We start from the raw sequence: 228,645 nt of genomic DNA, 5'->3' as shown, positions 1-228,645 counted from the left end.
GCACCGTATCGAAAACGACTGGAGCCCGCTGGTAGATACCATTCTCAATGGTAAAAACAAGGAAGCGGCTGCCAAAGCCCGCAAAGAACTGAAAGAAAGTCTGCTGACCATTGCGCCGATTTTTGCTGAGCTGCCTTACTTTATGAGTGAAGAGTTCACCATTGCTGACTGCTGTCTGGCTCCAATTTTGTGGCGTCTGCAACAGATGGAAATTGAACTGCCCAAGACCAAACAGGCCAAGCCTTTGCAAGACTATATGGATCGTCTGTTCGCCAGGGAGTCCTTCCAGGAGAGCCTGACAGAACTTGAGCGGGAAATGCGCCTCTAAATCGTTGCTGAATCAGTGCACTTGTCAATGGTCAGTGCCGTTATGACACAGTCAATGTGGTCTTGTGACCAGGTAAGGAACTTTTAATGGGTATGACATCTAGCCGGCCGTATATGATACGGGCACTGTATGACTGGATAGTGGACAACGAGTGTACGCCTTATTTGCTGGTGGACGCTCATGCCTCTGACGTCGAGGTGCCGCAGCAGTATGTGAACAAGGATGGTCAAATTGTTCTGAATATTGCGCCAACCGCGGTGGTGGGTCTGTCCATTGAAAATGCCGCAGTAACATTTAATGCCCGCTTTGGCGGTATTCCAACGGATATCTATGTACCTTGTTCCGGCGTGCTGGGCATCTACGCACGTGAGAATGGTCAGGGAATGATTTTTGAACCTGAGCCAGATCTGGATCCGGAACCGCCAAAACCGACCACCAAAACCAAGCCGGAAAAACCGGTTGAGTCTCAGGGCGATAGCAAGCGCCCCAGTCTAAAGGTGGTCAAATAAGCGGTTTGAAAGACTGCTCCTTCAAAAAGGCGCTGCCCCAGGGTGAGCGCCTTTTTTGTTAGTGGGCTGACAGTTAATAAAGCAGGTTATATAGCAGCATGACAAAGCCCCAAAGCAAGACAGAGAAAAAAATCGATAATAATATTCGCCTGGCGTTAACCGATGTCTGTGAACAGGCTCTGGGCCAGCTGCAGGGATTTGAGTGGTTGACTCATCAGGCGAATTACACCAACTTCCCCGCAAGTTTGGTGGTTACCTGTGTGTTCGATACCGAAGATAACCTTCAATTGGCGGAAGCGAGCGGTGAGGCTGACGTGCTGAAAAAACAGATTCAGGCCAAACTGCTAAAGGTTGGTGTGAAGTTTAAGGCTTTGAATCGGCAAGTAATGTTTGATTCCGAAGAAGCCTGTGAGGCTCAGAGTGGCGGCAACTGGGCGCAGAGATTGGAATCGCGAAAGGAGCGCAGTGTGGCAAAGAACCGCCCGCACTGATGTTTAGAGCAGATTAACCAGACGGCACATTGAGCTGCCGTCTGGGTTCTATTGGCGCTGTTACTGCTGCAGTTCTTTTTCGCTGAACTGACCGGCAAACAGAATGCTGGACAGATAGCGCTCGCCGGAGTCCGGCAGAATCACAACAATATTCTTTCCGCCATTCTCCGGTAATTCCGCCAGATGCAGGGCTGCTGACAGTGCCGCGCCGGACGAGATGCCCGCCAAAATGCCTTCTTCTTTCATCAGTCGTTGTGCCATTTCAATGGCGTTTTCATTACTGACCTTCTCGACGCCATCGATCAGAGAAATGTCCAGATTCTTGGGAATAAAGCCGGCACCAATACCCTGAATTTTGTGGGGTGACGGTTTTAATTCTTCTCCAGCCAGAGTTTGACTGATCACTGGCGAGGCCTCCGGTTCTACCGCGATGCACTTAACATCCAGCCCCTTGGTGTTTTTCAGGTAACGGGCAGTGCCGGTCAGGGTGCCACCGGTTCCTACGCCGGCGACAAAAATGTCCACCTGGCCATCGGTGTCTTCAAAGATCTCGGGGCCAGTGGTTTTCTCGTGGATTTCCGGGTTGGCCGGGTTTTCAAACTGCTTCGGCATGAAGGTGCTGTCGGGGTTTTTGGCGGCGATTTCTTCCGCTTTGGCAATGGCGCCATTCATGCCTTTTTCGCCGGGGGTCAATTCCAATTCCGCACCCAGAGCTTTAATCAGCTGGCGACGTTCCAGACTCATGGTGTTGGGCATGGTGAGAATCAGCTTGTAACCTTTTGCAGCGCACACAAATGCCAGGGCAATACCGGTATTGCCGCTGGTGGGCTCGACCACAGTCATACCCGGTTTCAGCGCGCCGCGTTTTTCGGCGTCCCAGATCATGTTGGCGCCGATGCGGCATTTAACCGAGGTGGCGGGATTGCGTGACTCCAATTTAACGAAGACATTTTTATCGGTTATCCGGTTCAGCTTGACCAGCGGTGTGTGACCGATAGTCAGTGAATTATCTTGGTAAATGTGGCTCATCACTTAAATCCTTTCGTTGGTTAATGGAGCTTAACTGGCCATTGAAACGCACCGTGATACGGCTGGCAAGTAAAACTATATATAGCCTTTTTGGATTAACATAAATTTAGTAATTACGAATTCGTATTGGTGACTTGCTTCTAACTCCTTAATACTGAACTCGTAGTCCTTAGAAAATATAATGAAAAGGAGCGTTGTATGGCCATTTTGGAACATACCCTTGGAATCCTGCTACACCCGGATAAAGAATGGAAAGCGATTCGCAACGAGCGCCACTCATTCTTACAGGTTTTTATCAGTCATGTGCCGTTTCTGGCGCTAATACCAACTATAGCTTCTTATTATGGTGTCACTCAGGTAGGTTGGACCGTTGCTGACGGAGAGCCCGTTCGACTGACCGCTGCCAGTGCCATGAGCCTCTGTGCAGCAACCTATGTGGCATTGCTGGCCGGTGTTTATGTTCTGGGGGAATTTATCAACTGGATGGCAAAAACCTATGGCGTATCCGAAACCGAAGAGGTTCGTCATTATGAGGGGACTGCGCTTGCGGTGTATGTATCTACGCCGATTTTTCTGGCCGGGATACTCCAGGTGTATCCCGATCTCTGGGTCAATGCGATCGCCACAGTGATTGCTGGTGCCTACGCGGTGTATCTGGTTTATGAGGGTATCCCGATTCTGATGAACATTTCCAAAGAGCAGGCCTTTATGTACGCCACGTCGGTCGTGACAGTCGGGCTGGTTCTGATGGTGATTGTCCGTGTGGGATCTGTGCTGGTGTGGGGCATGGGTATGGGGCCGGTGTACGTCGATTGACGATGCGAAAGTTCAGTAAATTCTTCAGTCAAAAAAAAGGGCCAATTGGCCCTTTTTTTTGTGTTTCCAGCTTTGGATTTTCCCTGTTTTATCGATTGTTAGCGGAGCTGCCTCTGAACGTCGGATGTAAACTGATGGAACTTGGAGATAAACATATCCTGATAAGACGCGCCCTTGTCACTCTGGAACCAGACAAAGACGCAAAGGTTCAGGATAACTGTCATCCAGAAAGCGACACGAAACTCTGATTTTCTGGATTTGTGTCTCAGCAGTTGTTGGGCGAAGACTGCTCCCGGCCAGCCCCCCAGTAAGGCGAACAGGTGCAGAGTGCTTTCTTTTGTGCGCCATCGGTTGTTTTTGGCTGCGGATTTATCCAGCGCGTATGCAATAAAAGTCATAAGGCTGAGTGTTGCGTACAGCAGCAAGAGCTCCAGCGGCAGTCTGTGTGTTGCCGTGGCGGCTGCCAGAAATAGCAGAAAGGCAATTGCGAGAACTGTGGAAAAAATGCCTGTTCTCTGTTGTTTCTGTGAGGATGTTTTTTCGCCGGGGAGTCCAACATGAGTGGCGCATGGGCGACCTTGTCGGTCTACACCGGTTTTGAATCGAACGGATTGTCCGACACCTTCAAAGGTTTGGCGGTTAATGACATTTGAAATGTGGAAGAAAATTTTCCCTCTGCCATTATCCTGCCTGATAAAGCCAAAACCCTTGTCGGCATTCCATTGTGTAACTGTTCCTGTGTACTTCATGACAAGCTGATACGATCCCTTTTGGTATTTTCTTCTGGGTAAGCCGCTTTTAAATTAGAGCAGTGGTGGCACCGGACAATCCAGACAGTCGGCAATCGCTCTGAACAGTTCGTATTCCTGAGGATCAATTTTACCGTCGTGCTGGATGCAGGTGATCAAGGCTTTCAGCAATGCCGGTTTCTGCAATGGTTTGAGTTGCTGTAATTGTTCAATGGCACTGTCGAGCATGGGTAAGGAGATTTGGCCGTCTCCGAGCAGTGGCAGGTTGGCCAGACCCAGTTGCGTCATGGCGCTGTTGTAGGCCGCTTCAGCAGGAGCGGAAGCATCGTGACCTGCGGTGGCGAGCGTGCTGATTAGCTGCTGACAGGGAACCCCAAGTTGCCGAAGGTTGGCGTTGTGAGCCTTGCTGGAATTCTTGTGTTCCATGGTGTTCATGAGAATGCGATAGAGCGCCCACTCGAAAGTGTCTACCTGTTTGTCGGCCTTGATCAGGGCGATGACATTTTCTTTAAACACCTGGTACTGAGGCGCAGACAGGGTTTTCAGTGCCGAGGTTGTCAGAGTAAACAGTGGCAGGCGCAAAGTCCTTGGCAATTGCTGGACGGAGGCTTGCAGCTCCTGAGTTAATTTGAACACAACAGGATGCGCTCGTTGTTGCAGCTGTTGCCACTGGCTGTCGGCGGTGTTGGGTTGGATCAGAAGGCTGTAGATAATGGCTCTTGCGGCAAACGGGTCGTGAGCAGCTTCCTGCAAGTGGGCAGGAATATCTTTCAGAACCTGTTGTGCCTGATGTACGTGTGCGGGCGTGGGAGAGCCAATGTCGCCGAGTGACAGGTCTTCTGTGGCGACTTCTCTGGTTGTTGCCGTTGAGTCGCTCTGTTGAGCGCCTGCGCCTGAAGCAAATTCACTCACCGCTTCGTTGCCGGTCGCTGATGCCGATTCGCTGACGGCGGCGAACTCTCCTTTCCAGTTCGGGTCAATGCGCTTGATGCGGGTTTCCAGTGGCGGGTGAGTGGCCATCAGGCTGTTCATGGAAGACAGAATCGCCTCGCCGAAATACATGTGGCTGTATTCTTCGGCATTGGGATGACGTATCTCGGCAGCATGACTGAAGCCGCCAATCTTTTGCAGTGCCTGGCTGATGCCATCGGGATTGCGGGTAAATTGCACGGCAGAAGCGTCTGCCAGAAATTCTCGCTGGCGGCTGACGGCGGCTTTAATCCATTTGCCAAAAAACGTACCGGCGTAACCGAGGATCACCAGTCCCAGCCCGAGGCCAAGCATGGCAATGCCGGAGTTGTCTTTATCTCGCGAGCGGCTGCTGAAGCCCTGGCTGTACATGCCGCTGCGCAACAGAATAGAGCCCAGCAGGCCAATGATCAAAATGCCGTGAAGAATGCCGATCAGGCGGATGTTGATGCGCATGTCGCCGTGCAGGATATGACTGAACTCGTGGGCAATCACCCCTTGCAACTGTTCCCGGTTGAGCAGTTTCATGCAGCCGCGCGTCACGCCAATGACGGCGTCGTTGGCATCGTAGCCTGCGGCAAAAGCGTTAATGCCCTCTTCATCCAGCAGGAAAACCGGCGGCACCGGTGTGCCGGAAGCAATGGCCATTTCCTCGACGACATTGAGCAACTTGCGCTCATCGGCATCGGCGGTATTGGGTTGCAGGCGTCGGCCGCCCAGGGACTCAGCGACCTTTTCACCGCCACCGGATAGCTGCATGAGTTTATAGAGACTGCCAATGGCCACCACGCACAGCACCACGGCGGCAATACCGCCCACCAGATCCCAGCTGACGATTTGCATGATTCCCGTAACGCCGCCATCTATCTGCTGCAGGGGGGCGTGGCGCTTTTGGTTTTGAACATCGAAATAGTGGAGAAAACCCGCAACAAAGAGCGTTGTGATTGCGATCAGGCTGAGTACTGCCAAACCGAAGAGGACGATTAGGCGGGTGGTGTTTTTGCGAGCCTGATCCTGATGTTCAAAGAAGTTCATGGTGCCAGCTTTAGATGTTGAGGTGCATGAGGGAGCGGGAGGGCCCAGCGCATTAAGGTGTTGGCTGGCTATTCCTCCCGCTGGAGTGATTCAGAAGACTAAAACGAGATTTTGGGGGCGGCCTGGATTTCGGCGGAATCTTCAAATTCCAGCAGGCTGGCGTCTTCGCGATGACCAAAGAATCCGGCGAAAAAGACTGGTGGGAAGGTCTGTTTGTAGGTGTTGTAAGCCGTGACAGAATCGTTAAACGCCTGGCGTGAAAAAGCCACCTTGTTTTCGGTGCTGGTCAGCTCTTCTGACACCTGCATCATGTTCTGGTTGGCTTTGAGGTCCGGGTAGGCTTCCATAACCACGTTAAGACGTCCCAGCGCGCTGGACAGAACGCCTTCGGCGCCTCCCAGTGCATGCATCGCCGCACTGTCTCCGGGGGCATTTGATGCAGCCTGCAGGCCTTGTACTGCGCCGTTGCGGGCGCTGATCACGGCTTCCAGAGTCTCCCGCTCGTGTTTCAGGTAGCCTTTGGCAGTCTCGACCAGGTTGGGAATCAGGTCGTAGCGGCGTTTCAGTTGGACTTCAATCTGGGAAAACGCATTTTCATAGCGGTTTTTGAGGCTGACCAGCTGGTTGTAGATCCCGATGATGTAAAAAATCAGGCCGGCGATAACAACCAGGATGATGATGGATGAAATATCCATAGGTATAAATCCCTTATTCTGTCTGGAGGTGCTGTGATGTTAGCGATCTTGCGCTTAAATTTCTAAACTTTATGGTCAATTTAGCCCAAAAGTGAACGGCATATTAGCATGATCGGTATATGACGCTATGGCTGGATGTCATTGAGTGAAGTTCTGTTTATAATTCAGCGATCGTAGAAATTTTTAAGATAAGGGTAAGGTCTTATGTCTGATCCAGTTGTGATTGTAGGTATGGCTCGTACCGCCATGGGCGGTATGCAAGGTATGTTCAGCAGTCTGTCATCGACTGAGCTGGGCGCCGAAGCGATTCGCGGTGCTTTGGCGGACGCCGGTATTGAAGCCGAGGCAGTCGATGAAGTACTGATGGGCTGTGTTCTGCCTGCGGCTCTGGGGCAGGCGCCTGCGCGCCAGGCGGCTCTGGGTGCGGGTATTCCGAAGTCGGCACCCTGTACTACCCTGAACAAGGTGTGTGGTTCCGGCATGAAAACCGTCATGATGGCCCACGATGCCATCCTTGCTGGCAGCGCTAACGTCGTTGTGGCCGGCGGTATGGAAAGCATGACCAATGCACCTTATATGATGCCTCAGGGCCGTGGTGGTTACCGTTTCGGTCACGGCGAACTTCTGGATCATATGTTGTACGACGGCTTGCAGGATGCCTATACGGGCGGACCCATGGGAACCTTTGCGGAAGCCTGTGCCGAGAAATTCGACTTCTCCCGTGAAGATCAGGATGCCTACGCCATCACTTCTCTGACTCGTGCCAAAGAGGCCATTGCAGAGGGCAAGTTCAAGCGTGAAATCGTGCCGGTAACTGTGAAAACCCGTAAAGGCGAGACGGTTATTGATACCGATGAGCAGCCGGGCAACGCTTTGCCTGACAAAATCCCTACCTTGCGTCCGGCTTTCAAAAAAGACGGCACTGTGACCGCAGCCAATGCCAGCTCGATTTCAGACGGTGCTGCAGCACTGGTGCTGATGCGTCAGTCAGAAGCTGAAAAGCGTGGCCTGAAAGTCATCGCCACCATCAAGGGTCACTCACAAAACGCACAGGAGCCCGAGTGGTTTACCACTGCGCCGGTGAAGGCTATCGCCAAGCTGATGGATCGCTGCGGCTGGAGCTCCGACACCGTTGATCTGTTTGAGGTGAACGAAGCGTTTGCGGTTGTGGCTATGGCGGCCATGAAAGAGCTATCCATCGATCACAGCAAAATGAATGTTCATGGCGGCGCCTGTGCACTGGGGCACCCTCTGGGAGCCTCCGGGGCGCGTATTCTGATCACATTGCTGGGTGCCATGGAAACCTATGGCAAGAAAACCGGTATTGCCAGCCTGTGTATCGGCGGCGGTGAGGCGACCGCGATTGCGGTTGAGGCCAGCTAAGGCCGGAGTTTAAAGCCTCAGTGTCACGCTGTTGTGAAAAGCCTCCATCTCGGAGGCTTTTTTTGTCTGTGTGTTAGTGGCGGGAGAGATTGTTCGCTGTCAGATGTCGCCGGACCGCCCTCCGGCATTGATGGCTACAGGGGGTTTTGGTATAAGCTGTGGTGAATAAACACAGCGACGGTGATAAATCGCTAAATACGCTGATAAATCGCTAAATTTAGTCGCCCTTTGATCATTTAGGATGTTTTATGACCACCGAGGTTGTCCCTCAGGAAGCTGACGAAAAAATCGCGCTTAAAACCTATGCCGAGAAGGCTTACCTGGATTATTCCATGTACGTCATCCTCGATCGGGCTTTGCCAAATATTGGTGATGGTCTGAAACCGGTGCAGCGGCGCATCATCTATGCCATGAGCGAACTGGGCCTGAAGTCTACGGCCAAGTTCAAGAAGTCCGCTCGTACGGTGGGGGACGTGATTGGTAAATTCCACCCACACGGCGACTCAGCGGCCTATGAGGCCATGGTGTTGATGGCTCAACCCTTCTCCTACCGTTACCCGCTGGTCGATGGTCAGGGGAACTGGGGCGCGCCTGATGATCCCAAGTCGTTCGCGGCCATGCGTTATACCGAGTCACGGTTGACCAAATACAGCGATGCGCTGCTCTCTGAGCTGGGGCAGGGCACGGTGGAGTGGACACCGAACTTTGACGGCACCATGAACGAACCTGCTGTACTGCCGGCTCAGGTGCCCAATGTGCTGTTAAACGGCACTACCGGTATTGCCGTGGGCATGGCGACGGACATCCCGCCGCATAACCTGCGCGAAGTGGTCAATGCCACCGTACACATTCTGGAAAATCCCAAGGCAACGGTTGATGATCTGATTCAGTTTATCCCCGGCCCGGACATGCCTACCGATGCTGAAATCATCAGCCCGAGAGAAGATCTGAAAAAGCTGTATCAGACTGGCCGAGGCAGTGTGCGCATGCGCGCTCTGTGGACTCAGGAAGCGGGTGATGTTGTCGTTACCGCGCTGCCCCATCAGGTCAGCGGCGCAAAAATTCTGGAACAGATTGCGGCCCAGATGCAGGCCAAAAAGCTGCCTATGGTGGCGGATCTGCGCGATGAGTCGGATCATGAAAACCCAACCCGACTGGTGATTGTACCGCGCTCCAATCGTATCGATGTGGAGGCGATGATGAACCACCTGTTCGCCACTACAGATCTTGAGCGCACCTATCGTGTCAACATGAACATGATTGGCATTGATGGTCTGCCACAAGTGAAGCCGCTGGATAAAATTCTCAGCGAGTGGTTGAGCTTCCGCATGGTGACGGTGCGACGTCGTTTGCAACACCGTCTGGCGAAAGTTGAAGAACGCCTGTCGCGTTTGGCCGCGTTGATGATCGTCTTCCTCAATGTGGATGAAGTGATTCACATTATCCGCACGGAAGATCATCCCAAGCCGGTCCTGATGGAACGCTTTGATCTGACCGAAGCCCAGGCCGAATACATTCTCGAAACCAAGTTGCGTCAGTTGGCGCGACTGGAAGAGATGAAAATCAAGGAAGAGCAGGCAGCACTTGAGAAAGAACGTGAAGATCTGAAGCAAACTCTGGACTCGGCACGTCGACTGAAAACTCTGGTGAAAAAAGAACTGTTGGCTGCTGCTGAAACCTACGGTGATGATCGTCGTTCGCCGATTGTCAGTCGCAGTGAAGCCCAGGCATTCAGTGAAACGGATCTGCTGGGCAGTGATCCTGTCACCGTTGTGATCTCTGAAAAAGGCTGGATTCGTTCCGCCAAAGGCCATGACATTGATCCGACGGCCTTGAATTACAAGTCGGGTGATAATTTCAAGATGTCGGTGCAGGGCAAAACCAATCAAAGTGTCATCCTGCTCGACTCAACCGGACGCAGTTATGCATTGCCGGCACACACTCTGCCTTCTGCGCGGGGGCAGGGCGAACCGATAACCGGCCGCCTTAATCCTTCCAGTGGCTCCACCTTTGAGGGGGTGTTGATGGGCGGTGATGATCAGCGCTTGTTGCTGGCATCGGACGCGGGCTACGGCTTTGTTGGCAAGATGAGTGATCTCTATACCAAAAACAAGGCCGGTAAAGCCGCATTGACTCTGCCTAAAGGCGGGCGTGTTTTGCCGCCGTTGATGATTAAAGATCCGGCCAATGATTTGCTGGCGGTTATCAGCAACGAAGGTCGTTTGCTGGTGTTCCCGGTGAGTGAGTTACCGGAGCTGGCTCGAGGTAAAGGCAACAAGGTGATGAACATTCCTTCTGCCAGAGTGCAGTCCCGTGAAGAGTTTGTCGTGGCCTTGAAAGTGATTGCCGCTGGAGAGCAGTTGGTAATTTATTCCGGCAAGCGTCATTTGACATTGAAAGCCAGCGATCTGGATCATTATCGAGGTGAGCGGGGCCGTCGAGGCAACAAGTTACCTAGAGGGTTCCAGAATGTGGATGCAGCCGAAGTGAAATCCTGATTTCTGATACAGCGGTATAAGCCACATTAGAACGCGCAATCAGGTAACAGAGATTGCGCGTTTTTTATTGCCTGTATTTTCTGTTAATGCTCGTCACAGGTTTCAGGCAGATTGACTTCAAAGCGGGCCTGAAAATTTTCGATTTCGCCCGCTGTCATATGCAACCCCAGTTTGGTGCGACGCCAGAGAATGTCCTCGGCGGTGCGTGCCCATTCGTATTCAATCAGGTATTTCACTTCTGCAGCATAAAGGCCTGCGCCAAAGTGCTCTCCCATTGCTTTCATGTTGCCAATGCCTTTCAGCAGTTGAAAGGTCAGACTGCCGTAGGTGCGAACATAGCGCTTGTTCAGTTGCGCGGGCAGCCAGGGAAAGGTTTTATTCAGAAGCTGGATCAATTCGGCGGGTGACGAAAAGTCGCCGCCGGGCAGAGGTTCTTCTTTTGTCAGGCTTGGGCCGGCGGCCGGGAAAAACTCACTCAGGTGATCGACCACGGCTTCTGATAGTTTGCGGTAGGTGGTGATCTTGCCGCCGAACACGGACAGCAGTGGCGCTTGATGTTCGGGAGCGTCGATTTCAAAGGTGTAATCCCGGCTGGCACTCTGAGGGTTGTCGGATTCATCGTCCAGTAACGGGCGCACGCCAGAGAAAGAAGAGATAACCTTGTCTCTAGAGATCGTGTTTTTAAAGTGCTCGTTGGTGATTTTCAGCAGGTAGTCAATCTCTTCGTCTGAGATGCAGGCCTGTGTCGGATCGCCGCTATATTCAACGTCAGTGGTACCAATCAGGGAAAAGTTGTCCTCGTAGGGAATCACAAACACGATGCGTTGATCTTCATTTTGTAAGATGTATGCCTGTTCACCATCGTACAGTCGGGGGACGATAATGTGACTGCCTTTCACCAATCGGATTTCTCTGGGGGGTGGCGTTCCGAGGGCGGTTCCGAACAGCTCGGATACCCAGGGGCCGGCGGCGTTAACCAGTGTCTTGCAGGTGACGCTCAACAATTGCCCGCTGTTTCTGTCGGTGAGTTCAACCTGCCATTGTCCATTCTGGCGTCGGGCCGATTGGCAGCGTGTGCGGGGTATGATGGTGGCGCCATGGTCTCTGGCCGCGATGGCATTCAGTACCACCAGTCGGGCATCGTCTACCCAGCCATCGGAATATTCAAATCCCCGGTGCAGATGACTCGCCAGTGGTCCGCTCGCGGTAAAACGAATGCCGCGAGAGGCGGGCAGGGCGGTGCGTTTCGCCAGATGGTCGTATAAAAACAAGCCGATTCGAATCATCCAGGCGGGTCGCAGATGAGGTCGGTGAGGCAGCTGAAAGCGCAGCGGCCACATGATGTGAGGGGCTTTTTTCAGAAGGACTTCCCGTTCGGCGAGAGCTTCTCGCACCAACCGGAATTCATAATGCTCCAGATAGCGCAAGCCACCGTGAATCAGCTTGCTGCTTTTGGACGAGGTGGATGAAGCGAGATCATTCATCTCGCATAGCAGAACCTTTAAGCCTCTGCCGGCCGCATCTGCCGCAATGCCTGTGCCATTGACGCCGCCGCCTATCACTACCAGGTCGTAATTGGCATCTTGGTTATTCATATTAGCCTCATTTGATGTGGTCATTAATAGGAGCAGAAAGTCATAGAAACCGAAAATAATCTAGTCGCTATTGATCAGGTCTTTTGAGGGTCGATCCCGGTTAAAACGCAGTCGGCGGCGGTAAGGGTAGGTGTTTTCAATGTGGCCGTTGAGCAGAGAGTTTTGAATGCTCTGCCAATAGCGATAATCGTAGAGGTCGCTGTGTTGGCTCTCAAACGCCTTGCGTGCGGTTGGGTTGCCGGTGAAGAACAGTCGAAACTCTTCAGGGAAAATATCGTTTTCGCCCACGGTGTACCAGGGGCGGTCGGACATCTCTTCCATTTCGTTGCGCGGTTCCGGAATTTTCCGGAAGTTGCACTCGGTGATCGCACAGATTTCGTCGTAATCGTAGAACACGACTCGCCCGTGACGGGTGACACCAAAGTTTTTCAGCAACATGTCGCCGGGAAAAATATTGGCAGCGGCCAGTTGCTTGATGGCATTGCCGTACTCATCCATGGCGTCATAGGTCTGTTCTTCATTGGCTTCTTTCAGGTAAAGGTTGAGCGGTGTCATGCGGCGCTCGGTGTAAACATGTTTGATGATCACCCACTTGTCGTTAATTTCCAGTTTGGAAGGAGCTACTTTTTGCAGTTCTTCCAAAAGCTCATCGCTGAAACGATTGCGATAGAAAATAAAGTTCGAGTACTCCTGTGTGTCCGCCATGCGGCCGGCCCGTTCACTGCGTGAAACCAGTTTGTATTTTTGTTTGACGATGTCTTCTGTAACTTGTTTGGGGTAGTCAAATTTGTCTTTGATGATTTTAAACACAATGCTGTAGGACGGCAGTGTAAACACCGTCATGACCATGCCTTTGATGCCAGGGGCGATAATGAATTTGTCATCACTGTTTTTCATGTGCTGGAGTATGTGCCGGTAAAACTCGGTCTTGCCATGCTTGTTGAACCCGATGGCGGTGTAAATTTCAGAGATTTCCTTGCTGGGCATAAAAGAACTGATGAACCGTACCAGTCGGGAGGGTATGGGAGCGTCCACCATGAAGTAGGAGCGGGTAAAGCTGAAGATGATGCTGGCACCGTCCCGATCAAAAATAGCCGTATCGATATAGATGCCGCCTTCTTCATTGTTGAGCATGGGAAACACAATGGGAAGGTAACGGTTGTCGATGTTGACCCGTCCAATCATGTAGGCGCCTTTGTTGCGGTAAAAAATGGTCTCCAGTATGTCGAAACGCAATCCTTTCCACAGCCCGTCCTCGCCGGCGGGGACTTTTTCCCGAATGGCATTGATGACACTGTCGAGATCGCGGTCAAGGTCTTCCCAGGGGACAGAGAATTCAAAGTCCCGCATGACTTGTAACAGAGTTTCTTTTAAGTTGTTCTCTACCTGATAGCTCAGATAGATGCTGTAGTCTTTTAAGGGTTTGTCTTCGAGGGGGCGGGAGGCCTTGACGAAAATGTTGCGATCATGAATGTGGTTGTGATGAAACTGGGAGCAGAAAATCGAGTTGTAAAACGTCTCTGCGATTTCATAATTGCTATGACCTACAGTTAGCTGCGCATAGGTGGTTTTCGCTTGCTGCCACAATTCAAGGTCGCTGACATCTTTGCTGGTGACACCGGCGACCAGTTTACAGACCTGATCCACCTTATTTTTATACAGTTCAATACGGTCATAATGAGCTTCCTGTATGCCTTGCCAGTCTGCTTTCTCAAAGCGCGCCTTTGCCCCCAGTGTCATATTCTGGAAGTCGGCGAAGTAGGCATCAAATCCGTTGAGAATGGTTTTTGCGATGCGTTTGGCAGTGGGCGTAAGAGACTGCTTGCTCATAAATCGTGTCCGGCTCTTTGGTCATGTTAATCCGCGCAAACTACGGGAAGAGAGAATCGATAAGTGTTGTTATCATGATGGCGTATAAACTAAATACTGTCATCTTTGTGGGAGTTTTTGTGGAAAAGTGGAAAAAGGGTAAGGAAATGTGGCGAACAGCGATTAACTTGATATTGAAGTGGTCGATCTGCGGGTGCTTGCTGATGGGTAATTCACTGCAGGCTGCTGTGGTATTGCAGTATCACCATGTGTCTGACGAGACGCCGGCGTCCACATCCACTTCCCCGACCTTGTTTCGTGAGCACATGGCCTACCTGGCCCAAGAGGGCTATGAGGTGGTGGCCCTGCCAGAGCTTCTGGCCAGTTATGTCTCTACCGAGGGGCAGCGTTTAAAGCAGGTGGCCATTACCTTCGATGACGGCTATGAGAGTGTGTATACCAAGGCCTACCCCGAGCTGCGCAAACGCGGCTGGCCATTTACGGTGTTTGTAAATACCAAACCCCTGGATGAGCATTGGAAGGGATTTGCCAGTTGGAAGCAGTTGCGGGAAATGGCCGCCAATGGCGCTACCATTGCCAATCACACCACCAGCCATGACCACTTGATCCGAAGGCTGGACGGTGAAACTGAACATAAATGGCGTCAGAGGGTTAAAGAAGATTTGGTTTTGGCCGAAAAGCGTATTAAGCAGGAGACCGGACAAAGTCATCGCATACTGGCGTATCCTTTTGGCGAGTATGATCTGTCTTTGATGAAATTGCTCGAATCTCTGGGTTTTGTGGGTTTTGGGCAGCATTCCGGGCCGTTGGGGAGCATTCATTCTCCTCAGGCTTTGCCGCGTTTCCCTTTTGGAGGGCATTACGGTGGCATCAGTGACTTTGCCCAAAAGGTTTCCAGCTTGCCGATGCCTGTGGAGTCAGTGTCTCTTAAAGCAGCCCCTGATACAGATATCGACCCCTTATTGCCTATAACCGATAGCCGTCCGTCGCTGGTTTTGACGGTGGAGTCTGAGGCGTTGGCAAAGGGCATAAACTGCTTCGCCAGTGGACAGGGCCGGGTGCAAACTCAGGTGGATAATCACCAGGTGGATGTGGTCTTAACCGGGGCCTTGCCGGCCGGGCGAAGCCGCATTAACTGTACAGCCGCCGCCGGCAAAGGACGGTTTTACTGGTTTTCCCAGCCTTTTTTTCGGCCGAACGAACAGGGGGAGTGGCCGCCAGAGTAGTTTAGAGCACCAAGTGGTACGGACAGGAATCGTGAGTGAATGACGACAATCAAAAAAGTTAGCCTGGAACAGCTCAAGGTCGGGATGTACGTGACCCGGGTTGATGAAGCCTGTGCGGCTGGAGCCAACCTCAGGGCTCAGGGGCTGATCACTCGTGAAGATACCATTGAGCGATTTCGCCAGCAGGGGATGCTTGAATGTTTTATTGATGTCGCCAAAGGCGATGATTGTTCCGAAGGGATACCGCTCGATCAGTTACATCAACCTAAAGCGTCACCGACCGCGTTTCCGGAATGCGACCAGGACTTTCCTGTTCCTCGAGTCGCTTATGAAGATGAGCGTGATAACGCCCTCAGAGTGCGTGACAAAGCACTGCGACTGGTCAGCGATGTAATGCATGACGTAAAAATGGGGCGCTCGATTGATCGCGAAGCCGTAGACGAAATTGCTCTCGATATCACCGAGTCTCTGGTCAATAACCAAAATGTCCTTTTGAGTCTCATGTATATGGGCAAGAAGGATGAGTATCTGCTGGAGCACTCCATGAATGTGGCTGTGTTGATGGGTGTTTTGGCGCGTTCGTTGGGCTATCGTGCAGAAAAACTCCACCATATGGTGCTGGGCGCGTTCGTTCACGATGTGGGTAAAATCCGTGTGCCCGAAAGCATCCTCCACAAGCCGGGCAAGCTCGAGCTGGCCGAGTGGGAAGAGATGAAGCGCCATGTGGACTATGGTATTGAGGCTCTCAGCACGGTCGAAAACTTTCCGGACATTGCCATGGCCATTTGTGCCGAGCATCATGAGCGACTGGATGGCACGGGTTATCCGTATTCACGACCTGCTGTACAGATCAGTCAGCAGGGCCGAATGGGAGCGGTGGTGGACGTGTACGATGCAATCACCTCGGACCGTGTCTATCACCAAGGGCTCGAGCCCAATGCGGCCCTGAAAAAAATGCTGGAGTGGAGTGGGGATCATCTGGATAAAGAGTTGGTTTATCAGTTGATTCGCTGTGTTGGCGTTTATCCGGCTGGGTCTCTGGTGCAGCTGGGCAGTGGGCATGTGGCGGTGGTGCTGGAGGTTAGCTCTGGCCGACCAGCTCAGCCCCGAGTGAAGCTGGTGTACGATGGCATTCGTCAACAGCGTATCTCAGAGAGAGTGGTGAGTCTGGCAGAGACGGACCTGTATGGTGAAGTCATGCGAGCCGTGGCGCCGTCGCAGTTCGGTTTGAACGTCAGAGACTATTTATAACTTTTGTCCTGGCGGTCACCGTCCGGCTGCGGTTAACTTTTTGCCTCCCAGCAGGATCCTGCAAACTACACTTTCCCGAGCGGCAATCGCTAGCTGTCCGCTGCTACCGCTGAGTTGCCTTTGGTATCCGTTGGCTGTGGGTCAAACTGTTTCAGTTTGTTGTAGCGGATCATCCCTTTCAAGTCGTCGATGTAGGCGGTGCCTTTCTCTGAGTATTTCTCCAGCCCCTGTGCAAGCTTGAGGCTGTCCAGCATTTGCTGCTGGCTTCTGGATTCGGCACGGATAAGGCGCACCTGTTCATAGGCTGGATGAGAATTGATGTTCAGCATATAGGCAGCAACGGCTGCTTGCAGGCTGTCAAACCGTGCGACTTCATGAGTGGCACCCGGGTTGCGACGATTTGGAACAACGCCGCAACCGGGTGTGAAACACCACTGGCCAAAATAGTTGTTGGCTTCCTTGGCAAAGCGGGAACGTCCCCAGGCTGATTCCATGGCTGCCTGAGCCAGGGCCATGGAGGGTGGCACCACATCAACACGAACCAGCAATTCCTGCACTAAAGCTTCATCCGTCAGGTCTTCAGCTGCGCGATAGCGCAGAGACCAGGTTTCCAGTGTGGCTTGCTGCTCGAGAGTGAGTGGCTTGCCCTCGTTTTGTCGTTCAGCCATTTTGATCAACTGTCTGCGCTGTTGTTTGATTTTGGCATTTTGTCGGTTGATGGCCGGCAGTAACTGTTTGTAAAAATTGCGTTTCAGTGCCGGAATATTGGTCGGAATTTGAATAGACTCTTCTGTATAAAGACTGGTGGTGTCTTCAACCTGAACTTCTGAGCGAGCGAGATCTTTGGCCGCTTGTGAACTGATAAATGCCTCGGTGTGGTTAAGCCAATAGATAATGCCGAAGGTCATAAACAGACACAACAGACTGTAAGCAAGGAAGGCGTAGCCCAGCCAGGGTGTTTTTGAATTGGGGGTGTTGTTCAAGGTGTACCTCGTGATCTGGTTGCGGCGCCGGTGTCAACGCAGTCATTTTCGTGTGCGCTGTCTTTGTTTTGTGGCGGTCGCTGTCGCGGGGCGTGGGTAGCCTTTGGCTCTGACGCCTCGCTTGTTGGTTCCTTTTCAGGAGCGTTATTCTTTTCGGATTTCTATCTCTCTGAGGCTAAATGCCATCTCTGACGCTAGAGCCCTAGCTGATCTCTTAACGCTGCCAGGCGTTCGAGGTTTTCGTCTTTGCTCAGTGGTGTTTCGGTCTTTTCCGGCAGACGTTTGATTTCAGGTGGGGGCAGGGTTTCCCCGCGTACCACCCGATCACACAGCGTGCGGTAATGATCGCGGAATACGGGAAAGGCAACGCGCTCGACATTGCTGCTGAGAAAGTACCAGTCACTGAGCTTGCCTGCGTGATAAACCGCGGGGTGGCTCCAGGAGTATTCGGCTTTCGGGCTGGGTGCCTGACAGGCTTCAATGTAGGCGCTGTGTACATCGGGCAGGCCGTGAAGTTCTGGTGATCCCTGACAAAAACCGATCATCTTGTGTAATGTGGGCAGATATTCGGATTCTTCGATGGCTTTTTTCGCTCCGCGCAGAATGGCATCGGGGCTGAAGCGTTGCAGGGATTCTACCCACAGGCGTTTGGCCTGATTCAGGGTGCCGACATCGCCAAAGGCGCTGTGGTACTGGTTGTGATAATTAATCCGGAACAGGGCAAACACCTGATTGATGGCATCTATCAGTTCGGAAGAGGGCGCGCGTTCGCTGTGGTTTTGATTCGAATCAGAAGGCCCAGCTGCGGTCATTGAGGTCTTCTGCGATCGAGCGATCTCTTGTTCGACTTGATTGAGTAGTTGTTTGCTGTCCTTCATGATTTCGACCTTGTGGGGCGTTGATGTTAGACGCACTCAGGGAGTGTCGCTTGGCCCAGTGAAATTTAACGTGTTGCAAAAACTTGGTGTTCCACGACGAGTAAACCTGATTGCTGTCGCGCCAGAAAATTAAAAACTCCGGCAGCAGTTGCTGGGCAAAATTAACATCAATATTTGCCATGCGCAGGATGTCGTAAACGTCGCTGCCCGGCTGCCAGTTCTCGGGGATTCGACGAGGCTCGCTGTCGTGTTCCAGTGCCGAGGTGTATCTGGCCCATTGACGACGAATGTGCTGAATGAACTTGGTATTCCAGGTGCGTGATTTTTCACCGCGCTCTGCCCAGTAGAGAATAAACTCCGGAATGGCATCTTCAATGAATTGCGGGTGTATGGCCGCGTGGCGAGTGAGTACGTCCATGGCATCAGGGCTGGGTCGCCAGTCTCTGGTCATGGCCACTTCGCTGTCTTTTTGCGTGGTAAAGGTTTCGCGCTGACGCCACTGATGCAATACATGCTGGTGAAACTTGGCTCCCCAGGAGCGATGGGCTTCACCGCTTTCCCGCCAGAAGGTGACAAACTCCGGCAGCTGCTCGCGAATAAAATGCTCAGGGATGTTGTGCTGCGCTATCCGCGCCAGCATCTCGGCGTCCGGTTGCCAGTTGGGAGCAATGGTGGTGGCTCCCACTGCGACAGACGGCCGTGCATGCGGCTGCCTGTTCGGTTGAGTGTGGTTGTGTGGTTGTAGCTGATGCGACTGCGGTTGATTTGCCTGTGCCAGCATCGCTGTAGAAGTCTGAGCACGCGCATCGGCCTGCGCTTCGTTGAAGGCAAATATCAGCTGCTGGCTCTGATTAAAAGGAGCCGACTGCAGCAGCAAAATGCCTTTGGCCCGCAGGCTCTGGCTGATGCGATTGATATCGTGCTGATTCCAGAACGGCAGCGCCACGTAGAGCGTTTGGCCGTTCAGTTCAAACCACTGGTAACCCTGGCTGAATACCGGCTGCAGCGGCCGGGTCAGCTCATCCAGAACGCTGAGCATGGTGGCTTCCTCCAGGCCGATAGTTGCGGCCAGAGAAGGGGAAACCAGAATGGGACGTTCGGGGATCAGAGATGATGTCATGGGCGAACTTTAGCATTTTATGGCGGTTGAGTCGCTAGCCGCCTGACTCGATTTTATCGTGGCAGAGGCCTTTGGCAAGTCGCGCGGGAAGCGGTTGAGGGGTGGTTCGGGCGCGGTCAGGCGAGTAGTATACGGCCATTGTTTTTTAGAGGAATTGACGGTGGCAAAAAGCAAAACCGCCTATGTGTGCAGCGAATGCGGTGCTGACTTTACCAAGTGGCAGGGCCAGTGCAGTGAGTGCGGCAGCTGGAACAGCCTGTCGGAGGTGCGTCTGGGGCCAACTCCGGCCAATCGCACCGAGAAGTTCTCCGGTTATGCTGGCGCCGCAGGGGTGGTTCCGGAACTGCAGACACTGGCCGAAATCGACCTTGAGGCTCTGCCCCGTTTTTCTTCCGGCGCGGGTGAGTTTGACCGGGTGTTGGGGGGAGGGCTGGTGCCCGGCTCGGTGGTGTTGATCGGCGGTAATCCGGGCGCTGGTAAGTCCACACTTCTTTTGCAGACCATGTGCTTTCTGGCTTCGGATAGGGAGTCGCTCTACTGTACGGGGGAGGAATCCCTGCAACAGGTGGCCATGCGGGCCAGACGTTTGGGGCTGCCAACAGACAAATTGAAAATGCTGTCGGAAACCAGTGTCGAGTCTCTGGTGGCGACCGCGCAAAAGCTGCAACCCAAGGTGATGGTGGTGGATTCCATTCAGGTCATGCACATGGCGGATATTCAGTCGGCGCCGGGATCTGTGTCTCAGGTTCGGGAAAGCGCCGCCTACCTCACGCGCTTTGCCAAGCAGACTGGCACCGTGCTGATTCTGGTGGGCCATGTGACCAAAGATGGCAGTCTGGCTGGTCCCAAGGTGCTGGAGCATATGATCGACTGTTCGATTCTGCTGGAAGGCACTCACGACTCCCGTTTTCGCACCTTGCGAGGCAGCAAAAACCGCTTTGGTGCCGTGAATGAGCTTGGCGTCTTTGCCATGACCGAGCAGGGGCTGAAAGAGGTCAGCAATCCCTCGGCGATCTTTCTGCAGCGCGCCGATGAAATCGCCGCGGGATCGGTGGTCATGGTGGTGTGGGAAGGCACTCGTCCGTTGCTGGTTGAGGTGCAGGCACTGGTGGATGACAGCCATCAGGGCAATCCCCGCCGGGTCGCCGTGGGGCTGGATCAGAATCGTCTGAATATGTTGTTGGCGGTGTTGCACCGCCACGGCGGCGTGTTGATCGGCGATCAGGACGTGTTCATCAATGTGGTTGGTGGCGTCCGGGTGATGGAGACCAGTGCCGATCTGGCTCTGCTGCTGGCGGTGGTGTCCAGTTTCCGCAACCGTCCGTTGGGGCACGACCTGATGGTGTTTGGCGAAGTGGGTCTTTCCGGTGAAATCCGGCCGGTACCCAGCGGTCAGGAGCGTCTGCGGGAGGCGGCAAAGCACGGTTTTAAAACCGCCATTATGCCTGCGGGCAACGCGCCACGTGAGGCGATTCCCGGAATCAAGGTGATTGCCGTCAAAACCCTGCAGGAAGCTCTGTCAGCGATTGACTGAGGGGGCTCAGAGCTCATCGTTGTCCGTGAGAATATTCTCCAGACTGCGGTGCAGTTCCGAGGGCTTTTGGTTGCGGCCAACCAGCTCGCGCAGGCGGGCCTGGTGGTCGATGCTGTTGGCGCGGCACTCAACGCCAATGAAATGATTTTTCTGGTGGGCGATCTTGCCGTGCATCTTGATGGGATCGCCATCGTCGGTTTCCAGGGTGATGACCACTTCTTCCCCCAGATCCACTTCGTGCTTGTGGATCAGAGCTACCAGGGCTCCGTTAAACGACAGATCAATAATATGCACCGGCCATTTTTGGTGGGTGGTTATCATGGAAGCGTATCCGCGAAATCCCACTCTGGGGAAATAGCGCCGCTCCTGTGAGTTGATATTGACTGCGGGCATGCGAGCCTCCTTTGAATCGGTGTTTGCCAATAACTTCCGCACACTGTCAGTCGGGTGTAATCAGCGCGAGCAGCTCCCGATCAGCGGCCTCGGTATCCCCCAGATTCAATTCAATAAGCCGCCGTAAATGGCTGATGCTCTCGGTGTCGAGACGCTGGATGGCAAGTCCCATTTGGCCATCTTTATGCCACGACAGAACCGCTTCCAGCTGGATCTGTATCTCCTCCGAGAGACTGATGGTGACCTGCAGCGGCTGGCTGTCGTCCAGTGTGCAGGACTCCGGTTCCTGAATCAGCAGGCCCTTGAGGGAGATATCCAGCAATTGGCAGGGCCATCGTTGTGTGCCCTGGGAAAGCCGGGTCTCCGCATCAAAAGCGATACGGCTGAACCGTCTGCGCTCAGAGTGTTTGGATGGTGAGTTTTGGTCGATAACTGGAGGTGTGGCCACAATTCGGTACTCGGTAAAGCGTCGTTGCTACAAGTGTAGAAGCCTTTTGCTCCCGGAGCGTGTGTTTGCTCAAAAATACGATGCAGTTCTCGGTCTTGTGGCGTTGATCTCCGGTGTTTTTAGAGAGAGGTCCAGGTGAGCGCATATGTCAATTACCGTGGGAATTTACACGCTATATTGATAAAAACGCTCACCAACTATTGACTAAACTGAAGGTGAACCTTAGTCTGCGCGGCGTTATTGAAGGTGCTCGGTGACCGGTTTTCGGAAACTGAGGTAAACGGGAAGAGTGGTGCGCTCGGTGATACCGGGTTAAACCAACGCTGCCCCCGCAACGGTGATTAATCTGCTTGCAGATTATAAGCCCGATACCGGCCTTGAATGACGCAGGTGATACCAGCTGGCTGGATTCACGTGCTTAACGATGAAGCGGAGGGCTTTATCGGTAGGATTCGAGACTATCCTTAAAAACACTGTCTCCTTCCCTGCTCTTTGTCCTCCCTCAATCACGACTGAATCACTGGCTGATACGGCCAGTAATCGATTGGGGAATACCATGAAAAACCTATCTACTCTTTCCGCGGCAGTCATCGCGAGTACTGCCGCCATGAGTGCGACTTTCGCGAACGCTGCAGATACCACTGTTGACGAAACCATGATTGTCACGGCCTCGCGCATTGAGACCCCGCAGTCTCAGGTGATGGCGCCGGTCAGTGTTGTGACCGCCGCTGATATTGATCGCCTGCAAATTTCCCAAATGGGTGATCTGTTATCGCGCATGACGTCGGTTGAAAGCGTCTCTTCCGGTGGTCCCGGAACAAATACCGGCATTTTTGTGCGCGGTGGCAATACCAACCATACCCTCGTGCTGGTTGATGGGGTAAGAATCAACTCGGCGACCAACGGTAATACGGCGATTGAAATGATCGACGTCAGCAATATCGAGCGTGTGGAACTGGTACGAGGAGCCTCTTCAAGTCTGTATGGTTCTGATGCCATCAGTGGCGTCATTAATATCATCACGAAAAAACAGCAGCAGTCACCGCTGAAAATTCAGGCGGAATATGGCAGTCAGGAATGGAGCCGGATACAGGCTCGACTGGCAGGCAGCAGTGAAGCAACACGCTGGAACCTGTCTCTGGGGCACGAAACACTCGATGGTTTTGATCGTCGTGAGGACAACGCCTTTGGTAATGATGACAATGATCACTATCGCAATACCCATGTAGCGGCCAATGTGACCCATAACTGGACGGATACGTTGACCAGCAGCCTGAGCTACCAGCTCGATAAAGGCGAAAGCGAAGGTGACGATGTTCGTTGTTCCAACAGTTCTGGTGTGTGCTTGCCTTATCAAAACAGTCGCGTGGAAGTGTTGAACCTGCTGACTGACTGGCAAGTGACGGATCAGTTTCTTCTCAAGGGACAGGTGGCACGCTCTGTGGATTTGTCGGAAAGCAGTGATGATGGTGCCACGCCTCAGGAACTTGTGAGTCTCGAGAGCTCCTTTAAAACTACTCGTGATACCTATCTCGTGCAGGGTAATTATGCGTTTAACGATACCCTGACGCTGGTGGTGGGCACTGAGTACTACAACGACCGGGTCAAGTCCACCGGTGATCTGTCACAGGACAGTCGCGACAACACGGCATTTTTCGGTGAGGCTCAGGTGACGCTGGGTAATCATCAGTTCCTGCTGGGGTTGCGAAACGATGACAACGAGGCTTTTGGCTCTCACAATACCGAGTCCATTAGCTGGGGATATCAGCTGACAGAGAGCTCTCGTGTGATTGCCAGTTGGGGAACCGCATTCCATGCGCCTACGTTCAATGACCTCTATTGGCCAGCCGGTCCTTACGGTATCGGAAACCCTGATTTGACTCCGGAAGAAAGTGAAAACATGGAGCTGGCTGTTAAGTGGAATCGCGGTGCCCACTCACTCAGTGGGGCTGTGTTCAAGAACCGTATTGACGGTTTGATTGACTGGGCTCCAGTGGATCCAGCCAACTATTATGGTCAGTGGACGCCGAGCAATCTGGATGATGTCCGCATCAAAGGTTTTGAGTTGAGTTACGGTTATCAATTGGGGGCTTTGTCAGCCAATGCCAATTACACCTGGATTGATGCGGATGATCTGGCTACGGATGATCGCTTGGCAAACCGTGCGCGTCGCATTTTCAATGTGGATGTGGACTATCGTGTTGGGGCCTTGACTCTAGGTACCAGAATCAAGGCGCGCAGTGATCGTATGACCAACTCCAGTGCCGAACCACAACTGCCTGGTTACGGACTGGTGGATGTGCGTGCGAGTTACGCTTTCTCGGACGACTTGATTCTTGATGCCACGCTGACCAATGCGCTGGATAAAGAGTATCAGGAACGCCTCGGTTTCAATGAAGAAGGTCGTGGCTTTAAAGTCGGTGTTACCTATAACATGTAAGCCGCTGAAAACGCCAACTCGTGGATGAGGCAAGAATGTGCTGTCCCCAAGTTGGCAACTGTTTAATGATCAAAGGAGGCGCACGCCTCCTTTTGAGCGTTATACAAAACCTTAATTCACGTTAGTCTCGAACCTATGACGCGCATACCGCCCAAAAAACTCCTGCTGATCTTGCTGGTGATGTTACCTCTGAGTCTTGCGGTGGGGCTGGTTGTGGGGCCGGAAATTATCCTGCCTTTTGTCTCGGGCGCGGAGTCACAGACTTTTTCCAATCAATTGATCGTTGAGCAGATACGTCTGCCACGAACCCTGATGGCTGCCATTATCGGTGCGACTCTGGCGGTGTCCGGGGTGATGATGCAGGGGCTGTTTCGCAACCCGCTGGCAGATCCATCGCTGATTGGTGTCTCCAGTGGGGCCTCGGCAGGTGCCAGCTTTATGATCGTGATGGGTGCCGGTTTGTTTGGCATGCATGAGTTGTTGGGGGTGTCTTTTGTCGCCCTGGGTGCGTTTATCGGTGCAGCTTTGGCCACCTGGCTGGTGTATCGATTGGCGGCAACGGCGAGTGGAACTTCAGTGGCCACCATGTTGTTGGCGGGCATTGCCATCAGCGCCCTGGCCGGGGCGTTAAACAGCTTTTTCAGCTTTATCGCTGACAACCACATGTTGCGGCAGATCAGTTTGTGGCAGATGGGCTCGCTCAGCAGTGCTTCCTGGAATCGTGTGGCTCTGGCCTTTGTCCTGTTGGGCGGACTGTTGTGCTGGTTTCCGCGATACAGCCGCGCGCTGAATGCGCTTTTGCTGGGTGAATCCGAGGCTCGTCACCTGGGCATTGATGTGGATAGCGTTAAAGTTCAGATCATCATTCTGGTGGCATTAGCCGTCGGTGTGGCGGTGGCGTTAACCGGCACAATCGCCTTTGTCGGGCTGGTGACACCGCATATGGTGCGTTTGATCATTGGGCCGGATCACCGCGGCTTGATTCCCTGTGCGGCTCTGGCCGGCGCCATCCTGCTGGTGCTGGCCGATGCCTGTTCTCGCTACGTTCTGGCTCCCGGCGAGTTGCCCATTGGTGTGGTGACCGCGGTGTTGGGTGCGCCGTTCTTTTTGTCGCTGCTGCGTCGCCAGCGCAATGTCGTGGAGGGTGTGTAATGCTCTCACTGCAACATATTCAGCTGAGTTATCAATCGGGCAAGCAAGAGCCTGTCCCTATCCTGCAGGACGTGAGTCTCGAAGTGGGTGCCGGCCAGGTCGTTGTGGTGCTTGGGCCCAATGGTGCGGGTAAATCATCATTGCTCAAGGTTGCCAGCGGTGAAATCGTCCCTCAGTCCGGTGAAGTGCGTTTCAACAACCGGTTGCTCTCCGCCTGTCCTCCGGCAGAGAAAGCCCTCCATATGGCGGTGTTACCACAGCAGTCCCTGTTGAATTTCCCGTTTACGGTGGAAGAGGTGGTGATGCTGGGGCGTACGCCTCATAACACCGGCCTGATTGTGGATCGGGACATCGTGACGCAGGCGCTTCGCAGTACCGACTCCGAGTATCTGCGTCAGCAGGCTTACACCAGTTTGTCGGGTGGTGAGAAACAACGGGTTCAGCTGGCGCGGGTTTTGGCGCAAGTGTGGCAGAGTGAAGACGATGGGGATCGGGTGGTTATTCTGGATGAGCCGACTTCGGCCCTGGATTACGCCCATCAGCAAATGGTGGGCAGATTGTTGCGAGAACATTCGTCACGGGGCTGTGCTGTGGTCACGGCGATGCATGACTTAAACCTGGCGGCCCAGTGTGCCGATCAGCTGGTACTGATGTGTTGCGGTCAGCTGCGGGCTTTTGGTTCGCCGGATGAAGTGCTGCAGGAAGACCTTTTGCAAGACGTGTTTCAGGTGGCGTTTCATCGTGTGACCCATCCGGAAACCGGGAGACCCTGGTTGTTATGCTAACAGTCACAGTGTTAGCCGTCGCAGTGATTCTGGCGTTCCTGCTGGACAGACTGTTGGGTGAGCCGCGCCGTTTGCATCCTTTGGTAGGATTTGGCAACTTGGCCATGTGGCTGGAGCGGCGTTGCAATTGGTGGCGGGGCTCTGAGTCGGTCGGCAGGTTAGTATTGGGTGGTCTGGCCTGGTTGCTTCTCGTCGTGCCATTGCCATTGATGATTGCGCTGGTGTGGTTCAGTGGTGAGTTAAGTCTCCTTGCCGAAATATTGCTGGCCGTGATCGCCTTGTACCTCAGCATTGGCTGGCAAAGTCTGCGGGAACATGGCCTGTCTGTGGTGGAGGCCTTTTCCCGTGAAGGGCTGGAAGCGGCCCGGGAACAGGTCTCGCGCATTGTCAGCCGTGATACCGATGCGATGGATGAGTCGGCAGTGTCACGTGCGACCATCGAGTCAATGCTGGAGAACGGCAGCGATGCCATATTTGCGCCATTTTTTTGGTTTATTCTGGCAGGGCCCGCAGGTGCAGTGATGTATCGGCTGGCCAATACACTGGATGCCATGTGGGGCTATCGTACCGAGCGTTACGCGGCTTTTGGTTTTGTCAGTGCAAAACTGGATGATCTCCTAAACTGGGCTCCCGCACGATTGACGGCACTGAGTTATGCGCTGCTTGGGCATACAGCCACCGCTTTGCGCTGCTGGAAACAGCAGGCTGCCGATTGTGCCAGTCCCAACGGCGGCCCGGTCATGTGCAGCGGTGCCGGCGGTTTGGGTATAGAGCTGGGCGGCGGCGCTTATTATCACGGGCAGTGGCAGTCGCGTCCGACAATGGGCGCTGGGCGTGCGGCAGTGATCAGAGATATCAATCGCAGCATTCAGCTTGTGGATAAAACCGTGATGTTATGGATTGGATCATGGTTGACAGTGTGGATCGTCATTTGGGTCAAGGGATCAGTTTTTTTATGAGCGCGAGTCGGGATCCTCATCGATTGCCCGCTCAGAATCGGTGCGCATGTGCCAAAGGTTGTAAGCAATGCTGAATCACGGTGGTCAGCTGAACAAAATCAAATCGCAATATCCTGATGTCGACGTAGACTGGCTGGATTTATCCACGGGTATTGCTCCCTGGAGCTGGCCGGTAGACTATGTGCCGGTACACATATGGCAGCGTTTGCCCGAGTCTTCCGATGCCTTGTGTGCGGCCGCTGCCGAGTTCTATGGCTGTAATGCCGACAGCATTATGGCCGTGGCTGGCAGTCAGGTTGCCATTGAACTGTTGCCTGAATGTTTGAAGGGGCATTCGAAAGAATCCAAAACGGTAGCTATCCCTTATTGGGGATACGGCGAGCATGCCCGCTGCTGGTCTCGTGCCGGGTTTAATATCGTTTATTACCGCACGACCCGTGAAGTGGATTTTTTGCTGGAAACCGGCCGCGTACATCACGTGCTTGCAATCAATCCCAACAATCCCAGTGCTGATGACATAACCATTGCTCAGTTACAGAGCTGGCAGCAACGTTTATTCGCCAGAGATGGGTATCTTGTTGTGGATGAGGCTTTTGCTGATGCCTCTCAACAGGGTAACAGTGCACTGACATTGGGTGTTCGGGAAAATCTGGTGGTGTTGCGGTCGGTTGGCAAGTTTTTTGGCATGGCTGGCTTGCGTCTTGGTTTTGTGATTACCGGCGATCGCCTGAGAAGCCAGTTGCAACAGCGATTGATTTTGTGGGGCGTGTCTAATCCAGCTCAGTGGTTAGGTGAGCGAATGCTCAAGGATCACGACTGGCAGTGTCTTCAGCGTCACCGAATCAACTATTACTGTGAACGGTTGACCAATCTGGTACAGGATAAATTGGAAAATGAAGCTGACCTGCAAATCAAAACCGGTCCGTTGTTCGTTTCGTTGTTTGGTGAGGATTCACGCCTGAACAAGATGTTTGATTTTCTTGCACACCGTGGCATTTTGGTGCGTGTTTTTGCTCCGCAAGAGCAAGTCCGCTGCCTGAGAATTGGATTGACCAGTGATGCCGGCCTGCTGCGTCTTGCCATGGCCTTTGATCAATGGAATGAAGACGCACAGAATTCCGATCCGGAAGTCAACTTGAGGAAAGCCCCTTGAATCGTTTCAGGCAGTTTGATTTTTTTCCTGCATGGGGGTGGCTGACCAGTGTGCTTTTGCTCTCTTTCTTGGTGACTGGATATGCCCGGGCCGAAGACGGTGTCTCGGTAACCGACGACCTTGGCAATGTCATTACCCTCAAGCATCCTGCCAAACGAATTATTGCGCTGGCGCCACATATTGTGGAAGTCGTCTATGCCGTTGGCAGTGGCGATAAACTGATCGGGGCGGTTAACTACAGTGACTATCCACAAGCGGCCAAACAGATACCTCGGGTAGGCACGTACAAATCTTTTAGTACCGAAGCCATTTTGCGCTTGCAGCCGGATTTGGTACTGGCCTGGTATTCAGGTAATGGCCCGCAGCGGGTGGCGCACATTCAAGCGCTGGGTATTCCGGTGTATTTTACCGAACCTCGAAAGCTGGGAGATATCGGCGAGTCGATGGAAAAGATCGGTGTACTGACGGGCTCGGATATTGCCAGACAGGAGCGACAAAAATTCGATTCGACGCTGGCAGAACTGGCCAAAACTTATTCGGGGCGCGAACCGGTGAGTGTGTTTTACCAGGTTTGGAATGATCCTCTGCAAACACTCAATGGTGACCACTTGATCAGCGATGTGATTCGTTTGTGCGGGGGGCGCAATGTGTTTTCAACAGCGCAAACCCTGTCACCGCAGGTCAGTGTGGAATCCGTATTACGGGTTAATCCTCAGGTGATCGTCGCCAGCGGCATGGGTGAGGCCCGCCCGGAATGGCTGGATGACTGGCGCCGCTGGCCCAGTCTGCAGGCTGTCAGCAATGAGCAATTAAAGTTTATTCCACCGGATATTATCCAGCGCAATACGCCGAGAGTCCTGCAGGGAACTCAAATCATGTGCAAACATCTGCAGGCGGCGCGTGATTTTTATTATCCGTAATGCCATGGTCTTGGCAGGCCGTGGTGAAATTGAGAGTGGTGGGTATGACCGAACAATTTGAGTTTGATCCGGCAGCGAAAGAGGGCGTGTATAAAGCGATCTTCGAGCGTCGCGATATGAGGCACTTTCGCAATGACCCGATCGACGAGCAATTGATCGAGCGTTTATTGCATGCCGCCCACAGTGCTCCCAGTGTTGGATTGATGCAACCGTGGCGGATTGTTCGTGTCCTGCGTCCGGATCTGCGAGGGTTGTTGCATCAGGTTGTCGAGCGGGAAAGGATCAAGACTGCTGAGGCGATGGGGGAGCGCTCGGATGAGTTTATGCAGCTCAAAGTTCAGGGCATTCTCGATTGTGGCGAAGTCTGGGTCGTGACGTTGATGGAGCAGCGGGAGCGACACGTTTTTGGCCGGCGAACGCTGCCTGATATGGATTTGGCCTCCGCGTCCTGCGCGATACAAAATATCTGGCTGGCGGCTCGCGCAGAGGGGCTGGGCATGGGCTGGGTGTCCATTTTTGATCCGCAGGATGTCCGTGATGTCCTCTCCATTCCTGAAGGCGCTGAGCCGATCGGAATACTGTGTCTGGGACACGTCGATGAATTTTACGATCAACCCATGCTGATAAAAGAGGGCTGGGCCAGCCGCGGTAAATTAACCGACTATGTCATGTGCGATACCTGGGAGCCGGATAAGGCTGCCAGGGCTCAGCAACAGTGGGATGATCAACTGTGAGTTTAAGCGTGAACAAACTGTCAAAAAAGCAAACCCTGATGGTACAGGGCACAACCTCCGATGCCGGTAAAAGTACTTTGGTGACTGCGTTGTGCCGCATTTTCGCCCGGAAAAACATGTCAGTGGTGCCATTTAAGCCGCAAAATATGGCGCTCAACAGTGCGGTCACTGTCGATGGCGGGGAAATCGGGCGCGCTCAGGCGGTACAGGCTTTTGCAGCAGGACTTGAGCCACATACGGATATGAATCCCGTGCTGCTCAAGCCCAACAGCGATACCGGTGCTCAGGTCATTGTCCACGGAAAAGCCGTGACGAACATGGAGGCGGCGGTATACCACGACTATAAAACCGTAGCCATGGCGGCGGTCATGGAGTCGCATCAGCGTTTGTGTGACCAGTACCAATATGTGTTTGTCGAAGGCGCCGGCAGTCCGGCAGAGATCAATTTGCGCGATCGGGATATTGCCAACATGGGATTTGCCGAGGAAGCCGATTGCCCGGTCATCTTGATTGCCGATATTGATAAAGGCGGAGTGTTTGCGCATCTGGTGGGCACGCTGGAATTATTGTCGCCTTCAGAGCAGGCCCGGGTGGCCGGTTTTGTGATCAACCGGTTTCGCGGTGATATCGGTTTGCTGGAATCGGGTCTGACATGGTTGGAGCAACGAACAGGCAAGCCCGTGCTGGCGGTCTTGCCCTACCTGAAAGGCTTTCATCTGGAAGCGGAAGATGCATTGACCGCAAACACTGAAGCCAGCGACGCCTACCAGCAACAAAAACTTACCGTGGTTGTACCGGCGTTGCCGCGTATCAGTAATCACACGGATTTTGATGCTCTGCGATTACACCCGCAGGTTGAGTTTCATTTTGTCGGACCCGATCAGGCAATACCGCCAGCGGATTTAATCGTACTGCCGGGCAGTAAAAGTGTGATTGCCGATTTGAAATTTCTGCAGCAACAGGGCTGGCCCGAAGCCATTGCGCGTCATCTGCGCTATGGTGGCAAATTGATGGGCATCTGTGGCGGTTATCAAATGCTGGGTGAGAAAATTCACGATCCCGAGGGCATTGAAGGCGAGCCGGAAAGCCTTGATGGCCTGGGTTGGTTGTCCATGGAGACCCGCCTGTTTCCCAGCAAGCAGCTGGTCAATCGCGCCGGGGTGTTGTTTGATGGAATCACGCCCGTCAGCGGTTATGAAATTCATGCCGGCGTGACAACAGGCGAAGCGTTGAAAACCCCGGCGGTGTATCTGGAGGCGGCCACGGATACCCGGCAGCCCGATGGCGCCATCAATCAGGACAACACCATTTATGGAACCTATCTGCACGGTCTGTTTGACCAGCAGGGAGCGCTGGAAAAACTGCTGCAGTGGGCGGGTTTGAATGTAGTAGAACAGTTTGATTATGAGGCGCTGAGAGAAAGGGAGGTGCAGCGTCTGAGTGACTCGGTCGAAGAGGCCATGGACTGGTCGCGCTGGAATCAGGTATTGCCGGATTTTCTGTATAATGACTGATCTTTCAATGTGAGGGCAGGCTATGCAAATCGGATTGGTTATTGTCGGAGATGAAATTCTCTCGGGGCGTCGCAAAGATCAGCACCTGTCAAAAATTGTGGAAATACTGAATCAGCGCGATCTGTGTCTGAGCTGGGCCAGAGTCCTCGGTGACGACATGGATGAATTGATTGAGTGTTACCAGCAAAGTTTTTCCAAGGGGCATCTGGTGCTCAGTACCGGCGGCATCGGGGCGACACCCGACGACTTGACCCGCGAAGCCGTTGCCAGGGCGCTGGGCACCGTCACTGAACGACACCCGGAAGGTGTGGCCCTGCTGGAAGAGTTCGCCCGCAGCACCGGACGTGAATTGACCGATACACGCTATCGGCTGGTGGAGTTCCCTCGCGGGTCAACGATTATCCCAAACCCTGTTAACCGTATTCCCGGGTTCAGTATTCAGCATCATCATTTTGTGCCCGGTTTCCCGCAAATGGCCTGGCCCATGCTGGAATGGGTGCTGGATACTCAATATCCCGATATTGCCGATCACAACTACCGTGAATACTCAGTGATGCTGCAGGGTGCCAATGAGAGTGCGATTATCCCGCTGATGGAAAAGCTGCTCGCGGATCACCCTGAATTGAAGGTTTTCAGTCTGCCAATCATGGGGGATCAGCCTCGAATCGAGCTGGGTGTTAAGGGACCGCAACTGGTGGCCAAAAATGCTTACACAGCGATGAAACAGGGACTGCAGGAGCTGGAAATCCGGTGGGAGAGGAATGACTGAACTGCAAATCATTAAGGCACCGTGAGCTGTTTGCGTCAGACGTTTACAAGACAGGCAATTAACACCGCGGCTTCCATCACTTCAATCAGTGCGCCGCTGGTATCACCGGTGGCGCCATCCAGTCGTTTAATCATCAGCGCTCTCAAACCGGCAAACAGGATCGCGACCAGCGCCATCAGAATCAGTGTCTGGGGCAAGGGCAGTATTGCCGCTGCCAGAATCCAGGATAACCCCACGCTGAGCCGCATACGCTGCCGAGAGGCGTGTTTGAGAAAATCCTCAGCGATGCCTTTGTGACTGACATAGGGGGTCGTGAGTAACAGCAGCAGACTCATTGCTCTCGACAATACCGGCGCCAGACACAGAGCCCACCAGTGTTGCTGTTCAATCAATTCGCTTAACGCAGAGTATTTCAGCAGCAGCAGGCAGCCGATGATAACCACCGCCGCACTGCCGCTGCGAGGGTCTTTCATGATCTCCAGTGTGCGCTCTTTGTCGCCGCCGGCGAGCCAGCCGTCGGCACTGTCACCGAGTCCATCGAGATGCAGGCCTCCGGTAACTAAGACCCAGAGAATGACGACAATGGCGGCGATCACTCCTGCCGGCAGAACAGGCGCCAGTACCATTGCGGTCAGCGTCAGCAGAGCACCAATGACCAGCCCCACCAGAGGGAACAGCGGAAACGCGCGACCAGAATCGGCCGGCTCGTAGCAGTCCAGTTTCGGCATGGGCAAACGGGTCAAAAATAAAAACGCAGTGATGAGTGCGCGGCCGGTTCGGGAAGAGGTCAGAGAGCTCATAAGCTTATGCTGCAGGGTTGATTGATGTCTGTGGGCAGTGGTTGATGGCGGGTCAGTTGTATCCAGTCGTCATAGCCGGGCTTGTGGTAAATCTGAATCTGGGTCATGCAGGCATGGGGTACGGACAGTCGTGACAGGCTGTCCAGGGGAATTTTCAGGCAGTGACCAAGAATGCTGCGAATCACTCCGCCGTGACAGATTATTAAACAGTGTTGATTGGTTTCTGATTGGATCAGGGATTCAAAAGCCGACACGACTCTCTGGTTAAAGTCGTGTAATGGCTCGCCATTGGGCGGTGTTTGTTCAGCTGGATTACTCCAGAAACGGGCCAGTTCATCAGGAAAATCCCGTTCGATACTCTCGATCAATCGACCGTCCCAATCGCCGAAATCAATTTCCCGCAGCGCATCATTGATTTCAGACGGCAGCTTAAGAAACTCTGCCAATTGTTCAGAAAAAATCCGGCATCGCTTTAACGGCGAGCTGATGATTTTGTCCCAGTTGTGGTTAACTTCGGTGAGAGGCGCGTGCCAGTGTTGAACCGCCTGATTCATTTGGTGCCAGCCACATTCATTCAGTGGGGAATCGGTTCGGCCACGAAAAATCGCCTGACTGTCGAAATTTTTGTGGCCATCTTCCATCTTGTCCTGACACTCTCCGTGGCGGAGAAAATCCAGGGTGGTGACGGATTGTTGTTTGTCTGTGCTCATGATTTGCTGTCGACGCCGGCACTGTCAAAGGTGGCCATCTGGTTGTGAAGGTCACAAGCCAGCCGTAACAGCGGTACAGCCGCAGCGGCGCCGCTGCCTTCTCCCAAACGCAAACCGAGATCAAGTAATGGTTGCTGATCAAAGCTGTCGAGCACACTGCGATGACCGGGTTCCGCCGACTGATGAGATACCAGCAACCAGGGTTTAATGGTCGGATTGATGGCCATGGCGTAGAGTGCCGCCACACTGCAAATAAAACCATCAACCAGTACCGGGAGGCCAATTTGTCCGGCGGCTATGTAAGCGCCGGTTAGTGCGGCAATTTCAAAACCGCCCAGATATTGCAGGTTTTTCAACGGTTGTTGGGACGTTGCATTAAAGACATCCAGTGCGCGATGAATCACTGAGGACTTGTGAATTTGTCCGGCGTTGTCCAGACCGGTACCCGGTCCGACAATTTCAGCGGCGTGTTTTTTCAGATAGGCGCAAGCCAGTGCTGTAGCGGATGTAGTATTGGCGATACCCATCTCACCACCAATCCATAGTTGCGCGCCGTTCTGCTGGGCATTCAGTAATGTCTTCTGACCGATACTCAGCGCCCGTTGCAATTGATCGGATGACATGGCGGCTTTTTGGGTAAAATTGGCGGTGCCGGCGGCAATACGCTGATCCGACACACCTTCCAGCTCCGGCAGTTCATCCACGGTGCCGACGTTGATAACACCCAATTGCGCACCCAGAGATTTGGCCAGCACTGAAATGGCTGCACCGCCGCTGGAAAAGTTGTGCACCATTTGACCGGTGACCGCTTGAGGGAACGCGGAAACACCTTCGGCGGCCACACCGTGATCGGCGGCGAAAATAGTAATGCTGACATTATCGCAGCAGGGTTGGTCACTGGCCTGCAGACTCGCCAGTGTGACCGCCAGAGTTTCCAGTTGCCCCATTGAACCCGCTGGTTTGGTGAGTTGCGCCTGACGTTGTTCGGCGTTCCGTCGATGCGTTTCGCTGGGTGTGGCTGCGGGCTCGTGATACCAACTCATGTGAGGCTCCAGTGTGTTTGTCGAGTAAGCGTTTAATAGTATGAGCGTTCAAGAATGCTCTGGAACGCAAAAATCAAGGCAGTTGTTCGCAGGTATTCAGTGCACTTCCCTTAACGACCAGCGGGCAGCCGGCGGCGGTAAAAATCACCCGTTCGCACACTCGTGCCGAAGCCTGGTTGAGAAAACCGGCTTCATCCACAAAGCGGCGGTTAAGTTCACCGAGAGGGACGATCCCCATGCCTACTTCATTGCTGACCAGTATGATCGGCGTGGGTATTTCTTCCAGTGCCAGCAGGAAGTCATGCTTTTGCTGCTCCCAGAAGCCGGCAGTTTTCTCTTCGGCCATCAGGCAGTTGGTCAGCCACAGCGTCAGGCAATCCACCATGATCGCGTCATAATCGGATGCGCACTGCCGAAGGCGGGTGCCCAAGTGAACAGGCTCTTCCAGTGTGTGCCATGCTGAAGGACGCTGCTGACGATGATGGGCCACTCGGGCTGTCATCTCCGCATCGTGGTATTGATTGTCTGCAGTTGCAATGTAGGCGATGGTGTTGCCGTACAGTCCTGTCAGATGTTCCGCTAACCGGCTTTTTCCGGATCGGGCGCCGCCAAAAACAAGTTGTTTCATAAGAGCAAGAATCGTGTGGTGGAAAGAGGTCTTGTACCTGCTGATCGCGTTCTATTGTAAAGCATCGTGCTGATATTTTCAGAGTACAGGTACGGGTTATTCCTGTTCAATGGGCTGTTTTCTGCCCTCCAGCACGGTCCCCCAGATGGGGATGTCTTTCAGCTCTTCAATGGCAATGTCGTAAGGGTCTTGTTCAAGTACGGTGAAGTCAGCTTTTTTACCAATTTCCAGCGATCCGATGGTCTTCTCCATTTGCAGTTGGCTGGCGGCATTAATGGTGATGGCTCTGAGTGCGTTATCCAGACTGATTCGCTCATCGGGTCCTGCAATGCGTCCTGATGCAGTCAGGCGTGTAGCGGCTGCCCAGGCCAGCAACAAGGGCTGAGCGGGCGCCATGGTGAAATCCGAATGGAATGAAATTGGGACGCCTGCATCTACCACAGATTTGAGCGGTACCATGTGGTTGGCCCGCTCGGGACCAAGGCCCACTTCAGCGTACTTGTCTGCCAGAGCCCAAAGATAGTAGGGGTTGGCGGAAACCCGCACACCCAGATTGGCCATACGTTGTGCCTGTTCTGGGCGGGCGTAAGCCAGATGATGAATGGTGGTGCGGTGGTCGAGACGGGGAAATGCCTGTTGCAGTTTCTCAACGATGTTCAGTGTGACTTCCAGTCCGAGATCGCCATTGACATGAATATGGATCTGGAAACCGTCATTCCAGTACAGGCGCATGGCCGCTTCGAGTTGTTCCGGTGGCATTAACCACTCGCCGTGATGACCGTCGAGATAGCCTTCGCTCATCTGCATGAGTTGCGAGTAGGCGGCACCATCCGCAAACAGCTTGACTTGTTTGGGTAAAAAGACGGCTTTGTCAGTGCTCTTTTCCGGCAGCGTTTTGATAAAGGTCTTTGCTTGCTCATGGCCCATGCTGGCGCCAAGTCCTTTGCCGTCAGCCAGCATCATAAACCGAAACGGACTGGCGTCGCGGTTCCAGTTGGAGGCACGAATGGTCAACCACTCTTTATCAAAATCGATACTGCCAAAGGCTCCGTCCGAGACGGTGGTAATGCCGCCAGCGTGAATAATATCTCTGGCCTGACTCATGGCGCCCAGATAGCGAAAAGGGCCTGTGAGTAACGGCATGATGTGTGGTGCCAGCTCAATAAACAGGCCGTTCTCATAAAAGTGGCCTGTCGCGAAGTTCACCTGCGAGTGTTGTGGATCTTTCAGTGCCAGCTCGTTGATAGCAGCACTGTTGAGGATGATTTCGTGAAAAGATCGGTGCCAGATGGCAATCGGTCGATTACTGGAAATTTTATCAAGATCCTGACGTGTCAGCTGTCCGTGAAAATACTGGTGGTAACCCCATGTCCAGAGCCAGTCACCTCTATCCAGTTTTTGTTCAGCGGCGGTCAGCCGCTCAATATAACCCTCGCGGCTTTGTACTCCCCTGGTGTGTTTGCCGGGCAGCTTCCAGTCGTGCGGGGTGATGAATTCCATCGGCAGGAGAATGCCTGCAAGGTAAGGGTGCAAGTGGGGCTCAATAAAGCCGGGCAAAACAGTTTTGCCATCAAACGTGGTGTCCACCCGTGGGTGTTTGTCGGCGACTGCGGCTTGTACGCTGGAGAGGTCGCCGACAGCGGCGATTTTTCCATCCACTACGGCAATGGCTTCTGCACGGGGCTGCTCCTGATTCATGGTGATGATAGTTTTGGCAGTGTAAATCGTCGCACTGTTGTCGCGACTGCAACCGCTTAAAAGGACAGTGGATAACAGAATATGCAATGCAATCAGGTGGGGTAAGCGAACAGAAGTGGGCATGGGCGTTTCCGGACAGAAGTAATCCCGACATTATACGTATTAGCCGGTACTTGTCTGCGATGCTTAAAAGCTGGTGTTTTCGCATCGAGTTCTGGTCAGACCATTACGGTAACAAGAGTTGCGCGACTCGTTGTTGCAGCCAGGGCACCACCTCGTCATCAAACCAGGGATGCTGTTGAAACCAGCGACGGTTGCGCGGTGAGGGGTGGGGCAGGGGTAATTGTTGGGGGATCAGATCACGCCAGTGCTCAACCCGTTCCGTCAGTGTCTTGTATGGATCAGACAGATAGTGTTTCTGGGCGTATTGCCCGATCAGCAGCGTCAGTTGAATGTTTGGCAGCTGCTCCAGTAACGGATTGTGCCAGCGAGGCGCGCACTCTTTTCGAGGCGGCAAATCACCGGACTTGCCTTTCCCGGGATAGCAAAACCCCATGGGCATTATTGCTACCTTGTGAGGATCGTAAAAGCGCTCTTTATCGAGATCCAGCCATTGTCGCAAGCGGTCACCGGATGGATCATTCCAGGGAATGCCTGATGCGTGAACCCGGGTTCCGGGAGCCTGACCAACGATCAACAGCTTGGCATCCGGATGAATCTGGATGACGGGATTGGCTCCCAGAGGCAAATCCGGTTCGCAGTGGCGACACTGTCGAACCTCACGCAACAGGATGTCTATAGTGGGTGAGGAAGCCATGGGATCGATCATCCGGGCTGGCGCCCATCAGGGCGCAGTACCAGGGGTTGGGTTCAGCAGGGACCGGATTAACTCCACCCCCTTTGGGTGGGCCAGCAATGGCAGTGGGTTGCCTGCCTGTAATTGACTCTGGATCTCCGGATCAAGCATCACGGCCTGAAATTCCGGACTGCTCTGCAGGTTCTGGCTGCGTTGCCAAAAGGTGGCCAGCAGGACCGCCAGACGAGGGTCGTCGGTTTCGTAATTCCTGAGTAATTTTTGTATGTCGGGATTTTTCTGCAATTGCTGGTATTCCGACAGTTGGGCAATTTCAGCCGGATTGCCGCGGTTAAGAACTCGCTGGTTGGCAGGGTTGTTCAGCAGGCTTTTGATGTCCTCATTCTGTCCCAGCCGCTTCAGGCTCTGCATGGTTTCCTGCGGATTGGTCATTAACATAAATGATGTTTGAACAATCAATTCGTCGGCCGTAATTGGAGGTGCCTGATTGGCGGCAGGGTCAGGGATGGCGGTTTGTTTCTGCGCGGCGCCACCAGAGCTGTCAGCCACCGGGGCGAAAGGATCGCCGCTGTACCCTTGAGTTTCGTTGGCTTGCGTCATGGAGCTGCCGCCTATCATCAAGCTGTAAAACCCGATAGTGACAATCAAAATAGCGATTGGTGTGCCAGAGGCCGCGGCTGAAAAGGTGCGACTCCCTGACTTTCGAGAAAATGACTGTGGCAGGTGCAAGTGGGCGGCTGTGGCCACACGTTGGATAACAAGGCTGACTAGAATTAACAGCGAGATAGCGAGAAGCAGTTCCGTCGATGGCGCCAGCAAAGCCGTGGCTGTATTCATAAAGGCTGTGTTCATAAGGATTGAGTCCATAAGCAGAAGTTCGAAAACCCAAGTCCGGAGCAATAAAGTTCAAATGAGTCCGCTTAATGTCTGGAGCAGGCACCAGTTTAATGCATGTCAGCGAGATAAAAAGTAATTCAGGGACATGAATTTGAAAAATGTGCGCAATTTCAGTCGCAGGGAATATGGCTTGATCACAGCGGTTGTGATTTTGAACTGCATTGATGAATCAGGCGACTGTTCCGAAATGGTGCGACCTTGAAGTGCGGTGGTGCGTCAGGATGCACTGTTTTGAGGCGTTTCGCAGGGGGTGGTTTTAGCAAGGTCTGCGGTTCACTGCTATGGTGCAAATGGGGCACGTAATTTGCTGTTACCAATTCACAAGGCCAGAGATTGGTCGCAAGGAGTCAGAGTCTGCAGCGTTTCAAATGCTCGCGGTGCTCTAAACAGAGGAGTATATGTGTATCGTGATCAATAAACCGATTCAATTGATCATTGTTTCCGATCTGGATGGGTCTTTGCTGGATCATCACGATTACAGTTTCGAACCTGCTCGGCCACTGCTTGAGCAGTTGGCTAAAGCGGATATCCCCGTTGTCCTGTGCACCAGTAAAACCCGTGCCGAAGTGCAGGCCTTGCGCAAAACCTTGCGTAATCATTCCCCTTTTATCGTTGAAAATGGCGCAGCGGTTTATTTGCCTAAAGTCCAGTTTCCCATCCAGCCTCAGGGCACAGAAGATGCCGGTGGCTATTGGCGCAAAGCTTTCTGTGAAAAGCGCGAGCACTGGCTGACTCTCTTGGAAGAAGCCAAAACCCACTTTATCGGCAAGTTTGATCACTTTGCGGCCATGTCAGAGGCGAGAGTCGCAGAGCTTACCGGGCTTCCTCTGGGGCAAGCCGCTCAGGCGAAGGCCCGCGAATTTGGTGAACCGCTGCAGTGGTTGGGAACCGACGAGGAGCTGATCGCCTTCACTCAATGGTTTCAGGAGCGTGGTGCCTGCATTCTCAGCGGAGGTCGTTTTGTTCATGTGGCCGGCGATGCCGATAAAGGAAGGGCAATGGCCTGGCTGGTCAATGAATATCGTGAGCAAGGTGAGCAGATTCTTCACTCGCAGCAAAAACAGATCAAAGCGCAGCACCATCACCCGAGATTCCTGCAGCAAATTCAGGATCAATTCGAATCCTTATTTCAGCAGCACAGAGCGTGTCAGGTGAAATCCCTGGCACTGGGAGACAGCCAGAATGATGTGGCGATGCTGGAGGCTTCTGATCTGGCGGTAGTGATTCGTTCACCGGTACACGAACCGCCGAAGCTTAAGCGGCAAAAAGGCGTACTGATCTCAGAGAAAGAGGGCCCGGCCGGATGGGCTGAAGGTGTCAGACACTGGTTGTCGGACCTGAAACTTGAACAGCAAGTAATGGCGGGTGACTCACTCTCCAGACAGGCCAGGTAATCCGGATGTTAATCGGATAGAGTTTTTTTGAATTGAATCGTTGATCAAAAAATTGACGAACCCCATACAATATTAACTAAAGGGAAAGCATCGTGGCTGACTTTTATCAGAACGGCATTGTGACCACTCTACATAATCTATCTCATCGTCCTTTAAAAGAGCTGGAGGATGAATTGCGAGGGTTCTGCCGGACCAGACCTATGTCGTTGATCCTGCCTTCTTTATTTTCTGAATTGGAAGGTGAGGCGCTGCCAAATATTGTTAAAGAATTGAATGGTGCTGATTACCTGTCTGAAATTGTGATTGGGCTTGATCGCGCTGATCAGGCGCAGTATGAATATGCGTTAAAGTTTTTTGGTGAGTTGCCTCAGCACCATCGTATTTTGTGGAATGACGGTCCTCGATTACAGGCACTGGATGCTGAACTGCAACAGTTGGGCCTGGCTCCTAAAGAGTTGGGCAAAGGTCGTAACGTCTGGTACTGCATGGGCTATACGCTGGCCTCTGGTCGATCAGAGTCGGTGGCTCTGCACGACTGCGATATCGTCACCTATAACCGGGAGCTGCTGGCCCGCTTGATTTATCCGGTGGCTAACCCTCGGTTTAACTATGAGTTCTGTAAGGGTTTTTATGCGCGGGTAGCGGATGGAAAGATTAACGGTCGTGTCTGTCGTCTGTTGGTCACGCCGTTGCTCAGGGCGCTGAAGAAAATCTTTGGCGAGTTGGAATATCTGCAGTATATGGACAGCTACCGCTATTCTCTGGCCGGTGAGTTTTCTTTCCGCAAGGATGTGCTCAATGATATTCGAATCCCCAGTGATTGGGGATTGGAAATCGGTGTGCTTTCCGAAATGCACCGCAACTATGCCAATAACCGTCTGTGTCAGGTGGATATTGCCGATGTCTACGATCACAAGCATCAGGACCTGTCCTACGATAACGAAATGGGCGGGCTGTCGAAAATGTCCATCGATATTGCCAAGGCGCTGTTTCGCAAACTGGCGACACAGGGCAAGACATTTAATACGGAAACGTTCCGCTCCATTAAAGCGACTTACTTCCGTATCGCTCTGGATTTTATTGAAACCTACCATAACGACGCCGTCATGAACGGTTTAACCCTGGATATTCACCAGGAAGAGAAAGCCGTGGAGCTTTTTGCCCAAAATATTATGAAAGCCGGTGAGGCATTTCTGGAGCGTCCGATGGAAACCCCGTTTATTCCCAGCTGGAACCGGGTGATCAGTGCAATGCCGGATGTGCTGGAGCGCTTGCATCAGGCCGTTGAAGAAGATAACAAGGAGTTTGGTTCGTTATGATAGAAACGGTCACTATCGATAATTCGTTGCCTGCACGGTTGACTCACCTGCTGGAATGCATCTATCACGAAACACCGTTGACGGTATCGTTTGAACAGCTGGCCCATGAATTGTTGAAGCTCATGAGGCTGGATGCCGAAGAAGACACGGCGCCGCCACCACATTACAATCCGTGGAGTCAGGAAGACGTTATTCTGATTACCTATGGTGACAGCTTTATACCGACAGAGGGGGTGAAAGAAAAACCCCTTCAGGTTTTGAAACACTTCCTGGACGAACACTGTGAAGGCATTATCAACAGTGTTCATATCCTGCCTTTTTTCCCGTTCAGTTCGGATGACGGATTTGCGGTTATCGACTTTTCCAGTGTAAACGAAGGCCTCGGCAACTGGAGTCACATCTACGATATTTCACAAAAGTATCGTCTGATGGGCGATCTGGTCATCAACCACTGTTCGAGTCGCAGTCTTTGGTTTCAGAATTTCATCAAGGGCGAAGGCCCCGGTCATGACTATTTCTATACGGCTTCGCCCAGCGACGATTTGCGCGAAGTCGTGCGTCCCCGTACCAGTGATTTACTGAAAGAGGTCGAGACGGAAAGAGGCACCCAGTATGTGTGGTGTACTTTCAGTCATGATCAGGTGGATTTTAATTTTGCCAATCCCGAGGTGCTGAAGCAGTTTGTTTCGATCATTCGGCAGTATCTGGATATGGGAGTGAGAATCTTCCGTCTGGATGCGGTGGCGTTTTTGTGGAAAAAAATTGGTACTACCTGCATCAATCTTGAAGAGACCCATTTGGTGGTGAGGCTGTTGCGCTTGCTGATTGAAAACGCAGAGAGCGAAGCGGTAATTATCACTGAAACCAATATTCCCAATCGAGAGAATCTGTCGTATTTCGGCAACGCCAATGAAGCTCATTGTGTCTACAACTTTTCACTGCCGCCCCTATTGGTCAACACACTGGTTACCGGAAATTGTCATTATCTGAAAATGTGGATGATGAGCATGCCGCCGGCGCAAAACGGCACGACTTATTTTAATTTTATCGCCTCTCACGACGGTATCGGTTTGCGACCTGTTGAGGGGTTGCTCAGCGATGAAGAAACCGACAGCCTGATTAAAACCATGCAGGAGTTTGGTGGTCGGGTTTCCTGGCGGGCGCTGGACAGTGGTGAGGTCCGTCCTTACGAAATCAATATTGCCCTGTACGATGCGCTGCAGGGAACAGTGAAGGGTGCCGATGACTTAGGATTCCAGCGTTTTATTTGTGCCCACGCCATCATGTTGGCGCTGGAAGGTATTCCCGGAATCTACGTGCACAGTATGCTGGGCACCCATAACGACTATGAGCGGATGGAAAACAGTGGTCACAGTCGTTCGATCAATCGTCACCAGTGGCACTGGGATAAAATCGAGGCAGAGTTGAATACAGAAGACAGCTCCCACGCCAGAGTCTTTAAGGCGCTGAAAAAGCTGTTAAAAATACGCCAGAAGCAGACCGCATTCCACCCTAATGCGACACAGTTTACCCTGCATCTGGGTGAGGCGATTTTCGGTTTCTGGCGTCAATCACGGGATCGGACTCAGAGTATCTTTTGCATTTCCAATGTCAGTGATCAACCACAGCCGTTACAGTTGTCCGATATCAATCTGATCGTCACCGACTCCTGGATGGACCTGATCAGTGGGGAGCAATTGCCCGAGGGGGATGCGGTACTCATGATGGAGCCCTATCAGACCCTTTGGATCACCAACCGAGCCGGTTAAAAATACTAATCCCCAAAGGCAGGGATGCCTATTCCTCAGCGTCGCGAATACGTTCGAGGCGCTCCTGCTCTTCGGCGAAGGCGGCTTTAATCTCTTCCAGGACCGAATCCACATCGGCAGAGCCTTCGGGGTCCTCGAAGTGGCCGCTGAGCTGAAGATCGGGATGCAGCTCACCGTCTTCGTAGAGTGACCAGATTTCTTCCGCGTAGCGGGTTTCCAGCAAATCGGGTGCAAACTGCCCGTAGTATTGGGTGATGTTGTCAACATCGCGTTCCAGCATGGCTTCGGCGTTGTTATTGGCGGCGGCGTTGACCGCCTGAGGCAGATCAATAATTACGGGACCGTAGTCATCCACCAGCACGTTAAACTCCGACAGATCCCCGTGCACGATCCCTGCGCACAACATGCGCATGACGTATTGCATCATTACCGCGTGATCTTCCCGGGCTTGTTCGGCGGACATGGTGACATCATTGAGGCGAGGGGCGACTTCTCCCTCGTCATTGGTGATCAGTTCCATCAGCAGCACCCCGTCAAAACAGCCATAGGGTTTGGGAACCCGCACTCCGGCGGCATCGACTTTGTAGAGCGCGTCCACCTCGGCATTTTGCCACACTTCTTCCTGTTGCTTGCGGCCGAATTTAGAGCCTTTTTCCATGGCTCTGGCGCGGCGGCTGTTGCGCACCTTGCGGCCTTCCTGATACTGCACGGCCTTTTTAAAACTGCGTTTGGCGGCTTCTTTATAGACTTTGGCGCAGCGTATCTCGCTGCCACTGCGGACAGTGTAAACCGTCGCTTCCTTGCCGCTCATCAGTTGGCTGAGGACTTCGTCGACTAGCCCGTCTTCTATGAGTGGAAGGATTCGTTTTGGTGTTTTCATGCTGTCGTTTTCCTGCGCGGCCTTAGGGTTGAATGGCCGCACAGCAGGAAACAGGATTTCTGTTGATGTTTCAATAGGTTGGGCATATTGTCTTATTCTACTTCTGTTTTTTGCCGGGGCTGTTGGAAACGCCATGACTCATGAGGAACATCATCGATCGCATCGCGCAGGCTGGTTGCGTGCAGCCGTACTCGGCGCCAACGATGGCATAGTATCTACTGCCAGTTTAATCATCGGGGTGGCTTCCGCCAACACATCTCAGGAAAACATTTTGCTGGCGGGGGTGGCCAGTCTGGTGGCTGGCGCCATGTCCATAGCCGCCGGAGAATATGTATCCGTCAGTTCACAGGCGGATATCGAGAGCGCCGATCTGAAACTGGAGAAAAAGTCTCTGGATACTGACTTTCACGCTGAGCAGGAAGAGCTGGCCGATATCTACGTGGATCGCGGGGTTGAGCCGGCACTGGCGACAGAGGTGGCGAAACAGCTGATGGCTCGGGATGCTCTGGGCGCTCATGCCCGTGATGAAATCGGTATTTCAGACGTCGTCTCGGCCCAGCCTGTGCAGGCGGCGGTGTCTTCAGCGTTTACCTTTGTGGTGGGTGCGGCCTTGCCGCTGTTGATTGCTTGGGCTATACCGGGAGAGCATCAGATTCTGTCGGTAGCCATTGCTTCTCTGGTTTTCCTGGGGGTGCTGGGTGGGCTGGCGGCCAGAGTGGGAGGCGCACCGGTGGTCAAGGGGGTGACGCGAGTGACCTTCTGGGGGGTATTTGCCATGGTGGTCACTGCCGCAGCGGGTCATCTGTTCGGGGTGGCGGTTTGATTCCAGAGGCTCTTGCTAACTAACCTACCAGTAGGTTAGTATCCGTTTCCATGCAAAGACGACTGAAAAACCGCAAAGAGCAGATTCTTGATCTTGCGCTGGAACTGTTACAGACCCACGGGTTTGAAAGCTTCAGCTATCAGGATTTGTCTCGTGAGCTGGGTATCACCAAGGCCAGTATCCATCACCACTTTCCGAAAAAAGCGGATTTGGGGGTAGCGCTGTGCGAGGTGATTCAGCAGTGGCATGAACGGGAATTTTCCCGAGCCCGCAACTTTACCGGCTCGGCCATGGAAAAGCTCGATATGTACGTCAAGGGCACGTTGAAGTACGCCTGTGGCGATAAAAAGATTTGCCCTCTGAGCAGTCTGCAGGCGGATATCGCTTCACTTCCTGAGGCCATGCGCCCCGCGCTTAAGCGGATGGATGATCACGAGCTGGATTTTATTGCCGAGTTGCTGGAAGAGGGACGAGTCAATGGTGAGTTCAGTTTTTCCGGTGAGGCCCGCAGTCAGGCAATCCTGTTCGTGCTGACCTGCAAAGGCGCTTTGCAGTATTCACGTGTTCATGGCAGCAGCGTCTATGATGCGGCTATGGCGCAAATGAAAGCCTTGTTGTTAGGGCAAGTTTCTGAGTTGGGCCAGTCAACTGACCCTGCGGCCACTTCTGGCATTGATCAATCTGCAAGACAGTAATCGTTTCGAAGAGGAGCAGGGCTTCTTTTCTTGCGGGTTACTTTTAAATTGTTAACCATCCTACTGGTAGGTAGGACGGTGTAATGTTCAACTTCACACTGAGATCACGGAGTTTTCTGATGACTACAGCCAACAGCCTTTTTAAGCCATTTTCCCTGGGTTCCATGGAATTGCCTAACCGGATTGCCATGGCGCCTATGACGCGCTCGTTTTCCCCAAATAATGTGCCGAATGACAAGGTGGTTGAATACTATCGCCGTCGCGCTGCGGGCGGTGTCGGACTGATTATTACCGAGGGAACCTGTATCGGGCACAAGGCCGCTTCCGGTTATCCTGATGTTCCGTTGATAGCTGGCGAAGAGGCGTTGGCGGGCTGGAAAAAAGTGGTGGATGCTGTTCACGCCGAAGGGGGAAAAATTGCCCCGCAGTTATGGCATGTAGGCGCGATTCGCAAGCCGGGTGTTGAGCCTGGTGGTGATCTGCCGGGGTATGGTCCTTCCGGTATGGCGGTTCCGGGTAAGGTAACCGGTCATGAAATGACAAAAGAAGACATTGATGAGGTGGTTGCAGCATTTGCTCAGGCGGCCAAGGATGCCAAAGCGGTCGGCTTTGATGCCGTCGAGATTCATGCTGCTCACGGTTACCTGATCGATCAGTTTTTCTGGGAAGGCACCAATCAGCGCACTGATGAGTACGGTGGTGATCTGGCTCAGCGTTCGCGTTTTGCCATTGAAATTGTCCAGGCCATTCGCGAAGCCGTCGGTCCTGATTTTCCGATTATTCTGCGCTGGTCCCAGTGGAAGCAGCAGGATTACACGGCGCGACTGGTTGAAACTCCCGAAGAACTGGATGCGTTTCTTAAGCCTTTGAGCGATGCCGGTGTCGATATTTTCCATTGTTCTACCCGTCGCTTCTGGGAGCCGGAGTTTGACGGCAGTGATCTGAATCTGGCCGGCTGGACACGCAAACTGACTGGTAAACCCTGTATTACAGTAGGCAGCGTCGGTCTTAGCAATGAGTTTTTGCCCAAGCCCGGTGAGGCGTCTTTCCAGGCGGCAGAGCCTGCCAGTCTCGATAACCTGTTGCAGCGTATGGACAATGACGAGTTTGATCTGGTGGCTGTTGGGCGTGCATTAATTGCCAACCCAAGCTGGGCTAACATGGTAAAAGAAGGTCGACTGGAAGAACTTAAGGCTTATGAGCAGGCAGCTTTGACCTCTCTGGATTGATTGAGCCTGTCCATCGTCCTTAAAAACGCCAGCGCAGCTTTGCAGCGCTGGCGTTTTTGCATTGGGTCTAAAGAGAGATGTGGTATTAGTGTTGTACCCAATCACTCGGACTTGTTACCATGCGCGCCGTTCCAACGGGCTTCCCGGCCCGGATTACTCCTTCTAATAAGCGTTGTTGAAAGTTCCGAGTTATGAAAAAGCATATTGCTGTGCGCCTGAAATCCTATTATCACGGAGAGACCGGGTTTCAATACAATGGTGCAAGTGTGGTGAATTCGGCGTTGGAAAAACGCGATCCAGCACTCAAAAATATCACGGAAGAGTTACACAATCAGGGTTTGGCTTTCGATATTGATGGCTGTAGTCTTTACTGGTTTCAAATCGAAGACGATAAGACCTGTGATTTCTACAATCACTTTAATGAAGTGGAAGTGGTGTTTGAAAGTGATTGGTTTGACAGCCAGAAAGCGCGTATCCGCGGAATGGCCGGTAAAATGTATTACGATGCCTGTGCGGAAATAGCCAGGAATGTCACTTTGAAAGATCAGTCCCGGCCAATCAACTATTCACTGCCAACCCAGGTCGCCTGACCTGGGTTCTGGGTCATTCTTAATTGTCAGAGTCCTGACTTAAAAGGTAAACCGCCAGGTCATGCCGCTGGGTTTCACTCAGGTCATATTGTGGCATGGGTGGGTTAGGGCTCAGGAAATACGCTGTCAGGGTATCGAGTGTGTAGCGGCGATGCAGCTGCTGCAGTTTCTTGCCCGACGGATTGCCTTCTCCGTTAAGCAAGTGACAACTGGCGCAGGCATTCAGGGCATAAATGGCCTCGCCCTGTTTGTGAGACTCCTCAATCTCTGCAGCAGAAAGCGCATCCCATTGGGGGTCTTCCAGCGGTGTCTGGCTGCTATCGTCCAGAGTGTTTTGTTCCTTGCCATAGCAAACGCGGTAAATGGTTCCTGAGTAGTCGTCAGAGATGTACAGACATTGGTCTGGTCCCTCGGCGATGTCTACAGGTCGACCGATAATGCTGCCGTCACTTTCAAATCCGGTCATAAAGTCCTGGCTGTGAATCTTGCCATCCGGGGTCCAGTGTAAAGAGACTACCTTGTAACCATCGGGTGTACTGCGGTTCCATGAGCCGTGCAGGGCAACCAGGGCGCTGTTGTCATAGCCAGCCGGCATCTTGGCCTGACGGATAAAGCGGATTCCCAATGGGGCGTTGTGAGGACGGAAGCCAAACGCGGGTGGGACAGCATAATCCAGCAGGCTTTCTCTTCCTTCACCAAGATCCGGATCGAGATCACCGAAGCCATTAATAAATGGCCAGCCATAAAACGTGTTGCGCTCAATCTTGTTCAGTTCGCAAACGGGGTAGTCGTCGCCGAGCAGGTCGCGGCCATTGTCAGTGGCGTAGAGGCTGCCATCCCAGGGGGCAAAGTCCATCCCGACACTGTTTCGCAGGCCGCTGGCGAAGATCTCACCGTTCTGTCCATCCACATCAAAGCGCATAATGGTTGCGCGGCGCTCGTCCTTTTCGATACAGACGTTACAGGTTGAACCCATGCTGACATAAAGGTATCCATCGCGGATACGAATGGACTTGCTCCAGTGATTACCATTGTCTGTCAGCCCGGTCACAATGCGTTCGTAGCTGCCGGCCAGTTCGCCGGTTTTGTGGTCAAAAAGGACGCGACCTACGGCATTGGACTCGGCAATGTACAGCCAGTCTTCGTGGAATTCGAGCCCGTGTGGGCGGGTCAATTTATCGAGCAAGACTTTACTGCCATCGTGGCGACCATCTTCATTGCTGTCGCGCTGGAGCAGCAGGACTTTTCCTTCACGGGGCTGGCTGACGACCAGGTCACCAGTGCGGGAAAACTCCATCATGCGCACTTTTTTCAATCCGCTGGCGTACTGCCCGATACTGAAACCGTCGGGTACGGATAGGCGCTGTTCCATGGTGGCCTGATCGGGTGACGCTGTGCCAAAACCGAACAGAGCATTAAACACGGCGGCGGGGCTTGATACTGGACCAAAAGATATAAAAGCCACGACTGCTAACACCAGTAGAGCCCAGAGGATCAGAAAAGCCGCTATGCCCCGTTTTATCCAGACACCCATAAGAGATATTCCCCAGTTATTTGACGTAGTTATTTGACGTAGTTAATTGAAACCGTATCCCGCAGCGTGGCTGTGCTATGACACTTCGGTGCCCAGGGCTTACGAAGTTTTTGTTTGTGTTGCGGGGTAGACAAGCAGCAAACTGAACAGACTGCTTGCCGCAATGGTGATGGCGATAGGCAGCAGGGTGCCATCAAAAAAGGCATTGCTGATGCCCCCAAGCAACGCACCGGCCGCAAAGGTTGCACAACCGAATATAGCATTGGCGGTGCCGCCAGTACTACCGTGGTAATCGAGGTAGAGAGACAGATTGTTGGGATAAGCAAAGCCTACGGTAGCGATAGTGGCACAGATCAGGCCAAGTGTTGGCCAGACCGTGGGTGTCGTGGTTGCGGAGTAAATACAAAATGTCACCGTGATCAGAAGCTGTGCAACAGCGGACCACCGTAAAACCACCCGACGATCAATGGTATTCAGCAAGCTGATGTTGATGCGGCCAGCTAACGCTGAGGCCAGTGGGATGGCGGCAAAAAAGAAGGGGAATTTGGCTTGTCCGACATTAAAGTACGTCAGGAACATAAACGACGCATTGGTGACAAAGGCCAGCAATATGCCGCTGACAAACGCCTGGCTGAACAGAAACGGCAGTGATCGGCTTTGTCGGAATACCTGAGAGTAGGAGTGGATATAGTGTTTCAGCAGTGAATTCCGGACTTTTTCAGTATTAGGCAATGCCGCAGGAATATTCTTCAGGACCATACCCAGCATCAATGCAGCATAGGCGGCCAGAAAGACAAAGATGTACTGCCACTTGGATATGGCCAGAATCACTGAGCCGACAGCGGGGGCGATTAATGGTGCAATCATCATGATCATGCCAATGGTGGCAAAGGTCTGGGCGCTCTGCTGTCCTTTGTAGCGGTCCCGTACCAGTGCTCCGACAACCACAGACGCAGCTCCTCCTCCCAGTGCCTGAACAAAGCGTGCGATTAAAAAAGTGTCCACCGAGCTGGCGAAGGTGATCACAATGCTGCTGAGGATAAAAAGGGTGAGTCCGGACAGGGCTATGGGGCGGCGTCCGATTCTGTCGGATAGTGGCCCGCCGGTAAGTTGGCCCAGCGCGAAGCCCAGCAAGAAAGCGCTAATGCCCATATTGACGGCAGGAATCGGTGCATCGAGTTCGCTGGCAAGTGCTGGAATTGCGGGCAGATAAGTATCAATGGCAAAGGGGGTGAGGGCGACCAGGGCGGCCAGTCGAATCGCAAAAACCCGGTGCGAAGCGTGTTCCATGCGGTAAAGCCTGCTCAGAAAAGTGCGCTAGCATGACGGATTTGCGCTGGAGTGTATAGGCATAACAAAAACGGGCCATACCCTCTGGTATGACCCGCTGTGTGATCCCTCACGAGATAATCAATTAAACCACTATTCCCTGACCATTATGGCGCATCCCTGGCCATGTCCCTGACATTGTTATCTCTGTATCTATCGATCCTACGAAATTGGGTGCATCCGTTGGCCTTTCATGGCCTGCAGTGTTCGTCCCTGTCGTACTTCCTTGTGATAAACAGTATGGCCCTATAGTGATAAGCAATCCAGTCACATATGGCTGAAAATTTTGTAGGATATATCTCACAAGCACTGGGCATTGTCCTTGAAGGGAAGGTTGTCAGGGAGTGAGTGGGAATTGTCTGGAAGTATTGGAAATTGCCTGAAAAGAAGTGCGTATTTATATTATTCAGAAATCGGTAATATGTTTATGACAAATTTACATATAAATCTGCTTTGACCTGGCTTAAGCCTATGTAAAGCTCTTGGCATCACTGTAACGTCGGAATGTGAGTACTTACACAAATATGATTGAAGAAGTAAAAAAGTTCATGAAGATGGAATCAGCCAGTGGTGTTCTGCTGATGGCTGCCGCTGTATTGGCGATGATATTTGCCAATACGCCTCTGCATATTTATTATGATGCATTGATTGATGTCCCGGTAGAAGTCCGTGTCGGGGCTCTGGAGATCGATAAGCCGTTGCTTCTCTGGATTAATGACGGCCTGATGGCGGTCTTTTTCTTTCTGATCGGGCTGGAGCTTAAGCGCGAATTGATCGAAGGTGAGCTGTCAAATCCCAGCGCCATTGCCCTTCCGGCGATCGGTGCTGTGGGGGGGATGGCCGCTCCCGCCTTGATCTATGTGTTCTTTAATCAGCACGATCCGGTGGCCATTAACGGTTGGGCAATTCCCGCTGCGACCGATATTGCGTTTTCTCTCGGTATACTTGCGCTGCTTGGAACCCGGGTGCCGGTGGCGCTTAAAGTGTTTCTGGTGTCTCTGGCTATTTTTGATGACGTGGGTGCAATTGTCATTATTGCCATGTTCTACACTGACGACCTGTCTACAACGGCCTTGATGATCGGGCTGGTGTGTACCGTGTTTCTGTTTTTCCTCAACCGGGCCCATGTCACCAATATTACGCCTTATCTGTTCGTCGGGGTGGTGATGTGGATTGCGGTGCTTAAATCGGGTGTGCACGCTACTCTGGCGGGGGTAGTGATGGCTCTGTTTATTCCCATCAAACCGAAGCCCGGCGAGAGTTATTCACCGCTGAAAGAACTTGAGCACGATCTTCACAGCGCTGTGGCTTTCGGGATCCTGCCGATTTTCGCCTTTGCCAATGCCGGGGTTCACGTGCTCGGGATGGGGATGGAAAATATTCTGCACTCGGCTCCGGTGGGTATCGCTCTGGGGCTGTTTCTCGGCAAGCCGATCGGCATTTTTGGCCTGTGTTGGCTCAGCACTAAAATTGGTCTGGTCAAAATGCCTGAGGGGTTGAACTACAAGGCGCTGTTTGGTGTGTCTCTGTTGTGTGGTGTGGGTTTTACCATGAGCCTGTTTATTGGCTCGCTGGCGTTTGACTCCAGCAGGGTGTTTGACGAGCGTCTGGGTATTCTGGTTGGTTCAGCTGTGTCCGGTCTTGTGGGTTATCTGGTGTTATTTATGATCTTGCCGAAGAAGGATTCGGCCGAGTCCCAGGCTTCTCAGTAACCTGACTCTTTACCGCCTGCTAGTCTTAAGAGAGTATTTCTGAAGGACGGGATCTTGCTACGCAAGACCCCGTGCCTGAAAAGACATCTTTTGGATTAAGTCCCGTTAGCAGGCGTGCCGTTATGATGACCAAGCTTCCTTTTCCGCAGCTCATGTTGTTCGATTGGCATGGCACTCTGGTGAATACGCTGGATGCCATGTATCAGGCGGTCGAAGTCCTGCTGGATCAATTGGAAGATCTGGATCTGGTCCCGTCCATGTCCAGAGAGATGGAAACCCGCAACGCAGATGATGAAAAACTGCTGCGTTATGTGCGGGTTTTTCGCCACCTCCCCCCGAAAGTTCTGGCCGAAAGGCGCATATCCCGCACCGATATTTTCGATGTGCTGTTTGGCGGTGATGATATGGCCAAACTGAAGGCGCATCGTGCTTACAACGCGCATTACCGTAATTTCTTTGGTGAAGTTAAACCGTTTCAGGCGGGTATATACGGTTATCTCTGCTGCTTGAAGGCAAATGGAATTCGTCTCGGCGTGGCAACCAACCGCAGCAGGGAATTTCTTGAAGCCGAACTGGCACTCGTGGATGGCGGCCGTTGGAAGGATATCTTTGATGTGGTGGTGTGTGGCGACCAGTCCCGTCGTTACAAACCGGCACCGGATATGTTGTTGGAAGCGATGGCCAAGGTGGGCGTGTCTCAACCGGACTCTGTATGGTATGTCGGTGATAGCCAGAGTGATATGTTGACGGCAAGGCGGGCGGGAGTCGTCTCGGTGTTTTATAACGGCGCCCTGTGGGAGCGGGAGTGGTTTACAGGTTCATTTGTGGATCACGAAATGCACTACGAGCCAAATGCCATCGTTGACGATTTTGATGATCTGCTGGATTTACTCGAAAACCAGCAAGCGCTTGAGCAAAGACCCGAGCGGCAGCCACCGAGAGAGCCCCCGCCTGTGCATGTGGAGCCCGACTGGCACCCTTCCGTTGCCCAGCTGACCCCGCCGTCACTGATTCTGTTTGATTGGCACGCTACCCTGGTGGACACTCTGGACGCCATGTATCACGCCGTCGATGACATGTTGGCCGAATTCGATGAACTTGATTTAATGCAGCGCCTGGTGACGGACGCCAAAGCCAAATCACCGGAAGACATGAAACTGGTGGCTCATGTTCGCCAGTACAAACAGTTGCACCCAAAAATCAAAGCGGATCGAAAAATTTCCCGTACCGATATCTTTGAAGTCCTGTTCGGCGAGGACGATGAGGCAAAACGCATCGCTCACGGACATTTCACCCGACACTATCGCAAGTACTTCGGCACCGCTTTACCGTTTGAACCCAGGGTGCGTTATGTGTTGCAGGGGCTGCGGGATATTGGCATGCCGGTGGGTGTGATTACCAATCGGGATCGTGAATTTTTTGTCGCCGAGCTGGCCAATGTCAATGGTGAAAACTGGTCGGAGTTTTTTGACGTGTCTGTCTGTGGCGACGATACGCAAAAGCGCAAGCCTCATATCGATCAGCTGGAAAAAGCGGTTGAGGGCTATGGCAAATCGCTGGGCGAAGATGTGTGGTATGTGGGCGACAGCACCACGGATACCATTGCTGCCAAGAGTGCTGGCGTTACCAGTGTGTTTTTCAACGGTGCTCAGTGGGATCAACCCTGGCTGAATAAAATTTTCCCAGGGACGAAACGATACCCTTACAAGCCGGATGTGGTCGTGAACGATTTTTCAGAGTTTTGGGCGCTGGTGCTGGCCTGCCGAAACCGGCAAATGTAGTTTGCCTGAGAGCTTTCTGGGGAATGCGGATTTGAGGTTGAGCACCTCAAATCCGCTGTTTCCAAGGGCGGGTGCGGGAGCTTTAGCCCCCTTAGTGCATCTGCGACAGTAATACCTGGAACGGGTGAGGCAGTTGCAGGTCATCCATGCGCTTTGCCTGGCTGCGACAGGAGTAACCGGTGGCCATCAGCTTGCCCTGATTTTCTTCGGCATTGACTGCTTGCGACCACGACAGCTCGTAAATGCGCTTGGACGTTTGCACGTTTTGCGCTTCGTGTCCGTAGGTTCCCGCCATGCCACAACAGCCCACATCGACCATGCTGAGCTGCTGGCCCAGGGCGGAGAAGACGGCTCCCCAGTCTTTCATTGAGGCCGCGGCATTGGTTTTTTCCGTGCAGTGAGCCAGCAGTTTGAAATCGCCGGTCATAAAGTTGGCTTTCTGTTCCGCCAGGCGGTCCGTTTGAGTGGCCAGCCACTCTTGCAGCAATTGCACTTTCGGGGCGTTATCGCCCATGACTTTCTGATATTCACTGCGGTAAGCCAGTGTCATGGAGGGCTCGATACCAATCAGGGGAATACCGGTATTACTGAGGGTGTTCAAAAACTCAGCGGTGTTATTCGCCGTATTTTCAAACGCTTTCAGAAAACCGTGAACATGCAGCGGTTTGCCGTTGGCTTTGAACGGAGCCAGCAGTGGGTTAAAGCCCAGAGACTTCAGCAATTTGAGTGCATCAACCACCACTTGGGTTTCAAAGTAGCTGGTAAAGGCATCCTGCACCACAATCACCGAGCGTTGTTTGTCCTCGTCGCTCAATTCGCGAATGTTTTCTGCCACCGCGTAACGCAGACCCAGTTGTTGCAGTTGAGTATCCAGATTGATTCCTGTCAGAAGCGGGCTGTCCACCATGCCGGCTACCCGAGCCATCGCCTTTTGCAGGATGGCAGGTTTCATCAGGCCGTTATACAGCCAGGGCACACGCGCCAGCGTGGGAATCATGTATTCCAGTCCGCCGATAAAATAATCTTTTAGCGGGCGCAGATAGCGACTGTAGTACAGCTCCATAAACTTGCTGCGGAAAGACGGAACATCCACCTTGATCGGGCATTGTCCAACGCAGGATTTACAGGCCAGACAGCCTGCCATGGACTCCATGACTTCGTTGGAAAAATCGTATTCACCCCGGCGCTTGGCCAAGGTGTTTTTGGTGCGTGTGTAAAGTGTGCCCCAAAACGGTTGCCGCTTGGCCTGAGCACTCTCCTGCAGAGGATCGATGCCTCGCTCGCTCAGTTGTTTTAGCCATTCGCGGACCAGTGAAGCGCGACCCTTGGGTGAGTGAATACGCTCGCGGGTTCCTTTCCAGGAGGGACACATGGCATCCTTGGGATCCCAGTTAAAACAGGCGCCGTTACCGTTACAGTGCATGCCTTCACTGTAGCCTTCCCACACTTGTACGGGAATCTTGCGGTCTTCCTGGCCGCGGGTGACCACGCCATCAATCGTGGCCAGCTGGATGTGCTCATGCGGGGTGGCGATTTTCCCCGGGTTGAGCTGGTTGCGGGGGTCACAAGTCGCTTTAATGCGTTGCAGCTGCGGGTAGAGGTCGCCGAAGAATGCCGGAGCGTATTCTGAACGCACACCCTTGCCGTGCTCACCCCACAACAGACCGTTGTATTTCTGAGTCAGTGCAGCCACCTTGTCAGAGATGACCCGAACCATTTTTTCCTGCTCGGGGTCTTTCATGTCGATGGCGGGGCGAACGTGCAGCACTCCGGCGTCTACGTGACCAAACATGCCGTAGGCCAGATCATGGCTGTCCAGAACCTCCCGGAACTCCATAATGAAGTCGGCCAGATTCTCCGGTGGGACGGCGGTGTCTTCAACAAAGGGAATGGGGCGGGCTTCGCCTTTGGCGTTGCCCAGCAAACCGACGGACTTTTTCCGCATGCCCCAGATTTTGGCAACGGAGTCGGCGCCCCAGGCGACGGAGTAACCAATGCTGGGCGAGGATGCGTCATCGGCCCGGGCATCCAGCTGGTCTGTCAGTACCTTGATGTTGTTTTTGAGCGTCTCTTCATCGTCGGCGGTGTATTCCACCAGATTGATGCCCTGAATGGTTTTGCCGGCCGTGGGCGGGAAGAATTCTTCCACAGTGTTCCAGACAATATCCCCCATCGCCAGATTGAGAACCTTGGAGTCGACAGTCTCAATGGAAGTGGGGCCGGCTTTCATCAACTCGGTGGCGTCGCGCAGGGCGGCGTTAAAGTTTTCGTATTTGACGTTAATCAGTGCTGAACATTTGGGGATGGGCAGCAGATTCAGCTTGGCTTCGGTAATAAAGCCCAGAGTGCCTTCGCTACCGCAGAGTACGCTGTTGAGATCGAACTTGCCGTCCTCGGTGCGGATATGTGCCAGATCGTAGCCGGTCAGACAGCGATTCAGCTTGGGAAACCTGGCTTCAATGGCTGCGTGGTGTTCTTTATGGATGTTGTTGACGACACGGTGCAGCTCGCCGACCCGATCCTGGCGCTGGCTGATGGCGTCGAAATCCTGCTCTTCCAGCGGGTGCGAGGTGCACTCGCTGCCGTCCATAAATACCGTGGTCAGCGACAATACGTGGTCGCGGGTTTTACCGTACAGGCAGGAGCCCTGTCCCGAGGCATCGGTATTGATCATACCGCCGATGGTGGCACGATTACTGGTGGACAGCTCCGGGGCAAAGAACAGGCCGTAGGGCTTGAGAGCCGCATTCAACTGATCTTTGACCACACCTGCCTGGACCTTGACCCAACGTTCTTTGGCGTTGATTTCCAGGATACGGTTCATGTGCTTGGAAATATCAATGATCAGGCCATCGGTCAACGATTGGCCATTGGTGCCTGTGCCGCCGCCTCGGGGGCTCAGGACAATGTCGCGAAACTGCTTCAGGTTGCTCAGCTCGGCCACTCTCACCAGATCAGTGGCGTTTTTGGGGTAGATGACCCCCTGCGGCAGGACCTGATAGATGGAGTTATCCGTCGCCAGCACGGTGCGGTTGGCGTAATCGGGATTGAGTTCACCTTCAAAGCCACAGGCTTTCAGAGCTTCGATAAAGGCCAGGTACTGGGCCTGAACCGGTGACGTTTCGCGAATACTGGGGATCATAAAGACAACATCATTTAAATTTCCGGGCGGCCATTTTACCGGTTCAGGGCCAAGGGTGCTATGGGGCTGGGTGATGGTTGGGCGATCGTATGGGGTCTGTCTATACTCAGGAGGGTCAGAAGCACGCAGATCGGGCTTTGTATTGGGTGAGGACAGCCTTTAACGCTGGTCTTCATGGGCTTTCAGCCTCTGAAGCTGTATCTGGGTTGAATTCATACTTTTACGGCTCCGCAACCCGTCGAAGCCTGCTGGCGGTGAGGTTTGCTGGTAATCTGTGCGTTGGAATCACTTCCTATGGAGTCAGGAGTAAAGGGAAATATGAAAACATGGTTATTCGCCTGCTTGTGGGTGTCTTCTGTCGCTTGGGCTGCGACGCAGACCACGTCGCCATCTTCAGACAGTAAACCCATGCTGGGGGCGTGGGGAGTGGAGACACAATACCTTTCTGACACCGTGATTCCCGGCAATGATTTCTATCGGTTTGTGAATGAGGGCTGGCTGAACTCCACCAAGATCCCTCAGGGCTTCCCCCGGGTGGACTCGTTTGTAGAAGTGTATCTGCGCAGTGAAGAACAAATTCACTCGATCATCACTGACGTAGATAAGGATGAAGTGGGTGGGCAGCAGATACAGGCGCTGTATCAAAGTTACATGGATGAAGAACGCATTGAGAAGCTTGGCCTCACACCCATTCGGGGGGATCTCAGGAAGCTGCTGAAAATATCCAGCCACAGTGAGGTGGCGCGCTGGATGGCCAGACCCATGCAGCATTCGGCTGTGGGTATGGGGGTGAGGCTGGATGAAAAGAACCCTCAGCGCTACACCCTGGTTGTCTGGCAGAGTGGTCTGGGATTGCCAGATCGGGCTTACTATCTGAATGACAGCAAGCTGTATGCGGATATCCGCCGAGATTATGCCCGTTACATTGAGGACTCTTTCAACCGGGCGGGTCTCGATTGGGCCGAGCAGCGCGCGTCTGACATTCTCGCGTTTGAAACCCGTTTGGCGGAATTGCATTGGCCTGCCGAAGAGTTGCGTGACCGGGTTAAAAATTACCAGCCGATGAGCAAAGCCGAATTGATCAAATTTGCTCCGGGATTTGATTGGGCAGCCTTTATGGATGAAATGCGGGTGGGTGGGCAAACTCGTCTGATCGTCGAATCCAATACCGCCATTCGGGGCATTGCCAAATTGATTTCTGAAACGCCCGTCGATGTGCTGCGATCTTATTTGCTCTTCCATTGCATTGATAACTACGCGGCTTTGCTGCCGCGAGAATACGCCGAGGCGAGTTTTGCGTTTTATTCAACTCGTCTTAACGGTATTGCAGAAATGCGCCCAAGGGCTCAACGGGCTCAAGGATTTGTTAATGATTCCCTGGGTGAAGTGCTAGGACGAATTTACGTAAAACACTTTTTCCCGGAATCCAATAAAGCCCTGTTAAAAGAGTATATTGGCTATATTCGTGAAGCCTTTCGCCAGCGCATTCAGCGTTCCTCCTGGATGGACGCAGAAACAAAAGCCGAAGCCTATAAAAAGCTGGATGGCTTTGTGGCCAAAATCGGTTATCCGGATAAGTGGCGGGACTTCAGTCAGATCACCATCCGCCCAACGGATTTGATTGGCAACACCAGGCGTATTCAGGCGTGGTACTGGGCGGATGAAGTGGCCAAGTTGCATGGCCCGCGAAGGCTGTGGGAGTGGGGCATGAATCCGCAGGATATCAATGCCTATTACTCTCCGTCGCGCAATGAGATTGTTTTTCCTGCGGCCATTTTCCAGCCGCCGTTTTTTGATCCGCAGGCCGATCCTGCGGTGAATTTTGCGGCCATCGGAGCGGTAATCGGACATGAGATGGGACACGGCTTTGATGATCAGGGCAGCCTTTCAGACAGTGAAGGCCGTTTGCGGGACTGGTGGACCTCTGCAGCCAGAGAGCACTTTGAAGAGCGTACAGCGGTGCTGGTAAAACAATACGACAGCTATGAGCCCATTGAGGGTTTGCACGTCAATGGCCAGCTGACCCTCGGCGAAAACATCGGTGATCTGGGAGGCATCTCGGTTGCTCATGAGGCCTATCGCGAATACGTGAAAAAGAATTACGCGGGTAAAGCCCCTGTTATTGATGGCTACACCGGAGATCAACGGTTCTTTATGTCCTGGGCCCAGATGTGGCGTTCGATACAGACAGAAGGCTTTATGAGAAAGCAGGTGCTGACCAATCCGCACAGCCCGAATCAATACAGGGTCAATGGCGTACTGCGTAATGTCGATGCCTGGTACGAAGCGTTTGGTGTGGCTGAAGACAACACTTTGTATTTGCCGCCGACAGAGCGAGTGCATATCTGGTGAGCTGTCAGTCTCGGGGTGGTCGTTCAGTTCAAAAGACAATCACTTGGTCGTTCACTGAAAAAGGGAGCAGGGATGAACTGCATTATCAATCTATTTAAGATCCAGATATTGTTTGTCGGTCTTTTGATGGGACAGCAGGTTGTGGCCGAAGCTTCAGGGCCGGATTTCTATCAAATCAAAATCGATACACCCGCTGGTAAAGCCGTACCGCTTTATGAGGATCACTCGCTGGATTCCGATCTGGTTAGCGACAATGTGCCCAGAGAGTCCCGGTTAAAAAATCTGGGTTGTACTGGCATCCCGGATTTTCAAACCTGGAGCTCGATGAGTGAAGAGGCTCGAAAAAAGGCTAAAGATGATGCCTGGTGCAAAGTGTCCTATGAAGGGTATGAAGGCTGGATTCAGAATTTATATCTGACTGAGTACGGTGAGTTGGTAAAGACGGACTCTCAGAGCGAATGGAGTGAAGGCCCGGCCTTTGACTGCCAGAAAGCTCAGGGCAGTATTGAAACTCTGGTGTGCAAGGAGCCGGAACTGGCGGAGCTCGATCGCAAGATGGATACGGTGTATCAGGCCGCATTGGCTGCCGCCAAAAGTCTGGACGACCGCCCGGAACGGGCCGTCAAGTATCTGAAGGCTTCTCAGCGGGGTTGGATTAAAGGTCGCAATGAATGTTGGAAAGAGCCAGACGACCAGTTTGGCTGCACGAAAAAAGAATACCAGAGACGCATAGCGCTGTTGCAGGCGTCCTGGTCGTTGGTGAACGCGTCTGAAGCAGTTCGCTATGTGTGTGCAGATCAACGCGAAGAGTTTTACGTTACCTCATACGAAACGGATGGGGTGCCTGCCGTCGCTGTTGAGTACGGTGATACGCGGCAGCCATTGGTGTTGTGGAAGGATTCCCTCTACACCGGAGAGAAAGGCCGCGCGGTGACACTGAACGGCGAGCAGGCAACCCTGTCCTGGGGGCCGTCTCAGCCGGACAAGGTTTGCCGTCAACCGTAAGCGCCTGTCTCAACCTGCCTCAGCTTTCGGCGCAAAAGTATCGCCGATGTGCAATGTCTGGTTGCCTTTCGCTGCGGCCAGCGTGGCGTTAATGGCAAAGGCGGCAGCTTTGGGGTTGCCGGGCATGGGGTTCAGAGTCGCCAGCGTGTGGTAAGGCTCCATATCGGCAGACTTTTCACCGGTATCGGGATCAATGGTGGTCATCACACAGCGCTCACAGTGATCCCGCAACTGCAACGTGAGGCCATCTTCTCTCTGTAAATCATCCAGCTGATGCTCTGCAAACGCGTCTACGCCGGACAACACAATATTTGGCCGAAAGCGGCGCATGTCGACAGTCGACATGGTTTTGTTTTTCAGCGCGTGGTTGAGCGCATCCAGAGAGGCGGTGTTGGCAATCAGCAACGGGGCGGCATCGGCAAAGCGGGTGTGAGTTTCTTCGCCAAAGCGCTCCGGTTGAGATTGCGCCCGTTGATGATCATCGGCCATGGCAACCAGCCGTAAAGGCTTGGGTGGTTGTAAAACCTGATTCAGCCAGGCGGACGCGTCTTTTGCAGCTTCAACCACTTCGCAGTTGTCACGCCAGATATTGGCTGTAAATGTGTTCTGTTGTGTGTTTTCAGCCGTTTGAAGAGGGAGGCGAACTTCTCCCTTGTTCGCCGCACTCAATACCAGGTCGTCGCCGTCAATGCGGGTGTCGATCAGTGCCATTCGCGGCAGTTGTCGCTGGGTGACAAAGCGTCCGTTCGGCATGACCAGCATCCAGTGGCGGTCATAGAGCAAACCTTCCGCCGTGATGGGCCAGTCATCAACCTGAATGCCACGCAGAGATTTAACCGGGTAGATGGTGAGCTGTTCTATCCGCAAACGGGTCATGCTGGTCCTCATCGATGGTTTGACGATTTGCTGGGTGGAATTAAGATTGTTTCTTTTCAAATTCTGCCAGCTGTTCAGGCGTCGCCGGCTTTTGATGTTTTTCTTTCCACTCGCTGTAAGGCATGCCGTAAACAATTTCGCGGGCCTGATCGTAATCCACTTCGAGGCCTTTCTCTTCCGCCGCAGCCATATACCATTTGCTTAAGCAATTACGGCAAAAACCCGCCAGGTTCATCAGCTCAATGTTTTGAACATCCTTGCGGCTGTCGAGATGTTGCAGCAGACGGCGAAAGGCTGCGGCTTCCAGTTCGGTTTGAGTTTGCTTATCCATAAAAACACCTTTGTCAGTTTGGGGTGGATGTCAGGGGTGAATGCCTTCGGCAAATAATGGCTAAAACAGCTGATCGTAGCGAATGACCTGTACCAGATCACCTTCACTAATGGTTGTATCAACGGGAACGATGGCCATGGCGTTGGACCAGCTGGTCGACGACAGTACGCCAGAGCTCTGGTTGGGGTGTGTTTCCATTTTACCGTCATCGGTGACTTTCACTCGCACAAATTCCTGGCGAATGCTCTTTCTGGGGCGCTTGAAGCTGGCCGGCATCTGACTGCCTTGTGGGAGCAGCGGCGTCAGTCCTTGCATGGTCTGTAAATAGGGCCGTGCGAACAGTAAAAAGGTAATAAAAGCAGACACCGGATTGCCCGGCAGGCCGAAAAACGGGGTATCTCCAACCCGACCAAATGCCAGAGGTTTACCCGGTTTGATGGCCATTTTCCAGAGGGCCAGCTCGCCGAGTTTCTCAACCGCGTGTTTGACGTGATCCTCTTCACCCACCGAGACGCCGCCGGTGCTGAGTATGACATCGGCTTCCAGGGTGGCGCGGCTGAGAGCCTGAAGCGTGGCTTCGGGCGTGTCTTCAACACGTCCCAGGTCGATGCAGGTGATGCCCATTTTATCGAGCAGGCCCGCCAGCAGGTAGCGGTTGGAATTGTAAATCTGTCCCGGCTTCAGGGGCCGTCCGGGTTCTACCAATTCGTCCCCGGTGGAGAGGATGGCGACTTTCAGGCGACGCAGCACAGGGACTTGATCGATACCGATGGAGGCCAGCAATCCCAGCGTTTGCGGCGTGAGCCGCTGGCCGGTGGTTGCCACTTCAGCGCCTTGACGGATGTCCTGCCCCTGTGGACGGATGTTGTTTCCCGGAGAGACGTCAGCGGGAATATAGACGGTGTTGTCCTCTGTCCGGCATTGCTCCTGCATGATCACGGTATCGGCGCCGACCGGAATTTCGGCACCGGTAAAAATTCGCGCAGCGGTTCCCGGTTCCAGAGCGGAGGCCACGTGACCTGCGGGAATACGCTGACTGATGACAAAAGGCTGCAGCTCTGCCCCGGAAGAATCAAGATCGGCGTGGCGAATGGCGTAACCGTCCATAGCGCTGTTATCCGCCGGTGGAACATCAAGCGGACTCAGCTGAGGGGCAGCCAGAGTGCGGCCATGAGCCTGTATCAATGGGCACATTTCGGTGTCTGTCAGGGGTTGTGCCGCGTTTAAGATCTGAGCCAGGGCTTCACTGGCGGGAATCATGCCGGTCATGGGACTGTGGTCTCTGAGTATTCTTTCAAATCGCCAGTATACCTCTCCCGGGCATCTTTTACTGTGCCTCAGCGGGTAAATCGTTAGAATGCGCTTCTCTCATTGATTGCCACGAGATGGCGTCACACAAACGGTCAGGATTCTTGTGAAACCCTCTTTTTTTACCGAGTTTAAATATTTGTGGCGTTTAGCCAGCCCGCTACTGGCAGCGCAGCTGCTCTCTACGGGCCTGGGAGCCGTGGATACGCTGATGGCCGGTCGATACGGGGCCAACGATTTGGCGGCGGTGGCCGTTGGCAGCGGTTTGTGGCTGCCCGTTTTCCTTTTGATCACCGGGTTGCTGATTGCCACCACCTCCATGGTGGCACGTTTCTATGGGGCGGGTGATCGGGGAGCCATTGTCACAACGGTTCAGCAAAGTATCTGGTTGTCATTGATGGTGGCCGCACCCTGCATGGTGCTGTTGTTCAATATTGATTTTGCACTGCGCTGGCTGTCGGTGGATGAGGCGTTTGCAGGCATCACAAAAAATTATCTGTCTGCCGTAGCTATCGGTTTGCCTGGGGCTGCAATTTTCAGCAGTTTGCGTTCATTCACAGAGGGTATGGGGCGCACCAAGCCGTTTATGATCAGCAGTCTGGTGGCTTTCCTTGTGAACATCCCACTCAACTACGCCTTGATCTACGGCCGCTGGGGGTTTCCAGAGCTGGGAGGTGCCGGCTGTGGCTGGGCGACAACCGTCAGTATGTGGTCCCAGGTGTTGGTGCTTTACTGGTTTACTTCTCGTGCGGATCGCTATGAAGGCATTCGATTATTTGCGCATTTTCAGTGGCCAAATGGAAAGAAGATTCGTCAAATTGCCCGTTTGGGAATGCCCATTTCTCTGGCTGTGTTTGCCGAGGTATCCATCTTTTCGGCGATAGCGCTGTTACTTGCACCGCTGGGGGCTTTGGTGGTGGCCAGTCATCAGATTGCTCTGAGCGTGTCGCACCTGATCTTTATGCTGCCGTTGAGTCTTTCTCAGGCAATCACCATCCGGGTCGGTTATTTTCTGGGGCGCAAGCAGCAGGATCTGGCAAATTTTGTCGTGCGCACGGGGGTTTTATCGTCCGGGATGCTGGCGCTGTCAACGATGACCGTGATTCTAAGTTTCCGCCACACTATTGTGGGTTGGTATACCACCGATGTTGAGTTACAAGCCGTCGCAGCCGGGTTGTTTGTCTGGATGGCGATTTATCAATTTCCTGATCAGATACAGATTGCGTCCAATGCCGCTCTGCGGGCTTATCAGGACACCCGCAAACCGCTGGCGATGATCTTGTTGTCCTATTGGGGCGTTGCCATTCCTCTGGGGATCAGTCTCGCGCGGACCGATTGGTGGGGAGAGCCTCTGGCGGCAGAGGGATTTTGGATTGCCCTGGTTGTAGGGCTGTCTCTAACGGCTGTTTTGCTCAGCAGCCGCTTAATTCGAATTGCCCGGCGACCTGTCTCTTAAGATCTGCTACCTTGAAATAATCCGCTATAGTAAAACTGTCTATTTATTCAAGGAGAGTATTAATGAGAAAACCACGGTTATCTGGATTATGGCTGATTCTGGTATCGCTAGTGTTATTTGGCTGCTCCACAAGTGGAGTCAGTGTGGATCACGATTATCGAGAGGGTGTGAACTTTTCCAGTTACAAAACCTACCGCTGGCGAGACAACAGTCAGGATAAAGCCAGTTTTCAGGGCAATGACATTCTGAAAGGGCGAATTCATCAGGCCGTGGATGAGACGCTCGCTGCCAAAGGTTATCAGTTGGTTCAAACGGGGGATGTGGATTTTACGATCAATTACAGCATCACCACCAAGGATCGTACCGATGTAAATACCTACAACACCTATAGTGGCATGGCGCCCGGGTTCACGATGGGCTATGGCGCAGGCTACTACCGTTATGGTTACAGCATGGCCTATACCACCGCACCTGAAGTCAGAACTGTTCACTATGAGGAAGGAACTTTTGTGCTTGATGTGATTGATGGCAATGACAAGTTGGTGTGGCGTGGTACTGCTGTTGGGCGCCTGAAAAAAGATCAGACGGTTGAAGAAAAACGCAGTGCGATTAAAAATGTCGTCACAAAAGTTTTGCAAGAGTTTCCGCCAGAGCCTGATAAAGGGTAAACACATTCAGAACTGAAACCGTAAGCGGAATCATTTCTTTTTATTGTGTGGGGTGCCGGAAGTTGTCGCTTCCGGCATTTTTTATGGCTGTAAAGTCACTTTGTTGACGAATAAGAGTCAGTGACGATTTTAAACAAAAATCGATCTCAATATCGTTATTATATTTTTTGGTTTTTGGCAAGAAAAAAGTAGAAATAATGCATAAATAAGCTTTTTACTGCAGTGCGGTTGCGCTATCCTGTACTCATTAAGGCGTTGGCAATAATTATGTGTCTTCTGTCTATTTCAATTATATCCATTGTTTTTTCTACGACTTACCTAAGGCTTTAACATGAAAGGCAACAGTAACGTAATCAAGGCGCTTAACAGGGTGCTTTTTCACGAGCTGACTTCCATCAATCAATATTTTTTGCATGCGCGAATGTTTCGCAATTGGGGCCTGGAAGAGCTCAATGAAAAAGATTACAAAAAATCCATCAAGGATATGAAGCAAGCGGATGACTTGATTGAACGGATTCTGTTTCTGGAAGGTTTGCCGAATCTGCAGGATGTTGGAAAGATCCGTATTGGTGAGCATGCTGCAGAAATGCTGCAGTGCGATCTGGATTTTCAAATGGAGCAAATTGCACTGCTGCGGGAAAGTATCGAGTTGTGTGAAAAAGAGCAGGATTATATCAGTCGTGAATTGCTCGAGAGCATTCTCGAATATGAAGAAGAACATGTGGACTGGATTGAAACTCAACAGTTTTTGATCAAGAACACCGGCATTGAGAATTATCTGCAGTCCATGTTGGAGGAATAACATGCAAGGCTCGAAAAAAATCATCGATCTTTTAAACCAGCAATTAACGCTGGAACTCACCTCCATGGATCAGTACCTGGCGCACTCCAAATTGTATGAAGATTGGGGTATCCATAAGCTGCATCAAAAATTGGCGCATGAGTATGAAGAAGAATTGGATCACTCAAAACATCTGATTGAGCGAATTCTCTTTCTGGAGGGCACTCCAGATACCGCGTCACGCCAGGCAATTAATGTTGGCAGCAACGTTAAAGAAATGCTGGAAAACGATTTGGCGGCAGAGTTGGAAGTGGCCGCTAGCCTTCGAAAAATTATTGGTGTGTGTGAAGAGGAAAAAGATTACGTCAGTCGAGAGATGCTGGAAAAACTTTTGGATGATACCGAAATGGACCATATCTATTGGTTGGAGCAGCATCTGGGTCTGATTGACAAAATCGGTTTGCAAAATTACATTCAGTCCCAGATGAGTGCTTCTGAGTCCTGATTCCAATTAACAAGCTGAATGAATGATTGAAAGGCTCCCCGGATGGAGCCTTTTTTTATGCTTGTCGTAAATCGATTGCCACTGAGGCTGGAGTTACAGGAAGCAGTCGCGGAGTTTTTAATGTAAAGTTGTACCAAACTTTAGGGGCATACTGGTTGGCTCATGGCATATCTAAAGACGAATGGGAGGCGCACTTGAATAAGCTGGTTCTGGTGGGTACTTTGTTGTTGGGGGGCATGACGAGTGCTTTAAGCTGGTCTGAAGAGTCGTCGCTCGCCGCAGGGCATCTTGCTGAAGCTATCCGCTTTCCGACAGTGAGTTATCAGGATAGTGGCCAGATGGACTTGCCAGCCTTTCGTGAATTTCAGCGTTTTTTGCGAAGCACATACTCTGAAGTTTTCTCGACTCTTGACGTCGAGATAATTGCAGAACACAGCTTGTTGCTCACCTGGAAAGGGCAAGACTTATCGTTAAAACCCGTGCTCTTCGATTCGCATTATGATGTGGTTCCCATTGAACAGGGGACTCAGTCTGAATGGACTCATCCCCCCTTTAACGGAGTTATTGACCAAGGCTATGTGTGGGGGCGCGGCGCGCTGGATGATAAGGTGACGGTGATAACCACCCTGGAAGCTGTATCGTCCTTACTCAAAAGTGGCTTTCAGCCGGAGCGCACACTGCTTTTCTCGTTTGCTCATGATGAAGAGATAGGTGGGGCTCAGGGGGCTGTGAACATTGCACGTATCCTGAAGCAACGCTATGGCTCACTGGAATTCATGGTGGGTGAGGGTGGTCTTGTGTTGAGTGACAATCCGTTCCTTTCTGACCGGTCCGTGGCGATGGTGGGGTTGGCAGAAAAAACCTATGTCACTTTGACCCTAAAAGCTGAGGGAGAGGGTGGGCACTCGTCCACACCCGTTAATGACAATGCCATTATTCGTTTGGCCAAAGCCGTAACGGCTCTGCACGAAAACCCTTTCAAACCTCGTCTCCAGCCACCCGTCAGCGAAATGCTGGCGACAGTGGGTGAGCATATCGGTGGTGTACAGGGGTTTATGATGCGTAATCAATGGCTGAGTGCGCCTTTGTTGACCTGGACATTGAGTCGCGACAGGGTCAGTAATGCGCTGGTTCGTTCCACCACCGCTGTTACGATGTTTAATGCCGGTATCAAAGAGAATGTCATCAGTCAGAAAGCGGAAGCCAAAGTGAATTTCAGGCTGTTGCCGGGTGTTTCGCCAGAGGATCTGATCAGGGATGTGGCGGACATTATTGATGATCCTGCAATATCGATTACATCAAATGACTGGATGCAAGGGCCACCAGTATCTGACGTGGAGGGAGTGGGGTTTCAGCGAGTCGCAGCAGCAATCCACAGTGTATTGCCATCCGCTGTTGTAACCCCCAGCATGCTGACAGCCACAACAGATACCGTACATTATGTCGGACTAACGGAAAGCATTTACCGATTTCATCCATACACCTTGCCTTCAGATGATGTGGGTAAAGTGCATGGAACCGACGAACGTGTAGCCGTTGACAGTGTTGATACGGCAGTTGAATTATCCACTGAGCTGATCCGGCAGGCGTCTTTTTAGTTTCCCGTGCGATGATTAGACATTTGCAAATATGCAAGGAGCGGTATGGCCTGAACATTCAGTCATACCTTTTGATGGCTCACTATTGCATTAAGTCGTCCTTTTCTCTTAATTCCCTGTAGGTATAAGCGACACGTCAACGGCCCAAAGGTTTGCCCTGATGGGACTAAGGCCTGCAGTTCACTTGTGGCTTTTGCCTGCTTGATTTCTGCGTGATCTGGCAGAGGCACTTCCTCTGTTAATTCGTGTGTTAAACCCTGTGTATTCATTCTCATGAACGTTTGGGTCAGGTCGGATATGTCGCGCTGAGAGGCATGACGGGTGTCTAAAGGGCTTAAGGGGTTACCCTTATCTGTCCCGTTTCGTACCAATTGAGGTTAAAGTTTATTTATTCCTAAAAGTTCTACTTTCGAGGTGGAAATAGGATGTTCAGAGCTTTTTGAGTGCTTGGCAATCGACAAACAGGAATAAGTTGTAGGAAGTGAGACAGGCTGTTTCATTAAGTTATTGAAAGTGTCGGTGGTGCTTGGTAAGCGTTTGCCCAAATTGGAAAAATTGGTTCCTTAAATACCATTTCATACGCCATTTCGGTGTTTTGTGAACTATTGCCAAGGATCCGGATTGTTCGGTATTTTCTTTTCCAGATGTGAACGAATGCATCGCCTACTAATAATTTATAACGCCAAAAACGAGAGTGAAATATGTCTGCGAAAGTCAGTTATAAGTCTGGGCTTGCGATTGCTGTAGCAATGGCTTCCGGTGTGCTTGGGACTCCTGCGTTTGCGCAAGAGGGTTTGTTGGAAGAAGTTGTGGTATACGCTCAGAAGCGTGGCCAATCCATTCTTGAAGTTCCAATTTCTGTTGCTTCCTACAGTGCGGATGCCCTGGATAAGGCCCAGGTTCGTGATGTGGGCGATCTGCAACAAATGGATCCATCTTTATCTGTTAATGCTTCCAGTGGTGGTTCTGAGTCTGTATTTGCCATTCGCGGTATTGGTACAGCGGGTAATAACGCGGGTCTGGAACAATCTGTTGGTGTCTTCATCGACGGTGTGTACCGTGGCCGTCCTGGTTCTGCACTGTCTGATTATGTTGACGTTGAAAGTATTGAAGTTCTGAAAGGACCACAAGGTACTCTGTTCGGTCGCAATACCTCTGCGGGTGTTATCAGCGTGCGTACGGCCAAGCCAAGCTATGAAACTGCTGGCGGTATCGATGTGTCTGCAGGTGATGAGGGTTATTTCCAGACCAAGGCTTTTGCTACCGGTGCACTGGTTGATGACGTTCTGGCCTATCGTGTATCCGCTAGCTATCAGGAAAAAGACGGTTACATCCACGACGAAAACCTGAATAAAGACTACAACGATCGCGATCGTTATTCGCTGCGCGGTCAGCTGCTGTGGGATATCGATGACACTAAAACCCTGCGTGTGATTGCAGATTACTCCGAAAGTAATGAATTGTGCTGTGCTGGTGTGCCTATTTTCCAGGGCCCGACAGCTGGAGTTATTGAAGCCGTAGGTGGTTCAACTCTTCCGGGGCAAAGCGGTTCTTACCAAGGAGTGCCAGGTAACTATATCGATTCGTTTGATCGCGACACATTGACCAACGCTGGTGTTAAAAACGATATGAAAGACTGGGGCGTTTCGGGTGAATTCAATTGGGAATTCAGCGAAATGGAGCTGACAGTGATTGGTTCTTACCGCAAGTTTGAAGACAGTGCCTTTAACGATGCGGATGCCACAGATGTTGCTATTTTGACTCAAGATAAGCAGCAGGACATTGATGAGCAGTCGTTGGAAATCCGCCTGGCCTCAACCGGTTCACAAACCGTAGACTGGATGGCTGGTTTTTTCTACTTCAATCAGGACATCGATTACAACCACCCGCTGTACTTTGGCGATGATACCAGAGCCTATTACGATACTTTGTTCGCGCTGAACCCTGGCATTGCTTTTCCTATGATTAGTGCCATTGAGGCTGGATTAGGCGTACCTTACGGTACTTATATGTCACCGGATGACTATACGACGACCAACACTGACTATAACTCTGAGAGCATGGCTCTGTTTGGTCAGGCTACCTGGAATGCCACTGACAAGTTGAGTGTGACGTTTGGTCTTCGTTATTCTGAAGAGGAAAAAACCGGAGACTATCATTGGGAAGGCAGCAATCCCTATGCGGATTTGAGTCCGGCACTGATTGAGACTGGCATCACTAATGCTCTGACTCCGCTCTATGGCTCGACGATTGCAGCTGGTGCTGCGGTAGCACTTAGTCCCTTTGCACAGCAGCTCCAATTTGGTGCGCCATACGAGGATTTTACCAGCAAGTATGATGACGATAATGTCAGTGGTACTGTCAGTGTAAATTACATGTGGACCGATGAGTTCAGTACCTACGCGCGTTTTGCTCAAGGTTATAAGGCGGGTGGCCTGAATATGGATCGTACGGCAGGTGGTGCCACCGGTGGCAATCGCAATGCCGATCCGGATCTGCCAATTTTTGATCCCGAAGAAGTCTCCTCATATGAAATTGGTTTGAAGTCACAATGGCTGGACGGTCGTCTTCAATTAAATGCAGCCTTGTTCTATCAAACGCTGGAAGATTTCCAGGCAAACTCCTTTGACGGTTTGTCCTTCACTGTCCGCAACGCCGCAGAAGTGGAAGGTAAAGGTCTGGAGCTGGATTACGCGTTCCGTCCCAATGAACACTGGTTGTTCAGTGGCGGTTTAGTGATACAGGATATTGAATACAGTGACTACAAGGACGCCTCACCCACTCAAGCGCAGAAAAACGTAGACTTGACTGATCCGACAATTACTCAGGATCTTACTGGTGAGCCGGTTGTATTGACCTCCGATGTGAACTACTCCGGTGTAATCAGTTACACCACGGAAATTGGCAGTGCGTTGCAGCTGACGGCGGGTACGTCTTACAGCTACCGCTCTGAGTACTTTACCGCACAGGATAACGACCCAATCTCTGAGCAGGATGATTACTGGTTGTTTAACCTGAGTGTTGGTTTGGGTGCTCAGGATGAAAGCTGGAGTGTAGAGCTGTGGAGCAAGAACGTCACCGACGAAGAAGTCTACAACATCGTTTATGACGCTTTCTCACAAGCGAATACCTATAACGCCTGGATCAACGAAGGACGTACCTTTGGTATTACTGGCCGCATGCGTTTCTAATAACCATAGCGTTATACCTGAGTGCTGAATAAAGCACAGCTGGCCACTGAAGGATTGGTGGCCAGCTAACACTTGATTGGTTTACCTGTTTTCACCCGTAGGATGTTGGGCAAACGTTCTACGGGTGCTTTTTATTTCATGTTTCCTGTCTGTATTTAATGCGCTTTTCTGTGGCGTATTGAAATCTTGGCTTTTCCTTTCTCCGATATATCTGTTTTTAGACCTTGGTTGATCGCTGGTGTTTGCATAAGGTAATGGCGTGCGCGAAACAAAGCTCTAGAAGTTGTTACTTTCTTCAGATTGGCAGCTGTATATGTAGGCATAAAAAAGCCCTCATAAGAGGGCTAAATAGAGATGTCTGAAACCCTTTGTGGGACGGGCCCACGCCAGATTGTCAGTCAAGAGATTGTATTAAGCCGTTCGCTTAATAGTTGTAAGTCACCTCAACACCGTAAACAGCGCCTTTGGTCAGCGGGGCAAAAGTACCGCCACCCAGAGTGGCTGGAAGTTGGGTGTCACCACCAAACTTCACAGTGTCCAGCAGGTTTTTGCCATACAGGCCAACTACCCACTTTTCGTCATTGGTGTGAATGTCGATACCCAGATCCAGAATCTCTTGCTCATCAATGTAACCGTAGTTGTCATCGGTATAGGCAGACTCGTCACGGTAGGCGTATTGGATGCGGGAAGAAGCGTAACCCCAGTCCCCCAGATCCATGTCGTAAGAAAGTCCTACGCTGTAAGTCAGCTCGGCAGCGCGAGGGATATCCAGAGACTCGTCAACGTTGTCAACGACTCCGTCACCATTCAGATCGTAGATTACCTCGTCGTATTCGGAATCGGTATAACCGATAGAGGCATTCAGAATCAGGTTATCTGTCAGGCCGTACATTGCATCAATTTCAATACCCATCAGAGTCGCATCCGCAGTGTTACGAATATCTTGAGTAACACCTGCTACTGGATCTGGGATGTTCAATTCACGTTGCATATCCTCAATGTCAGTGTAGAAGATTGCGGCGTTCAAGCGTCCACGGTCACCTAGGCTCATTTTGTAGCCAAGTTCGTAAGTATTGACGGTTTCTTCATCGAAAGGCCCTGGAGATACGTCTGGACGAGTCGAGGTGTTACGCAGATTATAGCCGCCAGAGCGGAAGCCTCGAGACCAGCTGCCGTAGATTCGGGCATCCATTTCCAGTTCATACATGAAGCCCAGCTTGGGTGACCAGCTGTTCCAGGTCTTATCATCCTCGAAATCGAATGGGCAAGTACCGTCGATAATGTTACAAGGCTGGTTGGTGTTTAATGTCAGGTTGGATACTTGGGCTTCTTTTTCTTCTTTGGTGAAGCGAATTCCAGCAGTTAATGTCCATTGATCAGTCAAAGCATAATCTGCAGCTACAAATGCACCCAAAGACGTTACTTCGTAATCGCCACCGCCATATTGGTTGATTGATCCTAATGCCAGTACACGGTGCTCGTCATAGTTCACTTCGTTGGTGAAGTAGTAAAGGCCAGTGGTCAAAGTCCAGCTTTCACCAAAAGTACCCGTGTAGCGTAACTCGTTGCTGTATTGCTCGGTATTCATTTCAGCAAGGGAGTGAAACAGGGGCAAGACCGTGGAGTCAATATCGGAAATGGAGTCAGAGTTGTATTCTCTCCAGCCGAAAATGTTGGTAATGGTGCCGTCGCCGAAAGCTACGTCTTTGTTCAGGGTAGCGCTGAACATATTGCCACGGGTTTCCAACAGGCCTTCTTCGTCGATGGCAAACTTGTGTGAATCGCGATCAAAGCTGGTAAACGGGTTGGTCAGGCCTCGGCCGTTGGTGTGGTTTTGACCTGGGGTGCTGTCACCTTCACTCTCCTGATACTCGTAACGCAGTGTCAGATTGGTGGTGTCATTGATGTCCCAGCTCACTACCGGGCGAATCATAAAGGTATCGGTTTTACCGAAGGCTTCGTCGTTGAATTCGTTTTTGAACCAGCCATCATCGCGGTTGGTGTAGAGACTCAGTTTTGCCGCTACGTTATCGGTCAGGCCGCCACTGATGCTGCCCATCAGGTACTTGTTGGCTTTCTCGCCGCCAACTTCGTAAATGCCACGGATGCTGGCTTCGAAGTCTTGAGTCGGGGTTTTGGTGTTAACCAGAACCGCACCGCCCGTTACGTTACGGCCAAACAGGATACCCTGTGGGCCACGCAGTACTTCGATGCTTTCCAGATCGAACATGTCCATCACCACACCGGCGTTGGTGCCCATGTAGACACCGTCGACAAATACGCCCACAGTAGGATCGATGGATGGAATGGAGCTGTTGACGCCAAGGCCGCGGATAGAGAAGTTGGCGATGCCGCGGGTTGTACCGGCGTCGTCCATTGCGACGTTAGGCATGCCGACTGCCAGGCTGCCCAGGTCGCGAACTTTCAAGGCGTCCAGTTGGTCTGAGCCGTAGGCGGTAATGGCCAGAGGGGTATCCTGGGAATTTTCAGCACGTTTACGGGCGGTGACTACAATCTCTTCCAGCAGTGCGCTGGAGCCGCCGGAGCGACCAGATTCCTGAGCCAAAGCTGAGACGCTGGTGAAAGCTGCGGTGGCGCTAAGAACAGCTGCGCTGACATGCAGGGATAACGGTTTTTGCTTAAGTTTGCTGGGACGAGCCATTTGAATCTCTCCTGTCCGTTTATGGTTATGGTGTTTTTATTAATTAATTCTTATCGTGGAGCTAACGCTATCGTTAAACGGAAGGTATGGTAGGGGGCAGAGCTGCCGTTGGGTTATTCTTAGACGGCCAATCGGGTTATCAATTGGCGCCAATATTCACTCTCTAATTGCTCGCTGAAGAACAGTGTGCGAAGTGTGAGTTGGGCCTATCTTGCGATAAGTTGTTGATAAATATCATGAAGTTTAAAGGTTTTGCTCTCTTTTTAGTTTGGCGAAGGGGGTTTCAGGAGTTGCTTTAAATGAATAGGGTAATTACCTATAATCCATGCCTTCGAGAGATTCCTTATCTCCGATAATCTCTACTTCACAGATGCTTATGCCCTGACTTGTCAGTCACGGCCTCAGAATTAAGATGTACTTATGTCTGAACCAACGGTAATTGGCAGCTGGCTTACTTTGTTCACTGCTGCACTGGATAGCTACGGAGTGAACAGTGAAAGTTTTCTTCTGGCTCGCGGAATTGACTTTGAGACAGCCTGTGATCCCAATCAGCGCATTCCTATCATCACCATGAATCATTTGTGGGACGAGGCTGTGGCTGAAACCGGGGCGGAAGACTTTGGTTTGACTGCGGGCTCTCTGATGACTCCGAATACTCTCAGCGCGCTGGGAGTTGCGATGTGGAGTGCCTGTACCATAAAAGAGCAGTTGGAGTGTTTCGTCCGCTATCAGCACGTGGTAGCTAAAGTCAGCCAAATGGAGTTAGTCGAGCAGGATGGGGTGTTGATATCAACAACTTACTTTTATCACGATGCCAAAGGTGAGAGCCTGATTTCTGACTCTTCACAGGATGCCATCTGTGCAGCATTACACTCCTTGCGTCGTACCCTCTACAAAAGAAATTACAGTCCATTGAAAATGGAGCTGACCCGTTCAACGCCCAGGGATGCTGCAAAATATGAAGCATTCTTTGGTTGCCCGGTTGTGTTCAATCAGTCTGCGTTACGTGTTCATATACGAATGGAAGATGCGATTGCACCCATCCCGGGAGGCAGTCAATATGTCTCAAAGGCGGCTGAACGAATGCTGGAAGATTATGTTGCACAGATCCAGACCTCGCCGGATATTATTGGTCAGTTACGTCAGGCGCTTACCCTGTTATTGCCTCAGGGCAAGGCAACCATGGATCAGGTGGTGAAGCAGCTGCATACCAGCAAGCGGACGTTTCACCGCAAGCTGGAAGAGCAGGGGACGAGTTTCCGTGAGCAGATGGAAGAGTTTCGCCGAGAGCTTGCTTTCCGTTACATGGCTCAGGATGAATTGTCAGTCGGTGATATCAGTTTCCTGTTGGGCTTTTCCAGCAGCAGTAATTTCACCCGGGCCTTCAAACGCTGGACGGGCATTGCTCCTCAGGAATACCGGTCACAATTAATTATGGATGACGATGTAGCTTAATGGCGCCTGGCGTTATGTGGTTTGTCTGAGGGGCATCGAACGCGTTGGGGACGATGTTGAATGAGTCCAGGGACTGTTGCAGGATCCGGCCGACTTCCCCTTTTTGTCTTAATTCTTCCAGCTTGTCGCACAGCTTTATCAGTTCGGGCCTGGTTTTCAGGGCTTCAGTGGACAGTGCCAGATAGTAGTAGAGATCGAACACGTTTCGGGTGTGCAGGATCTGGTCTTCCAGCCCCATTTTATGCAGTCGATAATGGGTTGAGTAATTTTCGTAAAGCGCGAAATCAACCCGGCTGGCGAGTAAAACCCGAATCATTTGAGTGACGTTTTTGGTGCGCATAATCAGTGGTGCATCCATTCCGAGTATGTCGCGTTGAAACTCGGGCAGGCGTGCGCCGGCCATAGGGTATTTCAGCATCTCTTCCATGGAATCCATCGGCAGCTCACTGGCCTTGTCTGCAAGCGTGTACATGCCGACCGAGAGGCCGAAAATAGGGGATGGACAAATCTTAACGGTATCCGGAAAGACAGAATCCGGCAGGGATGGAGACGTGAAGATAATCGCCCCGTCGATATTACCTGCTGCGAGCTCCATATACTCCCGTGTTGAGGACATGGGAGTTAATTGCAGCTGGTTTTCACTGTGGGCAAAGGCAGCTTTTAAAATACCGGGGAGAATGCACTGGCGGGTGACTGATGGCGAGCAATAAATGGGGGGGACGTGGGGGTCGTCAACCGCAATCGTTACGGTTGAGACTGCGTGGCAGCAAGTACTGAACACAGTCAGGCTGAAAAACAACAAGGGCAAGTGTAATTTGGCCATCGCTTATAGTACTTATAGTAGTAAGTTGCCAAGTACTTATAGCTTAGATGAATGGCCTTTTATTGCAAGAATTGTGTTCACAGTGCGTTGATGCAGTGAGCAGCTGAAGTGAGTGGATCTTGATCAGGGCAGCTGTTGAGCCAAAAAGCGAACCATATTTTCACCCATCACTTTACGGATTTCCGTTTCGGTAAAACCTGCTTTCAGCATTTCATCGGTGAGCACTGCCAGCTCTGATGAATTAAAATGAGTGCTGACTGATCCATCGAAATCGGACCCCAGGGCAATGTGATCGACACCGACGAGATCGATGCCGTAGCGGATGGCCTGCACAATATTTTCAGGGATATCGTCACACACGGCCCCTTTCCAGTAGCCAACGCCAATCAGGCCTCCCTTTGCTGCAATACGTTTCATCAATTCATCGCTGATGTTTCTGGGGCTGGGGCAGTGTCCATAAAAGCCGGTGTGGCTGACGATCAGAGGAGAGTTGGCCAGCGCCAGTACGTCTTCGACCACTTTGGGGGAGGAGTGAGCAACGTCGATCATGATGCCGAGTCGCTCCATTTCCATGATGGCGTCCTTGCCGAATTGGGTGAGGCCTTCATTGCTTTCTCCGTGCAGAGAGCCACCAAGCTGATTATCAAAAAAATGTTGCAGGCCCATCATGCGATAGCCGGTATCGTAAAGTCGCTGGATGTTCTCCAGCTTGCCTTCCAGAGCGTGGGATCCTTCGGTGCCCAGAAGTCCACCAATAATCTTTGAGCCTTTTTTACGTTGTTCTATGAGGTTCTGCAGGTCGTTCGATGTGAGAATCAATTTGAATTCATCGGGAGAAGCTTGGTCGAGATGGTGTATTTTCTCGGCTTCATACAGTGCGCGCTCGGTAAGGTTGTTCCAGGTTCGGATCGGCCAGAGCTGGGCGATGGCCAGCAGTGTGATGTTGTCACTGCTGTCGGTGGCGTTGTGGGTGTAATTTTGACCGCGCGGTGATTTGGTGACACTGGTAAACATTTGCAGTGCAACGTTGCCTTCGCGCAGGCGTGGCAGATCTACATGCCCGCGACTTGAATGTTTGCGAAGGTCTCTTTTCCACAAGGTGCTGTCGGCGTGCAGATCACCAATAATCAGACTGTTGTGTAACTCTTGAGTCTGTTTCGGAATGGGGAAGGGGGTGTGCGCTGTAACGCGGTTCAGTGACTTCTCAATCTGGGCCGGAGCCAGCATGAAAAAGCCTGCTGCCAGGACCAGCAGAATAATAACCGGCAGAACGATCAGTAAGATGGGCGCGCGACGCATACTTTGCTCTTGTGTTTATTATAATCTGTGAGTCTGAACGTTATCGGGCATCTGTCAAAGCGTTTTATCCATCGGCTTGTGCAAGATGCCGGCTTCCATAAACGCGTCTCCGTGAACCTGATAGCCCAGCTTTTCATAAAACCCGAGTGCGCTTTCCTGGGCGTGTAACCAGACGCTCTTGAGACCCGCTGCGCGGGCTTCTTCTTCCAATGCGTCCATGATCCTGCGCCCCAGTCCATATTGACGTGTGTTCTGCATGACCGCTACCCGACCAATGCGACCCTTTTGCTCGAGGTCTATCCGCCCGGTGGCAACGGGTTCGCCGTTTAACGTGATGAGTGCATGCAGGCAGTGTTCATCGCGGTCATCAAGCTCCATATCGGCAGGTACGTTTTGTTCGATCACAAACACTTGGTGGCGGACTTTATAGAGGGCGTCCTGATGGTCGGTGAAATTTGTGATAGTCAGTTGGATGTCCATGGGGGTCACGCTGTGTAAGGGTTGGGTTTGGCAGATATGGCCCGTTGTGATTGGTGTTTGTGAGTGTAGCATTTCACTCTTGAGTCACAACCGGTTGAATCGCCTCGCGCAAAAATTCGATAAACAATTGTGAACGCAACGATTGTGCCTTGCGATTACTTGCCAGGTAATATTCTTCGGCGGCTTCGAGACTGTCCTCAAACAAGGTAACCAGCTGGCCGCTGTTCAGTTCCCGGTGTATTTCCAGACGGTCTGCCAGAGCAATACCGTAACCCGCCTTGACAGCATCCAGCACCAAAAATGACTCCTCCAGAATCAGCTGCTTGTAGTTGGGCAGTTCATCGGCGCCAGCGATTTCAAACCAGCGGGGCCAGTTGTTGTGCCTGTCGCACAACAGCGGGTAGTCGAGCAAATCGAGAGGGTGCCGAATCGGACGGTTACCGGTCAGCAGTTTTGGATTGCACACCGGCACATAGCGTTCGCGAAACAGTGGCGTGATTTCACGGGCACTGCTCTCCGGAGCTCCGTAACAGATGGCAATGTCGACCTGACTGTCTATCTGCTTCACGCGGGGGGGGATGCTGCGCAGCTGAATATTGATCTCGGGATACTGGTGGGCAAAATCGCCAATGATGTCCAGCAGCCAGGCGGAAGAGGCTGAGGGGGTGGCGGCCAGGATGAGGTCGCCATTGATGGAGTCCGGATCCAGATAGAGGGCACCTGTGGTCAGCAGATCCAGAGCCTGCTGCACGGATTGCAATAATCGCTGGCCGGCGTGGGTCAAATCCAGACGGTTGTGGCTGCGATCAAAGAGGGTAACGCCCAGCAGCTCCTCAAGCTGTTTTACCTGACGGCTTAACGCTCCGTGGGTGACGCCCAATTCCTCCGCCGCGCGGCGCATATGGCAGTGGCGAGCGGCCATTTCAAAGGCGCGCATGGCGTTGAGAGGCAGATTGCGACGGTCGAGTTTCATCAGTGGCTGTCCCGGAGTGAGTTTTGGTTAGTTTAACTCACCATAATGGTAAAAATATATCGATTGTGGTGAGTTTGTTGGGCGTTAAACTGGCTCTATTCCAATCGCCCCAATAAGCCATACTGGTGATTGACCCTATTTCCACGCTTTTGTCAGAAGGACGACAGCTATGACGCATATGATTTACCCACAAACCAACCTAAAAGCCACCGAACAGCTGATCATTGAGCGCGGTGAAGGTGCTTATGTTTACGACAACCAGGGCAAGAAATACCTGGAAGGCATGGCCGGGCTATGGTGTACCTCTTTGGGCTATGCACATCCGGAATTGATGGCGACAGTCAATGAGCAGTTGTCACGCCTGTCCTACAGCCATATGTTTGGCGGCAAAACCCATCCGCAGGGCATGGAGCTGTCGGACGCGCTGTCGGCCATGGTACCGATGGACAATGCCCAGGTGTTCTTTGGCAACTCCGGTTCTGACGCCAATGACACTCACATCAAACTGTTGCGGTATTACTTCAATGCCATTGGCAAGCCGGAAAAGCGCAAAATCATTACCCGCCAGCGCGCCTATCATGGTGTGACTGTGGCGGCAGGGGCTTTGACCAGTTTACCGGTTAACCTCCAGTATTTTGATGCCCCGGAAGAGGCGCTGGGTATTCTCCGCACCGACCATCCTCATTACTACACCGGTCGTCAGGGTGACGAAACAGAAGCCCAGTTTGTGGATCGCATTACGTCCAACCTGGAAGAGCTGATTCTGCGCGAAGGTCCTGAAACCATCGCCGCCTTTATTGCAGAGCCTGTAACCGGTGCCAGCGGTGTGATTGTTCCTCCAGCGGGTTACTACGACAAGGTTCAGGCGATTCTGAACAAGTACGACATTCTGTTCTGGGCCGATGAGGTGATTACCGGTTTCGGTCGCCTGGGTGAAGACTTCGGCTGTAACGCCATGGGTATTCAAAAGCCGGACATGATGAGCTTTGCCAAACAGCTGTCTTCAGCTTACTACCCCATCAGTGCGTCAGTGATTCGTGGCGACATGATGGAAGCGATTGTTGAACAGAGCGGTAAAGTGGGTGCCTTTGGTCACGGCTACACCTACTCCGGTCACCCGGTTGCCTGTGCGACTGCGCTGAAAGTGCTGGAGATTTATCAGCGTGACAAGCTGTTTGATCACGCAGCCACTCTGGGTACTTACATGCAAAATAAACTGCAGCAGTTTGCTGATCATCCTCTGGTGGGTGAAGTGCGTGGCAAAGGCATGGTGGCCGCGCTGGAGATGGTTTCCAATAAAACCACGGGTGAAGGGTTTGCCGATGGCTCACTGGGCGCTTACGCCATTAGCCGCTGTCAGGAGCACGGTTTGATTCTGCGCGCCGTTGCGGGCAACAGTCTGGCGGTATGTCCTCCGTTGATCATTAACGAAGGGCATGTCGATGAGATTTGTTCCGTTCTGACCAAGGTGCTGGACGAAACTCTGGCCCATGCTCACAAACAAAACCTGATCAAAGCCTGATAGTCATACTGCCGAAGGAAAGTCATACCATGTTGAATTTAAAACGCCCTGAGCTGTTGGCCAGGTCCTCCTATGTGAATGGCCAGTGGCAGGAAGGTGGCGACGAGATCATTGATGTCACGAATCCTGCGACTCAAAAAGTCGTCGCTCAAATCACGACTGGGGGAGTCGCAGAAACTCGTGAAGCGATTGAGTGTGCTGAAAAAGCCATGCCCGCCTGGGCTGCCAAGCCTGCCAAAGAGCGCGCCAATATACTGCGTCAGTGGTTTAACCTGATCATGGAAAATCAGGAGGATCTTGCACAGATTCTGACAGCCGAGCAGGGCAAAACCCTGGCTGAGGCCCGTGGTGAAATCGCTTACGGTGCAAACTATATTGAATGGTTTGCCGAAGAGGCCAAGCGTGTTGACGGTGACCTGATTCCCGCGCCCAGTGGTGACAAACGCATCATGGTGATCAAACAGCCGGTGGGTGTTGTGGCTTCAATTACGCCGTGGAACTTCCCCAACGCAATGATTACCCGCAAGGCGGCTCCGGCTCTGGCGGCAGGTTGTACCTTTGTGGGCAAACCGGCTACAGAAACACCGCTGTCAGCATTGGCTTTGTGTGTGCTGGCCGAAGAGGCGGGCATTCCCCCGGGCGTGTTTAACATGGTTGTCGGTAACTCTCGCGCAATCGGTGGTGAGATGACCTCCAATCCAATCGTGCGCAAGCTGACCTTTACTGGTTCGACCCCGGTTGGCAAGGTGTTGATGGAGCAGTGTGCGTCAACGGTGAAAAAGACCTCCATGGAGCTGGGTGGCAACGCACCGTTTATTGTTTTTGACGATGCTGACCTGGATGCAGCGGTGGAAGGTGCTTTGGCTTCCAAGTATCGCAACTCCGGCCAGACCTGTGTCTGTACCAACCGTTTGCTGGTGCAAAGTGGTGTGTACGATGCGTTTGTGGAAAAGCTGCATCAGGCAGTTTCCCAGTTCAAGCTGGGTGATGGTACTCAGGACGGTGTTACCCATGGCCCGATGATTACCACCAAAGCGGTGAATGATGTACAGGCTTTGGTGGACGACGCGGTTGCCAAGGGTGCTCACCCCATCATCGGTGGCAAACCCTCCGAGCTGGGAGCGTATTTCTATGAGCCCACCATTTTGACCAACGCGACTTCAGACATGAACGTATTCAAAGAAGAAATCTTTGGGCCTGTCGCGCCGGTATTTAAATTTGAATCCGAGGCGGAAGCCATTGCCATGGCCAACGATACTGAATTTGGTCTGGCGGCTTATTTTTACACCCGGGATCTGGGAAGAATTTTCCGTGTGGGTGAGGCGTTGGAGTACGGCATCGTGGGTATCAACGAAGGCATCATCTCCAATGAAATGGCGCCTTTCGGCGGTGTCAAAGAATCGGGTAGCGGCCGTGAAGGCTCCAAATACGGAATGGACGACTATCTTGAAATCAAATACATGTGCCTGGGTGGACTAAGCTAGTTCACTCAAACTGTATAACCGTGTGATTTGCCGCTTGGGGTTCGCCCTTCAGCGGCTTTTTTGTATCTGTCACTTGCACAACGCCACAGCTATTGCCTCATAATGCACCGAGTTTGGGCATGTGCTTCTCTGTTTTCATCGCTCTGTAGAAAATCATTGAATTTTCAAAATGTTATGGATATGGTTTTGGCACATTAAAATTCATGTGTCAGGATCTGCGAAACAAGGACGCTGAAGTCTCCTTCCTTAATTTGCTTCTCTGATGGTTGTACGTTCTGACGCTATTGCCCATAACAATAACCGGAAACACGGATGCTCAACGCTATCATCAACAGCCCCTATCTGAACCTGTTTAGCGCTCTGGTTCTCCTGACCACCTCCCTCTACGAAACGATTACAAAACTGGATGAATTCACGCTGGGTGTTCATCATGGGGTGTTGGTTTTTAGCATCATTCAGTTGGTAAAAGTCGTTCCTGAAATACTGGAGGGATTAAAACAGATGAATGAAGCCAATGAGATGATGGAAAAAAGAGTAGTGAGCTAGGGTTTCATTTCCCTGTTAAAAATACAATAACCAGAGACACGTTATGAGTCAGTCTTCTCCTGCAAAATGTTCCTATGATTTTTTAATTTGTCGCAATCAAAAAGAAGATACCTATGCGCTGTATCAGTTTGATCCTGTTGCAGATGAACTGTTGATCCCTGTTCCCTTGTCAGCAGATGTCAGTTTTGATTGCAGTTGGCGTATGGCTCAGGTTGGAGGGTATCTGTTGCAGTGGAGTCCGCTGTGTAAGTCTCATGGGGTAGAGGGGTATCAATTCAACCTGATTGCCTTTGATCCAGAATCATCCAACCCGCTGCAAGGCCCGGTAGTGGAAAGTGGTTTTTGGGAAAAAACCAAATTCTGGGGAAAATACCGCAGTACCTACAGCAGCAATCCGGACGAAGGACAAAATCTGGATCTGACTCCAATGACCAGCTTTGTTCTGAGTATGATTCCTGCCAAAGGGCGTGGCACCTTTGAATTGTGGAATTTTGATCCTCAGGGCGTTTCGAATTTCGAATCAGACCCTTTGCCGGCTTCTTACAGCCCTCAAAACGGATTTCCGCTGATCAAGTCAGGACATACATTGATTGCCATTGGCAATTATGTGTTGGACCTTTTGCCGGAGCCGAATCATTACCGCCTGTGGAGTTTTGATCCACAACTGGAAACACCGCTTTCCCTGCCTGCAGTGCAAGAAGGGCGCTGGGATAAAGTGGACAAGGAGAGCCAGCTGACGGCGATTGGGTCTAATGTGCTGGAGTGGAATACAGCCAAAGGAAGCTATCGACTGTGGGGATTTGATCCGGAGCACGAAGATGTGCTGGTCGGTCCTTTGCGCGAGGGTAAACTGCCATCGACGATAGGCGCTGGCTCAGTATTGACCGGCTATCAATCGCGTGTTCCGGTGCAGCAACAGTTTGCGACCACACCGGGAACCATGGATTTTATGCGTTCCAACATTAAACATGTGGTGTATTACATGTTGGAAAGTCGCTCATTCGATAATGTGTGTGGCTGGCTCTATGGACATGGCGATCAGGGGTGTCATTACATAGGCTCAGAAGAACCCTTTGAGGGCGCAAGCACCGAAGATTTTAATTACGATGGCGATCAAAAAGTTTTTGTCAGCAAGTTTAAAAATGGCCAGTTAAGTGCCGAGTGGAATCTTGTTGCTCTCGATCAGGATCCGTTCCACGACACAACCGACAACCTGCAACAGATGTTTTCCGATGAGTCCGGTTACTGGAATCGGGCAAAGCCGGATATGGGCGGGTTTATTCTCAATAACGCCAACGCCCAAGTGATGCAAACCTTCAGTCCGGAACAGCTGCCGGTTCTGAACGGCCTGGCCCGACATTTTGGTGTTTCGGATCGCTGGTTCTGTTCTATGCCTGGCGGTACGGATGTGAATCGTGCTTTTTCTCTGACGGGTTCTGCATTCAATATGCTGGGCACCTGGGAGGGTGGCAGTATTTATGCCAACTGGCCGGAGTCATCCCATCGCCAATCCCTTTGGAAAACGTTGTGGAGTCACGGCATTACCGACTGGAAAATCTACAATTCGGTGTTGTGGGAAAACGAGGTCTTTACCTACCAGTTGTATCTCAAGGGACAGGTGCCTTCGGTGGATGCCAACCCCACCCAGTTTTTGTCCAGCATAGATCAATTCAAGCAGGATGCCTTGCATGGCAACCTGCCGGCCTTCAGCTACCTCGAGCCGGCCTGGATTGCACCGAAAGGGGCAACGTCTTATCACCCCGGTGGCGATCTGGTACCCGGCGAGCGTGAGTTGAACGAAATTTATGAAGCGATTAAGAGCGGTCCAGGTTGGGAAAATACCTTGCTGGTGATCACGTTTGATAAAAACGGCGGCATTTACGACCATGTGGCACCGCCCTACGCTCGTAAGCCCTGGCCCAATGATCTCAATAATGGCTTTGTCTATGACTTGATGGGGCCAAGAGTGCCTACGGTTATGGTGTCTCCCTGGATCAAACCGCAGTCAGTGGTCAGAGCCGAGGGGGAGATCCCGTTCGATGCCACGTCATTTGCCGCGACCTTGCTTGAGTGGTTTGGAATTCCCAAGCCCATGTGGGGGCTGGGTGATCGTATCAATATTGCGCCAACGTTCGAGGCAGTATTGCAGGCGGATCAGCCAAGGGGGGATGCGCCGACATTGACGCCTCCCTATGACAAATCATTCCCGCCGCTCAAATAAGGTAAAGGCGGGTCTGGTGTCAACGAGTACCTACGCTGAAGCCGCTTATTCTGATGTGTGCAGTGTTTCCTCGGCATTTTTCAGGGCTTGCCACAAACGAGGTTCTTGAAAGCACAAGCCGCCGCCACTGCATTTTTTCCTGGGATATCATGTGGATGATATCGGCAACAAGCACCCAGGGTAGCGAATTCAGGGTCTATAAATCATAAACAATAACAAGGGAGCTCACTCAATTGTTTATTGAAGAGAGTTGCCATTTCTAAAAAAGGAAAGCAGATGTCTGAATCAACATGGAAAGCTCATCCCGCCACAGGTGAATGGAATGCGACCAGTAATTGGAGCACAGAAGAAGTACCCGTAGATACAGCCATTTTTTCTGAGTCTGCACAAACGGCCATTACCTTTGCAGCCGATAGCAATGCCTCAGTTAAGAAGGTTGAATTCAAGGAAAACTCGACAGCGTACACCTTTACCTTTGGGCCGGGAAAAACTCCGGGGTTAACCATAACGGGTGAAGGTGTCAGCAATCTCTCGCGCAAACAGCAGAGCTTTATTGTGGCGGCTACCAGCAGTGGTCATGACAATCCACAACTGGTGTTTGCCAACACAGCGACTGCCGGAACTGACGATATGTATTATTGTGCCGGCCCGATTGATGAGCAGGGTTATGGCGGTGGCGTCATCAGCTTTTGTGACAAAGCGCGCGCGGGGACTGCTCGCTTTAAAGTCTGGACCGGAGCATTACCTCCACCGCAGTTCAGAAAAGAAAAGATTCCCAGCACTGTGGGTGGGGAAGTGAGTTTCAGCAATACCTCCACGGCAGACAATGCCAACTTTACCATCTATGGGAGTTTGGGCGCTGATGGCGACACCTTTGCCAATGTGGTCTTTCACGATACTGCAACGGCGGGCAAGGCGACGTTTACTAACGTGGGGGGCACCGTTTCCGGGGGGGATGGCGGCAACACTCAGTTTTACGGTAGCTCCAGCGCCGATCATGGCGTGTACAACAACTGGGGTGCCACTCATGAGAAAGCCAATGGTGGCGATGTGGCTTTCGACAGTACGGCCAGTGGTGGCTACGGACATTTTTACAATCACGCAGCGATTGTGGCCGGAGGCTACGGCGGGGTGACCAGTTTTAACAATAACCCACCCTCTGTGGACGCGGCCCAGGGGGCTTCCGCAGGCAACGGCTCCTATTTCAACTACGGCGCCCGTCAGGGTGAGCAGGGCGGTGGCGGCCACCTGGAATTCAGTGCACGTTACGGATCTCCCACTGCGGCTGACGCAACAATCGTTAACTACGGCAGCACTATTGAAAGCAAGTCCAGTGCCGGACACACGATTTTCTCCATTAATCAGCCAACACCATATTTCCCTACCGCGGGCAATGCCAAAGTGTGGAATCACCCGGCTGCCGGGGAAGGCGGTGCAGCGGGCTTCACGGAGTTTTCTGTGTATGGCAAAGAGAGTGGTGGGAATGTCAGCAATCAGTTTCCGACCGCGGGAGATGCAACCCTGTTTAATCTGGGGGGCTGCACGGCGAAGGCCGGAGGTGGTTACACGGTATTCTCCGGAAATGCCAGCGCAGGCAGTGCCACACTGATTGCCTATGGTGGTACCCACGGCGGTTATGGTGGTCGTATTGCTTTCTATGATGAATCGGTGGGGGATAGCGCCAAAGTGTGCCTGTTCGATGACGGTGAGCTGGATATCGGTTACCACACTTGCGGAGTTACCATTGGCAGTTTGGAAATGACGGGTGGAGTGATTGCCACACAGCTCGGGAAGGAGACACCTTGTCTGACGGTCGAAGGCGATGTGGCGATTAAATCGTCACAGGTGTCATTTCGTTTCGACACACAGAAAGGCGGCGGATTTTCTTACAATCAGCCCTATACGATACTGAGATGTTCAGCTTTGACCGAGCTGAATCCGGAGTGTTTTCGAGGTAACACCATTAACGGCGTGGAGCCCCGTTTCACGATTGTCGGGCACAAGTTACAAGTGACTTTTACAAAGCCGTGACCGAAAAGCCGGCGTGATCTTATACAGGTTTTTGCTGTTTTCGCGCTGGCTTGATCAGTTCCAGCGTGACAATCACGCCGGTGAAGATCACCACCACCCCCGCATACTGGAGCAAGGTTGCAGGTTCGCCCAAAATGCCAATGGCCATCAACAGCGATACACCGGGAACAATTGCGCCAAAGATGGCGCCTTTGCCGGGCCCCAGTACGCTGACAGCCTGACTGTAGAAGATCAGGGCGAGGATTGCGGAAAAAAGACCTTGATAGACAGCCTGAGTAGCCAGAATCTGCCATGAAGCGGTCAGCAGTTGGCTTTCGCTGTCGAGAACAAACAAGGGAACGCACAGCAGCATGGACAGGCAGGCCACCACCGCTGTGGCATGCAGGGGTTCGATATGCCACTGGCGCAGTGACAGGGTGAAGCAGGACCACAAAAAGCCCCCGAGGACGAACAGAGCATCCCCCTGCCAGCTGGACACCTGGGTGTGTAAACTGTCGATGCCTACCAGCACCAATCCGCACAACACCATCACCATGCCCAGCATGCGCATGGGGCCAAAAGGTTCTTTAAACAAGAGGCAGCCGCCGAGGGTGGAGCACAACAGCATGGTGCTGGGAGTGATCAGGGCAAAGTGCCCGGCACTGGAATATTGTAATCCCTGGCTGACCGTCATCAGGTAGGGGACGCCGGCACCACAGACGATAATCAACAGTCCAATGGGCGGGATGCCTGAAAAACCCCGGCGCAACAGAAAGGGCAGCATGAATATCCCTGCGGTCGCATAGCGCAGAATATTCACGTCGGAAGGTGTCAGAGCCTCTTCAAAGCTGATTTTGGTGAAAATCGGGAAGGCCGCCCAGATCAGCACCGTGACGATGCCGAAAAACACCCCCTTTAAGGGATGGGAGTTGTCAGTCACGGTGCTCTCCTGAACAGGCTGTGAGCGAGTCGGGCAGGATCAGGCGTCCGGCAACAGACGGTTGAGCATATCCTGATAAATATCGGTCAGCAGGTTCAGCTCTTCTGCGTCGACGCATTCGTCCAGTTTGTGAATGGTTGCATTCACCGGCCCCAGTTCGACAACCTGAGCGCCGGTTGGCGCGATAAAACGACCGTCGGATGTGCCGCCGGCGGTGGACAGTTCAGTGTCAAAGCCGGCCACATGACGAATGGCTTCGACAGCGGCTTCCACCAGCGGGCCTTCGGCGGTCAGGAACGGCAGGCCACTCAGGCGCCAGTCAATGTCATAGTCCAGGCCGTGTTTATTGAGGATGGCTTCGGTGCGCTCACGCAGTTGCGCTTCGGTCACTTCGGTGGAAAAACGGAAGTTGAAAATCACTTCGGCTTCACCGGGGATCACATTGGTGGCACCGGTGCCAGAATTGATATTGGATACCTGAAAGCTGGTGGCCGGGAAAAAGTCGTTGCCGTTATCCCAGTGCTCGGCGGCCAGTTCAGCCAGAGCCGGAGCCAGCTTGTGGATCGGGTTGTCGGCCAGGTGCGGGTAGGCAACGTGCCCCTGGGTACCTTTGACTGTCAGCCAGCAGCCCAGTGAACCACGGCGACCATTCTTGATGGTGTCGCCGGTCTTGTTGGTGCTGGATGGTTCCCCCACCACACACCAGGTGATCTTCTCGTTGCGCTCTTCCAGCCACTCCACCACCTTGACGGTGCCGTTGTGAGCGGGGCCCTCTTCATCGCTGGTGATCAAAAACGCAATGCGACCGGTATGGTTGGGATGCTCGGCGACAAAGCGTTCGCAGGCGACTACCATGGCGGCCAGGCTGCCTTTCATGTCGGCGGCGCCACGGCCGTGCAGCATGCCGTCTTCAATAACGCCTTCAAACGGAGGGTATTTCCACTGTGCTTCGGGGCCGGTAGGCACCACATCGGTATGGCCGGCAAAAGCCAGAATAGGTCCCTCGGTACCACGCACCGCCCAGAAGTTATCCACCTCGCCAAAACGCAGGTTCTCAATGTGAAAACCAATGGCACGCAGGCGGTCAGTCATCATGGGTTGGCAGCCTTCGTCTTCAGGGGTGACGGAGGGGCGACGAATCAGCTCGCGGGCCAATTCCAGTGTGGGAGTCAGAGCAGTCATGGAAAATCGCTTAATTTGAGTCGGAATACGGTGTTGTGCCTGTATTAATGGCAGGTCAACCGGAGATTGGCGGCATTTTAGCCTAAAGGCCCGATTGCGGACAGGGGCAGAGGTTAACTGGTTGGACGACGTAAAGGGAGGGGGGAAAGAATGCGGTGAGGCCGAAACCCCACCACAGTCATGCAGACGATCAGTTGTTCGCGTGCAGTTCTTCGTTCAGGGCAATGGCGGACTTGTTGGTTTTGCACTCAACGGCACCATTGACGGAATTGCGACGGAACAACAGGTCGGACTTTCCGGCCAGATCGCGAGCCTTGACGCTTTCTACCAGCTCGCCCTTGTCATCCAGTACGGCAACTTTGGTGCCGGCGGTAATGTACAGGCCAGCTTCTACGGTGCAGCGGTCGCCCAGAGGGATACCGATACCGGCGTTGGCGCCCAGCAGACACTCGTCGCCGACGGAGATGATGATGTTGCCGCCGCCGGACAGGGTGCCCATGGTGGAGCAGCCGCCACCCAGATCGGAACCTTTACCGACGAATACGCCTGCAGAGATGCGGCCTTCGATCATGCCCGGACCTTCGGTGCCCGCGTTAAAGTTCACAAAGCCTTCGTGCATGATGGTGGTGCCTTCACCGATGTAGGCACCCAGACGAACGCGGGCAGTGTGAGCAATACGAACGCCGGCAGGCACCACGTAGTTGGTCATTTTCGGGAACTTGTCGACACAGTCTACGTCCAGCAGCTCGCCGTTCAGGCGCGCTTGCAGTTGACGCTCAGGCAGCTCGGTCAGATCCACAGCGCCCTGATTGGTCCAGGCCACATTGGGCAGGGTGCCGAACAGACCGTCCAGAACGGTGCCGTGTGGCTTGACCAGGCGGTGGGAGATCAGATGCAGCTTCAGGTAGCCTTCTGGCACGGAGCTCGGCGCGGCATCTTCGGCCAGCAGCGCGGCAACCAGAGGACGCTTGCTGTTTTGGAATGATTTTACAATCGCAGCCTGCTCTGGGTTATCGGTCAGAGCGGTGGCCAGCGCGTCCAGTTTGGCGCTGTCGATGGCGATGGCTTCGTTACCACCGGTGTAGCCCAGTGCTTCAGCAACGGCCTTGGCGACGGCAGGTTCCGGGTTCAGCAGAGGTTGCGGGAAGAACACTTCCAGCCACTCGCCTTTGTTGTTTTGTGTGCCTACACCCAGGCCCAATGCGTATAAATCAGTCATAGTTGTATCCAGTCTTGAGTCGAAAATGTTTAAGAAAAGAGGAATTCAGTTTGATGATTCCTCAGTCGTCATTGCCTCGATTCTTGCAATGACGAGGTTGAATATCACGCAAAGCGTTGTTCGTAGTCCGCGACTTTAAAGCCCACCGAGATCTCACCGGCCTGATCCAGCAGGGGGCGTTTAATCAGGGTGGGCTGATCCAGAATCACTGCGACCACCGTGCTGTCGTTTAGCTGCGCCTTGGCGTCATCATCCAGACCTTTCCAGGTGGTGCTGCGCTTGTTGACCAGTGACTCCCAGCCGAGGGCCGAGACCCATTTTTCAACCTGCTGGCGATCCAGCCCGTCCTTGCGAAAGTCGTGGAAGGTGTAGTCGACATTGGCCTGTTCGAGCCATTTGCGGGCTTTTTTCACGGTGTCGCAATTGCTGATGCCATAGAGCGTGGTCATGATTCTCTCGTTGTTTTCAGTCTTTTTCATTGGCCGGGCCGAAAAGAGCGGGGAGCGGCGGATTTGAAGGCCGCAAAGCATACCAAAAAGCAGCGATTGAATCATCTGGCGGGTTTTTGGATTGATAGATATATGGAACTTTCCTTTGGCGTATTTTGTTCTATGCTTATGCGCTGTGTCCTATAGAATGCGGCCGCTGGCCGAGTTTGCGGCCACGATCATTCAATATTGGGTTTAACACCCGCGTTCAATTTAGGGTTCAAAAAGGAGTTTGAACATGCCTGAGACTTCCTGTTCTACCTACCGCGTGGTTTTTTGGGGTGATGTGGCCGAGGGGCAATCCCGGCGGGATGTGGCGTTGAAATTTGCCCGAAAGTTTCGCATCAACGACAGCAAAACGCTCAGGCGTATCTTTTCTGGACGTTTACTGACTCTGAAGCGGGGGCTGAGCGAGTCGGAGGCCCAGCGTTACTGCCAGGCAATTACCGATCTGGGAGCCTGTTCCAGAATGGAGGCTGAAGCGCCGTTGGCTGGCTCTGATTGGGGGAGTGCCGAGCTTCAGCCCAAGCGCCCGCGACACACGGCATCCATCCATTTCGATACCATGGGGCTGGATATCCAGGATTTGATTGCCGCTCAGGCAGACACAAAACCTGTGGAAGATTCCGGGGTCCCGGGGAGTCGCAACCCTTTTGGTGCCCGAGACCTTGCTGAGGCAGAACACCCTCCGGTCAAGTACTACGACGGCCGTCCGGTCAGCTAGGAGTTTGTTGCCATCTTACGGTTTTTTCGCGATCTTCGGGTGTTTGCGGGCGGGGTAGCAGGTTCTGCAGATCTCACACACGGTGCCGTCACAACCGCGGGCGCTGCAGTATTCCCGTCCGTAAAAGATAATCTGCAGATGCAGTTTGTTCCAGCTTTCGGCGGGGAACAGTCGTTTCAGATCTTTTTCCGTTTGTTGAACGTTTTTACCGCTGGTTAATCCCCAGCGCTGCGCCAGGCGGTGAATGTGGGTGTCCACCGGGAAGGCTGGTACGCCAAAAGCCTGCGCCACCACCACACTGGCGGTCTTGTGGCCGACGCCGGGCAATTTCTCCAGCGCTTCCATGTCATTGGGTACTTCGCCGTTATATTGTTCCACCAGCATTTGTGACAGCACGGAAATGGCTTTTGATTTCTGCGGTGACAGCCCGCAGGGGCGAATAATGGCTTGAATGTCCTCGACGGATTGCATGGCCATATCAAACGGATTGTCGGCCAGTTCCCACAGCGCAGGAGTCACCTGGTTGACCCGTTCGTCCGTGCACTGCGCCGACAGCAGCACGGCCACCAGCAGGGTGTAGGGGTCTTTGTGATCCAGCGGCACCGGGGTTTCCGGGTAGAGTTCTTCGAGGCGCCGATGGATGTAGGTAACGCGCTCGGCTTTGAGCAGATTTTTCGGGGCTGTCATGAGTGTGTTCATTCTGCGGTGCGTTATGAGCTCTGTTGAGTAACAAATTGTTTGATGCGCTCGGCGGCTTCTACGCATTCTTCCACTGTGGCCACCAGTGCCATCCGCACATGATTTTCACCGGGGTTTACACCATTGGCTTCGCGGGCGATATAGCGACCGGGCAAGACGGTGATGTTCTGTTCGGCAAACAGGCGTTGGGCAAATTCCACGTCGCTCATGTTGCCGGTCTTGGCCCACAGATAAAAGCTGGCGTCCGGGCGCTCCACATCCACGATTCCATCAAGGATTTTCAGTACCGCATCGAATTTGGCGCGGTAGGCGTCGCGGTTGGCTTTTACATGCGCTTCGTCGTTCCAGGCCGCGATGGAAGCCAGTTGATTGGTCACCGGCATGGCGCAACCATGGTAGGTGCGATACAGCAGGAATTTCTCCATGACTTCGGCATCGCCGGCCACAAAACCGGAGCGCAAGCCGGGCAGGTTGGAGCGCTTGGACAGAGAGTGAAACACCACGCAGCGGCGGTAGTCGTCGCGACCCAGTTCAGCGCAGGCCTGCAGCAAGCCAACCGGCGGTTGCTCCTCGTCAAAATACAGTTCGGAATAGCATTCGTCGCTGGCAATGACAAAGTCGTACTGGTCGGCCAGTGCGATCAGCTTTTTCAGCGTTGCGGTATCAACGACCGTGCCGGTGGGATTGCCGGGGGAGCACAAAAACAACAGCTGACAGCGCTGCCAGACGTCGGCGGGTACTGAATCAAAGTCGGGCAGGTAGTCGTTTTCCCGCTCGCAATTGAGGAAGTAAGGATCGGCGCCCGCTAAAAAAGCCGCGCCTTCATAGATCTGGTAAAACGGATTCGGGCTGACCACCAGTGGGTTTTGTGTGCGGTCGATAACGGCCTGGGCAAAAGCAAACAGGGCTTCGCGAGTACCGTTGACTGGCAGCACATGGCGTTCGGCGTCCACACTGCCGGGGTTGAGTTTAAAGCGGCGAGTCAGCCATTGAGCGATGGTTTCGCGCAGTTCTGGCAGGCCTTTGGTGGACGGGTAATTCACAACCCGGTTCAGATTGTCACTCAGTGATTGCAGTACAAAGGCAGGCGGTTCGTGTTTGGGCTCACCGATGGACAGGGCAATATGAGCCCGGTCGGTGGGTGCGCTGACCTGCGCCTTGAGCGCGTTCAGTTTTTCAAACGGGTAGGGTTGTAAGCGTTCTAAATCGCGGTTCATGGGCTGCTCGGTCTTTGTGTTGGGGGGGGGCAGTGGGAATTAGTGAGACACTTCCACCTGTTGATCCAGTTGAGTACAGATTTCAGCTTGCAATTCCTTGCACAGTTCCGGGTCGCTCAAGGGTTCACCGTCTTCGTCAGTGATAAAGAAAATATCCTCTACCCGTTCACCCAGTGTGGTGATCTTGGCGTTGCTGAGCTGAATGTTAAATTTCAGGAAGATGCGTGCGATCAGTGCCAGCAGGCCGGGACGATCGGGAGAGATCACTTCCAGAATGGTGGTATTGGTATTGATGTCGTTGCTGATGCTGGTGCGCGTCGGGATGGCAAAACTTTTCAGGCGGCGCGGCACCCGGCGGCTGATGATGTCGCTGTAGTTATCGACCTGCGCCAGTTCCAGCTGCAGTTCCTTTTTGATGTGCTCCCGATAGGTCGGGTCGTCCTTGATGGGCTGATTGTTTTCGTCCAGCACATAAAAGGTATCGATGGTGTAGCCGCCGCGTTCCGTGTTGTGGATGCGGGCATCCTGAATCGACAGGTTCAGGTAGTCCAGCGTGGTGGCAACCGCAGCAAAGACGTTACTGCGGTCGCGGGTGCGAATGAATATCTCTGTGGCGCCTTCGTGTTTGCGGCTGGTGGTTTCCCGAACCAGAATCAGGTCGTCGGTGCTGTTGTGATCGATGATTGAGCTGCTTTGCCAGGCGATTTCCTTGGCGTTTTCGCGCAGGAAATAATCCTCGTTGAGGTAGCTCCAGAGGGCTTCGACAGAGTCTTTGGCGTAGCCGTCTTCCAGCAGCAGCTGCATGGCGGTGTCCTGGGTTTCTGCGATCAGGTCCTGGCGGTCGATGGGGTTTTCCAGTCCGCGCCGCAGTGCCCTGCGGGTTTCCGAGTACAGCTGGCGCATCAGGCTGGCGCGCCAGGTCGTCCACAGGGTGGGGTTGGTGGCGTTGATGTCTGCCACAGTCAATGCGTACAGATAATCCAGGTGGAGGCGGTCACCCATTTCCACGGCAAACTGGTGGATGACATCCGGGTCGGAGATGTCCTGTTTCTGCGAAACCGATGACATCAACAAATGTTTGTCGACCAGCCAGGATACCAGTCGGGCTTCGTGATTTTTCAGCCCGTGGCGAATGCAGAAATTGTAGGCGTCTACTGCGCCCAGTTTCGAGTGGTCTCCGCCGCGCCCTTTGGCGATATCGTGATACAGGCCGGCCATGTAAAGCAATTCGGGTTTCGGCAGTTGCTGCATGCATTCGTAAGCCACCGGGAATTTTTCCCGGCTTTCCGGATAGCGCAGCATGCGCATGTTTTTGACCACCGACAGGGTGTGGGCATCAACCGTGTAGATGTGGAACAGGTCGTGTTGCATCTGTCCGATGATGTCGCCGAACTCCGGCAGGTAGCGTCCCAGAATGTTGTAGCGCTTCATACGCTTGAGCTGGGTGACCAGTGCGTACTCGCACTTCAGCAAATCCACAAACAGCTGGGTGTTTTTGGGGTCGTTGCGAAAGTTGTCATCAATCAGTTCGCGGTGTTCCCGCAGCAGCCGAATGGTCTCCGGGCGAACCCCGTTGATGTCGGGGTTATTACCCATGATGACAAAGATTTCCAGCAGTGCGGACGGCTCCTGAAGGAACACCGCGTTATGTGTCACTTCAATATAGTTGTCGCGCAGCTGAAAACGGTCATTGATGGGGGTGATGGCTGCCTGGTCTGAGGCGTTGAGAACAGTCTCGTCGAGAAAGTTCAGCAGTACATCGTTGAGCTCGCCCAGTGACATCACCACGCGATAGTAGCGATGCATAAACTGCTCGACGGCCAGGCCGCTGTCGCAGTCCTTGTAACCGAACTCTTTGGCCAGCTCCCGCTGGTGGTCAAACAGCAGACGCTCTTCGGGGCGCTTGGCCAGCTTGTGCAGGCCGTAGCGTACCTTCCAGAGAAATTCTTCCCCGGACTGCAGCAGGGCAAACTCTTCTTCGGTGAAAAAGTCCTTGCCCGCCAGCTGGTTGAGGGTGCGAACGCCAAAATAGCGTTTGGCGACCCAGGCAATGGTCTGGATATCCCGCAGGCCACCCGGGGCGTTTTTGATATTGGGTTCGAGGTTGTATTCGGTGTTGTCGTACTTGTTGTGGCGTGCCAGCTGCTCTTCTTTTTTGGCTTTGAAGAATTCGTCGGCGGGCCACATGTTTTCCGGCTGGGTCAGTTTTTGCAGCTTAAGGCAGGGGCGATCGCTGCCGACAATGGTGCGGCATTCCAGCAGGTTGGTAACTACAGTGATGTCTTCTTTGGCAATCTCGGCGCACTGGGTCAGGGTGCGGACGCTGTGACCGATATCCAGACCGATGTCCCAGAGCAAGAGCAGCAGGTTCTGGGCGCTCTCCAGATCTTCAGGTTGTTCCTCTTCCATCAACAACAGCAGATCGATGTCTGACTTGGGGTGGAGTTCGCCACGACCGTAACCACCGACAGCAATCAGGCTGACCTGATCGCTCCAGCTGAACTGATGCCATGCGTAGTGCAGGATGCAGTCCATAATCTGGGCCCGCTCATAGATCAGGCTGCGAATGTCCTCGCCTTCCTCGAAGCGGGTGTCCAGCTGAACGTTCGCGGCGTTGAGGGCATTTTTAAACAGAGGGATGATTTTGCCATTGGCCTGAGCCAGATCGCTCCTGAAGCGGGATTGATCGAAGGAAAACAGCGGACGCTCAAAATAAGGGATTTCCATAAAAGGCTCTTAAGATTGGTGGCGCAATGACATCAATGTAGTTTTGAAGCAATAGTGTTTTGAGATGGCGGTATATTCTGATTCAACCCCCGGCAGGGGGCTGACTGTTTTGACGTTTAAGTCTCTCGAAGCGATGTCGGGATGACTTAAAAAGGTTCGTCCGGACGCTTGGTCAATACTTCTACGCCATTGGAGGTGACCGCCAGGGTATGTTCCCATTGGGCAGAGAGGCGTTTGTCACGAGTCTCAACGGTCCAGCCATCTTTTAACAGCTTGGTGGCCGCCTTGCCGGCATTGATCATGGGTTCGATGGTGAAGGTCATGCCTTCTTTCAGTTCGAAACCGGTGTTGGGCTTGCCGTAATGCAGTACCTGTGGCTCTTCGTGGAAGGTGTCGCCAATGCCATGGCCGCAGTATTCGCGAACCACGGAGTAGTAGTTCTTTTCTGCGTGTTGCTGAATGACGTGACCGATGTCGCCCAGGCGGCATCCGGGTTTAACCAGCTCGATGCCTTTGTACAGGCATTCCTGAGTAATATCGATCAGTCGCTGGGCGTGGGGAGCCACGTCGCCGACGGTATACATTTTACTGGTATCGCCGAACCAGCCGTCGTAAATCACAGTGACGTCAATGTTGATGATGTCGCCGTTTTTCAGGACCTTCTTCTCTGACGGGATGCCGTGACAGATCACATGGTTGACCGAGGTGCAGACGGATTTGGGAAAGCCGTTGTAGTTCAGACAGGCCGGAATGGCTTTCTGAACGTTGACGATGTGCTCGTGGCAGATGCGATCGAGCTCCGCGGTGGTGACGCCGGGAACCACGTATTCGCCAATCATATCCAGCACTTCCGCGGCCATACGGCCAGCAACGCGCATTTTTTCAATCTGCTCGGGTGTTCTGATATTGACTGTCATAGGTATCCAAAGGTTGTTCTGTAAAAGGCCGGTGTCGCCTGAAAAGAGCCTGTTCGGCTGTTGTTAGGGGCGCTATTGTAAACCAAGCGGGAATTCTTCCATAGCCCGTGCGCTGGCGGGATACCATAAGGTTTGGCTGGAGGCCTGTGTGGAGTGTCTAAAACTGTCGCCAAACGCCGTATCGAGCGGGTTTTAGCTTCCCCTGATTGTGTCAATATGGTATAAAGCGCGCCCTGATTGCAAAGCGGCTGTCCAAAGCCGGTTTGTCGTCAGGATAAACTACTTATATGAATGTCACACATATACCGGCACATCGTTCTGGGTGCCTCTTGTTTTTCCTTTGAAAATCAAGAGGTTGAGCGGTGGGGTGTATGGAGGCTCAACCCAAGGAAACTTAGTTATGCCAAACGTAAGCATGCGCGATATGCTGCAAGCCGGTGTCCACTTCGGTCACCAAACCCGTTACTGGAACCCGAAAATGGGTCAGTACATCTTCGGCGCTCGCAACAAAATCCATATCATTAACCTGGAGCACACTGTTCCTGCGTTTAACGATGCTCTGCAAATTGTTCAGCAGATGGCTTCTCAGAAGAAGAAGGTTCTGTTCGTAGGTACCAAGCGTGCTGCGTCCAAGATCATCAAAGAGCAAGCTGAGCGCGCTGGTCAGCCATTTGTCAGCCACCGCTGGTTGGGTGGCATGTTGACCAACTACAAAACTATCCGTGCTTCTATCCGTCGTTACCGTGAGCTGGACGCCCAGTCTACCGATGGTACTTTCGACAAGCTGACCAAAAAAGAAGCCCTGATGCGCACCCGCATGAAAGACAAGCTGGAGCTGTCTATCGGTGGTATTAAAGATATGGGCGGCCTGCCGGACGCACTGTTCGTGATTGACGTTGAGCACGAGCGTATTGCCATTCAGGAAGCCAACAAGCTGGGTATCCCTGTTATCGGTATCGTTGATACCAACAGTGATCCTGCAGGCGTTGACTACGTAATTCCAGGTAACGACGATGCAATCCGTGCAGTTAAACTGTACGTGACCGCCGTTGCTGATGCTTGTCTGGAAGGTGCTGCCAACGCGCAGAATGCCAACCCTAAAGCTGGCGAGTACGTAGAAGAGAAAAACGACGAAGCTGCAGCTGAGTAAGTCGCAGTTTGTCATATTGCCCACCCATAATCTGGTGTGGGCAGCAAAAAAGGGGGCGGGGCCCCCTTTTTTGGAATTGAATCGTGCGGATTTGAATCGTCGAATTATCAAGAATTATTGAAAGAGGATATTGTCATGGCAGCTGTTTCTGCTTCTATGGTTAAAGAACTGCGTGAGCGCACCGGTCTCGGCATGATGGAGTGTAAGAAAGCTCTGAATGAAGCCGATGGCAACATCGATGTAGCAATTGAAAACCTGCGTAAGGCCTCTGGCCTGAAGGCAGAGAAGAAAGCCGGTCGTACTGCTGCCGACGGTGTTGTGGCTGTTAAAGTGGCTGACGATGGTTCTTACGGTGTGGTTGTTGAAGTTAACTCCGAGACTGACTTCGCTGCTCGCGACGAAGGTTTCCTGGCGTTTGTAAATACTGCTGTTGAAGCTGCTTTTGCTGCCAAAAGCAACGATGTCGCTGCTCTGCTGGCTGGTGGTCTGGAAGAGACTCGTCAGGCGCTGGTACAGAAAATCGGTGAAAACATCGGTCTGCGTCGTGTTGAAGTTGTTGAAGGTGGTGTTCTGGGTGCTTACGTTCACTCCAACAACCGTATCGCTGTTATCGCTCAGCTGGAAGGTGGTTCTGAGGATGTGGCAAAAGACGTGGCTATGCACGTTGCTGCGGTTAACCCTCGTGTAATCAACACCGCTGATATGCCTGAAGATGAAGTGAACAAAGAGAAAGACATCATCAAGGCCCAGCCTGATATGGAAGGCAAGCCTGAGAACATCGTCGAGAAGATGATGGTTGGCCGTATCAACAAGTTCCTGAAGGAAAACAGCCTGACCGAACAGGCTTTCGTTAAGAATCCTGAGGTGACTGTTGGCCAGCTGGCAAAAGACGCTGGCGCTACCATTACCAGCTTCGTGCGTTTCGAAGTGGGTGAAGGTATTGAAGTCGAAGAAGCAGACTTCGCTGCAGAAGTTGCTGCCCAGGTAGCCGCCAGCAAGAAGTAAGCTGACGCTCGGGGCTGTCTCATGATGCATTGGTGTGTTGTGGGGCTATCAAAAAGGCGGGGGTGATACCTCCGCCTTTTTGCTGTTACACTTTCAGGGATTTGAATGGCAGGGTCCCTGGCTGTAGAGTTGAAGTGCCTGCTAGCTGTGCGTCAGTTGTGGCGTGCTCCAACCTTAACCTCTTAAAGCTAAACTTATATCGGAGATGGCGTCGATGGGGATGAATCCTGGGCGGGATAAGAAATACAAGCGTATTCTGTTGAAGTTAAGCGGTGAGGAGTTGATGGGTTCCGAGGGGTTTGGAATAGACCCCAAGGTGCTGGATAAGATGGCTTTGGAGATCGGTCAGTTGGTTGGCATCGGTGTCCAGGTTGGGTTGGTGATTGGCGGCGGCAACCTGTTTCGCGGGTCTGCGTTGAGTGCTGCTGGTCTGGATCGTGTGACTGGCGACCACATGGGGATGCTGGCCACTGTGATGAATGCGCTGGCAATGCGTGACGCGCTGGAGCGCAGTAATATTTCCACTCGGGTCATGTCTTCCATTCCCATGAGTGGCATTGTTGATCACTACGATCGTCGCAAGGCTGTCCGCTTCCTGGAGCAGGGTGAGGTGGTTATCTTTTCGGCTGGAACCGGAAATCCTTTCTTTACTACCGATTCGGCGGCTTGTCTGCGAGGCATCGAAGTTGAAGCCGACATTGTGCTGAAGGCCACCAAGGTGGATGGTGTCTACAGTGCCGATCCCATGAAAGATCCGACTGCTACCCGCTATGAGCGACTGACTTATGATGAAGTGCTCGACAAGAAGTTGGGAGTGATGGATCTGACTGCCATTTGCCTCTGTCGAGAGCAGGATATGCCGCTGCGGGTTTTCCGTATGGACAAACCGGGTGCACTGCTTAAAATCCTCAAGGGTGAAAATGAAGGCACCCTGATAGAAGAGGCCGTACCTGTCAGCTAGAGTCAGCCGGCTGATCCCGTTGTGGGATCGATTAGATTTGAGTAATAAACCAGTAAGTTTCCAGAGGATGCGAGAGCATGATCGAAGATATTAAAAAAGATGCGCAGGAGCGCATGGGTAAGGCGGTTGATGCCTTGGGTAACAATTTCAATAAAATTCGTACGGGTCGTGCTCACCCGAGCATTCTTGATGGCGTTACTGTGAATTACTACGGTGCCGATACCCCCCTGTCCCAGGTGGCAAACATTTCCGTGCTGGATGCCCGCACCCTGTCGGTCAGTCCCTGGGAAAAGCAAATGACTCCTGAGATTGAAAAGGCGATCATGAAGTCCAGTCTGGGCCTGAATCCTGTGACCACCGGCGATTTGATGCGTATTCCTATGCCTCCTCTGACCGAAGAAACCCGCAAAGGCTACATCAAGCAGGCGCGTGGAGAGGCCGAAAATGCCCGCGTTTCCATCCGCAATATCCGCCGTGATGCCCTGGGTGATGTGAAGGATCTGCTGAAAGAGAAAGAAATCAGCGAAGATGATGATCGTCGCGCGCAGGATGACATCCAGAAGATCACCGACAAGTTTGTGGCTCAGGTCGATGCGGCTCTGGCGACCAAAGAAAAAGATCTGATGGAGATCTGACCTTCCGGTTGATTCTCCGACGGCCCAGCCTGTTTTCACGGGGTGGGCCGTTTTTGGTTTACGGGGACGTTATTTATCCGGGTAAAGTATTCTGACAGCGAGATGTGGCGGTGATTTCTCTGTTGTGTCGCTTGCATTACCGCTGTCTCAGGGTAGGATTACCCCCTTTGCAGATTGACTGGGCAGGAGTTCGGAGTGAGTGGTAATGCGTTGCGCCATATAGCCATCATTATGGATGGCAATAACCGCTGGGCGAAACAGCAGGGCAAACCCGGGCCCCAGGGGCATAAGGCGGGTGTTGAAAAAATTCGCGAAGTGATGGAGTCCTGCCGTCGCCATGAAGTTGAAGTTCTGACCTTGTTTGCCTTCAGCTCCGAGAACTGGAAGCGTCCTCCCATGGAGGTTGAGGCCTTAATGACCCTGTTTCTGAGTTATCTCAAGCGAGAGGCCAAGAAGCTCAATAAAGAGGGGGTCAGGCTGCGGGTGATCGGTCGTCGCGACCGTTTTAGCCCTAAAATTCAAAAGGCCATTGCCGAGGCGGAGTCTCTCGCGCAAGAGGGTAGCACCACTTTGGTGATTGCGGCTGATTATGGCGGTCAGTGGGATATGGCCAATGCAGCCAAGCAGCTGGCCGAAAAAGTCGCCGCCGGTGAAATGTCGCCCGAAGATATCACCTGTGACAGCATTCAGGAGCACATTTGCCTGTCCGATTTGCCTGCCCCGGATCTGCTCATCCGAACCGGCGGCGAGCATCGCATCAGTAATTTTCTGCTGTGGCAGACAGCCTACAGTGAACTGTACTTCTCCGATCTATACTGGCCTGACTTTAATGCAGAGGCCCTGGATGAGGCAGTTGCCGACTTCCACCAACGCCAGCGTCGTTTTGGCAAGACCTCGGAGCAGATTCTAAAACAAGGGGAAGCGAGTGCTTAAGCAGCGAGTCATTACCGCAATTGGATTGGCCCTGCTGTTTTTGGGTGTATTGTTTTACCTGTCTGTTATCGGTTTTGCCATTGCCATCGCCCTTGTGGTTCTGCTTGCCAGCTGGGAGTGGGCCAATATGGCGGGGCTGAAGGCTCAGGGTCAGCGCTTGCTCTACGTTCTGGGTGTGGGTGTGGCGATGGCACTGACGGGCTGGTACGTCGACTTTTGGGCTGGTGATGTACTGGATGGATCATCCGTGCGCACTGTACTTCTGGTTGCCTGTACCTGGTGGGCTGTAGCCCTGTTATGGGTGCAAGGTTACCCCTCCAGCTCGGTGTTGTGGGCCCATCCACTGGTTAAGATGGTGATGGGGCTGCTGGTGCTGGTGCCTACCTGGTTGTCGCTGGTGTTTCTGCGTGGCGAACCGTCAGGGGAATGGTTGATTCTGTTGGTGGTGCTGGTGGTTGTCTGTGCTGATATTGGCGCTTATTTCAGCGGTAAGACCTTCGGTAAGCGCAAGCTCGCCCCGGAGGTCAGTCCCGGCAAGTCCTGGGAGGGATTCTGGGGTGGTTTTATTTGCTGCTTGCTGTTGGCGTTGATTGTGGGGTTTACCTTTGGTGGCGGCTGGTTGCTGCTGGCTGTTATCGCTCCGACCGCTCTGGCCTCTGTGCTGGGTGATTTGCTGGAAAGTATGGTCAAGCGTCAGCGTGGCTTGAAAGACAGCGGTCAGCTACTGCCTGGTCACGGCGGTATACTGGATCGTGTGGACAGTATCACTGCGGCCGCTCCAGTGTTTTCACTGGCCATCCTGTTGAGTGGCTTAAGCTTTCAGTGACAACATATTCAGCCGTTCTGGCTGCAGATAATTACCGAGAGATTCTTTTTTGATGAAGCAAAATCTAACCGTCCTCGGGGCTACGGGCTCAATCGGTGTCAGCACTCTGGACGTGGTGGCCCGACACCCGGCGCGCTACAGTGTCTATGCTCTGACAGCCAATACCCAGGCGGAAGCTCTGGCAGAGCAATGCCTTTGCCATCGCCCGCGCTTTGCCGTGATGCGCGACGAGCAGGCTGCAGAGCAATTGGCCAGTCTCCTGAAGGCGTCCGGATGCGAGACAGAGGTGTTGTCCGGAGAGGCCGGGTTGGTGCAGGTGTCGAAAGCCCCTGAAGTGGATGTGCTGATGGCTGCCATCGTCGGCTCTGCGGGACTTGAACCTACGCTGGCGGGCGTTATGGCCGGGAAAAAGGTCTTGCTGGCGAACAAAGAATCTCTGGTGATGGCCGGTGGTTTGTTTATGTCCGCCGTTAGAGACTCTGGTGCCACTTTGCTGCCCATCGACAGTGAGCACAATGCAATTTTTCAATGTTTGCCGGTGGATTACCGGGGTGTTGGGGCCGCCGGTGTGCGCCGCATTCTGCTGACCGGATCCGGTGGTCCCTTCCGCGAAACGCCCATTGCTGACTTGGCTGCAGTAACGCCGGATCAGGCCTGCGCCCATCCCAACTGGTCCATGGGGCGTAAAATCTCTGTAGACTCTGCCACCATGATGAATAAGGGGCTCGAGTTTGTAGAGGCTTGCTGGTTGTTTGATGCGACGCCTGAGCAGATTGAGATTGTGGTTCATCCTCAAAGCGTTATCCACTCGATGGTCGAGTACAGCGATGGCTCAGTGCTGGCGCAGATGGGCAACCCCGATATGCGCACACCGATAGCTCATGCGCTGGCCTGGCCTGAGCGGATTGAATCCGGAGTGGCCAGTCTGGACTTTATGACGACATCCCGACTGGACTTCGAGGCCCCCAGCTTTGAGCGCTTTCCCGGTTTGCGACTGTCAATTGAGGCCGCCAAGGCCGGTGGCATCATGCCGGCGGTGCTGAATGCGGCCAACGAGGTGGCGGTGGAGGCCTTTTTGGGGGGGCGTGCCGGATTTACCGATATCCCAAGAGTGATTGAATCTGTGCTTGAGAAAACCGGCCAGTTCGAACCCCAGGACCTGGCTGCGGTCAAAGAGGCCGATGCGCAGGCACGTGAATTGGCTGTGTCACTGCTTCAGTCATTTTAAGTTTCCGCGAGCCGGCCAGAGCTGGCTCCAGGCCTCAGGGCGGGATAAACTGGGTATCGAACTGAATGCTTTGAATGCTGAATTTGATGTAGAGCAGAGCGCGTGCAGCAGCGGGTGCTGTTTGGCGATCTGAATAGAGGTTTTGCGGTGGATAATATTTTGACGATTGTATGGTTTCTGGTCGCCTTGGGCGTGCTGGTGACTTTTCACGAGTTTGGTCATTTCTACGTGGCGCGCCGCTGTGGCGTTAAAGTGCTTCGCTTTTCCGTGGGTTTCGGCAAGCCTTTATACACCTGGCATGGCAAGACCGGCACCGAGTACACGCTCGCCTGGATACCGCTGGGCGGCTTCGTCAAGATGCTGGATGAGCGGGAAGGTGACGTCCCCGAAGAGCAGTTGGAGCAGGCTTTTAATCGCAAAAGTGTCTGGCAGCGCATGGCCATTGTGGTGGCCGGTCCGCTTGCCAACTTCATCCTTGCCGTCCTGCTGTTCTGGGTGATGTTGATGCCCGGTACGACGGATGTGGCACCAGTGATCGGCAAGGTTCAGCCCGATTCGGTGGCTGCGGAAGCCGGTTTGGTGCCCGGTCAGGAAATCCTCGCTGTCGATGGTGTCAGGGTCAACACCTGGCAGGATCTGACCCGTCAGCTGATGCGCCGCCTGGGCGAGTCCGGCACCATGACCTTTACGGCCAAGTATCCCGATTCTAGTCTTGAGTACCAGTCCGAAGCGACGCTGAATCAATGGTTGCAGGGTGAGGAAGAGCCAGACCCCACCGCCGGGTTGGGCATTACCCTGTGGCAGCCCGCGTTTGATGCTCTGCTGGAGCAGGTTATGGAAGGGAGTCCGGCGGAAGAGGCCGGTTTAAAACCTGGGGATTTGCTGCTGGCGCTGGATGGTCAGCCTCTGGAAGGATGGCGAGGGCTGGTAGAGTATGTGCAGGCGCGCCCCGGTGGCACCATGCAGGTTGAGTATGAGCGTGACGGCGAGCTCCAGACGACGACCCTGACTGCCCGCGCAGTTACTGCCGAGGATGGTCGTCAGGTTGGGCAAATTGGTGTGATGCCGGTGCGTCCGACATGGCCTGAATCCATGCTTCGCAAGCAGGAATATTCTCTGGCGGGAGGTTTTGTTAAGGCTGTTCATAAAACCTGGGAAACTTCTGGCTTTGTTCTGTTGTCTCTTAAGAAGTTGATTCTTGGGGAAATTTCCACGAAAAACTTGAGTGGGCCCATCACCATTGCTAAAGTGGCGGGCGCCTCAGCCAAAGCTGGCATGAACTATTATGTAGGCTTTTTGGCGTTATTGAGTATCAGTCTGGGTGTTTTTAATCTGTTGCCGATCCCGGTATTGGATGGGGGACATCTCTTTTACTACCTGATTGAGGCAGTAAAAGGCAGTCCGGTACCTGAAAAAGTGCAAATGGCGGGGTATCAGGTTGGTCTGGTACTGGTCATGGGGCTGATGGTTCTGGCTTTGTATAACGATGTGATGCGCCTCTGACAAAATGTCGGTGCCGACAGCGAGTCGGCAGGTGCAGAGCGAAACTTACAGGGCTATTCATCAGTGACCTGCAGCTTTGGGCTTCAGCCTGCTTGAAGGGGGAAGTTCCTGTGGTGTTTGTGTTTGTCTCGGGCGATTAAGCCCGTGATACGGTGTTGTATGGCTTGCATACAGGAAGATTACTCAGGCCGGTCGATGTGAATTGCCCGCTAACCTATTGTCGAACAATAAAACTAGAACTCAGTTTATGATGCGTTTTCGCCTACTTTTTATCAGTCTTATCCTTTTTCCAATCACTGTTTTCGCCCAGAGTTTCAGGGTTAATGATATTCGTCTGGAAGGACTTCAGCGGGTGTCAGCGGGAACCGTGTTTGCAGCCTTACCGGTTCAAATTGGTGAGACGATGGATTCAGTGGCCATTCGGGATGCTACCCGGGCTCTTTTTCGCACCGGGTACTTTGAAGATATCCAGATTGGTCGTGATGGTGGGGTTCTGGTTATCAGTGTGAAAGAGCGTCCTGCAATCAGCGAAATCGAAATTGAAGGCAACAAAGCCATCAAAACCGAAGATCTGATGAAAGGGATGAATGATAACGGTTTGTCCGAAGGCCAGATCTTTAAACAGGCGACTCTCGAAGGTCTGACTCAGGAGCTGGAGCGTCAATATGTAGCTCAGGGTCGTTACAGCGCCAAAGTTGATGCTCAGGTTATTGAGTTGCCGCGCAACCAGGTGAAATTGAAAATTGATGTGGATGAGGGTTCGGTTGCCTCCATCAAACACATCAATATTGTCGGTAACAAGGCGTTCAGCGACGAAGAGCTGGGTGACTTGTTCGAGCTGAAAACCACAGGCTGGTTGTCCTGGTTGAACAGCAACGACCGTTACTCGAAAGAAAAACTTACCGGCGATCTGGAACGTCTGGAGTCTTACTACCTCGATCGCGGTTATCTCAAGTTCAGTATTGATTCCACTCAGGTGTCTCTGAGCCCGGATAAAGAATCCGTCTATATTACCGCAAACATTACTGAAGGCGACGTCTATACCGTCAGTGATGTAGAGCTGGCCGGTGAGCCAGTTGTGCCGGAAGAGCAAGTGAAGCGCCTGTTCCTGTTGCGCAAGGGACAGACTTTTTCTCAGGTGCTGATGACCACCACGTCTGACTACATTACCCGTCGTCTGGGGAATGAGGGCTATACCTTTGCCGAAGTGCGCGGCATCCCTGAATTGAATGAAGAAGACAACACGGTAAAAGTGACTTTCTTCATGGATCCGGGTAAGCGCGCTTATGTGCGTCGTATCAACTTCCGCGGCAACACCAAAACCTCGGATGAGGTTCTGCGTCGCGAAATGCGTCAGATGGAAGGTGGGTCGGCCTCTACCGCCCGAATTGAATCTTCCAAGGTCCGTCTGGAGCGTTTGGGCTTCTTTAAAGAGGTGACTGTTGATACCAAAGAAGTGCCGGGTACTTCTGATCAGGTGGACGTGGATTACACCGTTGAAGAACAGCCTTCCGGCAGTATCGGTGCGAGCCTCGGTTTTGCTCAGGGATCCGGTCTGGTCCTGGGTGCCAACATTCAGCAAAACAACTGGTTCGGCAGTGGTAAACAGGTTGGCTTTAACGTCAGTACGTCTACCTACCAGACGGTATACAGCTTTAACTACACCGATCCGTATTTTACCCCCGATGGTGTGAGCCGTGGTTTTAACGTGTTCTACCGCGAGCGGGATTTTGAAGAGGTGAACGTCTCGAGCTATACCACCGACTCCTTCGGCGGCTCGATGAACTTCGGTTACCCGATTTCTGAAACCGAGCGTCTGAACTTTGGGGTTGGTTTTACCAACATTTCCATTGAAACTGGTGATTTCGCAGCTAAAGAGATTATTGGTTCACCGCGTTTGTTTGACGATGATTTCTACACACAGAGTTACATTGACGAATCTGTGTATCTGGGGTTGAGTGATAGTCTGGTCGATGATCCAAACCTGCTTTCGCCAATTACCCAGGCTGAGCTGGTTGATTCACCTGATGGCTGGATTGACGAAAACGGCGATGATTTCAATATCTTCAATGTGAACGCCAGCTGGCGCCAGTCGACTCTGAACCGCGGCCGTTTGGCGACCCGGGGTTCCTCGCAATCGCTGTCTCTGGAAATGAGTCTTCCAGGTGGTGATCTGGAGTACTACAAGCTGACTTATACCGGGCAGTACTTCCAGCCTCTGACCAAAAGTCTGACGCTGCGTTTGCGCACCAAGCTGGGGTACGCCGACTCTTATGGCGACACTACTGAGTTGCCGTTCTTTGAAAACTTCTACGCCGGTGGCTTTGGTTCGGTGCGCGGTTTTAAACGCAACACTCTGGGGCCACGAGCCACACCGGCGGAAATCTACAGAACAGCCGCTTATGACAGTGATGCCGATGGCGATGTAGACGCCTTTATTTACCGTCGAGGCTCCGATGGAAAGTTGATCACCCAGACTCTGGATGACGATGACGATCCGTTCGGTGGCAACATTTTGATTGAAGGTAGTGCTGAGATTCTGTTTCCGCTGCCATTCATTAAAGACCAGCGTTCTTTGCAGTCAGCCTTCTTTATTGATGCCGGTAATGTGTTCGATACCAGCTGCGGTGAAGGTCAGCTGAACTGTTTCAAACCGGATCTGAGTCATTTGAGTGTCTCTGCCGGTTTGGGGGTGACGTGGATTACCGGGTTTGGGCCTCTGACCTTCAGTGTTGCCAAGGCCCTGAAAGAAAATGAATACGATGATACCGAGTTCTTCCAGTTTTCTCTGGGTACTGCTTTCTAAAGTGTTATCGTAATCAATGTGTTCCAGAGCCGTTTTTACTGCCGGGTCCTAAGCTATACTGCCAGTTGCAGTTGTCCCGGTAGTTGGCGGCCACATTCAAGTAAAGAGTATTAAGGGAGTTACCGCGTGACCCATATGATGAAAAAGTGTTCCATTGTCCTGATTGCTGTGATGTTTTCTGCTTTTGCAGCCGCTGAGGGTAAAGTGGCTGTATTTAACATGCAGGCAGCGATTGTAAATACCGACATGGCCAAGAAGCGATTGCAGGCACTGGATGCCAGTCCCGACTTTGCAGCGATGAAAGCAAAATTTGAAAGCCTGCGTTCTGATCTGGTAAGCATGGAAAAAGATGCTCAGACTAACGGCATGACCTGGACCGCTCAGCAGAAAGCTGAACAACGTAAAAAAGCGGAATACAAAAGCGCAGATCTGAAACTGGCGGCCGAAAAGCTCAAAGCTGAACGCAACGAAGTGTTGCAGCAGATCATGCAGCAGATGGCTCCCAAGGCCAAGGAAGCTCTGGAATCCGTCGTGAAATCCGGGGATTACAGCCTGGTACTGGATAGCAGTGTGGCCTACTGGGCCGACAAGGGTTACGACATTACTCCAGAAGTCACCAAGAAACTGAACAAGTCCAAGTAATTTTGACAAGCCCGCCATGAAGCGTTTTCATGGCGGGCTTTGTTTTCCCGCCTTTGCCTTTGTCATTTTATTGGATCCTCTCCGATAGCCGGATAACAATAGTGTGCTTGTGAAGAGATGTGAGCAGTGTACATTATTAGTGGTATATATTAAAAGGCCTGCTCTGATTGATGCATATTCCTCCGGAGCTTGTTAACATTCCCCCCAACTTTCAAATCGCCTATCCAGCGGGATACTCATGACTTCGAATCGTGTATGGACCTTAAGGGCTTTGGCAGACTTGATAGGCGCTGAGCTGCAAGGTGATGAGAACTGCGAAGTTGTGGGTCTTAATACACTACAGAGTGCGGGTTCAGGTGAATTGGCATTCCTGGCTAATTCCGCTTATCAAAAGCATTTACAGATCACTTCTGCCTCTGCCGTGATTCTAAAGCCCGACATGGCCTCGGCCTATAGTGGTAACAAGCTGTTGCTGGATAATCCTTATCTCGGCTATGCCAAACTGACACCTTTATTTGACCCGGCGCCTGTTGCGCAAGCGGGAGTACATCCGACAGCTTTTGTGGATCCCAGTGCCGAGCTCGGTTCGGGAGTCAGCGTAGGGCCTAATGCCAGTATTGGCGCAGATGTCGTTCTGGATGATGGTGTGGTTATTGATGCCGGCTGTGTGGTGGGGCCCAATACCCGTGTTGGTGCCCAGTCCCGGTTACATGCCAATGTCACGGTTTACCATGGCGTTACAATCGGTGCTCATACCACTCTGCACAGTGGTTGTGTCATTGGTGCTGACGGCTTTGGTTTTGCACCCAGTACAGATGGCTGGGTAAAGATACATCAGTTGGGCGGTGTTGTGATTGGTGATCGGGTTGAGATTGGCGCCTGCACGACCATCGACCGGGGCGCTCTTGACGATACTGTCGTAGAAGATGGCGTGATCATAGATAATCTGGTTCAGGTCGCCCATAACGTGAAAATTGGCGAAAATACCGCTATCGCTGGCTGTACGGGTATTGCAGGCAGCGCCACGATTGGACGAAACTGCACCATTGGTGGCGCATCCTGTATCAAAGGGCATATCACCATTGTGGACGGGGTCAATATCAGCGCGACTTCGTTTGTGAACAAGTCAATTCTGGAGCCAGGCTCCTTTTCCTCAGGAACTGTGGCAACAGCCACCAAAACCTGGCGAAAGAATGCCGTTCGGTTTGGACAGCTGGATCAGATGGCGAGCCGTCTGAACGCATTGGAAAAAATGGTTGCTTCGAATAGCGAAGACAAGCAGTAATCTTTAGGACGAAACCCATGATGGATGTCAAAGAAATTCGCGAATACCTACCACATCGCTACCCGTTTCTGCTCGTGGATCGAGTGGTTGAGCTGGTCGAAGGGGATGTGATTCATGCTTACAAGAATGTCTCTGTTAATGAGGATGTTTTCAATGGGCACTTCCCTCAGGCACCGATTTTTCCGGGTGTTATGATCGTGGAAGCCATGGCACAGGCAGCGGGCATTCTTGGGTTTAAAACCTTGGATAAAAAACCCTCAGATGGCTCAATTTATCTGTTTGCTGGCGCCGATAATGTGCGTTTCAAGCGTCAGGTGGTGCCGGGCGACCGACTGGATCTGGAGGCTAAAGTTGTCTCTGAGCGTCGGGGCATCTGGAAATTTGAATGTCGGGCGACGGTTGATGGTACTCTGGCCGCCTCAGCGACCATCATGTGCGCTGACCGCGTTGTTTAAGCAAAACGTACGTAGTAAGTCATACGTAGCAGAAGGAATCTCCATTGATTGATCCAAGAGCTATTATAGATCCTTCGGCTAAGCTGGCAGAGGATGTCAGTGTTGGCCCCTGGTCTATTATTGGTCCGGGTGTTGAGATTGGCCCAGGTACAACGGTTGAGTCCCACGTGATTATCAAGGGGCCAACCCGCATTGGTAAAAATAACCACATCTTTCAGTTCTCCTCTGTGGGTGAGGCAACGCCTGACCTGAAATACAAGGGAGAGGACACGCGTCTGGTGATTGGTGACAACAACATTATCCGTGAAGGTGTCACCATCCATCGCGGCACGGTCCAGGATCGCAGTGAAACCACGATTGGCAATGACAATCTGATCATGGCCTATGTGCATGTCGGTCATGACAGCGTGATTGGTAATCACTGTATCCTTGTGAATAATGCGGCTCTTGCCGGACATGTTCATGTGGGTGACTGGGCGATACTGGGTGGCTACACTCTGGTGCATCAGTTCTGCAGCATTGGTGAACACTGTTTTACCGGGATGGGCAGTGCTATTGGCAAAGATGTGCCGGCCTATGTCATGGTCACCGGCAGTCCTGCGGCCGCTAAAAGCATTAACTCGGAAGGTCTGCGTCGTCGCGGATTTAGCAAAGAAGAAATTGCCGTAATCAACAAGTGTTTTAAGTTGGTCTATCGTCGCGGCCTGACCGTTGATGAGGCTCTTCATGAGCTGCGACAGCTGGCGGTGAACTGTGAGCCGGTCAATCTCTTGATTGAATCCTTGCAGGCGTCTACTCGCGGTATTGTGCGCTAGACGGCCAGCGGTAGGCTTAATACCCCGGGGTTCTGATGTCTTGGAAGAACCCCGTTATTTCATCTCTTTCCTGATCTCAACCCTTCTATGAACAATACACTTTCGGATTCTCCTGTCTCGATTGATCGCCCGGTCCGCATTGGCGTTGTGGTAGGTGAAGCCTCCGGTGATATTCTGGGTGCCGGCTTAATGTTGGCTCTGCGTCGCCGTTACCCGAATGCGGTATTTGAAGGTATCGGCGGAGAGCGGATGCTGGCAGCGGGGTTTAACAGCTTTTTCCCTCAGGATCGTCTGGCTGTTATGGGACTGGTGGAACCGTTAAAGCGGTTGCCTGAATTGCTGCGTATCCGCAAACACCTGATTGGTTATTTCAGTGATAACCCGCCGGATGTTTTTATCGGTATCGATTCGCCGGATTTTAATTTAACCATTGAAGAAAAGCTCCGCGCACAAGGCATCAAGACAGTTCACTATGTCAGTCCGTCAGTCTGGGCGTGGCGCCAAAAACGCATCGTCAAAATTGCTCGCGCAGTGGATTTGATGCTGACACTCTTGCCGTTTGAGGCCAGTTTTTACGAGCAACACAAGGTGCCCGTGTGTTTTGTTGGGCACCCACTGGCTGATGAAATTCCTTTGCAACCTGATCAGCAGGGTGCTCGTGCGCAACTGAATATCAACCAGGATGCGAAAGTCATGGCATTGATGCCGGGCAGTCGCGGTGGAGAAGTGAAGCTGCTGGGCCCAATTTTCTGGCAAACCGCCAGCTGGTGCCTGAAGCAGGAGCCCTGTCTGCAGTTTATCGTGCCGGCGGCCAATCCTTCGCGTCGCGAGCAAATTGAAGAACAGCTTTCCGATTATCAAGAATTGCCAGTGACGGTGGTCGACGGTCAATCACACACGGTAATGGCCGCGTCGGATTGTGTCTTGATGGCTTCTGGCACGACTACCCTCGAAGCCATGCTGCTGAAACGGCCGATGGTGGTTGCGTACAAGTTTGCCTGGTTGTCCTATGTCATTCTCAAGCGATTGGTTAAAAGCCCGTTTTTTTCCTTGCCGAATTTACTGGCGGAAAAAATGCTGGTGCCCGAAGTGCTGCAGGATGATGTTACCCCGGAAACCCTGGGTAAGGCCGCGATGGCATACCTCAGTGACAGCGGGCGAACCGAGACGCTCAAACAGCAATTTACCGAAATTCATGAGAATATCCGCTGCGATGCCAGCGAGCGTGCTGCAGCAGCTGTTCAGTCGTTAATCGAGCGCTAGAGCTCCCGCTCAATATCTCTTTCAGGAATCACTATGGAACCGTTTATCAGTTGTTATACCGGCTTGCTGGGCGCAGGTGTTGATGAGGTCGGACGTGGTCCGCTGGCCGGGGATGTGGTTACGGCGGCAGTGATTCTTGATCCCGAGCAGCCTATCGAGGGGTTGAATGACTCCAAGAAACTGACCGAGAAGAAGCGTGACCGGCTGTTTGATGAAATCCAGGAGAAAGCCAAAAGTTTCTGTATTGCTCGTGCCAGTGTCGCTGAAATTGATGAGTTAAATATATTGCAGGCCAGCCTGTTGGCGATGAAGCGGGCGGTGGAAGGGCTGCATATCCAGCCGGAACATGTCTGGGTTGATGGCAACAAGATACCCCGCTGGACCTACGCAGCAGAAGCGGTGGTGAAAGGGGATAGCCGGGTGGCAGCGATCAGTGCGGCTTCTATTCTGGCGAAGGTGACTCGCGACCGTGAAATGGTGGCCTTCGATGCTCAGTATCCCGGTTATGGTTTTGCGGGACATAAGGGCTATCCCACAAAAGTACATATGGAAGCCATAGAGCGTTTAGGGATTACGCCAATACACCGAACCTCCTATGGACCCATCAAGGCAAAATTGGAACAAATGGCTCTGTTTTGACGGGGTCATCTGACCGGGTGTCAGAGAAAGTAGTGTATTCTGATGCCAGTTTTTTTTGTTTTCCACGATTGAGACGGCGGTTATAGCGTCGTCAGCACAGAGAGACATGGCGTATGGCAGGAAGCAATATGTTAATCAGTAATATTGAAGTGGTTCCCGGCAAGCGGGTGGTACAGCATTTGGGGTTGGTCCAGGGCAGTACCGTAAGAGCCAAGCACGCGGGCAAGGATATACTGGCCGGCTTTAAAAACATCTTTGGCGGCGAGCTGAAAAGCTACACCGATCTGTTGCAGGAGTCCCGTCAGGAGGCCATTGATCGCTTGATCGAGCAAGCCGATCACCTCGGTGCCAACGGCGTGATCAATGTGCGTTTTGCCACATCTGCCATCGCTGCCGGAGCGTCAGAAATTCTGGCTTACGGCACCGCGGTGGTGCTGGAAGACCGCTGATGGAAGCGCTTATACAGCTGGGAGTGTTTGTGACCTTGTTGCTGTGTGGGTATTTTTTCGGTCGCCATGCAGAACGCAAACATTACAAAAGTATTTTTCAGCGCGAAGACGAATTACGTCATGTTGTGGTGACCGCCGAGCGGATGCCCGAGCCGGAACTGATGCGCCATCGCTTCAATCTGGTGAGTGGCAGTGTCGTGATTTCGGTGGATTACTTTAAAGTGGTCTCCGCTGGCTTGCGCAGTCTGGTGGGGGGGCGTCTCAGCTCCTATGAGTCGCTACTGGATCGTGCCCGTCGAGAGGCTCTGCTGCGCATGCAAGCTGAAGCCGAGGCTCAGGGAGCAGAAATGGTCATCAATACCAAATTCGAAACCAGTCGGGTGTCGGGTAATGCCGGTCAGGGGCTCGGTTCCATGGAAGTTCTGGCTTACGGCACGGCTTTGATCCCGCCGTCCGTTGCCGGCTAGTCGGAGCTGTTGGCTTGGCCCGGTTGCGCAGCAATCCCAAATTGCCGGAGGGCATCAACCGTTCGGATGAACATCCGCTAAAAGAGTTTGCCTGGCTGTTGGCGGGGGTGAGTCTCGCACTCGTCGGAGCTGTCGTGATCCTCAGCCTGCTGGTCGGATGGCTGGCTCCGGCCATTCCTTTTCGCTGGGAATTGGCGTTGACAGACAGGTATGAGCAATCCCTGAGTGGGGCTGCGAATGAGTCTCGTACTTCTCAGTTGGAAGCTGCGGAGCAGGCAGTGAAGGATTTGGGGGCCTCACTGGTGGCAACTCAACAGGCAGAAGCTGCATTGCTTCCAGAAGATCAGGATATCCGTTACCACTTTCATCTTTTGTCAGAATCAACCCCCAACGCCTTCGCGACTCTGGGCGGCCATATCTTTGTCACCACCGGTTTATTGCGTCAGGTTCACAGTGAGAATGCACTGGCCATGGTGATGGCTCATGAAATGGCCCACATCACGCAGCGGCATCCTGTCCAGGCGCTCAGTCGTGGGGCCCTGTTTCAGCTCCTGCTGCTGATGGTGACCGGTGGGCAGGGGATGCATGGGGTCAGCGGTGTTCTGGGACAGGCTGGGTTGTTAACAGTACTCAGTTTTAACCGTGAGATGGAGCGGGACGCTGACCGCGAGGCCATCGATTTGCTCCTGGCACGCTACGGGCATCTGCAAGGGGCAGATGAATTTTTTCAGAAGATGTTGGCTCTGCAAGGCGATACAGGTTGGGCGCAATGGGCTCAGACCCATCCCGGGGTTGGTGAGAGACTGTCTGCGATCGAGCGTCGCAATCCGGTCGGGACTGGTGAAAAGCCCCAGCTGACGCCGCTGGATGCACGACTGGTTCGTTGGCAGGAAGCTGATGCCATCGACAGTGAAGCGACTGGCCATCGTGAAAATGCCGCTTCTCAACTCCCTCTGCTTTGATTCTTACCGCTGTTTTAACTCTTACAGACGTTCGAACTCGATATTGTATTGTCCGGGAATCACCCGTCCCTGAAAGATCCGGGTGCGGGGGTATTTTGCTTTCAGCAGCTCCAGTAGTTCGCGCTTGGTGGCTGCCGGGGTACAGGCACCAAAATACACCGCGTTAATCTCGCCGGGTTCAAACGGCATGTCGGTATACCACTCCTGAGCCGGCTTGCTGGCGTCCCCCACCACTTCGCGCAGTTTGTGAAAGCAGCGCCACTCATCTTCTGCTGAGCAGTGAGGGGGTTTGTGGGTAAACTTTTCCTCAAAATAGCCCTGTGGGCCAGAGAAGTCTTTGGGGGTGTCGCTTGAGCCGCCCATGATGATGGACATTTCTTCCCTGAGGGTAGAGATTTCCGGTCGCGGGCTGCGGTAATCAACTTTGACGGGGTGGGGGTGAGAGGTGAATTCTCCGACCTGAAAACGAATGGCGATACCCTGGTGCTGCTGAGCGAACTGTTGCCAGGCGATCAGGTTATCGGCCTTGCCGGTAAAGCTGCAAATTCGCAGTGAGCGGGCGTAAGAGCGCCAGTCGCTCATCAGCTCTTCGAGCACATTCAGGCGCTGATCCACGACTCTGGACAAGAGCTCTCGCAACACATCATAGGCTTCCTCCGGGGAGGCAAATCGCTCCTCTTTCCGCCATCGCCGGATGGCTGTGATCAGGGGGGTATTGCCTCTGGGGTCATCCTTGGCAAAGATCATGGCAGTGGCCATCTTGATGGCGGACTGCAGCAGTGTTTGGGGTTCGAAGTTGAGCTGGGATTCGTGGCTCAGCTCAAAGGGGTCTTTGAACAGATGTGGCGCGCTCCAGCGCAGCGCACGTGATTCCAGAATCTGTTTGCCGCTGGCTGCGTCGCAGTATTTGACCAAGGTCTCTGGTGATTGTGAGGCCACTCGTTTCTACCCTTTTGTATGGTGTACGCGTTATCTGTGAAACCGCGTTTATTCTTGCTATAGCGCTTCGGTCTATACTTTATGATCACTGTATCGGCACAGGGGCCAATTTCTTTGAAATTTTCGATCATAGGTGTCACGGCGGTGTTAAATTGCGATGGTGCAAAGCGGTGGCCAGGGATACAATAAGCCCCGTTTTTGACCATTGATTTTGAGGATTACCATGGATTTCACCGGCGCACATATCCTGTCTATTAAGCAATTTGAGCGGATGGATATTGAGCGGGTCTTTAAGGTCGCAGACTCCATGGAGCCCTATGCCCAACGCCGTCGCGTAACGCGTGTGCTGGAAGGGGCAATTCTGGGCAATATGTTCTTCGAGCCCAGTACCCGCACCCGGGTCAGCTTCGGTGCGGCTTTCAATCTGCTCGGTGGCGAAGTGCGCGAAACGACTGGTTTTAAGAATTCCGCCATTGCCAAGGGTGAGTCCCTGTATGACACGGCACGGGTGCTGTCGGGTTACAGTGATGTGATCTGCATGCGTCACCCGGAATCGGGTTCCGTGGCCGAATTTGCCGCCGCCAGTCGGGTACCGGTCATCAATGGCGGTGATGGCGCCAACGAGCATCCCAGTCAGGCGCTGCTGGATCTCTATACCATTCGCAAAGAACTGGCGGATCGCGGACGGACACTGGATGGTCTGCGGATTGCCATGATTGGGGACCTCAAGCACGGGCGCACAGTGCACTCACTGTGTAAGCTTCTGTGTCTGTTTGACAATATCCATGTGACACTGGTTTCACCGCCCGAACTGGCCATGCCTGAGCCGGTAATTGAGAACATGCGCGAGGCTGGATTGAATGTGATTGTCTCTGAAGATCTGGCGCACGGCATCGGTCACGTCGATATTGCCTATGCCACCCGTATTCAGGAAGAGCGTTTTACGTCAAAGGAAGAGGCCAACCTCTATCGCGGCAGGTTTCGCCTGAATCAGGCGATCTATACCCAGTACTGTGAGCCGAACACGGTCATTATGCACCCGTTGCCCAGAGACTCCCGCGAGGACGCCAACGAGCTGGACAACGACCTCAATCTGAACCCGAATCTGGCCATCTTCCGCCAGGCGGATAATGGCGTGCTGGTGCGGATGGCACTGTTTGCGTTGATTCTGGATGTGGTGGATCAGGTGGATGCCTGCTCCCGAGACGTGAATTGGTACTCGGGGCGTCGTTAAGGCTCTGGTTCACTTGCCTTCCGGGGGGCGCGTTCTTTAGCGGGTGCTACAACTCGTCCCGAATGCAGAACCACAGCAGGCAGTAGGTCGTCGGTTCTTGCGCAGCGGCTTTGGCCAGAGGGTTCATGGAGTGAACTTCCATCTCGCTCAACGCGCCGTCGCCGTCGCTGTCCAGAGAGCTGAACAGGCCGACAAACGAAGCGTATTCGGCTTCGCTCACCTTGCCGTTTTTGTCTTCATCCAGCTTGCTGAATCGTTTTCTCAACAGCGCCTGTCGCTTGGCCTGATCAATGGTTTCGTACTCGCCAAAACTGATGTGGCCGTCGCGGTTGTGATCGAGTTGGATAAAAAGGGATTTTTTCTTTTCTGAAACCTCTTCCAGTGTGATGGTGGCGTCACCGTTAAGATCGTACTTGGCCATCAGCCAGGGTTGCTCGTTTGGTGGGGCTTCTGCCTGCAAGTTGTGTGATGCGAAAACAAGGCTCAACAGTCCTGTGGCGACCAGGCAAAACGCGCGTTTGACACTCTTCATCATTACATCCCCAAGTTATCGAAACATCACCCAAGATCTCGCTGCTCACATGTATCAATTTTTTTGTTGAGTAGCGATGTGTCTCAATAGTTATTGTGTAAAGAGTCTAGGGACTTGCGTTGGCGCGTACTGCAACGTCTTTCACAAAATTAAATTTTTCCTGGGAGAAGTTGATCGGTCACTGGGTAATTGTTCTTGGTTTTGGTCAATGTATATAGCAAATTTGCATTATTTTGTGCACCAAAACTGCCCAGCGTTAAGGGTAAAGCGACACTACAGAAGATAGGGCTGAATATATTCCAGGGCTTCCTGCCGGGTGTCAGGAAAGACCACTAATTTGTTGGCTCCGGCTTGCAGGGCCTGTGTTTCAAGCTCTTTACTGAAGGGTGCGTCACACATTACCAACAGCGTGTGTGTCTTCTGTGAAGGTAATTGCTGCAGTTGTTTACAGACTTTCAATCCGCCACCCGTTTCGGAAAGGTTGAAGTCCACCAATAACAGTTCGGGTTGTAAGTTTTCAGCCAGTTCCAGGCATTCATCAATGGATTCGGAGGTAACAATGTTGCACTGCTGTTGCAACAGAGTGCTGATGTTATCCAGTTGCCGGGGATTGCTGTGAGCAATAAGCAGTGTTTTGTCCTGATTGGTTTCTTCCCGAATCACGCGATTCCGGCCTTGCATCTTGGCGCGGTAGAGAGAGTTATCGGCTTGCTGAATCAGCTTACTCAGTGAGGAACGATTTGCCGGGATGCAACTGGCGGTTCCGACGCTGGCGGTTACTACAGGGGCGGTGGTTGATGTGCGATGTGGCAGTTGTAGTTCAAAGATGGTGCGGCAAATATTTTCACTGACCAGCGTGGCACCTTCCAGATCGGTATTGGGCAGCAGAGCGATAAATTCTTCGCCACCGTAGCGGGCGAGAATGTCTGTGGGCCGGCGTAAGGCGGTCAAAATTGCGGTGGCGACTTTCTTCAGGCATTCATCGCCGGCCGGATGGCCATAGGTATCGTTAAATAGTTTAAAGTGATCAATATCCAGCATGATGATGGAGAGCGGTCTCTGCTGGCGTTTGGCGAGCCCCCACTGTTGCTCTGCCAGTTCGTTGAACGTCCGGCGATTGTAGAGGTGGGTCAGGCTGTCACGTTGACTGAGCGCTTCAAGCTGGTCGTTCATGTCTCGCAACTGGTTGCGCATGTCGACAATGCGCTGCATGGCCCGGATCTTGGCTTTTAGAATAATCGGGCTGACGGGTTTGGTGAGATAGTCGTCCCCGCCGGCTTCTATGCCTTCCTCGACGCTCTGATCGTCAGATTTACCGGTGACAAAGATAATGGGGACCCAGTGTTCGCCAAGCCACTCCCGCATCAGTCGGGTGGTTTCAAAACCATTCAGACCGGGCATTTCCACATCCATAATGATCATGTCAAACGGGGTGTGTTCGATCATCTGTAGTGCGGCTTCGCCGCTGGGAGCGACAACGGGGTCATGACCAGCATCGCGGATATAGCCACTCATGGCATATCGAAGGGTGGCACTGTCCTCCACCAGCAGAATCCGGAGAGTAGCAGAGCTTGATTTATCCGTGTGTACATCCATTACACAAAATCACATACAGGTGGTTTGCAGCCGGCACAAGACCACGTTGTTCGTAAAAAGCCGCGATAGTGTGTCTCGTGTCATCGCAGGCTTGGGCAGTTCAAGGCGTTGCTTTTTGTGCCATCACTTTACTCCAATGTCATTGTGGTGCAAGGCTTTTCCGTGAACTGCCAGTCTGCTCCTCGCAAAGCGTACTGCTAGTGGAGCGCATTGCTTTGAGCGGGTTGGGGGCTGAGTAGCCCACCAATCGCTGCGGCCAGTTCGGTCGATCGTTGGGGGTGGCGGAAAGCGTTGAGAATATGTGGTCGCACCGGCGCGCAAAAAAGCAGGTCGGCGAGAATGCGGTTAAAGTTATCCTGACCTTTCAGACTCAAGGCTTCGAGAAAAGGCAGGCAGAGGTCCGGATTACACAGGTCGAGGCTGCAGCGAGTGGCAATGGCCGCCAGAACTTCGATATCGTCTCCCGCGTTTGTGCTCAACAGTTCGGCCAGCGTTTTCTGGCGCAGCTCCAGGGCCTGACACTGTGACAGACCGCGAATGAGGGCCGCCACCAGAGAGTGGTTTCGGTCCTCATCGTTTTTCTGGATTTCAGCTCGCAGGCGGGTCTGGATGGCTTTGCCCAGCGCACCATTGATCGCTTCGTTTTCAAGGCATTGGCTCAAACCGATGAGCACTGGAGCAGGCATTTCCGGAATGGTACTGATGAGTTGGCCCTGATGTTCAGGCCAGCGCACGGCAATATCCGCCAACCCCTGAATGCCAATCGATTCCCACTGGCTGAGGTCAGTCTGCAAATACTCGCACGCAGGGGCGTAGTAACTGCTGGTGGGCTTGCCCAGCAGCTTGTTGACACGGGCATGAATCGCAGCCTGACGCTCTGGTGATGGAGTAAAAACGTAGGGGTTGCCCTCAAGTACGGCTGCCAGCTGCCGGCCCTGTTTGCTGGCTTCAATATTGGAACCCAGAGCCACCATCAGTTGCTGGAGGAATTGATCGCGTTCGGAGGGAACCAGTTTTCCCTGTTCGTCGAGGGGGAGCTTGATAAACCACAGCAACGGAATGTCCGGGGTATCCTTGTCCCAGAACAGCAGGCCAATCCAGGCATGGTGGAGGTAAGGCGCTGGATAGGCGATGGACTGGGCTTCAAACTGGGCGAAGGTTGCGGTGCTGATTTCCTGAATATGACGACCGAGGTCGAAAATGCGTGTGGTCACGCCCATTTGGTCGAGTAGCTGGCCAATACTGGTGATCATATGTGGAGTCTTAGATAATCTGTGTTTAATGAATACGGGGGATGAGGGGACGATGGATCAGTCATTTTACGTTTTTCCCATCCCCGTCACCATGCATTTCCCGTCAAGCAGTGTTGTTAATGTGCTCTAGGGGCCGCAGCAGCGTTTGAATTTCTTTCCACTGCCGCACGGGCAGGGACTGTTGCGACCGGTTTTGTCATTCCCGGTGCTGGTGGCAACCGTTTCACCCTCAACGTAAAACCAGTGGCCATCGTGCTGAACAAAACGGGAGTTCTCGCGATGCCGGGTTGGGGTTGCATTGGCTTGCGTCCGGTCAAGGTAGAAAGCCGAGAACTCGACCCATCCCTCTTGGTCGGAAGGACCGCCGTCTGCCGTTTGATGAATAACCAGTCCCTGCCAGTCGGACTGCTGAGCCCATTGTTTGATGGCGTCTGGATTGACGGATTGAGGATTCGGCGCTTTCCAGGTTTTCAACAAATAGGCCACATCACAGACCACATGGGCGGTATAGCGCGAGCGCATCAATTGCTCGGCAGTCTGGGCCGGGGCGCTGCCGTTCAGGCGAGGTGCGCAACAGCTGGCAAACTCAATGCCGGTGCCGCAGGGACACGGTTTCTGTGGATCTGGTGAAATAGTGGCAGATTGGGCGCTGGGATTGAGCATGAGCAGTGGTATTCCCCGGGCAAATTCGGTATTTTGGCAGGCCATTTTAACGCTGCCAGCCATAACCGCCATAACGGTTTTCTGAATGGCCGGTAGATTTGCGCTTTTAGCCCTCTGAACGTGCTCCCGAGATCTTTTTTGAAGCTGTTGATACCATGACTCAATTTGATGATATTCGCCCCTATAACGATGAGGAAGTTGCCCCTGCCATTGACAGGCTGTTGGCCGATCCGGAGTTGATTGATGCGGTAACGCGCCTGCGATTCCCCCGTTTGGCGGGTTGGATGCCCTGGCTGCTCAAACCTCTGGTCAAGCGAGTCTTGACCCGACAGCTTCACGGCGTTTCCTCTGTTGATCACCTGCAGCAGATAGTGTCTCACTATCTCGACAGTATGATTGAGCGCTGTGTGGATCAGCTGACGGTATCCGGTCTGGATAAACTTGATCCTAATACCCCCTACCTGTTTATCAGTAACCACCGCGACATCGCTATGGACCCGGCATTTGTAAATTGGGCTCTCAATAAGAACGGCTTTAATACGGTTCGCATTGCCATTGGTGACAACCTGTTGACCAAACCCTACGTTTCGGACCTGATGCGTCTGAACAAGAGTTTTATTGTGAAGCGTTCAGCCACCAGCGCGCGGGAGAAGTTCAAGGCGTCAAAGCATCTGTCGGCTTACATTCATCACTCCATTCTGGAAGAGAAGAGCAATATCTGGATTGCTCAGCGGGAGGGACGGGCAAAAGACGGTCTCGATGCGACCAACACGGCCATTATCAGTATGCTGGCATTAAGCCGGCCGAAAACCACACCATTTGCAGAATTCATCCGCGAATCGAATATCGTACCCGTCTCCATTTCCTACGAGTGGGATCCCTGTGATGCCGCGAAAGCCAAAGAGCTGCACGCCCACGCGGAACACGGCAGTTACGAAAAAGAAGAGCATGAAGACGTTGCCAGTATTGCCATGGGGATTGCCGGACAGAAAGGCAGTGTGCATGTGGCCTTTGGTGATGTGTTGAAAGGCAACTTTGAAAACGCGGAAGAAGTCGCACAGGAAATCGATCGCCAGGTGTGGGACAGTTATGTGCTGCATCCCAGTAATCATTTGGCCTACGTTCTCTTGAACGGAGAGGCTGCTGATTTACCGGTGAGTGCCAGCGGTGAGCCATTTGTCGAAAACGAATACGATGCTGAAAAGCTGGAGCTGAAACGGCGATTGGCAGATGTGCCTGATGAACAGAAAGAAATTTTTCTGGGAATTTACGCCAACCCGGTGGTGAGCCACTTGCGCGACTGAGGGTGTAGAGAAAGCCTGTTTCAAGCTTAAAAAAATCAAAACTAAGCTAAGGCCCGAACAACGATAAACCGTCTCTAGAGGACTTGGGGGATTTTATGACTGCAGCAGGGGTACGACACCATTGGCGACAGGGTTTACTGATCCTGTCGCTGTTATGCAGCTCGGCAAGCCGGGCTGAGTCTTTTGAAGTGGCTGATCATGGGCTTTTGCGATTGCCTTCTCTGGTGGGGGCGGTTCAGCTGGACAGGCTGACGATTGGGGCATCGGGGAAATTGTTGATTCCGGTCAGCATTACCGAGTTACAGGTTGCTCATTTGACCATGAAGCCCGGCGCGAAAATCAGTATTGCCCCTCATCCCCAGCCATTTGTGCTTACTGTCCGCCAGGTAGACATTGCCGATGGCAGTGTGATCGCAGCATCCGGCGCCCATGGTGACCGCGGCGAGCCTGGGGGCCAGGGTACAGACCTGAAACTGACCCTTGAATCCGGCAGTCTTGCCAACCTGACGGTGGATGTGCGCGGTGGTGATGGTGGCCAGGGGCTGGCTGGACAAGCGGGCCAGAGTGGTAAAAGTGCAGCCTGCTGGGGCCGGGGTTCTCGTGATGGGTCGTCTGGTGGTGATGGTGGCGATGGATGGCCCGGTGGCAACGGTGGTCGTGTCGATCTGATGCTGGGACAGTCCCAGTGGCTTGAGGTAATCGATGTGATGCTCAGCGGTGGTGCTGGAGGGGTCGCTGGAGAGCCTGGTTCTGCGGGTAAAGGTGGTTCAGAAGCCCGTTGCTGGCTCTACTCGCTGGGCAGTGCCGGTCGCGATGGTGAGCCGGGGGCGCCAGGCAAACCCGCCCGTGATGGGCAGGCGGGTGTGTTGAGGGTTCATTAGTGCGGCGATCAACCGCCCATGATCACGGATTTGCGGGGCCTGGTTCTGCTGAGCGCCGCAAGTCCGAGAATCATGAGTACCAACGAGGTTGGTTCTGGTACTGCTATTGGTGCGGCAAATGCCGCCCGTCCTATACTGCTTGAGAATACCTCGATATTGGCGAGATCATAACCCCTCGAGCCGCCCTTGTTGTCCCTCCCTACCACTCTGATTGCCTGCACCGAACCGGTAAAGCCGATGGTTGCCAGATCCATGGCAGTAGAAATATTGCTGAACACCGTTCCTAAAAAGAAAAAATCCACCAGATTGGAAGATACAAAAACATCGGCGCTTTCTAAGTGTACGCCCGCTTCGGTGACGGAAAAATCGGCGCCGGCACTGTCAACAATCGTCTCATCGGTAAATCCAAGTGTGACATAGGAGCCAGCCGACAGACTGAGGAAATCGATCATGGCTCCCGGGCCGCTGGGATCACTGCCTAATACGACGCCGGTTGATATCGGGACAGGAAATACACCAGATGATGAGTGGACAGAATTGGTTACATAGCCGCCATAGGGGCCGCTCATTTGTCCTGTGCCACTGTTAAAATAATCCAGTACCACATCGGCATAGCCGATTAGTCCGGCGTGAGCCTGACTTATGGGCAGCATGCAAAACAGAGCCACCATGTGCAGGTATTTTTTGACTGGGTGCTGAGTGAATCCGGGCATAAATCCATCCTTGCAGAGCCTGAAACCTCTTCGGAAAAGGTGTAATCCTGAGTTTACATTGCTAATTCAATGCATGAACTGCGCCGGAAATGACCTTTTCTTTTGAAATCAGCAACTTGCCGTGACTTGCCTCGAAGCGGGTTGTGAAAGCGGACTAAAAAATGACCCGATTGAGGGAGTGACGAGTATGTAAGCACCAGAATAGGTGCTTATCGCATTAGGATGTGGGTAGAGCAGAGGTTAAGGATTACCACCAGTATTTTCCCCAGTTCTCCGGATTGGCCCAGAATCTCGGGTTGTTCCATTCTCGCTGATGGTTATAGCGGTCCAGATTGTAGCCATAGCATTCCAGTGCGTCTTTATTCTCCCGGGAAAAAACATGCCGTCTCTGGAATCCCAAAGCAATCAGCTGTGGGTTGGGTTGTTGTGACTGGCCAGGGATTAATAGCCAGATGGCGTGAGTGTGCAGATTGCGAATCCGGGCTACCGATTGGATGCCTGTCTCTGCATGGGTGTGTTCCAGCCAATCTGCTATCACAACGCAATCGAAGCGACCCAGTTGTTCCAGCTCGTCCGGGTGATGAATGTGGCTGAATGCACAGTCGTGGTGGTCACACCAGTGCTGCAGGGCAGTTTGATCGGTTTGACTGCAGTACAGCAGGCTGGTGGGGCGCTGCTCGTCCAGCTGTTGCAGCAGCGCCTGCCAGGGAGAAAGTTCGGTCATAGGACGACTATACCTGTCCCTGCGTTCATCTCAAATGTTTATTCAAACACCTGTTGCTGTTGTCGGAGGAGTGTTCGGGCAAACAGATAGGCGTCCTGTGAGTCAAACAGCTCTTCATTGGGGAACAGGGGCTGATCGCAGTCGCTGCGTAAAAACAGACCGTCAGCGCTGCCACTGGGGCCCAGTTGGCTGATCAAGTAGTCCAGTGTGTGAATGATGATCTGTTGCCAGTCATCACCTTCCAGCAGTGACAGGGGGCAATTAAACACGAGATGTTCGATCATGGCGCTGGTCGGCATGGCCAGCTGGGGTTGATCCAGGTGTAAATCATTTCTCAGATGGAGCAGGATGCGAGCCAGCTGTTTGTACTTGTGGTTGGCGGAATAGGTGCTGACCGCGGGCTCCAAAACGGCGGCGCGCACATGACTTGCAGATGTTGTCAGTCCACTCACGGCAAAAATCTCCGGGTTTCAGTTATTGTTGTTGAGTGTCGCAATGACTGCGTTAGAGCGATGGATGGTTTATCCGTCAGCCGGTGCACGGTCATGGCGTTAATGCCAGCCTTTGCCTGGCAGATTGGTGAAATCGAAAGCAGGAGGAGAAGAATCTTGTGGCGGGTGTTTGGGGGTGGTTTGCTCGAGATTGCGTTTCAAGCGCTTGATGACGGCGCCCATGACTTCGACAGTCTGATCCAGCTGGTCCAGCGCGATCAGTATGTCCTCTGCTGACAGAGAGTCGTTCTGTGTGCGGTGTTTGTGGTTCATTGTGTACCCCTTGGTTTTATTGTTTTTAACCATGAACAGCGCGGGTAAACCGCAACCATTCGGGGGGATTAACAGCAGCAGCCATCCGCAGATGGCTGCTTAATCCCAGCACAACTTGCCGGGTATGATTAATACCGGGCTGTCGAACAGCAGCCTTATAATATTAATCCCAGCTCAGTGCGCCACCTGTTTGATACTCGATAACACGAGTTTCAAAGAAGTTTTTCTCTTTGCGCAAATCCATGATTTCACTCATCCACGGGAACGGGTTTTGAACGCCCGGGAACTGTTCAGCCAGACCCAACTGTGCCAGACGACGGTTGGCGATGAACTGCAGATACTCTTCCATCATGGCAGCGTTCATGCCCAGTACACCGCGAGGCATGGAGTCGCGAGCGTAGGCGATTTCAAGCTCGGTGCCTTCGAGAATCATCTGGATCACTTCCTGTTTGAACTCTTCGGTCCACAGGTGCGGGTTTTCCAGTTTGATCTGGTTGATGACATCGATACCGAAGTTCAGGTGCATGGATTCATCACGCAGGATGTACTGGAACTGCTCGGCAACACCGGTCATCTTGTTGCGGCGACCCATGGACAGAATTTGAGTAAAGCCACAGTAGAAGAAGATGCCTTCAGTCACCGCGTAGAAACCAATCAGGTTACGCAGCAGCTCCTGATCTGTTTCCGGAGTGCCAGTCTTGAACTCGGGGTTGGACAGCCCTTGAGTGTGATTGATGCTCCACGCAGCTTTTTTGGCCACGGACGGAATCTCGCGGTACATGTTGAAGACTTCGCCCTCGTCCATGCCCAGAGACTCGACGCAGTACTGGTAAGCGTGAGTGTGAATCGCTTCCTCAAATGCCTGACGCAACAGGTACTGACGTGCTTCCGGGTTGGTGATGTGGCGATAGATCGCCAGAATCAGGTTGTTGGCCACCAGGCTGTCAGCGGTAGAGAAGTAACCCAGTGAGCGCATGATGATGCGGCGCTCATCGGCGGTCAGGCCATCTTTGCTTTTCCACAAAGCGATGTCTGCCGTCATGTTCACTTCCTGGGGCATCCAGTGGTTGGCACAGCCGTCCAGATACTTCTGCCAGGCCCAGTCGTATTTAAAAGGCACCAGCTGGTTTACATCGGCGCGGCAGTTGATCATGCGTTTTTCATCAACGGCAACACGGGCGGCACCCATTTCCAGTTCTTCCAGGCCCGGTGCCGGATCCAGTTCTGATACGGCTTCACGTGCACGTGCGACCGGGCTGCCAGCCGGAGCGGCAGGGCGCTTGCTGGTTTCAGTGCTAGGCTGTGCTTGTTCTGCAGCTGCGGGTTGTGGGGCCGCTTGTTGTGGCGCTGCCTTTGGTTCCGGAGTTTTTGGTGCAATAGGTGGTGCAGTTGTCGCTTCGTCTTGGTAATCGTCCCAACTCAGCATGTTTCAAATCCTTAATGTTTGGTCTTTTGTTATTGTTTTTCTGTGACGGTGTTTGCGATAGATCGTGTAGGAATCGTTCGGTTTGCTCTGAAAGGGGAGACGATTAACGCCTCTCCTTTCAGTTTTCCGCGGTCAGTTACTGACACGCCTCACAGTCCGGATCGTCCAGTGAGCAGGCCAGTGGTACCGGTGCTGCCTGTGGTTCAGCAGGAGCTGCGCTGGCTGCCGGAGCTGCCGCTGCGGAGGAAACCGCATTCAGCGTGCCGCTTTCGATGGTGGACTTCTCGGTGGTTGTGGCCGACAGCGCACGCAAGTAGTAAGTGGTCTTCAGACCGTGGAACCACGCCATGCGGTAGGTGATGTCCAGTTTCTTGCCGTTGGCGCCGGCGATGTAGAGGTTCAGGCTCTGAGCCTGATCGATCCACTTCTGGCGACGGCTGGCGGCTTCCACAATCCAGCGCGGCTCAACTTCGAACGCAGTGGAGTAGCGGGCTTTCAGGTCGGCCGGGATACGGTCGATTTTCTGAACGGAACCCTCATAGTATTTCAGGTCGTTAACCATGACCGAATCCCACAGGCCGCGGTCTTTCAGATCGCGAACCAGGTATGGGTTTACGACAGTGAACTCGCCGGACAGGTTCGATTTTACGTACAGGTTCTGGTAGGTCGGCTCAATGGATTGCGACACGCCAGTGATGTTGGCAATGGTTGCCGTCGGGGCAATCGCCATCACGTTGGAGTTACGCATACCCTGGGTTTTCACCTTCTCACGCAGTGCGTCCCACGCCAGAGTCTGGCTGCGGTCAACCTTGATGTACTGCTCGCCACGGTTTTGTGCCAGCAGCTCGATAGAGTCGATCGGCAGGGTGCCTTTGCTCCACAGAGAACCTTCAAAAGAAGAGTAGGCGCCGCGCTCTTTGGCCAGCTCGCTGGAGGCGTCGATGGCGAAGAAGCTGATGGCTTCCATGGAGCGGTCGGCAAACTCAACGGCGTCTTCAGAGCTGTAGGCGTAACCCATTTTGTAGAGGGCGTCCTGGAAACCCATCAGACCCAGACCTACAGGGCGGTGGCGCATGTTTGACGTGCGTGCGGCTTCCACGGAGTAGTAGTTGATGTCGATGACGTTATCCAGCATGCGTACAGCGGTGCGCACGGTACTTTCCAGCTTGGCCATGTCCAGCTGGCCGTCGACGATGTGCTGAGCCAGGTTCACAGAACCCAGGTTACACACAGCGATTTCGTCGCCGGCGGTGGTGTTCAAAGTAATCTCGGTACACAGGTTGGACGAGTGAACCACGCCCACGTGTTGCTGCGGACTGCGCAGGTTACAGGCGTCTTTAAACGTGACCCATGGGTGGCCGGTTTCAAACAGCATGCCCAGCATTTTGCGCCACAGATCAACCGCTTTGACGGTTTTGAAGATGCGCACTTCACCGTTGGCTGCCTTGCGCTCGTACTCTTCGTATTTGTCCTGGAAAGCCTGGCCGTAGAGGTCGTGCAGTTCGGGCACATCGTTAGGTGAGAACAGGGTCCATTCCTTGTCGTCGAAGACACGCTTCATGAACAGATCCGGTACCCAGTTGGCGGTGTTCATATCGTGAGTACGACGGCGGTCATCACCGGTGTTCTTGCGCAGCTCCAGGAACTCTTCAATGTCCAGGTGCCAGGTTTCGAGATAGGCACAGACAGCGCCCTTGCGCTTGCCGCCCTGGTTAACCGCAACGGCGGTATCGTTGGCCACTTTCAGGAAAGGAACAACGCCCTGAGACTTGCCGTTGGTGCCTTTGATGTAGGCGCCCAGAGAGCGAACCGGAGTCCAGTCGTTGCCCAGACCGCCTGCCCACTTGGACAGCATGGCGTTATCCTGCATGGCGCCGTAGATACCGTGCAGATCGTCAGGCACGGTGGTCAGGTAGCAGGAAGACAGCTGCGGCCGCAGGGTGCCGGCGTTGAACAGCGTCGGGGTGGAGCTCATGTAATCGAAAGAGCTCAGCAGCTTGTAGAATTCAATGGCACGCTCTTCACGGTTGTCCTCTTCGTAGGCCAGACCCATGGCAACACGCATAAAGAAGACCTGAGGCAGTTCAAAGCGAACCCCTTCTTCCGAGTGGATGAAGTAGCGGTCATACAGGGTTTGCAGTCCCAGATAGCTGAATTGAAGGTCGCCGCTGGCGTCCAGTGCCGCACCCAGTTTCACCAGATCGTAATCCAGCAAGTTTGGCGCCAGCAGTTGCAGCTCTACACCCTTCTGGATGTAGGCAGGCAGAGCCTGGGCGTACAGGGTGTTCATGTCGGTTTGGGTGGCTGTCAGAGCCAGACCCATAAAGTTCAGTGCTTCGGTACGCAGCTTGTCCAGCAGCAGACGGGCAGTGGCGTAGGAGTAGTTGGGCTCTTTTTCGACCAGAGTACGGGCAGTGATCACCAGAGACGTGTTGACGTCTTCCAGGGATACGCCGTCGTACAGGTTGCGCATGGCCTCGTCCAGAATCGCTTTCGGCTCGACGCCGGTCAGATCGGCACAGGCTTCCTCAACAATGGTGCGTACACGTGCGATGTCCAGTGGCTGCAGCTGGCCGTCAGGCATGACAACGTTCATGGCAGGGTATTCTGCATCGGGTACAACCGCGTTGCCGCTGCTGGCACGCATGCGGGCGTGTTCTTCGCGGTACAGAACGTAGTCACGGGCGATTTTTTGTTCGCCGGAGCGCATCAGGATCAATTCAACCTGATCCTGGATGTCTTCAATGTGAATAGTGCCACCAGAGGGCATGCGACGCTTGAACGTGGCAGAAATCTGACTGGTCAGTGAGGCAACGGTTTCGTGCACACGGCTGGAGGCGGCAGCGGTGCCACCTTCAACGGCAAGAAAGGCCTTGGTCATGGCGACAGAGATCTTGCTCTCGTCGTAGGCAACAACGGTGCCGTTGCGCTTGATCACACGCAGTTGACCGGGGGTGGTTGCCGCAACCGTGGTGTTGCTGGCCGGGCTCGCCTGTGGGGCGTTGGCTGGTGCTGAAGTTGCTGTCACATCAGAATCAGTGTGCATGTACGTCTCCGCGTATGGTGCATGGTTTTGTGTTTGTTATCGTGGTGTTACAACTTTTACCGGGTCAGGAGTTTCAACAGTCTTTGGCCTGCTGAAACGATCTGCAGAAAACCGCATTGGCTGTTCTCAAAGGTCCTGAATCCGGAAAATCGGTACCGCTAATAAACGTTTTTGTGTAAGAAAATACTGTTGCAATCTTTTTTGCATGTTGTGCACATCGTGCACTGACTATCAAATGGCATACCCAGAGAAGCGATATTGCTTCGCGGTGCTCTACGGATATGGCACGGACGTGCCTTCTGGAGCGGCCGTTTCTCATGTAAGCCGTTGCGCAGATACATGAGTTGCTCAAATACAATCGGTGTCGCCAGTCCGTTTGCTACAGTTCCGAGTATCTATTCCTTCCCCTGGGGGGAGGTAATCTGAACGAAAAGCGTGCCATTCAGGCTTTCCCGCGCACGTTCAGTGAACTCTTTGTCTGCCGCCTGTACTGACTGTGCATTTTCAGAGCTTTGCCGTTTAAAAAAACGGTTTTTCACTTGACACGCGTTTGTTCAGATCTGGATGCCAACCCCAATATATAGGGGTCATTGATTCGTTGAATACAAGATAAAGCGGTAAAGGTCGGATTGCAAGACGATAAGGCTGGTGATTTCTTGTGGATAAAATGTGTGTAAGCCTGGGTGTCAGTAGTCACTAATCTGCCAAATCAGGCGAGGCCTGTCCCGGGGTAAAAATAGACGCTCAAAAATGCCGTTATAACTTTTTGTCCTATAAGAAAAGTTTAATATTTGTAACCTATCTTGTGGTTTTTCTCTGGTGCACTACTAGATATAGTGCTTTATCTCTGTGCAGGTTGGTCTGTGGTTAAACAGTGTCGCGTGCTAGACTGCGCGCCAAATGAGGGCGTCATTTATCTGGCGTCTGACTCCGGTTTCGGGCATTGTGTTTGTGTCGGTGCCATTCTGTGAGCTGTGGACAATTATTGGATAAGCCTGAATTGAGGGCGCTTACTGGTGAGGTTGGGGAGTGGGTGAGGTTATTAAGTTCAAACGGCCTACGGCCGCGCAAAAACACAAAGGCAAAACCCTGTGTCGCAGTGGCTTCCACAAGTGGAAGGTGGTGCAGGAGAAGCAGTTTGATGTCAAACAGGGAAAGCTGGTCACGATTTATCAGTGCGAGCGCTGCGGCGACCGAAAAGTACGGACAGATTAAAGCAGTTACGGGCGACGCTTTTGCAGCGGCCCGTAACATCAGCCGATAAGATCAGTGGTCGTGACCGCAGCCGCCGTCACCGTGGACGTGTCCGTGTAACAGCTCTTCCTCGGTTGCGTCGCGCACCTCCAGAACCTCAACGTCAAAGTGCAGGTCTACGCCCGCCAGAGGGTGGTTGCCATCGATGGTAATGGTGTCACCTTCAATGTCGATCACTTCGACAACCTGCTGGCCCGCAGCAGTCTCAGCGTGGAATGCCATGCCAACTTCGATATTGTCGATGCCGCCAAACATGTCGCGTGGAAGTTCCTGGATCAGCTCCGGGTTTTTGTCACCGTATCCTTCTTCAGGGGACACCACAACGGAGATTTTGTCGCCGGCGGTTTTACCTTCCAGTGCGTTTTCCAGCCCGGGTACAAGATTCTGAAAACCCTGCAGGTATGCCAGAGGCTCTTGACCTTCTGAGCTGTCGAGAACTTCGCCCTGATCGTTTTTCAGGGTGTAGTGGATGCTGGCCACTTTCTTTGCTGTGATGGTCATAGTTTTGCCTTTAAGTGAAGCAGAGGACTGAAATAATCAGTGTCGCTGCGAGGGTTGAAGGCCTTTAACCGGAACCCCGTTGAGTTCGGCTGAAGCCAGATTGATTTCGTAGTGCTGACCGTCTTCTTCGCGCTGCTGAATTTTAACCAGCAGGTGATCCCAGTCGTTGGCAAGCCAGAGAATGGTGACGCGCTCGTTGTCGTCCCGTATGCGTTTTACCCGGGTGGTTTTCAGCTTGCCCAGCGGTGTGTCGAGAATTTCCTGACCTTGAACTTCAAAGTCGTAGGTCTTCAGGCGTCCGCCGTCGGCGACCTTATAGCTGACCTTGTATTTTTTGTTGAGCATGTCGGTGCGCAATTGTAATTGATAGCCCAGCTTGTCCAGCGCGCCATCCGGCAGGGACATGGTCCAGGGTTTGTTCTGCACATTGTTGACCACCTTGTTGGTGGACCAGTCAAAGTTCAACTCGGCCTTGCGGTCACGACCAAGGCCGCTGCGATTGTAGAGATAGAATTTTGGGACCAGATGACCTTTGGGATTCCAGTCGAACTGGCTGACTTCCTCAATGGTGGCCAGCCAGGACTTGGCAACAAAGCGCAACTCCATGGTGCCGTCGTCCAGGGCTTGCAGGGTGCGGGTTGCCTCGACGCTGAGACCGCTGTATTCGGCGGTATAGACGGCGTGAAACGGACTTGGGAGCTCGGGCTTGGTCTGTTCTGGTTCGGCCAGGACAGAATTGGCGGACAGACTGCCGGTAATGATCAGGCAAATGCCAAACAGGCGTCTCAGCGTAAACGTCATGGGGGGCTCCTTATCGGCGAGTTCTGTGTGTCAGTTGCCAAGTCCTGTGGCAATCAGCTCGCGGGTGTCTGTGTGTCGCTCGTGTGTATCAGTTAACCCGGGTGTCAACGACAAAGCCGCTGGCAGGCAGAGGGGTGTTGTCGAGCAGGCAGGCGCCATTATCCATGCGCAGACGACCTTCGGCAAACCAGGCAACCGCCATGGGATAAATAATGTGTTCCTGAGCCTGTACCCGTTCAGCCAGGGTCGCGGCATCGTCATCGGGCAGGATTGGCACAACGGCCTGAATGACGTTGGGACCGTCGTCCAGTTGCGGAGTGACAAAGTGCACGCTGACACCGTGAATCTCATCACCGGCATCCAGCGCTCGTTGGTGAGTGTGCAGCCCTTGGTACTTGGGCAGCAGAGATGGGTGAATGTTCAACATTCGACCCAGATAATGACGGGTGAAGCCTTCGGTCAGGATTCTCATAAATCCCGCCAGTACCACCAGCTGTGGGTTGCAGGCATCAATCCGGGCTTGCAGGGCCTGATCAAAGTCTTCGCGGGTCTCAAACCTGGTGTGGTCAATAACCGCTGTTTCAATGCCTGCCAGACGGGCTCTTTCGAGACCGTATGCCTGGGGCCGATTGCTGATTACCGCCGCGATGTTGACGGGCAGGTCGCCTTTTTGATGGGCGTCGATCAGGGCTTGCAGATTCGTACCACTGCCGGAAATAAGAACAACGATATTGGTCATGATGTAAAGTCTGAACCTGCTGGTATTGTCTCTGAACGCGAGGCCCGGGGTGGGAGTGCCACCACCGGACTGATTGAGCTTGTCAGTGGAAGAATCCTGAATTACAGGTTCAACAGCTCTACGCGCTCTTCATTGCCTTGGGTTTTGGCAACAGAACCTACGATGAAGGCCTCTTCGCCAGCGTCCTTCAGGATCTTCAGTGCATTGTCCTGCTCGCTGGCAGGTACTGCGATGATCATGCCGACGCCACAGTTAAAGGTGCGGTACATTTCGTAGGCTTCGACATTGCCCTTTTCCTGCAGCCACTGGAAGACCGGCGGGAAGGTCCAGGCTTTGGTGTCGATCACGGCTTTGCAGTCATCCGGCAGTACACGGGGGATATTTTCCTGCAGGCCGCCGCCAGTAATGTGGGACATGGCGTTAACCTGAGACTCTTTGATCAGGCGCAGCAGGGATTTAACGTAGATGCGGGTCGGTTCCAGCAGGGCTTTGCCCAATGGCTTGTCGCCGACCACTTCGTTCAGGTCTGCACCGCAGACGTCGATGATTTTACGCACCAGTGAATAACCGTTGGAGTGGGGGCCGCTGGACGCCAGACCAATCAGTACATCCCCTTCAGCTACTTTGCTGCCGTCAATCAGCTCGGATTTCTCGGCGATGCCGACGCAAAAACCGGCCAGATCGTAGTCGTCGCCATCGTACATGCCCGGCATTTCGGCGGTTTCACCACCCACCAGGGCACAGCCAGCCTGTTCACAGCCGTCGCCAATACCGGAGACAACATCAGCGGCTACATCGACATTGAGTTTGCCGGTGGCGTAGTAATCCAGGAAAAACAGCGGCTCGGCCCCGGCAACCACCAGATCGTTTACGCACATGGCCACCAGATCGATGCCAATGGTGTCATGCAGGTTGAGGTCCATAGCCAGGCGCAGTTTGGTGCCGACACCGTCGGTGCCTGAAACCAGTACGGGCTCTTTGTAGCCTGTTGGCAGCTCGAAAAGAGCGCCAAATCCGCCCAGGCCCGCCATGACTCCGGGACGGCGGGTTCGCTTGGCGACCCCTTTAATGCGCTCAACCAAGGCATTACCAGCGTCAATGTCTACGCCAGCGTCTTTATAACTCAAGGAAGGGGTCTGTTTATCGCTCATGGAGGGCAGGACTCGTCGGTAAATAGTGAATCAGAATGTGGATCGTGAAAGGCGCGTATTCTACCAGCTTATAGCGTGAGCTGTTAGTCCAAAAGGTTAGCTGGCAGAAAGCGTTACCATGCCTCATTTCGGGGATCTGTATTTGAGTGCTTCTGGCAGGTAATACCTCTCAAAGGCATAATAGCGGCTGTTTCGACAATTGGTGTGAGTGGAAACGTCGATTTCAGGCTAAAGTGAAGGCATTCAGGCTGCAGTGACGGCAGCAAGCGTGAGATGGCAGGGGTTCACAGCAGGAGTTGAGGCCGTATTGTGGCGGGCTCAATGAACAACAGGGTGGAAGGAGTAGTGAAGTTGCAGCGATTGGTTTGGTGGTTTATCGGTGTTTGGGTCTGTATGGCGTCAATCCCGGGTCATGCCGAAATGGTGACCAATCTGTATCAGCAGAGTGAGCTGGTTGTCGGGCAGGGAGTCGAAGAGCGGCGACAGGCAACGGCAAAAGCACTGGCCTCTGTTCTGGTGCGAGTCTCCGGACAGCCACAGGCACTCAATTATCCAGAGGTTAAAGCAGCCCTAGCCAACCCGGATAGCTATATGGAAGCCTTTCGCTATGAGTCGGGGAATGAAACGCTGGAGCGCGATGGTGAGCAAGTCCCTGCAACCACGGTGGTTCTGAATTTCTCTCAGATCAGCGTTGAGAATCTGTTGCGCCAGTCGGGCCTGCCCCTTTGGCCGGCCAACCGACCCTCGGTGCTGGTGTGGTTGGTCACCGATGATCTGAACGCCGGTCGGCAGATGGTGTCCCTGCAGGATAATCCGGAACTGGCGGATGCGATTAAGGGTGAAGCCCGAGAGCGCGGACTGCCTCTGGTGGTGCCTCTGATGGATCTGGAGGATCAGGTATCCCTCAATGCCAACGACTTGTGGAATCTGGATCAAAGCGCTATCGCCTCTGCGTCGACCCGTTACAAGCCGGATGCGGTTTTGATTGGTCGTTACAGTCAGACCTCTTCGGGGCGCTGGATTTCGGCCTGGACACTGCTGCACAAGAGCAATCGTCAGGTATTCGATAGTGAGGGAGATACCGATACGGTGTTGCTGCGGGAAGCTGTCAACTCCACCAGTGATTATCTGGCCGATATCTATGGCATCAACCATCGCAATGTGGCTTCAGACGCGGTAGTCATGGATATTGAGCCGGTGGGCGAGTTTTCAGATTATGTGAAGGTGCTCTCTTACCTGGAAGGGTTGGCGGTAGTTCGTGAGCTGAATTTGCTGGCCCTGGAGGGTAATCAGGTCAGGGTAAACCTGTTTATGGATGGCGATATCTCGCAATTAAAGGGCGCTCTGGATCTGGATCGTCGCTTGATCCCTGTCATGACGACCAGTAGCGGCGGTAACGTGAATATGCCAGAGACTCTGGCACCACAGGGTTCCGAGCAAAACCCGCTGCGTTACAGCTGGTCTGGCTGAGATTTAATGAAAAGTGCCTGCGTCAATGGCGCAAAGGACCGTATCCTTGCCATTGGCGCCGTCTCCGGCTTCTGGAAAGCCCCCGGCATCTGTTAGACTAGTGCCAATTAGACAGAATTATCCTGATCCCTCATGAGTCACCCCGTGTCATCCTCATCCCCTCGTCAGCTCTCTTTAGGTGTACAGCTTAAAGATGATGCAACCTTTGAGAATTTTTACGCAGTCGACGGTCAGCTGAATCGGCAGGTGGTGATGGCGTTGCAACAGCAGTTGCAACCGTTTGGTGAACAGTTTATTTACTTGTCGGGCATTCAGGGGGCAGGACTCAGTCATTTGCTGCAGGCAGCCTGTCACTTTGCCGGGGAGCAGGGTCGGTCGGCGCAATATTTACCGCTGGAGGAGTTGGTGAGCGCTGACCCGGCGGCGTTGCTTGATGGATTGGAGATTCTCGATCTGGTGTGTCTCGACGGTTTGCACTGGGTTGTTGGGCGTCCGGATTGGGAGCGCGCGCTGTTTGTCTTTTTCAATACCATGCGCGATACCGGTCGGCGGGTTGTCATGGCTGCAGCGCAGGGGCCGCGAGAGTTGAAAGTCAGCTTGCCGGATTTGCAATCGCGTTTGAATTGGGGGCTGGTGTTTCAGGTTCAGCCGCTGGATGACGAATCCAAGCGCAAGGCCCTACAGATGCGGGCGAAAGCCCGTGGCATTGAGCTTACTGATGAGGTGGCGCAGTACATTTTGCATCGTGCGCCCCGTTCGTCCCACGATTTGTTCAAAACCCTGCACCGCCTGGATGATGCGTCGCTGGCTGAGCAGCGACGTCTGACCATTCCTTTCGTTAAGCAGACTCTGGGCTTCTAGGGCGCCAGACACTCAAGACAGTGTGCGTATACCGCGCGTGAACCGCCGATATTGAGTAATTTCACCAGGGGCTCCAGTTGTTTTTGCGCCGATTGCAGAATGGCCAGTGCCGGAGCCTGAAACAGCTGCACATTGTGTGGTGTCATCGCAGACAGCTCGCCGGCCAGTTGCTTGGCCAGTCGCTCTCTTGGCGTTAACGGCTTTTCGATATCCAACACCTGGTATTCCTTCAGGCCGGCTTTTTCTGCTGCAGCGGCGATGGTGTCTTGCAGATCACCCAGCTCATCCACCAGTCCCAGATCTTTGGCGGCCAGCCCGGTCCAGACTCGCCCCTGACCCGCGGCATTGACCTGTGCGGTGGTGGTTTGGCGATTGTCGGCCACAATTTGCAAAAAGCGCTGATAAATGTTGTTTACGCTCTGTTGCAGTACATTAGAAGCCAGCGGCGACAGTGGGCGATCCATTCTCAGGGCACCCGCGAGATCGGTGGTGCCGATGCCGTCGGTAGAGATGCCAATTTCGCTCAGACTTTCTTCGAGGGTTGGAAACGCACTGAATACACCAATGGAGCCGGTGATGGTGGTGGGGGTGGCCCAGATTTCATCGGCGCCCATGGCAATCCAGTAGCCTCCAGAGGCCGCCACGCTGCCCATGGAAACCAGTACCGGAATGCCCTGCTGGCGGGTAATGTCCAGTTCCTGGCGAATCAGTTCCGAAGCAAAAGCACTGCCACCGCCGCTGTCGACCCGCAGTACCAGCGCTTTGATGCTCTTGTTGTCGCGCGCCTGACGAATCAGTTTTGACAGGGTTTCACCGCCGATGTTGCCTTCCGGCTGTTCGCCGTCAAGAATCATGCCCTTGGCGACCAGCAGTCCCACCTTGTCCTTGCCCAGTGGGGTGTGTTGCGGGGCAAGGTCCAGATAATCGTCGAAGTCGATGGACAGGTATTCGTTGCTGTCGGCCTTTTTACCCACCTTGCTGATCAAAAACTGGTTTTGTTCACCGTGGCTGGCCAGCTGGTCCACCAGATTCATGGCCATCGCAGTGGCTGAGGGATCACCACCGTGTTCGGAAAGTTTGTCATCCATGTTGTTGATGAAGGCGTCGATGTCACCTTCAGACAGCTGCCGCTGTTTTTCAATTTGCGAGGTGTAAGTTACCCACAGTTCATTAAGCCACTGACTGTTGTGTTCACGGGAGGCGGTTGACATGTCATCGCGCACGTAGGGTTCGACGGCGTCCTTGAACTCGCCGACACGAAAGATGTGCATTTTCAGATGCAGTTTATCCAGTGCGCTTTTGAAATAATTGCGGTAGCTGCTGTAGCCGGTCAGGATCAGATTGCCCATTGGATGCATCAGCACCTGGTCGGCGTAGCTGGCCAGATAGTATTGTTCCTGAGTGTAGTTGTCGCTGATGGCATAAATCGGTTTGCCGCTGTCCTTGAAGTGTTGTAGCGCAGTGCCGATTTCTTCCAGTTTGCTCAGACCACCCCCCATCAAGTGATTCAGGTCCAGTACCATGGACGTGATGCGCTCATCTTTCGCACCCATTTCAATCGCCTTGATGAGATCCCTGACCAGAGTTTCTGCATTCTCGTCACTGGTTTGCTGAAGCAATTGGGTCACCGGGTCGACGTAGCTGTACTGATCCACCAGAAAACCACTGGGAGCGACACGCAAGGCGATCTTGTCCGGCACGGTTTGGACTTCTTTGGGCAGCAGAGCGACCACAATGATCAGGATGATCAGCAGAATCAGCAAATTGGCGATACTCGTTCGGATCCAGGTGAGAATATTCCAGATGGCAGAAAAAAATCGTCGTATCAATCCGGGCTTGCGTGCGCTCATAGTGCGAAATCCTTGCGATGTTTATGGTGATGCTGTGTCGGAGTCAGAGGGCTGAACCGGTAACCAGATATTGTCAGTTTACACGCTCTGGTGATTGGCTGCTTTTTGCCAGCGGCTGGCCATCATTGAGCTGATAAACAGGACAACCGTCAATACCGTTTGCAGGTAGTCGTTCCATGCCGCGGCTGGCGACATGCTGTTGGTGACACCCACCACGAAGTGAATCAGTATGACAAAACACAACCAATCAAAGCTGCGGGCATGGCTTTTAAGCATGCCGGGCACAAAAATCAGAAGACTCAGGCAGGGCACAATCAAAAGCGTCCAGAATATTTGCTCTTCAAGCAGGCTGGAAACAATGTAGAGCGCAATCAGTCCCACCAGTGAGGCGAGGGTCAGGCGCTTGGCCAGAGCCAGAGGTGGGGTGGCTGAGGGGGAGGTAGAAGGGGTTGTCATAGCGTGTCCAAAGTCAAAGCCAGTGTGGCTACTCGTTTGCCCAGTGCGATGCACAGGCGTTTTTCTTCGTCTGTCAGCGGTTGGTCTGCCTGAGTACCGGCCACATGAGATGCCCCGTAAGGTGTGCCGCCGCTTTGGGTTTCCATCAGATCGGATTCGCTGTAGGGCAAGCCCGCGAGCACCATGCCGTGATGTAACAGAGGCATCATCATGGTCAGCAGGGTGGTTTCCTGGCCGCCGTGCAAACTGCCCGTGGACGTAAAGGCGGCAGCAGGTTTGTTGATCAGGCTGCCGTTCAGCCACAGACCGCTGGTGCCATCGAGAAAGTGTTTCAATGGCGCGGCCATATTGCCAAACCGGGTAGGGCTTCCGAGGATCAGGCCGTGGCAATGTTGCAAGTCTTCCAGGGTGCAGTACACAGCCCCTTCGGCGGGTATCTCCGGGGATGTCTGCTCGCTGGTAGGGGAGACCGGAGGCACCGTTCTCACCCGGGCTTCTATACCGCTCACCTGCTCAACGCCACGGGCGATGTCCAGCGCCATTTTGGCGGTGGCGCCGGAACGGGAGTAATAGAGCACCAGAACGTAGGGAGAGGGCGAGCCGTTTGCAGCGCTCATGTCAGATCAGCTCCAGTACATTTTCTGGGGGGCGTCCCAGCACGGCTTTGGAGCCTTTAACGACAATAGGACGCTCAATCAGCTTGGGAAATTGGGTCATAGCCTGAATCAGGGCATCTTCACTGAGGGATTTGTCGCTCAGGCCGTTTTCCTTGTAGGCGTCTTCACCTTTGCGCAGCAGGTCGCGGGCGCTGATACCGAGCTTGCTCAGCAGCGCTTTCAGGTCGCTGGCGCTGGGCGGGGTTTCAAGGTAAAGAACCACTTCAGGCTCAACGCCATTCTCTTCCAGCAGGGCCAGGGTTTGGCGAGATTTTGAGCAGCGTGGATTGTGATAAATAGTGACCATTGCACGAAATTCCTTTATGTTCATCTGTCATAATCTTCTATTGTAAACATTACCGGCAGTGAACACTACGCAGTGTCTCACGGGCTGAATCGGTTTCATCTCCGGCGTGCAGACTGTTACTGTTCAGGCCGTGTAAAGTGTCCGTACTGGCGAATAAGTTCATATAAAGGATCATCATGAGTGAAGACAGCACCATTTCCGGGATTCGTCGCCGCAAGAATGTAGTGTGGCAGTTTATTCCCCATTTAATGGGAGAGTATAGAGAGAAGGGCTGTCGACAACAGGCCGCGGCTCTTACCTATATGACGCTGTTTGCCATCGTGCCCACCATGACGGTGGTGTTTACGATGTTTTCGCTGTTTCCCGCCTTTGATGGGCTGTCGACCCAGTTGCAGGATTTTTTGTTTCGCTATCTGTTACCCGATTCCGGGCTGGAAGTGGAAGCCCAGCTACAGGAGTTTACCCAGCAGGCGCGCAGTCTGACACTTGCCGGTGTTGGTATGCTGGTGGCGACAGCCTATCTGATGATCAAAAACATCGAGAGCACCTTCAATCGCATTTGGGGGGTGGTGGATGCGCGCAGGGGGTTGAATAACTTTCTGCTCTACTGGGCGATTCTCAGTCTCGGTCCCTTGTTGCTGGGGGTTGGTGTGGCGGTCAGTACCTATTTGTTGTCGCTGCGCTTTTTTAACGAGGGCAATGATCCCACCGGACTGGTGCCGCTGCTGTTGGGTTATTTTCCCTGGTTGATGACCACCGCGGCCTTCACACTGCTATTTGCCGCGGTGCCTAACTGCAAGGTTCCCGTAAAAAATGCCCTCATCGGTGGTCTTTTTACCGCCATTCTCTTTGAGGTGTTTAAAGTCCTGTTTGGCTGGGTCGTTTCGAAAACCTCATTTACCGCTGTGTACGGCACCTTTGCCATGGTGCCGCTGTTTCTTTTGTGGATATACATTCTCTGGGTCATTGTGTTGTCCGGTGCGGTGCTGGTCTGTGCCCTCACCAATTTCACCATGACACGGGAAGTGACCACGGCACGCTATCCGGATTTGATCGCCGCTCTCCTGGCGTTGTGGGCTCTCAAGCAGTGCCAGAAGACCGGACGGGTCGCCAACGATGAGGATATGTTCAATATTGGTGTTGAGGCAGATCAGTGGTTGCGGGTCAGGGAGTCGCTGGTTCGCCATCACATCGTCACGCTGACACAGGACGATGAATACGTGCTCTGTCGTGATCTGGGGTTATTGACCTTACGGCAGCTGGCGGACTACGTTGGTGTTGAATCGCAAATGCCGGGCGTCAGTGATTATTTGCAATCGTTTCACTGGTTCCCCAATGTGGCGGGTCGTTTGCTGTCCATTGATCAGCACATTGAAGTGGAATTTGATGTGACGATTGAGGAGCTGTTTTATACGTCCTCGGACGAACAGGGTTTCTATCCTGATGAAGGACAAGGGCTGGAAGATCTGCGAGAGGAGCTGGACTCCTATGGCAATGTGGATACCGAATTGCCAACCGCAACAGATCTGCCGGAACTGGATATTGAAGAGGGCGAATTCTCACCTGGTGATTTACCCGACGATGTTAGCTTGCCAACGTCGGCGGACTTGCTGGATGAGGAGGACACAAGTTTGCCGGTTGCAGAAAAAAACGAGGCCGAAGATCTGCCGAGTCTTAAGGAATTTTTAACCCGTGATGATAATGAGATCTACGACCCTGAAGCCAGTGATGACTCCGAGAAGCAGGAGCAGAAACGTGGTTAGAGTGATGGCTTTGTGCGCTGCTGTGCTGGTGTTGTTGTCTGGCTGTGGTGATACCCAGTTAAAAACTCTCTCTGGGGAGGATGTGTCCTGGAAACAGCAGCGTGGTCAGTGGGTGTTTATCAATTACTGGGCTCAATGGTGTCAGCCCTGCCGCAAGGAAATTCCCGAATTAAACCAGTTTGCTCTTCAGCACGAAGGTGAAGCGGTTATCCTCGGTGTAAACTTTGATGGTCCTGAGTACGAGGATCTTGAAAAACAAACCCGTGCCATGGGCATTGAGTTTACGCAACTGTTGCACGACCCATCAGGCCTTCTCGGCTTTGACCGTCCCGAAGTGTTGCCAGCCACTTATGTCTTCGACCCGAAAGGCGTTTATCAGGGCGTAATGGTCGGGCCGCAAACGGAAGCGTCTTTAGGGGCCTGGTTGAAAGATGATCCGAAATTGGCCGTAATCCCAATGGCTCACGAACTTAACTCAACAGAACCCATTGAGAGGCCGCAATGAACTGTCAGAAAGGTTGGGTCAGTGGACGAGTACAAGGTGTCGGTTTTCGTTATTTTGTTCAGCAGTGTGCCGAAAAGGCAGGCTTGACTGGCTATGCCAACAACCTTGACGACGGTCGTGTAGAAGTGTTGTTGCAGGGGCCTTCTCCCCGTGTCGATCTGGTAAAAGAGCAGGTTGCCGAGGGGCCGGCAGCGTCACAAGTGACTTCTGTCGAGTGGGCCGATGATTCGTCGGCACCTCTGTCCCGTTTTACCATTGGCTAAACGGGACAGAGATTGGATATTGATGAGGTTCAGGCGCTGATCTTGAACTCGCCCACCAGCCTGCTCAGGGAGGTGCTCAGTTCTTCCAGTTCGCGGCTGGACTCAGAAGTCTTTTCGATTTCGCTATACGACTGCGCTGTGAGGTCCGCCATCAGGTTTATGCCGCGATCAATTTCCTGAGCGGCAACTGACTGCTCTTCCGCAGCGCTGGCAATCTGCATGTTCATATCGGTAATCGTATTGATGGCCGAGACGATATTGCTCAGTGAATTACCCGCTTCTTCCGCCTTGGTGACCGTGACTTCGGTGGTGTTTCCTCCTCTCTGCATGGCTTTTACAGCTTCGGCACTGCCGTTTTGCAGCGACTCAATCATGACCCGGATTTCTTCGGTGGAGCTTTGAGTTCGGGCCGCCAGCGTCCTTACTTCATCAGCCACCACGGCGAATCCCCGTCCTTGTTCGCCGGCTCTGGCGGCTTCAATCGCTGCATTCAGGGCGAGCAGGTTGGTTTGTTCGGCAATACCCCGAATGACATCCAGCACGGATGAAATGGCCAGACTGTCAGCGTTAAGACTGTCAATCACGGTTGAAGCCTGTTTGACTTCCATGGCCAGTGTGTTGACGGATGACACGGCTTCGGTAACGACGTTGCGTCCACTTTCGGCTTCATGGTTTGCGTCACTGGCGGAGCTGGCAGCACCCTCAGAGTTTTTGGCAATCTCATTCGCCGTGCATGCCATTTCGGTGATGGCCGCAACCACGGCTTGAGATTCCTGCTGTTGTTTTTCCATGGACGCAGAATTGTTTTCAAGAACGAGGCGTAATTGGGCCGAGGCGTTGGTGAGTTTTTCGGTTGCTCCTCGCACCTGAATCATCGTGCGCTCAATTTTGCTGACAAAGGCATTAAAGCTTTTGGTCATAAAAGCAATTTCGTCATTGTATTCTTTGCTGTCATCGAGACGCTGAGTCAGATCGCCTTCTCCCGCGGCAATGTTATACAGAGCCGCTGAGGTTGCTGAAAGTGGTGCGGTGATGGAGCGTCCAATCAACCAGGCAAGGATGCCAATAACGAAAATGATGATGACACCGATTACGAAAGGAGAAATTGCAGCTTGATTGAATGCGGCTTGCACATCAACAATGTACACGCCGGACCCCACTATCCACCCCCAGGCCTGAAAGTTTTTTACATAGGAGATTTTGTCAACGGGAGTATCTTGTCCCGGCAGCGGCCACATGTAGTCAACCTGACCTTCCCCTTTGGCTTTTGCGATCTTGGCCATTTCGACAAAAAGATGCTTGCCTTGCGGATCGGTGTTGCCGGAGAGGTCACTGCCATCCAGTTGTGGCTTGGTCGGATGCATGATCATTCTTGGATACGCATCCTGAATCCAAAAATAATTGTCGCCATCATAGCGGAGGTGTTTGAGTGCGGCTTTTGCTTCAGCTTGTGCCTGCGCGCGTGTTAACTCACCGCTTGCTTCTTTGTTCTGGTAATAGCCAAGAGTGTTGTAGGCGAGTTCAACGAGTAACTTGGTGTTCTGGGATTTCTGGGTGAGCAGAGAGTTGTGTAACTGACTCAGTCCGGTTCCGATCAATGCCAGAAGGCCTGCCATCACGATGCCGATCAAAATCCACAGTCGCAATTGTATTTTAAATTTTCGAAGTAGGGCCATTGGCTTCTCCGCTAAATGAAATAAGTAGTGTTGTTAGTGGTTCATAACTACTGACGTTAGCGGTCACAAGGGGAATTAGTTGAGTGGAATCTTCAGGGAATGCCGTAAGAAGGGCATGATCACAGAGTTTGCTGATCTTCGGGGTTGTCAAAAAATAACCAATTTATCCTAAAACCTCTGGGTACTAACAGGTTCTATCCTCAATAAGGTCTCTTTGTCCAAGTCTTTTACGCTTCTTTTAAAAATACATCTGTCTGCAAAAGCCAGAACCCTGACCGGTTAGATCATAGGTGATTTCGAGCTTTGTTCGGACAATAGACCGATAAGGCCGCGGCTATAAATGTGTGTAAACCGTAATTGGGCGAATCATAAATACAGCGTTCAGGTGAGAAGTGGCGGTCAAGTGGCGACGGTATTGGGCACGATATTGTGTCAGCCTTGTGGTAGGTGTTGGCTGAGAGTTCTCCAGGGGCATAGGGACGTGCCCCTTTTTTATGTAATATTGCTGCGCAGATGGAGCGGGGAAGTGGATCATGTTGACCTATGGTATTGATAAAAAAATCGGCGTCAGTGTTAACAGCTGGTGGAGCCAGTCTCTTGACGTGATGCTGAGGGCGATGTTTCTTGGCTCCGTCAGTATTGGTGCTTTAAGCGGCCCACTGCATGCGGCTGAGTCCGCATCCCGATCGACGTTTATGGATGAAATGACCGTCACTGCGCGGCGGGATGCCGAATCCGAGAAATCCCTGATTGGGCAGGTGGGCCAAATTTCCAGTAATGCCATTCAGACTCAGGGGCACACGCACCTGCAGGAGCTGGCCGTACGCATTCCGGGTGCCTGGTTTAGCCGTGGCAATGGGCAGGAAATGCTGGCAGCGGTGCGGTCTCCGGTTTATACCGGTGCCGGCAGTTGTGGCGAGGTCTTGATTGCCGAAAACGGCATTCCCATCCGACCCAGCGGTTTGTGCAACGTGAATCAGCTGTTTGAAGTGAATACAGAGCAGGCTGGCGCGCTGGAAGTCTGGCGTGGAGCCGGTACGGTCTTTTATGGCTCCAATGCCGTGCATGGGGTTGTGAATACGCTGACGCCGTTGTTTGGGGAAAAGTACTTTACTTTGGAGGCTGGCCCTCACGATTATTACCGTTCAAAGCTCGCCTGGGCTGTCGAGCAGGGTGATCACCACTGGCAGTTGAATGCCAATGGCGCCAGTGATGACGGTTTAAAAGACGACGCAGGCTACGATCAGCAGAAAATGACGGTGCAACATCGCTGGGATGGTGAGGCGATGGCTGCCAAAACCACCTTGTCGCTGGTCAATTTGAATCAGGAAACCGCCGGCTATCTTCGAGGGTACGAAGCCTATAAAGATTCTGGCTGGAAAGACAACCCCAATCCCGAGGCTTTCCGTGATGCACAGGCGGCCCGTCTCGTGTCTACTCTGAGCTGGCAGATAAACGAAAATTCTCAATGGCAGCTTTCGCCCTATGCCCGCTACAGCGACATGCGTTTTTTGCAGCACTATTTGCCCGGGCAACCAATTGAAGAAAATGGCCAGAAAAGTGTGGGCTTTTTGTTGAATTATCAAACCTCATTCAACGATCAGTGGCGTCTGTGGACGGGCTTCGACGGTGAGTGGGCCGAGATGTTTGTGAAAGAAACTCAGGCGGATGTTTTGGGAACTCCGGATAACGCCCGCTATCAGGGGGCACATTACGACTTTGATGTTACCAGCAATCAGCTGGCTGCCTTTGTCAATGCCGAGTGGAGCTGGCGTCCTGAGGTCGCGGTTGAGTTAGGGCTGCGCTGGGAAACCCTGACCTACGACTATGACAATCAGTTGCTCGACGGCAGCACTCAGGATGATGGCAGTGATTGTGCGACGCCAGATCTTGAATGCCGCTATTACCGTCCTGCAGATCGCAAGGATCGCTTTGAAAACATCAGCGCGCAATTGGGTGGACGCTATCAGGTTAGTGATCAGTGGACCGTTTATGGGCGTCTTGCGCGCGCCTTTCGCGCGCCTCAAATCAACGAGCGTTACCGTTTGTTGGCAGGGCAGGACGTAGGAGAGTTTGATAAAAAGACCATCGACAGTCTCGAATTTGGAACCCGTTATTACTCGGATAGGTTCACTGCCGAACTCAGTGCTTATGTCATGAAAAAACAGGACGAAGTTCTAAAGGCATCCAACAATGCCACCGTGGGCGATGGCGATACCCATCACTATGGGGTTGAACTGCAGGCGACTTATATTTTTTCTCCTCAGTGGCAACTGAGTGGAAACCTTGCCCGGGCGGAGCATTCGGTTAAGTCTGCCAGTGCGTTTGCCAGTGGCGTGGATGTGTCCGGGAATGAGATGGATACGGCACCTGAGTGGCTGGGCAGTGTACAGTTGCGTTATCAACCCGTAGAGCGCTGGTGGCTTGAACTGGAAACTGTGTATATGGATGATTACTATCTGGATGCAGAAAATGAGCACCAGTACGACGGCCACACCCTGCTGAATGCCATTGCCAAATATCAGTGGAACAATCAGTGGAGTGCCCGGTTGCGGTTGCACAATCTGACTGACACGCGCTACGCCGAGCGAGGCGATTACGCGTTTGGCAGCTATCGTTATTTTACTGGCGAGAACCGCGCGGCTTATCTGGAAGTGCGCCGTCAGTTCTAGGCGCAGCCACGGGCAACTTCAGGTGCAGCAATTCATCGCGACAGTGATCGATCAGTTTTGCTGCGTTTCGCGGTATCGCCCCGGAGTCATGCCGTGCCACTTTTTAAAGGCGCGATAAAAGGCACTGGGTTCAGTAAAGCCCAAAAGATAAGCGGTATCCGTGATGGTAAGTTTGGGTTGTTGCAGATAATCCAGAGCCAATTGGTGACGGGTTTTGTCCAGCACCTCTTGATAGCTGGTGTCTTCTTTCGCCAGTTTGCGCTGTAAGGTTCTTTGGCTGACTCCCAGTTGATCGGCGATACGCGCTTTATCCGGTTCCTGGCCTAAAAGAGATTCTGAAATCAGTTTGGAAACCTGAGCGGTGACAGGTGATTTGTGAGTGGTTTGGTGAATGATCTTGTCGGCCCGCTGTTTCATTAAATCGAGCATTTCATGGCTGGCATGGGGGATGGGAGTGTTCTCCAGGGCTCGCGGGAACAACATAAAGTCTGAATCCTGATTGTATGCCACCGGACATTGGAAAAAATCGTCAAACCGCTGTTGGTGTTCGGGTTCCGGAAAGCACAGGCTGACTTGAGTCGGCGTGTAAGCACTGCCCACCAGCCAGCGACCAAATACCAGATTGGCGGCAATCATGGCGCAGCTGCGAACGGGGGATATGGGTGAGTCTGGATTGACCGGCAGATACCGAATGTTGAGGTGTTGCTCCTCCCGTTGTAAGGCAAAGCTTCCGCCTTCACCGGCAGAGCGCTGGTAGGTTACCACCGATTCCATGGCTTCACCGATGGTGCTGCAATTCATAACGATATAGCCGGCAACACTGAAACTGGCCGGTTGGGTGTGTTCTGCAAAGGTCAGTGGAAATCCGGCATCACCACTGGACCGATTGGCCAGTTGCCAAAACTTTTCCTGTTTATAAAACGGAATGCGATTTTCAGGTTCAAGTAACACGGCCGGATCGATGCCTGCCTGCAACAACAGGTCGTCGATGTCAGGCACGGGGTATTCTTGCAGTGCCTTGACCAGCGATTGGGTCAGGCTGACACTGACCTGAAGATCGGCATTGGGCGACGATTCTGAGTTCATTATTGTGATCGTTTTCAGTTGTGATCGTTTTTAAACGAGGGGGCTGACCAGTAAAGGCTAAACCGATTATAGACTCCTGCGGAGTGAAAGGGGCAGGCTTGTCTGGTTTCTATCGCCAGTGTCTATTATCACCAGGGTCTTTTATCGCCAGTGCCTTTCCCAGGCGTCCATTACGCGCCGCGGGTACCAATACTGCCCATAGCTGCCATTGTAACGGGCCAGAGCTTCAACGAGGCGTCCGTTGGCTTTATTGAGGTAATGTTTGAGAATGGTACAGCCGTAAGTCAGGTTGGTGTCGATGTCAGTCAGGTTGTCTTCCGGATGACCAATTTCGTTTTTCCAGAAAGGCATCACTTGCATCATGCCCTGCGCACCCGCGCTGGAAATGGCAAAACGGTTAAAGTGGCTTTCGACTTCAATCAGGGCCAGGACTATTTCCGGTTGCAGATCGGCGCGACGTGCAGCTCGGTGAATGCGTTGCAGCAGGTCCATGCGCTCTTCAGGATCTTTGACAAATTTGGCCAGGTTGTCCTGTTTCGACACCAGCCAGACTTCCGCGTCAAAGCGGTCTTCAAAGCTGTCACTGTTCTCAATGGCGTTTTTCAGAAGCTCACGCAGTTCATCATCCACCGGTTGTGCTGTTGTGCTCTCAGCGACACCGAGATGACTCAACATGGTCAGACTCATCAGCAGAACTAGTCTGACAAAGGATGTTGTGAGCTTCCTTGTACGCATGGCTGTGTCAGTTGATGGTGGTTTTTAGCATTGTGAACAGGTCGTCCAGGGCGATTTCCTGCTTGTCGGCGTCGCGTCGGCCTTTGTATTCGACCGTGCCGGCTTCAAGGCCGCGATCACCAACCACGACGCGATGGGGGATGCCCATCAGTTCGGTGTCGGCCAGCATCACACCCAGGCGAGCTTTTTCTTCGTCCATAAAAAGAACATCGTATCCAGCTTCGGTCAGTTGTGAGTAGAGCTCTTCACATTTTGAACGAACGGCCTCTGATTTGTTCATGTTGATGGGAACCAGAGCGATCTGGAACGGGGCTATGGCTTCCGGCCAGATAATGCCGTTGTCATCGTAATTCTGTTCAATGGCGGCGGCAACAACGCGGCTGACACCGATGCCATAACAGCCCATGGTCATGACCTGTTCCTTGCCGTTTTCGTCCAGTACCGTCGCGCGCATGGCTTCGCTGTACTTGGTGCCCAGCTGGAAGATGTGTCCCACTTCTATGCCGCGTTTGATTTCCAGCGTCCCCTGGCCACAAGGGCTTGGATCGCCAACGACGACGTTGCGCAGGTCTGCAATGGTGCCAACAGGCAGGTCACGCTCCCAGTTGACCCCGGTGAAGTGATAACCGTCTTTGTTGGCGCCGCAGGCGAAATCCGCAACCACGGCGGCGCTGCGATCCACCAGCACCGGAATATTAAGACCCACAGGGCCGATAGAGCCTGGCTTGCAGCCCAGTTCTTGCTGGATTTTGGCTTCCGGGGCAAAGGTCAGAGGCGAGGCAATACCCTCAAGCTTTTCGGCTTTCAATTCGTTCAGCTCGTGATCTCCGCGCAACACCAGGGCGACCAGTCCCTGATTGCCGTCTTCATCTGCTTCACCCAGTACCACCAGCGTTTTGAGAACCTGCTTGGGCGATACTTCGAGACTTTTCGAAACGTCCTCGATGGTGTGTTGGCCGGGGGTGGCAACTTTGCTTTTTTCCTGGCCGGGCGCAGGACGCTCGTGTGCGGGTGCGACGGCTTCTGCCAGTTCAACGTTGGCGGCGTAATCGCTGGCGGTGCTGAAGGCGATATCGTCTTCACCGCTGTCGGCCAATACATGGAATTCGTGGGAGCTGGAGCCGCCAATGGAGCCGGTATCCGCCAATACCGGACGGAAATCCAGACCGATGCGATTAAAGATGTTGCAGTAAGCACTGTGCATGCGATCGTAAGTGTCCTGCAGGCACGACTGCTGCAGGTGGAAAGAGTAGGCGTCTTTCATGGTGAATTCACGGGCGCGCATAATGCCAAAGCGTGGACGAACCTCGTCGCGAAACTTGGTTTGAATCTGGTAGAAGTTGGCCGGAAGCTGCTTGTAGCTTTTCAGTTCGTTGCGGATCAGATCAGTAATGACTTCCTCGTGGGTTGGGCCCAGACAGAAGCTGTTGTCATGGCGATCAACAATGCGCAGCAGTTCAGGACCGTATTGTTCCCAGCGGCCGGATTCCTGCCACAGTTCAGCGGGCTGCACCACAGGCATCAGGACTTCCTGTGCACCGGCGCGATCCATTTCTTCGCGTACGATGGCCTCTACCTTGCGGAAAACGCGCAATCCCATGGGAAGCCAGGTGTACAGACCGGAGGCCAGTTGGCGAACCATGCCGGAACGCAGCATCAGCTGGTGGCTGATAGCGACGGCATCAGAGGGATTTTGCTTGAGGGTGGCGATAAGAAAACGGCTAGCGCGCATGATGTTTCTGCATCTCTACTGAATTGAATGGACGAGGCCTGTTGACCCTTTGAACTCAATTGACCCATTTGCTCCACCGATCCGGTAATTGCGTCCTGCGGACGTCAGAGCTAGGTTAATTGCTGTAAGGGGGGTATTCTAAAGGTGTTGTTAAGTTGGGGAAAGGAGGAAACCTTAGATGTCTGAACTTGACGTGAAGTTGAAATTCGAGCTGGACCCTCAGTTGCAGAGCGATTCTGTGATTTTGGGGGAGTTTCCGTTGTCTCTGGTCTTGATGAGCCGGGACGCCAACTATCCATGGTGTATTCTGGTCCCGCGGAGGAAGGGGGTGTATGCCATTCATCATCTGGCGGAAGAGGATCGCCAGCAATTAATGCGAGAGTCCTGCCATTTGTCCGAGGTTATGGCGGACCTGTTTGTGCCGGATAGAATGAATGTCGGGGCTCTGGGTAATGTGGTGGCTCAATTGCATATGCACCACGTTGCGCGATTTAAGAACGATCCTGCCTGGCCCCGGCCTGTTTGGGGGGCGGTGGAGGCAAAGGCGTTTACCGAGGAAGAGTTGAAGAGCCGGGTGTCCCGGTTGCGAAGCGCTCTGGCCGGAGATGACTTTACCCCTCCTGCCTGAGGCGGAATGCCTGAAGGTCTTGAATTAAAGCCTGAACAAAAAAACCGCACCCTGGAGTGCGGTTTTTTGTGCGTGATCGATGTAAATCCGGAGAGCGGATTACTGATCTGCCATGTCCTTCAGTTTTTTCAGTGGACGAATTTTAACCTGCACACTGGCTGGTTTGGCAGCTACGTCCATAAACTCACCGGGCTTAAATGGGTTAGGTACGTTTTTGCGAGCTTTTTTGGCAGGCTTTTTAACAGCACTGATTTTCAGCAGGCCTGGCAGTACAAATTCACCCACAGCGCGCTTTTTGATGTGACCTTCGATCATATCGCTCAGCTCGTCCAGCACACTTTGAACCTGCTTTTTGCTCAGTTCGGTGTTTTCTGCGATTTGAGTCAGCATTTGGGTTTTGGTGTAACGGTCTTTTACGGCTTTGATTTTTTTCTCAGCGGCTGGAGCTGCTTTTTTTGCGGTGGCTTTCTTGGCGGGTGCTTTCTTGGCAGGTGCTTTGCGAGCGGCCATGAGTAAATTCCTTTTGGTTGTGTTTGAAGTGTTATTGTTGGCCTTGGGCGGCACAAAAAAGCCTTTATTTATAGGCTTAAAAGGCGCGGTTAAACCGCTGATGCTATGTATAAAGGATAAAATGGATAGTGGCAACTAAAAAGCGGCAAAAATACTGTCAAAAGGCGGTTTTTTTGGGAGATCGCGGTAGAAGTTACTGAAAAAGGGTGTTGAGGGGTTTGCGAGATGGTGAATGAGTTATGACCGCAGCGATCCGGAACAGCAGCATTCGTGACAGAAGTCTTCTTTAACCCAAGCCACTGGCTGGGGTATAATGCGCGGTTTTGGTGGGCTAAGCCCCTTTGATATCGGTGTCCAGCGTCTTTGCTGGCTTAAGTTGAGGTCTGCGTTATGCCGATTTATGAGTATGAGTGTCGTGCCTGTGAGCACGAGATGGAAGCTCTCCAAAAGATGAGCGATGCTGCGTTAACAGAATGTCCGTCCTGCGGAAAACCAGAATTGCGCAAGAAAATATCTGCTGCCGGCTTCCGTTTGGCCGGTGGCGGTTGGTACGAGACGGACTTTAAGTCTGGCGGTAAAAAGAAAAATCTGGCGGGCGACTCGGGCTCCAGCTCCGGCGCAAGCGCTCCGGCCAAAAGCAGCTCAGGTGCCGCCAGCTAGTCTGGCGAGCCCTTGAATTTGATACATACAGACAGTTATTGAATAGGAAAGTACTTATGCGCACCCAGTATTGTGGCGCTTTGAATGCCTCTTTTATTGATCAGGAAGTGACCCTCTGCGGATGGGTTGACCGTCGACGTGATCATGGTGGCGTTATTTTTATCGATCTGCGCGACCGTGACGGCATTGTTCAGGTGGTGTTTGATCCCGACGCGAAAGAGAACTTCGAGACGGCCGACAAGGTGCGCAGCGAGTATGTTCTGCAGGTCAAAGGGCGTGTTCGTGCTCGCTCTGAAGCCACAGTGAATCCCAATATGCCTACTGGCGAAGTCGAGGTTTACGGTCTGGAAGTGACCATCCTGAACAGTGCCGAGACGACCCCCTTCCCGCTGCACGACAAGACTGTCGGTGAGGAAGTGCGTCTCAAGTACCGCTATGTGGACCTGCGTCGCCAGGAAATGCAGGAGCGCCTGCGTTTCCGCTCCAAGGTAACCAACTCCATCCGCAACTACCTCGACGATAACGGTTTTCTGGATATTGAGACACCGATCCTGACGCGTGCGACGCCGGAAGGTGCCCGTGACTATCTGGTGCCGTCCAGAACTCACGAAGGCAAGTTTTTTGCGTTGCCACAGTCGCCTCAGCTGTTCAAACAGCTGCTGATGGTGTCCGGTTTTGATCGCTACTACCAGATTGCCAAGTGTTTCCGTGACGAAGACCTGCGTGCAGATCGTCAGCCTGAATTTACCCAGATCGATATTGAAACCTCGTTTATGGACGACGAGCAAATCATGTCGGTGACTGAAAAGATGATTCGTCAGCTGTTCAGTGAATTGAAAGGCGTTGAGTTGGGTGAATTCCCGCGTATGCCGTTTGCCGAGGCGATGCAGAAGTACGGTTCCGACAAGCCGGATCTGCGTATCCCGCTGGAGCTGGTGGAAATCAAGGATTTGCTCACCGATATCGACTTCAAGGTCTTTGCCGGTCCGGCCAATGATCCCAAGTGTCGTGTTACCGCTTTGAAAGTAACCGGCGGCGCTGCCATTTCCCGTAAGCAAATTGATGAATACACCAAATATGTGGGTATTTACGGAGCCAAAGGTCTGGCCTGGATTAAGGTCAACGAGATCGAGAAGGGTGTAGAAGGTCTGCAATCTCCAATCATCAAGTTCCTGGGTGATGAAGTCACCATGAATGTGATGGAGCGTACGGGTGCGCAAAATGGCGATATCGTCTTCTTTGGGGCTGACACGATCAAGGTCGTGACCGAAGCTCTGGGTGCCTTGCGCTGTAAAGTGGGTGAAGATCTGGACATGTACACCTGTGAGTGGGCACCGCTGTGGGTTGTGGACTTCCCGATGTTCGAAGAGATCGATGGCGGTGTGACCTCTCTGCACCATCCATTTACTGCGCCTTCCTGCACTGCTGAAGAGCTTGAGGCCAACCCTCTGGCTGCCCTGTCCCGAGCTTATGACATGGTGCTCAATGGCTGTGAGCTGGGCGGTGGTTCTGTTCGTATTCACGATCAGGCGATGCAGCAGGCAGTATTCCGCGTGCTGGGTATTGGTGAAGAAGAGCAGCGTGAGAAGTTCGGCTTCCTGCTGGACGCATTGCAATACGGTGCGCCACCACACGGTGGTCTGGCTTTCGGTCTGGATCGTTTGATCATGCTGATGACCGGTGCCAGCTCCATTCGTGACGTGATTGCCTTCCCGAAAACCCAGACTGCTGCCTGTGTCATGACCGATGCACCAGGGCTGGTGGACAACTCGCAGTTGAGCGAGTTGAACATCCGGGTCAAAAAGAAAGAGGCCAAAGCCTAAGCAAGCCGCCTGACGGCGCTGGGCGAAACAAACGGGAGGCTGTGAACGCAAGATAAGCGTTTGCGCCTCCCGTTTTGCGTTTTATGTCACTGCCGTGCAGGCAACAGCAATATACAAGACACAAATACCTATAAAAGAACCGGAGGTTATCTATGGCCGGTCACAGTAAGTGGGCCAATATTCGTCACCGCAAGGCAGCTCAGGATGCCAAGCGGGGCAAGATTTTCACCAAACTCATTCGCGAACTGGTGGTGGCAGCCAAAGGCGGCCCGGACCCTGCGGACAATCCGCGTTTAAGAGCCGCAGTCGATAAGGCGCTGGGCGCCAATATGAAGCGCGATACCATTGACAAAGCCATTGCCCGGGGTGCTGGTAATGCTGAAGGTGACAACTACGACGAGTTGACCTACGAGGGTTATGCGCCGGGTGGGGTGGCGATTTTGGTTGAATGTATGACGGACAATCGCAACCGGACTGTCTCCGAGGTACGTCATGCCTTTACCAAGCGGGGCGGTAATCTGGGCACCGATGGCTCCGTTGCCTATCTGTTTACCCGCCAGGGGCAGATCTTCTTTTCCGATGTCGACGAAGAGGTCTTGATGGAAGCGGCATTGGAGGCGGGTGCCGAAGATGTCGAGATGCTGGAAGAGCGAGCTGCTCTGGTAACCACTGCCTTTGAAGATTTTCAGTCGGTAAAAGACAGTCTGGTGGAGCAGGGCCTGACCCCGGAAAGTGCCGAAGTGAGTATGGAAGCCTCCATCAAGGTGCCATTGGATGCCGAGGCCTCTGAAAAAGTGATGGCGATGATCGATGTGCTCGAAGATCTGGACGATGTACAAAATGTGTACACCAATGCCGAGTTTGACGAGTCAGCTTTTGGTTAGAACCTGTTAACACTGATGATGCCCGCTTGACCTGCCATGGGTTTCCCGACACACTAACCACTGGATGAAAAAACAGTATCAAGGTGCGGCGGCCTATGGCGCTCATTCTGGGGATTGACCCCGGTTCCCGAAAAACCGGTTTCGGCATTATCAACCATGTTGGCTCTCGGTATGAATATGTCAGCAGTGGGGTTGTCCGCATCCCGGATTTATCATTGCCGGAACGTCTGAAAATCATTTTCGATTCCATGACGGAAATCATCGAAGAATACTGTCCGCAAGAAGTCGCCATCGAACACGTCTTTATGGCAAAGAGCGCGGGCTCGGCTCTGAAGCTGGGGCAGGCACGGGGCGCAGCAATCGTTGCGGCAGTGAGCCAGAATTTGCCGGTGTCCGAGTACGAGGCCCGTAAAATCAAGCAATCCGTTGTGGGCAATGGCGGCGCAGACAAGCGTCAAATGCAGCATATGGTGAAAGTGCTGCTGAAACTGCCATCGGAACCACAGGAAGACGCCGCCGATGCTCTGGGGGTGGCTCTCTGTCACGCCAATACTCATCAGCATTTAATCAAAGTTGCCACGGCCAAAACCTTTCGTCGTGGTCGTATGGTGTAAGCCTGCAGATCCTGGGCAGGGTGCAGGGTATTGGCAGAAGACTCGCGATAATCCATAGCGGGTAGCAATCAGAAGAGGAATACACAGTTTATGATCGGTCGTCTGCAAGGGCAGTTGCTGGAAAAGAAAGCCCCGGAAGTCTTGGTGGATGTCAATGGTGTCGGCTATGAGGTTCTGGTGCCTATGACGACCCTTTATCAACTGCCGGAAATCGGTGGCAAGGTGACCTTGTCGATTCACTTCGCCGTCAGCGAAAACTCACAGGCTCTTTACGGTTTTTACGATAAAAAAGACCGGGAGCTGTTTCGTACCCTTATTAAAGTCAGTGGCGTAGGTCCCAAGATGGCGTTGGCCATTCTTTCAGGTATGGAAACCGACCAGCTGGTGAGCTGTGTGATGGAGGATAATGTCTCGGCTCTGGTGAAAGTGCCTGGTGTCGGTAAAAAAACCGCCGAGCGCTTGATTATCGAATTGCGGGACAAGTTGAAAACCTGGCAGGTTGCCCATTCGCCTCTGGCCGAGATGGAGGCTGCCAGTCAGCCTCAGGCAGGTGGTCAGGGAAGTAACGACATTGTCGCTGAGGCTGAAAGTGCCTTGGTTGCGCTGGGGTATAAACCGGTGGAGGCGAGTAAAATGGTGGCTAATGTGCTGCGAGCACACAGTGTCACGCGAAGCGAAGAGCTGATAAGACTGTCATTGCGCAGTCTTTCCCCGGCGTGATCGCGACTATTGGATAAATCTGCACAGAGCCAGAGAGAAGCAACTCCATGATTGAAAAAGACCAGTTTTCTCCCATTGAACGAGTCATCAGTGCCGAGCCGCGGGTGATGGAGGATGTGCAGGATCGTGCGGTGCGCCCCAAGAGTCTGGCCGAATACGTCGGTCAGCCGGTGGTTCGGGAGCAGATGGAAATTTTTATCCAGGCCGCTAAAGGACGTTCAGAAGCGCTCGACCATACACTGGTTTTTGGTCCGCCCGGTCTGGGGAAGACCACACTGGCAAACATCATTGCCAATGAAATGGAGGTGGATCTTAAGACGACCTCTGGTCCGGTACTGGAAAAAGCCGGTGACCTGGCCGCGTTGATGACCAATCTTGAACCGGGAGATGTGCTGTTCATTGATGAAATCCACCGCTTGAGCCCCAATGTGGAAGAAGTACTCTATCCGGCGATGGAAGACTATCAGCTGGATATTATGATTGGCGAAGGGCCAGCGGCCCGATCCATCAAGTTGGATTTGCCGCCTTTCACTCTGGTGGGCGCGACAACGCGGGCCGGTTTGTTGACGTCTCCCCTGAGAGACCGCTTTGGCATTGTGCAGCGACTGGAGTTCTACAATGTCACTGACCTGACCCATATTGTTACCCGCTCGGCAGGGTTGATGGGGGTGGAGATTGACGAGCAGGGCGCGTTTGAGGTTGCCCGCCGCTCCCGAGGAACCCCGCGTATCGCCAACCGACTTCTCCGCCGTGTGCGGGATTTTGCTCAGGTGAAAGGGGATGGAGTGGTCTCACAGTCCATAGCCGATCAGGCGCTGAATATGCTGAACGTCGATGAGCGCGGATTCGATCACATGGACCGCCGCTTGCTGTTGGCCATGATCGAAAAGTTTGCCGGCGGCCCGGTGGGGGTAGAAAGTCTGGCGGCAGCGATCAGTGAGGAGCGGGATACCATTGAGGATGTGCTGGAACCCTACCTGATTCAACAGGGGTATATGGCGCGCACGCCCCGGGGGCGGGTGGTGACCCCAATGGCTTACGAGCATTTCGGTTTTGATCTGCCCAAGCGTTTTCAGAGTGAGACATAAATCGTAGACTGGGAGCCAGCTATCAGTTTCTGTCGGGTTGTTAAGTTGTTGTTCAGACGATTGTGTCAGAATTTCAGTTGTTAACTACCGGCTTTAAATCTTCAGGGATATATTCTCAATCTTCAGGGGTGAATTCTCAGGTGTCTGGTTCGGAATTTAAGTTGTCAATACGGGTCTATATCGAAGACACCGATGCTGGCGGCATTGTCTATTACGTCAATTATCTGAAATACATGGAGCGCGCGCGCACCGAATGGATGCGCAGCTTCGGGTTTGATAAGCCCGCTATTCTCGATAATAACCGGTTATTTGTTGTTCATTCTGCGAATGTACAGTACCTGCGTCCCGCTTTGCTCGATGACGAGTTGACGGTATCCGCACAGATGGGTAGGTTGGCGCGCACCTATATCATCTTTAATCAGACGATTGAGCGACGGGGCGAAGTCATTTGCCGCGGAGAGATAAAAGTGGCGTGTGTTGAGCAGGCCACCATGAAGCCTTCAGCCATTCCGGAAGAAATACGGAATGCGTTGAAGGGTTCAACGTAACGGATTGGTGTGATAAGAGACATCAAGCCCTATCCGGGGGATTAAAGATCCGGGTAGGTAACGTAAGTCCGGTGTAAAGGTTTTCATTCCTGAAGCCTGAAACTTGGTTAAACTACCTGCCAGCTCTAGGCGATAAATCGCGAGCTGTTTGCAGGTGTGTGAAAATTTAAATTCAGTGTATATAAAAAATGTGAATGCACTCAGGCCATAAGGATGCTCTGAGTGCATTCACACTGCTCAAAAAGGATGCAATGGCCATGGCCGAGAGTGAATCATTATCCATCTATAGTTTGATTGTGAATGCCAGCTTTTTGGTGCAAATGGTGATGCTGATCCTGTTTATGGCATCCGTTGTGTCCTGGATCATGATTATCCAGCGGGCGCGCTATCAAAGTCATGCCAGAACGGAATTCGAACGTTTTGACAGTATCTTCTGGTCGGACAAGACCGATCTTCCCCAACTTTACCGAGAGGGCAATGCCCGGGCTGAAACCCATCCCATTGAAGGTGCTGAGCAGATTTTTCGCGAAGGATTTAAGGCCTATCGTCGTCTGACTCAGCAGTCGGGAACAGATCCGGATGTCATCATGGAAGGCGTGCAGCGTGCCATGCGAGTGGCGCTGGCCCGTGAAGAAGAAAAGCTTGAAGCCAACCTCCCGTTTCTGGCCAGTGTGGCATCTGTAAGTCCGTATATCGGTCTGTTTGGAACCGTTTGGGGGATTATGAATTCTTTCCGCGGGTTGGCGAATGTTCATCAGGCGACATTGGCAACTGTGGCGCCGGGTATATCCGAAGCGTTGGTCGCAACGGCGATGGGCCTGTTTGCTGCAATTCCGGCGGTATTGGCTTTCAACCGGTTTTCCGCGCGGGCAGAAACCATGATTAACGGTTACGAAACCTTTGCTGAAGAGTTTACCGCTTACCTGCACCGTCAGGTTCACAGTTCTAACTAGGAGCGCGTGGTATGCTTCGAAAAAAGGTCAAGAAAAAGCCCATCGCCGAAATCAATGTAGTGCCATACATTGACGTCATGTTGGTGTTGTTGATTGTCTTTATGATCACTGCGCCTCTATTGATGCAAGGGGTTAAAGTGGAGCTTCCGGCTGCGCCGTCGGCACCTTTGGATGATAAGCAGGAGGAACCTCTTATTGTCTCGGTGGATGCTAACGGGCTCTATTACCTGAATCTCGGCGGCGATGAGAAAAAAGCCAAGCCTATAAAAGACATCACAGACACAGTCTCCAAAATCTTGCGTCAGAAACCGCAGACACAAGTGCTGGTGTGGGGTGATCAAAAAGTGGATTACGGCATTGTCGTCGCCATGATGACGGCTTTGCAAAGTGCAGGTGCCAAATCAGTTGGCCTGGTTACAGAACCCCCTGAGTTGTAGGCGCTGGCTATGAAGTCTGTCTTCCAGAAAGCGTCAAAATCTCTGACGTCACTGTTTTCCCGTCAGGGGGCAAGTGGAGTGTCTCAGGGAAGCTATGCAGTTCCGATCGCTATCAGTGTGGTCATGCATGGTGTCTTGCTGGTGTTTGTGGTTTGGGGTTGGCAGACAGCGTCGCCGCCAAAGCAAAAAGTGATGCCTCGCTATGTTGAAGCAACCCTGGTGACCATCAAGCCCAAGACCGTGGAAAAAGCTGCCTCCAAACCGAAGCCCAAAGTGGTGGATATGGCGGCCAAGCGTCAGGAGCAGCAAAGGTTAAAGGCCGAGGCGGAACAGAAAAAACGCCTGGCTCGGGAGAAGGCGGAACGCGAACGGTTGCGCAAGCTGGCTGAAGAGAAAAAGCGCAAAGAGAAAGAGCTGGCCGAAAAGAAGAAAAAAGAACAAGCTGAAGCCGAGAGAAAAAGGCTTGAGCAGGAGCGCCTGAAGCAACAGAAGCTTGAACAGCAGCGCAAGCAGGAGGCTGCCTTTGCCGATGCGCTGGCCGCAGAAGAAGCTATGCTGAGTGCCCAGCAGGATGAGGTCACCGCGCAGAGTTATGTGGCTATTATGGCTCAGCGTATTGAGCAGAACTGGAGCCGCCCGCCATCGGCCCGTAAAGGCATGAAGTGTGAGCTGCAAATTCAGTTGGTACCCACCGGTGAAGTGGTGAATGTTCATGTCCTTAATGGCAGTGGCAACAGTGCTTTTGATCGTTCTGCCGTTGCCGCGGTCAAAAAGGTTGGGCGTTTTGACGAATTACAGAAGGTACCGTCGGATGTCTTTGAGCAATATTTTCGTCAGGTCACAATAGTCTTTAATCCGCAGGACTTACGTTTGTAAACGTTAGAATTTACAGGGGTTAGATGTGTAGTGTGCCATTACTAACACGATGGCATTCCTCTCCGTTGCGGGGCACAGATAATCGATTAAAGTTTCACGATCGCAAAGAACAGAGACAAGGATTCCGAGAATCATGCGTGCATATAAAGTAGCCATACTGTTAATCCTATCCGTGCTGACTGGGTTGGCGCGTGCCGAATTAACCATCGAAATCACCCAGGGGATGGATAACCCAACGCCGATTGCGGTTGTGCCCATGGCCTGGTCAGGTCCGGCGTTAAGTGAAGATGTTTCCGGAATTGTCGAGGCCGACTTGCGACGCAGTGGTCAGTTTCGTCCGATTCCCAAAACCGATATGTTGTCTTTCCCTCGCACAGAAGCGGATGTCTTTTATCGGGATTGGCGGGTGTTGGGATCCGAGTACCTGGTGCTGAGTCGTCTCAGTCAGACGCCCACCGGCGGCTATTCGCTGGATTATCAGTTGTTCGATGTGCTGTCGCAGAAAAAAATATTGCAGCGCAATGTCACAGGCGGACCCAATAACCTGAGAGATCTGGCTCACGCTGTGAGTGATGCTGTGTATGAAGCGGTTACCGGAATTCGCGGGGCGTTTTCGACCAAGATGATTTATGTCGAAGCATTCGGCAATGAAAAGTTTCGCCTTATGCAATCCGATGCCGACGGTGCGCGTGAGCGTTTACTTCTCGAATCCAGGCAGCCGATTATGTCACCCGTCTGGTCACCGGATGGTAAGCAGGTTGCCTACGTATCGTTTGAAACCGGTCGTCCAGCGATCTTCCGTCAGGTGCTCGCAACGGGCGAGCGTCAACAGTTAACCAACTTTAAAGGTTTGAACGGTGCCCCGGCCTGGTCGCCGGATGGTAAAAAGCTGGCTTTAGTCTTGTCGAAAGATGGCAACCCGGAAATCTACACGCTCGATATTGCATCAGGTCAGTTTACGAGAGTGACAAAACACTTCTCCATCGACACTGAGCCAAGCTGGATGAAAGATGGAAAAAGTCTCACTTTTACGTCAGACCGGGGTGGTAAGCCCCAGATTTATCAAGTAACACTTGCCAGTGGCCGCATAGAACGCTTAACCTTCGAGGGTGATTATAACGCCAGAGCGAGAGTCTCACCGGATGGTAAAACACTGGTGATGGTGCATCGTCACAATGGTGTATTTCATATTGCCACTCAGGATATTGCCAGTGGTGATCTTCGAATCTTGACGGAAACTCATCTGGACGAGTCTCCGAGTATCGCACCCAATGGCGCTATGTTGATGTATGCGACAAAGCATCAGGGTAAAGGCATTCTTGCTGCGGTCTCACTGGATGCTGGAGTGAAATTCAGGCTGCCGTCTAAAGAAGGAGATGTTCGGGAGCCAAGCTGGTCACCTTATTATTAAAAATACATTAAATGTTGTTGAAAACGGATTCAGGTTATATTCTGTCGGATAATTTTAACCTGAGCCCTGTTGCGACCTTTAATGTTCCAACGATAAATCTCTCATTAGGAGTTAGATATGCTTTCTACAGGATTGAAGAAAAGCCTTACTTTGGCACTGATTATGGCAGCTCTGGCTGGCTGTTCCAGTACCTCCACAACGGATCAGGATTCATCTGCAAATGATGCAATGACCGGCACGGCTCAAACAACCGACACCTCTTCAACTGACACCATGGAAGAGGCGCCAGTACTGGATACCATCTTCTACTTCGGTTTCGACCAGTCAAGCCTGACTGCTGATGCTCGTGCTACTCTGACTGCTCACGCAGCTCAATTGAAAGCGGCTCCAAGATCTGTTCGTCTGGAAGGCCACACTGATGAGCGTGGTACTCGCGAGTACAACATGGCTCTGGGTGAGCGTCGTGCCAAAGCCGTTCGCGACTTCCTGGTTCTGCAAGGTGTTGACTCTACTCTGATCGAGACTGTTAGTTACGGTGAAGAGTATCCGGCTTCTATGGGCAGCAACGAGTCTGCTTACAGCCAAAACCGTCGTGTTGAGCTGAAGTAATTTCAAGCCATGATGGTTAAAAAGCCTAAAACCGCAGTCGTAACGACTGCGGTTTCTTCGTTTCTACGCAAAGCGGTTCTTTCTGTCACGACTCCCTTTGTTGTCGGAGTTGTACTTGGAGTTCCGTCAGTCAGTGCTCAGGTGCAGGTGGTGGATTCCCCCAATCGTCTTTTGACGAAAACCCGGGATGCTTCTGTACAAACTCAGGGTGCGACTGTCCAGAATATCAATGCTTCTTCGCCAATGATGGCCGATGCCTCGGGTGCGATGTCAGGTCAGCCTCCTGCTGCGACCAGCCAAAGTGAGTTGTTCTACAAGGTACAGGCTTTGCAGCAAGAAGTCTCCGAGCTGCGGGGTATGGTTGAAGAACAGGGCTATGAACTTAAGCGCCTGAAACAGCAGCGCCTCGATGATTATCTGAATTTGGATCGCCGCTTGACAGAGCTGGGTGGTAAACCGGTTTCATCGGTACCTGGTGGGTCACAGGGAGATGATGCTTCCTCGGCAGGTGATAGCGCATCAGGTGGTTCGGCATCCGCTCCGGCCGCCGATGCTGATGAGATGCAAAGTTATCGCGACGCGATTGATTTGGTGCTCAGACAAAAAAATTACGATCAGGCGGTGGTTGCCTTTAATCAGTATCTTACCAACTTTCCTGATGGTCGATATGCTGCCAACAGTCAATATTGGCTGGGTGAGATCTGTCTGTTACAGGGCGATCTGGAAAAGTCCCGTTCATGGTTCAGTCGCTTGCTGAGCGAGCATCCGGATCACGCCAAAACGCCGGACGCCATGTACAAACTGGGCACGGTCTACGACAAGCTGGGAGATGCGGATAAAGCCCGCTCACTGCTCAAGGAAGTGGTGGCAAACAATGCCAATACCAATGCGGCACGGTTGGCGTCTAACTATTTGTCAGGCATGTAGTGTCCAAACGGCTTGTTTGTTGATGTAAAAGGCCAGCATTGACGCTGGCCTTTTTGTTTTCTGGCCGACGGCCTTGATTCCCGGAAAGCCTCCGATATTTATGCTCTAAACGTACCATTTCTTCTGGAGGAAGGACTTGGCTCTCGCGTAAATTGTCCAGATTGGTTAAAATCCGCCCCCTTTTGATCGTTAGGCGGCCTTTTCCATGGCAGATGCATCGCTCCGCATCACAGAAATTTTTTACTCCCTGCAGGGGGAGGCTCGTACTGTGGGGTTTCCTACGGTCTTTGTGCGCCTGACGGGTTGCCCTTTGCGGTGTCAGTATTGCGATTCCGAGTATGCCTTCTTTGGCGGTGAGCGTATGACCCTGAAGGATATTCTCGAAAAGGTTAAAAGCTATAGCCCCCGGTATGTCTGTGTCACCGGGGGCGAACCCCTGGCTCAGCCAAATTGCCTGCCGCTTCTTACGGCCTTGTGTGACGAGGGTTATGATGTTTCTCTTGAGACCAGTGGCGCCATGCCGGTGGGAGATGTGGATGCCAGAGTCAGTCGCGTTGTCGATCTGAAAACCCCGGCATCCGGAGAGTCTTCACGTAATTTGTATGACAATATGCCTATCCTGGGTGCTAACGACCAGGTGAAGTTTGTGATTTGCGATCGTCAGGATTATGAGTGGGCGCGCCTGAAAGTTGATGAGTTGGGTCTGGTGGGGCGAGTGGGTGAAGTGCTGTTTTCCCCGAGTTTCGGCCAAATCTCCCAACGTGAGCTGGCGGACTGGATTGTCTCAGACAATCTACCGGTTCGTTACCAGCTGCAATTACACAAAATTCTCTGGGACGATGCTCCCGGTTATTAAGGTCCGCTATGCTGCGTATTCTCGTTCTAGTGATGTGTGGTGTGTGGTCTTTGATTTCCTTTGCGGCGGAACGGGAGTCACCAACCGTTGTGCGTTTTGCCGCAGGGACCGTCACACCCTGGGTCTATAAGGGCGAGAGTGGAAGTGAGCAGGGTCTTCTGATTGAGTTTTCCCGGTCCCTGGCTTCCTACACAGGTATTGCTTATACCAATATTTTACAGCCTTATCCCCGAGCGCTGCAGTCGCTAAAAAGTGGTTATGTGGACTTTGCGGTGGCGTTCGAAAGCCCATCCGTAGCTAAAACCGCTATTCTGGTGGGAGGTGTATCCCGCAGTCAGGTACTGATGGTCGCTCGCCAGGGAGAGGCATCGCAGTATCAGCCTCCGCTTCGTGGTGGTCTGAGGTTGGGGTATATCCGTGGCTCTGATTACGATCTCACAAGGCGGGACAGAAAAAGCCTGAATCTCTTCCCGGTGAACAACATGGAGCAGGGGTTGGAGATGCTGTTAAAAAAGCGCATCGATATCATGGTTGGTACGGAAGATGCGTTTGAATGGGCCCTGAGGGATATGCAGTTGGGGGCTGAACAGCTGGAGTTGGTTCGGGTGTTGGGAGAGACCCGGGTTGGTCTGTACATGTCCAGACAATCGTCGAATCAGGGATTGTTGAAGGTGTATCAGCAGGCGTTGCAAGACATGAAGAAAGATGGTGAATTGGAAAGGATTTTTGAAAGTCGGCATCAGTGGGTTATCGATGCGCTCACCTCAAAGCCAGCGCAGGAATTCATTAAAAGTCGTCAAGAAATACGAAGTAAGAGGGCCTTATGACAAACCCAAAAGCAGTAGTGTTGGTCTCGGGTGGTTTGGATTCCACCACGGTATTGGCTATGGCTCAGCAAGAGGGGTACGACTGCTATACCCTGAGTTTTGATTACGGCCAGCGTCACAGAACCGAGCTGAAGGCTGCAGAGCATACCGCCAGGACGATGGGGGCAGTCGCTCACAAGGTGGTCAAGCTGGATTTGGGAACAATTGGCGGGTCGGCACTTACTGACACTAATATCGCCGTTCCAGAGGAGGAGACCGAAGGAATTCCGATTACCTATGTTCCTGCGCGCAATACCGTATTCCTGTCGATTGCCCTGGGTTGGGCAGAAGTGCTGGATGCTCAGGTAATTTTTGTGGGTGTGAACGCCGTGGATTATTCCGGCTATCCGGATTGTCGTCCGGAGTACATCAGTGCATTTGAAACAATGGCCAATCTGGCGACCAAAGCGGGCGTTGAGGGCCGTGGTCTATCCATCAAGGCGCCTCTGATTGATTTGACCAAGGCAGAGATTGTCACCAGAGGCATGGCTCTGGGGGTCGATTACAGTCAGACGGTTTCCTGCTATCAGGCCGATGACGAGGGCAGGGCCTGCGGTAAGTGTGACAGCTGTAGATTAAGGCGTCAGGGCTTTGTGGAAGCCGGCCTGGAAGACCCAACCCGGTACCGGGATTGACCGAATTTGGCCTTGAGACCTTAAGCCTTTGTTTATAGACAACAATCCGTGGGAATAAATACAAAAAAGCGCTTGTTTTTTGATTCGAAATCACTATTATATGCGCCTCCTTTGGGTCGTTAGCTCAGTTGGTAGAGCAGTTGGCTTTTAACCAATTGGTCACTGGTTCGAATCCAGTACGACCCACCATACAAGGCGCACAATGATACTGAGCCATCTGTGCACACATTAAGGCTGCTGAGATTGCAGCCTTAATCACAATTTGAGAGCTGTAAGTGTTCCTTGCTTTTGATGAAGCAGGTACAAACGATTTAGGGTCGTTAGCTCAGTTGGTAGAGCAGTTGGCTTTTAACCAATTGGTCACTGGTTCGAATCCAGTACGACCCACCATATAAACGAAAAAAGGCCACCCATAGGGTGGCCTTTTTTCGTTTATGGGGTTGTCTCTTAGCTGGGGCGAATCGCTCAAATTATCATTAGAAAGCTTTATCGGCATATCCGATTCTTTAGCAAAAACTTTATTTCGAATGGGGTTTTTTCGGAATTTATCTTTTTCGTTCTGGTGATGAGTGTGCCATGTATCATCTGGTCGGGGTTGGCGTGATCAAAAAGTAGTCAGATGACGCCATATATTAGCGACGATTTATTGCCAATATGTTAAAATGCCCGGCTCGAAAAAGGTTAGTCGGATTGAGCCATGACTGTCATTGAAAAAGTACCTTCCAAAGAAGATGCCCGCGAACTGGTGCGTGAGCATTTTGCGACAGTGCCTTCCTCTGTGATGAGCGAGGCCGAGCAGGAGTCCTACAAGAGCGATATCAAGCGTCTGCTTAAAGAGCAGAACGCGGTGCTGGTGGCTCACTACTACACCGATCCTGTGATTCAGGCTCTGGCAGAAGAGACTGGCGGTTGTGTCTCTGACTCGCTGGAAATGGCGCGATTTGGCAAACAGCACGATGCGGAAACCCTGATCGTGGCTGGCGTTAAATTTATGGGTGAAACCGCAAAAATCCTCACTCCTGAGAAGCGAGTTTTGATGCCGACTCTGGAGGCTACCTGCTCTTTGGATTTGGGTTGTCCTGCTGACGAGTTCTCTGACTTCTGCGATCAGCACCCCGACCGTACCGTCGTGGTGTACGCCAATACCTCGGCGGCGGTAAAAGCCCGTGCCGACTGGGTGGTAACCTCAAGTATTGCTCTGGATGTTGTCGAATATCTTGACTCCCAGGGAGAGAAAATCCTTTGGGCCCCAGATAAGCATTTGGGTCGCTATGTGCAGAAGCAGACTGGTGCTGATGTGCTGTTGTGGGACAGTGCCTGTATCGTGCACGAGGAATTCAAGGCGCAGGGCGTTTTGGATCTGAAAGCAAAATACCCGGACGCCGCTGTGCTGGTGCATCCGGAATCTCCGGAAAGCGTGGTGGACATTGCCGATGTGGCAGGTTCGACCTCGCAGCTTATTAAAGCCGCCCAGACCATGCCGAACAAGCAGTTTATCGTGGCGACGGATCAGGGGATTTTCTACAAGATGCAGCAATTGGCTCCGGAAAAAGAGCTGATTATTGCGCCAACTGCCGGTAATGGCGCTACCTGTCGTAGCTGCGCCAACTGTCCATGGATGGCAATGAATGCGCTGGATAATCTGAAAAGTGTATTGATCAATGGCGAAGGCTGCGAAATCTTTGTGGATGAAGATCTGCGCCAGCGGGCAATGAAGCCTCTTCAGCGTATGCTGGACTTCAATAAAGCTTAATCCACAAGACATTATTTCTGCCGGATACGGGGTGTCAGTTGGCGCCCCATGTCTGCTTTTTTCTCCCCTGTTTGTTCTTTATTTGACCATCCTTTCTGCTGGTTAAAACAATCGGCAAATTCCCTGTTATTCGGTCCTGTTTTCGCTAGAATGTTGGATCCGATATTCTTTTTACAAGACAGCTCCGGCCAGCCCTATGACCCCTGAATTTATCCACTTGCGCCTGCATACCGAATTTTCCCTGTCGGACAGTCTGATCCGTGTTAAACCCCTGGTCGGTGCGCTGGAGGCGATGAGGATGCCGGCTTGCGCAATCACCGATCACTGCAATTTCTTTGGTCTGGTGAAGTTCTACAAGGCCATGATGGGTGCGGGGATCAAACCTATTGCCGGAGCGGATTTCTGGGTTAAGTCAGACAATGATGACATCGCTCCCTATCTGGTGACGCTGCTGGCGATCAATACCCAGGGTTACAAAAACATCACCGAATTGATCTCGAGAGGCTATCAGAAGGGCCAGTACCTGGGCGAACCCTATCTGCAGCGAGAGTGGATCAGTGAGCTCAGTGGTGACGTGATTGCCTTGTCCGGAGGTAAGTTTGGTAATGTGGGGCAGGCATTGCTGGGTTCCAAGCAGGCCCTGGCGGGTGAGTTGTTGCAGAGCTGGATGCAGGACTTTCCCGATCGTTTTTATCTCGAGTTACAGCGTACCGGTCGACCGCAGGATGAGGAGTATCTTCACGCTGCGGTAGCACTGGCTGATCAGTTCGAGTGTCCGGTGGTTGCCACCAATGACTGTCGTTTTATTGCCGCCGAGGAGTTTGATATTCACGAAGCGCGGGTGTGTATTGGTGAAGGGCGTGCGCTGGATGATCCGCGTCGTGAGCGCCGTTACAGCGATGAGCAATACTTGCGCAGCCCCGCAGAAATGGCCGAGCTGTTTTCCGATATTCCCGAGGCGCTTGAAAACACCGTAGAGATTGCCAAGCGCTGTACGCTGGATATTGAACTGGGCACTTATTATCTGCCCGATTATCCAATTCCGGACGACTTTGAAGAAGATCCCTATTTTAAAAACAAGGTACCTTACGAAACTTTTGTCGGCTATGCCCGTGATGCCATGGCCGAAAAGTGGGCTGGCCGCGAGCACGAGCCAGAATACGCCGACATGCTGCGTACCAATGTGTTCTTCCAGAAGATTTCTTACGAGGGGCTCGATGAGCGTCTCGACTTTTTGTATGACACCTCTGCGCCGGATTTTCCGGACACTTATAAAGTCTACTGGGAGCGTCTGCAGTTCGAGCTGAACATCATCATGCAGATGGGGTTTCCCGGTTACTTCCTGATCGTGATGGACTTTATTCAGTGGGCCAAGGATCACGACATCCCGGTGGGGCCGGGGCGGGGTTCCGGTGCCGGTTCGCTGGTGGCTTACGTACAGAAAATTACCGATCTGGATCCTCTCGAATACGACCTGCTGTTCGAACGGTTTCTGAACCCGGAACGGGTATCCATGCCTGACTTTGACGTGGATTTCTGTATGGAAAACCGCGATAAGGTCATCAGTTACGTGGCGGACAACTACGGCCGGGATGCGGTTTCGCAGATCATTACCTTCGGAACCATGGCTGCCAAGGCTGTGGTTCGAGATGTGGCACGGGTGCAGGGTAAGTCCTATGGGTTGGCTGACAAACTCTCAAAGATGATTCCGCCGGATCCCGGTATGAAGCTGCAGGTGGCTTTCGAGCAGGAAGATGCTCTGCGGGAATTTCTGGAAGTCGATGAAGAAGCCCAGGAAATCTGGGAGGTGGCACTCAAGCTGGAGGGTCTCACCCGAAACGTCGGTAAGCACGCCGGTGGTGTAGTTATCGCACCGACCAAGCTGACTGATTTTGCACCTCTCTACTGTGATGAAACCGGCGGTGGTCTGGTGACACAGTACGACAAAGGGGATGTGGAAGACGCCGGGCTGGTGAAGTTTGACTTTCTCGGTTTGAGAACGCTCACCATCATCGATTGGGCGCGCAAGATGATCGACATCCAGCGTGCGAAAGAAGGCGAAGATCCGCTGGTGATCGAGGCCATTCCACTGGATGATCCCAAAACATTCAAGTTACTGAAAGCGGCACAAACCACCGCGGTGTTCCAGTTGGAATCCCGCGGCATGAAAGACCTGATTAAGCGACTGCAGCCGGACAACATCGAAGACATGATCGCCCTGGTGGCACTGTTCCGTCCCGGTCCTTTGGACTCCGGCATGGTTGATGACTTTGTCAACCGAAAGCATGGTCGTGCGCAGGTGGCTTACCCCGATGCCAAATACCAGCACGAAAAACTGGAGCCGATTCTGAAGCCAACCTATGGCGTTATCGTCTATCAGGAACAGGTGATGCAGATTGCTCAGGAGCTGGCGGGGTACTCGCTGGGCGGCGCTGACATGTTGCGTCGAGCCATGGGTAAAAAGAAACCCGAAGAGATGGCCAAGCAGCGTTCTACCTTTGCCGAGGGGGCAAAAGGGCAGGGCGTTGATCCCGACCTGGCAATGAAGATTTTCGACCTGGTGGAAAAATTCGCCGGTTACGGTTTTAACAAATCCCACTCGGCGGCCTATGCGGTAGTTTCCTATCAGACGGCTTGGTTGAAAGCCCACTATCCGGCACAGTTTATGGCTGCCACCATGTCATCGGACATGGATAAAACCGACAAGGTGGTGACCTTTATTGAAGAGTGTCGGGAGATGGGGCTGACGCTGTTGCCACCCGATGTAAATCAGGGCGAGTTCCACTTTAACGTCGATGATGAAGGCAACATCATCTATGGCCTGGGTGCTATCAAGGGACTGGGTGAAGGTCCGATTGATAACATTATCGAGGCTCGTAAGTCCGGTCCGTTTACTGACTTGTTTGACTTCTGTGCCCGCATCGATCCTCGCAAGGTGAACAAGCGTGCGCTGGAAGCCATGATTCGTTCAGGGGCTCTGGACGGTATTTCTCCGGGCGTCGATCGTGATTATGATCGGGCAGTGATGTTTGCGGCCATGCAGGAAGCGGTCAAGGCTGCGGAGCAGAGTGCGGCCAATGCCAGCGCCGGCATGACCGATCTGTTTGGTGATGTCATGCCCACCGCCGAAAGTGGTGCTGACGTTTATGCCGAGTTCCGCAAGGTTCGCAGCTGGAGTATTAAAGAGCGTTTGAACGGTGAAAAGGACACTCTGGGTCTGTATCTGACAGGACATCCCATTGAAGAGTATCGCCACGAGCTGAAGCATCTGGTGTCTTCACGCATTGTTGATTTGAAAGCCGATAAGAACAGTCAAAACGTCGCAGGCCTGGTTGTGGGTTTGCGGGTAATGAAGACTAAGCGCGGTGACAATATGGCGTTTGTGACGCTGGATGATCGCTCCGGTCGCATCGAGTGCGCGGTGTTTTCCGACACCTACAACGAGTACCGTGAAAAACTGGTGAAAGATGGCATGCTGATCATTGAAGGGCAGGTTAACTTCGATGAGTACAGCGGCGGTTTAAAAATGCGGGCGGAAAAGGTTCGCAGTCTGGCGGATGCGCGGGTGGATCTGGCGCGAGGGCTGGTGATCGATCTCAAGTCCGATCGTCTGACTCAGAGCTTCCCGAAGCAATTGGCCAGCCTGCTGGAGCCTTATCGCGAAGGTCGCTGTGCGGTAAAACTCAATTATCAGCGCCCTGATGCCGCAGGTCGTCTATTATTAGGGGCATCCTGGCGAGTTAATCCACAGGACGAGTTGTTGGAAAACCTCAGAGACATTTGTGGGCAAGGCAACGTGTCGCTCGAGTATTAGTGTTTCGGGTTTTGTCTTTTGTCTGTATTTTGACCGTCTTGTTGGTTGTTTGCTCGGTGCGTTTCTCGTTGATTAGAAGTTGCACAGATGATCGGTCGGGAAGTGAAAAATGTCTGAGAGGGATATGAGACCTGTGTGGTGAATGAGCCACCAAGGCCGTGAATCGCGCCAAAAGAGGTCGACTCGTTCCTGGCTTTCGCGTATGGTAAGTGGCTTGAATAAAGGGTTTCCGGCAATTTTCCTTCCTGGCAGATACACCCGGTGAAGCCCTCAGACAATAACCTGATGTCCGGAATGAACTGGTAGTCATGAATCCAAATTACCTCGAATTTGAACAGCCCATTGCCACCCTGGAAGCCAAAATTGAAGAGCTTCAATTGGTAGGGACTGATAACGATCTGAATATCGCTGAAGAAATTTCCAAGCTTCGCGAGAAAAGCATTAAGTTAACGGAAAGCATCTATTCCAACCTGACTCCATGGCAAGTGGTTCAGGTGGCTCGTCACCCCCAGCGTCCATACACTCAGGATTACATCAAGCGCATGTTCACCGATTGGGATGAGCTGCACGGTGATCGTCATTTTGGAGACGATAAAGCGATTGTCGCCGGTGTGGGGCGTCTGGATGGCAAGCCGGTGATGGTTATTGGTGAAGAGAAAGGCCGCAGCGTGCCTGACAAGGTTTCTCGTAACTTTGGTATGCCGAAACCAGAGGGCTATCGCAAAGCCCTGCGGTTGATGGAAATGGCCGAGCGTTTCAAAATGCCGGTACTGACTCTGATCGACACCCCGGGGGCCTATCCTGGTATCGACAGTGAGGAGCGTGGCATTAGTGAGGCTATCGCCCAGAATCTGGCTGTCATGTCCCGCCTGAAAACTCCAATTATATGTACTGTGATTGGTGAGGGTTCATCGGGTGGTGCTCTGGCAATCGGCGTTGGTGATCACCTGAACATGCTGCAGTATTCCACCTACTTCGTTATCTCTCCGGAAGGTTGTGCCAACATTATCTGGAAAACCGTAGACAAGGCGCCTCTGGCTGCTGAGGCTATGGGTGTGACGTCTGAAAACCTGGAGAAGCTGGGCATTGTGGATGAAACCATTGCCGAGCCTCTGGGTGGTGCTCATCGCGATATCGATGGCATGGCGGCGAAACTGCAGGAGCGTCTGATCGATCAGGTCGATCGCCTGTCAGCGCAGCCAATTGAGCAGTTGCTCGAAAACCGTTACAAGCGTTTGATGAGTTTCGGTAACGTCTAATCCGCTACTCGGGTAAACCTTTCTTCCAACAGGCGCCATCCGGCGCCTGTTTTCCAAATGCCAAAACCTGAAAATTTGTTGATGACTGGTTTGTTGATGACTTAAGCCATCAGCAGGCGATCGTATTTGTGGCTCAGTATGTCGTAAAACTTCTCTCTCAATTGCAGGATGTCCTGCTTGAGCTGGACGATTTCCTGTTCGGTGATGTCCTGGCGTCCCACATACACCTGCTTGCGAAACTGGGCAATTTTGGCTCCGTAGAGTCGTAGTGTTTTTTCCAGCGCTTTTTCTCCCAGCATCAGCAGCTTGTCTTCGGCGCCCGCCATTTTGCGGAATTCTTCCACCAGTTCACTGTTGACCTTGTCGAGCTCTTCTTTGCGGGCGGGCGGCCAGCGATTGCCAAAGCGGGTGGATTCGATCACCAGTGACGAATATTTGGCGAAAATATGATTGACGTTGCCGATGTCACTGGAAATCGCTTCCAGAATTTCCAGCCGTCGATTGGGTTTTGGCCCCCTGGCTGGAAGACGTTGGTGGCTCAGCCACAGGCTGATTCCGGCGATAAGCGCGCCCAGCGCGACTTTCAGGGCGGTATCGATCAGTGGCCAGATGTTCATGGCATCCATAGTGACGGTATCCATACAGAATATCTCAGCAAGAAATAAGGTTGTTCACGGTGCGCGGCCGCCAAATTTATGGCGTACGAGCACGGTTACAGGCAATTTTTGTATGGAGTTGCAGGGAGTGTGCCAGTTTGGCTTCAGATTCGATTCGGGTGAGAGTCCATTGAGGGGCAGGAATGGGAGGGCGTGCTATTGCCCGGCCGCTCCGTTTCTCAGGGGCTCCAAAAGGCTTTCAAGGCCATTGACCTTGATGGTGTGAAGCATGGCCAGTTGTCGACCGAGAGTCCCCTTGGGAAAACCTTCTCGTTCAAACCACAGCACATAGGCTTCGGGCAGATCGGCCAGCAGACGTCCCTGATATTTGCCGAAAGGCATTTTGGTCCTCACCAGGCTGAGCAGCAGGCGCTGTTCGTCCGAGAGCTCGTCTGACAAACGTTCTGAGGGGCTGTTTTCTGTCGGGATTGCCACAGAGGTCAGCCTCCCGCCAATTTGACGGTGAAACCCTGTTTTTCCAGCAGGGCTTTCAGTTTTTCCCGGTCGTCGGTCTGAATTTCAATGACACCATCTTTGATGGCGCCACCCACTCCGCATTGCTGCTTGAGTTGTTTCGCCAGTTTTTTCAGCTCGTCACCGGCCAGACCCAGGCCGTTGATCAGTGTGACGCCCTTGCCTTTGCGACCTTTGGTTTCGCGGTGCAGGCGCACAATGCCGTCGCCGGTGTCAGCAGCTGGAGTCGTACTCTTGTCTTCCTTGATGCGTCCCTGATCGGTGGAATACACCAGTTTTGAATTCTTGCTCATGATCGATCGACCTCAGGCTTTATCCAGCTTCTGCGTAATCAGGCCCGTGATGGCCAGTGCGGCACCCAGCCCGAAGACGGCTCTGCTGTCGAGAAAGCTCACTTCCCAAATCAGCAACAGGGGGGCCAGAATGACAGAGATTAAGATGCCAACAGAAATCAGGGTTTCGTATTTTTCAGGCAGCACGACCTGCTCTTCGCAATGGGGGCAGGGGAAGGGTTTGCGCTTGAGAAAGGTCTGTAACAGGCCGCGCTCTTTGAGCAGCGGTTTGTCGACCGGTTGCTGGCAGTGCGGGCAGCGAAGGGACTTTAAAACTAAGGCCACGGGGTATCCTGAAATCAATAGAGGCTAAAAGTGGCTATGGTACCGCAGCTGACCGACGGCTGAAAGCAGGGGCGAATGGGAGGCTGTGGGCAGGTTGTTTGGCTATGCACTATGTTTGGCTCTGGGCTATGTTTGGTTACAGTAAATCTGGTTAAATAGCCATGACTGTCAAATAAGAAACGTCAAATAAGAAGCGTCAAATAAAAACACCTTATAGGTGTCAGGGTTGAATATGGAACTATCTCCACTGCGGCAAAAACTGTACACCATCATTTTTGGTACCGGGACGCCGGCCGGCAAGCGATTCGACATGGTGTTGATTTATTGCATCCTGCTCAGTGTGCTGGCGATGATTCTGGAGTCGGTGGATCAGGTCGATCGGCGCTATGGCGAGTGGTTGACTGCGGTTGAGTGGTTTTTCACCGGTATCTTCACACTGGAATATCTGGTGCGCATTTACTGTTCGCCTCATCCCTGGCGCTATATTCGCAGTTTTTACGGGTTGGTGGATCTGCTGGCGATTCTTCCGTCTTACCTGGGGTTGTTCATGGACGACATGAACTACCTGCTGATGATTCGCCTGTTGCGTGTTCTGAGGATCTTTCGGGTTCTTAAACTGGCGCGTTACCTGACAGAGGCCAATGTGCTGCTGCGGGCGATGGCGATGTCGCGTCGCAAGATCTTTATTTTCTTTTCGTCGGTTCTGGTGTTGTCGACGATCTTTGGCTCGTTAATGTTTGTTGTGGAGGGGCCAGAGCACGGTTTTACCAGCATCCCGAAAAGCATTTACTGGACGATTGTGACGATTACTACGGTGGGTTATGGCGATATTACTCCGCAAACCGTACTGGGACAGATGATTGCGGCGTTGGCCATGTTGACGGGCTACTCTATTATTGCCGTGCCCACCGGGATTCTCACCGCCGAGCTGGCCACTGAAATGCAACGTGAGCGTACCACGCGCCGCTGCGACGAATGTACCAGCACCGGACATGAGCGTGACGCTTTGTACTGCCGTTATTGTGGCGGTGTGCTGGCAGATTAGCGCTCAGTTGCGGAGAAAATCGGTTCCGGCCAGTCGGGCGGCGATAGAGGGCGGGAAGTCCATTCCCAGATCCAGATCGTCGTCCTGATCAAGCTCTTCCGACGATGAGCCTGAATCGTCTTTGCGCCAGTGCAGCAGATGAATGGTACCGTCTTCGTCTTCCGCCAGAGCTGTACAGGATTCCACCCAGTCTCCCGTGTTGTAGTAGTCCACTTTCCCGATCTGCTTGTTGGCTGCATGATGAATGTGGCCACAGACAACGCCATCAAACCCCTGTTTTTCTGCCGCGTGGGCTACCGCCTGTTCGTATTCCTGAATATACATCTGTGCTCTGGGGATGTGGTGTTTCAGAAAACCGGCCAGCGACCAGTAACCGCGACCGTATTTGGCCCGCAGGGTGTTGCAGATACGATTGGTGGCCATCAGCAGGTCATAGCCTTTATCGCCGAGGAAGCGCAGAAAATGACTGCAGCGGGTGACGTTGTCAAATTGATCGCCGTGGATCACCAGTAGCTTGCGACCATCTGCGGTGGTGTGCGTGACCCGGTTGTAGAGATGGATGTTGTCAAAGCGGTTGTTGGCAAAGCGGCGCAGGAATTCATCGTGGTTGCCGGTGATGTAATCGATCTGTGTGCCTTTCTTGGACAGCGTCAGCAGCCGCCGGAGTACCCGGGTGAAATCCTTTCTCCAGTAAACACCGGAGCGCATTTTCCAGCCGTCGATGATATCGCCTACCAGATAGATTTTGTCGGCCCGGTGATGCTTGAGAAAATCGTTAAGGTGGGTTGCCTGACAATCTTTGGTGCCGAGGTGAACATCGGAGATCCACAGGGTTCGATAGCTCTGCATAGCCTGTTTGCCTTGTTGTGATAATGGTAAAAGTCTGGTCGGAGGTTGTGACAAATTGGTGACCAGCCAGTGACTGATCCGTGAACAACCCGTGTCATTTGAGTGACAACTGCTGAAGCAGGACGATGGTCATGTAAGCTGAGTTTGGGGTTTTCCTGTATGATGTGGACTTTTCGGTTCAGCCCCCGATAGACATGACATCACAACCTTTGAGAGAGCTTTGCCAGTGACGATAATAAACGGTTATGTTTCCCCTCGATTTGAGCCCGTAGGGCAGGTGTTCGATAACCTGTTTTCCGAGTACGGTGAGCTCGGTGCAGCAGTCACTCTGATTCATCAGGGGGAGACTGTGGTGAATCTCTGGGCGGGTACCCGTGATAAGGAATCACAGTTGTCCTGGCAGGAAGATACCCGACTGAATGTCTTTTCAGTGAGCAAAGCGCTGGTAGCGGTAGCCGTGTTGCAACTGGTCGAGCGCGATGTGTTGTCCCTGGATCAGACTGTTGCTTCCGTGTGGCCTGAATTCGGTCAGGCGGGCAAGGAGGGTATCACCCTCCGGCAGGTGTTAACGCATCGTTCCGGTGTGAATGCCTTTCATGCAAAGATTCCAGATGAAGATATTTACCGTTGGGATCGCATTACTCACTGGATTGCACAGGAGACTCCCTGGTGGACTCCGGGTGAGTCTCAGGGTTACTCCCCCGTTCTTTACGGCTGGATACTGGGAGAAGTCGTACGTCGGGCCAGCGGTTGCCGTACGTTTAATGATTATGTGCAGCAGCATATTTCCCGTCCTTTGGGGTTAAACTGGACATTTGGTTTGCGAGATGACGAGTTGGCGGCGATTGCCGATGTGACTGCGCTCAAGTCGCCGTCCGGTCAGGCATCGGGAGGTTTGTTGGCGGAATCCATGCGCAACGATCCCGGTGGAGTGACGGCGCAGGCTTTCTCCAATCCGATGTCGTTAATGGTCGGTACCAATCAACCGCCTTGGCGGCAGGCGCAGATTCCTGCGGCTAATGGCCACGCCTCGGCTGGCGATCTGGCCCGTTTTTATATGGCACTGGCGGATCTCAAGGATGAACGACTGTTGTCAGCAGAGATTCGGTCGCTGTGTTGGGAGGAGCAGACGCATAGTGCGCGGGACAAGGTGCTGCAATGCCCAATCAGTCTGGGGATGGGTTTTATGCGTCTTTTGCCACAAGGTGTGGCTTCACAGCGATATTTTTGTCATCCGGGTGCCGGCGGCAGTCTCGGTTATGGTGATAACAGTGAGCAATTTGGATTCGGTTTTGTCAGTCGTGCCATGGGGTTGAGTATTACCATGGATGAACGTGCAGACAAGTTGTTGCAGGCCGTGTATGGCTGTATCCGTTCAGATAACGGATGCAGTGTCTGCATAAAATTAGATGTCAATGAATGTGAGGTTTGAAATTCCATGAATACGCCTGCGGATCGGCAAGAGCAGTTGCAGCAGCAAATCGAAGAGCTGGAAACCCGGTTGGCGTTTCAGGAAGATACCCTGAATGCACTGGACCAGGTGATCGCTGAGCAGGACAGGCTGCTGTCCCGCCAACAAATGCAGTTACAGTTACTGGCAGAAAAATTTAAAACCATGGAGTCGCGTCTGGATGATCCCCAGGCGCCGATGGCTGACGAGCGTCCCCCACACTATTGATATTCAGCCATTACAGTTTGCTGTTGTCTTTCTGCATCTTGTCTACCTGCTTGAGTTTTTCCTGCAGGATCGCGGTTTTGTGGTAATTGCCCCGCGACAGTTTTAAGGCATTTTGCAATTGCTGCTGAGCCTTGTCGTAAACCCCATTCAGAATAAAGTATTCGGCCCGGGCCTCGTGCACGCCGAGTATGTTGCCCGCCAGCCCGTGAACCTCAGCCAGAAGGTACCAGGCGTAATCGTTTTTGGAGTCCCGGCGCACGTAGTCTTCCAGTACTTCTTCGCTGCGTGCGTAGTTACCGGCTTTCATCAGCAGTTCGGCATAGCGAATGCTGTAGGCGCTGTTGTCGGAATCCAATGCCAGCTGGTCTTCGAGCAGCTTCAGTGCCTTGTCGTAGTTGTGCTCAGTAGCCTCGATGTTGGCCTGTGCAATGATGTAGGCATCCTTGGCAGGACGTTTGTCCAGCAGAGGTTGCAGTTCTTTGCGCGCTCGCTCGGGCTGGTTGCTGTCAGTCAGCGCCAGCACCAGGCCGTAGCGGCTGGCTTCCGGTGAGAGGCTCTCGCCCTGCAATTCGCTGCGGAAACGCTTTACTGCATCCTGAGGCGTGTTTTCGTGGTCCAGCTGCACTCTTGCCCGCATCAGATAGAAATCCAGTTCTTGTGAGTGCTGCTGGCGGGGGTACTTGTTGGCCCGATTGAGGGCGTCGGCAATCCGGCTCTCAGTGACCGGGTGGGTCAGCAGGAATTCAGGAGGACGCTGGGTGTAACGGGTGGCCTTGAGCATTCTTTCAAACATGGCGGGTACCGCATAGGGATCCTCGCCGGCAGCGACCATGGTCTGCATGCCTATGCGGTCAGCTTCCTGCTCATTCTGGCGGCTGAAACGCAATTGTGAATCCAGTGCGGCGGCCTGAGTTGCAGTCAGGGCTGCGAGCCCGGCATCACCACCAGCCGTGGCAGCCAGTACCAGACTGGCCAGCATGGCGGCCATGGTGGGTATGCTGTTTCTCTGCTGATGCTCTACGCCACGGGCAAAGTGTCGCTGGCTCAAGTGAGCCAGTTCGTGTGACAGCACGGAAGCCAGCTGGCCCTCGGACTCGGCATAGAGGAACAAACCGGTGTGAACCCCAACAACCCCGCCAGGTACGGCGAACGCATTCATGGTGGGGTTTTTCACCACGATCAGTTCCAGGCGGCGATCTTTCAATTGGCTGCTTTGGGCGAGACGATTAATCAGCTTGTCGAGGTAGCTGTAGAGCAGCGGATCCGAAGACGTGGGGACCCGGCTGCGGTAAAGGCGCAACCAGGTTTGACCCAGTTCGCGTTCCTGTTGCGGCGAGACCACGGCCGAGCTGGCATCTCCCAGTTCTGGCAGGTTGTAATTGGCGGAGAACGCTGTGCTGCACAGGGCTGTGGTCAGCAGAAAAGCCCCGAGAAATGTGTGGATAATACGTCTAACCCTATGAGCACGCGGGGCGTCGAGGAGGTGTTTAAAACAGTGTGTCAGCACGGGGATGGGTACCTTTAAAGCGTGACCTAACTCTAACGCAGTTGAGGGGCTCTCACCAGTCTGGAACTCTCAAATCCGGGCTGTTTGCCTGAGAGATAGGGCACAGTAAATTACCAAAAATGGCGACAAGTGGTGAAAATATCCATAAAGCTTGTGGTCTGATGCTGGCTTCGACATTATTGGCGTCCGGTTTTCTCCCTTGGCAGTAAAAATAAGGGCAATGCCACCAGAATTCCCACCGACTCCGCACTATTTAGCAGATTTGGACTGCATTGATATTGTCAGTGAGTCGTTGCAGTGACCAGAGGCGCTGCTTTCAGTCACTTTTGTGTCTGGAGGACAGTCTGGTGAAATCGTCAAAGAGGTAAATCACACCGTCATGAAAGAAGTTGATGCGCGCGGACTGTCCTGCCCGCTGCCGTTGTTGAAGGCAAAGCAGGCGCTGAATCAAATGCAATCGGGTGAGACGCTGAAGGTGCTGGCTACGGATGTCGGTTCGGTGAGGGATTTTCAGACTTTTGCGGAACTGAGTGGCAATTCTTTGCTTGAGCGTTCAGAAGAGGGCGGCTGCTATACCTATATTTTGCAAAAAGCTTAAGATAGGTGTCGGTTCTGTCGTTGTGCATGGGTTATTGATGATATTGGAATTGCTTGTAGATCAAAAAATGGAGAATCGTGCGTGCTGAACATTTTGAAGACCTGGGTCGATCGCTACTTCGGAGAAGAGGAAGCCGTTCTGTTGACCATGATTCTGGTTGGCAGCTTGCTGATTATCCTGACGATGGGTGGCGTTTTGGCTCCCGCGATTACGGCTCTGATTATTGCGTTTTTGCTGCAGGGCTTGGTTGATCGTCTGGTAGGCTGGAACTTCCCACACTGGTTGGCAGTAAGCATTGCGACTTGTGTATTGGTGGCGGCGTTGGGGGTTTTCTTTTTGTATGTCATGCCGGTGCTGTGGCAGCAGTCAGTGCGTCTGATTGGTGAAATTCCCGGAATGCTGACCGAGGGTCAGCATTTGTTATCGCTGTTGCCTGAAAAATACCCTCAGTTGATTACCGATAAGCAGGTGCAGCAGCTGGTTGCTTCAGCCGGACGTGAGTTGGGTGCCATGGGGCAGCATGTGCTGACCTTTTCCCTGTCCAATTTGCCTATTCTTGCAGGTATCCTGATTTATCTGATTTTGGTGCCCATTTTGGTGTTTTTCTTCCTTAAGGACAGCGCCGTTATCATTCACTGGTTGACCAGTTTTTTGCCCAGCAAGCGGCCTATGCTCAGCCAGATCTGGCATGAAATGGATGATCAGGTCGCCAATTATGTGCGTGGCAAGGTGATTGAAATCATTGTCGTAGGTGTGACTTCCTACATCGCGTTTGTGTTGCTCGGACTCAATTATGCGCTGCTGTTGGGGCTGGCGGTCGGGCTGTCGGTATTGATCCCGTATATTGGTGCGGCAGTGGTTACCTTGCCAGTGTTGCTGATCGGTTTGTTCCAGTGGGGGTTGAGCAACGAATTTTATTGGCTGTTTGTGGTCTATTGTATTATTCAGGCGTTGGACGGCAATGTGCTGGTGCCGCTGCTGTTTTCCGAGGCGGTAAACCTGCATCCCATTGCCATTATTCTTGCGGTCCTTGTGTTTGGTGGGCTTTGGGGGTTCTGGGGCGTCTTTTTTGCTATTCCCTTGGCGACTCTGATCAAAGCTATCCTCAATGCCTGGCCGGTATCGACACCGGCGGTTGCTGATGAAGAATCCTAGTTGATTCAGTTCTCCCTCTGGTTGGTTATTCAGCCAGCGGGAGACCTTGGTGCAGCTTTTATCCGGTAGTCCTGTTAAATTACTTACCCGTGTTAAGTAATTTTGTTCAATTCCTCATATAGGAGTGGCTCTTGCAAGTGTTTCGTGCAGTTTTAGGTGTGTGGTTCCTGTTGTTGATCGTATTGCCCGGGGTGTCCTGGGGTGAGCCGGTAATCAAGAGCCCGAACGACAACCGGGACTACAGATACCTGACATTGCCCAACCAGTTGCGAGTGCTGCTGATCTCCGATCCCACCACTGATAAGGCCAGTGCGGCTCTGGATGTGAATGTGGGCAGTGGCGATGATCCCCGGGACAGAGAGGGGTTGGCGCATTTCCTGGAGCATATGCTGTTTTTGGGGACAGAAAAATACCCGGCGCCCGATGAATATCAGGCGTATATCAGTTCCCACGGCGGCAGCCATAATGCATACACGGCCAGCGAGCACACCAACTACTACTTTGATATTGACCAATCTTATCTTGAGCCGGCGCTGGATCGCTTTGCCCAGTTCTTTATTGCCCCCCTGTTTACCGAAGCCTATGTCGATCGTGAACGCAATGCCGTTCATTCCGAGTACAAATCCAAAATCAAGAACGCCTATCGCCGTCAGCTGGATGTCTTGCGCGAGGTGGTAAATCAGCGTCACCCCATGTCCAGGTTCAGTGTCGGCAGTCTCGATACTTTATCTAATGAGCCGGAAGATCCTGTGCGGGAGGATTTGCTGCAGTTTTACCAGGATCACTATTCGGCCAGCAATATGACTCTGGTGGTTCTGGGGCGGGAGACACTTGATCAGCTCGAAGCTATGGTCAGTGAGCGCTTCTCTCTGGTGCCGGAGCGCGAGATCAAGTCGAGTATTGCCGGGCAAAAACTCTTTGATGACAACTTTTTGCCGGCGCGTATCAGTATCAAGCCCGTCAAGGACGAGCGTCGTTTGACGTTGATGTTTCCTGTGCCGCCCGCGGATAAATACTACCGCGAAAAACCGACTCAGTATCTGGGTAACCTGTTGGGGCATGAAGGCGAAGGCAGTTTGCTGTCTCTGTTGAAGGATCTTGGCTGGGCTGAGGGTTTAAGTGCGGGTGGCGGCATGGGGGGGCGCAATGAAGGCACTTTTAATATATCCATTCGCCTGACCCCGGAAGGGCTGAAGAATCAGGACAAGATTGTGGCGACTGCCTTTCGTGTTATTCAGTCAATCAGGGACAATGGTGTCGACGAGTGGCGCTATGACGAGCAGAAGACGCTGGCAGAAATGGCTTTTCGGTTTGCCGAGAAAGGGGAGCCGATTAACGTAACCAGTCGTCTGGCTGGTCAGATGCACCTCTATCCTGCAGAGGATATTATCAGGGGGAGCTATGCTTTTGATGACTACAACCCGCGACTTATTCGCCGATATTTAAAATCCCTGAGCCCGGATAATTTGTTGTGGGTTGTGACTGCGCCGAGTGTCGAAACCGATAAGATCAGTCCGAAATACACTACGCCCTATGCGGTGGAAAAACTGCGCTACGAAGTGGCCAGCATGCCCAAGGCAGAACTGGACAAACTGCATCTTCCCGAGAGAAACCGGTTCATACCCCGTCATCTGACCGTCAAACCGTTGCCTGCCATGGAGAGGGTGTCCAGTTTGCCGCAAAGAATCAAACACAATGACGCTATTGATGTCTGGTTTAAGCAGGACGACGAGTTCCGTATTCCCAAGGCCAGTATCAGTATTCGTACCTATGTTCCTCTGGTAGGTCAGTCTGCGAAAAATGCGGCCATGGGGCATTTGTTTGCCGAGCTGGTGAATGACTCTCTCAATGAAATTACCTATCCCGCATCGCTGGCGGGGCTGGGTTTCAACGTCAGTGCCAACAGTCGCGGTTTTGATTTGTCTCTGGATGGTTATAACGATCGTCAGGGGGCGTTGCTCAATAAAATTCTGAACGTGTTGGATCGAGGTCGCTTTAGTGATGAGCGCTTTGCTAATCTCAAGCAGGAGTTGATCCGCAATTGGCGCAATCAGGTTTCATTGACGCCTTACCAGCAATTGTTTCAAAAGCTTCCGGCGTTGATGTTTTCGCCGCTTTGGGATGATCAGGAAATGGCCGATGCGCTCGAGTCGGTGACAGCTGTGGAGCTAAGACACTTCACAGAAGCCTTGTGGCGGGGCAGCCGGTCACAGGTGTTGATCTACGGTAATTTTTACAGTCAGGAGGCGCTTAAACTGGCGACCCTGATAGAGTACAAGCTCTATGATGCGCCGGAGGGTGACGAGGCGGTAAAGTTGCCTGACGCCAGTGTGGTGAAGCTCCCCAAAGGTGCTCAGGATTATCACTTGACCGTAGATCACCACGATGTGTCTGCCATGTTGTACACCCAGGCAAAAGGCAAATCGGTTGAAGACCGAGCAAATATGATGATGATTCAGCAGATGCTGCAATCGTCTTTTTTCAATGAATTACGCACCGAGAAGCAACTGGGGTACATCGTATTTTTGACCAGCATGGTACTTAAGGACGTTGCAGGAAACCTGTTTGTGGTCCAGTCGCCGTCCGCGCCGCTGGATGTGGTGGTTGATGAAATACAGGGCTTTGTGAGTGCTCAGGCCGGTTCGGTGAACGACTTTGAGGATCATCGAAAATCCATTCTGGCAGAGTTGAGGGAGGCCCCTAAAAATCTGATGGAGCAGTCCGGGCGCTACTGGAAGGAAATTATTACCAACAGTCCGGATTTTGATCGTCGCCAAAAGTTGATCAGTGCGGTAGAGAAGCTGACGCCGAAGTCAGTCTCTGCCTACAGCAAAGCCGTGCTTGGACAGCCCCGGTCGCTGTGGTTGACAGCCGGGGCAGCGGTTGAACAGCCACCAGAAGCGTCCATCCAGAACATCAATGAGTTCAAGCAGCGCTCAGACTCATATGTCTTTCCCTGAGTCGGCTCAATTTCGAGTTGATTCTCTAAGGCGGGTGTCGGTAACCCTTTAAGCCGCGCCTGCCGTACCCTGCGTCTCAATTTGCCTCTTCTTTGTTACTATCTGTTCTCTGTTCTCTGTTCTCTGTTCTCTGTTCTCTGTGCGTTGCAGGCACCTGTGGGGTGCATATGGTGGTTTCACTGACCGACCAGCTGTCTGTTTGATCCTGTAATTTTGTGAAACTGTCACCGTTTTGTAGTTATTCTACATTTGATGATTTCAAATGGCCTTTGATTTACAAAGGTTTTTGTACTTTTTCTGCTCGTTTTTACTGGGGCGCCTGTTCCGGATGTTGTCTCTCGATGTTATTTGTGTAAAAATACTACAACTTTTTTGAGCCTCCTTGTGTCAATGGGTTGTCAGGGTGTTGGCGGATGTCAGCCATTCTGAAACCAGTTGGCGGGCCAAGCGGCCTGCCGGCATTGAAATCGATGCCTATACTCTAGTGACACTTCCCATGGGGCCTTTTGGGGCGCCACGATTAACGGTGGCTGTATTCAGGCTATCAGGACAGGATTTTTAAGATATGAGTAATGAAGAAACACGGCTTCAGGAGGATGTAGATTCCCTGGAGACCCGCGAATGGCTTGACGCAATGCACTCTGTAATTCGCTATGGCGGCAAGGGCCGTGCGGCGTTCTTACTCAAGCAGTTGGCTGATCGAGCCACCGATCTGGGTGTCAGCCTGCCTGCGGCGATTACCACTCCCTATCGAAATACCATTCCTGTTACGGCGGAAAAACGCATGCCGGGCGATCTGTTTATGGAGCGCAGAATCCGCTCGCTGATCCGCTGGAATGCGTTGGCAATGGTGATGCGCGCCAATGACAATGATGAAGGCCTGGGTGGTCATATTTCTTCTTTTGCCTCATCGGCAACACTTTACGATGTCGGTTTCAACTATTTCTTCCGAGGCAGTGACGGTGATCAAGAGGGAGATCTGATTTACTTTCAGGGCCATTCATCTCCCGGTATGTACGCCCGTTCCTATCTGGAAGGTCGATTCAATGAGGAGCAGTTGGACAGCTTCCGTCGTGAGGTCGATGGTGGTGGTTTGTCTTCCTATCCGCACCCGTGGTTAATGCCTGATTACTGGCAGTTCCCGACGGTGTCCATGGGACTGGGGCCGATTCAGGCGATTTATCAGGCGCACGTGATGCGTTACATGTCCGCGCGCGGTCTGTCGCCACGTGGCGATCGTAAAGTGTGGGCGTTCCTTGGCGATGGCGAGTGTGATGAGCCGGAAAGCCTGGGTGCGATTTCCATGGCGGGTCGCGAGCAGCTGGAAAACCTGATTTTTGTGGTCAACTGTAACCTGCAGCGTCTCGATGGTCCTGTGCGTGGTAACGGCAAGATCATTCAGGAATTGGAAGGATCTTTCCGTGGCGCGGGCTGGAACGTTATCAAGGTGGTCTGGGGGCGTCACTGGGACGCCTTGTTGGAGAAAGACAAAACCGGTCTGTTGCAGAAACGCATGGACGAAGTCTGTGACGGCGAGTTGCAGAACTACAAGGCCAATGGCGGGGCATACACCCGTGAGCACTTCTTCGGTAAATACCCTGAACTGCTGGAACTGGTTAAAGACCTGAGTGACGAGGACATCATGTACCTCAACCGCGGTGGTCACGATCCGTTCAAAGTCTATGCTGCCTACGCTGAAGCCGTTGCGCACAAAGGACAGCCCACGGTGATCCTGGCGCAAACCGTTAAAGGTTATGGCATGGGTGAAGCGGCGGAAGCACAAAATGAAACGCACTCGGTGAAGAAACTGGATCTGGAAAGCCTTAAGCGATTCCGCGATCGTTTTGGTATTCCTATCTCCGACGATGAACTGAAGAATGTTCCGTACTACCGTCCGGCGCCAGACAGCCCGGAAATGGTATACATGCAGAAACGTCGTCAAGAACTGAACGGTTACTTGCCGGCTCGCAAGTCGGACTTCCCCAAACAGCCAGCACCGCCACTGGATGCGTTTAAGGCGCAGATCAAAGGCAGTGGTGAGCGCGAAATTTCCACCACCATGGCGTTTGTGCGTCTGTTGTCGACTCTGGTGAAAGACAAGAATATCGGTGAGCGTGTGGTTCCGATCGTGCCGGATGAGGCGCGTACCTTTGGTATGGAAGGCATGTTCCGTCAGTTGGGTATCTATTCTTCCCAGGGGCAGAAATACACCCCGCACGATCACGATCAGATCATGTTCTACAAAGAGAGCAAGCAGGGTCAGATTCTCGAAGAGGGTATTAACGAGGCCGGAGCCATGTCCGCCTGGATTGCGGCGGCGACTTCCTACAGTACCGCAGCCTGTCCGTTAATTCCGTTCTACGTGTACTACTCCATGTTTGGTTTCCAGCGTATTGGCGACCTGGCCTGGGCAGCGGGCGACAGTCAGGCGAGAGGTTTCCTGATTGGGGCTACCGCTGGCCGTACAACCCTTAACGGTGAGGGTCTGCAGCACCAGGATGGTCACAGCCACATTCTGGCGAATACGGTTCCTAACTGTCGCTCCTATGATCCCGCTTACAGTTATGAGTTGGCGGTCGTGATTCAGGATGGTGTGAAGCGCATGTTTGAAGATAAAGAAAACTGCTTCTATTACATCACCACCATGAACGAAAACTACAAACATCCTGAAATGCCGATCGGTGCTGAAGAGGGCATCATCAAGGGTATGTACCTCTTTAAAGAGGGCAAGGAGTCTGACAAGCGTGTGCAGCTGATGGGCGCCGGTACCATTTTGCGTGAGGTGGAAGCGGCTGCTGATATTCTGCGTGACGATTACGGTATTGAGTCTGATATCTGGAGCTTGACCAGTGTCAACGAGCTGACCCGTGAAGGACAAACCTGTACCCGCTACAACCTGCTGAACCCGGAAGCTGAACCGCAAAAAGCTTACGTGACACAACAGCTGGAAGGCAGAAAAGGCCCCGTCATAGGTGCAACGGACTATATGAAGAATTATCTGGAACAGTTGCGCGGCTATATCCCGGCACCATTTTCCGTGCTCGGTACCGATGGTTTTGGTCGCAGTGATACCCGTTCCAAGCTGCGTCGCTACTTTGAGGTAGATCGTGAATTTGTCGTATTGTCGGCACTGAAAGCGCTGGCCGACGAGGGCGAGATAAAAGCCTCTGTGGTGTCTGAAGCCATGAAAAAGTTTGGCATTACTGCCGATAAAATTGATCCTCTGTACAACTAAACCGAACCGTTAAGGATAAGGAGTGAGTGTGGCTATTGAAATTATTCCTGTTCCGGACCTCGGCGGTGCGGACAAGGTTGATGTGATTGAGGTGTGTGTCGAGCCCGGTCAGGTGATCGAGGCAGAGCAATCTCTGGTGGTATTGGAATCCGACAAGGCGTCGATGGAGATTCCCTCGCCGAAAGGCGGCAAGGTGGTTTCTCTGAAAGTCAAAGAAGGCGATGCCCTCAGTGAGGGTGATGCGATTCTTGAATTGGAAATCGACGGTGATGACGCTGAAGCAACTTCGGAGAGTGAAGCTAAAACTGAAGAGAAACCTACTGAAGCGGAGCAGGAAACTGTAGCTGAAGAACCGGCAGAAGCTGCTGACTCCGGGGCCTCCTCCGAACAGCTGGTGCCGGTTCCCGATCTGGGTGGCAGTGACAGCGTCGAGTGCATTGAGGTGTGCGTGGCTGTGGGCGACGAAGTGGGTGAAGGTGACTCTCTCGTCGTGCTGGAAAGTGACAAGGCGTCCATGGAAATTCCCTCGCCCTCCGCGGGTAAGGTTTTGGAAATCAAGCTGAAAGAAGGCGATAAGGTATCCGAAGGCGATGCGCTGGTGTTGCTGGAAGTGGCGGGTGCCTCAGCCTCATCTGAAACGAAGAAAGAGCCGCAAGCGACTGCACCGGCTGCCGGGGAAGCGTCTGAGACGCCCCAAAAAGCGCCTGAGCCAAAGTCTCAACCCGCTGCCAAAGAATCACTGCCAGCGGCGCAGACACAGTCCGCGGATGAGGTGACCGGTGGCGCCAGTGTTTACGCAGGCCCCTCGGTGCGCAAGCTGGCGCGTCAACTGGGTGTAGATCTGAACAAGTTGAAGCCCTCCGGGCCACGAGGCCGTTTTACTAACGACGACGTGCGCAGCTATGTGAAGCAGGTGCTGGAAGATGTCGGCAGCGGCAGGGTGTCCAGTGGCAGCGGCATTCCGGCCATTCCGGAAGTGGACTTCGCCCAGTTTGGCGACATTGAAATGGTCAAGATGAGCAAGATTGCCAAGCTCACTCGTGACAATATGTGCCGCTCCTGGCTGAATGTCCCGCATGTCACTCAGTTCGATGATGCCGATATCACCGAGCTGGAAGACTTCCGTAAATCCATGAAAGCCGAAGCGGAAAAACGCGGGGTGAAATTAACACCTTTACCGTTCCTGCTCAAAGCTGCGGCTGCCGCTCTCGAAGCCGAGCCATCATTTAACGTGTCCCTGCACGCTGATGGCGAGCACGTGGTGAAGAAAAACTACATCCACATTGGCGTGGCCGTTGATACTCCCATGGGGTTGATGGTGCCGGTGATTCGTGACGTGGACAAGAAAGGCTTGTGGGAGCTGGCCGCAGAATCCGCCGAGCTGGCAGCCAAGGCTCGCGCCGGAAAGCTGATGCCAAGGGATATGCAGGGTGGGTGTTTTACCATCTCCAGTCTGGGTTCCATTGGCGGCAACGGCTTCACACCCATTGTGAATGCGCCGGAGGTGGCCATCATGGGCGTATCCAAAGCGCAGGTCAAACCGGTGTGGAATGGTTCTGAATTTGTTCCGCGCAACATGTTGCCATTGAGTGTGTCTTACGATCACCGGGCGATCAACGGTGCCGACTGTGGACGTTTCTTCACGTACATGGTCTCTGTGTTGAGTGATATTCGTAAGTTGCTGCTCTGATTGGCAGTCGCTTCGATCCTCCTCTTGAGAGCCTGCATTGCAGGCTCTTTTTGTTTCCGGCCTGTCATTTTGCTCCCGCCTTGTAAAAACGCCACTTAGCGACCAATCTTGAGGGAAGCTACTTGTTCACAGGAGCAGAGGGTATGCCAACGCTTTCCCATTCGGGGTTTTCCTTAAACGTTGAATTCAAACGCTACAGTCTGTGGATTTTATCGCTGTTGCTGTCGGTCGCGTGTTTGGCTCTTGTGTTGACCGTCAGCGGTTGGTGGTGGATCGGTGTGCTGATTTTTTTTCCGCTGTTTCTGTTGGGGGTGTATGACCACTATCAGGAAAAGTGGACCCTTACCCGTAATTATCCCATTGCTGCCCGCATTCGCTGGCTGTTTTATGACTTGCGACCCTATCTGCGAGCCTACATTGTGGAGGGAGATCTTGAGGGCAAGCCTTTCAGTCAGGATGCCCGGGATCTGGTGTACGCCCGAGCCAGAGGGCTGCCGGATACCGAGCCGTTTGGTACCAAGCGTGACACTGATTCCGGTGAATATCAGTGGCTCGCACATTCCATTATGCCGGCGGAAAAGCCGGAGGAAGAACCTCGGGTGGATGTGGGTAACGAGCAAACCAGTCAGCCCTACAGTGCGTCCATTTTAAATATCTCGGCCATGAGCTTCGGCTCCTTGTCGGCCAATGCGATTTCGGCTTTGAACAGGGGTGCCAGGCTGGGCAATTTTTATCACGACACCGGCGAAGGAGGTATCAGTCCCTACCACTTGAAACACGGTGGCGATCTGGTGTGGGAAATTGGTTCGGGTTACTTCGGTTGTCGGGACAGCAAAGGGCGCTTTGATGGCGAATTGTTTCGGGAATCGGCTTCGCAGGACGTAGTCAAGATGACCGAAATCAAACTCAGTCAGGGGGCCAAGCCCGGTCATGGTGGTATGTTGCCTGCGGCTAAGGTGACAGCGGAAATTGCTGAAGTCAGAAAGATTCCGGTACACGAGGATTGTATTTCGCCGCGTGGGCACTCGGCGTTTTCGACACCGGTAGAACTGGTGGAGTTTGCGGCCCGTCTGCGAGAGCTGTCCGGTGGCAAGCCGGTGGGTATTAAATTGTGTGTAGGACAAATTCACGAAGTGTTGGCGATCATGAAAGCCATGATCAAAACCGGTATTTATCTGGATTACATCGTGGTGGATGGGGGTGAGGGCGGCACAGGTGCGGCACCCATGGAGTTGTCAGATTATGTGGGTATGCCTCTGACCGAGGGCTTGATTACTGTGCGCAATGCTCTTGTTGGTACCGGATTGCGCAGCAAGGTGCGTCTGGCGGCCAGTGGCAAGGTGTTCTCTGCGGCGGGACTGGCTCGCAATCTGGCGCTGGGGGCCGACTGGTGTAATGCGGCCCGGGCGTTTATGTTTTCCATTGGTTGCATTCAGTCACAGCGCTGTCATCTGGGGACTTGCCCAACCGGCATCGCGACTCAGGATGCCGGTCGTCAGCGGGGTTTGGTGGTGGACGTGCAGGGGGAGCGGGCGGCGCGCTTTCATCGCAAAACGCTCAGCGCTCTTGCGGATATTGTCGGTGCGGCAGGGCTTGAGCATCCGCGGGATTTGCAGCCGCATCATTTGGTGCATCGGCTGGGTGCCACAGACTCTAAAGTGTTTGACCGAATTTACAAATTCCTGCCGGAAAACAGTTTAATCGAAGATGCCTGCGGTACTCATTACGCACACTGGTGGAAGGCCGCCAGCCCGGACAGTTTTGATCCGCAAATTGATCTGGTGGCGGCGCGGGCAACCGCGGTATGCGATCAGGAGAGCGATAACATTTAATGCACCAGGCCCTGGCCTCAAATCGCACCAGAGATTTATGTCATGGGGATGGGGGGAAAGCGTTCGGCCTGAAGAAACCGCAAAAATTTTAACGTGCGAAATGCATCCAGCCAGTGATGAAAATGTCTCTTCTTCCAGGCGGGGTCGGGATTTTTTTGCAGGTGATTAATACACTGTAAAAACTCCAGGCTCTGTAAAGCGTTTTGACTGAGCTCTGGCAGGGTTTGCAGTGCCTGTTCCAGTGGCTGGTTGTGTTCAATCGCGTCTTCAAATGTGTCAATGCAGGTTTTCAGATGATCAAAAATGGCTGGGTCGTAACTCAGTAAGGGTTGTCCGTTTTCAATCTGGTGCTGGATTTTTATCGTTGCCGGTCCCGTGCCAAACGGTACTCGATGAGACAGGCGGGGTTGCAGTGTAATACGGCAGGATACATGTTCTATGGTTCCCAGTTTCGCCAACTTGTTCAGCAGGTAAAAGTCTTCTCCTCCGGAGCGTTTGGGAAATCCCCGTGCCTGACAATAGTGTTTGTGGTTAATCACCAGAATGCTGCCGATGGTGTGATGGGCATAGGGTGAGCCGGCGTGTTTAAGGCCCATCACATAGTGGTGCAAAGTGCGCTCGTAGGCTTCGGTCGCCTGTGCGGTAATGTTGTCGCCACGTTGATGCTCAAAGTTGTAGGTGGCTGCTGCACTTGTGTCCAGTAGCGTTTGCGCAGCATCGAAATAATCTGCAGGTAAGCAGGCGTCAGCGTCGGTGCTGTGGATCCACGGCGAGTGTACCGCGCCATTGGCAATCAGCCGGGCGGCCAAATCACAGCCCAGTTTGCGAGCTAAACCCACGCCCTGTTTTTTCGGAATGGCTGTAGTGTGTCGATCGACACACAGAACACCCCATCGATCGTTGTCGTAGAGTGACAAGGCACCACTGCCGTCTTCACGGCTGCTTTCACTGCGCCAGACATTGGGCAGGCTTTCGGCAACGGATTCCAGCAGGGCAACGTTGGCCGGACAGTCTGCAATGTGATCCGGGCGATTCACCACAAGGATCAACAGTGGACGCTGTTGAGAGAGGGGGCTAGCCAGCAGTTTCTGGAAAAACTCCGGTGATTCGTCGTACGCGGGGATTACCAGGCAGTGATCGTAGCGCAGTTCCTGCGGCCAGCCAGCCAGCTCCGAAAGTTCCGGTTCGGCATGCTGGGACAGGTACTTTTCAACAGCGCTCATCAGAAGGCACTAAACAATTAATGCAAGGCTGCGCGCAGAGGCAGGGCTTTGATGATCTCTGCTTCAATGTTCAGCAGTTCATCCATGCGCTGTTCGATATCGCTTTGAGGAAAGTACTCAGCAGCAAGGTCTACAAACAGACGATTGTGTTTGGCCTCGGATTTGGCAATCGCGCGATAAAAGTCCTGCAGTTTGCCGGCGGGTAGGGCTTCACCCACCAGACCAAAGCGTTCACAGCCACGGGCTTCGATAATGCCGGCGGTCAATAAACGATCAAGAAAGTACAGGTCGCTGCCTTTGCGCATGACCTTCCGGAATTCGTTGACATAGGGGTCTTTTGTATCAGACCCCAGTTGCAGGCCCCGCTCTGTCATGATTTTCACCACTTCGCGAAAGTGGGTCATTTCTTCAATGGAAAGGTCGATCATGGCTTTGACCAGTTTTGTGCGATCCGGATAGTGAGACAGCATTGAAATGGCCATGCCCGAGGCTTTCTTCTCGGCGGCAGCGTGATCAATCAGAAAGGTATCCATATCGGCAATGACGATTTGAGTCCATTCGGCGGGGGTGTCGTAACGCAGTGTGAACATGGGTAAAGCCTGAGTGTTGCTGGGTGTTGGGCAGGCATTATAGCCAGCTCGGCCGGAAAATCAGACAGTTAGTTGTTTGCTCGGGAGGGAAATCACTGTTTTCTCAGGCGCGGGTGACTATAATAGCCAATCGTCAGGGCTGTAAAATGTCCCGCTACCAGGATTACAAATACTTATAAATCGAGGCAGGGGAAGACCCTATTTGCCCGTTTTTTCAGCAATCATTCTTACGGGATGGAAACATGATTATTAAACCCAAAGTTCGTGGTTTTATTTGTACAACGGCTCATCCGGAAGGCTGCGCAGCCCACGTTCAGGAGCAGATTGAATATATCAAGGATCAGGGTGCCATCGCCGATGCACCAAAGAATGTATTGGTGATTGGTTGTTCCAATGGCTATGGTCTGGCTTCACGTATTACCGCGGCTTTTGGCGGTGGTGCCAATACTTTGGGTGTGTGCTTCGAAAAGCCACCGACTGAAAGACGTACAGCTTCTGCGGGTTACTACAATACTGTCGCGTTTGAAAAAGCCGCCAAGGCCGAAGGCCTGTATGCCGAAAGCATCAATGGCGATGCCTTTTCTGACGAGTGCAAGGAAAAAGCCATAGCCCTGCTGAAAGAAAACATGGGTAAGGTGGATCTGATTGTTTACAGTCTGGGTGCTCCACGCCGTCAGGATCCGAAAACCGGTGAGGTTTACACCAGTGTCCTGAAGCCGATTAACGAAGGCTATACCGCAAAAAATCTCAACACCGACACGCTGACCATTACGGACATCACCGTCGAGCCGGCGACCGAAGAAGAAATCGCTTCAACGGTGAAAGTGATGGGTGGCGAAGACTGGGAATTGTGGATTGATGCCCTTAAACAAGCGGACTTGCTGGCCGACAAGTGCAATACCGTTGCCTACACCTATCTGGGCGAAAAGCTGACCTGGCCAATCTACGGTCACGCAACCATTGGTAAAGCCAAGGAAGACCTGGATCGTGCGGCCAAGGCCATCAACGAGCAGCTGGCCTCAGTCAATGGCAAGGCCAATGTATCCGTATTGAAAGCGCTGGTAACTCAGTCCAGCTCTGCGATTCCCATTATGCCGCTGTACATTTCTCTGGTGTACAAGGTGATGAAGGAAGAGGGGACTCACGAAGGTTGTATCGAGCAACTGTACCGCCTGTTCACCGAAGGGCTGTACACAGACTCACCACGACTGGATGACCAGAACCGCTATCGTATGGATAATCTGGAGCTGCGTCCTGAGACTCAGGCTAAAATTGAAGCTCTGTGGCCACAGGTGACAGAGGAAAACCTGTTTGAATTGACCGACTACAAAGGTTATAGCGAGGAGTTCCTGAAGCTGTTTGGCTTTGGTTGGGACGGCATCGATTACGAAGCCGATACCGATCCAATGGTAGAAGCCAACTTCAAATAAGTTGACCCGACAGCGGTCAGCTTGTTTGACAGGATAAAAAACGGCCGGTATTTCCGGCCGTTTTTGTTTGTTTGTCTGTCGATTCTGCCATTTTTCTATTTCGGCTTTCCCTTACTCCCCGGAAGTTGTTAGCCTTGTGTATCTACCGGTTCCCGATGAGTGGGGAGCCCGACGCAGGAATTACTATGGCTGATATACACACCACCCTGGTTCATTTTGATTTGATTTACGATGAGCCTGTTGTTCTGTCCCCGCTGGTTAAACGCATCACGGCCAACAACCCCAGCTCTTTCACGGGGCCGGGCACCAACACTTATCTTGTTGGTACTGATCGTTTTACCGTGATCGATCCTGGTCCGAACGATCAGGCTCACATTGATGCGATTCTCAAGGCCACCGACGGCAAGATTGACCGGATTCTGGCTACGCACGGGCACGAGGACCACTCTCCGGCTGGCAAGCCTCTGGCCGATGCCACCGGGGCTGAGATGATTGGTTTAACCGTCAATTCGGAACTGGAGCACCTGGACACGACATTCACCCCTGAGCGGGATGTTGAGGACGGTGAGGTTATTGATGCCGGCGATTACCAGATCAAGGCGATCTACACGCCCGGACACCTCAAGCGCCATGTCTGCTTTTTGCTGGAACAGGAGCAGATGCTGTTTGCTGGCGATCATATTATGCAGGGTGCCACGGTGGTGATTATTCCACCTCACGGCGGCACCATGTGGGAGTATCTGGAGTCTTTGAAAAAGCTTCAGGGGACCGGTATTCAGCTGTTGGCACCTGCCCACGGCCACTTGTTGTCAAACCCGGACAAGGTGTTTCAGGAACTCTATGATCATCGTTTGACTCGAGAAAACAAAGCCCTGGATGTGCTCAGATCACAAAAGAAAGGCACGGTCGAGGAGCTGGCGCCTCTGGTCTATCCGGAGGTGGAAGGAGACTTGATCAAGGGAACCCATATTGCCCTTTGGTCACACCTGCAAAAACTGGTGCATGACGGGAAAGCCAAGAAACACCACGAAAAACACTGGATTATGGGCGAGGAAATCTGGGAAATCCTTGAATAGTCACCTCGCACCGACCCGATCCCGCTTAGAGGAGTTTAGTTATGGAATACCGCCCACTGGGTAAAACCGATCTTAAAGTCAGTGCCATTGCGTTGGGCACCATGACCTGGGGACAGCAAAACAGTGAAGCTGACGCGTTTGAGCAGATGGATTACGCGCTGGAGCGGGGGATCAATCTTATTGATACGGCGGAGATGTACCCGGTGCCGCCTCGTCCCGAGACCCAGGGGTTGACGGAAACCTACATTGGCAACTGGATTGCCAGTCGTGGTACGCGCGATAAGATTGTTCTGGCCACCAAGGCCGCTGGCCGGGGAGACAACAATCCGGGGGTGAAGCATTTGCGCGGAGGCCCGCGTCTGAACAAGGAGCATATCCATCAGGCGATTGAATCATCCCTGCAGCGTCTACAAACCGATTATATCGATCTCTATCAATTGCATTGGCCCGAACGGAATACCAATTTCTTTGGCCGTATGGACTATCGCCATGACACCGACGACGGCGTGGAGATCCGGGAAACCCTGGAAGCCCTGGCAGAACTGGTGCAGCAAGGCAAAATTCGCCATGTAGGCCTGTCCAATGAGACTGCCTGGGGGGCTATGCATTACGCGTCATTGGCTAAGGAGTTTGATCTGCCGCGACCGGTTTCCATTCAGAATCCTTACAGTCTGGTGAACCGCACCTACGAGATTGGCCTGGCCGAGGTGTCCATGCGTGAGCAGATGGGGTTGCTGGCCTACTCGCCAATGGCTTTTGGTGTCCTGAGCGGCAAGTACATGAATGGTCAGCGGCCGGAAGGTGCCCGCATTACCCTGTTTGACCGTTTCACCCGATACACCAGTGCGCGTACCGACGCTGCGGTGGAGGAGTATGTAGGGCTGGCTCGGAAGTATGGTCTCGATCCCGCTCAAATGTCGCTGGCTTATGTTACCGGTCGTGAGTTTGTCACCAGTAATATCATTGGTGCGACCACCATGGAGCAGTTGAAGTCCAACATCGACAGTTGCGATATGGTGTTGAGCGACGAGTTGCTGAAAGACATAGAGCGAGTGCATAGTCACAATCCTAACCCGGCTCCCTGAGTGCCGGACAGGCGATCCATTGGAGACTGAGATCACTGTCTATACTGATAGGCATCAATCACCAACCGTGAGGATGACGATATTATGGATACCAGTTTGCACTCAATGAACAGCTTGTTTCAACAGCTTGGACTGCCCCACGATGACGAGGATATCGAAACCTTCATAACCCGTCACCGACTGGATCAGGGGCAGATGTTGTCAGAAGCTACGTTCTGGAGTCCCAATCAGGCTCGGTTTTTAAAAGAAGCCGTTGAAGAAGATGCGGATTGGGCCGAAGTTGTGGATCAGCTGGATGCCCGTTTGCGCCACTGACTCGGTCAGTGCCGCTGAATAGCCGGTCGTTGAGCGGCTTCAGGTCTCCGCCGGGCTGGATTAGACAGATCTCCCCGCCTTTTCAGACAGGTTTTTGCTCTGAAAAGGGTCTTTCAGGGCGCTAACCCCATAAAAATAAAAGAAAATGATCGGGGAACTTGTGTCGGGGTAAGGGCGTCAGTAACATTACGCTTTTGCTTTACCCTGACGGAGATAGTGCATGTTTCAAGGCAGTATGGTTGCCCTGGTTACCCCAATGATGGCAGATGGTCAGCTGGACTGGGAAGGCCTCCATAAATTGGTAGATTTTCACCTTGAAAAGGGCACGCACGCGATTGTCGCAGTGGGTACCACCGGTGAATCCGCCACTCTGGATGTGGATGAGCATTTGCAGGTCATCAAAAAGGTTGTTGATCAGGTCAATGGCCGTATCCCTGTGATTGCCGGTACCGGCGCCAACTCCACAAGCGAGGCGATTGAGCTAACCCAGTCGGCCAAAGATGCCGGTGCAGACGCCTGCTTGTCTGTAACCCCTTATTACAACAAGCCGACTCAGGAAGGTTTGTTCCTGCACCATCAGGCCATTGCCAAAGCCGTGGCTCTGCCGCAGATGCTCTACAATGTTCCCGGCCGTACCGGTGTGGACATGACGCCCGAAACCATTGCGCGCCTGTCGGCAGTAGACAATATCTTCGGTGTCAAAGAAGCCACTGGCGAGATGGATCGTGTTGAGTGGCTGATGGCCAATACTCCGGATGACTTTATCATTGTCTCAGGGGATGACCCGACCGCCGTAGAGTTGATGCTGTTGGGCGGTAAAGGCAACATCAGTGTTACCGCTAACGTTGCGCCTGCCGAAATAGCCCGTATGTGTGAACTGGCTATTGCCGGCAAGGCCGATGAGGCTCGCGCACTAAATCAAAAACTGGTGCCGGTGCATAACGCCATGTTTGTTGAGTCCAACCCGATTCCTGTGAAGTGGGCCGTGGCCGAGATGGGACTGACTCAGGCGGGCTTGCGTTTGCCTCTGACGCCTCTGTCAGAAATCTACCACCAGCAGGTACGTGACGCGTTAAAAGGTGCGGGGTTGCTCTAGGCTCCCGCAGCGGTAATTTTTCTAGCTCCATTGACTCTGAAGCTACCGGACTCTGGAAGTCGTTGGATTTCCGAAGCTTCACAGAAAACAAAAGATGAAAAAATAATGATGAATCGTTTTATTGTTCGCGCAGCGGTGTTGGCTGTGGTTGGGGGAATAACAGGTTGTAGTTCTCTGTTTGGGCCGGAAGGTTATTTTCGCGATCGTGGCGATGATTATCTGAATGCCGATGTCATCGATCCGATGGCCTTGCCGCCGGGGGTCTCCGAACAGAGAGTTCAGCAGCTGTATATGATCCCGACGATCCAGAACAGTGAGGTGGACTTCAGCGGAGAATTTGAAGTTCCGCGTCCCCAATCCCTGTCGGATAACGCCTTTGCGGACAAAGTAAAGATTCAGAAACTGGCCGATCGCCGCTGGATTTTGGTCAGTGCGCCTCCGGCACAGGTTTGGCCACAAGTACGCGGTTTCCTGTCACGAAATAGCCTTGAAGTCGTATACACCGATGCCACCAGTGGTGTTATTGAAACCGGCTGGTTGCGCTTTAAAGGTGACGACGACACCAAGGACAAATACCGACTGCAAATTGAGCAGGGAGTCCAGCCGGACAGCACTGAAATTCACGTGCTGCACATGAGTGTGGACAAAGATATTCCTGGCAGCGGGCAGGTCAACTGGCCTACTCAGTCTGTGAATCAGGAACGTGAAACCTGGATGATGGATGAGCTGGCTGCGACCATTGCCAGTGACACCGGCAGTGGCCAGGCAGCGTCTTTGCTGGCTCAGACAATTGGTCTTAGTGACAAGGTGAGCCTGGATTCCCGCGATGGTGAGCCCTTGCTGCAGCTGTCCCTGGCTTATAATCGTGCCTGGGCTACTGTCAGTCACGCAGTTCAGGAAGAAGGCTTCACCCTGTGGGAAAGCGACGACGCTGTTGGTGTCTTCTACGTGAACTTCGATCCGACTTTTGAAAAAAATGAAGATGAGCCCGGTTTCTTCAGTGGCATGTTCGGCGGTGATGACGTTCAGCAATCTTCCCCTTACAGCTTAAGTGAAGTGCTGGCTCATCTGCAGCTGGAAAATACAGCGGAAAACCGCAAGATTTTCAACAGTATCAGCAGCACCGCCGCTGAGCCGCTGAAAGATGTGCCAGGTTATCTGGTGGTAGTGCGTGGTCAGGGTGAGGATGTTCAGGTTCGCATCCGCGACGGCTATGCCCGCAAGCTGCCGGTACGTGACGCCAAGAAACTGCTGAATGTTATTCGCCACAACCTGATTTAACCGGAATGGCTGTCATGAGGTTTGCGTCGCTGGGCAGTGGCAGCCGCGGTAACGGGACCCTGGTGTCCTGGAAAGATCAGTTATTACTGGTTGATTGCGGCTTCACCATCAAAGAGGTGGAGCGTCGAGTCGAGCGTCTGGGGCGCCGTGTGACCGAGATTACGGCTGTGCTGGTGACTCATGAACACGCCGATCATCTTAAAGGCGTCCCCCCTCTGGCGCGCAAATATAATCTTCCTGTCTACATGACCCCGGGCACATACCGTAGCCGGGATCTCGGCAAACTCCCTTTCCTGCATCTTATCGAAGGCTATCAGCCATTCCAGCTGGACGATCTTGAGGTGCTGCCGGTTGCGGTTCCTCACGATGCGCGGGAACCGGCCCAGTTCGTGTTTAAGGCAGCGGGCAAGCGATTGGGGATCCTCACAGATCTGGGGAATATCAGTGCACACGTTGAAAATCACTTTTACGACTGTGACGCCCTGTTGCTGGAAGCGAACCATGATCCACAAATGCTGGCCTCCGGCCCTTATCCTCCCTCTTTAAAGCAGCGGGTGGGTGGCCCCTGGGGGCATTTGAGCAATCAGCAGGCGGCAGGGTTTCTGGCGCGAGTTAATGGTGAGCGCCTGCGACATCTTGTGGTGGGCCACATCAGTCAGAAGAATAATTCCCTTGAATTGGCGAAGCGTGTGCTGGCGGAAGTCACTGCACAGATTCCTGCTGTTGAATACGCCTGTCAGGACGAAGGCTTTGATTGGATCAGCGTATAGAACCGAATGATTATTCTCTGAATTACCTTTCTAAGGCTCCTGAAAAAGCCCCGTTTTAGGGCGATTTTAGGGTTTAGTTGGTACACACTTTCCAAATTCTGCCGTTGCAACCTGTCATACCTGACATGCTTTGTCCACACCTGTAAATCTTTTTTAACAGTCCTGTATCGTTTGTCTTGAAATTTCCTGAAGTCCTTTTAAAAAATATATAACTTATTGAAAGCTAAAGAAAAACCGGTCGATGATCATTAACTGGCCACTTTGTTCACATGGCTGTAATAATGGGGCGTAGGGCAAGGTGTGCAAAGCTCATTCACAGAGTTATCCACAGCAATGGTGGATAAGTGGGCCTGTTTTTCTGGTTTTTGCAGTCAGTGCGTGGCGATAGGGCTTGGTTGGTGCCATCATTGTGCGAATGGTTTGAATTGTTCAGACAGGCTCCAGATACGAATAATCAGAATGACGGTACTCTGCTGAAGTCGTTAGGCCTTTTCTGGAGGTATTTTAAGCAGGCCAGAATGGCATGACTGATCGGTAAAGAGCCATTAGCCAATTTCTCAGGCCAGCCTGTCTTTATTGATATTCCTATTTGTGGTTTGATTGGGTGACAGAAGATAAGCTTGGGCATAAGGAGCAATAATGATCGTGGAAGATGAACGTCGCAAGTTTGACCGGAAGCCAGCGTCAATCAGAGTGGAAATGACTCACCCAGCTTTTGGAACCATTGTGGGGTTTGCCCGGGATGTCTCGGATGGCGGCGCCTCGGTACTTATCGAGAACCATCAGATTCCCCCGGTTGGAACCGTTGTCGACGTGCGTTTCAAGAAAATGGTGGGGCCCATCAATGATGAGCCCGTCAAAATGCAGATCATGCACCACCATCGCAAGACGGCGGGGCTTATGTTTGTTCCAGACCCCCGTTAAGACTTTATTCAGCCCGTTTGCGTAACACTGTACCTGGACTGCCGGTAAGCCCGAAAGACGGATGAGCTTAGCGGCATTGCTCGGGCAGATGCAGGGAGACAGAGCTGATTTCCTTCAACTGTTGAAGATCCTGACACACCAGATTGGGGTTGTTTTCCAGATTGACCTCTTTCAGTCGTGGCAGGTTCAACAATTCCGGCACTTGAGTTAAGAGGTTGTCGTTCACTTTCAGTACCTCGATTTTGGACAGGTACTGAAGCGGTTTGAGGCTGGTTAGGCCATTGTTTTCCAGATTGATTTGTTTCAAGCCCTGGAATGACTCAATACCCTTTAGACTGCTTAACCCGGCGTGACTGCAAATTAATTGAGTAACTTGTTCAAAAGAAGTGAAGTTGCCGTCTTTAATGATTTGATCGAGGCACTGCTTGAGGCGAGGGTCTTCGGTATCGAAATCGGTCAACAGCGTCGGAGGGGTATGAACAACGGTTTCATTGAGTGTCATTTGATATTGGTTGCAGGCGCTCAAAGCTACTACCACCAGGGTTGCAGGCAACAGACGGACAGTCCGTAGCAGGGTGGTGAAGCGGCCGGTATGCAGGGGAAAATTCATCGGTGGTCTCATGCAATGTGTCAGTTATATTTTCGTTGCGTGGCGATTGTATCAAGTCGTTGTCGGAAAAGCGTGGATGAATTCGCAGGCGGTTTTGAAAAGACTGGTAGAATTGCGCGGCATTTTAGAGGTTTGAGCAAAGGCTGCGTTTCAACCAGATGATTGGACGGCTGTTTATGTATCATTCTGATTTATCGTATTAACAATAGAAAAAACCATTAATTAAGGAGAAAAACATGTCGCGGATACTGATTGCGCTGTTTACGGTTCTGGCTGTGGGCTGTATGTCTACAGATCCATACACAGGTGAGCAGAAAACCAGCAATACGGCGAAAGGTGCAGGTGCGGGTGCGGTAGTAGGTGCAATTATTGGCGCAGCGACCTCAAGTAAGGACGATCGCGGCAAGGGTGCATTGACCGGCGCAGTTGCCGGCGGTGCCATCGGTGGCGGTGTCGGTTTTTATATGGACAAACAAGAGGCTCAACTTCGCAGTCAATTGCAGGGCACGGGGGTTCAGGTGCGTCGTGAGGGCGATACCATCCGTCTGGTGATGCCAGGTAATATCACGTTTGATTCCGGGCAGAGTGCCATTCGCAGTAATTTCTACCCTACGTTGAACTCTGTGGCTGTGGTACTGGCTGAATTTGATCGCACGGCGATTCGCATTACGGGTCACACCGACTCCACAGGTGGTGCTGATCTGAACCAGCGTCTGAGTGAAGCTCGCGCTGACAGCGTCAGACAGTATCTGGTGTCTCAGAAAGTCGCGTCTGGTCGGGTTCAGACTGCAGGCTATGGCCCGCGTTATCCCATTGCCAGCAACGATACGGCGCAAGGGCGTGAAGCCAACCGTCGCGTAGAGCTGGAGTTATTGCCTCTGGATCGCTGATTCAGCGGTGAAATAAAGCTGTCAATCAAGGACAGCAATCTTCCTTTGCGGTCGGAGTGTGTGTTCGGGCATTGCCCGGCCGCAAAGGGCAGGTTAAGCTAGCGCGCATTCAAATTGACCGCTGGTAGTGAACTGGATGAACAATCTGATGAAAACCTGGACGAAAAGGCTCTCGCTGTCCTGCGGTGCAGCATTGTTTATGCTTATGTCCACGCAGGTCTTCTCTGTTCAATCCCATTCCCCGTCTTCCTCTTCAGCAGAAAAAAAGACCACCAGAGCACTGGCCGAGCAAGTCGATGCTGTGGCACTGGTTACCATTACACACGTCAGTAGCCTGGTGAATCGCGGGATGAGCATGCCCGGATTGTTGTCAGTGGAAGCCTTTTCATACCAGCTGGAAATTGAGCGTCTTTGGAAGGGGGATATCCCCGTGGATGCTGAGCTGAAAATCAGCCTGAAGAATTGCTCCCGGCCCTTGCAAAAAGGCGAAAGCTATTTGGTGTTCGGCGATATGACGACCATCCAGTCTGCCTCCCTGACCTCTCTGGAAGAGTCTGCCCCTCTGGATCCAACCGCCTCCCGGACGTCTCTTGAATGGGTGGCCAAGAGCTGCGAGCAGGTTATTCCCAAACTTCAGGCCAGGCAGGATATTGTGAAATTGGATCGGCTTTATCCCTCCCGGTTGGCCCGGCATTCTTCGCCTTAATCACCATGTCTGATTTAACTTCTCCCCAGGCGATCATCTGCTTGGCAGACGAGTACCGGACAGATGCATTGTCCTTGGCTTTGCGTTTGGGCTTGCCGGCAGAGTTGGTTTGTCACTCCAGTTCCAACAAAGATCTTCCTGAGAAGATGAAGTCGCTGGAAGGATTTGTGTTATTGCTCGGAGAAGAAGGGGTGTCACTACAACCTCTGGGGAAAAAAGCCCCCGGACCTACCCGTGTTGACTTCGAAGGTGGCGCGGTTGCGCATCGGCGAAAGTTTGGCGGTGGTTCCGGGCAGATGATTGCCAAGGCGGTGGGTATAAAGGCCAGTCGGCCGTTAAAAGTGCTTGATGCTACTGCAGGACTGGGTAAAGATGCGTTTGTGCTTGCCTGCCTCGGTTGTGAAATGATGTTGTACGAACGCAACCCGGTGGTGTCGGAACTGCTGGCTGATGGTTTGCGGCGTGCCAACCAGTCACTGGATCCTGAGTTGCAGTCTATCGCGCAGCGAATGTCCCTGTCTGCCGGGGACAGTTTGCAGCAGCTGGCTGACTCTGAAAGGGTGGGTGTGGTGTATCTTGATCCGATGTTTCCTGACCGCAGCAAGTCCGCCAGTGTAAAAAAAGATATGGCAGCGTTTCATCAGGTGGTTGGTAAAGATGAAGATGCTGATCAACTTTTGCCATTGGCAAAATCGGTCGCTGAGTACAGAGTGGTGGTCAAGCGGCCGCGCAAGGCGCCTTTTTTGAATGACGAGTCGCCAACTTATCAGCTGTCAGGAAAAACCAGCCGCTACGATATTTACGTGAATCGCAAACTGCCCGATTGATGTCGGCTCAGTCGCTGAAGAACTTAACCAGCCGGCTGATCATCATCCTGACTTGCGCCATCATGGCGATCAAAAAACCGAACCCGCCAATAAACAGACCGGCGAGCAAGACCACTTCTTGCAAAGCCGATGCTGTCATTGCTGCAGCACTGGCATAGATCAGCATCCCGCCGAAGAAAAACAACATGGCGCCCAGCTTAAATTGCTTGAAGCTTTGAGCCAGTGGGGCCGAGTAGTGTTGTTTCAGGCGTTGTAGCCAGGTGGGATTGTTGGACATTACCATTTGCGAAAGAGTTTGATGACGCCGCTGGCGGTCAGTACGGGTTGGTCGTCAACAAGCAAGCGGCAACGGGTAAAAGCAATGTTTTTCCCCTGTCGGGTGATTTCAGTTTCGCCAATGATTAAATCACCTTCTCTGGACGGGCCGATAAAATCACTGTTGCAATTGACGGTGACCACCGTCTCCATCTCTTCCGTAAATGCCGCCATGCACAGGCAATAATCGGCAAAACTCATCAGAATACCGCCATGGGTACTGCCAGACATGTTGCAATGATGGGGCTGGACACGAAAAGCGGTGTAGCAAATACCCTCTTCTCGGTAGTAGAAAAAAGGGCCGACAAAGTCTTCAGCGGGGTCACCGGGATAATGTTGAAAATGTTCCGGTATGCCATAGTCTTTCGGGTTAAAAGAACCCTTGGAGGTCTTTGAGGACATCAGTTTTTATTCCAGCGTTGTGCAGCGTCAGTGTCGGAGCTTCGGGCATCAACCCAGCGTGACCCCTGATCGGTTTGTTCTCGTTTCCAGAACGGCGCCCGGGTTTTGAGAAAGTCCATAATGAATTCGCAAGCCGCGAAGGCATCGCCCCTGTGTGCGCTGGAAACGCCGACAAAAACGATCTGGTCACTGGGGTGCAATTCGCCCACGCGGTGAATGATCCGAACGGCTTGCAGTTGCCAGCGTTCTTTGGCTTGATTGACGATGTTTGCCAATACCTTTTCGGTCATGCCGGCGTAGTGTTCAAGAAACAGGGACTTTACATTGTCTCCGTCGTTAAAGTCCCGCATCAGGCCTACAAAAGTGACGATTGCGCCTATGCCGGGGCCGTCCTGACGCAGGGTTTCGTACTCGTGTTGCAGGTCAAAATCCTGTTCCTGGACAAGGATCATATTCGTCTCCTTAGCCGCCGGTAACCGGGGGAAAAAAGGCCACTTCCTCGGAGCCGCTCAGTGGCGTTTCCCAGTCGACTACCTGTTGCTCTACGGCCACAAAAAGCCCTGTGCTGTGCAAGGCTTTTTGCCAGTTGTCACCGCGCTGGCACAAGTGGTCTCTCAGTTCTCCCACGGTGGCAATACCATCGGGTAGGGGAAGGGTTTCTTCGTGGCAGTTGAGATCTTCCCGCAGGCGGGCGAAAAAAAGTAATTTAAGCATGGAGTTCACCTCTGACGTCTTCAGTCGATCACCGGGGCAGTGCATTAGTCCTGTGCCTGCCAGTGACCGGATTTACCACCTTGTTTTTCCAACAGGCGAACATTGCCAATAATCATCCCCTTGTCGACAGCTTTACACATGTCGTACAGGGTCAGGGCGGCGACGGAAGCGGCAGTCAGGGCTTCCATTTCGACACCGGTCTGGCCGCGCAGTTTACAGGTGCTTTCGATGCGCACCTGATTGAGTTCGGGTAAAGCTTCCAGCTCCACCTTGATGGAGGTCAGCATTAGCGGGTGGCACAGGGGAATCAGGTCCGAGCACTTCTTGGCGGCCTGGATCCCTGCGATACGTGCCACGGCGAATACATCGCCTTTTTTGTGACCGCCATCGACAATGAGCTGCAGGGTTTCCGGAGTCATGGTGACAAAGGCTTCAGCCGTGGCCTGACGCTGACTGTCGTCTTTCTGGCCAACATCGACCATGTGCGCGTGGCCCTGGCTGTCCAAATGGGTGAGTTTGCTCATAGATTCTCGCAGAAATAGGTAAGACGGACGTGCCGTATGATCGAGGCTCTCAATCTTAATTGTGTGGCGATATATGATACATCAACTGGCTGAAGATGCCCTCCCGTGCTGGTTGAGAGGGCAAAGTTGCCTTAGCAGAGCGGCTAAGGACAGAAAGGGCACCGCAGGGTGTGCGGCGCACAGGGCTTATTTGGCGTCGAAAACCAATTCTGCAGTGACAGGAACAGCCAGACTGATGGACGGCAGACCCGCCAGTTGTTTCAGTTCGTTCACGCCTTCAACCAGCTTGAAATCCGCAGCGTTGAGGATCACGGGCTGCTGGGTGGCGACTTGCAGTTTGCCATCGGTCAGGGCGGTTACCTTAACGGTAGCGGGTACTGTGTGGCTTTGGCCGTGCAGGCTAAGAGTCAGAGACAGGTCCTGAGCCAGGGTTTCGCCGGGTTTCAGGGCTTTCACTTCCGAGGTGTCTACGGTGCCAGTCAGTTCGGCTTTAGGGAAAGCGCCGGCGTTGGACAGCACCTTCAGCAGACGTTCATCGCGAATTTGAATCTTGGTGTCAACGCTGGACAGATCAATGCTCAGAGCTACTTCGCCACTGTCTGACAGGGTGCCAGAGATGCTTTTGAAGGTGTGTATTTCAGCGACAGTGGATTTCTTGACAGAGATGAAGTTCAGCTGCGATTGCTCATTATTCAGGGACCAGTCAGCGTGGCCAACGCAGGAGAAAGCCAATAGGGACGAGGCAACCAGTGCGGTTTTCAGGGTGCTGGCGGTGCGGGTAACTTGTGGTAAAAATGTCATAGTGTCCTTCCTGTCTCGTTCAGATAATGGCTTACGCAATGTAAGTTGTCATGGATTGGTAATATAAACCAAGCGTGCTGCTGTGTGAATGAAGCTAAGACACCGGTTTGTTACGTTTTGTTTAGCTGATGGGAGTGTCTCTTTTCTCTTGGCGAGTCAGGTACAGCAGAAATATTGCGATACCCAGGCCGCTGGAGCCCAGCAACATGGCCATGATCATGATCTGGTAGCGCACGGCAATCAGTGGTGATACACCGGACAGGATCTGGCCAGTCATCATGCCTGGCAGAGCGACCAGGCCTACCGCCAGCAGACTGTTAATCTGAGGGATCATGGCGGTATTAAATGCGGCAAGACGAGCCTGGTCGGCGGATTGATCTTGCAGGGTCTCTGTATGATAACGTTCGGCACAGAGGCTGATGGCGTTCATGGTGCTGGCGAAATACATGCCGGCCAGAGGTATCAGGACATTGGGCTCGTACCAGTGCTCAACTCCCAGCACCATTTTTAAAGAGAGAAACAGATGCAGGACCACTGACACCAGCAGTGCCACTGCTGCAGCCGGGAGATAGCCCGGAAGCCCTTTGACGGGGCGGATCGAAATCCAGGCAGCGGCAGAGAGCATGACCGAGATCACGCCCAGACTGATCCATGGGGATGGATTGCTAAACAGAAATACCAGCAGATAGCCCACACCAATCAGTTGAATGACCATGCGGGCGCTGGACACCAGCACGTCTTTCGGGCTGCTGTGCCACAACAGATAGAGGCCGCAGACTGCGGCGACGGGGGGCAAACACCACAGCAGATTCCACCAGCTGATTGTCGTCATAATCATTCCGATTGCGTTTAGTTTGAAAAGCGGTCTATACGGCCGGGTTTTTACTGATAAAATGGCGCTAGTCTGACACCATGTTCAGCCATGTACAGATAGTTCAGCAGTATCGCTCAGGAACACAACCTGAGAAAGGCCCGTCAGTCCCATCAGGGTTCAGCAGTATCAGTAAACACCCCAGAAAGACCCAGGAAAGACCCATGAGTTCTTTGCAAGATCAATTAATGAAAGCAGGTTTAGTGGATGCCAAGAAGGCCAAGCAAACTCAGAAAGATAAGCGTAAGGCGGCGAAGATCCAGCATAAGTCCAAAACGGCAGCTGTGGACGAGACCAAGTTACAGGCTCAAAAAGCTAAAGAAGAAAAGGTAGCCCGCGATCGCGAGTTGAACGCACAGCGCAAGGCTGAGGCGGATCGCAAAGCCATTGCGGCTCAGATCAAACAGTTGATCACGCTCAACGCTCAATCCAAGGGCGGTGGTGATATTGCCTATAACTTCACCGATGGAAAACAGATCAAGAAAATCTATGTATCGGAATCGGTACAGGATTTATTGATCCGCGGTCGCCTGATCATTGTTAAGCTGGGTGAGGGGTACGAGCTGGTGCCTTTTCCGGTGGCGGAAAAGATTGCCGAGCGAGACGAGTCTGTGGTGATTGCGTTAAGTACTGCTCAGGATGCCCAGACAGAAGAAGACGATCCTTATGCAGACTATCAAATCCCTGATGATTTGATGTGGTAGCGTCAAAAAGACGCCCACTGTTGTAAAGGTTCTATGATTCGGTTGCGGTAGCTCGCATAGTCCAGTCCCTGGCAATCCAGTGTGGGTTGCCACTCTTCCAGTTCAGCGATATTCACCAGTTGCAGGTATTTCTCGTCACAGAATGTGTTAATGGCATTCAGGTGACGGGCAGATGGAATTAGCCGCTTGGGTTGCAGTCCCACAGCAGGGCGCCCGCTGCTGATGACTTTGCTCAGCATGGTGAGGCTGTCGGTCGTACAGAAAGTCCTCTCGCTGCAGCCCAGTATCGGGGTAATGTCTTCTTCGCCTGTCAGGCTGTAAAAGCACGTGCGAGCGACATGCACCACATCCAGATGTTTCAACAGAAAGTCTTCTGCGGTTGCCCCGGTACGCGGAGAGGTAATGAGCAGCCATTGGATGCCGTGTTGTTCGGCCAGATGGTTGAGGCCGTTGGCGAGCTGACGCCAATCGTTTTCACAGTATCGGTAGCCACTGCCTTCTCCACCAATAAAGCAGCTCCAGTAACGACCATTGCCCAGGCGCTGCTTCAGGTGATTGCCTTCATGATTGCAACGTTCCGGTGAAATTGTGGTTGGAGCTATGACTGTGGCAATGGCGTTTCGATGACTTCCCCCTTTCAGGGAAAGGTGTGCCGTGGTGTGCCTTGGGTTAATGCCGCACAGAGAACCGATAAGAATGTTGCGGCAATGCAGCTGTTTTGTCAGTGCGACATTGAGGGGGGCAATCTCTGCTCCGAAAGAAATCACCAGATCCGTATGTGTTGGTGTGTACTCCAGTTCGTAAGCTTTCAGCACGGCGCCGTAAGCCAGAGGGAGGTGTGACTGACACAGTTGTCGCAGCAGAGTGCGTGATGCAGGCCACTGAATCTCGGCGGCACATTCCTGAATGTCTGCCTGATGCTGGCTGGCAATCATATCGGCCAACCCTCTGGATTGATTCAGGTGTTCGGGGACAGAGTCGTGGAGTATGGTGATGCGTAACGGTGAGATTGTCATGGTCGTGACTCATTTGCTGGTGCGGTGTTGCTAACGCTGACGAATGAGCGGCTGGCAATGCTGGTTGAACCTGAAGTCTCTGACAAAAAACTCAGAATTTCTTGTGGCAGAAGCAGTCTATTTCTTTGGTGCTAACGTTTTGTGTCAGTTAGGTGTCAGTTGTGTGTCAGGAGCGTTGGGCTGGCCGACTACCCTTTAATCCAGAGGTTGGGAGTGTCGGGAGGGGGGGGTAAAAAAGGGAGCCGAGGCTCCCGAAAGTTCAGCTCGGATGAGCGCTTAAGAAACTTGCCAGGCTGGCTGCTTGCTGTGGAATTTTTGGTTGTCACGGGCAAGGGATTGCAGCAGAGGTGATAGAGTAAAGCCATCGCCCAGGCGATCCCGATGTTTTTCCAGCCCTTGCACAACCGTGGTCAGGCCAATACGGTCGGCCCAGAGCATTGGGCCTCCGGTCGCTCTGGGCCAGCCGTAGCCATGAATCCAGACCAGATCGATGTCGGATGCCCGTTGCGCCATCTTTTCTTCGAGTATGAGTGCGCCTTCGTTAATCATCGGATACAGCAGCCGTTCTACAATCTCTTCGCTATCGATATCGCGAGGCAGCTGGCCGCGGGCCGCCATAAATTCATTGATTATGGTTTCAGTCTCCGGAGAGGGTGTGGCTTTACGGTTGTCGTCGTAATCGTAATAACCCTTCCCGGTTTTTTGTCCCCTTCGGCCCCGCTCACAAAGAATGTCGCGAATGGTTTCGCTGCGGGAAGTTTCCTTGTTCCAGCCCAGGTCCAGCCCTGCCAGATCTCCCATTTGGAAGGGGCCCATGGGCATGCCAAAACTGGTCAGTGCTTTATCAATGTCCCAGGGTTTGGCGCCTTCCAACAGCAGGCTTTGTGCTTGCCGTTGGCGCGGGGCAAGCATGCGGTTGCCAATAAAACCGAAGCAGACACCCGCCACAACCGCTACCTTGTTGATGCGTTGAGCCAGTGCCATGCAGGTGGCAAGAACATCCTTGGCGGTTTGGGCGCCGCGAACAATTTCCAGCAGTTTCATGATGTTGGCCGGCGAAAAGAAATGCAGCCCCAGCACCGATTCGGGGCGGGAAGTTTCTGCGGCCATCTCGTCAATGTTGAGGTAGCTGGTGTTGGAGGCAAGGATGGCACTGGGCTTGGCGATTTGATCAAGTTGTCGAAACACTGACTTTTTGACTTCCATGTTTTCAAACACGGCTTCAATGATCAGGTCGCAATCTGCCAGTTGTTCGTAATCGAGTGTCGGATTGAGATGGCTAAGGGCTTCGCTGGTCGCGGCTTCAGTCAGCTTTCCTTTCTGGACGCTGCGGGAATAATTCTTTTTGATGATTTCGGTGCCGCGACTCAGGGCGGATTGCTCGCGCTCAACCAGAACCACATCGAGTCCCGCATTGAGGAAGTTCATGGCGATGCCGCCGCCCATGGTGCCGGCACCCAGTATCCCGACGGTTTTGATTTCTCTTAAGGCAGTGTCTTCGGCTATATCGTCAATTTTGCGGGCGTGAGCAAGTGCTTTGGTCAGGTGTGCCTCGATGGCGTCGGCAGTGTTTGCAGTATTTTGGGGTTGAGTCATCAGATTTCCTATCGTGTTGTTTTTTCAGAGATTTTGATTTTTTGGCTCTTTTTATTTTGCATACCCAATATTCTATTTATTGTTTTGGCTTGGTGTTTTATTGGTTTTATGTGTGTTTATATCTCTTATTGCCTGTTTTTGTAAACCATAGTAAGGTGTTTTTGATCGTACTCAATATACTAATAATGATGAGGGAGATGGTTTATGGCTGAGTCGTCAGTGTCGGCAACCAGTGTCGACAACGGGGTGGATGCGGAAGATTGCGGAGGGTCGGCCGAGGTTAAATTGGCGGCAGCCATTGGCGAGGGTTGGCCGGCGGTTTCTTTGGATGCGTGCCAAGAGCAGTTGTGTGCCGCTGGCGAGCGCTTCGAAATGGAGATTCAAAATATACGCGGCGTCTCCCTGCGTGTGTGGAAGAATGTTCCGGATAGTCTGGCGGCTCTGGCTGAGATTGGGCGCGAGCACGGGGACCGGTTGTTTACCATCTATGAGGATGAGCGCGTCACTTATGAAGCCTGGTATCGGGCGGTGGCGCAGTTGGCGCACAAGCTGGATGTGGCAGGTGTAAAGCGGGGTGATCGCGTCGCGTTGGCGATGGGGAATTTGCCGGAGTGGCCGGTGGTGTTTTTCGCTGCAGCAAGCCTTGGTGCGATTGTGGTGCCGTTGAATGCCTGGTGGATGCCTGCGGAATTAACTTATGCCTTATCCGACAGTGGTGCCAGTGTGCTGGTGTGTGATAGCGAACGCTTTCAGCGGTTGAAAGATGTGTGTGCCGATTTGCCAGAATTGCAGTCTGTCGTTGTAAGTCGGTGGCAGGAGGAGTTGCCCGAGGGTGTTTTGCGTCTGGAGGATTGGATTGGCAGTCCGGCGGATTATCACTCTCTGCCAGTGTTGTCGCTACCCTCTGTAGACCTGTGTCCGGAGGATGAGGCTACCATCTTTTATACCAGTGGAACCACCGGTAAGCCGAAAGGTGCGGTGGGGACTCATCGCAATTGCCTGACCAATATTCTTTCCGGCGCCTATTCTACTGCCCGAGCGGCAGTGCGTCGTGGTGAGGAGGTTCCAGAGCCTGAGCCCAAGGTGTCGCTGGTGGTGATACCGCTGTTTCATGTGACGGCCTGTAATGCCGCGATGATGGGGACCATTTTTTATGGGCATACCATGATCTTCATGCCGGGCTGGGATCCGGTGAAAGCGTTTGGGATTATCGAGCGTGAAAAAGTGAATTCTACTGGCGGGGTGCCGACCATTGCCTGGCAGTTGCTTGAGCATCCGGAACGTCACAAGTTTGATCTCAGCAGTATTGAGGCTGTCTCCTACGGGGGCGCGCCGGCGGCTCCGGATCTGGTGCTGCGCATACACGAAGAGTTTGGTGCTCTGCCGGCAACCGGTTGGGGAATGACAGAAACCTCTGCCACCGTGACCTTGTTGTCGTCTGAAGAGTATCTCAATCGCCCCTCCAGCTGTGGTCCGGCTGTGCCGGTAGCAGACATCAAAATTATGGATCTCGAAGGCGTTAATGAAATGCCTTTGGGCGAAGTAGGAGAGTTGTGGGCGAAAGGGCCGCAGGTTGTAAAGGAGTACTGGGGCAATCCTGAAGAGTCCCGCAAGACATTTGTGGATGGCTGGGTGCGCACCGGTGATCTTGCGAAGCTGGATGAGGAGGGGTTTTGTTACATCGTTGGACGAGCCAAGGAGTTGGTTATTCGGGGAGGGGAAAACATTTATCCGTCAGAGGTGGAGAATGTGCTCTACGATCATCCGGCGGTAACGGATGCGGCCTTAGTGGGTATTCCTCATCGAACGCTGGGGGAAGAGCCGGCAGCGGTGGTTCATTTGGCGCCTGGTTCTGAAGTGACGGAAGAAGAATTGAAACTGTGGGTTCGGGAGCGGCTGGCAATATTTAAGACGCCGGTAAAAATCCTCTTCAGTGACACCATATTGCCGCGCAATGCTAATGGAAAAATCCTAAAGTTGCAGTTGAAGACCTGGTTTGAGGGTCTTGATTAACACGCTTGGAAAAAAGACATTGTATTGGAGAAATTATGCGTTTGTCGCAATCAAGGATTGCTCCGTTGAGCGATGTGGAGCTGGAAGCAGACCATTTAAGTGATGATCAAAAGGCCGCGTTGGAGCCCTATTTGGCTTCGGGTCGCGTGTTCAATATTTTTCGCACGTTGGCGCGTGCGCCTAAGGCGTTAGCAAGGTTCAACCAGTGGGGTGGGTATATCTTGTCTGCCCGCAATGAGTTGCCCTCACGGGAGCGGGAGCTGGTCATCCTGCGGACAGGGTGGTGTTGTCGGTCGGGTTATGAGTGGGCTCAGCATCGGATTATCGGTCTGCGCTGTGGTTTGACAGAGGTTGAGATTGAAAATGTTAAACGGTCCATTCGTGAGGGTGGCTGGTCGGAGCTCGATAGTGCATTGCTTCAGGCTGTGGATGATCTGGTGTCGGATCACTTTGTCTCCGATTCGGTCTGGAGCGTCTTGTCCAAACACTTAACGCAAAAACAGTGTATGGATGTTGTGTTCACGGTGGGGCAGTACACGCAGGTTTCCATGATGCTAAACAGTTTTGGTGTGCAATTGGACGAGGGTTTGCCGGCCGATTCTGATTTGGCGGTAAGGGGATAGGTGGGTCATGAGTGTTGCAGAAAGGTTGCAGGGTCAGGTTGCTGTTGTGGTGGGCGCTGGGCAGACTCCGGGCGAAACGCTCGGCAATGGCCGTGCTGCTGCACTCCTGTTGGCGCGGGCCGGTGCTCGTGTGGCTTGTGTTGATCGCGATCTCGATCGTGCCCGCGAAACAGAATTGCTTATTCAGGAGCAGGGTGGCGATGCAATAGCTTTGCGGGCCGACATTCGCAATAAAAATGATTGCGACTCGGTAGTGGTTGCTGTGCGCGAACGTTGGGAACGCATTGATGTACTGGTGAATAACGTGGGCATTGGCAGCAAATCGGACGGTCCGGCTCATCGCGTTGATGAGTCAGCTCTGGATCTGGTGTTGGATGTCAATCTCAAGGGGGCCTGGCGCATGATTTCGGCGGTCTTGCCTTTGATGCGCGAGCAGGGTTTCGGGTCGATTGTGAATGTGTCATCACTGGCTTCCGTGGCGGGTGGTTTTCAGGTCGCGTACGAGGTGTCCAAGGCGGCGCTCAATCGTCTGACGGCCAGTGTTGCTATATCCAGTGCCGGCAAAGGTGTGCGTTGTAATGCAGTTGCCCCTGGTCTGATGGATACCCCTATGGCTGTTGCAGGTATTGCCAAGGCTACGGGGGTCGATATGAATGCCTTGCGCGAAGAGCGTAACAAGCGGGTTCCGCTTGGCGGCAAGATGGGGACAGCCTGGGACACGGCGTACGCCATTCTGTTTTTGGCGTCATCCGAGTCCCGTTTCATTACCGGTGCCGTCTTGCCGGTTGATGGGGGTGCGGGAGTGCGGGTTGGTTAGTTTACGAGTTGGTTGGTCTTAGCAGTCCTTCCTGAGCGGCACTGGCAATCAGTTTTCCTTTCTGATCGTAAATGCTGCCGCGATTAAAGCCCCGTGCGCCTCCAGACCATGGTGTGTCCATAACGTAGAGCATCCAGTCGTCAGCCTGAATAAATGGTTCGTGAAACCACAGGGCGTGGTCGAGGCTGGCTGACTGTAAGTTTGGTGTGTGCCAGGTGAGTTTGTGTGGGCGCATGCAGGTGCTTAGCAGTCCCATGTCTGAGGCGAATGCCAGTGCCGCACGATGAATGATGGGGTTGTCGCCCAGAGCTTGACGAGAGCGAAACCAGACAGCGTGTTGTGTGTCTGCTTCTTTGTTGTAAAACGGGATTCCCTGATCAACTGGGCGGGTTTCTATGGGTAGTTTTCGTTTGAGGATCTTCATCAGGGTGTCTGAAATCTTGTCCGCGTGTCGGTCGGCCAGTTGGTGGTTGTTGAGTAGTCGGTCCGGTGCGGGCACATCGGGCATGGTGTATTGATGATTCAAGCCGCTCTCCGGTGTGTGAAAAGAGGCGGTTAGGCTGAGTATGGGTTTGTCTTTTTGGTAGGCCAGCACGCGTCGGGTGCTGAAGCTTTGCCCGTCCCTGTCGTTGTGAACTTCGTAATGAATTGGCAGGGTGCTGTCGCCTGCACGCATAAAGTAGGCGTGCAGTGAGTGAATGGCTTTGGTGGTGGTTACGGTTTTGCTGGCGGCGGCCAGTGCCTGACCGATAACCAGGCCGCCAAAGACTCTCCCGTGACCACCCTGAGGCTTCAGTCCCTGAAAAAAGAGTTGTTCATGGGGTGTGTGAATGTCTGCGCTTGTGGGTGCTGTTCTGGGGCTTACGTCGAGTAGTTCTGCGAGCGAGCCTGGTGATCGTGTTTGTTGGTCGGGTGTTTCGTTCATGGGGCAACCTGTATATATGTTTCACTGCTGTTGAGGTGTTTTTACGCGCTGAATTTACGTCTTTACATAAAATTAGTGTTTGGGGTATGTTTTTGTGTGTTAGGCTTTGAGCATCTGCTTTGTATCATTCTAATTGTTTAAGAAAAATAAACTATAAAAAATACCTTATTAATCTATATTTTTTGTAGAAGTTGGTTTTGACCGTTCAATTTACTGCTGGTCTGGATTGTAAGGATAAATTTCAGAGTTTTAGGTATGAGGGAATTGGATTATGGCAATACCCCGGTTTTCACCCCTGAGCGTGCAGCCTGCACCAGGCTTGAGTGATGAAATCAATGATATTCGGCAGCGAACGGCCGACATTTTGGTTCAGCATGTGATTCCCAATGAAGGGCTTCTTTTAAGCCGTGATGACCCTGAACGGCGCAATGCCCTGGTGCAGGAGTTACAGCAGCACGTTCGTCAGTGCGGGCTGTGGGCGCCGCACTTGCCAAAGGCCTACGGGGGAATGGGAGTTGGTTTTCTTGGGCATGCATTCATGAATGAGATTATTGCCTGGAGTCCGGTGGCCAGTCGAATTTTTGGTGTGGTTGCCCCCAATGCAGGAAACGAGTCTCTGTTGGTGAAGTACGGAACAGAGGAGCAGAAAAAACGCTGGTTGGAGCCGCTGGTGGCGGGTGAGCTTCAGTCGTGCTTTTCGATGACGGAGCCGGATAACCCCGGGTCAGATCCTCGTGCGTTAACGACGACGGCGGTACGGGATGGTGACGAATGGGTGATAAATGGCCGCAAATGGTTTACCTCGAACGGTCGGGCGGCAGATTTTGCCATTGTGATGTGCCGTACCGAAGGTGATGGCCGCGGCGATGCCTCAAGTTCGCGTATGACGCAGATCATTGTGCCGACCAATACTCCGGGCTTTTGTGTAGAGCGCAATATTCCGGTGTGGGGGCACACTACCGGAGATCATGTTGAGATTACCTATAAAAATGTGCGGGTACCGATTGAGAACCAGTTGGGTAATCGTGGTAGTGGTCATGCAGCTGCCCAGGATCGGCTCGGAGCGGGTCGGGTCTATCACTCCATGAACTGTGTCGGGCACATGTGGCGTTCATTCGATTTGATGGTAAAGCGTATGACTGAGCGTAAGGTGCACGGCGGTCTGCTCGAGTCCAAGCAAATGATGCAGGATTTTGTGGCTGAATCTTATATGGATATACAAACGGCTCGTTTGTTGACCATTCGTTGTGCCGAGAAAATTGATGCCGGTGAAGATGCCCGTACAGACATTTCAGCGGTGAAGGTGTATGTGCCAAGAGTGCTGCATCAGGTTGTGGATCGAGCTATTCAGGTTTATGGCGGTATTGGTTTGTCCAGTGATTTGCCGCTTGCCAGTTTTTACCTGGCTGCACGCACGCTGCGTCTTGCGGATGGTCCTGATGAAGTGCATAAGATCTTGATTGCGAAAAATATTCTGTCTCACTATCACCGTGGCGGAACGGTAGACTTTGCCGCATAGCTGACGCTTTAAAGTGGTTGATGCGTTTAAATTTGCTGACTGCAGGATAATAATAATGGAAAAGGTCGTTCAGTGTGGCACTTCTGTGGATGCTGCTGCGTCGTCCTCTTTGCCGGGGTCCATTGCTCCGCCTCTGAAAAAATCCACCCAGGTTGTTTATGGTGTGGGCTCGGTTGCTTATGGCATCAAGGATGTAGCTTTCCGAAGTTTTCTGCTGATTTACTATAACCAGGTGATTGGAGCGCCGGCAGCTTTGGTGTCGGCGGCGATTATGGTGGCGTTGGTTGTGGATGCCATCAGTGATCCTGTCATTGGTCAGTTTTCCGATCGTCTTAAAACCCGTTGGGGGCGCCGGCACCCGTTAATGTATGCGTCTGCGATTCCGGCATCATTAAGTTTTTTACTGTTGTGGGTGCCGCCGGAAGGTTTGTCGGGTACGGGCTTATTCATTTATTTGGTGTTGATGGCTTCACTGGTGCGCACCTGCATTACCTTTTATGAAATTCCCAGTTCAGCGTTGGCCCCGGAATTGACCAGTGAGTACGACGAGCGAACGTCGATTGCCAGCTACCGTTATTTTTTTGGTTATGTGGGCGGGCTGGGGATGTCATTCCTGACCCTGTTTGTCTTTTTGCATCCAACCGAAGAGTATCCGGTCGGGCAGTTAAACCCTGACGGTTATTTGATGTTTGCGGTGGTTGGCGCGCTGGTCATGATCGTAACCGTGTTGGTATCGACGATGGGAACGCATCATCGGATACCTTATCTCAGGCAGCCGGATGTTAATAAAGTGGGGTTTCTGGAAACTATCAGGCAAATGCGTGAGAGTTTTTCGCATCCCGGGTTTCTGGCCATTTTATCGTTTGGTGTTTTGAAGTACACCGCCATAGGCATGACCGGTGCCCTGACTCTGTATTTCGGGACTTTTTTCTGGGGCTTGGAGTCTCGTCAGTTGGCGTTGCTGGCGCTGGATGGCGTTATTGGTGCGTGCCTGGCACTGGTGCTGGCTCCGATGGTTTCTCGCCGTTTTGGCAAGCGGAATTCGGCATTCTGGTTGGCGGTGGCGGCGGTTTTGGTGGCGGTCACGCCTTATGTTTTACGCTTATCGGGCTGGTTTTTTGAAAATGACAATCCCTGGTTGTTGCCCGCACTGTTTGGTTTGCAGGCTGTCTACGCGACCTGTGGAATTGCCTCGGCGACACTGGTGCACGCCATGATTGGCGATGTAATTGACGAGAGCAGTCTTCGCACTGGCCGTCGTGCGGAAGGTCTTTTCTATGCGGCGAACAGTTTTATGCAAAAGTGTGTGTCCGGTCTGGGAGTGTTGGTGGCGGGTTTGCTACTGGCCGCAGTTGGTATGCCAGAGGGCACGACTCCAGATCAATTGGACCCATCCATTATTCGAAACCTGGTCATTATCTACATTCCTGCAATTACCTTGTTGTACATCGTTGGGGCCAGCTTGCTGGCTTATTACCGGATTGATCGGGCCAGTCATGAGGCCAATGTTGCCGAACTGAAAGTTCGGGAGGGGCGAAGATAATGTTTTTTGGCGGTTTCAGAGGTTGTGGTGAGACAAGTTTTCAGGTTGATCTTATGAGGGGGAGGGGAAATGACGGCAGCAATGAATGATAAACAAATTGCCATCGATGAGTTCAGGGCTGAAGTGCGAGGCTGGATAGCGCAACACTTTCCGGCATCGCTAAAGGGTAAAAATAATGCATTCGCGGCCATTGAGGGTGGCGTTCCATTGTCGCCGGATCAAGAAGAGTGGCGGCAGGCAATGGGGGAGAAAGGGTGGGGGGTGCCCACCTGGCCGGCTGCTTACGGTGGTGGAGGGCTCTGCGGGAAGCAGGCTGCTGTGCTGCAAGAAGAGTTGGCAAATGCTGAGGCCTACAACCCGATTGGTGGTATGGGGGTGATGATGTTGGGGCCAACCTTGCTCGAATTCGCCAGTGAAGAGCAAAAGCAGCGTCATATACCCCCAATCTGTCGTGGTGAAATTCGCTGGTGTCAGGGTTTTTCGGAGCCTGGGGCGGGCTCCGATTTGGCGTCATTGAGGGCGCGTGCGGAAGATTGCGGTGATTACTTTTTGGTGAATGGACAGAAAACCTGGACGTCAGGAGGGCAGTGGTCTGATTGGTGTTTTGCGTTGGTGCGCACCGATACTAGCCGAAAGCATGAGGGTATCAGTTTCCTGTTAATTGATATGCGATCACCTGGGGTCGAAGTTCGTCCAATCCAGTTGATTTCCGGTGCATCACCTTTTTGTGAGACGTTTTTTACGGATGTGAAAGTGCCCAGGGAAAATCTGGTGGGTGAGCTGAATCAGGGCTGGGCCATAGGTAAGCGATTATTACAGCATGAGCGAACAAACTTATCCGGAGGCGGTGGTAATCGGGTGATGCCGAGTGTGTCGCAGATCGCCAAATTTTATGTGGGGGTGGATGAGCAGGGGCGACTGGATGATCCTGATTTACGTCAGCGAATCATTCGTCATGAGATGTTGGCCAGATCATTTCGTTTGACTGCGCAACGAGTTATGCGGGATGCAAAAAACGGAGGTGTCGCTACCGCCAGCTCTATATTAAAAAATGTAGGTGCCCGAATTACCCAGGACCGCGCTGAGCTAACGCTGGAAGCTATGGGGATGAGCGGTCTTGGTTGGGAGGGTGACGGCTTTAATGAAAAAGAGTTGGCGGCAACAAGGTTGTGGCTTTGGGGTAAGGCGGTATCGATCTATGGCGGCTCAACCGAAATTCAAAATAATGTGATCGCCAAGCGAATTTTGGGTATGGAGGGGGAATAACGAATGGCTGTGTTGACTGAAGAACAGGTTATGTTGAGGGAGATGGCCAGCAGCTGGGCTGTTGAGCAATCTCCGGTAACAGCGTTCCGCCGATTGCGCGATAGTACTGAAGGGTTGCAAAGAGGATTTTCGAAAGACCATTATCGGCAGATGGCGGAGATGGGTTGGGCTGGCATTTTGGTGCCAGAGGAGTATGGGGGGTCATCCTTCGGCTACTTGGGGTTGGGTTTGGTGTTGGAGCAGGTTGCGCAAACACTGACGGCCAGTCCTTTGATGTTGACGGCGGGTGTGGGAGTCAGTGCCTTGATGCTTGGGGGTAATACTCATCAGCGTGAGCAGTGGTTGCCGGCTATTGTTGCTGGTGAGGTAATTGTGGCTCTCGCGGTGGATGAAGGATCGAGACATCATCCGGAGCGCATTGAGTGTCAGGCGTCTGTTTGCGAAGGCGGTTGGAGTTTGTCTGGCCGCAAGGCGTTTGTTTTGGAGGGTGGTATAGCGGATGTGTTGCTGGTAGCAGCACGAACAGAGCAGGGGGTTGAGGTGTTCTGGGTGCCTGCTGTGACAGAGGGCGTGATTCGCCATGACCGGCATATGGCTGACTCCCGAAATTGTGCAGAGATTGAGCTGCGTCAGGTGGTTTTACCGGAAGAGGCTCGCCTGGCGGAGTTACCCGGAGAGCAGTTGTTGCAACGTTTGCTGGATTGCGCGCGAGCCGGTGCAGCGGCAGAAATGTTGGGCATGGCCACACAGGCCTTTGCTGTGACTCTGGATTACCTGAAAACCCGTGAGCAATTTGATGAAATTATTGCTCGTTTTCAGGCGTTACAGCATCGAATGGCGAACCTGTATGGTGAGATTGAATTGATGCGTTCAGCCGTGGAGGCAGCTCTTTCGGCAATAGAGTCCGATGACGATGATGCATCGTTGCTGGTTTCTCTGGCAAAAGCCACTGCTTGCGACACGCTCAATTTGATGACGCGTGAGATGGTTCAATTGCACGGCGGTATTGGTATGACGGATGAACACGATGCGGGTTTTTATTTGAAGCGTGCCCGCGTTCTGGAAGCTGCGTGGGGTAATGCCAGCTTTCATCGCGATCGATTTGCCCGGCTTTGTGATTATTAATGGCAGGGGTGGATTACGAAACTCAGTATGCTGAATTTGTTCAGGACAATCTAAAAAGTAACTACCTTGCTAATTTTGTTCACGGCATGCTGGGCATGACCGGCTTTCGGCTGATCTATGCGCCCACCATTGTGCCAGCCTATCTGTATCTGTTGAGTAACTCACCCTTTCTGGTGGGGCTGGGTATGGCGCTGTTGCAGGTTGGGGCAGTGTTTTCGCCTGTGGTCGGGGCCTCCTGGATTGAACATCGTACTCGCGTACTTCCTGCTGCCATGTTTGTCGGTGTGATGATGCGGGTGCAGATTTTGGCGCTGGCACTGGTGGGGTGGTGGTTGGTAGGGCGACCGCTGTTGTGGGTCAGTTTTGTAATCCTGTTTTTGCTGGGTTTCTTTAATGGTGCTCAGCGGGTTATTTTTCAGTTTTTGATGGCCAAGGTCATCCCTATCGAGCAGCGTGGGCGTTTGCAGGCCTGGCGGAATCTTGCTGGCGGTGCAGTTGCTGCAGTTCTTTCTTACTGGGCTGGCGTCCATCTGATCGAAGCCAATATATTGGGAAATGGTTTTGGTACCACCTTTCTGTTGGCTTTGATTCTGACCAGTCTGGGGTTGTTGATGTTGTACGTTTTGCTGCGTGAGCCTGTCTTGCCGTCGGTGCGAGGGCGGGTGTCGTTGCGCCGGCGAGTGCGTCAATTCCCTGTATTACTGAAAGACACCAGTTATCGAAATTTTTTGATCGCCCAGTTGTTGGCGGCTGCCGGTCGCATCTCTGTGCCATTTTGTATTGTTTATGCCGGGCAGGTGATGGCTTTGGATGGTAAGGCGCTGGGAGTGTTGTCGCTGGCCTTTCTGGGGGCGGATACCTTGTCAAACCTCCTGTGGGGGCGCTTGGGAGATCAAAAGGGGTTCAGGTTGGTATTGATGTCGGCAGTGGCTATCTGGTTTCTGGCGCTGTTGTGTATTGTTACGGCTCAGACACGCGGGCAGTTTCTTTTGGGGTTTGTGGGGTTGGGCGCGGCCATGTCGGGTTATTTGATGAGTACCACAACCATGGTGTTGGAGTTTGGTGACAGGGAGGATGTGCCAATGCGTTTGGCGCTTTCTTCTTCTGCTGAGACGGCCATGGCTGTGGTTGGTCCTCTGTTGGGTGGTCTGGCTGCATCTGTCACGGGCCTGGCACCTGTCTTTTGGGTTTCAATGCTGTCTCTTTTTCTGTCATTTTTTGTTTTAGTGTTTTGGGTATGTGACCCTAGATATTCCAAATCATAATAATCCAGTTTTTGTTTTATCCTAATATGGTAAATAAAGTGATTTAAAGTAAAAATACTTTAAATCCAAGTTGACTAAGATAAATTCAATCTGTTAAATCGAAAATCGGGTATACAGAACTTCAAACTATAATAAATTACTGTGCAGAAGTTATGCAGGGAGAGGCCACAATGAAAACGTTACTCATACGTGCCGCCAGCCTGTTGTCAGTTGTTCCGTTATCAGCTGTTTTATCCGCGACGGTATTGGCACAGCAAAGCTCAGCGAACAAAGACATTCCCCAAAGCTCTACCACACAGATCTCCGGCGAGGATACAAACAAGGCGTTACTGGAAGAGGTCATTGTCACAGGTTCTTTAATTCGAGGAACAGCAGAGGACGCTGCCCTGCCTGTAGATGTGTTAACGTCCGAAGAAATGACCAAGCTGGGATCGCCATCAGCGGTAGAGTTGATCAAGGCTCTGCCAGTTTCCAGTGGCGTCATTGGTGATACCAATCAGTTCGACAGTAAAGCTCAGGCTACTGAGGGCATGGCTTCGGTTAACTTGCGCGGCTTAAGTCCACAGCGAACTCTGGTGTTACTCAATAACAAGCGTCTCGTTCAGGCGGGTACGGGTGTACCATTTGTGGATATTAATCTGCTGCCCCTCTCTGCCATAGGGCGTGTAGAAATTTTGAAAGATGGTGCCAGTGCCACCTATGGCTCTGATGCCATTGGTGGTGTGGTGAACTTTATTACCCGTTCGGATCAGGAAGGTTTTCAGTTGTCCGGCGATTATAAATACGTGGAAGATACCGACGGAGATTATTCCATTGCCGGCAGTTATGGGCATCAGGGAGATGGCTACCGTGTGTTCTTTGCCGGGGATGTTCAGCATCGCGCCGAACTGCTGGCCAACGAGCGTGACTTTGCCATTCAGGACTATGAGAAAAATCCGGAAGGTGGTTGGACGGGAGGTGGTAATCCGGCAACGTTTGCTCCACTGGGATTCGTCCCGGGTGTTGGGGTCATACCAATTGCCGGCCTGACTCCTGATCCGGACTGTGAGAATCTCGGCGGTTATGTCACGGCGCAATCCCGATGTGCGACGCAATACACACCTTATGATGCATTGGTTGAAGAAGAAGATCGCCTCCGAGCTTACGCCGAAGTAGAATTTGATCTCTCCGATTCCATGAGCCTTGTATTCTCGGGTTTGTACGGAAAAACAGAAAACCCTCAGTATCGCAGTTCGCCATCCTATTTGCTGACCCGTGCCCCTTCCGCATCTGTGGGAGGTTCAAGCCGTGGTTTTGTCGTGCCCGCCAGTAACCCAGGCTTTCAGCAACTGATGGCGGAAAATCCGGGAGCTGTTCCGAGTGGAACTGTTGCGGCGTTATTCCCGACGTTGCTGTTTCGTCCATTTATGGTTGGTGGTAACCCGATGTTTGAAGGCGATCCTGATGGATTGGGAGCTCAGAGCGGCGACCGTCAATCTGAATCCATGCGTTTTACTGCAGAATTGAATGGCAAATTCAGTGAAACCATACAATTTCAAACCTCTTTGATGTATCACGAATACGAACGCTACTACGATGGCTGGGATGCTTTTGGTGATCGGGTGCATTTAGCTCTGAATGGGTACGGCGGTGCCAATTGTGATTTTTCAGCGCCAGGAGCCAATGACTGTTTGTGGCTTAATCCGTTTGGTAATGCGATAACGGGTAGCGGGCCTGCCAATAACAATCCCGAATTATTGAACTGGATGTTCGCCAAATCGACAACGGAAATTACTACGGACCTGTTTGTTGCAGAGTTTGCTGTCAGTGGTGAGACTGGTTGGTCTCTTGACGGTGGCGATGTCCTCTTTGGTGCGGGTGTGCAATATCGGGACAACAACTACTCCTCCAGGTATGGGGATAATAATAATTTGAGTGTCTATCCTTGTCCTGATACCCCCGTGAACGGTAACACCAGTTGTGATCCGGCCGTTGGTGCTCTTGGGTTTCTGGGATCCAATGATGATGGTGATTACGGCTCTGATATCTGGGCGATCTTTGCCGAGTTGCAGTTGCCGATTACGGACAGTCTGAATATTCAGCTGGCCGCACGTTACGAAGACTACGGTGGTGAAACCGGGTCCACTTTCGATCCCAAACTTACTGCGCGTTGGCAGGTGTCGGATGCAATCGCCCTGCGTGGTTCAGTGAGCACCACCTTTCGGGGGCCGCCGCCACAACAGCTGGCTGATACCGGTGCGACCTCTTTGCAAGTCATCTCGAACAGTTTCCGTCCGGTGGATGTATCAGGTAATGAGGGGTTACAGCCTGAGACTTCTCTGAACTACTCAATGGGCATTATGTTTGAAAAAGGTGGGTTCAGTGGCAGTGTCGATTTTTTTACTTATGAAATCGAAGATGCCATCGGTACAGAGCCTCTTAGCGGCATGGTTGATACCATGTTTGCAGATGCTTCCAATTGTACTGATCCGGCCTATAACGGTTTGCGCGAACGCTTTCAATTCAACGATGGCGGTGGTGTGCCGGGAGCCGGTACTTGCTCTGCGAACAATATTTCCAGAGTAAATACCAGTTGGGTAAATGGCGGTGAGCGAAACTTTTCGGGTTTGGATTTCATCTTCAGTTACCGTGTCGAATCCGTTTGGAGCGGTTATCTGGGGGCAGGGCTGACAGCGACTTACATGATCGAGGCCGAAGTGGGTGAAGAGTCGGTGGAGGGGGTTGTGGTGCAGGACAGTTTTGATTCTGTTGGCCAGTTGAACTTTCAAACCAGTGCCTATCCTTTACCCGAATGGAAAGGTCAGGCGTATCTTGAATGGGGCCGTGATCGTTTCAATGCACGTCTGACCATAAATTACAGTGATGGCTATTATGATCAGCGTGCTGATGATCGCGACAACGGGCCATTCCGTACCCGTGAAGATATTGCCGGTAATCCTGTATTGATGCAGGGTGCGACCATCGATTCCATGGCAACCGCAGATTTAAACCTGTTAATGGATCTGCGAGAGGACCTGACCATGAGTTTTACTGTCATTAACCTGACCGATGAAGAACCAAGCTTTGCCAGATTGGATTACAACTACGATCCGTTGATTGGCAATGCCCTGGGGCGTCAATACAAATTAGGTTTAACCGCCAGGTTTTAATTCGGGGAGTTTATTGGTTAGGCAAACAGGCCTCGGGTCAGGACCGAAGCGTAAAGCTCGACGGCCTGCTCGGGGCTGATTCCGTTTAATTGTTGTCGCAAATCGTAGGCAGCATTGAGCATGTAGATAATGACCTGAGCGGTAAGCAGAGGGTCGACGGAACGCAGGCTGCCATCGCTGATGCCATCAATCAGCAAACTGGAAAAACGCTGGGCATAGCGGTCGGTACGCAGCTGAATATCACTGCGCAATTCCCGTGGCAGAGGTTGCCAGGCCGTGGGTTTCAGTAGTGGGAATTCCGAGCTGAGCTGAATGTCGAGCAAAGTCGCCAGTACCGAAGACAATTTGTGCCAGTAGTTGCCTTCAATGGTAGAGGCGTCGCGCTGAATCAACGTTATGCGGTGATAACTGTGGCGGAAGCATTCGCGAACCAGATCATCTTTTGTCGGCAGATGGTGATAAAAACTGCCTTTGGTGACATTGAGTTCTGAGGAAATGCGCTCGACCGAAGCGCCGCGATAGCCCAGTTCGTTGATCAAACTGGTGGCGGCACGCAGAAACTGATCGGGAATGCCGTCTTGACGGTTGTCCAGTTCGGCATCGTTCTGCGTCAGCAATCTTGGTTGCCAGATTTGCTGGTTTTCTTCCAGAAGACCCATTTCAAACAACTCGAACAGGCGTTGTTGCACACGCGGGAAGTCACTGATCGAGTAGGGAATAGACCAGGCGGGAAGCCACAGCATGGTGTTGAGAAGAATGTGCGCGCGGGCGCTCAACAAAAACTGATCCCGTTTGTTTTTGGCTTTGGGGAAATAGGCTTCAACACCATTAAAAAGCTGGTAATAGCGTGAGAGTAGTTGACTCCGGTGAGGATCATCCAGAGCTCTGAGATCTGTCAAAGCGGCCAGTGGGGATGTTTTATTCAGGCGAATATTGGCCCGCAGTTCACAGTGAAGGCGAATGAGCTGGCGAACCCGTGAGCGGGCATCGGGCTCCTGACTAGCTTGTTTGATGAGTCCTTCAAGTGTCGTGAGTGAGCGTTCCAAAACGGCTGCGGCCAGCTGCTCTTTGCGCTTGAAGTAATAGGTGACGCTGGTGGTGTTAAGACCCACCAGTTTTGCGACCTCGACAAAGGTCATACCCTTGATGCCTGACTGATTGATGAGCTCAGCGGCCGCATCGAGGATACGCTCTCGTTTTTTGTGGAATTTTTGCGTGGTTTTGCTGGCAGCTGCGTCTTTGTCGGAAGGACTGGTCATAGTGGTGACAGTGTCTCTTGGATGGCTTGTCAGATTGACTCGTTGACGATTGGCAAGATGAAGAGTGGTTGCGAATCGGCAACACCCCACAAAGCTCGATAGCGATTGTAAACGTTGAAGCTTGAGTTGTGCAATTTTTGATCCGGCTTATGCAGCTTTCGGAGTCTTTTTTTTGCTACTCCCAGCTGAGGTATGGAGTAACGGTGTATGGAACGCAAGGTGTTTTGACACAAAATATGTACTAACTAACAAGGAGTAAAACAGTGTCTGATTTTAAAATGCTGATTGGCGGTAATCTGGTCGCAGCCGAACAGACCTTTGAGGTGATTAATCCGGCTGACGAAAGTGTGGCGGGTTACGCACCAGAGGCCAGCGATGCCAATCTCGATGCGGCTGTGAGCTGTGCAAAGCAGGCCTTTCTAACCTGGCGTTACAGCAGTAACGAAGAGCGTGGCAAGGTGCTGAAAGCCATTGCCAAAGTCATTAAAGACAATGCGGTGGAGCTGTCAGAGTTGCTGTCTCTGGAACAGGGGAAGTCTCAAAGTCAGGCTCAAAGAGAAGTGCAGCAGATGGCGGGAGATGGCGCCGCAGCTCGAGCAGCGATCACTCTGGAACCGGAAGTATTGCAGGATGACGAACAATTTCGAGTGGAATTGCATCATCGTCCATTGGGTGTTGTGGCAGCCATAGTTCCCTGGAACTTTCCGTTGGGGATCGCTATTGGCAAGCTGGCAACTGCGATTATGACAGGGTGCACCGTCGTACTCAAGCCTTCTCCCTTTACACCGTTAACTACCTTAAAGCTGGGAGAGTTGATCAAAGATGTCGTGCCAAAAGGGGTGATCAATATCATCAGTGGCAGTGACAGCCTGGGGCCTAAGCTGTCAGGGCATCCGGACATAGCCAAGATTTCGTTTACGGGGTCCACCGAAACAGGCAAGCGAGTTATGCAGGGCGCTGCTGCAGATTTAAAACGTGTCACTCTGGAATTGGGCGGTAACGACGCTGCAATTGTCCTACAGGACATTGATCTGCAAAAAATGGCCTATCCATTGTTTTTGGGCGCTTTTATTAACAGTGGTCAGACTTGTGTGGCAATCAAGCGAATCTATGCCCATGAAGCTATTTATGATGACCTTGTGAATGCCCTGGCCTTTATTGCCAGTCAGGTTAAAGTTGGTCCGGCATCGGATCCGGAATCTCAATTGGGGCCAGTTCAGAATCGTATGCAATACGACAAGGTTATGTCGGTACTGGCAGAAGTGAAAGCCAACGCAGAGAAAGGGGAGGGGCGCATTGTTGCGGGTGGGGAAACTCATACCGGCAAGGGTTTTTTCCTGAAGCCCACAATTGTGGCCGACGTCAAAGAGGGATGCCGTCTGGTGGACGAAGAGACCTTCGGGCCTATTTTACCAATCATCCGATTCAGTGATGTGGAGGAAGTCATACAGCGAGCCAACAGCACCTCTTATGGGTTGGGAGGCTCTGTCTGGAGTTCCGACGTTACCAAAGCGGCTGAAATTGCCTCGCGTCTGGAGAGCGGTTCAGCCTGGGTGAATCAGCATCCTAACCTGACCCCATTTGTACCCTTTGCCGGCGCGAAGCATTCCGGTATGGGGGTGGAATCTCATCAGATGGGATTGAAGGAATACTGCCAGGTGCAGGTTGTGAATATTGCCAAGTCTGCATAAGGAGAGAGCTGTGACCTCAATCGAAGACAAGGAGCATGCACAGGATGTGGCTCGTCTGGATGCGGTGATTTTATCAGTAACCGATCCGCAGGTGGCGAAAGCCTTCTATCAGGCAGGGGCTAACATGCAGAGTGTGACCTCCAGAGATGTGGCTGGCAGAGTGGCCCTTTCGGAGGACACGCTCTGGCTCAAAGCCGCTGATGGTCGTGGCGCTCTGTTGGGATTAAAACCCGCCAAAACGGCCTCAGAAAAAACCGGTGCAGCCAAGTTGGTTTTTTACGTCAAGGATGTTGATCGCTATGCCGATGCTCTGGTCGCAGCGGGTGGAGAGCTGGTGCTCTCTCCTGTTGCCCAGCCAGGTCTCGGGGGCATGCGTGTCGGATTTGGGCGTGGGTTTGATGGCCAGCTGATTGAGTTTGTCGGTATGCCCGATGCAGACCATTCCTATCTGAGTGCGGTGGGTATTTCCGTCAGTGATCTTGAAGTTTCCCGGGACTATTACCTGCAGTATCTGGGGTGGTCACAGACGCATTTTTTGTCAGTGCCTGAGCAATACGACGAGTACATTATGATGCCTGCAGTGACGGGCAGCTCGGCGCTGGTGCTGATGTGGTGGCAACCTGGAGTCAATCTTCTTCCGGTGGCGCCCCCTGAGCTGGTGTTCAGTTCGCTAACTGTTGGTCATTCGCGGGGAGATCACAATGCGGAGATGGAATCTGTCGCCGGTTCTGAAAGCCTCGACCCCGATGGCCATGCACTGATGATGGTAGCGCAGTAGCGATTAATGCCCTCGGTCTCGCCATTCTGGCGAGACCTCTCGGCCATCCATGTACGGTGGTCATTTCCTAACTAGTTGATTCTAAAGGTCTTTATTTTGGCTTTCCGGCTGCGGATGTCTCTTGCCTGTTTTATAGGGAATACCTATTAAAACGTTCGGATGTAACGATTTTAACAATCGCAGTGGTTTTCCTACTATAGCTCCCGTCAACGAGATTTGTGAATTCAACGGGTTCACAAGACGAAACAACCACATGAATGACTGTAAGGAAAATACTATGTCTCGCTCTCTTATCAATACTGAAGTTAAACCTTTTACCGCGACTGCCTACCACAATGGCGATTTTGTCAGCGTTAGCGAAGCTGACCTGAAAGGCAAGTGGTCTGTGGTGTTCTTCTACCCGGCTGACTTCACCTTTGTATGCCCAACCGAACTGGGCGATCTGGCGGACAACTATGCCGAGCTGCAACAACGAGGTGTTGAGGTGTACTCCGTATCGACCGATACCCACTTTACTCACAAAGCCTGGC

206 protein-coding genes, 2 tRNA genes, 1 pseudogene and 1 riboswitch (2 of these 210 running past the window's edge) are annotated in these 228,645 nt (G+C 52.7%); of the genes and pseudogenes, 126 read left to right on the top strand and 83 right to left on the bottom strand.

Going from position 1 to position 228,645, the window contains the following annotated elements; genetic code table 11:
• The 3 genes from sspA to KOI40_RS07755 all read left to right on the top strand — a co-directional run.
• On the top strand, positions 1–328 hold the 3' portion of the coding sequence (sspA, locus tag KOI40_RS07765; protein ID WP_216096925.1) for a stringent starvation protein SspA. The gene continues 305 nt to the left of window position 1, outside the view; only the last 328 of its 633 coding nucleotides appear in the window; the start codon falls outside the window, past its left edge; its stop codon occupies positions 326–328.
• 86 nt (positions 329–414) lie between these two features.
• Positions 415–837: a ClpXP protease specificity-enhancing factor gene (locus KOI40_RS07760; protein WP_304504179.1), complete on the top strand. Its 423-nt coding sequence runs from the start codon at positions 415–417 to the stop codon at positions 835–837.
• Between the two features lie 98 nt (positions 838–935).
• Entirely contained in the window at positions 936–1,328 is a 393-nt protein-coding gene (locus tag KOI40_RS07755; RefSeq protein WP_216096923.1) for a Fis family transcriptional regulator, read from the top strand.
• A gap of 60 nt (positions 1,329–1,388) precedes the next feature.
• Here KOI40_RS07755 and cysK read toward each other — a convergent pair whose 3' ends face one another.
• Entirely contained in the window at positions 1,389–2,357 is a 969-nt protein-coding gene (gene cysK / locus KOI40_RS07750) for a cysteine synthase A (RefSeq protein ID WP_216096921.1), read from the bottom strand.
• 198 nt (positions 2,358–2,555) lie between these two features.
• On the opposite strand from cysK, the gene KOI40_RS07745 reads away from it, so the two are divergent.
• Positions 2,556–3,173 (top strand): Yip1 family protein, encoded by a 618-nt coding sequence (locus KOI40_RS07745; protein ID WP_216096919.1) that lies wholly within the window; start codon positions 2,556–2,558, stop codon positions 3,171–3,173.
• Between the two features lie 98 nt (positions 3,174–3,271).
• Here the strand turns inward: KOI40_RS07745 and KOI40_RS18395 are convergent, their stop codons facing one another.
• The 4 genes and pseudogenes from KOI40_RS18395 to KOI40_RS07730 all read right to left on the bottom strand — a co-directional run bounded on the left by KOI40_RS18395 (position 3,272) and on the right by KOI40_RS07730 (position 6,621).
• Positions 3,272–3,571 (bottom strand): DUF1294 domain-containing protein, encoded by a 300-nt coding sequence (locus tag KOI40_RS18395; protein ID WP_233710103.1) that lies wholly within the window; start codon positions 3,569–3,571, stop codon positions 3,272–3,274.
• Positions 3,572–3,787: 216 nt separating this feature from the next.
• Positions 3,788–3,922: pseudogene (locus KOI40_RS18845) on the bottom strand (cold-shock protein); the annotation flags it as partial.
• A 54-nt stretch (positions 3,923–3,976) separates the two neighbouring features.
• Entirely contained in the window at positions 3,977–5,926 is a 1,950-nt protein-coding gene (locus tag KOI40_RS07735; RefSeq protein WP_216096916.1) for a M48 family metallopeptidase, read from the bottom strand.
• A 98-nt stretch (positions 5,927–6,024) separates the two neighbouring features.
• Positions 6,025–6,621 (bottom strand): LemA family protein, encoded by a 597-nt coding sequence (locus KOI40_RS07730; RefSeq protein WP_216096915.1) that lies wholly within the window; start codon positions 6,619–6,621, stop codon positions 6,025–6,027.
• A 204-nt stretch (positions 6,622–6,825) separates the two neighbouring features.
• On the opposite strand from KOI40_RS07730, the gene KOI40_RS07725 reads away from it, so the two are divergent.
• Positions 6,826–8,004: an acetyl-CoA C-acyltransferase gene (locus KOI40_RS07725; protein WP_216096913.1), complete on the top strand. Its 1,179-nt coding sequence runs from the start codon at positions 6,826–6,828 to the stop codon at positions 8,002–8,004.
• Positions 8,005–8,252: 248 nt separating this feature from the next.
• Positions 8,253–10,502, top strand: a complete 2,250-nt coding sequence (gene parC, locus KOI40_RS07720) for a DNA topoisomerase IV subunit A (RefSeq protein WP_216096912.1) — start codon at positions 8,253–8,255, stop codon at positions 10,500–10,502.
• Between the two features lie 83 nt (positions 10,503–10,585).
• On the opposite strand, the gene glpD is transcribed toward parC, so the two are convergent.
• Positions 10,586–12,097, bottom strand: coding sequence for a glycerol-3-phosphate dehydrogenase (glpD, locus tag KOI40_RS07715; protein ID WP_216096910.1), 1,512 nt, complete (start codon positions 12,095–12,097; stop codon positions 10,586–10,588).
• Positions 12,098–12,157: 60 nt separating this feature from the next.
• Positions 12,158–13,927 (bottom strand): bifunctional isocitrate dehydrogenase kinase/phosphatase, encoded by a 1,770-nt coding sequence (aceK, locus tag KOI40_RS07710; protein WP_216096909.1) that lies wholly within the window; start codon positions 13,925–13,927, stop codon positions 12,158–12,160.
• Positions 13,928–14,130: 203 nt separating this feature from the next.
• On the opposite strand from aceK, the gene KOI40_RS07705 reads away from it, so the two are divergent.
• Together KOI40_RS07705 and KOI40_RS07700 are read left to right on the top strand one after the other, a co-directional pair.
• Entirely contained in the window at positions 14,131–15,153 is a 1,023-nt protein-coding gene (locus KOI40_RS07705; protein ID WP_216096908.1) for a polysaccharide deacetylase family protein, read from the top strand.
• A 39-nt stretch (positions 15,154–15,192) separates the two neighbouring features.
• Positions 15,193–16,404, top strand: coding sequence for a cyclic di-GMP phosphodiesterase (locus tag KOI40_RS07700; protein WP_216096906.1), 1,212 nt, complete (start codon positions 15,193–15,195; stop codon positions 16,402–16,404).
• Between the two features lie 89 nt (positions 16,405–16,493).
• On the opposite strand, the gene KOI40_RS07695 is transcribed toward KOI40_RS07700, so the two are convergent.
• From KOI40_RS07695 to KOI40_RS07685, 3 genes are all read right to left on the bottom strand, one after another.
• Positions 16,494–17,387 carry a glucosaminidase domain-containing protein gene (locus KOI40_RS07695; protein WP_216096904.1) on the bottom strand — a complete coding sequence of 298 codons (894 nt, stop codon included), beginning with the start codon at positions 17,385–17,387 and terminating at the stop codon, positions 16,494–16,496.
• 194 nt (positions 17,388–17,581) lie between these two features.
• Positions 17,582–18,199 carry a replication protein P gene (locus KOI40_RS07690; RefSeq protein WP_216096902.1) on the bottom strand — a complete coding sequence of 206 codons (618 nt, stop codon included), beginning with the start codon at positions 18,197–18,199 and terminating at the stop codon, positions 17,582–17,584.
• Entirely contained in the window at positions 18,177–19,385 is a 1,209-nt protein-coding gene (locus KOI40_RS07685; protein WP_216096901.1) for a DnaT-like ssDNA-binding domain-containing protein, read from the bottom strand. The genes KOI40_RS07690 and KOI40_RS07685 overlap by 23 nt, the downstream gene beginning before the upstream one ends.
• A 160-nt stretch (positions 19,386–19,545) precedes the next feature.
• Here KOI40_RS07685 and radA point away from each other — a divergent pair, with 160 nt between their 5' ends.
• Complete coding sequence (radA, locus tag KOI40_RS07680; protein ID WP_216096899.1) at positions 19,546–20,919, top strand: DNA repair protein RadA; 1,374 nt, start codon at positions 19,546–19,548, stop codon at positions 20,917–20,919.
• 6 nt (positions 20,920–20,925) lie between these two features.
• On the opposite strand, the gene KOI40_RS07675 is transcribed toward radA, so the two are convergent.
• A complete protein-coding gene (locus KOI40_RS07675; RefSeq protein ID WP_216096897.1) occupies positions 20,926–21,312 on the bottom strand; it encodes a PilZ domain-containing protein in 387 nt (128 codons plus the stop codon).
• A gap of 46 nt (positions 21,313–21,358) precedes the next feature.
• Positions 21,359–21,760 carry a PilZ domain-containing protein gene (locus KOI40_RS07670; RefSeq protein ID WP_216096896.1) on the bottom strand — a complete coding sequence of 134 codons (402 nt, stop codon included), beginning with the start codon at positions 21,758–21,760 and terminating at the stop codon, positions 21,359–21,361.
• 228 nt (positions 21,761–21,988) lie between these two features.
• A riboswitch (cobalamin riboswitch) is annotated at positions 21,989–22,154 on the top strand.
• A 162-nt stretch (positions 22,155–22,316) separates the two neighbouring features.
• Between KOI40_RS07670 and KOI40_RS07665 the strand changes: the two genes are divergently transcribed.
• The 9 genes from KOI40_RS07665 to KOI40_RS07625 all read left to right on the top strand — a co-directional run bounded on the left by KOI40_RS07665 (position 22,317) and on the right by KOI40_RS07625 (position 32,186).
• Positions 22,317–24,200 carry a TonB-dependent receptor domain-containing protein gene (locus KOI40_RS07665; RefSeq protein ID WP_216096894.1) on the top strand — a complete coding sequence of 628 codons (1,884 nt, stop codon included), beginning with the start codon at positions 22,317–22,319 and terminating at the stop codon, positions 24,198–24,200.
• Between the two features lie 135 nt (positions 24,201–24,335).
• Positions 24,336–25,352, top strand: a complete 1,017-nt coding sequence (locus KOI40_RS07660; RefSeq protein ID WP_216096893.1) for a FecCD family ABC transporter permease — start codon at positions 24,336–24,338, stop codon at positions 25,350–25,352.
• Complete coding sequence (locus KOI40_RS07655; RefSeq protein ID WP_216096892.1) at positions 25,352–26,137, top strand: heme ABC transporter ATP-binding protein; 786 nt, start codon at positions 25,352–25,354, stop codon at positions 26,135–26,137. The genes KOI40_RS07660 and KOI40_RS07655 overlap by 1 nt, the downstream gene beginning before the upstream one ends.
• Entirely contained in the window at positions 26,131–27,096 is a 966-nt protein-coding gene (cbiB, locus tag KOI40_RS07650) for an adenosylcobinamide-phosphate synthase CbiB (RefSeq protein ID WP_216096891.1), read from the top strand. The genes KOI40_RS07655 and cbiB overlap by 7 nt, the downstream gene beginning before the upstream one ends.
• Before the next feature lie 67 nt (positions 27,097–27,163).
• Entirely contained in the window at positions 27,164–28,249 is a 1,086-nt protein-coding gene (locus KOI40_RS07645; protein ID WP_216096890.1) for a threonine-phosphate decarboxylase, read from the top strand.
• Entirely contained in the window at positions 28,246–29,169 is a 924-nt protein-coding gene (locus KOI40_RS07640) for a cobalamin-binding protein (RefSeq protein WP_216096889.1), read from the top strand. The genes KOI40_RS07645 and KOI40_RS07640 overlap by 4 nt, the downstream gene beginning before the upstream one ends.
• A 44-nt stretch (positions 29,170–29,213) precedes the next feature.
• A complete protein-coding gene (gene bluB / locus KOI40_RS07635; protein WP_216096888.1) occupies positions 29,214–29,903 on the top strand; it encodes a 5,6-dimethylbenzimidazole synthase in 690 nt (229 codons plus the stop codon).
• A gap of 38 nt (positions 29,904–29,941) precedes the next feature.
• Complete coding sequence (locus KOI40_RS07630) at positions 29,942–31,417, top strand: cobyric acid synthase (RefSeq protein WP_216097016.1); 1,476 nt, start codon at positions 29,942–29,944, stop codon at positions 31,415–31,417.
• Positions 31,418–31,439: 22 nt separating this feature from the next.
• On the top strand, positions 31,440–32,186 hold the full coding sequence (locus tag KOI40_RS07625; protein WP_216096887.1) for a competence/damage-inducible protein A: 747 nt from the start codon (positions 31,440–31,442) through the stop codon (positions 32,184–32,186).
• A gap of 35 nt (positions 32,187–32,221) precedes the next feature.
• On the opposite strand, the gene cobS is transcribed toward KOI40_RS07625, so the two are convergent.
• The 7 genes from cobS to KOI40_RS07590 all read right to left on the bottom strand — a co-directional run bounded on the left by cobS (position 32,222) and on the right by KOI40_RS07590 (position 38,731).
• The gene (gene cobS / locus KOI40_RS07620) at positions 32,222–32,986 is read right to left on the bottom strand and encodes an adenosylcobinamide-GDP ribazoletransferase (RefSeq protein WP_216096886.1); all 765 of its coding nucleotides are present in this window, start codon (positions 32,984–32,986) and stop codon (positions 32,222–32,224) included.
• Positions 32,983–33,696: a histidine phosphatase family protein gene (locus KOI40_RS07615; RefSeq protein ID WP_216096885.1), complete on the bottom strand. Its 714-nt coding sequence runs from the start codon at positions 33,694–33,696 to the stop codon at positions 32,983–32,985. The genes cobS and KOI40_RS07615 overlap by 4 nt, the downstream gene beginning before the upstream one ends.
• Positions 33,693–34,739 carry a nicotinate-nucleotide--dimethylbenzimidazole phosphoribosyltransferase gene (gene cobT, locus KOI40_RS07610; RefSeq protein WP_216096884.1) on the bottom strand — a complete coding sequence of 349 codons (1,047 nt, stop codon included), beginning with the start codon at positions 34,737–34,739 and terminating at the stop codon, positions 33,693–33,695. Before cobT ends, KOI40_RS07615 begins: the two co-directional genes overlap by 4 nt.
• A 73-nt stretch (positions 34,740–34,812) precedes the next feature.
• Positions 34,813–35,367 carry a bifunctional adenosylcobinamide kinase/adenosylcobinamide-phosphate guanylyltransferase gene (gene cobU / locus KOI40_RS07605; protein WP_216096883.1) on the bottom strand — a complete coding sequence of 185 codons (555 nt, stop codon included), beginning with the start codon at positions 35,365–35,367 and terminating at the stop codon, positions 34,813–34,815.
• 96 nt (positions 35,368–35,463) lie between these two features.
• A complete protein-coding gene (locus KOI40_RS07600) occupies positions 35,464–37,188 on the bottom strand; it encodes an amidohydrolase (RefSeq protein WP_216096882.1) in 1,725 nt (574 codons plus the stop codon).
• Positions 37,189–37,291: 103 nt separating this feature from the next.
• Positions 37,292–37,882, bottom strand: a complete 591-nt coding sequence (locus tag KOI40_RS07595; protein ID WP_233710102.1) for a uracil-DNA glycosylase family protein — start codon at positions 37,880–37,882, stop codon at positions 37,292–37,294.
• 27 nt (positions 37,883–37,909) lie between these two features.
• Positions 37,910–38,731 carry a hypothetical protein gene (locus KOI40_RS07590; RefSeq protein ID WP_216096880.1) on the bottom strand — a complete coding sequence of 274 codons (822 nt, stop codon included), beginning with the start codon at positions 38,729–38,731 and terminating at the stop codon, positions 37,910–37,912.
• 452 nt (positions 38,732–39,183) lie between these two features.
• On the opposite strand from KOI40_RS07590, the gene KOI40_RS18390 reads away from it, so the two are divergent.
• The 3 genes from KOI40_RS18390 (at position 39,184) to KOI40_RS07575 (ending at position 43,258) form a co-directional block, all read left to right on the top strand.
• Positions 39,184–40,170 carry an HAD-IIB family hydrolase gene (locus tag KOI40_RS18390; RefSeq protein ID WP_369413159.1) on the top strand — a complete coding sequence of 329 codons (987 nt, stop codon included), beginning with the start codon at positions 39,184–39,186 and terminating at the stop codon, positions 40,168–40,170.
• A 92-nt stretch (positions 40,171–40,262) separates the two neighbouring features.
• Complete coding sequence (locus KOI40_RS07580; RefSeq protein WP_216096879.1) at positions 40,263–41,489, top strand: glycosyltransferase family protein; 1,227 nt, start codon at positions 40,263–40,265, stop codon at positions 41,487–41,489.
• Entirely contained in the window at positions 41,486–43,258 is a 1,773-nt protein-coding gene (locus tag KOI40_RS07575; RefSeq protein ID WP_216096878.1) for a sugar phosphorylase, read from the top strand. Before KOI40_RS07580 ends, KOI40_RS07575 begins: the two co-directional genes overlap by 4 nt.
• A 28-nt stretch (positions 43,259–43,286) precedes the next feature.
• Here KOI40_RS07575 and KOI40_RS07570 read toward each other — a convergent pair whose 3' ends face one another.
• The gene (locus tag KOI40_RS07570; protein WP_216096877.1) at positions 43,287–44,138 is read right to left on the bottom strand and encodes a PA4780 family RIO1-like protein kinase; all 852 of its coding nucleotides are present in this window, start codon (positions 44,136–44,138) and stop codon (positions 43,287–43,289) included.
• A gap of 133 nt (positions 44,139–44,271) precedes the next feature.
• Here KOI40_RS07570 and KOI40_RS07565 point away from each other — a divergent pair, with 133 nt between their 5' ends.
• The 4 genes from KOI40_RS07565 (at position 44,272) to KOI40_RS07550 (ending at position 47,475) form a co-directional block, all read left to right on the top strand.
• Entirely contained in the window at positions 44,272–44,961 is a 690-nt protein-coding gene (locus KOI40_RS07565) for a VIT1/CCC1 transporter family protein (RefSeq protein WP_216096876.1), read from the top strand.
• Positions 44,962–45,011: 50 nt separating this feature from the next.
• Complete coding sequence (locus tag KOI40_RS07560) at positions 45,012–45,656, top strand: TetR/AcrR family transcriptional regulator (RefSeq protein WP_216096875.1); 645 nt, start codon at positions 45,012–45,014, stop codon at positions 45,654–45,656.
• A 119-nt stretch (positions 45,657–45,775) separates the two neighbouring features.
• Positions 45,776–46,885, top strand: coding sequence for an NADH:flavin oxidoreductase (locus tag KOI40_RS07555; RefSeq protein ID WP_216096874.1), 1,110 nt, complete (start codon positions 45,776–45,778; stop codon positions 46,883–46,885).
• Positions 46,886–47,076: 191 nt separating this feature from the next.
• Positions 47,077–47,475, top strand: a complete 399-nt coding sequence (locus KOI40_RS07550; protein ID WP_216096873.1) for a hypothetical protein — start codon at positions 47,077–47,079, stop codon at positions 47,473–47,475.
• A 19-nt stretch (positions 47,476–47,494) separates the two neighbouring features.
• Here KOI40_RS07550 and KOI40_RS07545 read toward each other — a convergent pair whose 3' ends face one another.
• Together KOI40_RS07545 and KOI40_RS07540 are read right to left on the bottom strand one after the other, a co-directional pair.
• On the bottom strand, positions 47,495–49,009 hold the full coding sequence (locus KOI40_RS07545; protein ID WP_216096872.1) for a DUF7133 domain-containing protein: 1,515 nt from the start codon (positions 49,007–49,009) through the stop codon (positions 47,495–47,497).
• 99 nt (positions 49,010–49,108) lie between these two features.
• A complete protein-coding gene (locus KOI40_RS07540) occupies positions 49,109–50,299 on the bottom strand; it encodes a multidrug effflux MFS transporter (RefSeq protein ID WP_216096871.1) in 1,191 nt (396 codons plus the stop codon).
• A gap of 563 nt (positions 50,300–50,862) precedes the next feature.
• Between KOI40_RS07540 and nhaA the strand changes: the two genes are divergently transcribed.
• Positions 50,863–52,050: a Na+/H+ antiporter NhaA gene (gene nhaA / locus KOI40_RS07535; RefSeq protein WP_216096870.1), complete on the top strand. Its 1,188-nt coding sequence runs from the start codon at positions 50,863–50,865 to the stop codon at positions 52,048–52,050.
• 122 nt (positions 52,051–52,172) lie between these two features.
• Positions 52,173–53,831 (top strand): HAD family hydrolase, encoded by a 1,659-nt coding sequence (locus tag KOI40_RS07530; protein ID WP_233710099.1) that lies wholly within the window; start codon positions 52,173–52,175, stop codon positions 53,829–53,831.
• Between the two features lie 91 nt (positions 53,832–53,922).
• Here KOI40_RS07530 and ydiJ read toward each other — a convergent pair whose 3' ends face one another.
• Positions 53,923–56,973, bottom strand: coding sequence for a D-2-hydroxyglutarate dehydrogenase YdiJ (gene ydiJ / locus KOI40_RS07525; protein WP_216096869.1), 3,051 nt, complete (start codon positions 56,971–56,973; stop codon positions 53,923–53,925).
• Positions 56,974–57,291: 318 nt separating this feature from the next.
• On the opposite strand from ydiJ, the gene KOI40_RS07520 reads away from it, so the two are divergent.
• A complete protein-coding gene (locus KOI40_RS07520; protein WP_216096868.1) occupies positions 57,292–59,325 on the top strand; it encodes a M13 family metallopeptidase in 2,034 nt (677 codons plus the stop codon).
• 72 nt (positions 59,326–59,397) lie between these two features.
• The gene (locus tag KOI40_RS07515; protein WP_233710098.1) at positions 59,398–60,330 is read left to right on the top strand and encodes a lysozyme inhibitor LprI family protein; all 933 of its coding nucleotides are present in this window, start codon (positions 59,398–59,400) and stop codon (positions 60,328–60,330) included.
• Positions 60,331–60,339: 9 nt separating this feature from the next.
• Here the strand turns inward: KOI40_RS07515 and KOI40_RS07510 are convergent, their stop codons facing one another.
• The 3 genes from KOI40_RS07510 to KOI40_RS07500 are packed head-to-tail and all read right to left on the bottom strand — an operon-like array spanning position 60,340 to position 62,806.
• Entirely contained in the window at positions 60,340–61,206 is an 867-nt protein-coding gene (locus KOI40_RS07510; protein WP_216096866.1) for an MOSC domain-containing protein, read from the bottom strand.
• Positions 61,207–61,246: 40 nt separating this feature from the next.
• The gene (locus KOI40_RS07505; RefSeq protein WP_216096865.1) at positions 61,247–61,537 is read right to left on the bottom strand and encodes a DUF1244 domain-containing protein; all 291 of its coding nucleotides are present in this window, start codon (positions 61,535–61,537) and stop codon (positions 61,247–61,249) included.
• A 60-nt stretch (positions 61,538–61,597) separates the two neighbouring features.
• Positions 61,598–62,806 carry a molybdopterin molybdotransferase MoeA gene (locus tag KOI40_RS07500; protein WP_233710097.1) on the bottom strand — a complete coding sequence of 403 codons (1,209 nt, stop codon included), beginning with the start codon at positions 62,804–62,806 and terminating at the stop codon, positions 61,598–61,600.
• A 145-nt stretch (positions 62,807–62,951) separates the two neighbouring features.
• Between KOI40_RS07500 and KOI40_RS07495 the strand changes: the two genes are divergently transcribed.
• The 6 genes from KOI40_RS07495 to KOI40_RS07470 all read left to right on the top strand — a co-directional run bounded on the left by KOI40_RS07495 (position 62,952) and on the right by KOI40_RS07470 (position 71,044).
• Complete coding sequence (locus tag KOI40_RS07495) at positions 62,952–64,301, top strand: MATE family efflux transporter (RefSeq protein ID WP_216096864.1); 1,350 nt, start codon at positions 62,952–62,954, stop codon at positions 64,299–64,301.
• Positions 64,302–64,363: 62 nt separating this feature from the next.
• Entirely contained in the window at positions 64,364–64,969 is a 606-nt protein-coding gene (locus KOI40_RS07490) for a DUF4136 domain-containing protein (protein ID WP_216096863.1), read from the top strand.
• 331 nt (positions 64,970–65,300) lie between these two features.
• Positions 65,301–65,771 (top strand): bacterioferritin, encoded by a 471-nt coding sequence (gene bfr / locus KOI40_RS07485; protein ID WP_216096861.1) that lies wholly within the window; start codon positions 65,301–65,303, stop codon positions 65,769–65,771.
• A 1-nt stretch (position 65,772) separates the two neighbouring features.
• Positions 65,773–66,255 carry a bacterioferritin gene (gene bfr, locus KOI40_RS07480; RefSeq protein WP_216096860.1) on the top strand — a complete coding sequence of 161 codons (483 nt, stop codon included), beginning with the start codon at positions 65,773–65,775 and terminating at the stop codon, positions 66,253–66,255.
• A gap of 194 nt (positions 66,256–66,449) precedes the next feature.
• The gene (locus tag KOI40_RS07475) at positions 66,450–67,853 is read left to right on the top strand and encodes a M20/M25/M40 family metallo-hydrolase (RefSeq protein WP_216096859.1); all 1,404 of its coding nucleotides are present in this window, start codon (positions 66,450–66,452) and stop codon (positions 67,851–67,853) included.
• A 701-nt stretch (positions 67,854–68,554) separates the two neighbouring features.
• Entirely contained in the window at positions 68,555–71,044 is a 2,490-nt protein-coding gene (locus KOI40_RS07470; protein WP_216096857.1) for a TonB-dependent receptor, read from the top strand.
• A gap of 424 nt (positions 71,045–71,468) precedes the next feature.
• Here the strand turns inward: KOI40_RS07470 and KOI40_RS07465 are convergent, their stop codons facing one another.
• Entirely contained in the window at positions 71,469–73,706 is a 2,238-nt protein-coding gene (locus tag KOI40_RS07465; RefSeq protein ID WP_216096856.1) for a TonB-dependent receptor, read from the bottom strand.
• Between the two features lie 420 nt (positions 73,707–74,126).
• Here KOI40_RS07465 and KOI40_RS07460 point away from each other — a divergent pair, with 420 nt between their 5' ends.
• On the top strand, positions 74,127–75,161 hold the full coding sequence (locus KOI40_RS07460; protein ID WP_216096855.1) for an AraC family transcriptional regulator: 1,035 nt from the start codon (positions 74,127–74,129) through the stop codon (positions 75,159–75,161).
• Here KOI40_RS07460 and KOI40_RS07455 read toward each other — a convergent pair.
• From KOI40_RS07455 to KOI40_RS07440, 4 genes are all read right to left on the bottom strand, one after another.
• Positions 75,139–75,984, bottom strand: coding sequence for a hypothetical protein (locus KOI40_RS07455; RefSeq protein WP_216096854.1), 846 nt, complete (start codon positions 75,982–75,984; stop codon positions 75,139–75,141). The genes KOI40_RS07460 and KOI40_RS07455 overlap by 23 nt on opposite strands.
• 123 nt (positions 75,985–76,107) lie before the next feature.
• On the bottom strand, positions 76,108–77,283 hold the full coding sequence (locus KOI40_RS07450) for a dipeptidase (RefSeq protein ID WP_216096853.1): 1,176 nt from the start codon (positions 77,281–77,283) through the stop codon (positions 76,108–76,110).
• Between the two features lie 54 nt (positions 77,284–77,337).
• On the bottom strand, positions 77,338–77,763 hold the full coding sequence (locus tag KOI40_RS07445) for a GNAT family N-acetyltransferase (protein ID WP_216096852.1): 426 nt from the start codon (positions 77,761–77,763) through the stop codon (positions 77,338–77,340).
• 73 nt (positions 77,764–77,836) lie between these two features.
• A complete protein-coding gene (locus tag KOI40_RS07440; RefSeq protein WP_216096851.1) occupies positions 77,837–78,736 on the bottom strand; it encodes a LysR substrate-binding domain-containing protein in 900 nt (299 codons plus the stop codon).
• Between the two features lie 169 nt (positions 78,737–78,905).
• On the opposite strand from KOI40_RS07440, the gene KOI40_RS07435 reads away from it, so the two are divergent.
• The 5 genes from KOI40_RS07435 (at position 78,906) to KOI40_RS07415 (ending at position 86,540) form a co-directional block, all read left to right on the top strand.
• Positions 78,906–80,258 carry an aminotransferase gene (locus KOI40_RS07435; RefSeq protein ID WP_216096850.1) on the top strand — a complete coding sequence of 451 codons (1,353 nt, stop codon included), beginning with the start codon at positions 78,906–78,908 and terminating at the stop codon, positions 80,256–80,258.
• 29 nt (positions 80,259–80,287) lie between these two features.
• The gene (locus KOI40_RS07430) at positions 80,288–81,742 is read left to right on the top strand and encodes an NAD-dependent succinate-semialdehyde dehydrogenase (RefSeq protein WP_216096849.1); all 1,455 of its coding nucleotides are present in this window, start codon (positions 80,288–80,290) and stop codon (positions 81,740–81,742) included.
• Between the two features lie 312 nt (positions 81,743–82,054).
• A complete protein-coding gene (locus KOI40_RS07425; RefSeq protein WP_216096848.1) occupies positions 82,055–82,288 on the top strand; it encodes a hypothetical protein in 234 nt (77 codons plus the stop codon).
• Positions 82,289–82,331: 43 nt separating this feature from the next.
• Positions 82,332–84,509, top strand: coding sequence for an alkaline phosphatase family protein (locus KOI40_RS07420; RefSeq protein ID WP_216096847.1), 2,178 nt, complete (start codon positions 82,332–82,334; stop codon positions 84,507–84,509).
• Positions 84,510–84,785: 276 nt separating this feature from the next.
• Complete coding sequence (locus tag KOI40_RS07415; RefSeq protein WP_216096846.1) at positions 84,786–86,540, top strand: hypothetical protein; 1,755 nt, start codon at positions 84,786–84,788, stop codon at positions 86,538–86,540.
• Positions 86,541–86,559: 19 nt separating this feature from the next.
• On the opposite strand, the gene KOI40_RS18840 is transcribed toward KOI40_RS07415, so the two are convergent.
• From KOI40_RS18840 to KOI40_RS07395, 4 genes are all read right to left on the bottom strand, one after another.
• The gene (locus KOI40_RS18840; RefSeq protein ID WP_216096845.1) at positions 86,560–87,459 is read right to left on the bottom strand and encodes a DMT family transporter; all 900 of its coding nucleotides are present in this window, start codon (positions 87,457–87,459) and stop codon (positions 86,560–86,562) included.
• A 39-nt stretch (positions 87,460–87,498) separates the two neighbouring features.
• The gene (gene dapE / locus KOI40_RS07405; protein WP_304504189.1) at positions 87,499–88,632 is read right to left on the bottom strand and encodes a succinyl-diaminopimelate desuccinylase; all 1,134 of its coding nucleotides are present in this window, start codon (positions 88,630–88,632) and stop codon (positions 87,499–87,501) included.
• Between the two features lie 199 nt (positions 88,633–88,831).
• Complete coding sequence (gene dapD, locus KOI40_RS07400) at positions 88,832–89,860, bottom strand: 2,3,4,5-tetrahydropyridine-2,6-dicarboxylate N-succinyltransferase (protein WP_216096843.1); 1,029 nt, start codon at positions 89,858–89,860, stop codon at positions 88,832–88,834.
• Between the two features lie 104 nt (positions 89,861–89,964).
• Entirely contained in the window at positions 89,965–90,309 is a 345-nt protein-coding gene (locus tag KOI40_RS07395) for an ArsC family reductase (protein WP_216097011.1), read from the bottom strand.
• Positions 90,310–90,586: 277 nt separating this feature from the next.
• On the opposite strand from KOI40_RS07395, the gene KOI40_RS07390 reads away from it, so the two are divergent.
• Positions 90,587–91,072, top strand: a complete 486-nt coding sequence (locus tag KOI40_RS07390) for a hypothetical protein (RefSeq protein WP_216096842.1) — start codon at positions 90,587–90,589, stop codon at positions 91,070–91,072.
• A gap of 15 nt (positions 91,073–91,087) precedes the next feature.
• Here the strand turns inward: KOI40_RS07390 and nth are convergent, their stop codons facing one another.
• From nth to map, 4 genes are all read right to left on the bottom strand, one after another.
• Complete coding sequence (gene nth, locus KOI40_RS07385) at positions 91,088–91,759, bottom strand: endonuclease III (protein ID WP_233710095.1); 672 nt, start codon at positions 91,757–91,759, stop codon at positions 91,088–91,090.
• A gap of 23 nt (positions 91,760–91,782) precedes the next feature.
• On the bottom strand, positions 91,783–92,988 hold the full coding sequence (gene dapC, locus KOI40_RS07380) for a succinyldiaminopimelate transaminase (RefSeq protein ID WP_216096840.1): 1,206 nt from the start codon (positions 92,986–92,988) through the stop codon (positions 91,783–91,785).
• A gap of 39 nt (positions 92,989–93,027) precedes the next feature.
• Positions 93,028–95,715, bottom strand: coding sequence for a [protein-PII] uridylyltransferase (locus KOI40_RS07375; protein ID WP_216096839.1), 2,688 nt, complete (start codon positions 95,713–95,715; stop codon positions 93,028–93,030).
• 146 nt (positions 95,716–95,861) lie between these two features.
• Complete coding sequence (map, locus tag KOI40_RS07370) at positions 95,862–96,632, bottom strand: type I methionyl aminopeptidase (protein WP_216096838.1); 771 nt, start codon at positions 96,630–96,632, stop codon at positions 95,862–95,864.
• A 400-nt stretch (positions 96,633–97,032) separates the two neighbouring features.
• On the opposite strand from map, the gene rpsB reads away from it, so the two are divergent.
• From rpsB to KOI40_RS07280, 18 genes are all read left to right on the top strand, one after another.
• Positions 97,033–97,782 carry a 30S ribosomal protein S2 gene (rpsB, locus tag KOI40_RS07365; protein ID WP_216096837.1) on the top strand — a complete coding sequence of 250 codons (750 nt, stop codon included), beginning with the start codon at positions 97,033–97,035 and terminating at the stop codon, positions 97,780–97,782.
• Between the two features lie 135 nt (positions 97,783–97,917).
• Positions 97,918–98,787 (top strand): translation elongation factor Ts, encoded by an 870-nt coding sequence (gene tsf / locus KOI40_RS07360; protein ID WP_216096836.1) that lies wholly within the window; start codon positions 97,918–97,920, stop codon positions 98,785–98,787.
• Positions 98,788–99,007: 220 nt separating this feature from the next.
• The gene (gene pyrH, locus KOI40_RS07355) at positions 99,008–99,748 is read left to right on the top strand and encodes a UMP kinase (RefSeq protein WP_233710119.1); all 741 of its coding nucleotides are present in this window, start codon (positions 99,008–99,010) and stop codon (positions 99,746–99,748) included.
• 77 nt (positions 99,749–99,825) lie between these two features.
• Entirely contained in the window at positions 99,826–100,383 is a 558-nt protein-coding gene (gene frr / locus KOI40_RS07350; RefSeq protein WP_216096834.1) for a ribosome recycling factor, read from the top strand.
• A 231-nt stretch (positions 100,384–100,614) separates the two neighbouring features.
• Positions 100,615–101,316, top strand: a complete 702-nt coding sequence (gene uppS, locus KOI40_RS07345; RefSeq protein WP_216097010.1) for a polyprenyl diphosphate synthase — start codon at positions 100,615–100,617, stop codon at positions 101,314–101,316.
• A complete protein-coding gene (locus KOI40_RS07340) occupies positions 101,309–102,142 on the top strand; it encodes a phosphatidate cytidylyltransferase (protein ID WP_216096833.1) in 834 nt (277 codons plus the stop codon). Before uppS ends, KOI40_RS07340 begins: the two co-directional genes overlap by 8 nt.
• A 52-nt stretch (positions 102,143–102,194) precedes the next feature.
• Positions 102,195–103,370, top strand: coding sequence for a 1-deoxy-D-xylulose-5-phosphate reductoisomerase (gene ispC / locus KOI40_RS07335; RefSeq protein ID WP_216096832.1), 1,176 nt, complete (start codon positions 102,195–102,197; stop codon positions 103,368–103,370).
• A 102-nt stretch (positions 103,371–103,472) separates the two neighbouring features.
• On the top strand, positions 103,473–104,873 hold the full coding sequence (rseP, locus tag KOI40_RS07330; protein WP_216096831.1) for an RIP metalloprotease RseP: 1,401 nt from the start codon (positions 103,473–103,475) through the stop codon (positions 104,871–104,873).
• A gap of 250 nt (positions 104,874–105,123) precedes the next feature.
• Positions 105,124–107,679: an outer membrane protein assembly factor BamA gene (gene bamA / locus KOI40_RS07325; protein WP_439653232.1), complete on the top strand. Its 2,556-nt coding sequence runs from the start codon at positions 105,124–105,126 to the stop codon at positions 107,677–107,679.
• A 135-nt stretch (positions 107,680–107,814) separates the two neighbouring features.
• The gene (locus KOI40_RS07320; RefSeq protein WP_233710116.1) at positions 107,815–108,321 is read left to right on the top strand and encodes an OmpH/Skp family outer membrane protein; all 507 of its coding nucleotides are present in this window, start codon (positions 107,815–107,817) and stop codon (positions 108,319–108,321) included.
• Between the two features lie 238 nt (positions 108,322–108,559).
• The gene (gene lpxD / locus KOI40_RS07315) at positions 108,560–109,606 is read left to right on the top strand and encodes a UDP-3-O-(3-hydroxymyristoyl)glucosamine N-acyltransferase (RefSeq protein WP_216096828.1); all 1,047 of its coding nucleotides are present in this window, start codon (positions 108,560–108,562) and stop codon (positions 109,604–109,606) included.
• Positions 109,607–109,623: 17 nt separating this feature from the next.
• Entirely contained in the window at positions 109,624–110,061 is a 438-nt protein-coding gene (gene fabZ, locus KOI40_RS07310) for a 3-hydroxyacyl-ACP dehydratase FabZ (RefSeq protein WP_216096827.1), read from the top strand.
• Positions 110,062–110,105: 44 nt separating this feature from the next.
• Positions 110,106–110,876 carry an acyl-ACP--UDP-N-acetylglucosamine O-acyltransferase gene (lpxA, locus tag KOI40_RS07305; protein WP_216096826.1) on the top strand — a complete coding sequence of 257 codons (771 nt, stop codon included), beginning with the start codon at positions 110,106–110,108 and terminating at the stop codon, positions 110,874–110,876.
• A gap of 87 nt (positions 110,877–110,963) precedes the next feature.
• A complete protein-coding gene (lpxB, locus tag KOI40_RS07300; RefSeq protein ID WP_216096825.1) occupies positions 110,964–112,139 on the top strand; it encodes a lipid-A-disaccharide synthase in 1,176 nt (391 codons plus the stop codon).
• Positions 112,140–112,172: 33 nt separating this feature from the next.
• Positions 112,173–112,778 carry a ribonuclease HII gene (gene rnhB, locus KOI40_RS07295; protein ID WP_216096824.1) on the top strand — a complete coding sequence of 202 codons (606 nt, stop codon included), beginning with the start codon at positions 112,173–112,175 and terminating at the stop codon, positions 112,776–112,778.
• A 128-nt stretch (positions 112,779–112,906) separates the two neighbouring features.
• Positions 112,907–113,227: a YbjQ family protein gene (locus KOI40_RS07290; RefSeq protein WP_216096823.1), complete on the top strand. Its 321-nt coding sequence runs from the start codon at positions 112,907–112,909 to the stop codon at positions 113,225–113,227.
• Entirely contained in the window at positions 113,227–113,694 is a 468-nt protein-coding gene (locus KOI40_RS07285; protein WP_216096822.1) for a YbjQ family protein, read from the top strand. Before KOI40_RS07290 ends, KOI40_RS07285 begins: the two co-directional genes overlap by 1 nt.
• 14 nt (positions 113,695–113,708) lie before the next feature.
• Entirely contained in the window at positions 113,709–114,656 is a 948-nt protein-coding gene (locus KOI40_RS07280) for a M48 family metallopeptidase (RefSeq protein ID WP_216096821.1), read from the top strand.
• Positions 114,657–114,677: 21 nt separating this feature from the next.
• Here the strand turns inward: KOI40_RS07280 and KOI40_RS07275 are convergent, their stop codons facing one another.
• Positions 114,678–115,595, bottom strand: a complete 918-nt coding sequence (locus KOI40_RS07275) for a DUF2971 domain-containing protein (RefSeq protein WP_216096820.1) — start codon at positions 115,593–115,595, stop codon at positions 114,678–114,680.
• Positions 115,596–115,818: 223 nt separating this feature from the next.
• On the opposite strand from KOI40_RS07275, the gene KOI40_RS07270 reads away from it, so the two are divergent.
• Entirely contained in the window at positions 115,819–116,829 is a 1,011-nt protein-coding gene (locus KOI40_RS07270; protein WP_216096819.1) for an aspartate carbamoyltransferase, read from the top strand.
• Positions 116,830–116,875: 46 nt separating this feature from the next.
• Here the strand turns inward: KOI40_RS07270 and KOI40_RS07265 are convergent, their stop codons facing one another.
• The 4 genes from KOI40_RS07265 to KOI40_RS07250 all read right to left on the bottom strand — a co-directional run bounded on the left by KOI40_RS07265 (position 116,876) and on the right by KOI40_RS07250 (position 120,945).
• A complete protein-coding gene (locus tag KOI40_RS07265) occupies positions 116,876–117,364 on the bottom strand; it encodes an EF-hand domain-containing protein (protein WP_216096818.1) in 489 nt (162 codons plus the stop codon).
• 270 nt (positions 117,365–117,634) lie between these two features.
• On the bottom strand, positions 117,635–118,957 hold the full coding sequence (locus tag KOI40_RS07260) for a diguanylate cyclase (RefSeq protein ID WP_216096817.1): 1,323 nt from the start codon (positions 118,955–118,957) through the stop codon (positions 117,635–117,637).
• 197 nt (positions 118,958–119,154) lie between these two features.
• Positions 119,155–120,210: a DUF3549 family protein gene (locus tag KOI40_RS07255; protein ID WP_216096816.1), complete on the bottom strand. Its 1,056-nt coding sequence runs from the start codon at positions 120,208–120,210 to the stop codon at positions 119,155–119,157.
• Positions 120,211–120,336: 126 nt separating this feature from the next.
• Positions 120,337–120,945 (bottom strand): YchJ family protein, encoded by a 609-nt coding sequence (locus tag KOI40_RS07250; protein WP_216096815.1) that lies wholly within the window; start codon positions 120,943–120,945, stop codon positions 120,337–120,339.
• Positions 120,946–121,028: 83 nt separating this feature from the next.
• Here KOI40_RS07250 and KOI40_RS07245 point away from each other — a divergent pair, with 83 nt between their 5' ends.
• Entirely contained in the window at positions 121,029–122,177 is a 1,149-nt protein-coding gene (locus KOI40_RS07245; protein ID WP_216096814.1) for a 1-acyl-sn-glycerol-3-phosphate acyltransferase, read from the top strand.
• Between the two features lie 95 nt (positions 122,178–122,272).
• Positions 122,273–123,058, top strand: a complete 786-nt coding sequence (locus tag KOI40_RS07240) for a hypothetical protein (RefSeq protein ID WP_216096813.1) — start codon at positions 122,273–122,275, stop codon at positions 123,056–123,058.
• 8 nt (positions 123,059–123,066) lie between these two features.
• On the opposite strand, the gene KOI40_RS07235 is transcribed toward KOI40_RS07240, so the two are convergent.
• The 6 genes from KOI40_RS07235 to KOI40_RS07210 form a co-directional block, all read right to left on the bottom strand.
• Positions 123,067–123,771, bottom strand: a complete 705-nt coding sequence (locus KOI40_RS07235) for a PEP-CTERM sorting domain-containing protein (protein WP_216096812.1) — start codon at positions 123,769–123,771, stop codon at positions 123,067–123,069.
• A 247-nt stretch (positions 123,772–124,018) separates the two neighbouring features.
• On the bottom strand, positions 124,019–124,495 hold the full coding sequence (locus tag KOI40_RS07230) for a DUF6231 family protein (protein ID WP_216096811.1): 477 nt from the start codon (positions 124,493–124,495) through the stop codon (positions 124,019–124,021).
• A gap of 38 nt (positions 124,496–124,533) precedes the next feature.
• Entirely contained in the window at positions 124,534–124,947 is a 414-nt protein-coding gene (locus tag KOI40_RS07225) for a nucleotidyltransferase-like protein (protein ID WP_216096810.1), read from the bottom strand.
• Positions 124,948–125,046: 99 nt separating this feature from the next.
• Positions 125,047–125,259, bottom strand: a complete 213-nt coding sequence (locus KOI40_RS07220; RefSeq protein WP_216096809.1) for a hypothetical protein — start codon at positions 125,257–125,259, stop codon at positions 125,047–125,049.
• 163 nt (positions 125,260–125,422) lie between these two features.
• Positions 125,423–126,685, bottom strand: coding sequence for a ribonucleotide-diphosphate reductase subunit beta (locus KOI40_RS07215; RefSeq protein WP_233710094.1), 1,263 nt, complete (start codon positions 126,683–126,685; stop codon positions 125,423–125,425).
• A gap of 136 nt (positions 126,686–126,821) precedes the next feature.
• The gene (locus KOI40_RS07210) at positions 126,822–129,731 is read right to left on the bottom strand and encodes a ribonucleoside-diphosphate reductase subunit alpha (RefSeq protein ID WP_216096808.1); all 2,910 of its coding nucleotides are present in this window, start codon (positions 129,729–129,731) and stop codon (positions 126,822–126,824) included.
• Between the two features lie 1,029 nt (positions 129,732–130,760).
• Between KOI40_RS07210 and KOI40_RS07205 the strand changes: the two genes are divergently transcribed.
• A complete protein-coding gene (locus KOI40_RS07205) occupies positions 130,761–130,946 on the top strand; it encodes a hypothetical protein (protein ID WP_216096807.1) in 186 nt (61 codons plus the stop codon).
• Between the two features lie 51 nt (positions 130,947–130,997).
• Here KOI40_RS07205 and KOI40_RS07200 read toward each other — a convergent pair whose 3' ends face one another.
• The 4 genes from KOI40_RS07200 to purM form a co-directional block, all read right to left on the bottom strand.
• Positions 130,998–131,486 (bottom strand): FKBP-type peptidyl-prolyl cis-trans isomerase, encoded by a 489-nt coding sequence (locus KOI40_RS07200; protein WP_216096806.1) that lies wholly within the window; start codon positions 131,484–131,486, stop codon positions 130,998–131,000.
• Positions 131,487–131,522: 36 nt separating this feature from the next.
• Positions 131,523–132,287 (bottom strand): DUF3108 domain-containing protein, encoded by a 765-nt coding sequence (locus KOI40_RS07195; RefSeq protein WP_216096805.1) that lies wholly within the window; start codon positions 132,285–132,287, stop codon positions 131,523–131,525.
• An 88-nt stretch (positions 132,288–132,375) separates the two neighbouring features.
• Positions 132,376–133,026 (bottom strand): phosphoribosylglycinamide formyltransferase, encoded by a 651-nt coding sequence (gene purN / locus KOI40_RS07190; RefSeq protein WP_216096804.1) that lies wholly within the window; start codon positions 133,024–133,026, stop codon positions 132,376–132,378.
• 101 nt (positions 133,027–133,127) lie between these two features.
• Positions 133,128–134,186 (bottom strand): phosphoribosylformylglycinamidine cyclo-ligase, encoded by a 1,059-nt coding sequence (purM, locus tag KOI40_RS07185; protein ID WP_439653231.1) that lies wholly within the window; start codon positions 134,184–134,186, stop codon positions 133,128–133,130.
• Between the two features lie 312 nt (positions 134,187–134,498).
• Here purM and KOI40_RS07180 point away from each other — a divergent pair, with 312 nt between their 5' ends.
• Both KOI40_RS07180 and hda read left to right on the top strand, forming a co-directional pair.
• The gene (locus tag KOI40_RS07180; RefSeq protein WP_216096802.1) at positions 134,499–135,647 is read left to right on the top strand and encodes a DUF2066 domain-containing protein; all 1,149 of its coding nucleotides are present in this window, start codon (positions 134,499–134,501) and stop codon (positions 135,645–135,647) included.
• A 144-nt stretch (positions 135,648–135,791) separates the two neighbouring features.
• Positions 135,792–136,508 (top strand): DnaA regulatory inactivator Hda, encoded by a 717-nt coding sequence (gene hda, locus KOI40_RS07175; protein WP_369413157.1) that lies wholly within the window; start codon positions 135,792–135,794, stop codon positions 136,506–136,508.
• Here the strand turns inward: hda and sppA are convergent.
• The 4 genes from sppA to arsC form a co-directional block, all read right to left on the bottom strand.
• Positions 136,505–138,358, bottom strand: coding sequence for a signal peptide peptidase SppA (gene sppA, locus KOI40_RS07170; RefSeq protein WP_216096800.1), 1,854 nt, complete (start codon positions 138,356–138,358; stop codon positions 136,505–136,507). The genes hda and sppA overlap by 4 nt on opposite strands.
• Before the next feature lie 78 nt (positions 138,359–138,436).
• Entirely contained in the window at positions 138,437–138,814 is a 378-nt protein-coding gene (locus KOI40_RS07165; protein WP_216096799.1) for a DUF2069 domain-containing protein, read from the bottom strand.
• Positions 138,811–139,431: an NAD(P)H:quinone oxidoreductase gene (gene wrbA / locus KOI40_RS07160; protein ID WP_216096798.1), complete on the bottom strand. Its 621-nt coding sequence runs from the start codon at positions 139,429–139,431 to the stop codon at positions 138,811–138,813. The genes KOI40_RS07165 and wrbA overlap by 4 nt, the downstream gene beginning before the upstream one ends.
• Before the next feature lies 1 nt (position 139,432).
• Positions 139,433–139,777 carry an arsenate reductase (glutaredoxin) gene (gene arsC, locus KOI40_RS07155; RefSeq protein WP_216096797.1) on the bottom strand — a complete coding sequence of 115 codons (345 nt, stop codon included), beginning with the start codon at positions 139,775–139,777 and terminating at the stop codon, positions 139,433–139,435.
• Between the two features lie 176 nt (positions 139,778–139,953).
• Between arsC and KOI40_RS07150 the strand changes: the two genes are divergently transcribed.
• The 3 genes from KOI40_RS07150 to KOI40_RS07140 are packed head-to-tail and all read left to right on the top strand — an operon-like array spanning position 139,954 to position 142,308.
• Positions 139,954–141,540, top strand: coding sequence for a YihY family inner membrane protein (locus KOI40_RS07150; RefSeq protein WP_216096796.1), 1,587 nt, complete (start codon positions 139,954–139,956; stop codon positions 141,538–141,540).
• Entirely contained in the window at positions 141,533–142,045 is a 513-nt protein-coding gene (locus KOI40_RS07145) for a TlpA family protein disulfide reductase (RefSeq protein ID WP_216096795.1), read from the top strand. The genes KOI40_RS07150 and KOI40_RS07145 overlap by 8 nt, the downstream gene beginning before the upstream one ends.
• On the top strand, positions 142,042–142,308 hold the full coding sequence (locus KOI40_RS07140) for an acylphosphatase (RefSeq protein WP_216096794.1): 267 nt from the start codon (positions 142,042–142,044) through the stop codon (positions 142,306–142,308). Before KOI40_RS07145 ends, KOI40_RS07140 begins: the two co-directional genes overlap by 4 nt.
• Positions 142,309–142,337: 29 nt before the next feature.
• Here KOI40_RS07140 and KOI40_RS07135 read toward each other — a convergent pair whose 3' ends face one another.
• On the bottom strand, positions 142,338–143,984 hold the full coding sequence (locus tag KOI40_RS07135; protein WP_216096793.1) for a methyl-accepting chemotaxis protein: 1,647 nt from the start codon (positions 143,982–143,984) through the stop codon (positions 142,338–142,340).
• A 533-nt stretch (positions 143,985–144,517) separates the two neighbouring features.
• Between KOI40_RS07135 and KOI40_RS07130 the strand changes: the two genes are divergently transcribed.
• Positions 144,518–146,656: a TonB-dependent receptor gene (locus KOI40_RS07130; protein WP_216096792.1), complete on the top strand. Its 2,139-nt coding sequence runs from the start codon at positions 144,518–144,520 to the stop codon at positions 146,654–146,656.
• Positions 146,657–146,707: 51 nt separating this feature from the next.
• Here KOI40_RS07130 and KOI40_RS07125 read toward each other — a convergent pair whose 3' ends face one another.
• From KOI40_RS07125 to KOI40_RS07115, 3 genes are all read right to left on the bottom strand, one after another.
• Positions 146,708–147,742, bottom strand: a complete 1,035-nt coding sequence (locus KOI40_RS07125) for an AraC family transcriptional regulator (RefSeq protein WP_216096791.1) — start codon at positions 147,740–147,742, stop codon at positions 146,708–146,710.
• A 141-nt stretch (positions 147,743–147,883) separates the two neighbouring features.
• Positions 147,884–148,417: a lytic transglycosylase domain-containing protein gene (locus KOI40_RS07120; RefSeq protein ID WP_216096790.1), complete on the bottom strand. Its 534-nt coding sequence runs from the start codon at positions 148,415–148,417 to the stop codon at positions 147,884–147,886.
• A gap of 67 nt (positions 148,418–148,484) precedes the next feature.
• Complete coding sequence (locus KOI40_RS07115; RefSeq protein WP_216096789.1) at positions 148,485–150,209, bottom strand: proline--tRNA ligase; 1,725 nt, start codon at positions 150,207–150,209, stop codon at positions 148,485–148,487.
• Between the two features lie 178 nt (positions 150,210–150,387).
• On the opposite strand from KOI40_RS07115, the gene KOI40_RS07110 reads away from it, so the two are divergent.
• A complete protein-coding gene (locus tag KOI40_RS07110) occupies positions 150,388–150,837 on the top strand; it encodes an HIT domain-containing protein (RefSeq protein WP_233710093.1) in 450 nt (149 codons plus the stop codon).
• A 99-nt stretch (positions 150,838–150,936) separates the two neighbouring features.
• Here KOI40_RS07110 and KOI40_RS07105 read toward each other — a convergent pair whose 3' ends face one another.
• Positions 150,937–151,347: an HU family DNA-binding protein gene (locus KOI40_RS07105; RefSeq protein ID WP_216096788.1), complete on the bottom strand. Its 411-nt coding sequence runs from the start codon at positions 151,345–151,347 to the stop codon at positions 150,937–150,939.
• Between KOI40_RS07105 and KOI40_RS07100 the strand changes: the two genes are divergently transcribed.
• The 22 genes from KOI40_RS07100 (at position 151,346) to KOI40_RS06995 (ending at position 172,080) form a co-directional block, all read left to right on the top strand.
• A complete protein-coding gene (locus KOI40_RS07100) occupies positions 151,346–151,486 on the top strand; it encodes a hypothetical protein (RefSeq protein WP_216096787.1) in 141 nt (46 codons plus the stop codon). The genes KOI40_RS07105 and KOI40_RS07100 overlap by 2 nt on opposite strands.
• A 251-nt stretch (positions 151,487–151,737) precedes the next feature.
• Positions 151,738–152,007 (top strand): FmdB family zinc ribbon protein, encoded by a 270-nt coding sequence (locus KOI40_RS07095; RefSeq protein WP_216096786.1) that lies wholly within the window; start codon positions 151,738–151,740, stop codon positions 152,005–152,007.
• Positions 152,008–152,063: 56 nt separating this feature from the next.
• Positions 152,064–153,830: an aspartate--tRNA ligase gene (gene aspS / locus KOI40_RS07090; protein ID WP_216096785.1), complete on the top strand. Its 1,767-nt coding sequence runs from the start codon at positions 152,064–152,066 to the stop codon at positions 153,828–153,830.
• Between the two features lie 152 nt (positions 153,831–153,982).
• A complete protein-coding gene (locus KOI40_RS07085; protein ID WP_216096784.1) occupies positions 153,983–154,714 on the top strand; it encodes a YebC/PmpR family DNA-binding transcriptional regulator in 732 nt (243 codons plus the stop codon).
• A gap of 95 nt (positions 154,715–154,809) precedes the next feature.
• A complete protein-coding gene (ruvC, locus tag KOI40_RS07080) occupies positions 154,810–155,328 on the top strand; it encodes a crossover junction endodeoxyribonuclease RuvC (protein ID WP_216096783.1) in 519 nt (172 codons plus the stop codon).
• 90 nt (positions 155,329–155,418) lie between these two features.
• Entirely contained in the window at positions 155,419–156,048 is a 630-nt protein-coding gene (gene ruvA / locus KOI40_RS07075; protein ID WP_216096782.1) for a Holliday junction branch migration protein RuvA, read from the top strand.
• 107 nt (positions 156,049–156,155) lie between these two features.
• Entirely contained in the window at positions 156,156–157,136 is a 981-nt protein-coding gene (ruvB, locus tag KOI40_RS07070) for a Holliday junction branch migration DNA helicase RuvB (protein ID WP_233710114.1), read from the top strand.
• Between the two features lie 140 nt (positions 157,137–157,276).
• Positions 157,277–157,684, top strand: coding sequence for a tol-pal system-associated acyl-CoA thioesterase (gene ybgC, locus KOI40_RS07065; protein ID WP_216096780.1), 408 nt, complete (start codon positions 157,277–157,279; stop codon positions 157,682–157,684).
• A 257-nt stretch (positions 157,685–157,941) separates the two neighbouring features.
• Positions 157,942–158,637, top strand: a complete 696-nt coding sequence (gene tolQ / locus KOI40_RS07060) for a protein TolQ (protein ID WP_216096779.1) — start codon at positions 157,942–157,944, stop codon at positions 158,635–158,637.
• Positions 158,638–158,648: 11 nt separating this feature from the next.
• Positions 158,649–159,074: a protein TolR gene (tolR, locus tag KOI40_RS07055; RefSeq protein ID WP_216096778.1), complete on the top strand. Its 426-nt coding sequence runs from the start codon at positions 158,649–158,651 to the stop codon at positions 159,072–159,074.
• Between the two features lie 9 nt (positions 159,075–159,083).
• Positions 159,084–159,950 carry a cell envelope integrity protein TolA gene (gene tolA, locus KOI40_RS07050; protein WP_216096777.1) on the top strand — a complete coding sequence of 289 codons (867 nt, stop codon included), beginning with the start codon at positions 159,084–159,086 and terminating at the stop codon, positions 159,948–159,950.
• A gap of 133 nt (positions 159,951–160,083) precedes the next feature.
• Positions 160,084–161,361, top strand: coding sequence for a Tol-Pal system beta propeller repeat protein TolB (gene tolB, locus KOI40_RS07045; RefSeq protein ID WP_216096776.1), 1,278 nt, complete (start codon positions 160,084–160,086; stop codon positions 161,359–161,361).
• Between the two features lie 117 nt (positions 161,362–161,478).
• The gene (gene pal / locus KOI40_RS07040; protein ID WP_216096775.1) at positions 161,479–161,970 is read left to right on the top strand and encodes a peptidoglycan-associated lipoprotein Pal; all 492 of its coding nucleotides are present in this window, start codon (positions 161,479–161,481) and stop codon (positions 161,968–161,970) included.
• A gap of 9 nt (positions 161,971–161,979) precedes the next feature.
• Complete coding sequence (gene ybgF, locus KOI40_RS07035; RefSeq protein WP_216096774.1) at positions 161,980–162,897, top strand: tol-pal system protein YbgF; 918 nt, start codon at positions 161,980–161,982, stop codon at positions 162,895–162,897.
• 205 nt (positions 162,898–163,102) lie between these two features.
• A complete protein-coding gene (gene queE / locus KOI40_RS07030; protein ID WP_216096773.1) occupies positions 163,103–163,753 on the top strand; it encodes a 7-carboxy-7-deazaguanine synthase QueE in 651 nt (216 codons plus the stop codon).
• An 8-nt stretch (positions 163,754–163,761) separates the two neighbouring features.
• On the top strand, positions 163,762–164,580 hold the full coding sequence (locus KOI40_RS07025; RefSeq protein ID WP_216096772.1) for a substrate-binding periplasmic protein: 819 nt from the start codon (positions 163,762–163,764) through the stop codon (positions 164,578–164,580).
• On the top strand, positions 164,577–165,254 hold the full coding sequence (gene queC / locus KOI40_RS07020) for a 7-cyano-7-deazaguanine synthase QueC (RefSeq protein WP_216096771.1): 678 nt from the start codon (positions 164,577–164,579) through the stop codon (positions 165,252–165,254). The genes KOI40_RS07025 and queC overlap by 4 nt, the downstream gene beginning before the upstream one ends.
• Positions 165,255–165,367: 113 nt before the next feature.
• A tRNA-Lys gene (locus tag KOI40_RS07015) sits at positions 165,368–165,443 on the top strand.
• Positions 165,444–165,568: 125 nt separating this feature from the next.
• Positions 165,569–165,644, top strand: a tRNA-Lys gene (locus KOI40_RS07010).
• 307 nt (positions 165,645–165,951) lie between these two features.
• The gene (gene nadA / locus KOI40_RS07005; protein ID WP_216096770.1) at positions 165,952–167,007 is read left to right on the top strand and encodes a quinolinate synthase NadA; all 1,056 of its coding nucleotides are present in this window, start codon (positions 165,952–165,954) and stop codon (positions 167,005–167,007) included.
• A 196-nt stretch (positions 167,008–167,203) separates the two neighbouring features.
• Positions 167,204–170,821, top strand: coding sequence for a DNA polymerase III subunit alpha (gene dnaE, locus KOI40_RS07000; protein WP_216096769.1), 3,618 nt, complete (start codon positions 167,204–167,206; stop codon positions 170,819–170,821).
• Positions 170,822–171,129: 308 nt separating this feature from the next.
• Complete coding sequence (locus KOI40_RS06995) at positions 171,130–172,080, top strand: acetyl-CoA carboxylase carboxyltransferase subunit alpha (RefSeq protein ID WP_216096768.1); 951 nt, start codon at positions 171,130–171,132, stop codon at positions 172,078–172,080.
• A 101-nt stretch (positions 172,081–172,181) separates the two neighbouring features.
• Here KOI40_RS06995 and KOI40_RS06990 read toward each other — a convergent pair whose 3' ends face one another.
• The 4 genes from KOI40_RS06990 to KOI40_RS06975 all read right to left on the bottom strand — a co-directional run bounded on the left by KOI40_RS06990 (position 172,182) and on the right by KOI40_RS06975 (position 173,827).
• The gene (locus tag KOI40_RS06990; protein ID WP_304504185.1) at positions 172,182–172,706 is read right to left on the bottom strand and encodes an energy transducer TonB; all 525 of its coding nucleotides are present in this window, start codon (positions 172,704–172,706) and stop codon (positions 172,182–172,184) included.
• A 186-nt stretch (positions 172,707–172,892) separates the two neighbouring features.
• Positions 172,893–173,171, bottom strand: coding sequence for a DUF3820 family protein (locus KOI40_RS06985; RefSeq protein WP_439653228.1), 279 nt, complete (start codon positions 173,169–173,171; stop codon positions 172,893–172,895).
• Between the two features lie 5 nt (positions 173,172–173,176).
• Positions 173,177–173,503 (bottom strand): stress response translation initiation inhibitor YciH, encoded by a 327-nt coding sequence (yciH, locus tag KOI40_RS06980; RefSeq protein ID WP_216096766.1) that lies wholly within the window; start codon positions 173,501–173,503, stop codon positions 173,177–173,179.
• A 12-nt stretch (positions 173,504–173,515) separates the two neighbouring features.
• Positions 173,516–173,827, bottom strand: coding sequence for a hypothetical protein (locus tag KOI40_RS06975; protein ID WP_216096765.1), 312 nt, complete (start codon positions 173,825–173,827; stop codon positions 173,516–173,518).
• A gap of 232 nt (positions 173,828–174,059) precedes the next feature.
• Here KOI40_RS06975 and KOI40_RS06970 point away from each other — a divergent pair, with 232 nt between their 5' ends.
• Entirely contained in the window at positions 174,060–174,872 is an 813-nt protein-coding gene (locus KOI40_RS06970; RefSeq protein ID WP_216096764.1) for an ion transporter, read from the top strand.
• 3 nt (positions 174,873–174,875) lie between these two features.
• Here KOI40_RS06970 and KOI40_RS06965 read toward each other — a convergent pair whose 3' ends face one another.
• Entirely contained in the window at positions 174,876–175,721 is an 846-nt protein-coding gene (locus KOI40_RS06965) for a UDP-2,3-diacylglucosamine diphosphatase (RefSeq protein ID WP_216096763.1), read from the bottom strand.
• A 226-nt stretch (positions 175,722–175,947) separates the two neighbouring features.
• On the opposite strand from KOI40_RS06965, the gene KOI40_RS06960 reads away from it, so the two are divergent.
• Both KOI40_RS06960 and KOI40_RS06955 read left to right on the top strand, forming a co-directional pair.
• Positions 175,948–177,153 (top strand): serine hydrolase domain-containing protein, encoded by a 1,206-nt coding sequence (locus KOI40_RS06960; protein WP_216096762.1) that lies wholly within the window; start codon positions 175,948–175,950, stop codon positions 177,151–177,153.
• Between the two features lie 6 nt (positions 177,154–177,159).
• The gene (locus tag KOI40_RS06955) at positions 177,160–177,399 is read left to right on the top strand and encodes a SlyX family protein (protein ID WP_216096761.1); all 240 of its coding nucleotides are present in this window, start codon (positions 177,160–177,162) and stop codon (positions 177,397–177,399) included.
• Between the two features lie 10 nt (positions 177,400–177,409).
• Here KOI40_RS06955 and KOI40_RS06950 read toward each other — a convergent pair whose 3' ends face one another.
• The gene (locus KOI40_RS06950) at positions 177,410–178,906 is read right to left on the bottom strand and encodes a M48 family metalloprotease (protein WP_216096760.1); all 1,497 of its coding nucleotides are present in this window, start codon (positions 178,904–178,906) and stop codon (positions 177,410–177,412) included.
• 379 nt (positions 178,907–179,285) lie between these two features.
• Here KOI40_RS06950 and KOI40_RS06945 point away from each other — a divergent pair, with 379 nt between their 5' ends.
• The 6 genes from KOI40_RS06945 (at position 179,286) to KOI40_RS06920 (ending at position 190,376) form a co-directional block, all read left to right on the top strand.
• Complete coding sequence (locus KOI40_RS06945; RefSeq protein WP_216096759.1) at positions 179,286–179,504, top strand: sulfurtransferase TusA family protein; 219 nt, start codon at positions 179,286–179,288, stop codon at positions 179,502–179,504.
• 81 nt (positions 179,505–179,585) lie between these two features.
• Positions 179,586–180,659: an AI-2E family transporter gene (locus KOI40_RS06940; protein ID WP_216096758.1), complete on the top strand. Its 1,074-nt coding sequence runs from the start codon at positions 179,586–179,588 to the stop codon at positions 180,657–180,659.
• A gap of 137 nt (positions 180,660–180,796) precedes the next feature.
• Positions 180,797–183,619 (top strand): insulinase family protein, encoded by a 2,823-nt coding sequence (locus KOI40_RS06935; RefSeq protein ID WP_369413162.1) that lies wholly within the window; start codon positions 180,797–180,799, stop codon positions 183,617–183,619.
• A gap of 565 nt (positions 183,620–184,184) precedes the next feature.
• A complete protein-coding gene (gene aceE / locus KOI40_RS06930; protein WP_216096756.1) occupies positions 184,185–186,854 on the top strand; it encodes a pyruvate dehydrogenase (acetyl-transferring), homodimeric type in 2,670 nt (889 codons plus the stop codon).
• Between the two features lie 28 nt (positions 186,855–186,882).
• Entirely contained in the window at positions 186,883–188,544 is a 1,662-nt protein-coding gene (aceF, locus tag KOI40_RS06925) for a dihydrolipoyllysine-residue acetyltransferase (protein WP_216096755.1), read from the top strand.
• A gap of 143 nt (positions 188,545–188,687) precedes the next feature.
• Positions 188,688–190,376 carry an FMN-binding glutamate synthase family protein gene (locus tag KOI40_RS06920; RefSeq protein ID WP_216096754.1) on the top strand — a complete coding sequence of 563 codons (1,689 nt, stop codon included), beginning with the start codon at positions 188,688–188,690 and terminating at the stop codon, positions 190,374–190,376.
• A 35-nt stretch (positions 190,377–190,411) separates the two neighbouring features.
• Here the strand turns inward: KOI40_RS06920 and KOI40_RS06915 are convergent, their stop codons facing one another.
• Together KOI40_RS06915 and KOI40_RS06910 are read right to left on the bottom strand one after the other, a co-directional pair.
• Positions 190,412–191,599, bottom strand: coding sequence for a hypothetical protein (locus KOI40_RS06915; RefSeq protein ID WP_216096753.1), 1,188 nt, complete (start codon positions 191,597–191,599; stop codon positions 190,412–190,414).
• A 17-nt stretch (positions 191,600–191,616) separates the two neighbouring features.
• Positions 191,617–192,189 (bottom strand): MiaE family protein, encoded by a 573-nt coding sequence (locus KOI40_RS06910; RefSeq protein WP_216096752.1) that lies wholly within the window; start codon positions 192,187–192,189, stop codon positions 191,617–191,619.
• A gap of 242 nt (positions 192,190–192,431) precedes the next feature.
• Between KOI40_RS06910 and fabV the strand changes: the two genes are divergently transcribed.
• From fabV to KOI40_RS06870, 8 genes are all read left to right on the top strand, one after another.
• Positions 192,432–193,619 (top strand): enoyl-ACP reductase FabV, encoded by a 1,188-nt coding sequence (gene fabV, locus KOI40_RS06905; RefSeq protein WP_216096751.1) that lies wholly within the window; start codon positions 192,432–192,434, stop codon positions 193,617–193,619.
• A 185-nt stretch (positions 193,620–193,804) separates the two neighbouring features.
• Positions 193,805–194,695: an MBL fold metallo-hydrolase gene (locus KOI40_RS06900; RefSeq protein WP_216096750.1), complete on the top strand. Its 891-nt coding sequence runs from the start codon at positions 193,805–193,807 to the stop codon at positions 194,693–194,695.
• Between the two features lie 41 nt (positions 194,696–194,736).
• Positions 194,737–195,780: an NADP(H)-dependent aldo-keto reductase gene (locus tag KOI40_RS06895; protein WP_216096749.1), complete on the top strand. Its 1,044-nt coding sequence runs from the start codon at positions 194,737–194,739 to the stop codon at positions 195,778–195,780.
• Positions 195,781–195,864: 84 nt separating this feature from the next.
• Entirely contained in the window at positions 195,865–196,095 is a 231-nt protein-coding gene (locus KOI40_RS06890; RefSeq protein WP_216096748.1) for a DUF2789 domain-containing protein, read from the top strand.
• A 220-nt stretch (positions 196,096–196,315) separates the two neighbouring features.
• Positions 196,316–197,191, top strand: a complete 876-nt coding sequence (gene dapA, locus KOI40_RS06885) for a 4-hydroxy-tetrahydrodipicolinate synthase (RefSeq protein WP_216096747.1) — start codon at positions 196,316–196,318, stop codon at positions 197,189–197,191.
• A gap of 105 nt (positions 197,192–197,296) precedes the next feature.
• Entirely contained in the window at positions 197,297–198,472 is a 1,176-nt protein-coding gene (locus tag KOI40_RS06880) for an NlpB/DapX family lipoprotein (RefSeq protein WP_216096746.1), read from the top strand.
• A 14-nt stretch (positions 198,473–198,486) separates the two neighbouring features.
• Complete coding sequence (locus tag KOI40_RS06875; protein ID WP_233710091.1) at positions 198,487–199,242, top strand: MBL fold metallo-hydrolase; 756 nt, start codon at positions 198,487–198,489, stop codon at positions 199,240–199,242.
• 639 nt (positions 199,243–199,881) lie between these two features.
• On the top strand, positions 199,882–200,166 hold the full coding sequence (locus KOI40_RS06870) for a PilZ domain-containing protein (protein WP_216096744.1): 285 nt from the start codon (positions 199,882–199,884) through the stop codon (positions 200,164–200,166).
• Between the two features lie 67 nt (positions 200,167–200,233).
• Here KOI40_RS06870 and KOI40_RS06865 read toward each other — a convergent pair whose 3' ends face one another.
• Positions 200,234–200,776, bottom strand: a complete 543-nt coding sequence (locus tag KOI40_RS06865; RefSeq protein WP_216096743.1) for a leucine-rich repeat domain-containing protein — start codon at positions 200,774–200,776, stop codon at positions 200,234–200,236.
• A gap of 236 nt (positions 200,777–201,012) precedes the next feature.
• Between KOI40_RS06865 and KOI40_RS06860 the strand changes: the two genes are divergently transcribed.
• The 3 genes from KOI40_RS06860 (at position 201,013) to KOI40_RS06850 (ending at position 203,199) form a co-directional block, all read left to right on the top strand.
• Entirely contained in the window at positions 201,013–201,666 is a 654-nt protein-coding gene (locus tag KOI40_RS06860; RefSeq protein ID WP_216096742.1) for a YiaD family glycine zipper/OmpA-like lipoprotein, read from the top strand.
• Between the two features lie 199 nt (positions 201,667–201,865).
• Positions 201,866–202,372 carry a hypothetical protein gene (locus KOI40_RS06855; protein ID WP_216096741.1) on the top strand — a complete coding sequence of 169 codons (507 nt, stop codon included), beginning with the start codon at positions 201,866–201,868 and terminating at the stop codon, positions 202,370–202,372.
• Between the two features lie 5 nt (positions 202,373–202,377).
• On the top strand, positions 202,378–203,199 hold the full coding sequence (locus tag KOI40_RS06850; RefSeq protein WP_216096740.1) for a class I SAM-dependent methyltransferase: 822 nt from the start codon (positions 202,378–202,380) through the stop codon (positions 203,197–203,199).
• 7 nt (positions 203,200–203,206) lie between these two features.
• Here the strand turns inward: KOI40_RS06850 and KOI40_RS06845 are convergent, their stop codons facing one another.
• The 7 genes from KOI40_RS06845 to KOI40_RS06815 form a co-directional block, all read right to left on the bottom strand.
• Complete coding sequence (locus tag KOI40_RS06845) at positions 203,207–203,476, bottom strand: hypothetical protein (RefSeq protein WP_216096739.1); 270 nt, start codon at positions 203,474–203,476, stop codon at positions 203,207–203,209.
• The gene (locus tag KOI40_RS06840) at positions 203,476–203,916 is read right to left on the bottom strand and encodes a PaaI family thioesterase (protein ID WP_216096738.1); all 441 of its coding nucleotides are present in this window, start codon (positions 203,914–203,916) and stop codon (positions 203,476–203,478) included. Before KOI40_RS06840 ends, KOI40_RS06845 begins: the two co-directional genes overlap by 1 nt.
• On the bottom strand, positions 203,916–204,368 hold the full coding sequence (gene moaE / locus KOI40_RS06835) for a molybdopterin synthase catalytic subunit MoaE (protein ID WP_216096737.1): 453 nt from the start codon (positions 204,366–204,368) through the stop codon (positions 203,916–203,918). Before moaE ends, KOI40_RS06840 begins: the two co-directional genes overlap by 1 nt.
• Before the next feature lie 10 nt (positions 204,369–204,378).
• Positions 204,379–204,630 (bottom strand): molybdopterin converting factor subunit 1, encoded by a 252-nt coding sequence (gene moaD, locus KOI40_RS06830; protein WP_216096736.1) that lies wholly within the window; start codon positions 204,628–204,630, stop codon positions 204,379–204,381.
• Between the two features lie 44 nt (positions 204,631–204,674).
• The gene (moaC, locus tag KOI40_RS06825; RefSeq protein WP_216096735.1) at positions 204,675–205,154 is read right to left on the bottom strand and encodes a cyclic pyranopterin monophosphate synthase MoaC; all 480 of its coding nucleotides are present in this window, start codon (positions 205,152–205,154) and stop codon (positions 204,675–204,677) included.
• A 186-nt stretch (positions 205,155–205,340) separates the two neighbouring features.
• On the bottom strand, positions 205,341–205,955 hold the full coding sequence (locus KOI40_RS06820; protein WP_216096734.1) for a YceI family protein: 615 nt from the start codon (positions 205,953–205,955) through the stop codon (positions 205,341–205,343).
• 121 nt (positions 205,956–206,076) lie between these two features.
• Positions 206,077–206,787 carry an ABC transporter permease gene (locus tag KOI40_RS06815; protein WP_216096733.1) on the bottom strand — a complete coding sequence of 237 codons (711 nt, stop codon included), beginning with the start codon at positions 206,785–206,787 and terminating at the stop codon, positions 206,077–206,079.
• A gap of 203 nt (positions 206,788–206,990) precedes the next feature.
• On the opposite strand from KOI40_RS06815, the gene KOI40_RS06810 reads away from it, so the two are divergent.
• Positions 206,991–207,530 carry a DUF2058 domain-containing protein gene (locus KOI40_RS06810; protein ID WP_216096732.1) on the top strand — a complete coding sequence of 180 codons (540 nt, stop codon included), beginning with the start codon at positions 206,991–206,993 and terminating at the stop codon, positions 207,528–207,530.
• Positions 207,531–207,532: 2 nt separating this feature from the next.
• Here the strand turns inward: KOI40_RS06810 and KOI40_RS06805 are convergent, their stop codons facing one another.
• Both KOI40_RS06805 and KOI40_RS06800 read right to left on the bottom strand, forming a co-directional pair.
• Positions 207,533–208,546 (bottom strand): ELM1/GtrOC1 family putative glycosyltransferase, encoded by a 1,014-nt coding sequence (locus KOI40_RS06805; RefSeq protein ID WP_216096731.1) that lies wholly within the window; start codon positions 208,544–208,546, stop codon positions 207,533–207,535.
• A 276-nt stretch (positions 208,547–208,822) separates the two neighbouring features.
• Positions 208,823–210,142 (bottom strand): 3-hydroxyacyl-CoA dehydrogenase, encoded by a 1,320-nt coding sequence (locus tag KOI40_RS06800; protein WP_216096730.1) that lies wholly within the window; start codon positions 210,140–210,142, stop codon positions 208,823–208,825.
• A 204-nt stretch (positions 210,143–210,346) separates the two neighbouring features.
• Here KOI40_RS06800 and KOI40_RS06795 point away from each other — a divergent pair, with 204 nt between their 5' ends.
• The 3 genes from KOI40_RS06795 to KOI40_RS06785 are packed head-to-tail and all read left to right on the top strand — an operon-like array spanning position 210,347 to position 213,595.
• Complete coding sequence (locus KOI40_RS06795; RefSeq protein WP_216096729.1) at positions 210,347–212,155, top strand: class I adenylate-forming enzyme family protein; 1,809 nt, start codon at positions 210,347–210,349, stop codon at positions 212,153–212,155.
• Between the two features lie 35 nt (positions 212,156–212,190).
• A complete protein-coding gene (locus KOI40_RS06790) occupies positions 212,191–212,778 on the top strand; it encodes a carboxymuconolactone decarboxylase family protein (protein ID WP_216096728.1) in 588 nt (195 codons plus the stop codon).
• Between the two features lie 7 nt (positions 212,779–212,785).
• Positions 212,786–213,595 carry an SDR family NAD(P)-dependent oxidoreductase gene (locus KOI40_RS06785; protein WP_216096727.1) on the top strand — a complete coding sequence of 270 codons (810 nt, stop codon included), beginning with the start codon at positions 212,786–212,788 and terminating at the stop codon, positions 213,593–213,595.
• Position 213,596: 1 nt separating this feature from the next.
• On the opposite strand, the gene KOI40_RS06780 is transcribed toward KOI40_RS06785, so the two are convergent.
• Entirely contained in the window at positions 213,597–214,520 is a 924-nt protein-coding gene (locus tag KOI40_RS06780; protein ID WP_216096726.1) for an acyl-CoA thioesterase, read from the bottom strand.
• Between the two features lie 271 nt (positions 214,521–214,791).
• On the opposite strand from KOI40_RS06780, the gene KOI40_RS06775 reads away from it, so the two are divergent.
• The 6 genes from KOI40_RS06775 to KOI40_RS06750 all read left to right on the top strand — a co-directional run bounded on the left by KOI40_RS06775 (position 214,792) and on the right by KOI40_RS06750 (position 224,387).
• Positions 214,792–216,039 carry an acyl-CoA dehydrogenase family protein gene (locus tag KOI40_RS06775; protein WP_216096725.1) on the top strand — a complete coding sequence of 416 codons (1,248 nt, stop codon included), beginning with the start codon at positions 214,792–214,794 and terminating at the stop codon, positions 216,037–216,039.
• 55 nt (positions 216,040–216,094) lie between these two features.
• On the top strand, positions 216,095–217,582 hold the full coding sequence (locus tag KOI40_RS06770; protein ID WP_216096724.1) for an MFS transporter: 1,488 nt from the start codon (positions 216,095–216,097) through the stop codon (positions 217,580–217,582).
• A 69-nt stretch (positions 217,583–217,651) separates the two neighbouring features.
• On the top strand, positions 217,652–218,848 hold the full coding sequence (locus KOI40_RS06765; RefSeq protein ID WP_216096723.1) for an acyl-CoA dehydrogenase family protein: 1,197 nt from the start codon (positions 217,652–217,654) through the stop codon (positions 218,846–218,848).
• A 3-nt stretch (positions 218,849–218,851) separates the two neighbouring features.
• Positions 218,852–219,973 carry an acyl-CoA dehydrogenase family protein gene (locus tag KOI40_RS06760; RefSeq protein WP_216096722.1) on the top strand — a complete coding sequence of 374 codons (1,122 nt, stop codon included), beginning with the start codon at positions 218,852–218,854 and terminating at the stop codon, positions 219,971–219,973.
• A complete protein-coding gene (locus KOI40_RS06755) occupies positions 219,973–221,238 on the top strand; it encodes an MFS transporter (RefSeq protein ID WP_216096721.1) in 1,266 nt (421 codons plus the stop codon). The genes KOI40_RS06760 and KOI40_RS06755 overlap by 1 nt, the downstream gene beginning before the upstream one ends.
• A 170-nt stretch (positions 221,239–221,408) precedes the next feature.
• Positions 221,409–224,387 carry a TonB-dependent receptor plug domain-containing protein gene (locus KOI40_RS06750; RefSeq protein ID WP_216096720.1) on the top strand — a complete coding sequence of 993 codons (2,979 nt, stop codon included), beginning with the start codon at positions 221,409–221,411 and terminating at the stop codon, positions 224,385–224,387.
• 17 nt (positions 224,388–224,404) lie between these two features.
• Here KOI40_RS06750 and KOI40_RS06745 read toward each other — a convergent pair whose 3' ends face one another.
• Positions 224,405–225,646: a TetR/AcrR family transcriptional regulator gene (locus tag KOI40_RS06745; protein WP_216096719.1), complete on the bottom strand. Its 1,242-nt coding sequence runs from the start codon at positions 225,644–225,646 to the stop codon at positions 224,405–224,407.
• Between the two features lie 263 nt (positions 225,647–225,909).
• Between KOI40_RS06745 and KOI40_RS06740 the strand changes: the two genes are divergently transcribed.
• From KOI40_RS06740 to ahpC, 3 genes are all read left to right on the top strand, one after another.
• The gene (locus KOI40_RS06740; RefSeq protein WP_216096718.1) at positions 225,910–227,337 is read left to right on the top strand and encodes an aldehyde dehydrogenase family protein; all 1,428 of its coding nucleotides are present in this window, start codon (positions 225,910–225,912) and stop codon (positions 227,335–227,337) included.
• Positions 227,338–227,347: 10 nt separating this feature from the next.
• Positions 227,348–228,115 carry a VOC family protein gene (locus KOI40_RS06735; RefSeq protein ID WP_216096717.1) on the top strand — a complete coding sequence of 256 codons (768 nt, stop codon included), beginning with the start codon at positions 227,348–227,350 and terminating at the stop codon, positions 228,113–228,115.
• A gap of 277 nt (positions 228,116–228,392) precedes the next feature.
• Positions 228,393–228,645 carry the 5' portion of an alkyl hydroperoxide reductase subunit C gene (gene ahpC, locus KOI40_RS06730; protein WP_216096716.1) on the top strand. It continues 317 nt past the right edge of the window, so only the first 253 of its 570 coding nucleotides appear in the window; it begins with the start codon at positions 228,393–228,395; its stop codon lies beyond the right edge, outside the window.

It is taken from the genome of Pseudomaricurvus albidus, assembly GCF_018863235.1.
Lineage (GTDB): Bacteria > Pseudomonadota > Gammaproteobacteria > Pseudomonadales > Cellvibrionaceae > Pseudomaricurvus > Pseudomaricurvus albidus.
Note: the sequence above shows the minus strand (reverse complement) of the source record. Positions and strands in the feature narration are given on the sequence as shown.

What these genes read in the sequence shown, in the direction of transcription:
- KOI40_RS07085 (WP_216096784.1), top strand. Translation starts at nt 153,983, where the DNA reads ATGGCCGGTCACAGTAAGTGGGCCAATATTCGTCACCGCAAGGCAGCT.
- queE (WP_216096773.1), top strand. Translation starts at nt 163,103, where the DNA reads ATGGCAGATGCATCGCTCCGCATCACAGAAATTTTTTACTCCCTGCAG.
- KOI40_RS06920 (WP_216096754.1), top strand. Translation starts at nt 188,688, where the DNA reads ATGCCAACGCTTTCCCATTCGGGGTTTTCCTTAAACGTTGAATTCAAA.
- yciH (WP_216096766.1), bottom strand. Translation starts at nt 173,503, where the DNA reads ATGAGCAAGAATTCAAAACTGGTGTATTCCACCGATCAGGGACGCATC.
- KOI40_RS07565 (WP_216096876.1), top strand. Translation starts at nt 44,272, where the DNA reads ATGACTCATGAGGAACATCATCGATCGCATCGCGCAGGCTGGTTGCGT.
- KOI40_RS07725 (WP_216096913.1), top strand. Translation starts at nt 6,826, where the DNA reads ATGTCTGATCCAGTTGTGATTGTAGGTATGGCTCGTACCGCCATGGGC.
- KOI40_RS07125 (WP_216096791.1), bottom strand. Translation starts at nt 147,742, where the DNA reads ATGAACTCAGAATCGTCGCCCAATGCCGATCTTCAGGTCAGTGTCAGC.
- KOI40_RS07455 (WP_216096854.1), bottom strand. Translation starts at nt 75,984, where the DNA reads ATGGCCAAATTACACTTGCCCTTGTTGTTTTTCAGCCTGACTGTGTTC.
- KOI40_RS07200 (WP_216096806.1), bottom strand. Translation starts at nt 131,486, where the DNA reads ATGACCATCACAGCAAAGAAAGTGGCCAGCATCCACTACACCCTGAAA.
- KOI40_RS07625 (WP_216096887.1), top strand. Translation starts at nt 31,440, where the DNA reads ATGCAAATCGGATTGGTTATTGTCGGAGATGAAATTCTCTCGGGGCGT.
- cobS (WP_216096886.1), bottom strand. Translation starts at nt 32,986, where the DNA reads ATGAGCTCTCTGACCTCTTCCCGAACCGGCCGCGCACTCATCACTGCG.
- KOI40_RS07500 (WP_233710097.1), bottom strand. Translation starts at nt 62,806, where the DNA reads ATGACCGGCATGATTCCCGCCAGTGAAGCCCTGGCTCAGATCTTAAAC.
- tolB (WP_216096776.1), top strand. Translation starts at nt 160,084, where the DNA reads ATGCGTGCATATAAAGTAGCCATACTGTTAATCCTATCCGTGCTGACT.
- KOI40_RS07390 (WP_216096842.1), top strand. Translation starts at nt 90,587, where the DNA reads ATGCCTGAGACTTCCTGTTCTACCTACCGCGTGGTTTTTTGGGGTGAT.
- KOI40_RS06965 (WP_216096763.1), bottom strand. Translation starts at nt 175,721, where the DNA reads ATGCAGAGCTATCGAACCCTGTGGATCTCCGATGTTCACCTCGGCACC.
- KOI40_RS07240 (WP_216096813.1), top strand. Translation starts at nt 122,273, where the DNA reads ATGACTGCAGCAGGGGTACGACACCATTGGCGACAGGGTTTACTGATC.
- dnaE (WP_216096769.1), top strand. Translation starts at nt 167,204, where the DNA reads ATGACCCCTGAATTTATCCACTTGCGCCTGCATACCGAATTTTCCCTG.
- KOI40_RS06775 (WP_216096725.1), top strand. Translation starts at nt 214,792, where the DNA reads ATGGCAATACCCCGGTTTTCACCCCTGAGCGTGCAGCCTGCACCAGGC.
- tsf (WP_216096836.1), top strand. Translation starts at nt 97,918, where the DNA reads ATGGCAGCTGTTTCTGCTTCTATGGTTAAAGAACTGCGTGAGCGCACC.
- KOI40_RS07545 (WP_216096872.1), bottom strand. Translation starts at nt 49,009, where the DNA reads ATGGGTGTCTGGATAAAACGGGGCATAGCGGCTTTTCTGATCCTCTGG.
- KOI40_RS07730 (WP_216096915.1), bottom strand. Translation starts at nt 6,621, where the DNA reads ATGGATATTTCATCCATCATCATCCTGGTTGTTATCGCCGGCCTGATT.
- wrbA (WP_216096798.1), bottom strand. Translation starts at nt 139,431, where the DNA reads ATGAGCGCTGCAAACGGCTCGCCCTCTCCCTACGTTCTGGTGCTCTAT.
- KOI40_RS07245 (WP_216096814.1), top strand. Translation starts at nt 121,029, where the DNA reads ATGACTCAATTTGATGATATTCGCCCCTATAACGATGAGGAAGTTGCC.
- fabV (WP_216096751.1), top strand. Translation starts at nt 192,432, where the DNA reads ATGATTATTAAACCCAAAGTTCGTGGTTTTATTTGTACAACGGCTCAT.
- KOI40_RS07435 (WP_216096850.1), top strand. Translation starts at nt 78,906, where the DNA reads ATGACGCATATGATTTACCCACAAACCAACCTAAAAGCCACCGAACAG.
- KOI40_RS06840 (WP_216096738.1), bottom strand. Translation starts at nt 203,916, where the DNA reads ATGTCCTCAAAGACCTCCAAGGGTTCTTTTAACCCGAAAGACTATGGC.
- KOI40_RS07570 (WP_216096877.1), bottom strand. Translation starts at nt 44,138, where the DNA reads ATGAAAACACCAAAACGAATCCTTCCACTCATAGAAGACGGGCTAGTC.
- KOI40_RS07745 (WP_216096919.1), top strand. Translation starts at nt 2,556, where the DNA reads ATGGCCATTTTGGAACATACCCTTGGAATCCTGCTACACCCGGATAAA.
- lpxB (WP_216096825.1), top strand. Translation starts at nt 110,964, where the DNA reads ATGAACAATACACTTTCGGATTCTCCTGTCTCGATTGATCGCCCGGTC.
- KOI40_RS06770 (WP_216096724.1), top strand. Translation starts at nt 216,095, where the DNA reads ATGGAAAAGGTCGTTCAGTGTGGCACTTCTGTGGATGCTGCTGCGTCG.
- KOI40_RS07285 (WP_216096822.1), top strand. Translation starts at nt 113,227, where the DNA reads ATGGAAGCGCTTATACAGCTGGGAGTGTTTGTGACCTTGTTGCTGTGT.
- KOI40_RS07460 (WP_216096855.1), top strand. Translation starts at nt 74,127, where the DNA reads ATGTCTGAACCAACGGTAATTGGCAGCTGGCTTACTTTGTTCACTGCT.
- KOI40_RS07440 (WP_216096851.1), bottom strand. Translation starts at nt 78,736, where the DNA reads ATGAAACTCGACCGTCGCAATCTGCCTCTCAACGCCATGCGCGCCTTT.
- KOI40_RS07165 (WP_216096799.1), bottom strand. Translation starts at nt 138,814, where the DNA reads ATGACAACCCCTTCTACCTCCCCCTCAGCCACCCCACCTCTGGCTCTG.
- KOI40_RS07675 (WP_216096897.1), bottom strand. Translation starts at nt 21,312, where the DNA reads ATGCCCGCAGTCAATATCAACTCACAGGAGCGGCGCTATTTCCCCAGA.
- ruvA (WP_216096782.1), top strand. Translation starts at nt 155,419, where the DNA reads ATGATCGGTCGTCTGCAAGGGCAGTTGCTGGAAAAGAAAGCCCCGGAA.
- KOI40_RS07510 (WP_216096866.1), bottom strand. Translation starts at nt 61,206, where the DNA reads ATGACCCGTTTGCGGATAGAACAGCTCACCATCTACCCGGTTAAATCT.
- KOI40_RS06820 (WP_216096734.1), bottom strand. Translation starts at nt 205,955, where the DNA reads ATGACATTTTTACCACAAGTTACCCGCACCGCCAGCACCCTGAAAACC.
- KOI40_RS07235 (WP_216096812.1), bottom strand. Translation starts at nt 123,771, where the DNA reads ATGCCCGGATTCACTCAGCACCCAGTCAAAAAATACCTGCACATGGTG.
- nth (WP_233710095.1), bottom strand. Translation starts at nt 91,759, where the DNA reads ATGACAGCCCCGAAAAATCTGCTCAAAGCCGAGCGCGTTACCTACATC.
- KOI40_RS07130 (WP_216096792.1), top strand. Translation starts at nt 144,518, where the DNA reads ATGTTGACCTATGGTATTGATAAAAAAATCGGCGTCAGTGTTAACAGC.
- KOI40_RS07700 (WP_216096906.1), top strand. Translation starts at nt 15,193, where the DNA reads ATGACGACAATCAAAAAAGTTAGCCTGGAACAGCTCAAGGTCGGGATG.
- KOI40_RS07100 (WP_216096787.1), top strand. Translation starts at nt 151,346, where the DNA reads ATGAGTAAATTCCTTTTGGTTGTGTTTGAAGTGTTATTGTTGGCCTTG.
- KOI40_RS06805 (WP_216096731.1), bottom strand. Translation starts at nt 208,546, where the DNA reads ATGACAATCTCACCGTTACGCATCACCATACTCCACGACTCTGTCCCC.
- KOI40_RS06795 (WP_216096729.1), top strand. Translation starts at nt 210,347, where the DNA reads ATGGCTGAGTCGTCAGTGTCGGCAACCAGTGTCGACAACGGGGTGGAT.
- fabZ (WP_216096827.1), top strand. Translation starts at nt 109,624, where the DNA reads ATGATGGATGTCAAAGAAATTCGCGAATACCTACCACATCGCTACCCG.
- cobU (WP_216096883.1), bottom strand. Translation starts at nt 35,367, where the DNA reads ATGAAACAACTTGTTTTTGGCGGCGCCCGATCCGGAAAAAGCCGGTTA.
- KOI40_RS06755 (WP_216096721.1), top strand. Translation starts at nt 219,973, where the DNA reads ATGGCAGGGGTGGATTACGAAACTCAGTATGCTGAATTTGTTCAGGAC.
- KOI40_RS07590 (WP_216096880.1), bottom strand. Translation starts at nt 38,731, where the DNA reads ATGAACACAGCCTTTATGAATACAGCCACGGCTTTGCTGGCGCCATCG.
- glpD (WP_216096910.1), bottom strand. Translation starts at nt 12,097, where the DNA reads ATGAATAACCAAGATGCCAATTACGACCTGGTAGTGATAGGCGGCGGC.
- KOI40_RS07140 (WP_216096794.1), top strand. Translation starts at nt 142,042, where the DNA reads ATGAACTGTCAGAAAGGTTGGGTCAGTGGACGAGTACAAGGTGTCGGT.
- KOI40_RS07645 (WP_216096890.1), top strand. Translation starts at nt 27,164, where the DNA reads ATGCTGAATCACGGTGGTCAGCTGAACAAAATCAAATCGCAATATCCT.
- purN (WP_216096804.1), bottom strand. Translation starts at nt 133,026, where the DNA reads ATGACCAATATCGTTGTTCTTATTTCCGGCAGTGGTACGAATCTGCAA.
- sppA (WP_216096800.1), bottom strand. Translation starts at nt 138,358, where the DNA reads ATGAGCGCACGCAAGCCCGGATTGATACGACGATTTTTTTCTGCCATC.
- KOI40_RS07180 (WP_216096802.1), top strand. Translation starts at nt 134,499, where the DNA reads ATGAACAACAGGGTGGAAGGAGTAGTGAAGTTGCAGCGATTGGTTTGG.
- KOI40_RS06845 (WP_216096739.1), bottom strand. Translation starts at nt 203,476, where the DNA reads ATGTCCAACAATCCCACCTGGCTACAACGCCTGAAACAACACTACTCG.
- KOI40_RS06915 (WP_216096753.1), bottom strand. Translation starts at nt 191,599, where the DNA reads ATGAGCGCTGTTGAAAAGTACCTGTCCCAGCATGCCGAACCGGAACTT.
- KOI40_RS07465 (WP_216096856.1), bottom strand. Translation starts at nt 73,706, where the DNA reads ATGGCTCGTCCCAGCAAACTTAAGCAAAAACCGTTATCCCTGCATGTC.
- KOI40_RS06790 (WP_216096728.1), top strand. Translation starts at nt 212,191, where the DNA reads ATGCGTTTGTCGCAATCAAGGATTGCTCCGTTGAGCGATGTGGAGCTG.
- KOI40_RS07135 (WP_216096793.1), bottom strand. Translation starts at nt 143,984, where the DNA reads ATGGCCCTACTTCGAAAATTTAAAATACAATTGCGACTGTGGATTTTG.
- KOI40_RS07560 (WP_216096875.1), top strand. Translation starts at nt 45,012, where the DNA reads ATGCAAAGACGACTGAAAAACCGCAAAGAGCAGATTCTTGATCTTGCG.
- KOI40_RS07120 (WP_216096790.1), bottom strand. Translation starts at nt 148,417, where the DNA reads ATGTTGAGTCATCTCGGTGTCGCTGAGAGCACAACAGCACAACCGGTG.
- KOI40_RS06780 (WP_216096726.1), bottom strand. Translation starts at nt 214,520, where the DNA reads ATGAACGAAACACCCGACCAACAAACACGATCACCAGGCTCGCTCGCA.
- KOI40_RS07505 (WP_216096865.1), bottom strand. Translation starts at nt 61,537, where the DNA reads ATGGATAAGCAAACTCAAACCGAACTGGAAGCCGCAGCCTTTCGCCGT.
- KOI40_RS18395 (WP_233710103.1), bottom strand. Translation starts at nt 3,571, where the DNA reads ATGACTTTTATTGCATACGCGCTGGATAAATCCGCAGCCAAAAACAAC.
- bamA (WP_439653232.1), top strand. Translation starts at nt 105,124, where the DNA reads ATGCGTTTTCGCCTACTTTTTATCAGTCTTATCCTTTTTCCAATCACT.
- arsC (WP_216096797.1), bottom strand. Translation starts at nt 139,777, where the DNA reads ATGGTCACTATTTATCACAATCCACGCTGCTCAAAATCTCGCCAAACC.
- aspS (WP_216096785.1), top strand. Translation starts at nt 152,064, where the DNA reads ATGCGCACCCAGTATTGTGGCGCTTTGAATGCCTCTTTTATTGATCAG.
- KOI40_RS07250 (WP_216096815.1), bottom strand. Translation starts at nt 120,945, where the DNA reads ATGGCGGTTATGGCTGGCAGCGTTAAAATGGCCTGCCAAAATACCGAA.
- ybgF (WP_216096774.1), top strand. Translation starts at nt 161,980, where the DNA reads ATGATGGTTAAAAAGCCTAAAACCGCAGTCGTAACGACTGCGGTTTCT.
- KOI40_RS06995 (WP_216096768.1), top strand. Translation starts at nt 171,130, where the DNA reads ATGAATCCAAATTACCTCGAATTTGAACAGCCCATTGCCACCCTGGAA.
- KOI40_RS07110 (WP_233710093.1), top strand. Translation starts at nt 150,388, where the DNA reads ATGTCTGAACTTGACGTGAAGTTGAAATTCGAGCTGGACCCTCAGTTG.
- cobT (WP_216096884.1), bottom strand. Translation starts at nt 34,739, where the DNA reads ATGAGTTGGTATCACGAGCCCGCAGCCACACCCAGCGAAACGCATCGA.
- KOI40_RS07690 (WP_216096902.1), bottom strand. Translation starts at nt 18,199, where the DNA reads ATGACCGCAGCTGGGCCTTCTGATTCGAATCAAAACCACAGCGAACGC.
- KOI40_RS07705 (WP_216096908.1), top strand. Translation starts at nt 14,131, where the DNA reads ATGGGTAATTCACTGCAGGCTGCTGTGGTATTGCAGTATCACCATGTG.
- nhaA (WP_216096870.1), top strand. Translation starts at nt 50,863, where the DNA reads ATGATTGAAGAAGTAAAAAAGTTCATGAAGATGGAATCAGCCAGTGGT.
- KOI40_RS07105 (WP_216096788.1), bottom strand. Translation starts at nt 151,347, where the DNA reads ATGGCCGCTCGCAAAGCACCTGCCAAGAAAGCACCCGCCAAGAAAGCC.
- KOI40_RS07215 (WP_233710094.1), bottom strand. Translation starts at nt 126,685, where the DNA reads ATGCTGAGTTGGGACGATTACCAAGACGAAGCGACAACTGCACCACCT.
- KOI40_RS06810 (WP_216096732.1), top strand. Translation starts at nt 206,991, where the DNA reads ATGAGTTCTTTGCAAGATCAATTAATGAAAGCAGGTTTAGTGGATGCC.
- pal (WP_216096775.1), top strand. Translation starts at nt 161,479, where the DNA reads ATGCTTTCTACAGGATTGAAGAAAAGCCTTACTTTGGCACTGATTATG.
- aceE (WP_216096756.1), top strand. Translation starts at nt 184,185, where the DNA reads ATGAGTAATGAAGAAACACGGCTTCAGGAGGATGTAGATTCCCTGGAG.
- cysK (WP_216096921.1), bottom strand. Translation starts at nt 2,357, where the DNA reads ATGAGCCACATTTACCAAGATAATTCACTGACTATCGGTCACACACCG.
- dapA (WP_216096747.1), top strand. Translation starts at nt 196,316, where the DNA reads ATGTTTCAAGGCAGTATGGTTGCCCTGGTTACCCCAATGATGGCAGAT.
- uppS (WP_216097010.1), top strand. Translation starts at nt 100,615, where the DNA reads ATGGATGGCAATAACCGCTGGGCGAAACAGCAGGGCAAACCCGGGCCC.
- KOI40_RS07210 (WP_216096808.1), bottom strand. Translation starts at nt 129,731, where the DNA reads ATGCACACTGATTCTGATGTGACAGCAACTTCAGCACCAGCCAACGCC.
- KOI40_RS06990 (WP_304504185.1), bottom strand. Translation starts at nt 172,706, where the DNA reads ATGGATGCCATGAACATCTGGCCACTGATCGATACCGCCCTGAAAGTC.
- KOI40_RS06955 (WP_216096761.1), top strand. Translation starts at nt 177,160, where the DNA reads ATGAATACGCCTGCGGATCGGCAAGAGCAGTTGCAGCAGCAAATCGAA.
- rnhB (WP_216096824.1), top strand. Translation starts at nt 112,173, where the DNA reads ATGGAACCGTTTATCAGTTGTTATACCGGCTTGCTGGGCGCAGGTGTT.
- KOI40_RS06970 (WP_216096764.1), top strand. Translation starts at nt 174,060, where the DNA reads ATGGAACTATCTCCACTGCGGCAAAAACTGTACACCATCATTTTTGGT.
- KOI40_RS06765 (WP_216096723.1), top strand. Translation starts at nt 217,652, where the DNA reads ATGACGGCAGCAATGAATGATAAACAAATTGCCATCGATGAGTTCAGG.
- map (WP_216096838.1), bottom strand. Translation starts at nt 96,632, where the DNA reads ATGACAGTCAATATCAGAACACCCGAGCAGATTGAAAAAATGCGCGTT.
- bfr (WP_216096860.1), top strand. Translation starts at nt 65,773, where the DNA reads ATGCAAGGCTCGAAAAAAATCATCGATCTTTTAAACCAGCAATTAACG.
- KOI40_RS06945 (WP_216096759.1), top strand. Translation starts at nt 179,286, where the DNA reads ATGAAAGAAGTTGATGCGCGCGGACTGTCCTGCCCGCTGCCGTTGTTG.
- KOI40_RS07575 (WP_216096878.1), top strand. Translation starts at nt 41,486, where the DNA reads ATGATAGAAACGGTCACTATCGATAATTCGTTGCCTGCACGGTTGACT.
- KOI40_RS07530 (WP_233710099.1), top strand. Translation starts at nt 52,173, where the DNA reads ATGATGACCAAGCTTCCTTTTCCGCAGCTCATGTTGTTCGATTGGCAT.
- rpsB (WP_216096837.1), top strand. Translation starts at nt 97,033, where the DNA reads ATGCCAAACGTAAGCATGCGCGATATGCTGCAAGCCGGTGTCCACTTC.
- pyrH (WP_233710119.1), top strand. Translation starts at nt 99,008, where the DNA reads ATGAATCCTGGGCGGGATAAGAAATACAAGCGTATTCTGTTGAAGTTA.
- KOI40_RS07515 (WP_233710098.1), top strand. Translation starts at nt 59,398, where the DNA reads ATGAACTGCATTATCAATCTATTTAAGATCCAGATATTGTTTGTCGGT.
- KOI40_RS07430 (WP_216096849.1), top strand. Translation starts at nt 80,288, where the DNA reads ATGTTGAATTTAAAACGCCCTGAGCTGTTGGCCAGGTCCTCCTATGTG.
- ydiJ (WP_216096869.1), bottom strand. Translation starts at nt 56,973, where the DNA reads ATGATCCCCAGTATTCGCGAAACGTCACCGGTTCAGGCCCAGTACCTG.
- KOI40_RS06875 (WP_233710091.1), top strand. Translation starts at nt 198,487, where the DNA reads ATGAGGTTTGCGTCGCTGGGCAGTGGCAGCCGCGGTAACGGGACCCTG.
- KOI40_RS07755 (WP_216096923.1), top strand. Translation starts at nt 936, where the DNA reads ATGACAAAGCCCCAAAGCAAGACAGAGAAAAAAATCGATAATAATATT.
- KOI40_RS07615 (WP_216096885.1), bottom strand. Translation starts at nt 33,696, where the DNA reads ATGAGCACAGACAAACAACAATCCGTCACCACCCTGGATTTTCTCCGC.
- bfr (WP_216096861.1), top strand. Translation starts at nt 65,301, where the DNA reads ATGAAAGGCAACAGTAACGTAATCAAGGCGCTTAACAGGGTGCTTTTT.
- dapD (WP_216096843.1), bottom strand. Translation starts at nt 89,860, where the DNA reads ATGACTGATTTATACGCATTGGGCCTGGGTGTAGGCACACAAAACAAC.
- parC (WP_216096912.1), top strand. Translation starts at nt 8,253, where the DNA reads ATGACCACCGAGGTTGTCCCTCAGGAAGCTGACGAAAAAATCGCGCTT.
- dapC (WP_216096840.1), bottom strand. Translation starts at nt 92,988, where the DNA reads ATGAACCGCGATTTAGAACGCTTACAACCCTACCCGTTTGAAAAACTG.
- KOI40_RS07490 (WP_216096863.1), top strand. Translation starts at nt 64,364, where the DNA reads ATGAGAAAACCACGGTTATCTGGATTATGGCTGATTCTGGTATCGCTA.
- KOI40_RS07600 (WP_216096882.1), bottom strand. Translation starts at nt 37,188, where the DNA reads ATGCCCACTTCTGTTCGCTTACCCCACCTGATTGCATTGCATATTCTG.
- tolR (WP_216096778.1), top strand. Translation starts at nt 158,649, where the DNA reads ATGCTTCGAAAAAAGGTCAAGAAAAAGCCCATCGCCGAAATCAATGTA.
- KOI40_RS06745 (WP_216096719.1), bottom strand. Translation starts at nt 225,646, where the DNA reads ATGACCAGTCCTTCCGACAAAGACGCAGCTGCCAGCAAAACCACGCAA.
- KOI40_RS07320 (WP_233710116.1), top strand. Translation starts at nt 107,815, where the DNA reads ATGATGAAAAAGTGTTCCATTGTCCTGATTGCTGTGATGTTTTCTGCT.
- KOI40_RS07425 (WP_216096848.1), top strand. Translation starts at nt 82,055, where the DNA reads ATGCTCAACGCTATCATCAACAGCCCCTATCTGAACCTGTTTAGCGCT.
- KOI40_RS06855 (WP_216096741.1), top strand. Translation starts at nt 201,866, where the DNA reads ATGCTTATGTCCACGCAGGTCTTCTCTGTTCAATCCCATTCCCCGTCT.
- KOI40_RS07150 (WP_216096796.1), top strand. Translation starts at nt 139,954, where the DNA reads ATGAGTGAAGACAGCACCATTTCCGGGATTCGTCGCCGCAAGAATGTA.
- KOI40_RS06890 (WP_216096748.1), top strand. Translation starts at nt 195,865, where the DNA reads ATGGATACCAGTTTGCACTCAATGAACAGCTTGTTTCAACAGCTTGGA.
- KOI40_RS07195 (WP_216096805.1), bottom strand. Translation starts at nt 132,287, where the DNA reads ATGACGTTTACGCTGAGACGCCTGTTTGGCATTTGCCTGATCATTACC.
- KOI40_RS07450 (WP_216096853.1), bottom strand. Translation starts at nt 77,283, where the DNA reads ATGCGTCGCGCGCCCATCTTACTGATCGTTCTGCCGGTTATTATTCTG.
- ruvB (WP_233710114.1), top strand. Translation starts at nt 156,156, where the DNA reads ATGGAGGATGTGCAGGATCGTGCGGTGCGCCCCAAGAGTCTGGCCGAA.
- KOI40_RS07735 (WP_216096916.1), bottom strand. Translation starts at nt 5,926, where the DNA reads ATGAACTTCTTTGAACATCAGGATCAGGCTCGCAAAAACACCACCCGC.
- KOI40_RS07115 (WP_216096789.1), bottom strand. Translation starts at nt 150,209, where the DNA reads ATGCGCGCTAGCCGTTTTCTTATCGCCACCCTCAAGCAAAATCCCTCT.
- nadA (WP_216096770.1), top strand. Translation starts at nt 165,952, where the DNA reads ATGACTGTCATTGAAAAAGTACCTTCCAAAGAAGATGCCCGCGAACTG.
- KOI40_RS07685 (WP_216096901.1), bottom strand. Translation starts at nt 19,385, where the DNA reads ATGACATCATCTCTGATCCCCGAACGTCCCATTCTGGTTTCCCCTTCT.
- moaE (WP_216096737.1), bottom strand. Translation starts at nt 204,368, where the DNA reads ATGATCCTTGTCCAGGAACAGGATTTTGACCTGCAACACGAGTACGAA.
- KOI40_RS07265 (WP_216096818.1), bottom strand. Translation starts at nt 117,364, where the DNA reads ATGATGAAGAGTGTCAAACGCGCGTTTTGCCTGGTCGCCACAGGACTG.
- tolQ (WP_216096779.1), top strand. Translation starts at nt 157,942, where the DNA reads ATGGCCGAGAGTGAATCATTATCCATCTATAGTTTGATTGTGAATGCC.
- KOI40_RS07470 (WP_216096857.1), top strand. Translation starts at nt 68,555, where the DNA reads ATGTCTGCGAAAGTCAGTTATAAGTCTGGGCTTGCGATTGCTGTAGCA.
- KOI40_RS07760 (WP_304504179.1), top strand. Translation starts at nt 415, where the DNA reads ATGGGTATGACATCTAGCCGGCCGTATATGATACGGGCACTGTATGAC.
- KOI40_RS06760 (WP_216096722.1), top strand. Translation starts at nt 218,852, where the DNA reads ATGGCTGTGTTGACTGAAGAACAGGTTATGTTGAGGGAGATGGCCAGC.
- ispC (WP_216096832.1), top strand. Translation starts at nt 102,195, where the DNA reads ATGAAGCAAAATCTAACCGTCCTCGGGGCTACGGGCTCAATCGGTGTC.
- KOI40_RS07555 (WP_216096874.1), top strand. Translation starts at nt 45,776, where the DNA reads ATGACTACAGCCAACAGCCTTTTTAAGCCATTTTCCCTGGGTTCCATG.
- tolA (WP_216096777.1), top strand. Translation starts at nt 159,084, where the DNA reads ATGAAGTCTGTCTTCCAGAAAGCGTCAAAATCTCTGACGTCACTGTTT.
- KOI40_RS07415 (WP_216096846.1), top strand. Translation starts at nt 84,786, where the DNA reads ATGTCTGAATCAACATGGAAAGCTCATCCCGCCACAGGTGAATGGAAT.
- KOI40_RS07220 (WP_216096809.1), bottom strand. Translation starts at nt 125,259, where the DNA reads ATGAACCACAAACACCGCACACAGAACGACTCTCTGTCAGCAGAGGAC.
- KOI40_RS07290 (WP_216096823.1), top strand. Translation starts at nt 112,907, where the DNA reads ATGTTAATCAGTAATATTGAAGTGGTTCCCGGCAAGCGGGTGGTACAG.
- KOI40_RS06910 (WP_216096752.1), bottom strand. Translation starts at nt 192,189, where the DNA reads ATGTTCACACTGCGTTACGACACCCCCGCCGAATGGACTCAAATCGTC.
- KOI40_RS07420 (WP_216096847.1), top strand. Translation starts at nt 82,332, where the DNA reads ATGAGTCAGTCTTCTCCTGCAAAATGTTCCTATGATTTTTTAATTTGT.
- KOI40_RS07260 (WP_216096817.1), bottom strand. Translation starts at nt 118,957, where the DNA reads ATGGATGTACACACGGATAAATCAAGCTCTGCTACTCTCCGGATTCTG.
- KOI40_RS07520 (WP_216096868.1), top strand. Translation starts at nt 57,292, where the DNA reads ATGAAAACATGGTTATTCGCCTGCTTGTGGGTGTCTTCTGTCGCTTGG.
- KOI40_RS07655 (WP_216096892.1), top strand. Translation starts at nt 25,352, where the DNA reads ATGCTCTCACTGCAACATATTCAGCTGAGTTATCAATCGGGCAAGCAA.
- KOI40_RS07595 (WP_233710102.1), bottom strand. Translation starts at nt 37,882, where the DNA reads ATGGCTTCCTCACCCACTATAGACATCCTGTTGCGTGAGGTTCGACAG.
- KOI40_RS06865 (WP_216096743.1), bottom strand. Translation starts at nt 200,776, where the DNA reads ATGAATTTTCCCCTGCATACCGGCCGCTTCACCACCCTGCTACGGACT.
- KOI40_RS07550 (WP_216096873.1), top strand. Translation starts at nt 47,077, where the DNA reads ATGAAAAAGCATATTGCTGTGCGCCTGAAATCCTATTATCACGGAGAG.
- KOI40_RS06860 (WP_216096742.1), top strand. Translation starts at nt 201,013, where the DNA reads ATGTCGCGGATACTGATTGCGCTGTTTACGGTTCTGGCTGTGGGCTGT.
- KOI40_RS07630 (WP_216097016.1), top strand. Translation starts at nt 29,942, where the DNA reads ATGGTACAGGGCACAACCTCCGATGCCGGTAAAAGTACTTTGGTGACT.
- KOI40_RS06895 (WP_216096749.1), top strand. Translation starts at nt 194,737, where the DNA reads ATGGAATACCGCCCACTGGGTAAAACCGATCTTAAAGTCAGTGCCATT.
- KOI40_RS06880 (WP_216096746.1), top strand. Translation starts at nt 197,297, where the DNA reads ATGATGAATCGTTTTATTGTTCGCGCAGCGGTGTTGGCTGTGGTTGGG.
- KOI40_RS07025 (WP_216096772.1), top strand. Translation starts at nt 163,762, where the DNA reads ATGCTGCGTATTCTCGTTCTAGTGATGTGTGGTGTGTGGTCTTTGATT.
- KOI40_RS07395 (WP_216097011.1), bottom strand. Translation starts at nt 90,309, where the DNA reads ATGACCACGCTCTATGGCATCAGCAATTGCGACACCGTGAAAAAAGCC.
- KOI40_RS07270 (WP_216096819.1), top strand. Translation starts at nt 115,819, where the DNA reads ATGGATTTCACCGGCGCACATATCCTGTCTATTAAGCAATTTGAGCGG.
- KOI40_RS06900 (WP_216096750.1), top strand. Translation starts at nt 193,805, where the DNA reads ATGGCTGATATACACACCACCCTGGTTCATTTTGATTTGATTTACGAT.
- KOI40_RS07540 (WP_216096871.1), bottom strand. Translation starts at nt 50,299, where the DNA reads ATGGAACACGCTTCGCACCGGGTTTTTGCGATTCGACTGGCCGCCCTG.
- KOI40_RS07445 (WP_216096852.1), bottom strand. Translation starts at nt 77,763, where the DNA reads ATGGACATCCAACTGACTATCACAAATTTCACCGACCATCAGGACGCC.
- KOI40_RS07255 (WP_216096816.1), bottom strand. Translation starts at nt 120,210, where the DNA reads ATGATCACCAGTATTGGCCAGCTACTCGACCAAATGGGCGTGACCACA.
- KOI40_RS07660 (WP_216096893.1), top strand. Translation starts at nt 24,336, where the DNA reads ATGACGCGCATACCGCCCAAAAAACTCCTGCTGATCTTGCTGGTGATG.
- KOI40_RS06750 (WP_216096720.1), top strand. Translation starts at nt 221,409, where the DNA reads ATGAAAACGTTACTCATACGTGCCGCCAGCCTGTTGTCAGTTGTTCCG.
- lpxD (WP_216096828.1), top strand. Translation starts at nt 108,560, where the DNA reads ATGACTTCGAATCGTGTATGGACCTTAAGGGCTTTGGCAGACTTGATA.
- KOI40_RS07230 (WP_216096811.1), bottom strand. Translation starts at nt 124,495, where the DNA reads ATGACCGAACTTTCTCCCTGGCAGGCGCTGCTGCAACAGCTGGACGAG.
- cbiB (WP_216096891.1), top strand. Translation starts at nt 26,131, where the DNA reads ATGCTAACAGTCACAGTGTTAGCCGTCGCAGTGATTCTGGCGTTCCTG.
- KOI40_RS06850 (WP_216096740.1), top strand. Translation starts at nt 202,378, where the DNA reads ATGTCTGATTTAACTTCTCCCCAGGCGATCATCTGCTTGGCAGACGAG.
- queC (WP_216096771.1), top strand. Translation starts at nt 164,577, where the DNA reads ATGACAAACCCAAAAGCAGTAGTGTTGGTCTCGGGTGGTTTGGATTCC.
- KOI40_RS06815 (WP_216096733.1), bottom strand. Translation starts at nt 206,787, where the DNA reads ATGACGACAATCAGCTGGTGGAATCTGCTGTGGTGTTTGCCCCCCGTC.
- moaD (WP_216096736.1), bottom strand. Translation starts at nt 204,630, where the DNA reads ATGCTTAAATTACTTTTTTTCGCCCGCCTGCGGGAAGATCTCAACTGC.
- KOI40_RS07095 (WP_216096786.1), top strand. Translation starts at nt 151,738, where the DNA reads ATGCCGATTTATGAGTATGAGTGTCGTGCCTGTGAGCACGAGATGGAA.
- KOI40_RS07665 (WP_216096894.1), top strand. Translation starts at nt 22,317, where the DNA reads ATGAAAAACCTATCTACTCTTTCCGCGGCAGTCATCGCGAGTACTGCC.
- moaC (WP_216096735.1), bottom strand. Translation starts at nt 205,154, where the DNA reads ATGAGCAAACTCACCCATTTGGACAGCCAGGGCCACGCGCACATGGTC.
- ruvC (WP_216096783.1), top strand. Translation starts at nt 154,810, where the DNA reads ATGGCGCTCATTCTGGGGATTGACCCCGGTTCCCGAAAAACCGGTTTC.
- KOI40_RS06800 (WP_216096730.1), bottom strand. Translation starts at nt 210,142, where the DNA reads ATGACTCAACCCCAAAATACTGCAAACACTGCCGACGCCATCGAGGCA.
- frr (WP_216096834.1), top strand. Translation starts at nt 99,826, where the DNA reads ATGATCGAAGATATTAAAAAAGATGCGCAGGAGCGCATGGGTAAGGCG.
- KOI40_RS06870 (WP_216096744.1), top strand. Translation starts at nt 199,882, where the DNA reads ATGATCGTGGAAGATGAACGTCGCAAGTTTGACCGGAAGCCAGCGTCA.
- bluB (WP_216096888.1), top strand. Translation starts at nt 29,214, where the DNA reads ATGACCGAACAATTTGAGTTTGATCCGGCAGCGAAAGAGGGCGTGTAT.
- aceK (WP_216096909.1), bottom strand. Translation starts at nt 13,927, where the DNA reads ATGAGCAAGCAGTCTCTTACGCCCACTGCCAAACGCATCGCAAAAACC.
- KOI40_RS07375 (WP_216096839.1), bottom strand. Translation starts at nt 95,715, where the DNA reads ATGGAAATCCCTTATTTTGAGCGTCCGCTGTTTTCCTTCGATCAATCC.
- KOI40_RS06785 (WP_216096727.1), top strand. Translation starts at nt 212,786, where the DNA reads ATGAGTGTTGCAGAAAGGTTGCAGGGTCAGGTTGCTGTTGTGGTGGGC.